219 protein-coding genes, 2 tRNA genes, 3 rRNA genes, 4 pseudogenes and 1 riboswitch (2 of these 229 running past the window's edge) are annotated in these 230686 nt (G+C 66.5%); of the genes and pseudogenes, 153 read left to right on the plus strand and 75 right to left on the minus strand.

Translation table 11 applies throughout. The features are described from left to right. The 3 genes in view from F5544_RS07095 to pdhA are tightly spaced (at most 17 nt apart) and all read right to left on the minus strand, a layout consistent with a single transcriptional unit that may run on beyond the window. Positions 1-560, minus strand: partial view of a dihydrolipoamide acetyltransferase family protein gene (locus F5544_RS07095; protein WP_167472441.1) — the 5' end (the start) only. Its footprint begins 865 nt before the window's first position; 560 of the gene's 1425 nt are visible here — the first part of the coding sequence; the start codon lies at positions 558-560; its stop codon lies beyond the left edge, outside the window. 17 nt (positions 561-577) lie between these two features. Continuing rightward, the gene (locus F5544_RS07100) at positions 578-1561 is read right to left on the minus strand and encodes an alpha-ketoacid dehydrogenase subunit beta (protein WP_167472442.1); all 984 of its coding nucleotides are present in this window, start codon (positions 1559-1561) and stop codon (positions 578-580) included. Continuing rightward, positions 1562-2671 carry a pyruvate dehydrogenase (acetyl-transferring) E1 component subunit alpha gene (pdhA, locus tag F5544_RS07105; protein WP_167479033.1) on the minus strand — a complete coding sequence of 370 codons (1110 nt, stop codon included), beginning with the start codon at positions 2669-2671 and terminating at the stop codon, positions 1562-1564. It abuts the gene before it with no gap. A gap of 147 nt (positions 2672-2818) precedes the next feature. Between pdhA and F5544_RS07110 the strand changes: the two genes are divergently transcribed. The 3 genes from F5544_RS07110 (at position 2819) to F5544_RS07120 (ending at position 5672) form a co-directional block, all read left to right on the plus strand. Further along, positions 2819-3331, plus strand: coding sequence for an Lrp/AsnC family transcriptional regulator (locus tag F5544_RS07110; protein ID WP_428847123.1), 513 nt, complete (start codon positions 2819-2821; stop codon positions 3329-3331). Positions 3332-3414: 83 nt separating this feature from the next. Next, positions 3415-4221: an SDR family oxidoreductase gene (locus F5544_RS07115; RefSeq protein WP_167472443.1), complete on the plus strand. Its 807-nt coding sequence runs from the start codon at positions 3415-3417 to the stop codon at positions 4219-4221. Between the two features lie 92 nt (positions 4222-4313). After that, positions 4314-5672 carry a nucleobase:cation symporter-2 family protein gene (locus F5544_RS07120; protein WP_167472444.1) on the plus strand — a complete coding sequence of 453 codons (1359 nt, stop codon included), beginning with the start codon at positions 4314-4316 and terminating at the stop codon, positions 5670-5672. 114 nt (positions 5673-5786) lie between these two features. Here the strand turns inward: F5544_RS07120 and F5544_RS07125 are convergent, their stop codons facing one another. Further along, positions 5787-6998 carry a benzoate/H(+) symporter BenE family transporter gene (locus F5544_RS07125; RefSeq protein WP_167472445.1) on the minus strand — a complete coding sequence of 404 codons (1212 nt, stop codon included), beginning with the start codon at positions 6996-6998 and terminating at the stop codon, positions 5787-5789. A 192-nt stretch (positions 6999-7190) separates the two neighbouring features. Here F5544_RS07125 and F5544_RS07130 point away from each other — a divergent pair, with 192 nt between their 5' ends. Next, a complete protein-coding gene (locus tag F5544_RS07130; RefSeq protein WP_428847124.1) occupies positions 7191-8015 on the plus strand; it encodes a sulfurtransferase in 825 nt (274 codons plus the stop codon). Positions 8016-8022: 7 nt separating this feature from the next. Here the strand turns inward: F5544_RS07130 and F5544_RS07135 are convergent, their stop codons facing one another. Beyond that, the gene (locus F5544_RS07135; RefSeq protein WP_167472446.1) at positions 8023-8385 is read right to left on the minus strand and encodes a hypothetical protein; all 363 of its coding nucleotides are present in this window, start codon (positions 8383-8385) and stop codon (positions 8023-8025) included. Positions 8386-8737: 352 nt separating this feature from the next. Here F5544_RS07135 and F5544_RS07140 point away from each other — a divergent pair, with 352 nt between their 5' ends. The 9 genes from F5544_RS07140 to F5544_RS07180 all read left to right on the plus strand — a co-directional run bounded on the left by F5544_RS07140 (position 8738) and on the right by F5544_RS07180 (position 19124). Next, positions 8738-11515: a DEAD/DEAH box helicase gene (locus F5544_RS07140; protein WP_167472447.1), complete on the plus strand. Its 2778-nt coding sequence runs from the start codon at positions 8738-8740 to the stop codon at positions 11513-11515. After that, positions 11512-12294 carry an SWIM zinc finger family protein gene (locus F5544_RS07145; RefSeq protein ID WP_238847129.1) on the plus strand — a complete coding sequence of 261 codons (783 nt, stop codon included), beginning with the start codon at positions 11512-11514 and terminating at the stop codon, positions 12292-12294. The genes F5544_RS07140 and F5544_RS07145 overlap by 4 nt, the downstream gene beginning before the upstream one ends. 15 nt (positions 12295-12309) lie before the next feature. Then, on the plus strand, positions 12310-13083 hold the full coding sequence (locus F5544_RS07150) for a helical backbone metal receptor (RefSeq protein WP_167472448.1): 774 nt from the start codon (positions 12310-12312) through the stop codon (positions 13081-13083). A 107-nt stretch (positions 13084-13190) separates the two neighbouring features. Then, entirely contained in the window at positions 13191-14090 is a 900-nt protein-coding gene (locus F5544_RS07155; RefSeq protein WP_275107017.1) for a sigma-70 family RNA polymerase sigma factor, read from the plus strand. Then, positions 14087-14509: a DoxX family protein gene (locus F5544_RS07160; protein ID WP_167472450.1), complete on the plus strand. Its 423-nt coding sequence runs from the start codon at positions 14087-14089 to the stop codon at positions 14507-14509. Before F5544_RS07155 ends, F5544_RS07160 begins: the two co-directional genes overlap by 4 nt. 166 nt (positions 14510-14675) lie before the next feature. After that, positions 14676-15965, plus strand: coding sequence for an aspartate--tRNA(Asn) ligase (aspS, locus tag F5544_RS07165; protein WP_238847130.1), 1290 nt, complete (start codon positions 14676-14678; stop codon positions 15963-15965). Positions 15966-16137: 172 nt separating this feature from the next. Then, positions 16138-17343, plus strand: a complete 1206-nt coding sequence (locus tag F5544_RS07170) for a cytochrome P450 (protein ID WP_238847131.1) — start codon at positions 16138-16140, stop codon at positions 17341-17343. Between the two features lie 51 nt (positions 17344-17394). Beyond that, positions 17395-17676, plus strand: coding sequence for a DUF3311 domain-containing protein (locus F5544_RS07175; RefSeq protein WP_167472451.1), 282 nt, complete (start codon positions 17395-17397; stop codon positions 17674-17676). Beyond that, positions 17673-19124, plus strand: coding sequence for a sodium:solute symporter family protein (locus F5544_RS07180; RefSeq protein ID WP_167472452.1), 1452 nt, complete (start codon positions 17673-17675; stop codon positions 19122-19124). Before F5544_RS07175 ends, F5544_RS07180 begins: the two co-directional genes overlap by 4 nt. Here the strand turns inward: F5544_RS07180 and F5544_RS07185 are convergent. From F5544_RS07185 to icmF, 3 genes are all read right to left on the minus strand, one after another. Beyond that, positions 19097-20590: a flavin-containing monooxygenase gene (locus F5544_RS07185; RefSeq protein WP_167472453.1), complete on the minus strand. Its 1494-nt coding sequence runs from the start codon at positions 20588-20590 to the stop codon at positions 19097-19099. The two genes, F5544_RS07180 and F5544_RS07185, sit on opposite strands and share 28 nt — an antisense overlap. A gap of 82 nt (positions 20591-20672) precedes the next feature. Further along, positions 20673-21752, minus strand: coding sequence for an amidohydrolase family protein (locus tag F5544_RS07190; protein WP_167472454.1), 1080 nt, complete (start codon positions 21750-21752; stop codon positions 20673-20675). A gap of 75 nt (positions 21753-21827) precedes the next feature. Beyond that, a complete protein-coding gene (gene icmF / locus F5544_RS07195) occupies positions 21828-25043 on the minus strand; it encodes a fused isobutyryl-CoA mutase/GTPase IcmF (RefSeq protein WP_167472455.1) in 3216 nt (1071 codons plus the stop codon). A 206-nt stretch (positions 25044-25249) separates the two neighbouring features. On the opposite strand from icmF, the gene F5544_RS07200 reads away from it, so the two are divergent. The 9 genes from F5544_RS07200 to F5544_RS07240 all read left to right on the plus strand — a co-directional run bounded on the left by F5544_RS07200 (position 25250) and on the right by F5544_RS07240 (position 35231). Beyond that, positions 25250-26284 carry a hypothetical protein gene (locus tag F5544_RS07200; RefSeq protein WP_167472456.1) on the plus strand — a complete coding sequence of 345 codons (1035 nt, stop codon included), beginning with the start codon at positions 25250-25252 and terminating at the stop codon, positions 26282-26284. After that, positions 26281-27300 carry a hypothetical protein gene (locus tag F5544_RS07205; RefSeq protein ID WP_167472457.1) on the plus strand — a complete coding sequence of 340 codons (1020 nt, stop codon included), beginning with the start codon at positions 26281-26283 and terminating at the stop codon, positions 27298-27300. The genes F5544_RS07200 and F5544_RS07205 overlap by 4 nt, the downstream gene beginning before the upstream one ends. 212 nt (positions 27301-27512) lie before the next feature. Next, entirely contained in the window at positions 27513-28271 is a 759-nt protein-coding gene (locus F5544_RS07210; RefSeq protein ID WP_428847165.1) for a hypothetical protein, read from the plus strand. A 13-nt stretch (positions 28272-28284) separates the two neighbouring features. Further along, positions 28285-29214, plus strand: coding sequence for a hypothetical protein (locus F5544_RS07215; RefSeq protein WP_167472458.1), 930 nt, complete (start codon positions 28285-28287; stop codon positions 29212-29214). Between the two features lie 626 nt (positions 29215-29840). Next, entirely contained in the window at positions 29841-31340 is a 1500-nt protein-coding gene (locus F5544_RS07220) for a CoA-acylating methylmalonate-semialdehyde dehydrogenase (RefSeq protein WP_167472459.1), read from the plus strand. A 3-nt stretch (positions 31341-31343) separates the two neighbouring features. Continuing rightward, a complete protein-coding gene (locus F5544_RS07225) occupies positions 31344-32483 on the plus strand; it encodes an acyl-CoA dehydrogenase family protein (RefSeq protein ID WP_167472460.1) in 1140 nt (379 codons plus the stop codon). Further along, the gene (locus tag F5544_RS07230; RefSeq protein WP_167472461.1) at positions 32483-33550 is read left to right on the plus strand and encodes an enoyl-CoA hydratase/isomerase family protein; all 1068 of its coding nucleotides are present in this window, start codon (positions 32483-32485) and stop codon (positions 33548-33550) included. Before F5544_RS07225 ends, F5544_RS07230 begins: the two co-directional genes overlap by 1 nt. Further along, entirely contained in the window at positions 33547-34455 is a 909-nt protein-coding gene (mmsB, locus tag F5544_RS07235; RefSeq protein WP_167472462.1) for a 3-hydroxyisobutyrate dehydrogenase, read from the plus strand. The genes F5544_RS07230 and mmsB overlap by 4 nt, the downstream gene beginning before the upstream one ends. Next, positions 34455-35231, plus strand: a complete 777-nt coding sequence (locus F5544_RS07240; RefSeq protein WP_167472463.1) for an enoyl-CoA hydratase — start codon at positions 34455-34457, stop codon at positions 35229-35231. Before mmsB ends, F5544_RS07240 begins: the two co-directional genes overlap by 1 nt. A gap of 27 nt (positions 35232-35258) precedes the next feature. Here the strand turns inward: F5544_RS07240 and F5544_RS07245 are convergent, their stop codons facing one another. Both F5544_RS07245 and F5544_RS07250 read right to left on the minus strand, forming a co-directional pair. Then, positions 35259-36314, minus strand: a complete 1056-nt coding sequence (locus tag F5544_RS07245; RefSeq protein ID WP_167472464.1) for an Hsp70 family protein — start codon at positions 36312-36314, stop codon at positions 35259-35261. Between the two features lie 115 nt (positions 36315-36429). Beyond that, positions 36430-36975, minus strand: a complete 546-nt coding sequence (locus tag F5544_RS07250; protein WP_167472465.1) for a MarR family winged helix-turn-helix transcriptional regulator — start codon at positions 36973-36975, stop codon at positions 36430-36432. A gap of 136 nt (positions 36976-37111) precedes the next feature. Here F5544_RS07250 and F5544_RS07255 point away from each other — a divergent pair. Further along, a tRNA-Cys gene (locus tag F5544_RS07255) sits at positions 37112-37186 on the plus strand. 73 nt (positions 37187-37259) lie between these two features. On the opposite strand, the gene F5544_RS07260 is transcribed toward F5544_RS07255, so the two are convergent. After that, complete coding sequence (locus tag F5544_RS07260) at positions 37260-38654, minus strand: metallophosphoesterase (protein ID WP_167472466.1); 1395 nt, start codon at positions 38652-38654, stop codon at positions 37260-37262. A 10-nt stretch (positions 38655-38664) separates the two neighbouring features. Then, positions 38665-39237, minus strand: coding sequence for a hypothetical protein (locus F5544_RS07265; protein WP_167472467.1), 573 nt, complete (start codon positions 39235-39237; stop codon positions 38665-38667). A 359-nt stretch (positions 39238-39596) separates the two neighbouring features. Between F5544_RS07265 and F5544_RS07270 the strand changes: the two genes are divergently transcribed. Further along, positions 39597-40154 (plus strand): hypothetical protein, encoded by a 558-nt coding sequence (locus tag F5544_RS07270; protein ID WP_167472468.1) that lies wholly within the window; start codon positions 39597-39599, stop codon positions 40152-40154. Here the strand turns inward: F5544_RS07270 and F5544_RS07275 are convergent. The 6 genes from F5544_RS07275 to F5544_RS07300 all read right to left on the minus strand — a co-directional run bounded on the left by F5544_RS07275 (position 40147) and on the right by F5544_RS07300 (position 44930). Then, a complete protein-coding gene (locus tag F5544_RS07275; RefSeq protein ID WP_167472469.1) occupies positions 40147-41613 on the minus strand; it encodes a metallophosphoesterase in 1467 nt (488 codons plus the stop codon). The genes F5544_RS07270 and F5544_RS07275 overlap by 8 nt on opposite strands. A gap of 192 nt (positions 41614-41805) precedes the next feature. Then, positions 41806-42198 (minus strand): nuclear transport factor 2 family protein, encoded by a 393-nt coding sequence (locus F5544_RS07280; RefSeq protein ID WP_167472470.1) that lies wholly within the window; start codon positions 42196-42198, stop codon positions 41806-41808. Positions 42199-42292: 94 nt separating this feature from the next. Continuing rightward, complete coding sequence (locus F5544_RS07285) at positions 42293-43489, minus strand: FAD-dependent monooxygenase (RefSeq protein ID WP_167472471.1); 1197 nt, start codon at positions 43487-43489, stop codon at positions 42293-42295. Positions 43490-43545: 56 nt separating this feature from the next. Further along, on the minus strand, positions 43546-44013 hold the full coding sequence (locus F5544_RS07290; RefSeq protein ID WP_167472472.1) for a GntR family transcriptional regulator: 468 nt from the start codon (positions 44011-44013) through the stop codon (positions 43546-43548). 46 nt (positions 44014-44059) lie between these two features. After that, complete coding sequence (locus F5544_RS07295; RefSeq protein ID WP_167472473.1) at positions 44060-44575, minus strand: YbaK/EbsC family protein; 516 nt, start codon at positions 44573-44575, stop codon at positions 44060-44062. A 181-nt stretch (positions 44576-44756) separates the two neighbouring features. Next, positions 44757-44930: a hypothetical protein gene (locus tag F5544_RS07300; RefSeq protein WP_167472474.1), complete on the minus strand. Its 174-nt coding sequence runs from the start codon at positions 44928-44930 to the stop codon at positions 44757-44759. Positions 44931-45067: 137 nt separating this feature from the next. On the opposite strand from F5544_RS07300, the gene F5544_RS07305 reads away from it, so the two are divergent. Beyond that, positions 45068-45847, plus strand: coding sequence for an alpha/beta fold hydrolase (locus F5544_RS07305; RefSeq protein WP_167472475.1), 780 nt, complete (start codon positions 45068-45070; stop codon positions 45845-45847). Positions 45848-45955: 108 nt separating this feature from the next. On the opposite strand, the gene F5544_RS07310 is transcribed toward F5544_RS07305, so the two are convergent. Next, positions 45956-46435 carry a DUF4189 domain-containing protein gene (locus tag F5544_RS07310; protein WP_167472476.1) on the minus strand — a complete coding sequence of 160 codons (480 nt, stop codon included), beginning with the start codon at positions 46433-46435 and terminating at the stop codon, positions 45956-45958. Between the two features lie 1010 nt (positions 46436-47445). Here F5544_RS07310 and F5544_RS07315 point away from each other — a divergent pair. From F5544_RS07315 to F5544_RS07355, 9 genes are read left to right on the plus strand one after another with little or no spacing between them, the layout of a single operon-like run. Beyond that, complete coding sequence (locus F5544_RS07315; RefSeq protein ID WP_167472477.1) at positions 47446-48768, plus strand: lysine N(6)-hydroxylase/L-ornithine N(5)-oxygenase family protein; 1323 nt, start codon at positions 47446-47448, stop codon at positions 48766-48768. Next, positions 48765-49847 carry an NAD(P)/FAD-dependent oxidoreductase gene (locus tag F5544_RS07320; protein WP_167472478.1) on the plus strand — a complete coding sequence of 361 codons (1083 nt, stop codon included), beginning with the start codon at positions 48765-48767 and terminating at the stop codon, positions 49845-49847. Before F5544_RS07315 ends, F5544_RS07320 begins: the two co-directional genes overlap by 4 nt. After that, entirely contained in the window at positions 49819-51816 is a 1998-nt protein-coding gene (locus F5544_RS07325; RefSeq protein ID WP_167472479.1) for a class I tRNA ligase family protein, read from the plus strand. Before F5544_RS07320 ends, F5544_RS07325 begins: the two co-directional genes overlap by 29 nt. Then, positions 51806-53365 carry an AMP-binding protein gene (locus F5544_RS07330; RefSeq protein WP_167472480.1) on the plus strand — a complete coding sequence of 520 codons (1560 nt, stop codon included), beginning with the start codon at positions 51806-51808 and terminating at the stop codon, positions 53363-53365. Before F5544_RS07325 ends, F5544_RS07330 begins: the two co-directional genes overlap by 11 nt. A 20-nt stretch (positions 53366-53385) precedes the next feature. Next, positions 53386-53979 (plus strand): GNAT family N-acetyltransferase, encoded by a 594-nt coding sequence (locus tag F5544_RS07335; protein ID WP_167472481.1) that lies wholly within the window; start codon positions 53386-53388, stop codon positions 53977-53979. 10 nt (positions 53980-53989) lie between these two features. Next, positions 53990-54703: an alpha/beta hydrolase gene (locus F5544_RS07340; protein WP_167472482.1), complete on the plus strand. Its 714-nt coding sequence runs from the start codon at positions 53990-53992 to the stop codon at positions 54701-54703. Between the two features lie 16 nt (positions 54704-54719). Next, positions 54720-55676, plus strand: coding sequence for a cupin-like domain-containing protein (locus tag F5544_RS07345; RefSeq protein ID WP_167472483.1), 957 nt, complete (start codon positions 54720-54722; stop codon positions 55674-55676). 11 nt (positions 55677-55687) lie between these two features. Further along, positions 55688-57085 (plus strand): MFS transporter, encoded by a 1398-nt coding sequence (locus tag F5544_RS07350; protein ID WP_167472484.1) that lies wholly within the window; start codon positions 55688-55690, stop codon positions 57083-57085. A gap of 27 nt (positions 57086-57112) precedes the next feature. Next, positions 57113-57598 carry a GNAT family N-acetyltransferase gene (locus F5544_RS07355; RefSeq protein ID WP_203217498.1) on the plus strand — a complete coding sequence of 162 codons (486 nt, stop codon included), beginning with the start codon at positions 57113-57115 and terminating at the stop codon, positions 57596-57598. Here F5544_RS07355 and F5544_RS07360 read toward each other — a convergent pair whose 3' ends face one another. After that, on the minus strand, positions 57599-59170 hold the full coding sequence (locus tag F5544_RS07360) for an MFS transporter (RefSeq protein WP_238847133.1): 1572 nt from the start codon (positions 59168-59170) through the stop codon (positions 57599-57601). Between F5544_RS07360 and F5544_RS07365 the strand changes: the two genes are divergently transcribed. The 4 genes from F5544_RS07365 to F5544_RS07380 all read left to right on the plus strand — a co-directional run bounded on the left by F5544_RS07365 (position 59149) and on the right by F5544_RS07380 (position 61025). Next, the gene (locus F5544_RS07365; protein ID WP_275107047.1) at positions 59149-59562 is read left to right on the plus strand and encodes a PadR family transcriptional regulator; all 414 of its coding nucleotides are present in this window, start codon (positions 59149-59151) and stop codon (positions 59560-59562) included. The two genes, F5544_RS07360 and F5544_RS07365, sit on opposite strands and share 22 nt — an antisense overlap. A gap of 69 nt (positions 59563-59631) precedes the next feature. Further along, complete coding sequence (locus tag F5544_RS07370) at positions 59632-59814, plus strand: hypothetical protein (RefSeq protein WP_167472486.1); 183 nt, start codon at positions 59632-59634, stop codon at positions 59812-59814. 93 nt (positions 59815-59907) lie between these two features. Next, positions 59908-60414 (plus strand): ATP-binding cassette domain-containing protein, encoded by a 507-nt coding sequence (locus F5544_RS47435; RefSeq protein ID WP_428847166.1) that lies wholly within the window; start codon positions 59908-59910, stop codon positions 60412-60414. After that, complete coding sequence (locus F5544_RS07380; protein ID WP_275107048.1) at positions 60414-61025, plus strand: ABC transporter permease; 612 nt, start codon at positions 60414-60416, stop codon at positions 61023-61025. Before F5544_RS47435 ends, F5544_RS07380 begins: the two co-directional genes overlap by 1 nt. Before the next feature lie 70 nt (positions 61026-61095). Here the strand turns inward: F5544_RS07380 and F5544_RS07385 are convergent, their stop codons facing one another. Beyond that, a complete protein-coding gene (locus F5544_RS07385; protein WP_167472488.1) occupies positions 61096-61383 on the minus strand; it encodes a DUF4189 domain-containing protein in 288 nt (95 codons plus the stop codon). A 143-nt stretch (positions 61384-61526) separates the two neighbouring features. On the opposite strand from F5544_RS07385, the gene F5544_RS07390 reads away from it, so the two are divergent. Further along, the gene (locus F5544_RS07390) at positions 61527-61970 is read left to right on the plus strand and encodes a hypothetical protein (RefSeq protein ID WP_167472489.1); all 444 of its coding nucleotides are present in this window, start codon (positions 61527-61529) and stop codon (positions 61968-61970) included. Here the strand turns inward: F5544_RS07390 and F5544_RS46220 are convergent. The 3 genes and pseudogenes from F5544_RS46220 to F5544_RS07400 all read right to left on the minus strand — a co-directional run bounded on the left by F5544_RS46220 (position 61967) and on the right by F5544_RS07400 (position 64193). After that, positions 61967-62365, minus strand: coding sequence for a hypothetical protein (locus F5544_RS46220; RefSeq protein ID WP_238847135.1), 399 nt, complete (start codon positions 62363-62365; stop codon positions 61967-61969). The two genes, F5544_RS07390 and F5544_RS46220, sit on opposite strands and share 4 nt — an antisense overlap. A gap of 86 nt (positions 62366-62451) precedes the next feature. Then, positions 62452-62739: pseudogene (locus tag F5544_RS47440) on the minus strand (glycosyltransferase); the annotation flags it as partial. A 1073-nt stretch (positions 62740-63812) separates the two neighbouring features. Further along, the gene (locus F5544_RS07400; protein ID WP_167472490.1) at positions 63813-64193 is read right to left on the minus strand and encodes a hypothetical protein; all 381 of its coding nucleotides are present in this window, start codon (positions 64191-64193) and stop codon (positions 63813-63815) included. A 769-nt stretch (positions 64194-64962) separates the two neighbouring features. Between F5544_RS07400 and F5544_RS07405 the strand changes: the two genes are divergently transcribed. After that, complete coding sequence (locus tag F5544_RS07405) at positions 64963-65772, plus strand: glycosyltransferase family 2 protein (RefSeq protein ID WP_167472491.1); 810 nt, start codon at positions 64963-64965, stop codon at positions 65770-65772. A gap of 118 nt (positions 65773-65890) precedes the next feature. Here F5544_RS07405 and F5544_RS07410 read toward each other — a convergent pair whose 3' ends face one another. Together F5544_RS07410 and F5544_RS07415 are read right to left on the minus strand one after the other, a co-directional pair. Continuing rightward, positions 65891-66634, minus strand: a complete 744-nt coding sequence (locus tag F5544_RS07410; RefSeq protein ID WP_167472492.1) for a glycosyltransferase family 2 protein — start codon at positions 66632-66634, stop codon at positions 65891-65893. Between the two features lie 8 nt (positions 66635-66642). Then, the gene (locus F5544_RS07415; protein ID WP_167472493.1) at positions 66643-67413 is read right to left on the minus strand and encodes a GntR family transcriptional regulator; all 771 of its coding nucleotides are present in this window, start codon (positions 67411-67413) and stop codon (positions 66643-66645) included. 128 nt (positions 67414-67541) lie between these two features. Between F5544_RS07415 and F5544_RS07420 the strand changes: the two genes are divergently transcribed. The 14 genes from F5544_RS07420 to F5544_RS07485 are packed head-to-tail and all read left to right on the plus strand — an operon-like array spanning position 67542 to position 75640. Then, the gene (locus tag F5544_RS07420) at positions 67542-68018 is read left to right on the plus strand and encodes a hypothetical protein (RefSeq protein ID WP_167472494.1); all 477 of its coding nucleotides are present in this window, start codon (positions 67542-67544) and stop codon (positions 68016-68018) included. 5 nt (positions 68019-68023) lie between these two features. Further along, the gene (locus tag F5544_RS07425; RefSeq protein ID WP_167472495.1) at positions 68024-68287 is read left to right on the plus strand and encodes a hypothetical protein; all 264 of its coding nucleotides are present in this window, start codon (positions 68024-68026) and stop codon (positions 68285-68287) included. Then, positions 68287-68919, plus strand: a complete 633-nt coding sequence (locus F5544_RS07430; RefSeq protein WP_238847136.1) for a DUF2637 domain-containing protein — start codon at positions 68287-68289, stop codon at positions 68917-68919. Before F5544_RS07425 ends, F5544_RS07430 begins: the two co-directional genes overlap by 1 nt. Positions 68920-68943: 24 nt before the next feature. Then, positions 68944-69270 (plus strand): hypothetical protein, encoded by a 327-nt coding sequence (locus tag F5544_RS07435; RefSeq protein WP_167472496.1) that lies wholly within the window; start codon positions 68944-68946, stop codon positions 69268-69270. Then, on the plus strand, positions 69267-69614 hold the full coding sequence (locus F5544_RS07440) for a hypothetical protein (protein ID WP_167472497.1): 348 nt from the start codon (positions 69267-69269) through the stop codon (positions 69612-69614). Before F5544_RS07435 ends, F5544_RS07440 begins: the two co-directional genes overlap by 4 nt. A 14-nt stretch (positions 69615-69628) precedes the next feature. Continuing rightward, positions 69629-70921, plus strand: a complete 1293-nt coding sequence (locus tag F5544_RS07445; protein WP_238847137.1) for an FtsK/SpoIIIE domain-containing protein — start codon at positions 69629-69631, stop codon at positions 70919-70921. Further along, a complete protein-coding gene (locus F5544_RS07450; protein WP_167472499.1) occupies positions 70918-71136 on the plus strand; it encodes a hypothetical protein in 219 nt (72 codons plus the stop codon). The genes F5544_RS07445 and F5544_RS07450 overlap by 4 nt, the downstream gene beginning before the upstream one ends. Positions 71137-71147: 11 nt before the next feature. Further along, positions 71148-71462 (plus strand): hypothetical protein, encoded by a 315-nt coding sequence (locus tag F5544_RS07455; RefSeq protein WP_167472500.1) that lies wholly within the window; start codon positions 71148-71150, stop codon positions 71460-71462. Then, positions 71459-71665, plus strand: coding sequence for a hypothetical protein (locus F5544_RS07460; protein ID WP_167472501.1), 207 nt, complete (start codon positions 71459-71461; stop codon positions 71663-71665). The genes F5544_RS07455 and F5544_RS07460 overlap by 4 nt, the downstream gene beginning before the upstream one ends. Next, complete coding sequence (locus F5544_RS07465) at positions 71662-71898, plus strand: hypothetical protein (RefSeq protein ID WP_167472502.1); 237 nt, start codon at positions 71662-71664, stop codon at positions 71896-71898. Before F5544_RS07460 ends, F5544_RS07465 begins: the two co-directional genes overlap by 4 nt. Next, the gene (locus F5544_RS07470) at positions 71895-72527 is read left to right on the plus strand and encodes a hypothetical protein (RefSeq protein WP_167472503.1); all 633 of its coding nucleotides are present in this window, start codon (positions 71895-71897) and stop codon (positions 72525-72527) included. The genes F5544_RS07465 and F5544_RS07470 overlap by 4 nt, the downstream gene beginning before the upstream one ends. Next, entirely contained in the window at positions 72524-74254 is a 1731-nt protein-coding gene (locus F5544_RS07475; protein WP_238847138.1) for a helitron helicase-like domain-containing protein, read from the plus strand. The genes F5544_RS07470 and F5544_RS07475 overlap by 4 nt, the downstream gene beginning before the upstream one ends. Positions 74255-74268: 14 nt before the next feature. Beyond that, a complete protein-coding gene (locus F5544_RS07480) occupies positions 74269-74448 on the plus strand; it encodes a helix-turn-helix domain-containing protein (protein WP_167472504.1) in 180 nt (59 codons plus the stop codon). After that, positions 74441-75640: a tyrosine-type recombinase/integrase gene (locus F5544_RS07485; RefSeq protein ID WP_167472505.1), complete on the plus strand. Its 1200-nt coding sequence runs from the start codon at positions 74441-74443 to the stop codon at positions 75638-75640. The genes F5544_RS07480 and F5544_RS07485 overlap by 8 nt, the downstream gene beginning before the upstream one ends. A gap of 61 nt (positions 75641-75701) precedes the next feature. Here F5544_RS07485 and F5544_RS07490 read toward each other — a convergent pair. From F5544_RS07490 to F5544_RS07500, 3 genes are all read right to left on the minus strand, one after another. Further along, positions 75702-75774: transfer RNA gene (locus tag F5544_RS07490), tRNA-Arg, on the minus strand. Between the two features lie 102 nt (positions 75775-75876). Next, entirely contained in the window at positions 75877-76554 is a 678-nt protein-coding gene (locus tag F5544_RS07495) for a DUF305 domain-containing protein (RefSeq protein WP_167472506.1), read from the minus strand. Position 76555: 1 nt separating this feature from the next. Next, a complete protein-coding gene (locus F5544_RS07500; RefSeq protein ID WP_167472507.1) occupies positions 76556-77404 on the minus strand; it encodes a DUF3105 domain-containing protein in 849 nt (282 codons plus the stop codon). Positions 77405-77507: 103 nt separating this feature from the next. On the opposite strand from F5544_RS07500, the gene argS reads away from it, so the two are divergent. The 6 genes from argS to rho all read left to right on the plus strand — a co-directional run bounded on the left by argS (position 77508) and on the right by rho (position 86617). After that, complete coding sequence (gene argS, locus F5544_RS07505; protein WP_167472508.1) at positions 77508-79166, plus strand: arginine--tRNA ligase; 1659 nt, start codon at positions 77508-77510, stop codon at positions 79164-79166. 88 nt (positions 79167-79254) lie between these two features. Next, the gene (gene lysA, locus F5544_RS07510; protein ID WP_167472509.1) at positions 79255-80673 is read left to right on the plus strand and encodes a diaminopimelate decarboxylase; all 1419 of its coding nucleotides are present in this window, start codon (positions 79255-79257) and stop codon (positions 80671-80673) included. Beyond that, positions 80674-82026 (plus strand): homoserine dehydrogenase, encoded by a 1353-nt coding sequence (locus F5544_RS07515; protein ID WP_167472510.1) that lies wholly within the window; start codon positions 80674-80676, stop codon positions 82024-82026. After that, positions 82023-83117 (plus strand): threonine synthase, encoded by a 1095-nt coding sequence (gene thrC / locus F5544_RS07520; RefSeq protein ID WP_167472511.1) that lies wholly within the window; start codon positions 82023-82025, stop codon positions 83115-83117. Before F5544_RS07515 ends, thrC begins: the two co-directional genes overlap by 4 nt. A 23-nt stretch (positions 83118-83140) precedes the next feature. Next, positions 83141-84130 carry a homoserine kinase gene (gene thrB, locus F5544_RS07525; RefSeq protein WP_167472512.1) on the plus strand — a complete coding sequence of 330 codons (990 nt, stop codon included), beginning with the start codon at positions 83141-83143 and terminating at the stop codon, positions 84128-84130. Positions 84131-84553: 423 nt separating this feature from the next. Continuing rightward, entirely contained in the window at positions 84554-86617 is a 2064-nt protein-coding gene (gene rho / locus F5544_RS07530) for a transcription termination factor Rho (protein ID WP_194252465.1), read from the plus strand. A gap of 101 nt (positions 86618-86718) precedes the next feature. Here the strand turns inward: rho and F5544_RS07535 are convergent, their stop codons facing one another. Continuing rightward, on the minus strand, positions 86719-87141 hold the full coding sequence (locus F5544_RS07535; protein WP_167472514.1) for a hypothetical protein: 423 nt from the start codon (positions 87139-87141) through the stop codon (positions 86719-86721). Positions 87142-87619: 478 nt separating this feature from the next. Here F5544_RS07535 and rpmE point away from each other — a divergent pair, with 478 nt between their 5' ends. From rpmE to F5544_RS07660, 24 genes and pseudogenes are all read left to right on the plus strand, one after another. Continuing rightward, a complete protein-coding gene (gene rpmE / locus F5544_RS07540) occupies positions 87620-87850 on the plus strand; it encodes a 50S ribosomal protein L31 (RefSeq protein ID WP_167472515.1) in 231 nt (76 codons plus the stop codon). 124 nt (positions 87851-87974) lie between these two features. After that, positions 87975-89045 carry a peptide chain release factor 1 gene (prfA, locus tag F5544_RS07545; RefSeq protein ID WP_167472516.1) on the plus strand — a complete coding sequence of 357 codons (1071 nt, stop codon included), beginning with the start codon at positions 87975-87977 and terminating at the stop codon, positions 89043-89045. 10 nt (positions 89046-89055) lie between these two features. Then, positions 89056-89928, plus strand: a complete 873-nt coding sequence (gene prmC / locus F5544_RS07550) for a peptide chain release factor N(5)-glutamine methyltransferase (protein WP_167472517.1) — start codon at positions 89056-89058, stop codon at positions 89926-89928. Positions 89929-90033: 105 nt separating this feature from the next. Then, the gene (locus F5544_RS07555; RefSeq protein WP_167472518.1) at positions 90034-90699 is read left to right on the plus strand and encodes an L-threonylcarbamoyladenylate synthase; all 666 of its coding nucleotides are present in this window, start codon (positions 90034-90036) and stop codon (positions 90697-90699) included. A gap of 4 nt (positions 90700-90703) precedes the next feature. After that, positions 90704-91893: pseudogene (locus tag F5544_RS07560) on the plus strand (glycosyltransferase family 4 protein). Between the two features lie 11 nt (positions 91894-91904). Further along, complete coding sequence (locus tag F5544_RS07565) at positions 91905-92366, plus strand: hypothetical protein (protein WP_167472519.1); 462 nt, start codon at positions 91905-91907, stop codon at positions 92364-92366. 342 nt (positions 92367-92708) lie between these two features. Beyond that, positions 92709-93485 carry a F0F1 ATP synthase subunit A gene (atpB, locus tag F5544_RS07575; RefSeq protein WP_174867293.1) on the plus strand — a complete coding sequence of 259 codons (777 nt, stop codon included), beginning with the start codon at positions 92709-92711 and terminating at the stop codon, positions 93483-93485. Positions 93486-93561: 76 nt separating this feature from the next. After that, on the plus strand, positions 93562-93810 hold the full coding sequence (locus F5544_RS07580; protein WP_167472521.1) for an ATP synthase F0 subunit C: 249 nt from the start codon (positions 93562-93564) through the stop codon (positions 93808-93810). A 5-nt stretch (positions 93811-93815) separates the two neighbouring features. Next, complete coding sequence (locus F5544_RS07585; protein ID WP_167472522.1) at positions 93816-94376, plus strand: F0F1 ATP synthase subunit B; 561 nt, start codon at positions 93816-93818, stop codon at positions 94374-94376. Between the two features lie 19 nt (positions 94377-94395). Continuing rightward, a complete protein-coding gene (locus tag F5544_RS07590) occupies positions 94396-95205 on the plus strand; it encodes a F0F1 ATP synthase subunit delta (RefSeq protein WP_167472523.1) in 810 nt (269 codons plus the stop codon). A 51-nt stretch (positions 95206-95256) separates the two neighbouring features. Then, the gene (gene atpA / locus F5544_RS07595) at positions 95257-96897 is read left to right on the plus strand and encodes a F0F1 ATP synthase subunit alpha (protein ID WP_167472524.1); all 1641 of its coding nucleotides are present in this window, start codon (positions 95257-95259) and stop codon (positions 96895-96897) included. Positions 96898-96946: 49 nt separating this feature from the next. Next, complete coding sequence (locus F5544_RS07600; protein WP_167472525.1) at positions 96947-97918, plus strand: F0F1 ATP synthase subunit gamma; 972 nt, start codon at positions 96947-96949, stop codon at positions 97916-97918. A gap of 20 nt (positions 97919-97938) precedes the next feature. After that, entirely contained in the window at positions 97939-99387 is a 1449-nt protein-coding gene (gene atpD, locus F5544_RS07605) for a F0F1 ATP synthase subunit beta (RefSeq protein WP_167472526.1), read from the plus strand. Between the two features lie 6 nt (positions 99388-99393). Next, a complete protein-coding gene (locus tag F5544_RS07610) occupies positions 99394-99771 on the plus strand; it encodes a F0F1 ATP synthase subunit epsilon (protein WP_167472527.1) in 378 nt (125 codons plus the stop codon). Positions 99772-99987: 216 nt separating this feature from the next. Beyond that, positions 99988-100404 (plus strand): DUF2550 domain-containing protein, encoded by a 417-nt coding sequence (locus F5544_RS07615; protein ID WP_174867572.1) that lies wholly within the window; start codon positions 99988-99990, stop codon positions 100402-100404. 86 nt (positions 100405-100490) lie between these two features. Further along, positions 100491-101084, plus strand: a complete 594-nt coding sequence (locus F5544_RS07620; protein WP_167472528.1) for a cob(I)yrinic acid a,c-diamide adenosyltransferase — start codon at positions 100491-100493, stop codon at positions 101082-101084. Between the two features lie 136 nt (positions 101085-101220). After that, positions 101221-102480, plus strand: a complete 1260-nt coding sequence (gene murA / locus F5544_RS07625; protein ID WP_167472529.1) for a UDP-N-acetylglucosamine 1-carboxyvinyltransferase — start codon at positions 101221-101223, stop codon at positions 102478-102480. Positions 102481-102964: 484 nt separating this feature from the next. Continuing rightward, positions 102965-104483 (plus strand): 16S ribosomal RNA (locus F5544_RS07630). 298 nt (positions 104484-104781) lie between these two features. Further along, a 23S ribosomal RNA gene (locus F5544_RS07635) occupies positions 104782-107891 on the plus strand. Between the two features lie 106 nt (positions 107892-107997). After that, positions 107998-108114, plus strand: a 5S ribosomal RNA gene (gene rrf / locus F5544_RS07640). Together the 16S, 23S and 5S rRNA genes form the textbook arrangement of a ribosomal RNA operon. Positions 108115-108716: 602 nt before the next feature. Beyond that, the gene (locus F5544_RS07645) at positions 108717-109481 is read left to right on the plus strand and encodes a rhomboid-like protein (protein ID WP_238847139.1); all 765 of its coding nucleotides are present in this window, start codon (positions 108717-108719) and stop codon (positions 109479-109481) included. Positions 109482-109549: 68 nt separating this feature from the next. Continuing rightward, positions 109550-110236 carry an endonuclease NucS gene (nucS, locus tag F5544_RS07650; RefSeq protein ID WP_167472530.1) on the plus strand — a complete coding sequence of 229 codons (687 nt, stop codon included), beginning with the start codon at positions 109550-109552 and terminating at the stop codon, positions 110234-110236. Continuing rightward, the gene (locus tag F5544_RS07655) at positions 110236-111945 is read left to right on the plus strand and encodes an endo-1,4-beta-xylanase (protein ID WP_167472531.1); all 1710 of its coding nucleotides are present in this window, start codon (positions 110236-110238) and stop codon (positions 111943-111945) included. Before nucS ends, F5544_RS07655 begins: the two co-directional genes overlap by 1 nt. A 21-nt stretch (positions 111946-111966) precedes the next feature. After that, positions 111967-112266 carry an ATP/GTP-binding protein gene (locus tag F5544_RS07660; RefSeq protein ID WP_167472532.1) on the plus strand — a complete coding sequence of 100 codons (300 nt, stop codon included), beginning with the start codon at positions 111967-111969 and terminating at the stop codon, positions 112264-112266. A 149-nt stretch (positions 112267-112415) separates the two neighbouring features. On the opposite strand, the gene F5544_RS07665 is transcribed toward F5544_RS07660, so the two are convergent. Next, entirely contained in the window at positions 112416-113411 is a 996-nt protein-coding gene (locus F5544_RS07665) for a hypothetical protein (protein ID WP_167472533.1), read from the minus strand. An 87-nt stretch (positions 113412-113498) separates the two neighbouring features. Continuing rightward, the gene (mce, locus tag F5544_RS07670; RefSeq protein ID WP_167479046.1) at positions 113499-113960 is read right to left on the minus strand and encodes a methylmalonyl-CoA epimerase; all 462 of its coding nucleotides are present in this window, start codon (positions 113958-113960) and stop codon (positions 113499-113501) included. Positions 113961-114068: 108 nt separating this feature from the next. Between mce and F5544_RS07675 the strand changes: the two genes are divergently transcribed. From F5544_RS07675 to F5544_RS07685, 3 genes are all read left to right on the plus strand, one after another. Beyond that, positions 114069-115247, plus strand: coding sequence for an acetyl-CoA C-acetyltransferase (locus F5544_RS07675; RefSeq protein WP_167472534.1), 1179 nt, complete (start codon positions 114069-114071; stop codon positions 115245-115247). Positions 115248-115385: 138 nt separating this feature from the next. Continuing rightward, complete coding sequence (locus tag F5544_RS07680) at positions 115386-115754, plus strand: DUF3817 domain-containing protein (protein WP_167472535.1); 369 nt, start codon at positions 115386-115388, stop codon at positions 115752-115754. A gap of 61 nt (positions 115755-115815) precedes the next feature. Further along, a complete protein-coding gene (locus F5544_RS07685) occupies positions 115816-116664 on the plus strand; it encodes a tetratricopeptide repeat protein (protein WP_167479047.1) in 849 nt (282 codons plus the stop codon). Positions 116665-116725: 61 nt separating this feature from the next. On the opposite strand, the gene glgB is transcribed toward F5544_RS07685, so the two are convergent. From glgB to F5544_RS07700, 3 genes are all read right to left on the minus strand, one after another. Then, positions 116726-118882 (minus strand): 1,4-alpha-glucan branching protein GlgB, encoded by a 2157-nt coding sequence (glgB, locus tag F5544_RS07690; protein ID WP_167472536.1) that lies wholly within the window; start codon positions 118880-118882, stop codon positions 116726-116728. Further along, the gene (locus F5544_RS07695; RefSeq protein ID WP_167472537.1) at positions 118879-120885 is read right to left on the minus strand and encodes an alpha-1,4-glucan--maltose-1-phosphate maltosyltransferase; all 2007 of its coding nucleotides are present in this window, start codon (positions 120883-120885) and stop codon (positions 118879-118881) included. The genes glgB and F5544_RS07695 overlap by 4 nt, the downstream gene beginning before the upstream one ends. A 121-nt stretch (positions 120886-121006) precedes the next feature. Continuing rightward, complete coding sequence (locus tag F5544_RS07700) at positions 121007-121648, minus strand: LysE family translocator (protein WP_167472538.1); 642 nt, start codon at positions 121646-121648, stop codon at positions 121007-121009. A 121-nt stretch (positions 121649-121769) separates the two neighbouring features. On the opposite strand from F5544_RS07700, the gene F5544_RS07705 reads away from it, so the two are divergent. Beyond that, positions 121770-122207, plus strand: a complete 438-nt coding sequence (locus tag F5544_RS07705; protein WP_238847140.1) for a GNAT family N-acetyltransferase — start codon at positions 121770-121772, stop codon at positions 122205-122207. Here the strand turns inward: F5544_RS07705 and F5544_RS07710 are convergent. Then, entirely contained in the window at positions 122186-123559 is a 1374-nt protein-coding gene (locus tag F5544_RS07710; RefSeq protein WP_167472539.1) for a purine-cytosine permease family protein, read from the minus strand. The two genes, F5544_RS07705 and F5544_RS07710, sit on opposite strands and share 22 nt — an antisense overlap. Next, positions 123550-123667, minus strand: a riboswitch (TPP riboswitch). It overlaps the preceding gene by 10 nt. A gap of 288 nt (positions 123668-123955) precedes the next feature. Between F5544_RS07710 and glgP the strand changes: the two genes are divergently transcribed. After that, positions 123956-126526 (plus strand): alpha-glucan family phosphorylase, encoded by a 2571-nt coding sequence (gene glgP, locus F5544_RS07715; RefSeq protein ID WP_167472540.1) that lies wholly within the window; start codon positions 123956-123958, stop codon positions 126524-126526. Positions 126527-126583: 57 nt separating this feature from the next. Here glgP and F5544_RS07720 read toward each other — a convergent pair whose 3' ends face one another. Beyond that, positions 126584-127270 carry a hypothetical protein gene (locus F5544_RS07720; RefSeq protein WP_167472541.1) on the minus strand — a complete coding sequence of 229 codons (687 nt, stop codon included), beginning with the start codon at positions 127268-127270 and terminating at the stop codon, positions 126584-126586. A gap of 210 nt (positions 127271-127480) precedes the next feature. Here F5544_RS07720 and F5544_RS07725 point away from each other — a divergent pair, with 210 nt between their 5' ends. The 3 genes from F5544_RS07725 to F5544_RS07735 all read left to right on the plus strand — a co-directional run bounded on the left by F5544_RS07725 (position 127481) and on the right by F5544_RS07735 (position 130063). Then, the gene (locus F5544_RS07725; protein WP_167472542.1) at positions 127481-128842 is read left to right on the plus strand and encodes an NCS2 family permease; all 1362 of its coding nucleotides are present in this window, start codon (positions 127481-127483) and stop codon (positions 128840-128842) included. 183 nt (positions 128843-129025) lie between these two features. Continuing rightward, positions 129026-129559: a DoxX family protein gene (locus F5544_RS07730; RefSeq protein ID WP_167472543.1), complete on the plus strand. Its 534-nt coding sequence runs from the start codon at positions 129026-129028 to the stop codon at positions 129557-129559. Positions 129560-129661: 102 nt separating this feature from the next. Then, positions 129662-130063, plus strand: coding sequence for a RidA family protein (locus F5544_RS07735; RefSeq protein ID WP_167472544.1), 402 nt, complete (start codon positions 129662-129664; stop codon positions 130061-130063). A 16-nt stretch (positions 130064-130079) separates the two neighbouring features. On the opposite strand, the gene F5544_RS07740 is transcribed toward F5544_RS07735, so the two are convergent. The 3 genes from F5544_RS07740 to F5544_RS07750 form a co-directional block, all read right to left on the minus strand. Continuing rightward, a complete protein-coding gene (locus tag F5544_RS07740) occupies positions 130080-130769 on the minus strand; it encodes a methyltransferase domain-containing protein (RefSeq protein ID WP_238847141.1) in 690 nt (229 codons plus the stop codon). A gap of 234 nt (positions 130770-131003) precedes the next feature. Continuing rightward, positions 131004-133049 carry an ATP-dependent DNA helicase gene (locus F5544_RS07745; RefSeq protein WP_174867295.1) on the minus strand — a complete coding sequence of 682 codons (2046 nt, stop codon included), beginning with the start codon at positions 133047-133049 and terminating at the stop codon, positions 131004-131006. A gap of 73 nt (positions 133050-133122) precedes the next feature. Beyond that, positions 133123-133701 (minus strand): nicotinamidase, encoded by a 579-nt coding sequence (locus tag F5544_RS07750; protein WP_167472545.1) that lies wholly within the window; start codon positions 133699-133701, stop codon positions 133123-133125. Positions 133702-133799: 98 nt separating this feature from the next. On the opposite strand from F5544_RS07750, the gene F5544_RS07755 reads away from it, so the two are divergent. Beyond that, a complete protein-coding gene (locus F5544_RS07755; protein WP_167472546.1) occupies positions 133800-133985 on the plus strand; it encodes a hypothetical protein in 186 nt (61 codons plus the stop codon). 4 nt (positions 133986-133989) lie between these two features. On the opposite strand, the gene F5544_RS07760 is transcribed toward F5544_RS07755, so the two are convergent. Beyond that, a complete protein-coding gene (locus F5544_RS07760; RefSeq protein WP_275107018.1) occupies positions 133990-135351 on the minus strand; it encodes a nicotinate phosphoribosyltransferase in 1362 nt (453 codons plus the stop codon). A 144-nt stretch (positions 135352-135495) separates the two neighbouring features. Here F5544_RS07760 and clpS point away from each other — a divergent pair, with 144 nt between their 5' ends. The 10 genes and pseudogenes from clpS to rdgB all read left to right on the plus strand — a co-directional run bounded on the left by clpS (position 135496) and on the right by rdgB (position 142471). Next, complete coding sequence (clpS, locus tag F5544_RS07765) at positions 135496-135816, plus strand: ATP-dependent Clp protease adapter ClpS (protein ID WP_167472547.1); 321 nt, start codon at positions 135496-135498, stop codon at positions 135814-135816. A 22-nt stretch (positions 135817-135838) separates the two neighbouring features. Further along, positions 135839-136407, plus strand: a pseudogene (locus F5544_RS07770) (DUF2017 domain-containing protein). Positions 136408-136470: 63 nt separating this feature from the next. After that, positions 136471-137529, plus strand: coding sequence for a P1 family peptidase (locus F5544_RS07775; protein ID WP_167472548.1), 1059 nt, complete (start codon positions 136471-136473; stop codon positions 137527-137529). A 117-nt stretch (positions 137530-137646) separates the two neighbouring features. Continuing rightward, entirely contained in the window at positions 137647-138069 is a 423-nt protein-coding gene (locus F5544_RS07780; RefSeq protein WP_167472549.1) for a Mov34/MPN/PAD-1 family protein, read from the plus strand. A gap of 35 nt (positions 138070-138104) precedes the next feature. After that, positions 138105-138377, plus strand: a complete 273-nt coding sequence (locus F5544_RS07785; RefSeq protein WP_167472550.1) for a MoaD/ThiS family protein — start codon at positions 138105-138107, stop codon at positions 138375-138377. A 7-nt stretch (positions 138378-138384) separates the two neighbouring features. Beyond that, on the plus strand, positions 138385-139347 hold the full coding sequence (locus F5544_RS07790) for a PLP-dependent cysteine synthase family protein (protein WP_167472551.1): 963 nt from the start codon (positions 138385-138387) through the stop codon (positions 139345-139347). Positions 139348-139573: 226 nt separating this feature from the next. Then, positions 139574-140182: a rhomboid family intramembrane serine protease gene (locus F5544_RS07795; protein WP_238847422.1), complete on the plus strand. Its 609-nt coding sequence runs from the start codon at positions 139574-139576 to the stop codon at positions 140180-140182. Between the two features lie 69 nt (positions 140183-140251). Next, positions 140252-141016: a cyclic nucleotide-degrading phosphodiesterase gene (locus F5544_RS07800; protein ID WP_167472553.1), complete on the plus strand. Its 765-nt coding sequence runs from the start codon at positions 140252-140254 to the stop codon at positions 141014-141016. A 75-nt stretch (positions 141017-141091) separates the two neighbouring features. After that, positions 141092-141865 carry a ribonuclease PH gene (rph, locus tag F5544_RS07805; protein ID WP_167472554.1) on the plus strand — a complete coding sequence of 258 codons (774 nt, stop codon included), beginning with the start codon at positions 141092-141094 and terminating at the stop codon, positions 141863-141865. Beyond that, on the plus strand, positions 141866-142471 hold the full coding sequence (gene rdgB, locus F5544_RS07810; RefSeq protein ID WP_167472555.1) for an RdgB/HAM1 family non-canonical purine NTP pyrophosphatase: 606 nt from the start codon (positions 141866-141868) through the stop codon (positions 142469-142471). A 5-nt stretch (positions 142472-142476) separates the two neighbouring features. Here rdgB and F5544_RS07815 read toward each other — a convergent pair whose 3' ends face one another. The 3 genes from F5544_RS07815 to F5544_RS07825 are packed head-to-tail and all read right to left on the minus strand — an operon-like array spanning position 142477 to position 144222. Continuing rightward, the gene (locus F5544_RS07815) at positions 142477-142848 is read right to left on the minus strand and encodes a DUF3817 domain-containing protein (protein WP_167472556.1); all 372 of its coding nucleotides are present in this window, start codon (positions 142846-142848) and stop codon (positions 142477-142479) included. Then, a complete protein-coding gene (locus F5544_RS07820) occupies positions 142845-143297 on the minus strand; it encodes a transcriptional regulator (protein WP_167472557.1) in 453 nt (150 codons plus the stop codon). The genes F5544_RS07815 and F5544_RS07820 overlap by 4 nt, the downstream gene beginning before the upstream one ends. 49 nt (positions 143298-143346) lie before the next feature. Then, positions 143347-144222 carry an oxidoreductase gene (locus F5544_RS07825; protein ID WP_167472558.1) on the minus strand — a complete coding sequence of 292 codons (876 nt, stop codon included), beginning with the start codon at positions 144220-144222 and terminating at the stop codon, positions 143347-143349. Between the two features lie 148 nt (positions 144223-144370). Between F5544_RS07825 and F5544_RS07830 the strand changes: the two genes are divergently transcribed. The 6 genes from F5544_RS07830 (at position 144371) to F5544_RS07855 (ending at position 151570) form a co-directional block, all read left to right on the plus strand. Then, complete coding sequence (locus F5544_RS07830) at positions 144371-145000, plus strand: TetR/AcrR family transcriptional regulator (protein ID WP_238847142.1); 630 nt, start codon at positions 144371-144373, stop codon at positions 144998-145000. An 88-nt stretch (positions 145001-145088) separates the two neighbouring features. Further along, entirely contained in the window at positions 145089-147122 is a 2034-nt protein-coding gene (locus F5544_RS07835) for an MDR family MFS transporter (protein WP_167472560.1), read from the plus strand. Between the two features lie 58 nt (positions 147123-147180). Continuing rightward, a complete protein-coding gene (locus tag F5544_RS07840) occupies positions 147181-147843 on the plus strand; it encodes a PadR family transcriptional regulator (RefSeq protein ID WP_167472561.1) in 663 nt (220 codons plus the stop codon). Positions 147844-148026: 183 nt separating this feature from the next. After that, the gene (locus F5544_RS07845) at positions 148027-149235 is read left to right on the plus strand and encodes an FAD-dependent oxidoreductase (protein WP_167472562.1); all 1209 of its coding nucleotides are present in this window, start codon (positions 148027-148029) and stop codon (positions 149233-149235) included. A gap of 180 nt (positions 149236-149415) precedes the next feature. Further along, positions 149416-150615 (plus strand): FAD-dependent oxidoreductase, encoded by a 1200-nt coding sequence (locus F5544_RS07850; RefSeq protein ID WP_167472563.1) that lies wholly within the window; start codon positions 149416-149418, stop codon positions 150613-150615. A 34-nt stretch (positions 150616-150649) separates the two neighbouring features. After that, on the plus strand, positions 150650-151570 hold the full coding sequence (locus F5544_RS07855; protein ID WP_167472564.1) for a LysR family transcriptional regulator: 921 nt from the start codon (positions 150650-150652) through the stop codon (positions 151568-151570). Between the two features lie 24 nt (positions 151571-151594). Here the strand turns inward: F5544_RS07855 and F5544_RS07860 are convergent, their stop codons facing one another. Continuing rightward, the gene (locus F5544_RS07860; protein WP_167472565.1) at positions 151595-152407 is read right to left on the minus strand and encodes a helix-turn-helix domain-containing protein; all 813 of its coding nucleotides are present in this window, start codon (positions 152405-152407) and stop codon (positions 151595-151597) included. Positions 152408-152540: 133 nt separating this feature from the next. Between F5544_RS07860 and F5544_RS07865 the strand changes: the two genes are divergently transcribed. Both F5544_RS07865 and F5544_RS07870 read left to right on the plus strand, forming a co-directional pair. Then, the gene (locus tag F5544_RS07865) at positions 152541-152987 is read left to right on the plus strand and encodes a hypothetical protein (RefSeq protein WP_167472566.1); all 447 of its coding nucleotides are present in this window, start codon (positions 152541-152543) and stop codon (positions 152985-152987) included. Further along, on the plus strand, positions 152984-154000 hold the full coding sequence (locus tag F5544_RS07870) for a zinc-dependent alcohol dehydrogenase family protein (protein ID WP_167472567.1): 1017 nt from the start codon (positions 152984-152986) through the stop codon (positions 153998-154000). The genes F5544_RS07865 and F5544_RS07870 overlap by 4 nt, the downstream gene beginning before the upstream one ends. Positions 154001-154006: 6 nt before the next feature. Here the strand turns inward: F5544_RS07870 and F5544_RS07875 are convergent, their stop codons facing one another. Together F5544_RS07875 and F5544_RS07880 are read right to left on the minus strand one after the other, a co-directional pair. Next, a complete protein-coding gene (locus F5544_RS07875) occupies positions 154007-154231 on the minus strand; it encodes a hypothetical protein (RefSeq protein WP_167472568.1) in 225 nt (74 codons plus the stop codon). 35 nt (positions 154232-154266) lie between these two features. Continuing rightward, a complete protein-coding gene (locus F5544_RS07880) occupies positions 154267-154983 on the minus strand; it encodes an HNH endonuclease family protein (protein ID WP_238847143.1) in 717 nt (238 codons plus the stop codon). Positions 154984-155651: 668 nt separating this feature from the next. Between F5544_RS07880 and F5544_RS07885 the strand changes: the two genes are divergently transcribed. Both F5544_RS07885 and F5544_RS07890 read left to right on the plus strand, forming a co-directional pair. Then, the gene (locus F5544_RS07885; RefSeq protein ID WP_167472570.1) at positions 155652-156524 is read left to right on the plus strand and encodes a haloalkane dehalogenase; all 873 of its coding nucleotides are present in this window, start codon (positions 155652-155654) and stop codon (positions 156522-156524) included. 85 nt (positions 156525-156609) lie between these two features. Continuing rightward, positions 156610-157464 (plus strand): RNA polymerase sigma factor, encoded by an 855-nt coding sequence (locus F5544_RS07890; RefSeq protein WP_238847144.1) that lies wholly within the window; start codon positions 156610-156612, stop codon positions 157462-157464. Here the strand turns inward: F5544_RS07890 and F5544_RS07895 are convergent. Continuing rightward, positions 157461-158582 (minus strand): TDT family transporter, encoded by a 1122-nt coding sequence (locus tag F5544_RS07895; RefSeq protein ID WP_167472571.1) that lies wholly within the window; start codon positions 158580-158582, stop codon positions 157461-157463. The genes F5544_RS07890 and F5544_RS07895 overlap by 4 nt on opposite strands. Positions 158583-158652: 70 nt before the next feature. Here F5544_RS07895 and F5544_RS07900 point away from each other — a divergent pair, with 70 nt between their 5' ends. Further along, positions 158653-159573: a LysR family transcriptional regulator gene (locus F5544_RS07900; RefSeq protein WP_167472572.1), complete on the plus strand. Its 921-nt coding sequence runs from the start codon at positions 158653-158655 to the stop codon at positions 159571-159573. Between the two features lie 3 nt (positions 159574-159576). Here F5544_RS07900 and F5544_RS07905 read toward each other — a convergent pair whose 3' ends face one another. The 3 genes from F5544_RS07905 to F5544_RS07915 form a co-directional block, all read right to left on the minus strand. Continuing rightward, entirely contained in the window at positions 159577-160233 is a 657-nt protein-coding gene (locus F5544_RS07905) for a phosphate signaling complex PhoU family protein (RefSeq protein WP_167472573.1), read from the minus strand. Between the two features lie 68 nt (positions 160234-160301). Then, positions 160302-160676, minus strand: a complete 375-nt coding sequence (locus F5544_RS07910) for a DUF4377 domain-containing protein (protein WP_167472574.1) — start codon at positions 160674-160676, stop codon at positions 160302-160304. Between the two features lie 57 nt (positions 160677-160733). Beyond that, positions 160734-161591 (minus strand): glycoside hydrolase family 16 protein, encoded by an 858-nt coding sequence (locus F5544_RS07915; RefSeq protein WP_167472575.1) that lies wholly within the window; start codon positions 161589-161591, stop codon positions 160734-160736. 128 nt (positions 161592-161719) lie between these two features. Here F5544_RS07915 and F5544_RS07920 point away from each other — a divergent pair, with 128 nt between their 5' ends. The 12 genes and pseudogenes from F5544_RS07920 (at position 161720) to F5544_RS07975 (ending at position 174587) form a co-directional block, all read left to right on the plus strand. Next, positions 161720-162808: an ionic transporter y4hA gene (locus F5544_RS07920; RefSeq protein ID WP_167479053.1), complete on the plus strand. Its 1089-nt coding sequence runs from the start codon at positions 161720-161722 to the stop codon at positions 162806-162808. A gap of 367 nt (positions 162809-163175) precedes the next feature. Continuing rightward, positions 163176-164015, plus strand: coding sequence for an MlaE family ABC transporter permease (locus F5544_RS07925; protein WP_167472576.1), 840 nt, complete (start codon positions 163176-163178; stop codon positions 164013-164015). Then, positions 164015-164878 carry an MlaE family ABC transporter permease gene (locus tag F5544_RS07930; RefSeq protein WP_428847125.1) on the plus strand — a complete coding sequence of 288 codons (864 nt, stop codon included), beginning with the start codon at positions 164015-164017 and terminating at the stop codon, positions 164876-164878. Before F5544_RS07925 ends, F5544_RS07930 begins: the two co-directional genes overlap by 1 nt. A gap of 3 nt (positions 164879-164881) precedes the next feature. After that, a complete protein-coding gene (locus tag F5544_RS07935) occupies positions 164882-165931 on the plus strand; it encodes a mammalian cell entry protein (protein ID WP_167472577.1) in 1050 nt (349 codons plus the stop codon). Continuing rightward, positions 165928-166932, plus strand: a complete 1005-nt coding sequence (locus F5544_RS07940) for an MlaD family protein (RefSeq protein ID WP_167472578.1) — start codon at positions 165928-165930, stop codon at positions 166930-166932. The genes F5544_RS07935 and F5544_RS07940 overlap by 4 nt, the downstream gene beginning before the upstream one ends. Continuing rightward, entirely contained in the window at positions 166929-167954 is a 1026-nt protein-coding gene (locus F5544_RS07945) for an MlaD family protein (protein ID WP_167479055.1), read from the plus strand. Before F5544_RS07940 ends, F5544_RS07945 begins: the two co-directional genes overlap by 4 nt. Then, entirely contained in the window at positions 167954-169057 is a 1104-nt protein-coding gene (locus F5544_RS07950) for an MlaD family protein (RefSeq protein ID WP_167472579.1), read from the plus strand. Before F5544_RS07945 ends, F5544_RS07950 begins: the two co-directional genes overlap by 1 nt. Then, positions 169054-170100, plus strand: a complete 1047-nt coding sequence (locus F5544_RS07955; RefSeq protein WP_167472580.1) for an MlaD family protein — start codon at positions 169054-169056, stop codon at positions 170098-170100. Before F5544_RS07950 ends, F5544_RS07955 begins: the two co-directional genes overlap by 4 nt. Further along, positions 170097-171053, plus strand: a complete 957-nt coding sequence (locus F5544_RS07960) for an MlaD family protein (protein WP_167472581.1) — start codon at positions 170097-170099, stop codon at positions 171051-171053. Before F5544_RS07955 ends, F5544_RS07960 begins: the two co-directional genes overlap by 4 nt. A 625-nt stretch (positions 171054-171678) precedes the next feature. Beyond that, the gene (locus F5544_RS07965) at positions 171679-172845 is read left to right on the plus strand and encodes a sensor histidine kinase (protein WP_238847145.1); all 1167 of its coding nucleotides are present in this window, start codon (positions 171679-171681) and stop codon (positions 172843-172845) included. Then, positions 172842-173488: pseudogene (locus tag F5544_RS07970) on the plus strand (response regulator). Before F5544_RS07965 ends, F5544_RS07970 begins: the two are co-directional and overlap by 4 nt. 85 nt (positions 173489-173573) lie before the next feature. Continuing rightward, a complete protein-coding gene (locus F5544_RS07975) occupies positions 173574-174587 on the plus strand; it encodes a DUF418 domain-containing protein (RefSeq protein ID WP_167472582.1) in 1014 nt (337 codons plus the stop codon). A 2-nt stretch (positions 174588-174589) separates the two neighbouring features. On the opposite strand, the gene F5544_RS07980 is transcribed toward F5544_RS07975, so the two are convergent. Both F5544_RS07980 and F5544_RS07985 read right to left on the minus strand, forming a co-directional pair. Next, positions 174590-175753 carry a cytochrome P450 gene (locus F5544_RS07980; RefSeq protein WP_167472583.1) on the minus strand — a complete coding sequence of 388 codons (1164 nt, stop codon included), beginning with the start codon at positions 175751-175753 and terminating at the stop codon, positions 174590-174592. Between the two features lie 33 nt (positions 175754-175786). Continuing rightward, entirely contained in the window at positions 175787-176596 is an 810-nt protein-coding gene (locus F5544_RS07985) for an NAD(P)H-binding protein (protein WP_238847146.1), read from the minus strand. 216 nt (positions 176597-176812) lie between these two features. Here F5544_RS07985 and F5544_RS07990 point away from each other — a divergent pair, with 216 nt between their 5' ends. Together F5544_RS07990 and F5544_RS07995 are read left to right on the plus strand one after the other, a co-directional pair. Continuing rightward, positions 176813-177673 carry an AraC family transcriptional regulator gene (locus tag F5544_RS07990; protein ID WP_167472585.1) on the plus strand — a complete coding sequence of 287 codons (861 nt, stop codon included), beginning with the start codon at positions 176813-176815 and terminating at the stop codon, positions 177671-177673. 69 nt (positions 177674-177742) lie between these two features. Beyond that, positions 177743-178111: an ADP-ribosylation/crystallin J1 gene (locus tag F5544_RS07995; RefSeq protein ID WP_167472586.1), complete on the plus strand. Its 369-nt coding sequence runs from the start codon at positions 177743-177745 to the stop codon at positions 178109-178111. Here the strand turns inward: F5544_RS07995 and F5544_RS08000 are convergent, their stop codons facing one another. Then, entirely contained in the window at positions 178112-178831 is a 720-nt protein-coding gene (locus F5544_RS08000; protein WP_428847126.1) for a VIT1/CCC1 transporter family protein, read from the minus strand. Positions 178832-178893: 62 nt separating this feature from the next. Then, positions 178894-180129 carry an FAD-dependent oxidoreductase gene (locus F5544_RS08005; protein WP_167472587.1) on the minus strand — a complete coding sequence of 412 codons (1236 nt, stop codon included), beginning with the start codon at positions 180127-180129 and terminating at the stop codon, positions 178894-178896. A 96-nt stretch (positions 180130-180225) separates the two neighbouring features. Here F5544_RS08005 and F5544_RS08010 point away from each other — a divergent pair, with 96 nt between their 5' ends. Next, the gene (locus F5544_RS08010) at positions 180226-180681 is read left to right on the plus strand and encodes a MarR family winged helix-turn-helix transcriptional regulator (protein ID WP_238847147.1); all 456 of its coding nucleotides are present in this window, start codon (positions 180226-180228) and stop codon (positions 180679-180681) included. Between the two features lie 44 nt (positions 180682-180725). On the opposite strand, the gene F5544_RS08015 is transcribed toward F5544_RS08010, so the two are convergent. Continuing rightward, positions 180726-181871, minus strand: coding sequence for a cytochrome P450 (locus tag F5544_RS08015; protein WP_167472589.1), 1146 nt, complete (start codon positions 181869-181871; stop codon positions 180726-180728). An 11-nt stretch (positions 181872-181882) separates the two neighbouring features. Beyond that, positions 181883-182695: an AraC family transcriptional regulator gene (locus tag F5544_RS08020; protein WP_238847148.1), complete on the minus strand. Its 813-nt coding sequence runs from the start codon at positions 182693-182695 to the stop codon at positions 181883-181885. Positions 182696-182727: 32 nt separating this feature from the next. Here F5544_RS08020 and F5544_RS08025 point away from each other — a divergent pair, with 32 nt between their 5' ends. Next, positions 182728-183099, plus strand: a complete 372-nt coding sequence (locus F5544_RS08025) for a DUF4345 domain-containing protein (protein WP_174867297.1) — start codon at positions 182728-182730, stop codon at positions 183097-183099. A 67-nt stretch (positions 183100-183166) separates the two neighbouring features. Here the strand turns inward: F5544_RS08025 and F5544_RS08030 are convergent, their stop codons facing one another. From F5544_RS08030 to F5544_RS08060, 7 genes are all read right to left on the minus strand, one after another. After that, a complete protein-coding gene (locus tag F5544_RS08030; RefSeq protein ID WP_167472590.1) occupies positions 183167-183796 on the minus strand; it encodes a hypothetical protein in 630 nt (209 codons plus the stop codon). A gap of 403 nt (positions 183797-184199) precedes the next feature. Next, complete coding sequence (locus tag F5544_RS08035) at positions 184200-187088, minus strand: AfsR/SARP family transcriptional regulator (RefSeq protein WP_167472591.1); 2889 nt, start codon at positions 187086-187088, stop codon at positions 184200-184202. Between the two features lie 185 nt (positions 187089-187273). Further along, complete coding sequence (locus tag F5544_RS08040) at positions 187274-188221, minus strand: metallophosphoesterase family protein (RefSeq protein ID WP_238847149.1); 948 nt, start codon at positions 188219-188221, stop codon at positions 187274-187276. Continuing rightward, on the minus strand, positions 188218-188721 hold the full coding sequence (locus tag F5544_RS08045; protein ID WP_167472592.1) for a cupredoxin domain-containing protein: 504 nt from the start codon (positions 188719-188721) through the stop codon (positions 188218-188220). Before F5544_RS08045 ends, F5544_RS08040 begins: the two co-directional genes overlap by 4 nt. Before the next feature lie 85 nt (positions 188722-188806). After that, entirely contained in the window at positions 188807-189490 is a 684-nt protein-coding gene (locus tag F5544_RS08050; protein WP_167472593.1) for a ubiquinol-cytochrome c reductase iron-sulfur subunit, read from the minus strand. Continuing rightward, a complete protein-coding gene (locus F5544_RS08055; protein ID WP_167472594.1) occupies positions 189491-190045 on the minus strand; it encodes an RNA polymerase sigma factor in 555 nt (184 codons plus the stop codon). A 102-nt stretch (positions 190046-190147) separates the two neighbouring features. Next, positions 190148-191164, minus strand: coding sequence for an AraC family transcriptional regulator (locus tag F5544_RS08060; protein ID WP_167472595.1), 1017 nt, complete (start codon positions 191162-191164; stop codon positions 190148-190150). A gap of 69 nt (positions 191165-191233) precedes the next feature. Here F5544_RS08060 and F5544_RS08065 point away from each other — a divergent pair, with 69 nt between their 5' ends. Together F5544_RS08065 and F5544_RS08070 are read left to right on the plus strand one after the other, a co-directional pair. After that, positions 191234-192727, plus strand: coding sequence for a flavin-containing monooxygenase (locus tag F5544_RS08065; protein WP_167472596.1), 1494 nt, complete (start codon positions 191234-191236; stop codon positions 192725-192727). 83 nt (positions 192728-192810) lie between these two features. Then, positions 192811-193227 (plus strand): nitroreductase family deazaflavin-dependent oxidoreductase, encoded by a 417-nt coding sequence (locus F5544_RS08070; RefSeq protein WP_167472597.1) that lies wholly within the window; start codon positions 192811-192813, stop codon positions 193225-193227. Here F5544_RS08070 and F5544_RS08075 read toward each other — a convergent pair. From F5544_RS08075 to F5544_RS08090, 4 genes are all read right to left on the minus strand, one after another. Continuing rightward, entirely contained in the window at positions 193224-193733 is a 510-nt protein-coding gene (locus F5544_RS08075) for a hypothetical protein (protein WP_167472598.1), read from the minus strand. The two genes, F5544_RS08070 and F5544_RS08075, sit on opposite strands and share 4 nt — an antisense overlap. Beyond that, complete coding sequence (locus tag F5544_RS08080) at positions 193730-194779, minus strand: MerR family transcriptional regulator (RefSeq protein ID WP_167472599.1); 1050 nt, start codon at positions 194777-194779, stop codon at positions 193730-193732. Before F5544_RS08080 ends, F5544_RS08075 begins: the two co-directional genes overlap by 4 nt. Before the next feature lie 297 nt (positions 194780-195076). Further along, positions 195077-196432, minus strand: a complete 1356-nt coding sequence (locus F5544_RS08085; protein WP_167472600.1) for an MFS transporter — start codon at positions 196430-196432, stop codon at positions 195077-195079. 121 nt (positions 196433-196553) lie between these two features. Further along, the gene (locus F5544_RS08090; protein WP_167472601.1) at positions 196554-197435 is read right to left on the minus strand and encodes a LysR family transcriptional regulator; all 882 of its coding nucleotides are present in this window, start codon (positions 197433-197435) and stop codon (positions 196554-196556) included. A 201-nt stretch (positions 197436-197636) separates the two neighbouring features. Between F5544_RS08090 and F5544_RS08095 the strand changes: the two genes are divergently transcribed. The 9 genes from F5544_RS08095 (at position 197637) to F5544_RS08135 (ending at position 207110) form a co-directional block, all read left to right on the plus strand. Further along, positions 197637-198740 carry a hypothetical protein gene (locus F5544_RS08095; RefSeq protein ID WP_167472602.1) on the plus strand — a complete coding sequence of 368 codons (1104 nt, stop codon included), beginning with the start codon at positions 197637-197639 and terminating at the stop codon, positions 198738-198740. 28 nt (positions 198741-198768) lie between these two features. Then, positions 198769-199362, plus strand: a complete 594-nt coding sequence (locus F5544_RS08100) for an NAD(P)H-dependent oxidoreductase (protein WP_167472603.1) — start codon at positions 198769-198771, stop codon at positions 199360-199362. A 244-nt stretch (positions 199363-199606) separates the two neighbouring features. Then, positions 199607-200686 carry a sugar ABC transporter substrate-binding protein gene (locus F5544_RS08105; RefSeq protein WP_167472604.1) on the plus strand — a complete coding sequence of 360 codons (1080 nt, stop codon included), beginning with the start codon at positions 199607-199609 and terminating at the stop codon, positions 200684-200686. Positions 200687-200787: 101 nt separating this feature from the next. Further along, positions 200788-201558 carry an ATP-binding cassette domain-containing protein gene (locus F5544_RS08110; RefSeq protein WP_167472605.1) on the plus strand — a complete coding sequence of 257 codons (771 nt, stop codon included), beginning with the start codon at positions 200788-200790 and terminating at the stop codon, positions 201556-201558. After that, a complete protein-coding gene (locus tag F5544_RS08115; RefSeq protein WP_167472606.1) occupies positions 201558-202790 on the plus strand; it encodes a sugar ABC transporter permease in 1233 nt (410 codons plus the stop codon). Before F5544_RS08110 ends, F5544_RS08115 begins: the two co-directional genes overlap by 1 nt. Before the next feature lie 104 nt (positions 202791-202894). Beyond that, the gene (locus tag F5544_RS08120) at positions 202895-204082 is read left to right on the plus strand and encodes an ROK family transcriptional regulator (RefSeq protein ID WP_167472607.1); all 1188 of its coding nucleotides are present in this window, start codon (positions 202895-202897) and stop codon (positions 204080-204082) included. A gap of 90 nt (positions 204083-204172) precedes the next feature. Continuing rightward, a complete protein-coding gene (locus F5544_RS08125; RefSeq protein ID WP_167472608.1) occupies positions 204173-204982 on the plus strand; it encodes an SAM-dependent methyltransferase in 810 nt (269 codons plus the stop codon). A gap of 59 nt (positions 204983-205041) precedes the next feature. After that, entirely contained in the window at positions 205042-206385 is a 1344-nt protein-coding gene (locus F5544_RS08130) for a sensor domain-containing diguanylate cyclase (protein ID WP_167472609.1), read from the plus strand. Next, positions 206382-207110, plus strand: coding sequence for an NIPSNAP family protein (locus F5544_RS08135; RefSeq protein WP_167472610.1), 729 nt, complete (start codon positions 206382-206384; stop codon positions 207108-207110). Before F5544_RS08130 ends, F5544_RS08135 begins: the two co-directional genes overlap by 4 nt. On the opposite strand, the gene F5544_RS08140 is transcribed toward F5544_RS08135, so the two are convergent. Beyond that, on the minus strand, positions 207096-208349 hold the full coding sequence (locus F5544_RS08140) for a phthiocerol/phthiodiolone dimycocerosyl transferase family protein (protein WP_167472611.1): 1254 nt from the start codon (positions 208347-208349) through the stop codon (positions 207096-207098). The genes F5544_RS08135 and F5544_RS08140 overlap by 15 nt on opposite strands. 289 nt (positions 208350-208638) lie before the next feature. Between F5544_RS08140 and F5544_RS08145 the strand changes: the two genes are divergently transcribed. The 5 genes from F5544_RS08145 (at position 208639) to F5544_RS08165 (ending at position 215987) form a co-directional block, all read left to right on the plus strand. Continuing rightward, positions 208639-209136, plus strand: coding sequence for a CGNR zinc finger domain-containing protein (locus F5544_RS08145; protein ID WP_167472612.1), 498 nt, complete (start codon positions 208639-208641; stop codon positions 209134-209136). Between the two features lie 140 nt (positions 209137-209276). Further along, positions 209277-211226 (plus strand): cellulose biosynthesis cyclic di-GMP-binding regulatory protein BcsB, encoded by a 1950-nt coding sequence (locus tag F5544_RS08150; protein WP_167472613.1) that lies wholly within the window; start codon positions 209277-209279, stop codon positions 211224-211226. A gap of 2 nt (positions 211227-211228) precedes the next feature. Then, positions 211229-212725 carry an exosortase/archaeosortase family protein gene (locus F5544_RS08155; RefSeq protein WP_167472614.1) on the plus strand — a complete coding sequence of 499 codons (1497 nt, stop codon included), beginning with the start codon at positions 211229-211231 and terminating at the stop codon, positions 212723-212725. Beyond that, the gene (locus F5544_RS08160; RefSeq protein ID WP_238847150.1) at positions 212722-214215 is read left to right on the plus strand and encodes a glycosyltransferase; all 1494 of its coding nucleotides are present in this window, start codon (positions 212722-212724) and stop codon (positions 214213-214215) included. Before F5544_RS08155 ends, F5544_RS08160 begins: the two co-directional genes overlap by 4 nt. Positions 214216-214229: 14 nt before the next feature. After that, positions 214230-215987, plus strand: coding sequence for an ArnT family glycosyltransferase (locus F5544_RS08165; protein WP_167472615.1), 1758 nt, complete (start codon positions 214230-214232; stop codon positions 215985-215987). Here F5544_RS08165 and F5544_RS08170 read toward each other — a convergent pair. Then, on the minus strand, positions 215984-217114 hold the full coding sequence (locus F5544_RS08170; RefSeq protein WP_167472616.1) for a beta-mannosidase: 1131 nt from the start codon (positions 217112-217114) through the stop codon (positions 215984-215986). The two genes, F5544_RS08165 and F5544_RS08170, sit on opposite strands and share 4 nt — an antisense overlap. Positions 217115-217314: 200 nt before the next feature. Continuing rightward, positions 217315-218697, minus strand: a complete 1383-nt coding sequence (locus F5544_RS08175) for an MFS transporter (protein ID WP_167472617.1) — start codon at positions 218695-218697, stop codon at positions 217315-217317. A 71-nt stretch (positions 218698-218768) separates the two neighbouring features. On the opposite strand from F5544_RS08175, the gene F5544_RS08180 reads away from it, so the two are divergent. From F5544_RS08180 to fadD32, 3 genes are all read left to right on the plus strand, one after another. Next, positions 218769-219770, plus strand: coding sequence for a GlxA family transcriptional regulator (locus tag F5544_RS08180; RefSeq protein WP_167472618.1), 1002 nt, complete (start codon positions 218769-218771; stop codon positions 219768-219770). 840 nt (positions 219771-220610) lie between these two features. After that, positions 220611-221861: a KasA/KasB family beta-ketoacyl-ACP synthase gene (locus F5544_RS08185; RefSeq protein WP_167472619.1), complete on the plus strand. Its 1251-nt coding sequence runs from the start codon at positions 220611-220613 to the stop codon at positions 221859-221861. Between the two features lie 155 nt (positions 221862-222016). Beyond that, entirely contained in the window at positions 222017-223918 is a 1902-nt protein-coding gene (gene fadD32 / locus F5544_RS08190; protein WP_174867298.1) for a long-chain-fatty-acid--AMP ligase FadD32, read from the plus strand. Positions 223919-223964: 46 nt separating this feature from the next. On the opposite strand, the gene F5544_RS08195 is transcribed toward fadD32, so the two are convergent. Together F5544_RS08195 and F5544_RS08200 are read right to left on the minus strand one after the other, a co-directional pair. After that, positions 223965-225005, minus strand: a complete 1041-nt coding sequence (locus F5544_RS08195) for a cation diffusion facilitator family transporter (RefSeq protein WP_167479063.1) — start codon at positions 225003-225005, stop codon at positions 223965-223967. 117 nt (positions 225006-225122) lie between these two features. Beyond that, complete coding sequence (locus tag F5544_RS08200) at positions 225123-226517, minus strand: pyridoxal phosphate-dependent decarboxylase family protein (RefSeq protein WP_167472620.1); 1395 nt, start codon at positions 226515-226517, stop codon at positions 225123-225125. 160 nt (positions 226518-226677) lie between these two features. Between F5544_RS08200 and F5544_RS08205 the strand changes: the two genes are divergently transcribed. Beyond that, complete coding sequence (locus F5544_RS08205; protein ID WP_167472621.1) at positions 226678-227373, plus strand: haloacid dehalogenase type II; 696 nt, start codon at positions 226678-226680, stop codon at positions 227371-227373. Here F5544_RS08205 and F5544_RS08210 read toward each other — a convergent pair. Then, on the minus strand, positions 227327-227923 hold the full coding sequence (locus F5544_RS08210) for a helix-turn-helix domain-containing protein (RefSeq protein WP_167472622.1): 597 nt from the start codon (positions 227921-227923) through the stop codon (positions 227327-227329). The two genes, F5544_RS08205 and F5544_RS08210, sit on opposite strands and share 47 nt — an antisense overlap. A gap of 62 nt (positions 227924-227985) precedes the next feature. Here F5544_RS08210 and F5544_RS08215 point away from each other — a divergent pair, with 62 nt between their 5' ends. Further along, on the plus strand, positions 227986-229299 hold the full coding sequence (locus F5544_RS08215; RefSeq protein WP_167472623.1) for an erythromycin esterase family protein: 1314 nt from the start codon (positions 227986-227988) through the stop codon (positions 229297-229299). A 77-nt stretch (positions 229300-229376) separates the two neighbouring features. Here F5544_RS08215 and F5544_RS08220 read toward each other — a convergent pair whose 3' ends face one another. After that, entirely contained in the window at positions 229377-230162 is a 786-nt protein-coding gene (locus tag F5544_RS08220) for a VOC family protein (protein WP_167472624.1), read from the minus strand. Between the two features lie 234 nt (positions 230163-230396). Between F5544_RS08220 and F5544_RS08225 the strand changes: the two genes are divergently transcribed. Both F5544_RS08225 and F5544_RS08230 read left to right on the plus strand, forming a co-directional pair. Further along, on the plus strand, positions 230397-230678 hold the full coding sequence (locus tag F5544_RS08225) for a type II toxin-antitoxin system Phd/YefM family antitoxin (protein ID WP_167472625.1): 282 nt from the start codon (positions 230397-230399) through the stop codon (positions 230676-230678). Further along, positions 230675-230686 carry the 5' portion of a type II toxin-antitoxin system RelE family toxin gene (locus F5544_RS08230; RefSeq protein ID WP_167472626.1) on the plus strand. The gene runs 255 nt beyond the window's last position, so the window shows 12 of its 267 coding nt (coding positions 1-12); its start codon is at positions 230675-230677; the stop codon falls past the right edge of the window. The genes F5544_RS08225 and F5544_RS08230 overlap by 4 nt, the downstream gene beginning before the upstream one ends.

Below are 230686 nucleotides of genomic sequence, written 5' to 3' on the forward strand. Positions count from 1 at the left end.
TCGATACCTAGCTCGCGGGCGAGCTTGCGGGCGGCGGGCGTCGCCGCCGCACGATAGGCCTCCGGTGAATGTGTCTGGGCGGCAGTGTTATTCGCCGAATCCTCGGTTGTGGCCCGGTCCTCGACCGGCATTACGGTGCCATTGCTGACCTGCGCGCCGTTCGCGACCGGTCCGTCCTCGGTCGTCCGGCCCGGTCGCCGACGCCGACGAGACGCGGCCTCGGGTTCGGGCCCATAGCCCACCAGTACCGCACTTCGCTGCTGCTCGGAGCCCGAATCGGTGGTAGGTTCCGCATCGCTGGCCACCCGGATCAGCGGCGCGCCCACCAGCACCGTCGCCCCCGGCTCGGCCAGCAATTCGACGACTCGCCCGGCGAACGGCGACGGCAGCGCGACCACCGCCTTGGCCGTCTCCACCTCGGCGATGGTCTGATTCAGTTCGACGGTGTCGCCGACCGCGACCGCCCATGACACCAGCTCGGCATCGGTGAGCCCCTCGCCGAGATCCGGCAGCCGGAATTCCAGGATATTCGAATTCTGTTGCTGCGCAGTGTCTTCCACGTGGCAAACCCTTCGGGTCAGGCGGCGAGCGAGCGATCGAGCGCGGCCAGGATACGGTCGGGATCGGGCAGGTGATGCTTTTCCAGTTTGGACGGCGGGTAGGGGATGGCGAATCCGCCCACCCGCAATACCGGCGCTTCCAGATGGTAGAAGCAGCGTTCGGTGATGCGGGCGGCGATCTCCGCGCCCAGCCCGGCGAATACCGGCGCCTCGTGCGCGACGATCAATCGCCCGGTCTTGCGCACCGACTCCTCGATGGTGTCGAAATCGATCGGGGAAAGGCTGCGCAGATCGATCACCTCGAGCGAATTGCCCTCCTCGGCGGCGATTTTCGCGGCAGTCAGCGCCGACGCGACGGTGCCGCCGTACGCGACGACCGTGGCGTCGGTGCCGGTCGCGCAGACGCGGGCCTGCTCCAGTGTCAGCTCGCCGCCCGCGTCGAGCGCCGCGAAATCGACATCGGCCTTGTCCCGGTAGCGGCGCTTGGGTTCGAAGAAGATCACCGGATCGTCGAGCGAAATCGACTGGCGGATCATCAGATACGCGTCGGCCGGATTGCTCGGGCTGACCACCCGCAGCCCCGCGGTATGCGCGAAGTACGCCTCCGGTGATTCGGAATGGTGCTCCACCGAACCGATTCCGCCGCCGAACGGGATGCGGATCGTCAGCGGCGCGATGACCTTGCCCTGGGTGCGGTAGTGGATCTTGGCCACATGCGAGACGATCTGGTCGAAGGCCGGATACACGAACCCGTCGAACTGGATCTCGCACACCGGCCGGTAGCCGCGCAGCGCCATCCCGAAAGCCGTTCCGACAATGCCGGATTCGGCCAGCGGGGTATCGATCACGCGGTTGTTCCCGAAATCCTTCTGCAGTGTGTCGGTCACGCGGAAGACGCCGCCGAGCTTTCCGATGTCTTCGCCCATCAACAGCACCTTGGGATCGTCCTCCAAGGCCCGGCGCATGCCGGTGTTGAGCGCGCCCGCGAAGGTGGTGATCATTTACGGGACTCCTTCCGTTCGCGCGGTCGACTCGCCGGGATCGCCGGCCAAGTACGCCGCGTAGTCCCGCCGCTCTTCGGTGACAAGCGTGTGCGGGGTGGCATAGACATGTTCGAACAGTTCCATCGGATCCGGATCGAGCGTCTCGATGGTCGTGCGGCGCACCAGCGCGCCGATCTCGTCGGCGTGCGCCCGCACCCGGGCCTCGAACTCCTCGTCCAGATATCCCTCGCGGTCGAGCAGGCGGCGCAGCCGATCGATCGGATCGCGGCGCGCCCATTCCTCCAGCTCGGCGGCGGTGCGGTAGCGGGTCGGGTCGTCGGCGGTGGTGTGCGGGCCCATCCGGTAGGTGATGGCCTCGATGAACGACGGCCCGCCGCCGCTGCGCGCCCGCTCGATCGCCTGCCTGGTGACCGCGAGCACGGCGAGCGCGTCATTGCCGTCGACCTGGACGCCCGGAATCCCGTACCCGTAGGCGCGCCGCACGATCGGGGTCTGGCTCTGCACCCGCACCGGTTCGCTGATCGCCCACTGGTTGTTCTGGCACAGGAATACGACCGGCGCGCTCCACGCGGATGCGAAGCCGAGCGCCTCGGCGATATCGCCCTGGCTGCTGGCGCCGTCACCGAAGTACGTGAGCACGGCGATCTCCGCGCCGTCCAGATGCGCCGCGTAGGCGTAACCCGTCGCGTGCAGGCCCTGCGAGCCGACGATGATGTTCGGGTTGGTCATATTGATCGCATTCGGATCCCAGCACGAGTGCGCGACGCCGCGCCAGAGCCTGGTGATCGATGCGGGATCGGCGCCGCGGCAATAGGCTACGGCCGCCTCGCGATAACTGCAGAACACGTAGTCGTCCGGATGCAGAGCGTGTGCCGAGCCCACCTGGGTGGCCTCCTGTCCTAGGAGCGGCGCCCACAGGCCGAGCTGGCCCTGGCGCTGCAGCGCGGTGCCCTCGGCATCGATGCGCCGCGCGACCACCATGTCCTCATATAGTCGGCGCAGCTGCTCCGGGCCGACGTCGGCTACCAGCGCGGCATTCTCCCGGTCGAGCACGCGGCGGCCGTCCGGCTGTATCAATTGGACCGGGTAGATGGGCTTTTCCGGCATCATCGACCGCCTCCTCGCCACGGGGCCGAACGCACATGTGTCCTATACCACACAGCTTCCACGAGAATGCGCTCTGCGCAAGTGATCGACACACGCATGAGCAGAATGCCCAATTTCGACCGCATCCATGGTGTCATACTGCGTCGTATGAGCAGTCGAGAATCCGTCGACATGACACTGGACGCGACCGACGCACGCCTGTTGCTGGAACTGGTCGCGAACCCCAGGGCCACCGGTGTAGAACTGGCCGCCCGGCTCGGGCTTTCGCGCAATACCGTGCAGGCCAGGCTGGCGCGGTGGGAGGCGGGCGGGGTGCTCGGCAGCTTCGAACGACGGGTGCGGCCGCGGGCGCTCGGCTATCCGCTGTCGGCGTTCGTCGCGGTGGTCGTCGATCAGCATCAGCTGGATTCGGTGGTGGACGAGCTCGCCGAGGTGCCGGAGGTGACCGAGGTCTGCGGCATGACCGGGCTCACCGATCTCACCGTCCGGGTGGTCGCCCAGGACGCCGACGACCTGTATCGGATCGCCGGGCAGATCCTGAAGATCCCTGGCGTCGAACGCACCAATATGGCGCTGGTGATGCGCGAGTTGGTCGGCCCGCGCACCGCACCGCTGCTGCACCGGCTGGCCCGCTCGCATCGCGCTACCGAATCCTCTTGACCGGCAATAAGTTCCGGGACGGTCGCGGTGCCGTTTCGGCAACGGCCCTGGGCCGCGGGTGCGCCGCGCACTAGGGTGCGGGAATGGAGATTTCGGGCAAGGTTGCCATTGTCACGGGTGCCGGGGCGGGGATCGGGGCGGCGCTGGCGCGGCGGCTCGTCGCCGACGGGGCCCGGGTGGTCGTCGCGGATATCGCCGGGGAGGCCGCGGCACAGGTTGCGGCGTCGATCGGGGACGGTGCGATCGCGGCGGCGGGCGATGCCGCAGACGCGGCGGCGATCCACTCGCTGATCGTGCGGGCCGAGGCCGAATTCGGGCCGGTGGACCTGTATTTCGCGAATGCGGGCATCGGCGGTGGCGCCGGGCTGAACAGCACCGACGAGCAGTGGGCCGCCGCGTTCGAGGTCAATGTCATGGCCCATGTGCGGGCCGCGCGGCTGCTGATGCCCGGGTGGCTGCGGCGCGGCAGCGGGTATTTCGTATCGACCGCGTCGGCGGCCGGACTGCTCACCCAGCTCGGGTCCGCGCCGTATTCGGTATCCAAGCACGCGGCTGTCGGATTCGCGGAATGGTTGTCGGTGACATACGGCGACAAGGGAATTCGAGTCAGCTGCGTATGCCCGATGGGTGTCGATACCCAACTGCTGCACGGTGGGCTGGTGCCGGCCGAGGATGCGGCCGAGGCGGAACTGGCGATCAAGGCGGTGACGACGGCGGGCGAGGTGCTCACCCCGGATCAGGTCGCCGAGGTGATCGTCGCGGGGCTCGCGGCCGAACACTTCCTGATCCTGCCGCATCCGGAGGTGCTGAAGATGTACCGCCACAAGGGATCCGACTACGACCGCTGGCTCGGCGGCATGCGGCGGTTCCAGAGCGCGCTCGGCGGCTGAGCCCGGCGCTCGGGCGGGTGATATATCTCCCACGTCACCTGGCCGAAACACGGGACACGCTTCCCGTAAAGAACGGGGGCTAGTTCTTGAGCATGGCAGTAGCGCATCCCGTCGATACCCGGTTGCCGTTCGCGCGGCAGCTGGTGTTCGGCATCCAGCACGTTTTGATCATGTACACCGGCTGTGTCACGGTGCCGCTGGTATTCGGCGCCGCGGCCGGGCTGGACCGGGCCACCGTCGGGTTGCTGGTGAGCGCCGACCTGCTGGTCGCCGGGCTGGTGACGCTGGTACAGAGCGTCGGCATCGGCAAACTGGCCGGGGTGCGGCTGCCGATCGTCTGCGGTGCCACCTTCGTCGGGTTGAACCCGATGATCCTCATCGCCAAGGAGTACGGGCTCGACGCGGTGTACGGATCGATGCTGGCGGGCGGTGTCGTCGGAATCGCGCTGGCCTGGCCGTTCGCCAAGGTGGTTCGCTTCTTTCCGCCGCTGGTCACCGGGACCGTGCTCACCGTTGTCGGGATCTCACTTATCGGCGTCGCGGGCGGTTTGATCGTCGGCTCCGACCCGAAAGCGGAATCCTTTGCCGTGCCTGGGAATATCGGCCTGGCCGCGGTGGTGGTCGCGATCGCCGTCGGATTCATCTGCCTCGGGCGCGGGGTGTGGTCGCAGCTCGGCGTGCTGATCGCGCTGCTGGTCGGCATCCTGATCGCAGTGCCGATGGGTTTGCTGCACGATTCGGGTTCCGATGCGGCGTGGGTCGGGTTGCCACGGCCATTCCATTTCGGCGCACCGCATTTCCCGGTGACCGCGGTCGTCGCGATGAGCATCGTGATGGCGGTGGCGTTCGCGGAGTCGACGGCGAGCATGCTCGCGGTCAGCGAGATCACCGGAAAGCCCTTGCGTGACGCGGATTTGGCGCGCGGCCTGATCGGCGACGGCCTGTCCGGTGTGCTCGGCGGCGTATTCACCGCGTTCATCGACACGATTTTCAACCAGAACGTCGGCTCGGTGGCGGCCACCCGGGTGTTCAGCCGGTATGTCACCGCGACGAGCGGGGTGATCCTGGTAATCCTCGGTGTGCTACCGCGTTTCGGCGCGCTGGTGGCCGCGGTGCCGAGCCCGGTGATCGGCGGCGTCGGGCTGGTGCTGTTCGCGACCGTCACCGTGGTCGGCGTCGACACCCTGCGCCGCGCCGAACTTTCGGACCGGGTCAACGCCACCATCGTCGCGGTCGCCGTCGGCATCGGATTGCTGCCGGTAATGGTGCCCGGCATGTTCGCGAAATTCCCCACCGCCGCCCAGATCCTGTTGACCAGCGGCGTAACACTCGGAGCGGCAACGGCTTTCACGTTGAACCTGCTGCTCAACCACACCCGGTTGGGCGCATTCGCACGCGGCACGAAGCCCTCCGAGCCGAGCGCTGTTCCGCCAGCACGAGTTCACGCATAGCAATCGGCTTCTCGCGCGGGCCATTGCCTGAGATGATCCGACCCGTCACCCCGGCGGAAGCCGGGACCGAGGGCGGGTGATCCCGGCCTCCGCGAGAGTGACGGGCCGCCGGAATCATTCGCGCCGGGCCAACAGCCGGTGCGCGACCAGCCCGACCAACAATGCCCAAAATGCCGCTCCGACACCGAGGAATCCGACGCCGGATGCCGCGATGACGAAGGTGAGCACCCCGGCCTCGCGATGCTCCTCCGCGCGCAGCGCACCGGTCAGCGCGGCCGCGAGCGTGCCCAACAGGGCAAGTCCGGCAACGGTTTCCAGCGTTCCGGCCGGGGCCGCGGCGATCAGCGCGACCAAGGCCGCCGAGCCGAATGCGAGCCCGAGATAGACGCCGCCCGCCGTAAACGCCGCGATCCAGCGGCGTTTCGGATCCGGGTGGGCCGACGGCGCGGCGGACAGGGCGGCGCTGATCGCGGCCAGATTGATCGCATGCCCGCCCGCGGGCGCGCCGACGACGGTGCCGATCCCGGTGACGGTCATCGCCGCCCGCCACGGCACCTGGTAGCCGAACGAGCCCATCACCGCGACGCCGGGAATGTTCTGCGAGGCCATCGTCACGATGTAGAGCGGCACCGCGACGCCGATCAGCGCCTGCCAATTCCATTGCGGTGCGGTCAATTCCACGGTCGGCATCATGGCGGCGAAGTCCAGGCGCCGATGCTGGACCACGATGGCGACACCCGCGCCGACGGCCGCGGTGGCGAACGCCGCGATGATCGCCCACCGCTTGGCGAAGCGCTGCAACACCAGCCACACCGCGATCACCGGAAGTACGACCGCCGGGCTGCTCGGCACCGCCTTCACCGGCGCGAGGCACAGCGGCAGCAGCACCCCGGCGAGCATGGCCTGTGCGATCTCCACCGGAATCGCGGCGACCAGATTGCCGATGCGCTGCCACACCCCGGTGATGACGATCAGAACGCCGGTGATCGCGAACGCGCCGACCGCGGCGGGCCAGCCGCCGGTGACGGCGCCGGTACTCGCCAGCAGTGCGGCGCCCGGTGTCGACCAGGCCAGCGTGATCGGGATCCGGTAGCGGTAGCTCAGCAGCATCATCCCGACGGCCTGGGTGACGCACACCGCGAGCAGTCCCGACGCCGCCTGCGCCGGCGTCGCCCCCGCCGTCGTCAAACCCTTGAGCACCACCGCGAACGCGCTGATGAACCCGACGAGCGCGGTGACGATGCCGGCCGCGATCGGCTGTCCGAGCCCGGTGGGCCGATCGGGCGCCGTGGCTGGGATCCGTGGCCGCGAGAAAACGTTCACCATTGTGCGGATGATTCCTGCCGTGCGATGGGTGCGTCGGTAGCCAGTACTCCGAAACTGGTCTGACTTTCGCGCATCCCGTACACCCGCGCCACCTGGACCATTCCCGATGGTGAACGGGGTAACGCGAGTCGGCGTCGCCTGGGTGCGTAGGGTGGTCCGCATTGACGCGAGCCGGAAATTCGTCGAGTAGGAGTGACGTTGAGCGGGGTGCTGATCTCACCGGAGGAGCTGCGGGAAGCGCTGGCGGACAAGCGAGTTCGCCTACTGGATGTGCGCTGGTTGCTGGGCGACCCGGACGGTCCGCAGCATTATCTGGACGGGCACATCCCCGGCGCGGTCTTCGTCGACATGGAGACCGAACTCGCCGCGCCCGCGTCACCGGCCAGGGGTAGGCATCCGCTGCCGGAGATCGGCCAGCTGGAGAAGTGCGCGCGCAGTTGGGGTATCAAGGCGGGTGATTCCGTCGTCGCCTATGACGCCAACGGCGGTCTGGCCGCCGCGCGCGCCTGGTGGCTGCTGCGCTGGGGCGGGCTCGCCGACGTGCGCATCCTCGACGGCGGGCTGCCCGCCTGGACCGCGGCGGGCGGCGAGCTGGCCAGCGGCGCCGAACCGGATCCCGAGGCGGGCGATGTCGTGCTCACACCCGGTCATCTGCCGGTCATCGATGCCGATACGGCCTCCCGCTGGCCGGGTGTGTTGCTCGACGCGCGGGCCGGTGAGCGCTACCGCGGCGAGACCGAGCCGATCGATCCGCGCGCGGGCCACATCCCCGGCGCGGTGAGCGCGCCGACCGCCGAAAACCTGGATCCGTCCGGCCGGTTCCGCGGCGTGGACGAATTGCGGGACCGTTTCAAGGATTTGGGCGCGGGCCCGGTCGCGGTGTACTGCGGCTCCGGCGTCACCGCCGCGCATCAGATCGCGGCGCTCGCCATGGTCGGGGTCGAGGCCGCGCTGTATCCGGGTTCCTGGTCGCAGTGGTCGAACGATCCGAAGCGGCCGGTGGCCACCGGGGCCTGACCGGCGCTCACAGCCAGGCGCGGGCCAGGAGTTCGTCGTCGGCGAGGTCGTGCACCCTGGGCGGGAAATGGGTCGCCGCGATGGATTCGGTATGGACTCCGTCGTGCCCGATCAGCCATGCGCCGCCGCGTTCCTCGCATTCGGCGATTTTCGCGAAGGTGGTGAGCAGGAAGGTGATCGCCTCGCGCGGGTCTACGGTGCGGGCCAGGCGCTGGGATTCGCCGGGGCGGGACAGGTCGAGCCAGACGCCGCACTGTCCGTCGAGGCGCATTCCGACGATCTTGTCGGCATTGACGAAGGTGAATTTTCGCCGCTCCCACGGTGTGGTCGGCGTTAAGCTCTGCTCGAGTACCTGGAGCAGAATCGTCATGCTGCTGCCCTCCGCTTTTCGGGGTTGCCGGCTAGCTGCGATGAATATGCGATGACCAGCGGATATTCCAGTATGTTCCCAAAACGGTGCAGTTGGGTAGAGGTGCGGCCGTCTCGGCTGCGCCGGAGTGTCCCGGTTGCTGGCCCGTCCTTGCTCGCGCGGTCGGAGCCGCCGGGTCGCGGCGGCGGAATGGATCCGGAAAACCGCCGCTGAGCTGGGATGCAGCCCGGAGACTGTCCGTTGCCCGCGGTCATCTTGTCCGATTTCCGCCGCTTTGGGTGATTCCAGGGCCATTGCGTCGGGCGGCCGGGTGCCGCGGGGCGATGTCGGCGTCGCCTGCTTTGATGGCCTGATGCTGCACGGTCTGTGGTCGCCTGGATCCGGGTTGCTGCTGTGGACCGAGGATCCGGCCGCCGCAGTGCCCGGTCCGTTGGGCGGTGTGCTGGCCAAATCGAAATTCCGGCATCGAGCCCGAGTTCTGCTCGACGGACAGACGCGCGAAGTGCCCGCGCACGCGCTCGCGCCGATGGCGGCCGCCACGGCGCTGCGCCAGCGGCTGCCCGCCGGGTCGATATCCGGTGACCTGCGGTTTCTCGGTCATGTGGCACAGGGTGTCGAGCGGTGGGCCCGCGCGGGCCGGGTGGCGCCGGATCTGCGGCGCGAGGACGGGCAGTGGTGGGCCCGCTGGCGGCTGGTCGGCGGCCGCGCGCAGCGGGCCTGGCTGGCCGAGCTGGTCGCGACCATGCCGCCCGCGCTCCAGGTGGCGGGCAGGCCGGGCGCGCTGCTCGACGATCTGGTGACCGAACTCGCCGATCCGATCGTGCGGGAACTGCTCGACCCCGCGGCGGCGACGCACCCGTTGCTCGCCGGGCTGGTCGGCGACACCCCGATCGATGGCGGCAGCCATCAGGTGGCCGCGGTGCTCGGGCGCTGGCGGGACAGCCTCACCGGCGACGAACCGGATCTGGTGCTGCGCCTGCTCGAACCCGACGGCGATGCCGACGATTCGGTGGCGCTCTGGCGGCTGGAGGTATGCCTGCGCGAGTCCGGTGATGCGCCGACTCCCGTTGCGCTGCAAGGTGATCAGGCGCTGGTCCGGATCGCGGTCGATAAACTGGGCGCGGCGCAGCGGGCATACCCACGGCTGCGCGATCTGCCGAGCGATCCGCAATCGCTCGACCTGCTGCTGCCCACCGAGGTGGTCGCCGATCTGGTCGCGCACGGCGTCCATGCCCTGCAGTCGGCCGGAATTCCGCTGCTGCTGCCGCGCGCATGGAATATCACCGAACCGGCCATGCGGTTGCGGGTGGAAAGTGTGCCCGCGGCGGAGAGCACGGTCGGCATGCGCGAATTGGTTTCGTATCACTGGGAACTCGCGCTCGGCGGCACCGTGCTGACCAGGGCGGAGATGGAACGGCTTGTGCGGGCCAAATCGAATCTGGTGCAGCTGCGCGGCGAATGGGTGCAGGCCGATCACAAGATCCTGGCCGCGGCCGCCCGGTTCGTCGCGGCGCATATCGATCCGACCACCGCCGAATTGGATCAGATGTTCGTCGAGCTGGCGAACAACCGCATCGAACAGGTGCCGATCACCGAGGTGACGGCGACCGGTTGGGTGGCCCAGATACTCGACAGGTCAAGGAATCTCGAGCCGATGACGGCCCCCGCCGGACTACAGGCCGAACTGCGCCCGTATCAGGAACGCGGCCTGGCTTGGCTGGCCACCATGAGCAGGATGGGTCTCGGCGCCATCCTCGCCGACGATATGGGTCTCGGCAAGACGGTGCAGGTGCTGGCCCTGCTGGTGCACGAACGCGAAGCGGCGCAACGACTTTCGCCGGGGCCGACGCTGCTGGTCTGCCCTATGTCGGTGGTCGGCAACTGGCAGCGGGAGACGGCGCGATTCGCACCGGAGCTGCGGGTGCTGGTGCATCACGGCACCGGCAGGCTCAGCGGCGCCGAATTCGATGCCGCGGTGGCCGATTCGGATCTGGTCGTCACCACGTACTCGCTGCTCGCCCGCGACGTCGAGGAACTGAAGCGGCCGGAATGGGCCCGGGTCGTACTGGACGAGGCACAGCACATCAAGAACTCGGCCACCAGGCAGGCCAAGGCGGCGCGCGTGCTGCGGGCGCGACATCGGTTGGCGCTCACCGGAACTCCGGTGGAGAACCGGCTGGAGGAGCTGCGGTCCATCCTGGATTTCGCGATGCCGTCGCTGCTCGGCAGCCCGCAGTCCTTCCGCGCCCGCTTCGCCGTGCCGATCGAACGCGAACGCGATCAGAACGCCATTTCGCGCCTGCGCTACGTCACCCAGCCGTTCGTATTGCGAAGGGTGAAAACCGATCCCGCCGTCATCACCGACCTGCCGGAGAAGCTGGAGATGACGGTGCGCGCCAACCTGACCGTCGAACAGGCGGCGCTGTATCAGGCCGTCGTCGACGACATGATGGCGAAGATCAAGGACGCCAAGGGTATGGCGCGCAAGGGTGCGGTGCTCGGCGCGCTCACCCGGCTGAAGCAGGTGTGCAACCATCCCGCGCATTTCCTCGCCGACGGTTCCGGGGTGCTGCACCGCGGCGCGCACCGCTCGGGCAAGCTCGCCCTGGTCGACGACGTGCTGGAGGCGGTGCTCGCCGATGGCGAGAAGGCCTTGCTGTTCACCCAGTTCCGTGAGTTCGGCGAGTTGATCGCGCCGTATCTGTCCGAGCGTTTCGGTACGGCGCTGCCCTTCCTGCACGGCGGTGTGCCCAAGCAGCGACGGGACCGGATGGTGGCCGGGTTCCAGTCCGCGGACGGGCCGCCGCTGATGTTGTTGTCGCTCAAGGCCGGTGGTACCGGACTGAACCTGACTGCCGCGAACCACGTTGTGCACCTTGACCGCTGGTGGAATCCTGCGGTGGAGAACCAGGCCACCGACCGCGCCTTCCGCATCGGCCAGACGCGCAACGTGCAGGTGCGCAAGCTGGTCTGTGTCGACACCATCGAGGAGCGGATCGATGAAATGATCACCGGTAAACGGCAACTCGCCGATCTGGCCGTCGGGACCGGCGAGAACTGGATCACCGAATTCGACGACGACGAGCTGCTGCGGCTGTTCACCCTCGGCGCGGAGGCGGTGGGCGATTGAGTCCGGCCGATCGCGGTATCTACATCGATTACAGCCAGTTCGGGAAGCGGCGGCCGGTGCGCGGCGGGGTCGAGGCGCGCAGCCGCCGCGGCGGGTTCGGGCGCACCTGGTGGGGTAAGGCGCTGATCGAGGCCGTCGAGGCGATGGCGCAACCGGGCAGGCTGGCGCGCGGGCGCAGCTATGCCAGGTCGGGGCAGGTGATCGACTACCGAATCGAGCCGGGCGCGGTCACCGCGGAGGTTCAGGGCAGCCAACCGCGCCCGTTCACCGCCGTATTCACCGTGCGGCCGCTGCGGGCGGAGGAGGTGGAGCTGATCATCGACACCATTCGTGGCGCGCCGGGCATGCTCGCCGAGATCGCCTCCGGTGCACTGCCGACCGGGCTCGGCCCGCTGCTGCTGCCGACCACCGCCGCCGATCTGGATTTCGGCTGCACCTGTCCGGATCCGGGCTGGCCGTGCAAGCATGTGGCCGCCGTCTGCTACATCCTGGCCGAACGGCTCGACGAGCGGCCGCGGGAGATCCTGACCCTGCGCGGCCTCGACCTCGATGCGCTCATCAGCGGTATCGAACGCGAGCCGACGCCGTTGGACTCGGCCGATCCGTATGGCGACGAGCTGGTGCTTCCCGATCTGCCGAAGCTCGAATTCCGTTCGGCCATAGACGATCTGGATCCCCTGCAGCTGCGCAAGGCGCTGCGGATGACGGCGCCGGACGAGGATACGGTGGCCCGCGGCCTGCGTGAGCTCCGCGCGCTGTACGAGCAACTGGACCGCTGAGGTACGTTCACGGCTATGGACGGCCAATATCGGGCGCCGGACGATCTCGGAGCGCGCGTCGCGCTCGCGCGGCCGGTGCGGCGCGTCGTCTCCCTGGTGCCGTCGCTGACCGAGGCGGTGGCGGTGAGCTGTCCCGGCCTGCTGGTCGCGGCGACCGAATGGTGTACCCACCCCGCAGGCCTCGACGTCGAACGGGTGCGCGGCACCAAGAATCCGAATGTGCGCCGGATCGTCGAACTCGCGCCGGACCTGGTGCTGTGCAACCAGGAGGAGAACCGCCGGATCGATGTCGAACGCCTGCGTGCCGCCGGAATCCCGGTCTGGGTCACCAGGATCGAGACATTGGACGATGCGTTCGCCTCGCTGCGGCGGCTGTTCGCCGTCGCGCTCGGCGCCGCCCTGCCCGATTGGCTGCTGGAATCCGAAAAGTCGTGGGCCGCAGCACCTTTGGAGCCGCCGCGCCATGCGGTGATTCCCATCTGGCGCAATCCCTGGATGGTGGTGGGCCGCAACACATTTACCGGCGATCTGGCCCGTCGACTCGGTCTGCGCCTGGTACACGCCGACCGGCCCGGCCGCTATCCGCGGGTGACCGCCGACGAGCTGGTCGCGGGCGTGGAGCTGGCCGTATTACCCGACGAGCCATATGTATTCACCGAAAGCGACGGGCCGGACGCCTTTCCCGGCATACCCGTCGCGCTGGTCGAGGGCCGCGCGCTGACCTGGTACGGCCCGTCGCTGGCCACCGCCCGCGACACCCTCATCGAACGGATCCACCAGGCGCACTGAGTGGATCCGGCAGGGCGCGCCGGGGTCGCGGGTTCGCCTGTCATATCGACGCCGTTCCATTCGTCATCCATATGGGGGACAAACAAAGGCGAGGGTTGGAGGGCCAGGTGGACGCGTACGAAGACCTGTTCACACAGTTCCGGCCGCGGCTGCGGGCGATGGCCTATCGGATGCTCGGTTCGCCGAGCGAGGCGGATGACGCGGTGCAGGAGGCGTGGCTGCGTTGGCGGCGCGCCGATACCGCGTCGGTCGACAACCTGGGCGGCTGGCTGACCACCGTGGTCGGCCGGGTGTGCCTGGATATGTTGCGGGCGCGGCGGTCGCGGCGCGAGGATCCGGTCGGCATCGCCGTCCCCGAGCCGGTCGGCGAGCATCCGATGACACCGGAAGAGGAAGCGGTGCTTGCCGATTCGGTGGGGTTGGCGCTGCTGGTCGTGCTGGATACGCTCGCGCCCGCCGAGCGGCTCGCCTTCGTACTGCACGACCTGTTCGACCTGCCGTATGCCGAGATCGGCCCGATCGTCGGCCGGTCGCCGAATGCGGCGGCGCAGCTGGCGGCCCGCGCCCGCCGCCGGGTGCGTGGGGGCGATACGGGCGATCTGACCGCGATCGGCGCGCAGCGGCGCGTGGTCGACCGCTTCCTCGACGCGGCCCGCGGCGGCGATCTCGCCGGGCTCATCGAGGTGTTGGACCCGGACGTCGAGGTGCGCGCCGACGCGACGGCCGCGCCCACCGGAACACCCACGGTGCTGCGCGGACGCGATGCGGTCGCACCGGCCGCGCGGGTATTCGGCGGCCGGGTCGCTCGATTCACCCGGCTCGCCCTCGTCGACGGCGCGGTCGGCGCGATCGTCGCGCCCCGGGGGCGGCTCGCGACGGTGCTCGCGTTCCAGCTCGCGGGGGACCGGATCGCCGAAATCGACATCATCGCCGACCCGGATCGACTGCGCGCGATCGACCTCGCCGTCCTCGAATCCGATTGGGACACAATGGAAGAACCGACATGAACATTCGACTTATCGGCTATTGGGCCGCGACTGCGCTCGTCGCGGCCGAACTCGCACTCGGCGGCGAATGGGATATTCAGCGAATCCCGTCCGTGACCGGCATTACCGACCACCTCGGCTATCCGACGTATTTCCTGGTGCTGCTGGGTGTTTGGAAGTTGCTCGGCGCGGCCGCGCTGCTGGCGCCCCGCTTTCCGCTGGTCAAGGAATGGGCCTACGCCGGAACGGTTTTCGTGTACACCGGCGCGATCGTTTCCCATCTGACCAGGGGTTACGCCCTGTCCGAGCTGTGGTTCCTCGTGCCGATGCTCGTGTTGACCGGCATGTCCTGGCTGCTGCGCCCGCCGAACCGCCGCTTGACGTCGGGTCGGCCGAACGCGCCGGAAAAGGTCGCGACAGTGGCGGCGGCGCGGGGTTAGCATCGGGGTCGCGGCGCCGACGAGCGTGACGAACTCCGAGCCGCGGCGGCCGGTCACCGTGCCCAACGACCATTCGAGGCGGCGGATTTCGTCGCGAAGGTGTGGTGGCACCGCGACCTACCCGATCGCCCACACCTCCCGGGGACAGCGAACCAGGAGGTGAAAGATGATGTCGCGCACCCTTTGCGCGGAATTGCCCGCCGCTGCGGGCAGACCGGTGACGTTGGCGGGCTGGATCCATCGGCGCAGACAACTGGCGGCGGTGACGTTCGTCGTCATCCGGGACCGCACCGGGCAGTCGCAGGTCGTGGTGACCGATCCGGCTGTGCGCGAACAGGTTTCGGCTCTGCCGGAGGAGACCGCGGTGCGGGTGACCGGGACGGCGCTCGCGAACCCCAAGGCGCCGGGCGGCGTCGAGGTGGTCGAGCCGTCGATTCACCCGCTGTGTGCGCCCGCCCGGCAACAACCGGTCGATCTGTGGCGGCCGACCCTGCGGGCCACCCTGCCGACGGTGCTCGACCATGCCGGGCTCACCTGGCGGCACCCGGGAAGGCAGGCCGTGTGGCGTATCGCCGCCGCCTCGCTGGCCGGATTCCGGGAGCACCTGGACGGCAACGGCTTCACCGAGGTCGCGACGCCGAAGATCGTCGGGCAATCCACCGAATCCGGTGCGAACGTCTTCCCGCTCGACTATTTCGGCTCCACCGCCTATCTCGCGCAGTCGCCGCAGCTGTACAAGCAGATGCTGGTCGGTGTCTTCGAGCGGGTGTACGAGATCGGTCCGGTATTCCGGGCCGAGCCGCACGACACGGCCCGCCATCTCGCCCAATACACCTCGCTCGACGCCGAATTCGGCTTCGTCACCGACCACCGGGACGTCATCGAGCTGCTGCGCGGCACGCTGGCCGCGATGGTCGAGCGGATCGCGGAACGGGCGGGCGCGTCGGTGGAAATGCTGGGCGCGCGGTTACCCGTTGTGCCGGAACGGATTCCGGTGCTGCACTTCCGTGCGGCACTCGAATTGGTCGGCGCCGCACCGGACGAGCCGGACCTCGCCCCGGAACACGAGCGCTTCCTCGGCGAATGGGCGAAGACCACCCATGATTCGGATTTCCTTGCGGTGGAAGGCTATCCGGCGGTGAAGCGGCCCTTCTACACCCACCCGCAACCGGACGACCCGCGCTGGACCAACTCGTTCGACCTGCTGTTCCGCGGCCTGGAACTGGTGACGGGCGGCCAGCGACTGCACAACCACGCCGACTACCTGGCCGCGCTCACCGCCCGCGGCCAGGACCCGGCGGATTACGGGCCGTACCTGGCGGCGATGGAATACGGGATGCCGCCGCACGGCGGTTTCGCGCTGGGTCTCGAGCGCTGGGTCGCCAGACTGCTGGAAATCGAAAACATCCGCTACACAACTCTTTTCCCGCGCGACCTACACCGCCTCCAGCCGTGAGGCAAGCCATTGCGGACCGCAGCCGGTTCCGGCGCCGGACCGGCCGAGGATCGGGCCAGCCTGGTCCTCGGTGCTGGGCCTTTACAGTGGTGCCTGTGGCTGAGCGGAGCGAGGGAACCATGGACGCAGCACCATCGGTCGCGGCGCGGCCGAGCGCTGGCGAGGACGTGTCGTGACCGGTCCGGAGGAATTGCCATTCGATCCGCAGGACGCCGAGTTCCTGGCCGACCCGTATCCGCGGTTCGCCCGGCTGCGGGAGTGTGGGGCGGTGCATGCTCATCCTGGTTTGGGCATGGCGGTGGCGGTTTCGCATGCGGCGGCCGCGCAGGTGCTGCGGGATAGAGCTCTCGGGCGGATCTGGGCCGATGCCGAACCGGCCGCTGATTTCCCGAATTTCAATCTGCTGCACCGTAATTCGCTGCTGGAGACGGAACCGCCCCGGCATACCAGGCTACGCGGGCTGGTGGCGTCGGCATTCGCCCGCGGGCATGTGGCGCGGCTGCGGCCCGCGGTGTACCGGCTGGCCGAGACGCTGGTGGGGGAGTTGGCCGCGGCGATCCGGGCACACGGCGCGGCCGACCTGCTGGAGACGGTGGCGGGTCCGCTGCCCGTCGCGGTGATCGCGGAATTGCTCGGCGTGCCCGAATCCGATCGCGGGCTGTTGCGGCCGTGGTCGAACACGATCGTGAAGATGTACGAGCCCGACCCGCCCGCCGCGCGCCGCGCCCAAGCGGAAAGCGCCGCAACGGAATTCGTCGACTACCTGCGCGACCTGGTGGCGGCCCGCCGGACGCGGCCCGGCCCGGATCTGCTGAGCGAGCTGGTCGCGGTCACCGATGCGGGCGGCGGGCGGCTCACCGACGACGAACTGGTCGCCACCGCCGTCCTGCTGCTGATGGCCGGGCACGAGGCCACCGTCAACGCGATCGGCAACGGCGTGCGCGCACTGCTGCGCTACCGGGACCAGTGGAACCTGCTGATCGATCGGCCCGATCTGGCCGACACCGCGACCGAGGAGCTCATCCGCTACGACTCGCCGCTGCAGATATTCGTCCGCACCGCGACCGCCGACACCGTCATCGCGGGTCATCGTCTCGCGGCGGGCGACCGGATCGCGGCCCTGCTCGGCGCGGCGGCCCGCGATCCACTCGTCTTCGCCGATCCGGACCGCCTCGACATCACCCGCAATCCCAACCCGCACCTCGGTTTCGGCGCGGGCATCCACTACTGCCTCGGCTCGGCGCTGGCCCGCGTCGAGGTCACCGCCGCGCTCGCCGAGCTCACCCGGCAGCTGCCGGGGCTGCGGCTCGCCGAAGAACCGGTTCGCCGCCCGGAATTCGCGATTCGCGGGTTCCGGACCCTGCTCGTCACGGCGTGAGCAACTCGCCCGGCTAGCCTTCGGATGTCCACCGAAACGAGAGCGAGGGTCATGGCCGAGCAGATACCTACCGGCGGCGCCTTCCCGCTGCGCCGTCGCGGCGCGGCGCTGTGGCTGCTGCTGTTGCCCGGGGTGCTGTACTGTCTGGCGCCGTTGGTGGCCAACCGAATCGAACCGCGGGTGTTCGGAATCCCGTTCCTGATCGCCTATCTCATCGCGGTGACCGCGCTCACCGGGCCGATTGTCGCGGTGGCCGCCCGGTTCGATCCGGCATATCGCAGCGGCGCACCGGAATACGTGCCCGCCGACGCCGAACCGGAGGAGCGCGGATGACCGACCGCGCCGTGGCCGTCACGCTGTTCACCGCCGCCATGATCGCGACCGTCGCGGTAGGCGTGATGTCCGGTCGAGGCCGGGTCAGGTCGATGTCGGAGTGGTCGGTCTCGGGACGCGGGCTCGGCACGATATTCGTGCTGCTGCTGATGGCGGGGGAGACCTACACCAGCTTCTCGTTCCTCGGCGCGGCCGGTTGGTCCTACCGGTACGGGGTGCCGATCTTCTATCTGATCGCCTACCTGAGCACCGGACTCGCGGTCGCCTATTGCGTCGGCCCGCTGATCTGGACCTATTGCGCCAGGCACCAATTGGTGTCGATCGCCGATATCGCCGAGCACCGCTACCGCTCCCGGCCGCTGGGCATCCTCGTGGCGCTGATCAGCACCGTCTTCCTGATTCCCTACGTGCAGTTGCAGATCCAGGGCATGGGTGTCGTCGTGCACGCGATGTCGTACGGCGCGGTGGATCTTCGGGTGGCCGCGATCGTATCCTTCGTGGTCGCAGAGGTTTTCATCCTGTCGTCCGGGCTGCGCGGCTCGGCGTGGGTGAGCGTGCTGAAGGACGGGCTCGCGGTGCTCAGCGTGGTGTTCCTGGCGATCTACCTGCCGCTGCACTACTTCGACGGCGTCGGCGCGCTGCTGGATCGCATGGTCGCCGAAAAGCCGCACTGGCTGACCTTTCCCGGTGCGGGCGGCGGCACCTTCGGCGCCGGCTGGTTCATTTCGACGATCCTGCTGAACGTCGTGACGATCGGCATCTTCCCGACTACGGTCGCCGGATACCTCTCGGCATCCGGTCCCAATGCGCTGCGGCGCAATTCGATCATGCTGCCCTGGTATCAGCTGCTGCTGCTCGTTCCGGTGGTGATCGGGTTCGCGGCGCTGTTCGTGGTGCCGGGGCTGAAGAATCCGGATCTCGCGCTGTTCGAGCTGGTCACCGACTCGCTGCCGCCCGCGGCGGTGGCGGTGATCGGGATCGCGGGCGCGCTGTCGGCCATCGTGCCGATGAGCGTATTCCTGGTCTCGATCGGAACACTGTGGGGCAGAACGGTTCTGGGTGGCGGTCTGCACGGCGGCGGACAGGATCGGCGGCAGCGCGGACTGTCCCAGCTCGTCTGCCTGGTGGTCGGCGCGGTGGCGCTGGGCGGTGCGCTGTTCTCGCCGAGCGTCCTGGTCAATCTGTCGGTGCTGTCGTACGAGGGCATGGCACAACTGGTTCCGGCTCTGCTGCTCGGGTTGTATTGGCGCAGGCTCAACACGCTCGGTGTGACGGCGGGTCTGGTGGCAGGCAGCGCCGTAGTGCTCGGCCTGCACGCGGCGGGGCGTGATCCGCTGTTCGGCGTGAACGGCGGGTTGCTCGCACTCGCATTGAACCTTGTTGTCGCCGCGAGTATTTCGCAGGTTTCCCGGCGTGCCGACTACCTGGTCGCGCTCTCGAAGCGGTAATCGTCCAGATCGAAATGCCCACTGCGCCAAGCCGCTTCGACGGTGGTGGTAGGGCGGAACGGCACATCGCCGTGCTTGTCGAAGTAGTAGCTGTTGGCCATTGCGCAGCTGTCCTGCCAGAACACCTGGCCGCCGCGGCGGGACAGCATCTCCCGGAAGAAGCGGTCGTTGGCCTCCGGCGTCACCTCGACCAGGGTGGCGCCGCTGGTGCGGGCGCGGCGCAGGCAGCGCAGGATATGCCGGGTCTGGTTCTCGATCAGGGTGAAATACGAGGCGCCGTTGTAACCATAGGGCCCGATGATGGAGAAGAAATTCGGGAAGCCGGGCACGCTCACCCCCTCGTAGGCCTGCAATCTGTGCTCGTCCCACCACTTTTCGAGATCGAGGCCGCCGACGCCGCGCAGATCGTAGGTCGGCATATTGCCCGACTCCATCACCTTGAATCCGGTGGCCAGGATGAGCACGTCGGCCACGTGCTCGGTACCCGTCGCGGTCCGCACGCCGCCCGCGGTGATCCGTTCGATCGGATCGGTCTCCAGCACCACATTCGGCCGGTTGAAGGTGGGCAGGTAGTCGTTCGAGAAGCCCGGCCGCTTACAGCCCAAAGCATAACGGGGCGTGAGCTTTTCCCGGATCGCCGGATCATGGACCTGGCGGCGCAGATGTGCGAGCCCGGACCGCTCGCCGAGCGCGGCGGCCGGAACGGTGTCGTGGTAGTGCGCGGAGATCGGGAAGGTCAGCTCGACGTAGGCCTGGCTGAGCAACCGGGTGAGCGTGCGCCCGCCGGGCAGGCGCAGCAGCCGCCGCACCGCGGGCGGCAGCGGGCCGTCCGGGCGCGGCAGGCACCAGATCGGCGTGCGCTGGAAGACGGTGAGCCGCTGTACCTTCGGTGCGATCTCCGGGATGATCTGCACCGCCGAGGCGCCGGTGCCGATGATCGCGACCCGCTTGTCCCGCAGGTCCTCGGCGTGATCCCAGCGCGAGGTGTGCATGGTTGTCCCGCCGAATTCCGAAACACCCGGAATATCGGGCAGTTTGGGCCGGGTGAGCACCCCGGTCGCGCTGATGACGAAGCGGGCCGTCAACTCGCCGCGGTCGGTGCGCAGCCGCCACCGGTGCCGATCCTCGTCGAACTCAGCGCCGAGCACCGTGGTGGACAGTCGGATTCGCGATCGCAGCCGGTACTTGTCGACGCAGGATTCGGCATACGCCTTCAGCTCGTGCCCCCGCGCGTACACCCGCGACCAGTTCGACCGCTGCTCGAACGAGTACTGATAGCTGAACGACGGAATATCCACCGCGATACCGGGATAGGTGTTCCAGTGCCAGGTGCCGCCGACGCCGTCGGCATCGTCGACGACGATGAAATCGTCGAATCCGGCCGCCAGCAGCTTGATCGCGGCGCCGATACCGGAGAATCCGGCCCCGACCACGATGATCTCGTGATCGGTCGTAGATGCGTTCATCGATCCCTCCCGTGCTGGCCGGGTCGGTCGCCGGGGAAGGACGGCCGACCCGTTCCGTATAACTACCCATCGGCGCGGAACACTATGCCGCCGAAACGATCCGGTAAGTCCGCTGCGCGGTCCGCCGGAAGACCTGTTCGAGTTCGGCCGGGCCGCCGCCGTGGCCGGTGATCGCCGCCGCGATGGTCCGCATGCTGTTGCCGATGCTGGTGATCGGCTTGTCCACCGGAAAATTCGAACCCCAGAGCAGCCGCTCGGCGCCGAAGACGTCCAGCGCGTGCTCGACCAGCGGACCGATCCGGTCGAGCAGCGCGCTCACCGGTGTCGGCATGCCCCGTGGCGGCACCGGATGGCCGAGGATCGGCATCATCAGCCCGCTCACCTTCGCCACCACATTGCGCTGCGCGGCCAGCGCCGCCAGATCGTCGCGCCAGCGGACGAACAATTCGCGCCGTAGCCCTGGATTGGTCCCGGTGTGCTTGCCGACCGGACCGAAAATGCCCGCGGGCGTGCCGAGATGGTCGAGCACGATCGACACCTCCGGATAGCGCTGGGCCAGCGCCGTCACCTCCGGCAGCGCGTGCGAGTACACCCAGGCCTCGAAGGACAGCTCATATTCGGCCAATATGCCGAATCCGGACAGGAATTCCCTTGTGGTGAGCGCGCTTTCGCGTTTGGTGAAGGACCGGACCCCGGGATCGGGATGGTGCGCGACCATGGTGCGGATACCGCAGACCAGCGGTGAGGCGGCCCGGTGCGCGTCGAGTAGTTCGGCGAATCGCGGCGCCGCCGGATCCGCGCCCGCGACGATCGCACCCAGCTCCGGCCCGTCCCGATCGAAGGGCAGCCGGGCCACCCAGCCGGTTTCGTCGGCCTTGGCCAGCGGGTCGGAGCCCGACCATTCCACCTCGACATGCGTCACGGTATCCACCGGAACGTCGGCCGCGTCGGCGCGATAGTCCGGCGGCAGATACGGATGCAGAAAAGGCGTTGGATCGCCCGCGAATTCACGGTCCCGCCGCGGCGCCAGCCGGGTCGCGAACTCCACGGGAATCGGCAGCAACCGGAACAATTTGGCCAGCGTACTGAAATCCCGTGGGGTGGTGAACGGATCCCACTGGTGGATATGCGCGTCGATGATTCGGATATCCGGGAAATTCATGCCATGCCATCCCGCTCGCAACACTGCGTCGATGGCCCCGATTGTCACACGTCGTGTCGCGCCGCCGGAAGGCTCTCACACATTTCGGCGGTATTGGCCCCCAACCGTGAAGAAAGTGTCGGTGATCTGTTGCAATGTACAGACCCGCGCCGCGTCCATCAGCGCCTCGAAAATATTTTCGTCGGTGCGCGCGACCGCCTCCAGCCGGGCCAGCGCCGCATGCGCCGCGTCGCGGTGCCGCTGCTGGAATTCGCGAACGCGGCGCAGCTGGGACTGCTTCTCCTGCTCGGTGCCGCGCGCCAGCTCGAGCTCCCGGTGCGGCTCACCGTGCGGGTTGCGGAAGGTGTTGACGCCGATAATCGGCAGCGAGCCGTCGTGTTTGCGCTGTTCGTAGCGCATCGACTCGTCCTGGATGCGGCCGCGCTGATATCCGGTCTCCATCGCGCCGAGCACACCGCCGCGCTCGCTGATCCGCTCGAATTCGGTGAGCACCGCCTCCTCCACCAGATCGGTGAGCTCGTCGACGAGAAAGCTGCCCTGCAGCGGATTTTCATTCATCGCGACGCCCCATTCGCGATTGATGATCAGCTGGATGGCCAGCGCCCGGCGCACCGATTCCTCGGTGGGTGTGGTCACCGCCTCGTCGTATGCGTTGGTGTGCAGGCTGTTGCAGTTGTCGTAGATGGCGATGAGCGCTTGCAGCGTGGTGCGAATATCGTTGAAGCTCATCTCCTGTGCGTGCAGCGACCGGCCGGAGGTCTGGATGTGGTACTTGAGCTTCTGCGAACGGTCGTTGGCGCCGTAGCGATCTCGCATGGTCACCGCCCAGATGCGCCGGGCCACCCGGCCGATCACCGAATACTCCGGATCCATCCCGTTGGAGAAGAAGAACGACAGGTTCGGCGCGAAATCGTCGATGTGCATACCGCGCGCGAGATATGCCTCCACATAGGTGAATCCGTTGGCCAGCGTGAACGCGAGCTGGCTGATCGGATTCGCACCGGCCTCGGCGATGTGGTATCCGGAGATCGATACCGAGTAGAAGTTGCGAACGCTGTTGCGCACGAACCATTCCTGGATATCGGCCATCATGCGCAGGCTGAATTCGGTGGAGAAGATGCAGGTGTTCTGCCCCTGGTCCTCCTTGAGGATGTCGGCCTGCACGGTGCCGCGCACGGTGGCCAGCGTGCGCGCCCGGATCTCGGCGGCCTCCTCCGCATTCGGCTCGCGGCCCTCGCTGGCCGTAAAGCGTTCCAGCGCTTGATCTATCGCGGTGTTGAGGAAGTAGGCGAGGATGGTCGGCGCCGGACCGTTGATGGTCATCGAGACCGAGGTGGTCGGCGCGGTCAGGTCGAAGCCGTCGTAGAGCGCCTTCATATCGTCCAGCGAGGCGATCGAGACGCCCGAGGTGCCCACCTTGCCGTAGATGTCGGGGCGCTCGGCCGGATCGTGGCCGTACAGCGTCACCGAATCGAACGCCGTCGAAAGCCGTTTCGCGTCGGAGTGTTCGCTCAGCACCTTGAAACGGCGATTGGTGCGGAACGGGTCGCCCTCGCCGGCGAACATCCGGGCCGGATCCTCGTTGTCCCGCTTGAACGGGAAGACGCCCGCGGTGAACGGGAACCGGCCGGGCAGGTTCTCCGCGCGCAGGAAGCGCAGCAGCTCACCGTGATCGGTGAACCGGGGGAGCGCGACGCGCGGAATAGTGTTGCCGGACAGGGTTTCCCGGCGCAGCGGTGTGCGAATCTCGCGGTCCCGCACCCGGACCACCTGCTCCTCGCCCCGATACGATTCGGCGAGCGCGGGCCACTCGGCCAGCAGCGCGGCATTGTCCGAGGCGAGCTCGGTGCGGGCCCGCGTCGCGAGCTCGGCGACGGCCGCGTCGTCGGGCAGTTCGGCCGCCACCTGCTCCAACCGCTGAACCCGTTGCGCGACAACGGCTTGCGCGGCCGTCTCGGCGTGGTACGCGCGCACGGTATCGGCGATCTCGGCCAGGTAGCGCACCCGCGCTGGGGGAATGATCTGCGCGAACCTGGTGGACACCTTGGTATTCACCCGGGGCAGCACACCCGGCTGTAGCTGTAGTCCCTTGTCCGCGAGCGCATCCATCAGGTGCTGATACAGGGCGGTGACCCCGTCGTCGTTGAAAGTCGCCGCGCTGGTGCCGAATACCGGCATATCCTCCGGTGCGGCGCCGAACTGCTCGCGATTGCGGATCAGCTGGCGTGCGACATCGCGCAGCGCGTCGGCCGCACCGCGGCGCTCGAACTTGTTGATCGCCACCACATCCGCGTAATCCAGCATGTCGATCTTCTCCAGCTGGGATGCCGCGCCGAACTCCGGCGTCATCACATACATGGCCAGGTCGACATGGTCGGTGACGGCGGCGTCGCCCTGCCCGATACCGGGCGTCTCCAGGATGATCAGGTCGTAACCCGCTGCCTTACAAGCGGTTACGATGCCGTCGATACCGTTCGGCAGCTCGCGGCCGCCGCGGGTGGCCAGGGAGCGGAAGTAGATGTGCTCACCGTCCAGCGCGTTCATCCGGATCCGGTCGCCGAGCAGTGCGCCGCCGCCGCGCCTGCGGGTCGGGTCGACGGCGAGGATGGCGACCCGCAGCTTGTCCTGCTGGTCCGAGCGCAGCCTGCGCACCAATTCGTCGGTGAGCGAGGACTTTCCGGAGCCGCCGGTGCCGGTGAAGCCGAGCACCGGAACGGTGCGGGCCGCGGCGGCCCGCTCGAGCGCCGCGCGGGTCTGCTCGGGTAGCGCGTCCTGCTGCAGGCAGGTGATCGCGCGGGCGAGCGCCGCCCGCTCACCGGACAGAATGGCCTCCGCCGTAGGCGGTTTCGCCGAAAGATCGATATCGCAGGCGCGGATCAGCTGATTGATCATGCCGGGCAGGCCCAGTCGCTGACCATCTTCGGGAGAGAAGACGGTCACCCCGGATTCGGCGAGCCGCGCGATCTCCTCGGCGACGATCACCCCGCCGCCCCCGCCGAAGATCCGGACATGTTCGGCCCCGGCCTTTTTCAGCGCTTCGGCCAGGTATTCGAAGTATTCGACGTGTCCGCCCTGATACGAGCTGATCGCGACGCCCTGCGCATCCTCGGTGAGCACGGCGTCGACCACCTCGCGCACCGAGCGGTTGTGGCCGAGGTGGATCACCTCCGCACCCTGCGCCTGCAGGATGCGGCGCATGATGTTGATGGCCGCGTCGTGACCGTCGAACAGTGCGGCCGAGGTGACGAAGCGGACGGGATTTGCGGGCGTGTGCAGCGCGGTATCGGCCACGGGTTCCTCCGGCGAGTCCTCTTTGGCGCCCGATACTAGGACGTCAAAGTAATTCTACGGTGACTGCTGTCACATCGCCAGGCGACACGGGTTTCACTCAGCCTGACGACAACTCGCGACATTCCGCGGGACTCGAGTTGCGATAAGTGTGCTTTCCCGAAAAACCCCTTATCCGTCCGCTGTCTCGAATCAGAAGGTCGATCACCATGGGGCGACTCTCCTTTCGGCTGGTGGCCGCGTGCGCCGCGCTCGGCATTACCGGTCTGGCCGCACCGCTCGCACATGCCGAACCCACCCCGCTCAACGGCCTGTTCGCGCTCGCGCCAGGAGTTTGCGGAAACGGCGTGGTGACCGGAAGCTTCTTCCGGATGATTCTGCCGACCGGCGACGCGAACGGGCCCTACCTGCAGAACAGCGATTCCCGCTGCGGCGACCAGACGGTGACGCCGCTGGCGGCAGGCACCGACGGCGGCCTGGTCAGCGGCGATTATCAGCCGCAACCCGCGGCCGCGTTCGACGCGGCGGGCAATGCGCAATCCGGGCGGGTGACAACGCCGGTCCGGTTCTACGGCGTCGACTTCGCCACCGCGACCAACCCGACCGACCCGCAGACCGGTGCGGCGACCGGGCTGCCGCAGCTGTTCAGCGACAGCGGGCAGCTGTCCGGCGACCTGAGCAGCCTCGGCGTCACCTGGAATAACCAGGTGTTCAACCAGGGCTCCCCGAAACCCGGCGGCGGACTGCCCGGCAAGACCAGCAGGCTCGGCGGAACCATCGACGGCGCGGGGAATTTCGTCATCGAGTGGACGAGCCAGATCGTCGGCGGTCCGTTCAACAACTTCACCGGGCTGTGGCATCTGGCCGGGCAGTATCGGGGCGCGCAGGCCGCGCCCGCGGCACAGCCCATCGCGAATCCGCCTGCGGCTCCGGCTGGCCCGGCAGCGCCCGGGGCACCTGCTGGTCCGGCGGCTGTTGGCCCGGCCGCGCCCGGAGTGCCTGCTGGTCCGGCCGCGCCCGCGGCCGATGTGCCCGGTCCGGCTCCGGCGCAGGCCGTGCCGCTGCTGGCCCAATCGGTGAACCAGCCCAAACAGGCCGATCCGGTGTTGGCGACCAAGACGGTCTCGGTGCCGCCCGAGGACGGCGCGCCGGTGTGGTTGGTGCCGCTGCTGCTCATCGTCGCGGTGGTGGCGGCGGGCGTCTTCTTCAACGCCGACCGGCTCGTCGGCCGGAATCGCGAATGACGGCCCCGCCGTCGGCATCCGGGCTTCCCGCATACGCCGACTATGTGTCGAGCGTCGAGCGCGCACCCGCGCGGGCAGGTACGCGCTGGCCCTTTCTCGTGCTCATCGTGCTGGGCGCGCTGCTGGTGGTGCCGCCGATCGTGACCGCGATGTTCCCGCGCGCGGTCAGGGGTGAGGCCATGATCGATGCGTTCCGGCCGTATGTGACGCAGCCGAGCATCGATGGTTATCGCGCCGACCTGCGGGTGTTGGCCGACGCGCGCACGAATGTCCTTGCGCTGCAAGCGCGTAATCAGGTGCCGGGGCATTACGAGCGAATCGATACCTTCGTCCGTGAGTATCCGGCGATCGATTCCGATATGTCCGCGATGATCGACACGATCGACGCCAATCGGGGTAATTACGAAAAACTTTCGGCTACAGCACCTTTCGGATCACTGCCCTGGCTGCTCGCGCTGCCGGGTCTGGTCATCGCCGGTGCGGGAATCCTGGGCTTGCGGCGTGCGGGTGCCGGGCGGCGGACCACGGTATGGCGGGCGGTGGCCGTATTCGGTGCGCTCATCCTGATCGCGGTGCCGTTCGCCGGGCGGCTCTTCCCGGCGGCGCCCGCCGCGCAACCGCTGATCGATGGGTTCCGGTCGATCCTCACCCAGTCGGAGGTGCGCAAGGTCCAGGGTTACTTCGTCACCCTGGTCGCGGCCGACGGCGAGCTGAACAGCAGGTTCACCGCCGCCGTCCGCACCGCCCACCCCGATGCCGAGCTGGCGGGCATCACCGCACTCGAATCCGACTGGCAGCCGATGACTTCCCGCTTCGCGGCGCTGATCGGTGCGATGAACGACAACGTCGACAATTTCGATGCCGTCGTCGCGCTGAATGATTCGACAAAGTCGCTGGGGTTCACGGCGTTTCGCGGCATCGGCTGGTTCTACCTGATTCCGGGCGCGCTCGTCCTCGTGCTCGCGACCGCGGGGCTCAGACAGCGCCGGATTGTTAGCGGAGGTGAATCACAGTGAGCGGCAGAGCCAGTCGTCGACGCAGCGCCGTAGTGGGGCCGAATTTCGGTGCGGGTCCTCACGCGGAGGGAAATGGTCGCTCGGAGACCGCGCTACCGAATGGCGGACAGCCTCTTTCGGAAACTGGGCGCTCGGCGAGGCGGCTTCGTTCTCGCCGGTCCGGGCAGGGTGTCCGGCGGGCGATATGCGGCGTTCTTCTCGTGGTGGGATTGTTGGTGACCGGGTGCGCGAAAGACACGCCCGCTCCCTCCGGGCCGGAACAGTTGATCGGGCTGCTGCGGTTCACGCCGGGTGCGGTATCCGGAGATACGGTGAGCGGCACCTGGTTCCGGATGGTGCAGCCGGGTGGCACACCGGAGCACGGCCCGTACATGCCCAACGGTGACTCGCCCGCGCAGGGCGGCGCGACGACGTTGCTCGAACCGGGCACCGCGGGCGGCCTGCGCATCGGCGGATATCAGAGCGAACCCAAACCCGGTTTCGCCGAAGGTAATTCGCTTTCGGCTTCGATAACCAAACCCACCAAGTTCTTCGCCGTCGAGTTCGGGATATCCACCAACCCGACCGATCCGCAGACCCAGCGGCGGGTGCCGCCACCGACCGTGGTGAACGATAACGGCAAGCTCACCGCCGACCTCTCGTCCTGGGCGGCGTCCTGGAACGACCAGGAATTCAACCAGGGCGCGCCCAAACCGCCGGAGAAACAGGCCGCGCAGGTGGCGGGCGCCGAACAGGTGCAGAAGGTCTGGGACTGGGTCGCGCAGCAGTGGTTCGACAAGCCGAAATCCGATGCCGCCCAAGGACCCTCCGCCACCGGCAGCTACGACCCCGGGTCTCGGCGCTTCACGCTGCAGTGGACCAGCCTGATCGTCGGCGGACCGTTCAACGGTTTCACCGGCGTCTGGCATCTGGAGGGCATCTTCGAACCCGCTGCGGCCGCCCCGAAACAGTCTGTGCCACCGACGAATTAAGGAGTACGGTCCGATGACTTCCAGCACCACCCGGCGCCCGGCGCTGGTCGCGGCCATCCGTGCGGTGGCCGCGCTCACCGTCGTCGGCAGCGCCGTCGCGGTCACCGCGCTGACCGTCCGCCACGGCGATCAGGTCGCCACCGTGGTGGTCACGCAGGAGCGGGCGGCCGATGTGCCCGCGAATACCGCTCCGGCCCAACAGGTTCCGGGCACACCGCCCAGTCAACCGAAACCCGTTCCCGCTGCGCCCGCCCCTGCCGCGCCCGCCGCGGCCCCGCACGGCGCACCCGCCGCGGTGGCGATCGCCCCCGGTTCCGGTGTCCCGAGTAGCGCTGTGCCGCTGGGGACCTCGCCCGGTGCGCCGAGCAATGCGGTGCCGCTGGGCACATCGCCGGGAGCGCCGAACAACGCTGTCCCGCTGAATACCTCACCCGGCGCATCCGGACCATTCGCCGCCGCCCCCGCCAACACCCAGCCGCCGTGCCCGCTCGGCTGGCCCGCCCCGAAACAGCAGGGCGGATTGGCCTCGCTCATCGGCCTGGCCCCGCTGGCGGGCCCGTTCTCCTCGGAAGCATTCGCGCTGGGCTCGGTGTACCAACCGATTCTGCAATTGGCGGGCCCGGTGCTCGCGGAGATCGCACCCGTTATCGCGCGGTACCAGCCGGTGCTCGACCCGATCATCGCCAATGTGCAGGGCGTGGAAGCCATTGTCCTGCAAGCCATCCTGCCGTACTACGGCCCGTACCGCGACCAGCTCATCGCCGCCGAGGGCGATCTGGCCAAGGTGCTGGCCCCGGTGCTGAACCGTGCGTACAACAGCGAAATCGCCTCATGCTTCGTCGCCTGGCAGGGTCAGGTCATCGAGCAGGCCAAAGGCGGCCGGATCACCGTCGCATCCCTCGCACACCCGGGAACGGTCGTCGAACTCGGCCCCGAGGAGTAGTCCGGCCTGGACTCTCGGCGCGAATCGGCCGACGCCATCGGCTGCGTGTTTCGAATTAGAGGTGACCTGAGATGTTGGTGTGCGGTGCTTCGACTCGACGGGCCGAGTTCGGAGGTGTCGGCGCGCCGAGCGAGTGGTCGCGTCGCTACGACGACCGAATCGCCAAGGTAGGCGCGTGGTGCGTTGGCATGGGGCGTTCCGGTTCCCACCCCGGATGACGCTGTTCCCGCGCGGGTTTCGGCTTCCCGCGCATGCAATAGCCAGCGCGAAAAGCCAATCGCTGTGCGCGAACGGTTTACCTATGCGTTCAAAGGTGAATGAGGTCGTCGCACCTCGGCTGCGAACCGTGCACACGATGTAGAAGGTGCGGACTATAGGGACGGGGTTCGGCGTGCCTCGTTGGCTGAACGGGTGACGGCCAATCCAGGTCGTCCGGCCTGGGGCAGGAGCGCCGCTTGCTGGCGTAACCAGCCGCCTACCTGGGGCGATCCAGTCGTCGTAGCGGCGCGACCCGCACCGGGACCCGCCGATCACTCGCAACCCACAGACCGTGGGATGGATCACAATCCCCATTTACTAGGACATCCAACTATAGGATCTCCGTAGATACCCAGGAAAGGACTGGCATGGTTCGCGAACTCACCCACTTCATCGGTGGACAGCATGTACCGGGGACCTCCGGCGACTTCGGGGATGTGTTCGACCCCAATATCGGCCAGGTGCAGGCCAGGGTGCCGCTGGCGAGTGCGGACGAGGTGGCGGCGGCGGTCGCGAATGCCGAAGCGGCGCAGCAGGTGTGGGCCGCGTTCAATCCGCAGAAGCGGGCCAGGGTGCTGATGAAGTTCCTGACGCTGGTGCAGGACGAGATGGATTCCCTTGCGGCGCTGCTGTCTTCGGAGCACGGCAAGACCATCGCGGACGCCAAGGGCGATATCCAGCGTGGGCTGGAGGTGGTGGAGTTCGCCGCCGGTATCCCGCATCTGCTCAAGGGTGAGTACACCGAGAGCGCGGGCACCGGCATCGACGTGTACTCGATGCGTCAGCCGCTCGGCGTCGTCGCGGGTATCACCCCGTTCAACTTCCCGGCGATGATCCCGCTGTGGAAGGCGGGTCCGGCGCTGGCCTGCGGAAACGCGTTCGTGCTCAAGCCTTCCGAGCGCGACCCATCGGTGCCGCTGCGGCTGGCCGAGTTGTTTCTCGAGGCGGGGCTGCCCGCGGGCGTCTTCAACGTGGTCAACGGCGACAAGACGGCCGTCGACGCGCTGCTGAACGATCCGCGGGTCAAGGCCGTCGGCTTCGTCGGCTCGACGCCGATCGCCCAGTACATCTACGAGACCGCGACCGCGAACGGCAAGCGCGCCCAGTGTTTCGGCGGCGCGAAGAACCACGCCATCGTCATGCCGGACGCCGACCTCGACGATGTCGCCGACCAATTGATCGGCGCCGGTTACGGTTCCGCCGGCGAGCGGTGCATGGCCATTTCGGTGGCGGTCCCGGTCGGCGCGGAGACCGCGGATCGCCTGGTGGCCAAGCTGACCGAACGCGTGCACAAGCTGAACATCGGCCGCTCCGACGATCCGGGCGCCGATTTCGGCCCGCTGGTGGGTCGGGACGGCGTCGACCGGGTGAACGGCTATGTCCAGCTCGGCATTGACGAGGGCGCCGAACTGGTGGTGGACGGCCGCGGCCTGACCGTCGACGGCGGCGAGAACGGATACTTCGTCGGCGCAACGCTTTTCGACAGGGTCACCCCCGATATGCGGATCTACCGGGACGAGATCTTCGGTCCCGTGCTCAGCGTGGTCCGCGCCGCGACCTACGAGGAGGGGCTGCGCCTGGCCAACGAGCACGAATACGGCAACGGCGTGGCGATTTTCACCCGCGACGGCGATACCGCCCGCGATTTCGCGGCCAGGGTGCAGGTCGGCATGGTCGGCATCAACGTGCCGATCCCGGTGCCGATCGCCTACCACACCTTCGGCGGCTGGAAGCGTTCCGGCTTCGGCGATCTGAACCAGCACGGCCCGGATTCGATCCGCTTCTACACGAAAACCAAGACGGTGACGCAACGTTGGCCCTCCGGTCGCAAGGAGAGCAATGCCTTCGTCATCCCGACGATGGACTGACGAATGTTCGCCCTCGACGACGACGAACGCGCCATCCGCGATACCGCGCGTGGTTTCGCGGACGAGTTCCTCGCCCCGAACGCGCTGGAATGGGATGAGCGCAAACACTTTCCGGTAGACGTGCTACGCAAGGCGGGTCCGCTCGGCCTCGGCGGCATCTATGTGCGCGAAGATGTCGGCGGCTCCGGCCTGCGCAGGCTGGACGCGGTCCGCATCTTCGAGCAGCTGGCCACCGGCTGCCCGGCCATCGCCGCCTACATCTCGATACACAACATGGCGACGTGGATGATCGATCGGTACGGCGACGACGGCCAACGCAACCGCTGGCTGCCTCGGCTCACCGCGATGGACGCGCTCGGCAGCTACGCGCTCACCGAACCAGGTGTCGGTTCCGACGCAGCGGCCCTGAGCACCAGGGCCGTTCGCGACGGTGACGACTACATCTTCAACGGCGCGAAGCAATTCATCTCGGGTGCGGGCAGCACCGATGTCTACGTGGTGATGGCGCGCACCGGCGCGGCCGGTTCGCGCGGCATCTCGGCGTTCATCGTCCCGGCCGATACACCCGGAATCTCATACGGCGCCAACGAGAAGAAGATGGGCTGGAACGCACAGCCGACCCGGCAGGTGATCTTCGAGGACGCGCGCGTGCCCGCCGCCAACCTGCTCGGCAATCCGGGCGACGGCTTCCGCATCGCGATGAACGGCCTCAACGGCGGGCGGCTGAATATCGCCGCCTGCTCGGTCGGCGGCGCGCAGGCGGCGCTCGACCGGACGGTGCCGTATCTGGCCGGGCGCAACGCCTTCGGCAAACCGCTGTTGAAGAATCAGGCGTTGCAATTCGAATTGGCGGATATGCGAACCGAATTGGAGGCGGCCAGGACGCTGCTGTGGCGGGCCGCCGCGGCGCTGGACGCCGACGCGCCCGACAAGGTCGAGCTGTGCGCGATGGCGAAGCGTTTCGCGACCGACGCGGGTTTCGAGGTCGCGAACAAGGCGCTGCAATTGCACGGCGGCTACGGCTATCTGGCCGAATACGGCCTGGAGAAGATCGTCCGGGATCTGCGGGTGCACCAGATTCTCGAGGGCACCAACGAAATCATGCGGGTGGTAGTCGCCCGCTCGGTGGTAGGAGCGGCGTAGTGAGCGAACCGGAAGTCTTGATCGAACGGCGCGATGGGCTCGGGCTCATCACCCTGAATCGCCCGAAGGCCATCAATGCGCTGAATCATCCGATGGCGCTTGCGATCACGCACGCGCTGCGGGAGTGGGCCGACGACGAAGCGATCCGCACGGTCGCGGTCGTCGGCGCGGGGGAGCGTGGCCTGTGCGCTGGCGGCGATATCGTCGCCATCCACACCGACGCGAAATCCGGTGTCGCCGGCCCGGATTCGCCGACCGGCCGCTTCTGGCGCGACGAGTACATCCTCAACGCGCTCATCGGACGCTATCCCAAACCGTATATCGCGGTGATGGACGGCATCGTGATGGGCGGCGGCGTCGGGCTCTCCGGCCACGGCAGCCACCGCATCGTCACCGAGCGATCCAAGGTCGGCATGCCGGAGGTCGGCATCGGTTTCGTCCCGGATGTCGGTGGCACCTATCTGCTTTCGCGCGCGCCGGGCGAGCTCGGCACGCACATCGCGCTCACCACCGCGCGGATGGGCGCGGGCGATGCCATCGCCGCCGGTTTCGCCGACTATTTCGTCGCGTCGGAACATATTCCGGCCCTGCTGGATACGCTGCGCACCGAGACGGCCGAGATCGCCATCGCCAAATTCGCCTCGGCGGCGCCGGAATCCGAGCTGGTCGCGCAGCAGCAGTGGATCGACGCCTGCTACTCGGCCGATTCGGTGGCGGAGATCCTCGCGCGGCTGCGGGCCGACGGCGCGCCGGAGGCGGCGAAGGCCGCATCGGAGATTCTCGGGAAATCGCCGGTGGCGCTGAAGGTTACGCTGCGCTCCCTGCGAGCCGCCCGTGGCCTGACCGACCTGGAGTCGGTGCTGAACGAGGAATACCGGGTATCCATCGCCGCGCTCGCCTCGCACGATCTGGTCGAGGGTATCCGCGCCCAGGTGGTGGACAAGGATCGCAACCCGCGGTGGTCCCCGGCAAGCCTGGCCGAGGTGACCGACGCCGAGGTGGACACGTACTTCGCCGCGTTAGGCGACAAAGAACTGGGTTTGGTTGCTCCGGAAGGTAGAAAATGACGGCATCGCGTGGGCTGAAAATCGGTTTTCTCGGCCTCGGACATATGGGCGCGCCGATGGCGGCGAACCTGATCAAGGCGGGCCACGACGTGCTCGCATTCGACCCGGTGCCCGCCGCGCAGGAGCAGGCGCGCAAAGACGGTGCGACCGTTGTGGATTCGGCCGCCGCGGCGGCGCGCGATCGCGATCTCGTGATCACCATGCTGCCCAACGGAAAACTCGTGCTCGACGTCTATGCCGAACTGCTCCCGGCGGCCGCGCCGGACACCCTTTTCATCGACTGCTCCACCATCGATGTCGCCGACGCCAAGGCCGCCGCGGTGCTGGCCATCGGCGCGGGCCACCGCGCCCTCGACGCACCGGTCTCCGGCGGTGTCGCGGGTGCGGCGGCGGGCACGCTGACCTTCATGGTCGGCGGCGGCGCCGCGGATTTCGCCGCTGCGCTGCCGGTGCTGGAGGTGATGGGCGCCAAGGTGGTGCACTGCGGCGGTTCCGGCGTCGGCCAGGCCGCGAAGATCTGCAACAACATGCTGCTCGGCATCTCCATGATCGGCCTGTCCGAGGCCCTGGTGCTCGGCGAGAAGCTGGGCCTGAGCCATCAGTCCTTCTTCGATGTCGTCTCCACCGCGTCGGGCCAGAGCTGGGCGCTCACCAGCTACTGTCCGGTCCCCGGCCCGGTCCCGGCCAGCCCGGCCAACAACGACTACCGGCCGGGTTTCGCCACCGCGCTGATGAACAAGGATCTCGGCCTGGCGGCAAACGCGTTGCGCGACAACGGTATCGACGGCCAACTCGGCCTGCTCGCGGCGGAGATCTACAACCGGTTCAACCAGACCGATGCTGGCCGGGACTTCTCCGCTATCGTGACGGACATCCGTGACCGCTCCGATCGAGAAGGTGTCTAGTGCCCGAGTTCGAAACGATTCTGCTGGAGCGCAAGGGCCGGGTCGGCTGGATCACGCTGAACCGCCCGAAGGCGCTCAATGCCCTGAACGCCCAGGTCCTCGACGATGTCATCGCCGCGCTGGACGAGCTGGAGCACGACGACGAGATCGGCGCCGTGGTGATCACCGGCTCGGAGCGGGCCTTCGCCGCGGGCGCCGATATCAAGGAGATGCAGCCCAAGTCGTACATGGACATGTTCATGAACGATTTCTTCGCCCGCTGGGACCGGCTGGCCCAGTTCCGCAAGCCGACCATCGCCGCCGTCGCGGGTTACGCGCTCGGCGGCGGCTGTGAGCTGGCCATGATCTGCGACATCCTGATCGCCGCCGATACCGCGAAATTCGGTCAGCCGGAGATCAAGCTCGGCGTGATCCCGGGCATCGGCGGCTCGCAGCGGTTGACCCGCGCCATCGGCAAGGCCAAGGCGATGGACCTGGTGCTGACCGGCCGCAATATGGACGCCGATGAGGCCGAGCGCGCCGGGCTGGTCTCCCGGATCGTGCCCGCCGACAAATTGCTCGACACCGCGCTGGAGGTGGCCGAGACCATCGCGTCGATGTCCTTGCCGGTCACCATGATTGCCAAGGAGTCGGTGAACCGGTCCTTCGAAACCACACTGGCGGAAGGACTTCGGTTCGAGCGGCGGGTGTTCCATTCGCTGTTCGCCATCGAGGACCAGAAGGAAGGCATGTCCGCCTTCGTCGAGAAGCGTCCGGCGAAGTTCACCAACCGCTGAGCGAATCCTGTTCCGGCACAACGGGAACTATTTGGTGACGGTGTCGCTCGGCGTGCCCGCGATCCGGACCGGGGTCGGCGTGCTGCCGGTCTCGGCCGGTTGCGCCGAACTGCGATCCATCGCAAGCAATCCCGCGATGGTCGCGCCGAGCGCCAGCGTCACCGCGACGGCCGCGAGCACCTTGCGCCGGTCCATCGGGCCGGGTGCGCGCAGCGCGGCGCCGACCCTGGCCCGGGCCATCCGCACGTCACCCATCGGGCGCTCGGCCGCCAGCAGCACCGCGCCGCGCGCTGAAACATATTCAGGTTCCGGGTCGTAGATCATCGGCAGATCGACCAGCTCGGCGAGCGCTTCCCGGATGCTCGGGCTGCGGGTGCAGCCACCGAGCAACACCATCGCCTCCGGCTGCACCCCGGACTCCTCGATGATCTGCCGCACGAACGACGCCGAGTGGTGAATACCCGCCGCGCACAGTTCGGCCAGGTCGCTGCGGGTGACCACGGCCCGGCCGCCGGAGACGGTGTCCATCGCGGTGACCACCCTGGCATTGCTGAGCGCCTCACGGTGCCTGCGGCTGGTGATCTTGTCGGTGAGCACGCCGCCGCGGGCCAGCTGCCAGCGCAGCAGCGCGTCATAGCCGTCGCCGCCGAGTACCGTGCTGCGGCGTCCGGCGAGCACGGTGTCGGTGCGGCAGTCGGCGTGCGTCACGGTGAGACCGGAACTGCCCAGGTCGTAGAGGATTACCGAACCGCTGTCCGGCAGTAGGCCGGTGAATCGGAGATAGCGCAGTTGGGCGAGCGGCTCGTCGACGATGGTCAGGCGGGTGCGGCCGGCCGTCGCCCGGATGGCCTCGGCGTGCAGGGTGCAGCGGCAGGTGACGGCGGTGGAGGTGATGAGTTCGTCGCGGCGTTCGGCGGATGCGCTCATTCGGCGGATCGCCTCGAAAACCGGTTCTTCGACGCCGCCGCCGGCCCGGCGCGGCACCTGGCACCGATCGATCGGGGGGAGGTGGGGCTGATCGGAATGCGTGAGCATCGCGCGTGCGCCACCAGCGCCCGCCGACACCCCCAGGACCAGCACCATGGACTCCATGGTGGACCTTTTCCCCTTCGCTGCCAAGGCGACCGCGCGGGGAATTCGCTAGTTGGATGCCGGACCGTTACCGGCTGGTCGTCTCGATAGCGTAGGGGAACCGGCGCTAGCCGTCGGCGGCCCAGCGGACCGTCCGTTCGCCCGCGTCGAAGTCGCCCGCCGCGTGCCGGAACTCCGCGAGCAATTGCAGCAGTGTCCGCAGTCGGTCCGGCGGCAGACCCGGCGTCGAGAACACCTCGGCATTCAGGCGCTCGGTGGCCTGTGCCACCAATTTCCTTCCGGCGTCGGTGATTTCGATAAGTGTAGCGCGGCGGTCGCTGGGGTGCGGCACCCGGCGCACCAGTGCCGCCGCCTCCAATCGGTCGACAGTGTTGGTGACGCTGGTCGGATGGACCTGTAGCCGCGCGCTGGCCTTCGCCATCGGCAGGGCGCCGGTTTTGCTGAAGCTCAGCAGCATGAGCAATTCGTACCGGGAGAAGGTGAGCCCGGTCGGTTTCAAGGCCTCGTCCACCCGAGCCATCACGATTTGCTGGGCACGCACCAGTGAGGTGACGGCGGCCATGCCGTCGGCCACGTCGCCCCAGCCGTGGCCGCTCCACTGACGATGCGCCTCCGCGATGGGATCCAACGGAAGTGGGCGTGGCCGAGACATATTCCGATCATTGCACGCTGCTTCGGATCACGGTGAGCGCAACGATGGGCGCGCCGGGGCGAATTCGGCAAGATCTATCACACGACGCGACGGTGAAATTCCGAAAGTCACCGTCTCCGTCGCGAATTGGATGCAAGCGGGCGTGGCTGAGTGGTTGAGGCAACGGTCTGCAAAGCCGTTTACGCGGGTTCAATTCCCGCCGCTCGCTCCAATTTACGGGTGCGCTGCCGGGCAGGGCCCCGGACCGATGGATGTCCTCCCGTCGGTCCGGGGCCGCTCGCATTTCAGACGAGGCCGGAGAAATCCCGTGATACGGCGTGGTTGCGATCGGCGCAGGTGCCGAGCGTGTAATCCGGGTAGAACCCGTAATATTCGCCGCGGGTGGTCGTGCTCCAGAGCCGGGCGCCCGGGCTGCGGGTCTTGTAGAAGTTGACCATATATCCGCCCTCGTAGACGCGCAGCAGCGAGTAGCCGCCCGGATACTCCTTGACCGCCGCCACTTCCAGGAATTCGACGGCGCAGTTCGCATCCGGCCTGGTGCGCCGATTGCGATGGGTGTGGCCGCTGTGCTGGAGAAATACCCCGGGCGCTCGCTCGTACATGCCCTGTAGTTCGGCGCTGGTCGGCGCGTCGAGTACGAAAGCGGGGCCCGCGATATTGGTGAGACCGGATTCGGCGGTCACCGGGTGATGGCCGAATACCACGGTCGGGCGGTCCGGATCGGCGCGCAGGATTTCGCCGAGCCGATCCAGCTGCGGGCGTTCGATGCTGCCGCCGGAGCCGTCGAGCTGGCTGGTGTCCAAACCGATGATGCGCAGCTCGCCGAGCGTATGTTCGGTGAGTTCCTGCCGCGGCAGGAATTGTTCGCCCCAGCAGTCCCGGTGGTCGCCCGCGTATACGGGGCAGCCCGCGTAGTCGGCGCCGATGTGCGGCCGGTCGTGATTGCCGCGCGCGACCAGATAGTCGCGGCCGAGCACGCCCCAGGAATCGAGCCGGGCGCGCACCGCCCGCGACTGTTCCGGTGTTGCCTCGGCGGTGAGATCGCCTGCGACAAGCAACCTTTCGGCGCCACGGGCGCGCGCGTCGTCGAGCAGCGCGGCCAGCATCACCTCCGGATACGGCGGCACGTCCTGGCTGAAACCCGGCGGTAGGCCGTCCGCGATGATGCCGCTGATGGTCTCGCCGTAGTGCACGTCGTTGCTGAGCGCGATGGTGTGCAGCAGCCGCCCGGGCGGCGGGGTCAAAGTGGTGAATTCCCCAGTGGATTCGGGTGTTCCGGGAGCTCCGGAGACGAGATTGAGCGCGGGCGTCGCGCGGACGCCCCGCGACCTGGCCTCGAATCGGTATGTGCGCCCGGGTTCGAGACCGTAGATTTCGGCGTAGTGGTACGGGGTCGGGGCGGCGTCGTAATAGACCTGTACGAGCGGCCCGAGTCCGTCGGCGGGGCCGAGCAACACCTCGGCGTCGGCGTCGGCGGGCAGGGGGCGGCCCGCGGCGTCGGGGGAGCAGGTCGTCCAGGTGATGATCACCGAGGTATCGGTGATCGTGACCACCTCGAGGTCCGTGGCGAAGAGCGGATTCGCCTGTGCGCCACCCCTTCCCGTATTCAGCATCGGAAGCGTTGCCGCGAGGCCGATGGCGCCGAGAACCGTGCGCCGGGACGGTCCGCAGCAGCTCATAGCTCGCGGATCAGTTCTTGCTCGACTGTCCGGAACAGACCTTCCACGTTCCATCTTCCTTCGTGAGGCGCTCGTTGGTTGCGGTGTCGGTGTCGGGTTCCTGCCCCGGCATGGTCAAGGTCAACCTACCGGTGATGTGCGCGGTCGCCTTGTTGCCGGTGATCACGATGTTGTCGATTCTATCGATGGTCACGTCGACTTTCGTGGCGGCGAACTGGCGACGCTGCTGTTCGGGCAGCGCGGCGAAATCCGCGCGATCGGCCGCGCAGGCCTTTGCCGCGGCGGCCTGGAAACCGTTCGCGCCCAACGTATTGTAGAAATCGTGGATGGCCAGTTCGATGCGCTTGTCGTCGGCGGCGAACGGCCCCTTCCCCTCGGCGGTGAGCAGCGCGGCCGCGGTGATCGCCGCCGCGACCACGATGCCGAGCACCGTGACCAGCGCGATGACCAAACCGGCCTTGGCTTTCCGTGAGCTCAGCGGTCCGGCGGGAGTGGGTAGCAGCTGGAGCCACATCGGGTACTGCGGTTGCGCCGGGTCCTGCGGTGGGTCGTCGGGCGACTGCGCGCCCTGCGGATGGTTCATCTCCTCATCCTTGGTCCGAGTCCGTAATCCGATAGCCCGCTCGTGTGCAGGCTACGTGCCGCCTCCGCGCGCCACGCGGGAAATGCGGCGGTGACAACGGGTTGTCCGCGGGCCCGGCGGTCGGCACGAATTCCGGAGCGATTCATTCCTCGAATTTCCGGCGCGGATCGCGCGGATCGGGTCATCGACCAAGATCATGGTCAACAATTGGCAAATTTTATCGTGAAAGAGTAAATCGCTGATACAGTCCCATAACTGATCCGGAATTAGCGTGCGACGTGGCGTCATGTCGCAAGAACTGCTATCGCGTGGCAACCAGACGTGCTGGCCTCCCAGCATCGACCGAAAGGTGTGACCGCATGAGGATCAGGAAATTCGTCACGACATCTTTGCTCGCCATTGCCGCGACGAGTATTTCGGCAACGGTCGCGCATGCCGACCCGGCGGTGCCCGTGCAGAGCGGGACCGAACACGGTGTCGGCTACACGACCACCATGACCGACGACAACCAGGGCGTGACGACGCACCTGACCAACGGCAGGTTCGATCTGACCCCGGACGGGAACGTCATCAGCATCACCGCCGATGACGGCACGCTGGTCGAGCGCTGGCCGACGGCGTTCCAGGCCCCGGGCTACCTCATCCGGGTATCCGCGGATGTGAGCCCGGACGGCAGCACCATGACCGTGCACCCGACGGAGCGGATCGTGACGCCGACCGATCCGGCGCAGCCGCCGTTGAAGGATGTCGGCCTCATCGGTGGTGTCGCGGGCGTCATCGTCGGAGCGCCGATCGGCGTAGTGCTCGGCTGCGCAGTAGGTTTGGTGTTCCTGATCGTCGGCTGTATTCCCGGCATCTTCATCGGCGGCGTGATCGGCGGCGCCGTCGGTGGTTTGATCGGCGTGGTCCTCATCTGAGTCGATCCGGGGCCGCCGCGGTGCACGCACGCGCCGCTGCGGCCTCCGGTGGTTCCGCGGTGAGCCCCGAAAAATCGCGGAGCACAACGTGATTGCGATCGGCGGTGCTGCCGAGCGCGTATCCGGGCAGCAGCCCGAAATACTGGCAGCGGGTTCGGGTGCTCCAGCGGCGCGCGGCGTCGGTGCGGGTCTTGTAGAAGTTGATCTGGTAGCCGCCCTCGTGGACGCGCAGCAGGCAGTAGCCGCCCGGATATTCCTTCACCGCGGCGACTTCCAGGAATTCGACATCGAGCGGGATATCCGGTGTACTGCGACGCGTCCGGTGGGTGTGGCCGCTGTGCTGCAGGAAAACGCCTGGGGCCGTGCGATATAGCTCCTGCAGCAGGGCCGCCGCGCGCCGATCGAGGACGAAGCCGGGGCCGCCGAGGTTGGTGAAGGCGGAATCCCTCGTGACCGGATGATGGCCGAAAACCAGTGTCGGACGGTCGGGTTCGGCGCGCAGCACGGTGCGCAGGTGATCGAACTGTTGCGGTTCGATGCGGCCGCCGGACGCGTCGAGGTCGGTGGTGTCCAGTCCGAGTAGGCGCAACCCGCCCACCTCGTAGACCTGAAGCTCCTGGTGCGGCAGGAAATCCGCGCCCCAGCAGTCGTGGTGTGCCGAGCCGGGCACCGCCGGTCCGGTGCGGTACTCGGGACCGATGTGCGGACGGTCGTGATTGCCGCGACAGACGAAATAGTCGGTGCCCAGTGTGCCCCAGGTATCCAAATGCGCGCGTACGCCACGGCATTCGGCCGGTAGGGCCTCGTTGGTGAGATCTCCGGCGACTATCAGGTGGTCCGCGCCGTGTGCGCGTGCGTCGGCGAGTGTGGCGTCCAGCATCACCTCGGAGTACGGCGGGTGGCCGGGATCTTGACGCACACCGCGCGGCCGGTTCCGCAGTACCAGCCCGCTCACCGGTTCCCCGTAGTGAATATCGTTGGCCAGCACGAAGGTTCGCAGCAGCCGACCCGGTGGCGGTACCAGAGTCGTGAAAACGCCGCTGGATTCGGGACGGCCCGATCGTTGGGTGGTCACATTCCTGGCGGCCGTCGCGCGGACCCCGCCGGACCAGGCCTCGAATCGGTAGGTACGTCCGGGTTCCAGGCCGTCGACCTCGGCGTAGTGGTAGGCGGTCGGTGCCGGATCGGAATGGGCGAGCACCGGCCGCCTGCCCGAATCCGCCGGGCCGATCCACAATTCGGTATCGGCGGGCAGCGGCATCCCGGTATCCGAGGCGACGGTATTCCAGGTCACTATCACCGACCGATCGGTGATAGTGACCACCTCCAGACCGGTGGCCACGATCGAATCCCGTTGCGCCCGAAACGAACCGGGGCGCGCCGCCAGTAGCCCCGGCACCGCGGCGGTCGCCGCGAGCACCCCGAACACCGTCCTGCGCGACGGCCCGTAGCGGCTCATCGCGAATCCCGACCTTGCATCGCGCCCTCCGATCCCTCGGATATGCCCGACGTTAGCGGTCACAGCGATCACGAAAATGAACGTGACCAGCCGTTTTCACGAACCCTCCGCAACGGTGGGCCGAAGCTCTCGTCGCGATCCGATCGATGGCCGGTACACGGAATCCGAACGCCCGGCAAACACTCCGGTGTTTCAGTCCAGCGCCGCGTTCAGGACGGCGGTGTCGACGTACTGGTGCAGGCGGAAGAGTTTGCCGTCGCGCACCTGCCAGAGATGAGCGAATTCCGCCTCGAATTCGCGTCCCGTTTCGCGCGCGGTGCCGCGATAGTGCCCGGTCACCACCACCGTTCCATCGGTCGTGCGCTGGCAGGTCTCGTCGTACGGGGCCATATCGAAGTTCTGGTGAACGACGCCCCACAGCCGGGTCAGGGCGTCTTGCGGTCCGGAATAGGCGCCGCCGAGGCCGAGCGGGAGTCCCGGCGCCGCTCGTACCTCCAGTTCCGGGTGCAGCAGATCGCTGACGGAGGTTTCGTCGGGTGACTGGATCGTGGTGTAGAAGGCCTTGACGATATCCAGGTCGGACATGGTGTCACTCCATATAGTGTGATTGTTCTAGAACAATCACACTAGTACGGAAGGTTGGTCCTGCGGTTGAGATATGGCGCACAGGATCGGCCGTTCAGTAGTCGGCGAGGTCGATCGCGTTGGCCGCGCGATTGATCGGCTTCATGATGGGGCGCAGCGCCAGCCCCTTCCACGGCATCCGGCGCAGCATGCGGAACATGGCGGTCTGCATGCGAATATCGCGCGGCGTACTCGCCACCATGCGGGTGGCGTTGGTCCAGCCGAGGGTGAGGTTCTGGTCGATATAGGCGCCGACGGTGCGCTGGTAGTTCGGGAACGCGATCCGGTGCTCGCCCGCCGCCGATTTCAGCTCTCCGGCAAGAACATACGCGCCCACCAGCGCCATGCTGGTGCCCTGGCCGGCCAGCGGCGACGGGCAGTAGGCGGCGTCGCCGACGAGTGCGACCCGGCCCCGCCACCATTGCTCCAGCCGCACCTGACTCACCGAATCGAAGTAGAAGTCGGGTGAATCGGCCATGGCGGACAACAGCTTCCGGGTCTCCCAGCCGGCATCGGCGAATGCCGTGCGGACCAGGCGCTGCTGCGCCGCGATATCGCGGCGGTCCGGCAGATCCGGCGGTGCGGGAAAGATGAACTGCACCTTCGCCTCGGACGGATGCGTGCTGTACACCTGTACGACGTGCCCGGGCGTCGGGTAGAGCAGCTCCCAGTGATCGAGGTCGAAGAAATTGGGAATCGTGTAGACGCACGCCATCATTCCGGTGTGCCGGACGAAATCGGTTTCCGGGCCGAAGATCTGCCCGCGCACCCCGGAATGCAGGCCGTCGGCTCCGATCACCAGATCGAAAACCCTTGGGGTGCGGTGCTGGAAGGTCACCTCCACACCGTCGGCCCGCTCGGTCAACCGGGTGATCGAATCGCCGAACAGGTATTCGACGTCGGCTCGCGTCGCGTCGTAGAGGATTCGGGCCAGGTCGCCGCGCAGCATCTCGTCGTCGCCGGGGGCACGCAGGCCGATCAGATCCGGTCCGAGTGTGGCCAGCGGCTCACCGGTGCCCGAAATCCACTGGCCGCCACGGATTCTGGTGCTCGCCGCCGCGACGGCGTCGGCGCAACCCATGCGGCGCAGCACATCCATCGCGACGCCGCGCACATCGACCTTGTATCCACCGTCGCGCGGCGCGGGCGCCTGCTCGACCACCGTCACCGTGAATCCGTACCGGTGCAGCCAATACGCGAGTGCGGGTCCCGCCACGCTCGCACCGGAGATAAGTACCGTCTTCTCGCTCATGCCGGAAAGCTTCGGCGGCACCGCTCACCGAACGCTCACCGTCGGCTCACCGCGAATCACGGGTCCTCGTGCGGAAGTTGGTCGAGGCGGGATCTGCTCAGCCCGAGCTGCCTGCCGATTTCGGTGTAGCTCAGGCCGCGGTCGCGGGCCTCCTCGATCGCCGACTGGCGGATGCCGGACAGTTCGGCGATCCGGATCTGGTAGTAGATGATGAGTTCGGAGGACAGCCGGGCGCGGCGAATGGCGTTGGCAATGGCGCGAATTCGGTCGACATCATTGTCGAAGGACGGCGGCCGCTCCGGCGCGTCCTCGGCGGCCGTGACATATGTCCCGTGCCCGCGCACCGTGCGGACCAGGCCCTCGTCGCGTAGCAGGTCGAGCGCCTTGCGGATGGTGAGTCGCGAGCAGCCGTGCCGCTCGGCGAGCTGTGCGTGGCTGGGTAGCTTCGTGCCCGAGGGAAGCGCTCCGTCGCGAATCTGTCGGGCGTATTCGTCTGCGATGGAGACATACGCCGGATCAGCCATAGCCCGAGGTTACTGGTTACTCGCTGGCGCGGTGCCGAGCTCGCGGCTAGCGCCCCAGGCCCTCGATCACCTCGACGCCGGGCAGCCCGGCAAGCGCGGCACCGGAAATGAACAGTTTGCTTCCGCGAATCCCGCTGCCCACCACCAACTCCGGCGCCGCGGCCACCGCGGCATCGATCAGCACCGGCCACTCCTTCGGCAACCCGACCGGTGTGATTCCCCCGTAGGCCATGCCACTCGACTCCACCGCCTGCTCCATCGGCGCGAACGACACCTTTCGCGCGTCGAGCAGGCGCCGCACCACCCCGTTCACATCCGCCCGCGTCGTCGCCAGCACGACGCAGGCCGCCAACCGTTCCACCCCGCCCCGCTTCGCCGCTACCACAACACAATTCGCCGAAGCCCCCAACGGCACCCCGTACGCCTCGCAAAACGCCGCCGTATCGGCGAGTTCCGCATCGATGGCCGCGACCCCGACGTCCTCGTGCCCAGGAACCTCCCGCAGCGCCTCGGCCACCGGCACCGCCAACAAATCGGGCCGCTCCGCCGCGACCTCAACCATCAAACTCCCGCCAATGGTCCATTGCACATGGCCCAGCGTAGTAGGCCTTGCGATGCGGTTGATCGTCAGCGCCGGTCGGGACGCAGGTTTCGCGATGAGGAAGTGATGCGCTCACCCGGCGGCGATGCGAACGTGCCGATGCCCGTCGTCGGGAAATTCGGGCGGTGCCGGAGGTAGCAGCTCATGCAGGATGAAGCCGCATTTGGGTCGCGTCGGCGAGTGAGGTGGCCAGCCAGCGCCGCAGATCCGGATCCCGATGCGCCGCAACCAAAGACGGCAGATCGTCGAAATCCCACGGGCGAAGCCGTAATCCGGCCGCTCGCTCGGTCGGCGGCACCGACAAGATGATCGTCACGAGCATCCATTATGGATGCGGTTCGGCAGATCGCACGAGATGGTCTGCGGCGGATGGTCTTTCGGCGGATGGTGCGGTCCGATGAAGTGCAAGAGTCGAGCAAGAGCCGTGTAAGCGGGCGCGGACATGATGGTGGCATGTCGATAGTGACCGATAGCGTCGAGTCCGCGGATGGCACCCCCATCGTTTTTCACGTGCAGGGCGACGGGCCGCCGCTGGTAATCCTGCACGGGACCCTGGTCACCACGGAAATGTACCGGGATTTGGCCGACCTGCTCGCCGCGCGGTACCGGGTCGTGACGGTCGAACGCCGTGACTACGGCCCCAGCGGAATCGGACCGCGACCGGCCCGATTCGCCGGGCACGCCGCGGATCTGGCCGCGGTGCTCGCCGCCGTGAAGGAGCCCGCCTTCGTTTTCGGGCACTCCTTCGGCGGCCTCGTCGCACTACACGCGATGAACGACATTTCCTCTGGTGTGCGGCGATTGGCCCTGTACGAGCCCCCGGCCACACTGACCGGTCCGGTGTTGGCACCGGCACTGGCCACGATCCGGGACCTGACGAGCACCCACCGCCCGGTGGACGCGATACTCGAATTCTTCGCCGCGATAAGCGATTCGGCTCCCCGGCCCGACGCCTTCCGGCCGTTTGCCGAGACGCTGGCCGGCCGCGCCACCGGTCTGGTCGCGGATCTCGAATGTATGACGGCGATGCCGCCCGACGTGAGCCGCTGGTCCGGCATCGACACGCCAACCCTGCTGCTCAACGGCGACCTCAGCGACTCATATGGCAGGAACAGCGTCGACCTCCTGCGAGCGACGCTTCCGAACGCCCACACCACGATATTGGCGGGCCTCGGCCACCACCCCGACGACCCGGAACCGGTGGCCGCGGCACTGTGCGAGTTCTTCGGCTGAACTCGCTACCCGCACTGGTCCGAATACTGCTGGTGGCCAACCGATCCCAAAGCCACGAGCGGATACGGCCGGGAATCGTTCAGCTGACGCCGTGAACGAACCGGTGTGCTATCCGACGTTCGAAGTGCAGATGGTGTCCAGTACGAATGGTGGCTTCACGATTCGGGACAGGCTCAGTCCGAGGATCGGGTTACCGTCCACGATGCGATGGGCCTGATCGGTTGCGGCCTGTTCCGCGGCGGCGGGTGTGGCACCCTTCGCGAAGGTGTACGCCGGCCTGACGACGTTCAGCAGATCCGAACGGATGTCGAATTCGGCCACCGCACCGCACTCGTTGTGGATCTCCAAGCCGATGAAGCAGTGCGGATTCCGGCGTTCGCACGTGCTGATGGCGGCTTGGTTCGCGGCGGCCTGGGTGGGATAGTCGACCGCCTCGCCGATGCCGGAGGCTCCGAGCAGGCCGCCGTCGGATTGTTCGGCGATGGCGCCGTACAGATCGCCGGACGCCTGCGCGGTCCCGGCCCCGGTGACGATGAATACCGCGGCAGCCGAAACCACCACCGCCAGCGCGGATCTTCCGAACACCATGCGATCAACCCCCGAATCGAACTGCGATACCCGCAAGATCATGGCCGCGAACGGTCCGCGCTGTCCAGCCCGAGGAATTCCGGAGTCGGATTTCGATGGCCGGTACCGATCTCGAAGGTCCGGCCGGAGTGGGCACGGTCCTAGGGTGCGGCCTGGCCGCGCCGCTCGGCCGCACCCGGGTCCGGCAGTACATCGATATCACCGGTGTGCATCGGCGCACCGCAACCGCACCTGTGAGTCAACGGAATTCGGTGCCGAAATGCCGGATTCACAGCTGTCGCATAGTCGTATCGAGCCGCGTGCCGGAAGGTGAACGGCGCACCGGATGCGAAACCGGTGTATTTCGTTGGCGGGAGCGAGAGTCCGCGTTATCGGGTGGGTCTTCGGTATCGCGGGATGGCTGATATGAGGCCGCGCGCACCGGGCTTGTCATCCGGACGTGTCGACGGCCGACGTGAGCCCGCATCTTCCCAAGATTGGGAACGGTCCACTCGACCGAATCTGGCACACTGAATCGATCGAAGATCACCTTCACGAACTGTCGCAGGGTTTGCGCGCCGGTTGGTTCAGCGGGCTGTTCAACTGGGGAGCGCGGGGTTGACAGCGGGAAGCGCGGATCGGCGGCGCGGACGCCGGTCGGCCGCCAACATGCGGCAACGCCGTCGGCGCGCGGAAGTCGGCATCGGTGCCTGCGACCGAGTTCCCCGCCGGGTCGGCCGTGCCTGCCGGTAGATAATCGATTTCGGGCTCGAGTAGGCCAGGGAAACGACTGTTCTATTTGTTTTTGCGAAGTACGCATACCGAATATCCGCAACATTTCAGATAATTTGTTTGCCAACTATTGGGGAATGCCTGCCCACGGAAGCATGGGCATAGCCAGCCGATCCCTGTCATTGCTGCGGCATGCTTTCGAGTGGTAACGTTTCGCTCATCCGGTCGATGGTGATGCAAATCACCTGACCCTGGTCGGCGAAACATGCCGAAGGTGGTTTGATCGAGGGGAATCCAGCGTGCACGATATCGAACAGCATGCGCATTATAATTGTGTCGGCATCGGGGTTGGGCCAGCGAATCTGAGCCTGGCGTCATTACTGTACGGAAATCCGGATATCTCGAATCTGTTCCTGGACGAGAAGACGGAATTCAGCTGGCACGACGGTCAGCAGGTGCCGAACACCACCCTCCAGGTTTCACTCCTCAAGGATCTGGTGAGTCTCGCCGATCCGACGAATAGATTCTCCATTCTGTCCTATCTGCACTCCCGCGGCCGGATCTACCATTTCCTGAATGCGCAGTTCGACGCCATGCCACGGGCAGAATTCCGCAACTATCTGAAATGGGCCGCCGACCTGAACGAGAACATCGCGTTCGGTGAGCGGGTGCTCGAGGTCGATTTCGACGGTGTGTTCAGTGTGCGGACGAATCGCCGCACGGTGACCGCCGACAATCTCTCGGTAGGCGTCGGCACCAGCCCGTGGGTTCCGAAGATGGTCGAGAACCTGCTGGGTGCGCAGCATTTTCACGTCAGTGAGATCATGTCGCGGGCGCACGACCTCGCGGGTAAGCGGGTCTGCGTCGTCGGCGGCGGACAGTCCGGCGCCGAGGCGTTGCTCGAGCTGATCTCGCGCGGGCAACACGAGCGGCCGCGTCGCGTGTCCTGGGTGAGCAGGCGGCGCAACTTTTTCCCGATCGACGATTCGCCGTTCACCAACGACTTCTATATGCCGAGCTTTTCGGACTACTTCTACCAACTCGACTACGCCAAGCGCGAACAGTTCAACAATGAGCAGGTGCTGACCAGCGACGGCATATCCATGTCGACGCTACGCGCGATTTATCAACGCATCTATACACTGCGCTTCATCGACGGCGAAACCGATCTGGTCGCGCTCTATCCGAATCGCGAGGTGATCGAGGTCCGGCCCGGCAGCCGCGACGATTGGATGCTGCGGGTAGCCAATAGCAATCATCCGGGAGTGCTCGGACAGATCGATGCCGATGTGGTCATCTGGGCGACCGGTTTCCGGTCCGCCGCCACGAGTTTTCTGAACCCCATCGCACATCGTCTCGAACGCGAGGGCGATGAACTGAAAATCGACAGCCAATTCGCGGTGCAATGGGACGGCCCGGCCGACCGGAATATATTCCTGCACAATTCGGCCGTGCGGCAGCGCGGCCTTGCGGACCGCAATTTGAGCCTCATCGCCTGGCGCAGCCGCCGCGTGATGGATCGGCTGTGCGGCGTCCGCAGCGACGAACAGCTCGGATCTTTCATCGAATGGTCGGCGAAACTGTCACCCGGGGACGCCGTCACCGAGGCAATGCCGCGATGACCGATTTCGATGTGATCGTCATCGGCGGTGGCATCATCGGCTGCCTCGTCGCGCGCGAGGTCATCGCCCGTGGAATGGATGTCTCGGTCGCGCTGCTGGACCGGGACCTGGTGGGCTCGGGCGCCAGCAGGCGCTCGGCCGGTCTGCACTTCCCGCGCGGCGCCAGCGCGCGGGTACGCGCGATGACGGCCGTCAGCCAGGACTATTACCAGCGGCTTCGGCGCGATCACCCGGATTTGCCGATTCACCCGCTGGAGATGTCGGTGCTCGCTCGCGAGTCCGAAGGCGTGGATCGGTACTACCTCGATCGCGCCAATGCGACTCGGGTCGCCGGACTGCCGGGCGATTCCGTACCGGTCCCGCCGGGGATGGGTGTGTGGAATGTCGATGGCGGCCATTACGCCGACGTGGCCGCACTGGTGGTGGCATTGACCGCGGAACTGCGCCAACGGGTCCATATCCGGGAGTCGACCGCCGTCACCGCGGTCGAGCCGGGCCGGGACGAGGTCGTCGTTCGGCTGGGTACCGGCGAAACCTTGTGTGCCGCAACAGTTTTCCTGGCACCGGGACCATGGGTGCACGCTCCGGCCTGGCGGGCGGTCACCGCACCGCTCGCGGTGCGGGTGAAGCTGGTGGCCGCCATGCACATCGATCAGGCGCCGACGGCATCCGACCGCGTGATCGTATTCCAGGACCCCGACGCGTTCCTGCTGCCGATGGCGCATCGCGGTCACTGGCTGTTCAGCTTCACCAGTCAGCAGTGGGATGTCGAACCGGATGCGCTCACCGGCGGCGCGAGCGCGGCCTGCCTGGCGGAAGGCCGCGACGTCCTCGCCGCGGTCGCACCGCGACTGGCCGCGCGGGCCACCGCTGGCCGCGTGTTCTGCGACGCGTACAGCCCGAACCGGGAACCGCTGATACGGGCGCTCGACCCGGACCGGCGCGTGATTTTTGCGGGCGCCGCCAACGGCTCCGGTTACCGATTGGCCCCCGCCATCGCGGCGGAGGCCGTCGATCTGCTCTCTATCGGACCTGCGAGGAGACCCCTTCATGTTGATCACCCGATACGATCCCGCTGAGTTGTCCGCCGCGTTCGGCATCGATATGAGTTCGGAGCACGGCTTCGGGCTGGGGGCGGGCTGGGGCCGGGTGCTGCCCGGCGGGGCCAGCCTGCCGCATCAGCACGACGAGACCGAGATGTTCGTAATCGTCAGTGGCAGTGGCGAACTCGTGGTCGACGGCAAGTCGATTCCGGCCGCGCCCGGCACGGTGGCCAGATTCGAGCCGTTCGAGACCCACGTCGTCCGCAACACCGGTGCGGACGACCTCGTCTTCTTCGATATGTACTGGCGCGATCCCGCCGAGGCGGTCGCGGCCAGTTCGGTGCACCGCAGGCGATTCGACGAGCGACCCGTGTTCGTATTCTCCACGCCCGCAACACCGAACGGCGATCTGCACCTCGGGCACCTGTCGGGCCCGTACTTCGGCGCCGACGTATTCGTTCGATTCCAGCGGCTCAACGGCGTCGAAGCCTGGCACCTCACCGGAAGTGACGACTATCAGAGTTACGTCGTCGACCGGGCGGCGGCCGACGGGCGGTCGCCCGCCGAGGTCGCGGCGCACTTCGGCGCCGAGATAGCGGCGACGCTGGAACTGCTCGATATCGTGCCCGACCAGTTCATAAAGACCGATGCGGACGACACCTACCGGGCCGATCTGCAGCGCTTCTTCTCCAGGGTCGTCGCCTCGGGATCGGTCGATGTTGTTGCCGCACCGGCCTTATTCGATCCCGAGACCGGCGAGTACCTGTACGAGGGCCGGGTCGCCGGGCGCTGTCCCGGCTGCGGCGCGGGCACGGCGGGCAATATCTGCGAGCAGTGCGGTGAGCCGAATCTCTGTGTCGACCTTGCCGATCCGCGGCTGAAGCGGACCGACGCCAGCCCCCGGGTCGGTGAGATCGGCCGATTCTCCTTGCCGCTACACGAGTTTCGCAAGGACATCGCCTCGCATCACAGTCTGGGCCGGGTGCCTGCGCGGCTGCGCGAACTCGCGAATCGAGTGTTCGGCCGCGATCGGCTGGATCTGCCGATCACCCATCCGGCCGCCTGGGGCGTCCCGCCCGCCGAAACGGCGGTGGATGGTCAGGTCATCTGGGTCTGGCCCGAGATGGCGTACGGCTTCCTGCACGGCATAGAGGTGCTCGGGCGACGGCTCGGCCGTCCGTGGCGCGCCGCGTCGCCGGAGCAGGACTGGAAGATCGTGCACTTCTTCGGCTACGACAACAGCTTCTACCATTCGCTGCTCTACCCGGTGCTGTACAAGCTGGCCTATCCGGGTTGGGAGCCGGATATCGATTACCACGTCAACGAGTTCTACCTGCTGCACAACGAGAAGTTCTCGACCAGCCGCAAGCATGCGATCTGGGGTAAGCAGGCGGTGCGCCCCGGCAATGTCGACGCGATGCGATTCCACCTCGCCCGCACCCGGCCCGAGGGCAGGCGCACGAATTTTTCTCCGGCGGAATACAATTCGACGCTGCGCGATACGCTCATCGGCTCGTGGCAGCGCTGGCTGCACGATCTCGGCACGCGGGTGCGGGAGGGCTACGGCGGCGCGGCGCCGGATGCCGGAGTGTGGACGCCGGAGCATACGGCCTTCTTGGCCAGGCTGGCGGCCCGCCGCTCAGCTGTCACGACAAGCCTTGGCCAGGACGGCTTTTCGCTGAACCAGGCCGCCGCCGAACTCGACGGGATCGTGGCCGACGCGGTTCGGTTCGGCGAGTTGGAGCGCGCCGTCACCGGAATCGACCTGTGGCGGGACGAGGCGCGTACCGCCATCGCACTGGAACTGGCCGCGGCCCAGCTGCTCGCCCGCTGCGCGCTGCCGGTCATGCCGCGGTTCGCGGCCCGGCTGGCGGCCGCGCTCGGCATCGCGCCGACGAAGAGCTGGCCGCACACGGTCGAATTGGTCGCGCCGGGAACATCGATCGATCTCGCGGTCGATTTCTTCCCCGCCGACGGCGTTTTGGAGGAAAGCAATGTCCGATGAGGTCACCGACGTCATCAATGCGATTTCCCGCAATCAGAGCCGGGATACGAAACATCGCATCCACTATGTCATCGACGGCCAACCGCATTCGCTGACGCTGGCCGAACTCGACGCGAAGGCGATCAAGGTGGCCCATCGGCTGCGCGAGCTCGGGGTCGGACCGCGCGACCGGGTGGGCATCATCTCCCCGAACCGGATCGAATGGGTGCTGCTGGACCTGGCGGTGCTGAAGCTCGGCGCGGTGATCGCCCCCTTCGAATCCGATCGCTTCGATCCCGAAAAGGTCGGCGGCGACTTCGGTCTCGCGGTGGTGTTCGCCGAGCGGGCCGCCGACAGCGGCGACGTGCTGCCGATGACGACGATCGCCGAATGGGCCGATGGGCCGGAAGGTGAACCGCTGCAACCGCATTCGGGCTACGACCCGGCCGATATCTGCGCGATCAAATTCACCTCGGGCAGTACCGGTACGCCGAAGGGGCTGGAAGCGACGGTGGTGAGCATCAACAGCGATATCACCGCCGTACAGGAGATGTTCCACCACACCGACGGGGACAACCTGCTGTCCTTCATGGGCATGTGGTTTCTGCAGCAACGCTATTGGGTCTACTCGGCGCTGATGTACGGACACGACATCACCATCTCGACCTACGAGGCGGCCCTCGAGGTCGCGGCGCTGACCGCGCCGACGGTGGTCATGGGCGTGCCCGGCTTCTACGAGGAACTGCTGGAACGGCTCGAAACCACCGGTCCGACAGCGGATCTCGACAAGCGGCGGGAGCGGATCCAGCAGGAACTCGGCGGGCGCGTCCGCTACCTCTGGACGGGTTCGGCGCCGCCGCGGCGGGCGCTGCTGGATTTCTTCAACGACTGCGGCGTTCCGCTGTACGAGGGTTACGGCCTCACCGAGGTGTGCATCGTCGCGAAGAACCATCCCGGTGCGGTTCGCCTGGGCAGTGTCGGAAAGTTGTTGCCGGGCAAGACCGTTCGCATCGCCGCCGATGGCACGATGATCTTCGGCAGCAGCCATCCGGTGAATATCCGCTACACCTGGGCCGCGCCGCACGTCAACGAGCAGACCTTCCTGCCGACCGGCGAGGTCAAGACCAGCGATATCGGCTACCTGGACGAGGATGGCTTCCTGTTCGTCCGCGGCCGGCTGGACGAGGCGTTCTCGTTGACCACCGGCCGCACGGTGTACGTCCGCACGATCGAGGAGCGGCTGCGCGCCCATCCGGACATTCACGAATGCGTGCTGTACGGCGCGGACCGCAGCTATTTGACCGTCATCATCTCACCCGCCGTGCCGGATCCGGACCATGCGGCGCTGCGGCGGTTCATCGTCGAATGCAACGAGGGGGTGCCACACGAGGAGCGCGTGCATGCCGTCGTGCTGGCACCCGAGCGGTTCTCCATCCAAAATGGGCTGCTGACAATGCAATTGAAGCTGCGGCGGCGGGATATCCACGCGCGCTTCGCAAACGAACTGGCGGCGGTGTACCGGGAACCGGATCCCGGTCCGGCCGACCCGCTGCTGATCGTCGCCGAATGACCGCGAGTAGGGAACGGATTATGAGCTGGGACAAGTTGAAGGATCTCGTACTGGTGAACGACCGGGTCGAGCTGCGCCGGGTGCGGTTCACCGATCGCCCGGGTTTCGAACGCATCGTATTCGACCCCGAGATCTGGAAGTACTTCGTCGCGCGTGTCGGCACGCAGGACGAACTGGACGATTTCCTCGAATCCGCCGTCGTGGACACCCTGCGCGGCACCAGGATCGTCTTCGCCATCATCGACCGCGCCAGCGGCGAAATCGTCGGCAGCTCGGCATACGGCAACCTGGCCGAAGCGGAGCGCCGGGTGGAGATCGGCTGGTCGTGGCTGGGTGCGCAGGCCCGGCGCACGGGTATCAACCGCGCGGCCAAATTCGCCCTGCTGGAGCACGCCTTCGACGAACTCGACTGTGAGCGAGTGGAATTCAAAACCGACGTGCTGAACACCCCGGCGCGGACCGCGCTCAGCAGGCTCGGCGCCACCGAGGAGGGCGTGCTGCGCAGCTTCAACTACATGCCCGGCGGGCGGCGGCGCGACGTCATCTACTACAGCATCCTGCGCCGCGAATGGCCCGATGTGCGCGTCAACCTGCGCGGCGTCGCCGGTGCGTGAAGGGAGCGGCGTGTACAGCGAAGAAGTGGTCTTCGACGCGGGGGACCAGAAGCTGGCGGGGACGATGATCTACGCCGACAACGGGCGCAGGCCGAGCATCGCGCACCTGCACGGCCTCGGGCCAACCGCGAGCAGGCACCAGGTTCGGTACCTGTTGGACCCCTTGGCCGAACACGGCTACGGCTCGTTGACCTTCGAATATTCCGGCAACGGTGACAGCACCGGCGTGATGGAGGAGTCCTGCATCGCCCGGCGAATGGCGGAAACCCTTGCCGCCGTGTCACTTCTGGACCCCGACGAACCGCCGCTGCTGATCGGCGGCAGTATGGGCTGCCACCTCGCGGCCAGCCTCGTCCCGACCATCAAGCCCCGTGGTCTGGTGTTCTTCGTGCCCGCCGCCTATCCGGGTGGCGCCGAACATCTGGTGTTCGACGAAAATCGGGCCAGGGCGGGCAATTACGCCGATTCCGCGGCCTTCGCCGGTATGCGGGAATTCGACGGTGATCTGCTGATCATCGCCGGTAAACACGATCAAATAGTGCCGTCCGATGTGGTCGGCGGATATCTGGACAGCGCGCGCAACGCTCGCTCCACCGAGGTGATCTGGCTGGAGGGCGATCATTTCGTGCATCGCTGGCTGCCAGGACCCGACTGGGCCACCGAGCGCGCCGCCGTACAGGAGGCGCTGCTGCGCTTCGTTTCCACCGACTACGCCCGACGGTGAAAGAGGAGAAAGCATCATGGTTTCCGAGGACAACATTCTCCGGCGACACGACCAGGCGAGCATCGATCTTGTCGAGAACGGCTTCCGCGAAGGCCCATTCGCCGATGCCATCCGAACCGCGCCGACGCTGGCGACCCGCACCGGGCTGACCAAGGCGGAATTCGACCGGGAATATCGTGAGCAGCTGCGGCCGGTGGTATTGAAAGGCTTCGTCTCCCACTGGACTTCGGTGCAGACCTGGTCCTTCGAGCATCTGCTCGCGCTGGCCGGCGACGCCGAGGTGACAATGGACAGCGTGCGCGGAACACCCACGCGCCGAGTCACTTTCGCGGAATTCGTCAACCTGATGAAGGTCAACGAGGTTCCGGACGCCGAGCCGCTGCATCTGCAGGAGTGGTACTACCAGACCAACGCCCCCCAACTGGTGCCCGAACTGCCCGAACTGGAGATCGCGCAATACGACTTCCGGCGAAATCTCTACGGCGACAAGGCATCTGTCAACCATCAGCTGTGGGTCGGCCAGCACGGCGGCATCACCCGGATGCATCAGGACTCGTATTCGGTCGATGTGATGCACGCGCAGATCGTCGGCACGAAGCGCTGGCACGTCATGGGGCCGCACGCCCGGCTGACCCGCGACGCGAACGGCGAGCCGGATTGGGCCGCGCTGGTGGCCGATCCGCATACCGAGCTGCACATCTTCGATCTCGAACCCGGTGACGTGCTGTACCTCCCGGCGAACTGGTACCACCGGATCGAGCTGCTCACCGATTCGATCGGGCTCGGGCGTAAATGCTTGGACGAGAAGAACCTTCAGATGCACGTTCGTCAGCGGATGAACGAACTGCTGGCGCTGCTGTTGAATTACGACGAGGTGGCGCAAACGCATCCGGAGCTCGTGCCGATCCTGATGCTGCGCAGCCGGGCGCTGGCCAAGCAGATGGATCTCGACCTGTCCCGTTTGCGTCCCTAGAAGTACGCCGCATGCGCCCCAACACTTCTCAGGCGCCGTCAACGGCTCTCGTGCTCACCGCGCTGGCGGCCGGCTTCGGCATGGCCTCGCTCGACGTCAGCGTGGTGAACCTGGCGGGCCCGCGCATCGAGGCCGATCTCGGCGCCTCGCTCACCCAGCTCACCTGGATCATCGACGGCTACGTGCTGACCTTCTCCTCGCTGCTGCTGCTCGCGGGCGGGTTGGCGAATCGGTTCGGTATCCGCCGGATCTATCTGATCGGGTTGGTGCTGTTCATCCTCGCCTCGGCCTGGTGTGCCGGGGCGCGGGATCCTGGCATGCTCATCGCCGCCCGGATGACGCAGGGTGTCGCGGCGGCGATGTTCATGCCGAGCTCGATGGCCTTGCTGGTCAACATGTTTCCCGATCCGGTCCGGCGCGCGAAACTGCTCGGGATCTGGTCGGCGATGATCGCAACCACGCTGGCGCTGGGACCGTCCCTCGGCGGATTCCTGGTGAACTGGTTCGGCTGGCCGAGCATCTTCCTGGTGAATCTGCCGATCGGGTTGATGGGGCTGGTGCTCACCGTCCGCCACATTCCGCCGATGCCGCCGAAGGATGTCGTTATCCCGTTCCGCGGCAATGTGCTCAGCATCGTGATCCTGTCGGCGCTGTGCTTCGTGTTGATCGAGGGCGTGCACCTGGGCTGGACCGCACCGCCCATCCTGGCCGGGCTCGCGGTGGCGATCTCGGGTGGTATCGCGTTGGTGATGAACGAACGTCGTTGCGCGACAGGCGTGATGCCGTGGGAGATGTTCCGGATACCGGAGTTCGGCGGCGCCAATACGATCGGCTTCCTGTTCAACTTCGCCCAGTTCGGTTCGTATTTCGTGCTGTCGATCTATTTCCAGCAGGTCTGCGGCATGAGCCCGGTGGCCGCCGGATTGGCGCTGCTGCCGATGACCTTCGCCATCCCGTTCGCGAACATCTTCTACGCGTGGATCTCTCGCCGGGTGCCGGACGGCAAACTGCTGACGATCTGCCTCACCACCGCGACCCTGGGGACAGCCGGGCTCGCGCTGGTCTCGACCCCGGCGGCCGCATATCTGCTGGTGGCCGTCTTCGGCTGCCTGGCGAATCTGGGTTCGGGTGTCGTGTCACCGGCGATGACCGCGACACTGTTCAACGCGGCGGGCGTCGATCGCTCGGCGGCGGCGGGCGCGGCGCTGAACACCAACCGGCAGATCGGCACGCTGGTCGGCATCGCAAGCACCGGAACGCTTTTGGGACTTGGCTTCGGTACGGCCACCGATGTGCGCATCGCGTTCGCCGTAATGACCGTCGTCTACCTGGCCGCCATCGCGGCCGCCTACCTCCGCGTGCTGACCCCCCGCCGCACGCCGGTTCGTCCGGCGGCATTGGCTCGGTGACGGTTCGTGTGGGGCAGACTGAGCGGTGTGGCCACACCGACCATCCGCCCCGCGACACTGTCCGACGAGCCCGCGCTGGCTCGAATCAATTGGCGCACTTGGTCGCCGATCAGCGAGATAACGCCGCGCCCGGTCCCCGAGACCCCGTTCTTCGGTGAATCCACCCGGCCCGAGCAGTGCCTCATCGCCGAATTCGACGGGCAGTCCGTCGGATATGTGCGCCTGGTTCAGCCCATACCGGTCGCCAGCGTCGCGCATGTCCGGCAGATCCAGGGGCTGGCGGTCGAAACGCATGTCCGCGGTCGCGGGATCGGCGGCGCGCTGCTCGAAGCGGCGGTAGCCGAAACTCGACGCCAGGGCGCGAACCGGCTGACCCTGCGCGTACTCGCTACCAACACCAACGCGCGCCGACTGTATGAGCGAATGGGCTTCGTCGTCGAAGGCGTGCTGCGCGGTGAGTTCCACATCGACGGTGCGTATGTCGACGACATCCTGATGGCGCGTGGCGTCTGATCAATCCGAATGCTGTTGCACCAAGCCGTTTTTCGCATGGCGTGCCGTTTCGAGCGCGGTGAACGCCGCCGCGGCGAGGATCAGTATCGCCGAAACCAGCAGGGCCACATCGAGTCCGTGATGGAATGCGGACTTCCCGGTCGCGATTATCTCGGAGACCTTCGAGAGGTATTTCAGATACGGGGCGAGGTCGGCGCCCTTGGGTATGCGGCCGCGTTCGGCGGCATCAATCGCGTTGAGCTGCAAGGTGGGTGGCAGTCCCAACTCGGTCATTCGCGCCTTCAGATCGGAGGTGAGGAACGAGTTCACCAGCGCGCCCAGCACGGCGACACCGACGGCCGATCCGACCTGACGCATCGTATTGGTCACCGCGGCGGCCATACCGGAATGAGCCGCGGGCACTCCGGACAGCACCGCCGAGGTCAACGGCACGACGGCGATGCCGAATCCGAATCCGGCCACGGCCATCGCGGCGGCCAGCGATAGATCGTGCGGTGGTGCGGCCAGGGTGTGGCGCGTAAGCAAGATCCCACCCGCGCCGACCACACATCCGGCGATCATGGGAATCGGTGCGCCGCGCCGGGCCACCCAGACTCCCGCCGCCAGCGATCCCGCGATGATCGCGACGGCCATCGGCGCGAAGACCGTCGCCGTGTGCGCGGCCGAATACGCTTGCATCACTTGCAGATACGCCGTGGTGAAGAAGAAGATCGAGAAGACGCCGAAATAGACGGCGAAGGCGACGACCAACGCACTGCGCACCGTCGGCAGGCGCAGGTACCGGAAGTCCAGCATGGGCGCGGGGGCCCGCGTTTCGACGGCGACGAATCCGGCGCCCGCGACAGCGCCGAGGGCATACAGCGCGATCACCGAAGGCTCGGTGAAGCCGCGATCTCCGCCCTCGGTCGTCGCGTAGATCACCGAACCGAGAAACGTTGCGCCGAGCAGGAATCCGGCCCAGTCGACCGGCCCCGAGCGCGGGTCGGCGCTTTCCGGGATCGACCACAGCGCCGCGGCCAGCGCCACCACCCCGATCACCAGGTTGAACCAGAAGATCGAACGCCATCCGTACGTGTGCACCAGCGCTCCGCCCAACACCGGTCCGGCGGCCAGCGCTAGTCCGGATACCGCCGCCCAGACGCCGAGCGCCCGGGCGCGCGCCCGCTCCTCGGGAAAGATATGCCGCAGCACCGAAAGCGTGCCCGGCTCCGACGCGGCCGCACCGACGCCCATGATCGCGCGCCCGGCGACCAGCACCGGAACACTGGCCGCGAGCGCCGCGACCACCGATCCGGCACAGAAGATCACCAATCCGGCGGCCATCACCCGCTTGCGTCCCCAATGGTCACCGAGCGACCCGCCCGCCAACATGAGACCGGCGAAAACCACGGTGTATGCGTTGACCACCCACTGCAGCAGTGTCACGTTCGTACCCAGGTCATGCCGGATATCACCGAGCGCGACGCTGACGACCGTTGTGTCGAGGAAAGTGACGAACAGTACGGCGGTAACCGCCGCCAGTGCGACGCCCGGCCGTGCCGCCGTGCTCGATGCATTGCCGATCGACCTCACCGGCACAGGCTAATCGCGAGCGCCACGGCCGCCAGCGGTCCATCAACTTCCCGGCGTGGCGGGGGATTCGGCAGCGTGGGAAAGAGACGTCGGTACGGCTGAATTTCGGGGCGCTGTACGCGGTGGTCGAGTCGCTGGAACGGGAAGAGCTCATCAAGGCCACCGGTACCGAGCAGGACGGCAATCGGCCGACCCGGACGGTGTATGACATCACCGAAGCCGGTGTCGACGAGCTGCGGGACTGGTTGCGGGCATGGGTGGGCGACCCGGAGAAAGAGTATCCCCGGTTCCTGGCCGCGCTCTCGTTCCTGCCGGTCCTCCCGCCCGAGGAAGCGGTTGAACTGCTTCGTCGTCGAATCACTCTGCTGGACAAGAGAATCGTGGATGCTTGAGCCGAGATCGACGGCTCTGGATGGCTTCCGGAACTGCTCCTGGTCGAATCACGTTTCGCGCTGGGGCTTTTGGAGTTCGAACGAGACTTCGTCACCGATCTGGCAAAACGCATCGAATCCGGCGATCTCACCGGTCTTCAGGGCTGGCGGCAGATGCACGAGTTGATCGCGCGGTTCCCCGGTGGCCGAGTCCCACCCGACGAGGGTGAGAAGTTCCTGAAGAAATGGGGGATGCCGACACCGCCGAACTGATTACGAGCCGATCCCGGCACGCGCCGCCGCAAACCCGATGTCCATGCGCTCGACGGAATCGGCTTCGGCATCCCCGTCGGCAGCGTCTTCGGTCTGCTCGGGCCGAACGGGGCCGGAAAGTCCACTCTTACGAGAATCTGCACCACGCTTTCGCGGGCGAGTTCCGGCAGCGCCCGGGTGGCCGGGTACGGCGTGAACGATCGGGCTTCGGACGTACGTCGATGCGTGGGATACGTCTCGCAAGGATCCGGCGCCGATCCCCGGCTGACGCCGCGGGAGAATCTCGTCATGGCTGCCCGGCTCCGCGGATTGTCCCGGCAGTCGGCGCACGCGCGTGCCGGAGCACTGCTGAACCAGTTCCAGCTCGACGAAGCGCGAGATCGTAAGGTGGCCAAGCTGTCCGGTGGTATGCGCCGCAAGCTCGACGTCGCCATCGGACTGGTGCACTGCCCTACGGCATGTCGAGGTGAACGGACCGTCCGGGCGGATGGTGGCCCGAGCCGACGACCCCTCGGCAATCGTCGGCCAGGTGATTTCGGCATTCGATTCCGCCGGAATCGCATTCGGCGCGGTATCGGTGGCGCGGCCGTCGCTCGATGATGTGTACCTGCACCTTCCTGGTACCGGGCATCGTCATGATGCTCGTGCTGTACTCCGGGGTGTGGGCGGGAACCGGTTGTATCGAGGACATCGACAACGGAGTGATGAATCAGGTTCTGATCGCACCCATTTCGCGTGGCGCTGTTGTCGCGGGGCAACTGGGCATGCAGTTGGTGATCGGTCTGATCCAGTCGATGATGGTGCTCGGCATCGGATATCTCGGCGGTGCCCGCTATTCGGGCGGTCTCCGTGGCATCGCGTTGGCGCTCACGGCCTCCGCCCTGCTTGCCGCGATATTCTGCGCGGGCTCGATCGCACTCGCGCTCACCACTCGCAGCCAGATCGCCCTGATCGGGTTGTCGCAGACCATCGTGCTACCGGCGACTTTTCTCTCGTCGGCCATGATGGCGCCCGCGCTCGTGCCCGGCTGGGTCCGGAGTATCGCTGCCTACAACCCGGTCTCGTGGGCCGTCGATATCGGTCGCTCCGGTCTCGCTGACAGCACGGACTGGGACTTCGTCGCCTGGCACCTGCTGTTCTTGGCCGGATTCGCCGCCCTCGCGTTCTGGTGGTCGGTCGCGGCCTTCCGCAACTATCAACGAACCCTCTGACACCGCGAGGCCGGTGCCGTCTGCCGGTGGCCGAGATGGCCATCGGCAGTGCGCCATCGGCGTGAATACCTCAAGCCGCGTTGGAGGTGCAGATGGTGTCCAGGATGAACGACGGCTTCACGACTGTGCAGCTGAGGTAGGTCTTGGTCGGGTTCAGAAGTTTGCGGCACGCCTCGAGGGCCGCCTGATCCGCGCCGCCCTGGTCCGGGTAGTCGAATGCTTCCCCCACACTGCCGCCGAGAGGGTCGACGGCGATCGCGCCGTACAGATCGCCGGACGCGCGCGCGGTCCCGGCCCCGAGAAGTGCCGCGACCGCCGCAACCACCACGGTCAGCCCGGACCTTCCCGATATCACCATGTAATCAACCCCCGAGGTCGAACAACAACAACCGGCAGATCATCGCGGTGATCGTGCCCGCTGTCCAGCCCGGACCCTTCCAACCGATTAGTTCGCGGCCCGACGGAAGTCCACCCATGTATCACCACTCAGGAGGAATCTCGATGCGCAGCAAGGCAATGGAGCAGTTGGACGTCCTGATCGGATCGTGGCGGGCGACAATGCGGAACGCATGGTTCCTGGACCCGCCCGACCAAGAAATACCGGGCTCGGCCACGGTCGAATGGCTCGGCGACTCGTTCGTGATCTTTCGCTGGACAATCACTGGTGACGTCGGAAAGGCCACGAACGAAATGGTTCTGGTCCTCGGCCGCAGCGACCCCCGCGACGCCTACACGGCCCTCTACCACGACGAACGAGGCGTCTGCCGCGTCTTCACCATGACATTCGACGCCACGCACTGGACCATGACCCGCGAGGACCCCGACATGTTCCAGCGCTTCATCGCGGACATCGGCCCCGGCCGAATCGAAGGCCGCTGGGAGGCCTCCACCGACGAAGGTTCAACCTGGCGCAAGGATTTCGACCTCATCTTCGACCGGCTCTAGCCGATGGCCGATCCAATGCCCCGAGCTGTTTTGATTTCGAGCAGCGCATTCGCGCGTTCATCGATGAGGCTCATACGAGCGCGCCATTCATCGGCCTGACTGTGTTCGGCTTTGGCGGTTTCTTGTCCGGGCCACTTCCGGTAGAGCAAACCCACTTCACTATCGAAGAATCCGGTTGTCAACAAGCTTGCGGCAATAAGCATTCCGGTATCGTCGGAGCCGGGTACGCCCATCCATCCGCCGAGAGCCACCACCAGGCTGCGCCGAATGCATATCGTCGTCGGATGAACCGGCAGACGATAGTTGTGCGCGCGCCAATGATCGAGTACGACACCGGGAACCAACTTGCCATGCGGCGGATCGTCGTCGAATCCGACAGTTGTCCCGTCTGGCAACAGGTCGAGCAGTCGCGACGTCGTCCACGCGACATCGTCGTGCCGTGTCGTGAGATTCGCAATATCCCGAATGAGAACCCGGGCATCAGAATATCGTCGGCGTCAAGGTTCTTGACAAGCTCGCCACGCGAATTCGCGAGCGCCAGATTTCGCGTAAGCGCAACACCCCCGCGGCGACCGGTATGGAAGAAAATCCGATCATCGATTCCGCACAGAATATCTCTAGCTACTCCGCTGTCACCATCTTCTTGAATTACCCACTCCAACGACCAACCGCGCGGAAGTTCCTGCGACAGAACAGATTCGCATGCCTGCTTCAGGTGGTCCGGATCCGGATTATAGACAGGTGTGATGATCGAAATCAGGCGTTCCACATGAGCTCCGTCAGCCGAGTTTCGTCGTGAATACAAGTCGATTGCGATCGCCTGGCCACGACTCTCCGGACTCGAAGCGTTCGCGAAGCTGTTTGCCGATGTGCTCGTACTCCGCTGGCATCACTCCTCATTCCACCGCCTCGCCGCCATCCTAGGTCCTCCACAGACCCTCTTGATCTTGCACCGTTACGTGCCCGGCACGGTGCTACGGCTGTGCAGAAGCTGACACGAAACCACCTGGACGACTTGGCATCCGCCGAAGCTCAATAGGACATCTCGACTAGGTGCTTGAGCGAAAAAGTTTGTCGCACAATGCTTCTCGACCGGCAAACTCCCGGAAAGCCTCGACACCGACCGCGACAGGCACCCGTGGCTTCTCGTCGTGTGATCTGCGACGCATCAACTCAAGTGGATCACGTTGGAGCGTAATCGATTTCACCCGCAAGCCGACCGCCGTACACATCGGTCGCGCGTCGGCGATCGACAAGGCCATAGAGGACAACCCGAAAACCAAGGCAACAATCCGCACCCAACCGATGGATGCCACGTCAGCCGAGAAGCCGAGCGTCCAGCATGATCCTCATCACACAAACCCCCGAAAGAGCATCACCCGCAACCACTCCGCCAACCCCAACAAACCCACAAAAACGCAACCAACCAACAAAGAGGGGTCCGGGGGCGAAGCCCCGCCGGGCGGGGTGTGGGGGCTCCGCCCCCACAAGATACGAGTGAAACGAGAAAAGCCCATGCTCTCCATGAGCATGGGCCACCTACGAGTGAAACGTGCCCTCGGCAGGATTCGAACCTGCGGCCTTCTGCTCCGGAGGCAGATACGGGCAGTCCGGCGGGGTATTTGTCGTATTGCCCGTGTCCGGTTCATCCAGGCTTTGGTACGCCGAAGTCCGGCCTCGTCCGTGGCACTTGTGACATCGTGGTGACACTCTGCGCGCGCTCAGCTTGGGAATCAGGGATTGATTACCTAACCAGCGCTTACCCAGGTCGGCGAGTGGCGGAGGATGCCGCAATTACCGCTGTTGGCTTGGGTATCTGGCACGTCTGTGGCACGAGGATTGTTAGGTCGGAGACCCTTCGGATGATGGCCTTTGCTTGAGCACCCTGTCCGGTAGATCCGTCAGGTCCTTCGCGTCGACGTGCAGTTCAATGCGGATTTGCTTAGCTAACTTTTGCTCGGCGTCGTCTTTCGCCCGGTTCAACCGCGCGAAATCTGGGTCAGCCTGCATTGTCTCTTCGACTTCCAGCCTTTCGTAGTAGTCGTCGGTCCCCCATTGCGGCCAGCACTCCTCCACGTACTCGCTCAGCCGGAGGGATGCCACAGCTGATTCTTGCCACAGGGTCCGAACGGTCTCCGAGGCGAATGCTGTTGCTCTCGCTGTTAACTCACCGAGCACTTCCCACTCGCTAGCTGTGCGAGCTCCCCGATAGCCTTCGGTCATGCCGCCACTCTGGTATTGCAGAAGATCGACATAGGTCTCCGCTCGACGAGTCCAGAGACGGTCTTCGCGGGCCATAGTCCGTTGATGCCGGGCTTGGAGATAGAACGTCCCGAATGAGCCGCTAAGGGCTGCTCCTGCACTGATCAGTGCGGCAAGCCATGCGGGAGTCATTGTGTGGGCTTCGGAAGCTGGGCGGCTTCTGTCATCGCGATTCTTCCCTCCTGCTGGCGGTCTTCTGAGGATAGGTCGTGTCCCTTCACCTGTGGACTTTTCTTCGTCCTGCTTTCTCATACTGGCCGTCCCCTCAGTCGGGCGGGCCTGTCAACCCCGGAGAGCGAAGCGTGGGTTGACTGGTTCGTCCGACTGCTCGGGATAATCGGCGGATGAGGAAGGAGGGCTACTCGACCGATGCGAAGTTCGTTGCGAGAGTGGAGATCTCACCTGGGGTCAGACGTCGTTGTCGGCCCTTCCGGCGTCGTCGCCGAACTCGGCCTGGCCGGCGGGGGAGTGGCCAGCAGTTGTTGGGAGGCAAGCCAGCGAAGCTGGTGCGGCAGTACTACAAGACTGGGGCACGGGTTGGCGGCGGAATTGCTCTATACCGGATCGGAATCGGCGTGCAGGCGTGGGCCGCAACGCGCCGACGCGCCGCGAACGGGTGCCTTTCCGAGTGAGCGTTGCGCGTCGTGCGCGGGGCGGCGCGCGCCAGCGCGCCGCTCTTGATCCTGTATGGCTGAATTCGGCAGCAACCCTTGTCAGTAGAGTCGATCCGATGCGAGTCACCTACGTCATTCCTGCGCATAACGAGGAGTCGACTGTTGCCACGATCGTCGGCCAGGCCCGCGCTGCCGTGAGGGAGGGTGATCGAATCGTGGTGGTGGACAGCGCCTCGACCGATGCCACCGCTGAACGAGCAGCAGCGGCAGGCGCTGAGGTTATCCGTGGGCCGATTGGTAAGGGCGCAGCGATGGCTGCGGCAGTGTCGACTGTGCAGACCGATTGGGTCTGCTTCCTTGATGCCGACGTGGTCTCGTCGTCCACGAACGTTGCCGCAGAACTTCGCGCTGCTGCGGAAGTAGATGATGCCGACCATGTTCTTGGCGACTACGAATACGACTACCCTGGCACCATTCTCGGTTCGACCTTCACCATTTACGAACCGCTCACCGCGGAGCTGTTTCCCGAGGTTGGCCATCTCGGTGCGAACTCGTTGACCGGTTATCGCGCTATCCGAACTTCTTGTCTACCAACGACTTTGCCGCCTGACTTCGGCGTCGAGACGTTTCTTAACATCGCTATCGCTGTTGCGGGCGGCCGATCGAAAACGTGTCACCTGGGTGTGATCACGAGCCGCTTCCGTCCTACCGGCGGCAACATGGCCCGTGAGATCGGGCGTACGGTCTTGGACTTGGCCATCGAGCACAACAGGATCCCACCGGAATCTCGGTCCGAGTGGGACGCTTGGGTAGAAGGGGGCGCCAAAGCCATTGCGGGCCAACAAGCTGACGGCGGAAGGTCTGCGACTCTGGCGCGCTTGTTCGCTGCGGTGCGTCGGCCGATGCCATCCCGAACGGGTCTGTGAAGTTCAGCGAGGAGGTGGGGACGAAAAGCAACACCCCGGTTAGTCTCGCCCGTAACCGGGTGCTTGCTGAGACTAACCGGGGTGATCTGCGGCGGCGTGGGGAGTGACGTTAGCCGAGTCAGAATCCGCCCGCGAGCAATTGCCGTATGGCTTTGATGCGGTCGGCGATTGTCCGCCAACGCAATTCCTGTAATTCGGGGTCTAGGTGGAGGTCGCTTTTGGTGATCTGGTTGTCATGCTGTCGGTACAGCATGCCCGGTTGATCGATAAACCATCCATCGGAGTATTCGTTCAATGTCGCGAGCAAGCCGGAGTCCTCGCCGGTGGGTAATGCCATCCATCCGCCCGCGGCAACGAGCAACTTCCTACGGACGCAAAGCGTTCCCGGGTGAACCGGCGACTGATTGTTTTGTAACCACATGTCTCCGACGGATTGCCGTTCGAGTCGTCCTCCCGGCGGATCATTGTCGTACGGAGTTGTGCTGCCATCGGCGTGCAGATCGAGTACCTGGCAAGTCGTCCAGCCCACATCGGAGAAGGCTTCGAGGACAGATATCTCGCGGGCGAGAGCGCCAGGTACAAGCACGTCATCGCTGTCCAACACTCGGATAAGTTCACCTGCGGAGCGGCTGAGCGCGATATTTCGTGTGATACCGGGACCGCTGGGTTCGCCCGATTCGTTCGGGTCATTGGATGCCAATTTCACGCGGTCGTCTGTGGTGATCTCGTCGGGCAACGCACTCGGCAGGCCATCCTCTTGGAGGATCCATTCCCATGTCCATTCACCGGGAAGTTCTTGGAGGCAAAGGGATTCGTACGCCTCGTTGATGTAAGGATGCGAATTCGGTAGGGCGGCAGTCAAGATACTGATTACAGGCATGTCTGGTCCATTCGGTCAGGGATGAAGTCGATTGTGTAGCGAACCTGATCGGCTACAACCGTGGTAAGCCAGTACTCGACCGGTGTGGTTTCGGAGTACGTTACCGAGTCACGTTGAATGACCGCGACAGCTGGAGGTACCAACAGAATCTCGCGCTCCTCCTGCGTTGGGGTCCGTACCGAAATCTCTAAATGCTCACGGCTGACCTTGATTCCGGCCGTCCCCAACCATGCGGCGGTATTCCTGCCCGGCACCTCGACGGATTCGTCCGTGAGGCCAATTTCCCGAGCGAGATCGGCCGTCATATGCGCGCGGGCGAGTTGGTGAGGAGTGTTGTTGATCATGTACACGAATGTCCGGATGAGGATCGGCGTTCCAGGGTCGATCTGGAGTTGTTGGGCCACCCGGGTCGACGCATCCTGCCAAGCGTAGGACGTGCGCACGTCCAGTTCTCCTTCGACCTGGAAGGCTTGCTCAAACGTCCGTTCACCGGGAGCGCCGGTAGCTGGTGAGTGGCCGATGAGGTCGTGAACGATGACTTGCTGGGATCGAACCCGAACCCCGCGCCGTGGCGCGTTGGGATCGGTGATCAAAACCCCTTCGCCGATCAGGGCGAGGACAGCTCGATTGACAGGCGCGTGGCTGGCGCTCTTGTAGCGGTCCGCTAGCGCTCGCATTGGTGGCAACTGCTGCCCCGGAGCCCACTCTCGTGCTGCGATGCGCGCTCGCAGGTCGGTAGCAATGTCTTCCCATTGCGCCATGTCAAGCCTGCACCTTCCGATTGTTACGGCCAAACACTTGACCGATCTACTGTTTGGCCGTAACAATACTCCTGAGCGTTTGTTACGGCCAAACGTTGGCCCGCTCAGGCTACCGAAGGAGGCACACAATGGCGATCAAGAGGGGCTACCGATTCCCGATCCCGTTCCGTGAGGCGTTCCCGCAGGGCTTGCTCCTGCTGGGGGAGATCTCGCAAAAGACGGAGTACAACGCGGATCCGCGGGCGACTCCGAAGCCGGTCTTCGACATCGACCGGGATGGGCAGGGGACCGGGTTGCCGATTTGGGTGGCGTCGGTGACCGATCCGCACGAGGGCAACGAGGGCAAGGCCAAGCGGGCCTCGTTCGAGATCGAGTTCGTCGCGCAGGTTCAGCCGGTCCCGGTTACGCCGGAGGTGGTTCCGGGTACCGGGCTGCGGATGATCGAGCTGGAAGGGCTGACCGCGGAGCCTGCGGTGGTGCGGCAGAGCGTTGGCGAGAAGAACTTCTCCTACGTCTCCTACAAGTTCCGTGCGACTGGCATCAAGGGTGACAACTCCGGCGCCAAGCAGCCTCCGGCCGATATTCCGGGTCGTAAGGCTGCGTGATCACCATGGCTTACCTGAGCACGTTCGTTGATTGCGGCGACGCCGGTGTCGGTGTCGACTACGTCCCGGCGTTTCGGACGCCGACCGGTGTTTTCCAGCCTGCCGTCGTCACTATCCAGGTGATCGGTGCGATGGTGCACCTGGGTTTGGATATCACCGAGGCCCGGCAGCTGGCGGTCACGTTGCAGGACATCGTGATGCGGCATGACTGCGCGGTCCGGTTGGCGTCGTCGTCGGCGGCGGCCACCGAGGCGGATCGGGTCGGCTGATGTTCACGGCTGCGAATGCGATGCGGGCGGCGCGGGTGTTCGCGGTGGTCACCATCATCGGTGTCGGAGTGGCGGCGTTCGTGTTGTCGTTCGCCGCCCTCCGAGACCTGGCGAAACTGGCGCAGGTTCCGGCCGAGTGGGCGTGGTGTCTGCCGGTGGTGATCGACGGAACGATCATCCAAGCCACTCTCGGCGTGCTGGTGCTCGCGCACTCGCCGGAACGCCGCTGCTGGTTCGTCCGTGTTCTGGCGGTCGGCGCGGCGGTCTCGATTGCTGGCAACTCCCTGCACGCGGTCGCTGCCGGGCGTGAATTGCCGTGGTGGATATCCGCCATGGTGGCTGCGATCGCCCCGATATCTCTGCTGGTGGACACTCACGGCCTGGCTGTGCTTGTCCGTGCGGCACAACACAATTCGGCCTCGATTCCGACTGGGGTCTCTACTCCTACTGAACTATCCACCGAATCCGCGGCTTCGGTCGTCGAATCAGTTTCGGCTGATCCTGCGGTGGAAGTTCCTGCGCGGCAACCTGTTTCGGTTCCCGCGCCGAAGATCCGCCCGGCGGTCGTGCCGGTGCGTCCGATCCGTCCCATGCGACCGGTGCAGCAAACCTTGCCGATCGCGGGTCCCTGACAGGAAGTGCTTGTCATGTCGTTCATGAGTATCACCACTAGTTCGGTCGTCACGACTGGCGTGGAGGTGACCTACCGCCCGACTCGCCCGACGTTGCGCAGTGAGATTCAGGTTCCGGCTGTGGTGGATCTGGAGTTGACCGGCGCGGTGAACGCGTATGTGTGCCTGTCGATCGAGGATGCTCGGTCGGTGTTGGGCGCGTTGCCACGCGTGCTGGCTGAACATGCTGCGGCGCAGGATGATTCACACCTCGCCGAGCTTCTGACCGCCATTTGCGAACTGCTGGAGGAAGCGACCGGAGTCGCTGATGGCCTTGCCGAGCGATCTGCCGATTCGAAGGCGGTGGCGTGATGAAGCTGCTGCGCAAGCACGACGGCTACTGGATGCCGGATCGGCAACCCGATGCCGACCGGATCCGCGCGTCGTTCCTGTGCGGGCTGGTCACCGAACGCGGTGACGTGCTGGCCAAGTTCCACGCCGATGCCGGGCCGAGCGACGAAATGGAACTCGGGCTGCTCAACGACACAGGCTTGGTCGTCCAGATTTCCATGGACTTCGATGCCGCGGTGACACTGCTCGGTGTCCTCGGTGCTGCGGTTCGCGACGCATCGATCGCGAAGGGTCAGCCGTTGCCGTCCGTCGACGTGGAGCCCCAGCCCTGCGATTGCGCTGACTGCCGGGGTGGTGATCGCTGATGTCGCTGACAGCGTTGCTGGTTTCCGCGGGCGCGATCGGTGCCGTGGGTGTGATGGCGAAATGGCGTCGCCTCGGAGCTGGTCGACGGCCGATCACCGTTGACGACATCGTTGCCGATGCTTCGGACGAATTACGCACGGCGGTAAGGATTTTCGCCGATCCGATGAACACTAACGTCATGCTTTCGGCTCTCGACTTGGGGTCGTGGGACGGCGGGTTCCCCCATATAGGTGGTTACGACTACGACGACCACGGCTTGTATGTCGACATTCTGATGCTTGGCGGTCAGTCGTTGAAGGACTGGACCAGCGAGGAGACCTTGGCGAAATTCGCGACGTATCTCCAGGTGCCTCGGGTGACGGCGTCGTCGCCTGAGCCGAGCTGGGTCCGTCTCCAGGTGCGGGTGTATGACACCCTCGCTGTCCCGACATCGGCGTCGGGCACGGTTCACAACGGGGTGGACCTGGAGGCGGTTCCGGTCGGCCGCACCGAATCCGGCGCCCTGTGGCTGCTGCGTGTCCTGTACGCCCACATCCTTCTTGCCGGTGCTACCGGGTCCGGTAAGGGCGGGGTGTTGTGGTCGCTGATCGCCGGACTCGGCCCCGCGATCAAAGCGGGTCTGGTGGATGTGTGGGTGGCAGATCCCAAGGGTGGCATGGAATTCGGGCTGGGCCGGAAACTGTGGGTGCGGTTTTCCTACGACGCGGACGGCATCCTGGCCATGCTCGCCGAAGCCGTGAAACTCATGCAGGAGCGGGCCGCGAGGTTGCGGGAAGCCGGTGTGCGCAAACACATCCCCACCGCCGAGGAGCCGCTGATCGTGATCATCATCGACGAAGCCGCCGCGCTGTCGGCGTATGCGACCCGCGAACAACGGCTGGAGTTCGACCGGCTGACCGGGCTGCTGCTGTCCCAAGGCCGTGCGGTCGGGGTGAGTGTCATTGCGGCGCTGCAAGATCCGTCGAAGGAGACGATGCCCAACCGGCAGCTGTTCCCGGTAAGGGTCGGGCTGCGCCTGGATGAGAAGACCCAGACAGTCATGGTGCACGGTCAAGGCGCGCCAGATCGCGGCGCCCTGTGCCACGAGATCAGCGAACACACACCCGGTGTCGGCTACGTCGGTGAGGACGGCACCACCGAGTTCGTGCGGGTGCGAGCGTTCCTGGTCTCCGACATCGACATTGACGCCCTGGTCGACATGTATGCCCCCGATCAGGGCGTCGACTACCGCCCGCAGGCCGATTACAGCGATTTCGATCCCGATGACCTCGGCGACAACGACGGAGAGATGGGGATGGCGGCATGAATAGGGTGCGGATCTCGGTGCGGTTGTCCGGTGTCCCGGCCGATGTCGAGTCGATGGTGGACGAGCTGCGAGCGGTGTTGGCCGACAAGTTCGGTGCCGATTGTTTCGGGTCGCATCAGGGCCGCGTCTACCGCAGTCCCGGCGGTGATGCGTGGTTCTTCGCCGACCTCACCCCGCCCGCGGCCGACGACCCGGATATGGGGGTGGCGGCGTGAAACGAGGCTTCGTGACCGAATCGCATGTGGTGATCTACTGCGACTTCTGCGGTGAGCACTACACCGAAAACGGTTCGGAATCTATCTGTTTCGACTCCACCCACCAGGCCGTGACCTACCTCAACGCCCGCTCGGCGGCGGTGGGCTGGCTCTACGACGGCGACAAGGTGTGGTGCGACGGCTGCCGCGCCGCCGACACCTGCGTCCGTAACGGCCACACCTACCCGCAGCACGCCCCGCGCCTGTACGGCTTCGCTGCGTGTCCCCGGTTCTGCACCCGGTGCGGCTTCCCCGAATCCACCTCGGAAATCAAGGAAATCTCATGAGTATCAACGACTTCGACCGCAACGACTTCGACGACTTCGATGAGCTCGACGCGGTCGTGATCGACCTGTTCACCCGCCGCCGCTTCCAGCTCGAACGCGCCGGCGCCGATTCGATGGAGATCGCTGCGTGTCTGTTCGCCGAAACCGGCGAAAACCCTGAATGGGACTGCGGATACGACGACGGAGGGGACTGGGTCGCATGAAAACCCGGCAATACGGCGTCAAGATCGGCCGCAATATTCGTCCGCTTCCCAACGCCCGCAACGCCACCGACGCCGCTATCTGCGCAAGTCGCCACGGCGGTACCGGAGAGGCGAAAGCCATTGTGGTGTACCGGAACTCCGACCGCGACCTGTGGCGCACCTGGCGCGGCGACCAGCAGGTCCCTACTCAACTCGACCTCGATCTATCGCCTCGACGGGAGGACCGACTATGACCACCAAACCCGACCGGAGCCACGGCCACGACGTGACCGACGCTATCGGCATGATCGGCGTTCACCTGATGGTCCTGCTGATCAAACTTGTTGCGGTACTTGTTGTTTGGGTTGTTTTGTTTCCGATGGTCTCGGTGCCGGTCGCTGCGGCCGTGGTCGTTGGGGTGCTGGTTGGTTGGGGTGCTGGTGTCGCGGTCGGCGGGGTGTGGGTCGCGGGGATGGTGCTGTGGCGAGTGCGGAGTCCGCAGACCTTCGAGCGATTCCTCACCGCGCGGGCGCGGTCCCGGTTCCTGCGCTGGTGGCGTTACACACGCCGCTGGGACAAGCTCATGGATGCCTGCGGGCTCGCGATAACTCGCGACGACATCACCCGTACCCCGGTCCTGACCGTGGCCCGGATCGGGGACGTGGTCGACCGGTTGCGGGTGCGGATGCTGGCCGGGCAATGCCCCGATGACTACGACAACCGCACTGATCGGCTCGCGCACGCCTTCGGCGCCCTGGAGTGCCGCGCCAGCATTGTCGGCCCCGGAACCGTGGAACTGGTGATGCGCCACGGTGATTCACTCGCCGAGACCATCGCCCTACCCGAAATCGGTGGTGGGCGTTGGATCAAGGACGCCGCATGAGCGCGCCCAACACCGAGGACGGCCGGACCGAGACCCTGGTGTCCGGTCCGGCCGCCCCGGCCCGCCAGACCGCGGCCGAGCGTCGGGCCCTGCCGAACCTGTACGAGATCGCCCAAGCCGCCGCCGAGAAGTACGAGGTGTGCCAGCGCCCGATCCCGATGCGGGTGGAAGACCCCCGGACCGGGACCGTCACCTACGAAGCCGCTCCCTGCAAATCGACGATCGAATCGGTGTGCCCGGCCTGCGCCAAAGCCAACCGAGCCTTGCGGATCGCACAGTGCCGGGAAGGTTGGCACCTCGAAGCCGAACCCGACAGCGACAAAAACGATCCGACTCCGGCGCAGCTCGAATTGCTCACCGCGAGAGCCGATCTCGCCGACCAATACCGGCAGGCCCTCGCCGACCAGGACAACGATCTCGCCGAGAGCATTCGGCAACGGGTGATGGAGCTGGACCGGGAGCTGCGCGAGACCGGGCTGCGTGGCCGTCTCCCGGCCTTGGACGCCACCGGGAAGGATCGGCGTCGACGCTCGACCCGGCGGCGCCAGGACGTCCCGAACCTGCCGCGCCGCAAGGTCGCCAAAACCACTGTCGGGAAAGTGTTCGCGGGCCGGTTCCAACCCTCGATGTTCGTCACGCTGACCATGCCGTCCTACGGGCGCATCCACCGCGACAACATCGTCGACGCGACCGGTAAGCCGTGTTCGGATGGTTCGCCGGTGAACCCGGACAGCTACGACTACACCACCGCAGCGCGGGACATCGTGTTCTTCTCCAAGCTGGTCGACCGCTGGATTCAGAACCTGCGCCGCGCGGTCGGCTGGGACGTGCAGTACTTCGCCACTGTCGAACCCCAGAAGCGCGGTGCCCCGCACCTGCACATCCTGATCCGTGGCGCGATTTCCCGCGAGATCCTGCGGCAGGTCACCGCGGCGACCTACCACCAGGTGTGGTGGCCCCACTTCAATCCGGACAACCGCGTCTACAGCGGTGCGCACCAGCCGGTGTGGGACCACAAGCGCGCCACCTTCGTCGACCCGGACTCCGGACGGCCGCTGACCTATTGGGATGACGCCCTGGACGTCCTCGACAGCATCGACAACCTGACCCCGGCGCACACGGTGCGGTTCGGCGAGCAGATGGACCGCAAGCACATCACAGGTGTGCTCGCCGGTACGGAAAAGGCCGGCCGCACTATCGGCTACGTCACCAAGTACCTGGTGAAGTCCATCTCCGAAATCGTTGAACCGCAATCGGATCAGGCCGCCGAACACTACGACCGGCTCCACGCCGAACTCCGGCACGTGCCATGCTCGCCCCGCTGCGCGGTGTGGCTCGAATACGGCATCGTCCCCCAGGGCGCCACCGACAAGACCGTCCCCGGCCGCTGCAAGGGCAAAGCCCACCGCCGAGACACCCTCGGCCTGCCCGGCCGCCGCGTCCTCGTCTCCCGCCGCTGGTCGAACAAGACCCTGCCGGACCACAAGGCAGACCGTGCCGAATTTGTTCGGCAACTACTCGCCGCGGTCGGCATCGAAAAGCCGGATACCTCGCACTTGAAGGTGACCCCGGTCGAGCCCGGAGACAAGTCCAGGCCCTTGCGCGAGCACCTGATCATGGGCGCCATCGCCAAACGCACCGTATGGCGCGCGGAATACCTGAGAGCCCGGCTGGCCGCCGACCCACCAGAGCCACCAGAAACTTCGGCAATTCCAACAGCGGCGTAGAAGGGAGATGGGTTATGTCGCAGTTGCTCACCGAAGAGGAAGTTCGCAAGCGGATTCCGATCGGGCACAGCAAGTATTACGAGTTGATCGGTTCGGGGGAGTTGCGGTCGGTGAAGATCGGGCGTCGGCGGTTCGTGACGGAAAGAGCTGTGGCCGAATATATTTCGCGACTCGACGGCGGTGACGGTGAGTAGGCAGCAGCTCCCACCGCAGATCAAGAAGTTGTCGGTCCTGGATCGTGGCACCGGTAAGCAGGTAGTCCGTTATCAGTTGATCGCGGACGCGGGCCGCAATCCGCAAACCGGAAAGCGCCAGCAGGTCCGACGGCGATTCGCGACCGAGCGGGAAGCGCGAAAAGCGTTGGCGGACATTACCGGTGATGTTGAATCCGACAACTTTGTCGCGCGGAACGATGTCACGGTCGAACAGGTCTGCGTGGAATGGATCGAAAGCCTGCACTGGGCGCGAAAGACCACGATCGCGGGCTACGAATACAACCTGGCTCCGTGGCGGGAACAGCACGGTCCTTTGCTGGTGCAGAAGTTCAACCGCAGGCAGCTGGACGAACTCGTCCGGAAGCTGAAGAAGGGCGGCACCACAACGGCGAAAGGAAAGGTGCGCCGACCGTGGGCAAACCGCTCCTTGAAACGGACGGTCGAGACCATCTCGATGGTGCTGGACTACGCGAAGGAACGAAAACTGGTGTCGCACAATGTCGCTAAAGCGGTGAAGCCGAAGAAGGGCAAGACATCGAAGCCCAAACCCTTTACGCCGGAGGAAGTCGTCCGGGTGCTCGGTGGCCTGGACGGTGACCGGGACGAGCACGCCTGGCATCTGGCGTTGAGGGGCTTGCGCCGCAGCGAGGTCGGTGGGTTGCGCTGGCCTGGAGTCGATTTCGAGAACAAGACGCTCGATGTCGAGATCGGCCGGGCCTCCGCGGGTGGTAAGGCGGTGGAGGACGATCCGAAGACCGATGCATCGATCCGGACGTTGCCGCTCGACAACGAGATGGTGGAGGTGCTGCGCCGGGCTCATCGCCGCCAGGCCGCAGACAAGCTGCAACTGGGGGATGCCTACGACGACAAGGGCTACGTCGTGTGCAACGAGGACGGCACCCCCTATCATCCGGATACCCTGACTCACCGCTGGGCGACGATGCTGAAAAGGGTTGGCGTGCGGCACATCCGATTGCATGATGCTCGTCACACCTGCGGCACGATCATGCACCTGCGCAAGGTGCCCCTGGCGGTGATCGCCGCGTGGCTCGGTCACGCCGACGCGAGCGTGACAGCGAGGATCTACACCCACTCCCAGGATGAGGCCATGGCCGACGCCGCGAAGGTTTACGGGGGAGTTGTGACAACCAGTGACACTCAGGCTGGTTGAACCCTTGGTACAGAAGAAGGCTCCGACCAGGAACGTGCTGGTCGGAGCCTTCTCGATGACGTGCCCTCGGCAGGATTCGAACCTGCGGCCTTCTGCTCCGGAGGCAGACGCTCTATCCCCTGAGCTACGAGGGCGGGATAGGTCGATCGGCGGCTGGGGGCTGCCGGTCGGGCGGGGCCAAGCGTATCGCATTGGCGGCTGTGCGCCAAAAATGCGAGGCGGGGGTCGGATTTCGGTTAGTTGGGGAGTGGTTTGGCGTTGCGTGCGGTGAGCATGGTGGTGATGAGTTCGGCCTCGCTTTGCTGGGCTTGTGCCATGGAGTCGGCGAGGGTGCGGATTTCGGTGGTGGCGGCGTATTGGGCGGCGTAGCGCATCATGGGTTGCCCGCCTTGGTGGTGGCGCAGCATCAGTTGCAGGAACATGGTGTCGAGTTGGGCGCCGGTGGCTTTGCGCAGTGCGGCCAGTTCGTTTTCGCCGGCCATGCCGGGCATGGTCGTCACCGGTCCGGTCATGCCGTGGTTGCCGCCGGTGTGGTCGTGGGTGGGTTGTTCGGTCATCCAGCCCATATGTCCGTTGACGCCCTGTTCGGGTTGTCCCCAGGTTTGCAGCCAGCCCTGCATGCGGCCGATCTGGCTTTCCTGGCTGGTCATGATGTCGTAGGCGATGCGGCGCACGTCGTTGTCGGTGGAGCCGATGAGCGCGATCCCGGCCATTTCGACGGCTTGGGCGTGGTGGGCGGCCATATCTTGGGCGAAGCCGATGTCGACGCTGTTCGGTGCGGGTGTCGCGGGGCGGTCGAGCGGTTGCCGGGCGAGGAGGCCGACGGCGAATCCGATCAGCAGCAGTCCGATTGCGCCGAGTACGAACAGTGCGGTGCGCTGTCCACGCACGGCGCCGGTTTCCGGCTCGTCCATGTCAGCGGCCCGGCGGTGGCGGAAGTCCCGGAATCCCCGGCGGCAGGCCGCCCATCGCGGATTCGTCGGTGTCTTTGTTCGCGCCCTTTCCGTCCATCTGCACCGCGTCGGGTCCGGGTGGGGTCGGGTCGAACGGCGGCGGGTTGTCGGTGTCGAAGGCGGGTGTCGAGCAGACCGCGTCGCGTTCGGGATAGGTGTACGGGTTGCGGCGCAGCGCGGTGAGGAATTCATCGATGCGCTTATCGCCGGGATCGTTCAGCTTCAGCTGATGTCCCCACGACTGCAACGAGATCGGGGTGTCCAGGCCGGGATATGGCGACATCAGCGTGTACTGCTGACCGGAGACCTTCTGTTTCAGCGCGTCGACGCCCGCCGCGTCCATCTTGTCGGGGTTGTAGGTGATCCACACCGCACCGTGTTCCAGTGAATGCACCGCATTCTCGGTGCGGATCGCCTTGGGGTAGACGATGCCGGTGCAGGTGGCCCACGCGAAGTCGTGCGGACCGCCGAAGGGCGGCTTCTGGTCGTAGTTGACCCGCTGGGTCGCGCTGACGTGATAGCCCTGCTCGTATTTTTTCTTGACCACGCCCGGTATCTGATCCGACGGATCTTGTTTCTGCGCGCTCGGCGTGAACTTCTCCTCGTCGGCCCGGTGCTGGTACTTCGGGACCAGGCTGTAGGCGAGCGCCCCGACCAATGCGATGATCAATACGGCGGCACCGACGGCCGGCCATGGAATTCGGCGCTTCTCCGGAAGTTGCCCCTTGACCTTGCCCCGTTTGCGGGACGACGACGATTTCGCTGCGGCCCGGACGGCCTTGGCCGATTTGGCACTGGTCCTGCTCGGCATCGCTCGTTGTGCTCTCTTCGACGTGCTTTTCGCTGCGCGGGCGGGTTGCCCCACCGGTGCCCACCCGTGGTGTACACCTGCCCAGACCATAGGATAGAGACTCGTGACTCCAGCTGACCTTGCAGATCTCCTTCGCTCGACCGCTGCGAAGGTGCTTGTTGAACGTGGATTGGACGCTTCGGTCCTCCCCGAGCAGGTCAGCGTGGAGCGTCCCCGTAATCCGGAACATGGCGACTACGCCACGAATTTGGCGCTTCAAGTCGGTAAGAAGGCGGGCGCCAACCCGCGCGAGTTCGCGACCTGGCTGGCGGATGCGCTGTCGGCGGCGGAGTCGATCGATACGGCCGAGGTCGCCGGTCCCGGTTTTCTGAACATTCGCCTGGCCAAGGATGCGCAGGGCGCGATCCTGCGTCAGGTGATCGATGCGGGCGAGCGGTTCGGTTCGACGGATGCGCTGCGGGGGATGAACATCAACCTGGAGTTCGTCTCGGCCAATCCGACGGGCCCGGTGCATCTCGGCGGCACCAGGTGGGCCGCGGTCGGCGATGCGCTCGGCCGGATCCTGGCCACGCAGGGCGCCGATGTGGTGCGCGAGTACTACTTCAACGATCACGGCGCGCAGATCGACCGGTTCGCCCGGTCCCTGGTCGCCGCCGCGACGGGTCAGCCGACCCCGGAGGACGGCTACGCGGGCGCCTATATCGGTGAGATCGCGGGGCAGATCGTCGCGCGGCATCCGCAGGCGCCGTCGCTGCCGGAGGCGGAGCGGGTGGAGCTGTTCCGTGCCGAGGGCGTCGAGCTGATGTTCGCCCAGATCAAGCAGTCGCTGCACGAGTTCGGCACCGATTTCGACGTGTACTTCAACGAGAGTTCGCTGTTCGAATCCGGTGCGGTGGATCGCGCGGTCACCAAGCTCAAGGATTCCGGCAATCTGTACGAGAGCGACGGAGCCTGGTGGATCAAGAGCTCCGACTTCGGCGACGAGAAGGATCGCGTCGTCATCAAGAAGGACGGCAACGCCGCATACGTCGCCGGTGATATCGCCTACTACCAGGACAAGCGGGCGCGGGGCGCCGACCTGTGCATCTACATGCTGGGCGCGGACCATCACGGCTACATCGGCAGGTTGAAGGCGATCGCCGCCACCTCCGGCGATGATCCGGCGACCGTCGAGGTGCTCATCGGCCAGATGGTGAATCTAGTGAAAGACGGTGTGGCCGTTCGTATGTCGAAGCGCGCGGGCACAGTCGTCACGTTGGAGGATCTGGTCGAGGCGATCGGTGTCGACGCGGCGCGCTATGTGCTGGTTCGCTCGTCGGTGAACGCGAGCATCGATATCGATCTCGGCCTGTGGACCAAGCAGAGCAACGAAAACCCGGTCTATTACGTGCAATACGCGCACGCCAGGACCTCGGCGGTCGCCCGCAATGCCGCCGAATTCGAATTCGATGGTGTGGCACCGGATTTCGGTCTGCTCACGGCCGACGAGGAGGGTGCGCTGATTCGCACCCTCGGCGAGTACCCGGCCATCGTCGCAGGCGCCGCGACGCTGCGTGAGCCGCACCGGGTGGCCCGTTACCTGGAGGAGCTGGCCGGCGCCTACCACCGCTTCCAGACCAACAAGAACCTCCGCATCCTGCCGCAGGGCGACGAGCCGGTGGCCCCGGTGAACGCGGCCCGGCTGGTGCTGGTCAACGCGACCCGCCAGGTACTCGCCAACGGCCTCGGGCTGCTCGGCGTGAGCGCACCGGAGCGGATGTGAGACTACGAATTGCCCACGGCGGCAACATCGTCGGCGAACCGGCCAAGAAGGTGAGCGGCGTTGTGTCCGCGGCGGGAAAGGAAATCGAATGAGTGCGCACCCCGCGGGTCCCCGGCATGCGGAGATCCCGCACGCACCGAGTCTGCCGCAGCGCCCGGTGGATCCGAGGCAGATGATCGATCTGCCCGCGAATGTCTGGCCGCGCAACGCATCCCGCGACGCCGACGGTGTCGTCCGGCTGGCCGGTGTTCCGGTGTCCGAGCTGGCGGCCGAATTCGGCACCCCGCTGTTCGTGATGGACGAGGACGACTTCCGTTCCCGCTGTAGGGATATGGTGCGTGCGTTCGGCCCGGAGAACCGAGTGCACTACGCCTCCAAGGCATTCCTGTGCGGCGAGGTGGCACGCTGGATCCGGGACGAGGGGCTCTCGCTCGACGTGTGCTCCGGCGGCGAACTGGCCGTCGCGCTGCACGCCGGTTTCCCGCCCGAGCGAATCGCCATGCACGGCAACAACAAATCGGTCGTCGAGCTGGAAGCGGCGGTGGCGGCCGGTGTCGGGCACGTCGTCGTCGACTCGCTCATCGAGATCGAGCGCCTGGAGGCCGTCGCGGGCCGCGCCGGTGTGGTGCAGGACGTGCTGGTCCGGGTGACCGTCGGCGTGGAAGCCCATACGCACGAATACATTTCGACCGCGCACGAGGATCAGAAGTTCGGATTCTCGATCGCGGGCGGCGACGCCATGGAGGCGCTGGCCCGGGTTTTCGAGGCCGACAACCTGCGCCTGGTGGGTCTGCACAGCCATATCGGTTCGCAGATCTTCGATATCGACGGCTTCGAGATCGCCGCGCGCCGCATCCTGCGGCTGCTGAGCGAGGCCATCGAAAAATTCGGCGCGGACCGCACCGCCCAGATCGCGACGCTGGATCTCGGTGGCGGACTTGGTATTTCGTACCTGCCGAATGACGACCCGCCGCCGTTGGACGAATTCGCGGGCAAGCTGCGCGATCTGGTCGACGCCGAGGCCAATGCGATCGGCCTGCCGCGCCCGACCATCGCGGTGGAGCCGGGCCGGGCCATCGCCGGACCGGGCACGGTGACCCTCTACGAGGTGGGCACCACCAAGGATGTCGCGCTGGACGGCGGCGCGAGCAGGCGCTACGTCAGCGTCGACGGTGGGATGAGCGACAACATCCGGCCCGCGCTGTATCAGGCGGAGTACGACTGCCGCCTGGTCTCGCGCTCGTCGGAGGCGTCGGCAGTCGTCGCGCGGGTTGTCGGAAAGCATTGTGAGAGTGGGGATATCGTCATTCGCGATACCTGGATGCCGTCGGATGTCGGCCCGGGTGATCTGATCGCGGTGGCCGCGACCGGTGCGTATTGCTATTCGATGTCGAGTCGATACAACCTGTTGCCCCGTCCGGCCGTTGTCGCGGTCAAGGACGGTCAGGCGCGACTCATTCTGCGCCGGGAAACGGTGACGGACTTGCTCAGCTTGGAGGTGCGGTAAATGGCCGAAGTGGTTAGAGGCGCTTGGGGTGCGGATCACCCGATCGGTGTCGCGGTCCTGGGTATGGGCACGGTGGGCACCGAGGTGGTGCGGGTGCTGCGCGAGCATGCCGAGGACCTGCGGGCCAGGGTCGGCGCGCCGGTGGTGTTGCGCGGTGTCGCGGTGCGCAACCTGAGCGTCGATCGCGGCATCCCCGCCGAGCTGCTGACCACCGACGCGGTGGCTCTGGTGGCCCGTGACGACGTCGATATCGTCGTCGAGGTGGTCGGCGGTATCGATCCGGCGCGTTCGCTGATCAAATCCGCGCTGAATGCGGGCAAATCGGTGGTAACCGCCAACAAGGCGCTGCTCGCCGACTACACCGGCGAACTCGCCGCGGCCGCCGAACGCAACCGCGCCGACCTCTACTTCGAGGCCGCGGTGGCGGGCGCGATCCCGGTGGTGCGCCCGCTGATCCAGTCGCTGTCCGGCGACCGGGTCAATCGCGTGGTCGGCATCGTGAACGGCACCACCAACTTCATCCTTTCCGCGATGGACGAGACCGGCGCCGACTACGAGATCACCTTGAAGGAGGCCACGCGCCTCGGGTACGCGGAGGCCGATCCGACCGCCGATGTCGAGGGCTACGACGCCGCCGCGAAGGCCGCGATCCTCGCCTCGCTGGCCTTCCACACCCGGGTGACCGCCGCCGACGTCTACCGCGAGGGCATCTCGAAGATCAGCGCGGAGGATCTGGAGACCGCGTCGGCGCTCGACTGCACGGTCAAACTCCTGGCTATCTGCGAGCGCGTCGCCGCGGGCCCGGGCGAGCCCGGTCCGGACGAGGGCGGCAAGGAGCGCATCTCGGTGCGCGTCTACCCGGCGCTCATCCCGCGCAAGCATCCGCTGGCCGCGGTGAACGGCGCGTTCAATGCCGTGGTCGTCGAGGCGGAGAACGCCGGACGGCTGATGTTCTACGGGCAGGGCGCGGGCGGCGCCCCGACCGCGTCGGCGGTGCTCGGCGATCTGGTGATGGCGGCGCGCAACAAGTTCTACGGTGGTCGCGCTCCCGGCGAATCGGTTTATGCTGAGCTACCGATCGCGCCGATCGGCGATACGCCCACCCGCTATCACGTGAACCTGCAGGTCGCCGACCGTCCAGGCGTGCTGGCGGCGGTGGCGGGCGAATTCGCCAAGCACGAGGTGAGCATTTCGACCGTCCGTCAGGAAGGGCACGGTACGGGTGCGCGCTTGGTCGTGGTTACCCACCACGCGGCGGAGTCGGCGCTCGCGGACACCGTTGCCGCGCTTGCGGAAATGGCGTCCGTCACATCCGTGACCAGCGTTCTCAGATTGGAAGGCACCGAAGAATGAACACGACTGGCGTCCAGGCACAGGCTGGGGTGCATTCCCGCTGGCCGGGCCTGATCGCGGCCTATCGCGATCGGCTGGAGGGCGCGGCCGATTGGGAGCCGGTGACCCTGTACGAGGGCGGCACGCCGCTCGTGCCCGCGCCGCATCTGTCCGAGCTGACCGGGTGCGAGGTGTACCTGAAGGTCGAGGGCCTGAACCCGACCGGTTCCTTCAAGGACCGCGGCATGACGATGGCCATCACCGATGCCAAATACCGTGGCCAGCAGGCGGTGCTGTGCGCGTCCACCGGCAACACCTCGGCATCGGCGGCCGCATACGCCACCCGCGCGGGCATGAGCTGTGCGGTGCTGATCCCGCAGGGCAAGATCGCGATGGGCAAGCTCGCGCAGGCGGTCATGCTCGGCGCCAAGATCATCCAGGTGCGGGGCAACTTCGACGACTGCCTGGAGCTGGCCCGCAAGGTCACCTCGGAATTCCCCAGCGTAGGCCTGGTGAACTCGGTGAACCCGGCCCGGATCGAGGGACAGAAGACCGCCGCGTTCGAGATCTGCGATGTGCTCGGCCGGGCGCCGGATGTGCACGCGCTGCCGGTGGGTAATGCGGGCAACATCACCGCGTACTGGAAGGGCTACACCGAATACGCCAAGGACGGCGTCGTCGATTCGCGGCCGCGCATGCTCGGCGTGCAGGCCGCCGGTGCGGCGCCCCTGGTCAACGGCGCGCCGGTGAAGGATCCGGAGACGGTGGCCACCGCCATCCGGATCGGCGCCCCGGCCTCGTGGAACGGTGCGATGAACGCCAAGGACGAGTCGGGCGGTGCGTTCCGCGCCGCGACCGACGAGGCGATCCTGGAGGCATACCGCCTGGTGGCGGCCACCGAGGGCGTATTCGTCGAGCCCGCGTCCGCGGCCAGCGTCGCGGGCCTGCTCGCGGCGCGCAAGGAGGGGTGGCTGTCGGCCGGGCTCACGGTGGTCTGCACCGTCACCGGCAACGGCCTGAAGGATCCGGATAACGCGCTGGCCGGAATGCCGCAGGTACGGCCCATCGAGGTCGACCCGGTCGCCGTCGCACACGCACTAGAGCTGGCCTGACCTTGACGGCGCGCGAATCTCATATGCGCGAGCGGGGAACCGGCGTCACGACGCCGCTGCCCGCCGGAATCGGTGTCATCGCACGAGTTCCCGCGTCCACCGCCAATCTCGGCCCCGGATTCGATTCGCTCGGCATGGCTTTGGGCCTGTACGACGAAATCGAGGTGCGCACCACCGATTCCGGGCTCACCGTCCGGGTCGAGGGTGAGGGCGCCGACGATGTGCCTTGGGGCCCTTCGCATCTCGTGGTTCGCGCGATCGAGCGCGGCCTGGAGGCCGCGGGTGTCTGGGCCGATGGACTCGATGTGGTGTGCCGCAACGCGATTCCGCATTCACGGGGTCTCGGTTCGTCGGCCTCGGCGGTGGTCGGCGGGCTGGCCGCGGGCTGCGCCCTTGCCACCAAAGCGGATTCGACGGCCGACGCCGTCGACGCCGACCGGTTGGTGCAGTTGGCCGCCGAATTCGAGGGTCATCCGGATAATGCCGCGGCCAGCGTGCTCGGCGGAATCGTGGTGTCCTGGACCGAAACCGACCGGGCGGCCGACTTCGGCGGCGCTATCGCGGTACCCGACCACGGCCGGATCTACCGGGCGGTTCGGCTGGAGCCGCATCCGTCGCTGCGTCCAGTGGTGTTGATTCCGGAGGAGCGGTCGGCCACCGCGCACACCCGCGGGCTGCTGCCGGAGGTGGTGCCGCACGGCGATGCCGCGTTCAACGTCAGCCGGGCCGCGCTGGCCGTGGTCGCGCTCACCGAGCGTCCCGATCTGCTGATGCCCGCGACGGCCGACCGGCTGCACCAGGCGCAGCGCGCACCCGCGTTGCCGCTGACCACGGCCTGGATCGAGCGGTTGCGTGCGGCGGGCATTCCGGCCACCGTCTCGGGTGCGGGCCCGACCGTGCTCGCGCTCTGCACCGGCGAATTCCCTACCGAATTGGGCGAACTCGCGGTGGCGGAGGGCATGCGCGTGCTCGAACCGGGGGTCGCCGACGGCGTCCAGGTCGGCAGCGTTTGATCGGCGGTACCCGCCGCGGACCGCGCACACCCATCGTGACCTGCGCGGAGCGGCCTCCACCCGGCTCGTCCGCCGCGCCGCCACCTTCGTGGCACGTCACTCGCACCGCGGCGGCGAGTCTGCCTTGCCGAGTTTCCCTTGTGCCAGCTATCCTGAGCGAGTCCGTACATCGTGCGCATCAGACGCCGGTGCTTCATCAGGGCAATCGCTCCAGCAGGCTCCAGGCTCGAGCCTCCAGGCCATGGGGGTAACTGCGTAGCTGCGCAACTGGAATGATCTCTCCCACCTTTCAGAACCGGTGGCGAAGCCGCCGGTCCGGCGGGGCAGGTGATACGGCGATAAACCGAGTCCGGCACAGTGCCCGGACTGCGGGACTGACCCCTCGAATTAGCACACGGCGGTCGAGGGAAGGAAAGGATTTCCGTGACAGATACGGACCTGCTCGCGACACCCGGGGTGGATTCGAACCCTACGGGCAGCCGCGAAAGTGACTCCGGACAGATTTCTAAGATGAGCGAACGGACCGACGTCGCACGATCGGGGCTGACTGGAATGTTGTTGCCGCAGTTGCGCGCGCTCGCGGGAGAGCTCGGTATTCGAGGCACTTCCGGTATGCGCAAGGGTGATTTGATCGCCGCCATCAAGGAGAACCAGGCCGGAAAGCCCGCCGCCAAGGCGGACGCCAAGCCCGTGAAGGCCGAGCCCGCCGGGAAGTCCGAGGCGAAGGCGTCGACGGAGGCGCCCGCCAAGTCCGAGGCCCGTGGTGAGCAAGCCACCCTCGACGTGACGCCCGTCGCGGACCCCGCGCCGGCGAAAGCGGCTGCGGCACCGGCGAAGACGGCCGAGCCCGCCGCGAAGACCGAAGCCGCGGCGGCGAATTCCGCTCCCGCGAATCCGGGTTCCACCGACACCGCCCCCGCGGCCGAGACCGGCGAGGAGTCCGGTCGTGATGCGGGTCAGCGCGGTCGGGGCCGCCAGCGCCGCGGCCGGGATCAGGCGCAGACGCGTTCCGGTGGGGAGAACACCCCTACCGCGGGTGACGAGCCCAAGCAGGACGAGCAGGGCGAGCGTCGCCGCGATCGCAATCAGCAGGGCGACCGCAATCAGCAGGGCGAGCGCAACGGCGCACGCAACAGCGATGGCGCCCGCACCAGCGAGAGCACGCGCAACGGTGACGGCAGCCGCGGCGGCGACCGCGACCGGGATCGCGACCGCGGCGGTGACGAGGACGAGGGCGGTCGCGGACGGCGGGGTCGCCGGTTCCGGGAACGTCGTCGTGGTCGCGACCGCGATGGCGGCGGTGGCGGCGGCGAGGCCCGCGAGTTGGAGATCCGCGAGGACGATGTGCTGCAGCCGGTGGCGGGCATCCTCGACGTGCTGGACAACTACGCGTTCGTCCGCACCTCGGGCTACCTGGCCGGGCCGAACGACGTCTACGTCTCGATGAACCTGGTCCGCAAGAACGGCCTGCGCCGCGGTGACGCGATCACCGGCGCAGTGCGCGCGCCGCGCGAGGGCGACCAGAGCAATCAGCGGCAGAAGTTCGATCCGCTGGTGCGGTTGGACACGGTCAACGGCGGTGATGCCGAGGCGGCCAAGCGGCGGCCGGACTTCAGCAAGCTCACCCCGCTGTACCCGAACCAGCGCCTGCGGCTGGAGACCCAGCAGAACAAGCTGACCACGCGCGTGATCGATCTGATCATGCCGATCGGTAAGGGGCAGCGTGCGCTGATCGTTTCGCCGCCGAAGGCCGGTAAGACGACGATCATGCAGGACATCGCGAACGCTATCGCGGTGAACAACCCCGAGTGCTACCTGATGGTGGTGCTGGTCGACGAGCGTCCCGAAGAGGTCACCGATATGCAGCGTTCGGTGAAGGGCGAGGTCATCGCCTCGACCTTCGACCGCCCGCCGTCAGATCACACCTCGGTCGCCGAATTGGCCATCGAGCGCGCCAAGCGGCTCGTCGAGATGGGCAAAGACGTTGTGGTGCTGCTGGATTCGATCACTCGACTGGGTCGCGCGTACAACAACTCGTCGCCGGCTTCCGGTCGCATCCTGTCCGGTGGTGTCGACTCGACCGCGCTCTACCCGCCGAAGCGATTCCTCGGCGCGGCGCGCAATATCGAGAACGGTGGTTCGCTGACGATCATCGCCACCGCCATGGTGGAGACCGGTTCGACCGGTGACACGGTGATCTTCGAGGAGTTCAAGGGCACCGGTAACGCCGAACTCAAGCTGGACCGCAAGATCGCGGAGCGGCGAGTGTTCCCGGCGGTGGACGTCAACCCGTCCGGTACTCGTAAGGACGAGTTGCTGCTCAGCCCTGACGAGGCCGCGGTGCTGCACAAGTTGCGGCGCGTACTGTCCGGCCTGGATTCTCACCAGGCGATCGATCTGCTCATCGACCGTTTGAAGAAGTCCAAGAACAACCTCGAATTCCTGATGCAGGTCTCCAAGACCGCGCCGGGAGCGATCGACGAGTGAGTGCCGCTCGCGAGTGGCGGGGTGCCGCCACTCGAGCCACTCGCGAGCGACCAGCCGTCTACGACCGGTTATTCGGCCGAGGAAAGGGCCGGAAGTGACGGTCAAGGGCGGCATGCGAGGCGTATGAAATACTGTCCTGTCGGCATTTCCAGCAGGCGATAAATCTGCTCATGCAGAATTCCGAGAACAATCTCGATTTCCCAATTCAGGTCGGCGAGATCGCGTCGGATGCGTTCGAGCATCTGCCGCGCGGCCGAAGGGATCTCGCGTAGGCCGGGTCCCCTCGGCGTTCTCGGGGCGAAGAAGACGACGCCGATGACCGCCGCCCCGGCGACCATGAAGCCGGCGACGATGCCGAGCGGCGTCCCCTCCGCGCCGCTCGGCATCGAAAAGCCTTGCGCCTGGGCATAGTTCACAACGGCCGGGCCGAGATGCGCCGTAGGGTGCCTCGGTGCGGTCAGCCAGCCGACCGCGACAGTGAGAATCAGGCCGATGAAGATCGCCGCGGCGACTCGGGTGGTCATGATTTCTCCCTTCTGTCTCGGCACGCCGGTGTGCTGCCCGTATTCCTGTCGGATTCGCGCCGGAATCCGTATGTGAAACAAATCTACGAACGTCGCTGTTCGTGTACACGAGTAGCGGACTACCCGACTTCAGGGTTGCTCGAGCACGCCGAAGGCGCGTGCCCGGACTTCTTTGGGGTGTGCCGATTCGCCGTGCCGGTCTCGTTTGCGAGGATTCGGCCGGGGCGGGTGGCGCGCACCGCAGCGCTGATCGCGGACGGCCGCGCCGACCGGCGCGAGTAGTGCGCGGATACCGCGGCGCGCCGGGCGGGAACAAACTACTCACCGGGGGCGTTTTGGGTGCGTAACGGCTGGTCTGGCATACTGAACGGTCGTTGCGTCTGCTCCGCTGAGCAGACCTCCCGCCTAAGTCGGTTCCGGTTCACGTCCTGGCGAAATACGCGAGGGCGACCCGGCGACCAATATCGAGAGGACACCCATGAAGGCAGGAATCCATCCGGCGTATGTCGAGACCACGGTCGTCTGTGGTTGCGGCAACACCTTCCAGACTCGCAGCACCAAGGAGTCGGGACACATCACCGTCGAGGTCTGCTCGCAGTGCCACCCGTTCTACACGGGCAAGCAGAAGATCCTGGACACCGGTGGTCGCGTGGCCCGCTTCGAGGCCCGCTACGGCAAGCGCGCCGCCAAGAAGGCCGACGCCAAGTAGCTTCCGCGCCGACGCCCGGTCCTGCCAAGCAGGCCGGGCGTCGGTGTTTTTCTGTGAATTCCGGTCTGGGCCGGAATGACGGACCTTCCGCACGAATCACGGAAATCAAGAGGGAGCACCACAAGTGACGCAACCGTCCGCCATCGACGATGTGCTGGCCGAATATCAGGGCCTGGAAGCACAGCTGGCCGATCCGTCGCTACACAACGATGCGGGCGCCGCGCGCCGGGCGGGCAAGCGGTTCGCCGAGCTCGCCCCCGTCATGGCGACCTACAACAAACTCGAATCCGCCCGCGGCGACCTGGCCACCGCCCGGGAACTCGCCTCCGAGGACTCCGCCTTCGCCGCCGAGGTGCCCGAATTGCAGCGCCAGGTCGACGAACTCGAACAGGCCCTGGCCGACCTGCTGGCCCCGCGCGATCCACACGACGGCGACGATGTCGTACTCGAGGTGAAATCCGGTGAGGGCGGCGAGGAATCGGCGCTGTTCGCGGCCGATCTGGCCCGCATGTACGTCCGCTATGCCGAGCGGCACGGCTGGAAGGTGGAAATCCTCGATGCCACCGTCTCCGACCTAGGCGGATACAAGGAGGCCACGCTCTCGATCAAGAGTCGCGACGCGGCCCGCGACGGCGTGTGGTCGCGATTCAAATTCGAGGGCGGCGTGCACCGGGTACAGCGCGTCCCGGTGACCGAATCGCAGGGCCGCATCCACACCTCCGCCGCGGGCGTGCTCATCTACCCCGAACCGGATGAGGTGGAAGAGGTGCAGATCGACGAGTCCGATCTGCGCGTCGACGTCTACCGCTCCTCCGGTAAGGGCGGACAGGGCGTCAACACCACCGACTCGGCCGTCCGCATCACCCACCTACCCTCCGGCATCGTGGTGACCTGCCAGAACGAACGTTCCCAGCTACAGAACAAGATGCGCGCAATGCAGGTGCTCGCCGCAAGGCTGCAGGCATTGGCCGAGGAGCAGGCCGAGCAGGAGGCCGCCGCGGGCCGGGCCAGCCAGATCCGCACGGTCGACCGTTCCGAGCGCATCCGCACCTACAACTTCCCGGAGAACCGCATCACCGATCACCGCATCGGTTTCAAGGCGCACAACCTGGACGCGGTGCTCGACGGCGATATGGACGCGCTGCTCGACGCGCTCGGCAAGGCGGACCGCGAGGCCCGCATGGCCGCCGAGTGATACCGACGGCATGACCCGGCAAGCGCTGCGTCCGGCCATCAACGAGGCCGCCGCGAAACTGGCGGCGGCGGGCGTGCCGAGTCCGCGCGCCGACGCCGAACAGCTCGCCGCCCATCTGCTCGGTGTGCAGCGGGGCAGGCTGGCTCTGGTGCCGATGGTCGAGCCGGAGCTGCTCGACCGGTTCCGTGGGTTGATCGACCAACGCGCACAACGGATTCCGTTACAGCACCTGATCGGCGTCGCGGCCATGGGGGATATCGAACTCGCGGTCGGCCCAGGTGTTTTCGTGCCGCGGCCGGAGACCGAACTCCTATTCGCCTGGGCGCTGGCGCAATTGGCGACATTGCCGCACGACCACGCGCCGGTGGTCGTCGATCTGTGCACCGGGTCGGGTGCGCTGGCACTGGCCGTCGCGCATGCCAGGCCGGATGCGGAAGTCCATGCGGTGGAACTGGATCCGGCCGCGCTGCGGTGGGCGCGACGCAATGCCGACGCGCGGATCGCGGCGGGGGATACCGCGATCACACTGCACGCCGACGACGTCACCGCCCCGCATCTGCTGTCCGCACTCGACGGGCGGGTGGACATCGTGCTCTCGAATCCGCCCTATATTCCGGTCGGCGCGGTGCTGGAACCCGAAGTGGCCGAACATGATCCGCATCGAGCCCTATTCGGTGGCCCGGACGGCCTCGACGTGATCCGGCCGATGATCCCGACCATCGCGCGCCTGCTGCGCCCCGGTGGCGCGACAGCCATCGAACACGACGACACCAACGGCTCCGGCGTGGCCGCGCTGCTCGCCGACGGCGGTCGCTTCGTCGACGTCGTCGAGCATCCCGATCTGGCCGGAAAGCCGCGCTTCGTCGCCGCGACCCGGGGATGAGCCGTCCGAATTGTCCGCCGAAGCCCGGAAACCATTGGATTGACGGATGGACAACCACCCTGGGGGATGGTGGGCGGATCGGGAACCCGTGACAGGATGGTGGCCGTGAGTACCGTCTACGACTGCGCGGATCTCGATTCGCGCGCCGCCGGATTGACCGCGGCCACCAGTGCGCTGAAATCCGGGCGGCTGGTCGTGCTGCCCACCGACACGCTGTACGGACTGGCGGCCGACGCCTTCGACTCGTCCGCGGTGAGTTCGTTGCTCGCGGCCAAGCGCCGCGGCCGGGATATGCCGGTGCCGGTGCTGGTCGGTTCCTGGAACACCATCGACGGGCTGGTGTTCTCGGTGCGCCCGCAGGCCCGCGAGCTGATCCGCGCGTTCTGGCCGGGCGGCCTGAGTCTCGTTGTGCAGCAAGCGCCTTCGCTGGCCTGGGATCTCGGCGACACCCGAGGCACGGTGATGCTGCGGATGCCGCTGCACCCGGTAGCACTGGAACTGCTGCGCGAGGTGGGCCCGCTCGCGGTGTCGAGCGCCAACGTCTCCGGACAACCGCCCGCGAAGACCTCGGCCGAGGCCCGCGATCAGCTCGGCGACCTCGTCGACGTCTACCTCGACGGCGGCCCCGCCGCCCACGCCGTAGCCTCCACCATCGTCGACCTGACCTCCGACGAACCGCGCATCCTGCGCGAGGGCGCGGTATCCATCGCGCAGGTCGCCGAGGTACTCGGCATGTCCCCGGAATCACTCGCGCCGACGGCGTCGCGGTGAGGGTATGGCCCATCTGACAATCGGAGGCGAGATCATCGGATCGATCGGCTGGAGCTCGGTAGTTCCACTGCGCGAATTGATGCTCGTGCTGTTGATTTCGGCAACGGTCACCTTCCTGGCGACCGGCGGGATTCGGGTCATCGCAATTGCCTTCGGCGCGGTCGCGATACCGCGTGAGCGCGATGTGCACACCAAACCGATTCCGCGGATGGGCGGCTCGGGCATGTATATCGGCCTGGTGGCCGCGATCCTTTTTGCACACCAGTTGCCTGCGCTGCGAAGGGGATTCGACTATCGTCCCGACATCCGGGCGGTGCTGGTGGCGGCGACGCTCATCGTGCTGGTCGGCATCGTCGACGATCGCTGGGGCCTGGACGCGCTCACCAAGTTCGCCGGGCAGGTCACCGCGGCCGGCGTCATGGCGATGATGGGTCTGAGCTGGTACAACATCTACAACCCCTTCACCAACAGCACGGTCTCGTTGGATGCGTTGCAGGGTGGTCTCGTCACCGTTGCGATCACCGTCACCTTGATCAACGCGATGAATTTCGTGGACGGTCTGGACGGTCTGGCCGCCGGGCTCGGGTTGATTTGTGCCGCCGCGGTTTTCGTATTCGTCGTCGGATTGCTTTATGAACAGGGCGGATCGGTCGATACGTATCCGCCCGCACTGCTGGCCGCCGCGCTGGCTGGCGCCTGTCTCGGGTTTCTGCCGCACAATTTCTCACCGGCTCGAATATTCATGGGCGATTCCGGCTCGATGCTCATCGGCCTGGTGCTCGCCGCGGTGTCGACCGGTTCCTCGGGGCGAATTCCGTTGCAGGGTTACGGCACCCGCGACATTGTCGGTCTGCTCTCGCCGCTGTTGCTGGTCGGTGCGGTGATGTTTATTCCGGTGCTGGATCTGGTGCTGGCGATCATTCGGCGGGTGCGGGCGGGGTCAGCTTCTCCACTCCGGACAAAATGCATCTTCATCACAGACTGCTACAGATCGGACATTCACAGCGGCGCGTGGTGTTGCTCATCTATTTGTGGGTCGGCGTGCTCGCATTCGGTGCGGTGGGCACCTCGCTGATGCACTGGCAGCTGGTGGTGCTGCTGGTTGCGGGTGGATTGGTGTTCGCGCTGGTGGTGACCGCTATACCGGGTCTGCGGCGTGGGGAGGCCGCACGGGAGGAACAGCCGTCCAGGTAAAGTCGGGCATCGTGAATTCACCGATCAAACCCGTTGCCGGTCCCGACGCACCGCTGCGCGCCGCGCTGCGCTATGGGTTGATCGGGTTGGCGGTGCTGGTCGTGCTCGCCACCGTGATCGGTGCCGCTGCAGCCGGTTTGCCCGGTTTGTGGGGTGCGCTGCTCGGTGCGGCGATCGGCGGCGGATTCATTCTGACCACCGTCGCGGTGGTGTTGTTCGGCGCGAAATTGCCGCCGAGCACCGCCGGTTTGGTGATGCTGGTGAGCTGGGTCGGCAAGATCCTGGTGGTGCTGGTGGTCGTCGCGATCCTGAACCACTTCGATTTCTACAACCGGGTCGCGCTGTTCCTCACGGTGATCGGCGCACTGTTGATCGTGCTCGGCGCGGAGACGTTCGGCGTTGTGCGGCAGAAGGTTCCGTACGTGACGGTGCCGGATCCCGCCCCCGAATCGGGCGACCGCGTTGCCGATTGAGGGGTCCTGTGCTGGGATTACCCCACCCACCTACACGTTGTCGTAGATAACTTGGTAAAGTGTTGGTAAGCAAGCGACCAAGTGAGGGGCGATCGCAAAGATCGCGCTGATGGCCGCTATGCTTACTGCCGTGCCGGCCGCCCTGGTTTCGGGGCTCCGGTTCTGCATGTCGACGATGTCGCCGACACACGTACAGACGCCAGCGGCGGGTTCACCGCACAGCGAATGACGAATTTCGAGCCGACCTGAGTCGACCCAAATTGATCGTCAATGTCCGATCGAACCGCGGGAATGACCGTACCCGCGGCCCGAACACGGGAGAGAACGCTGAGCGTCACCACTATGGCGGGCGAGTTCCACGCGCCGTCGCTTACCGACTTCTTCCCTCCAGCTGTGCTGTTCGAGGGAACGCCGTTCGAACTCGATCGATTGATGCTGATCCGGATCGTGATGTCGGCGGTGCTGCTGATCGTGATGGTCTTGGCATTCCGAAATCCCCGCATCGTCCCGCGTGGGCTGCAGAACATCGCCGAATCCGGTTTGGTGTTCGTGAAGGAACAGATCTGCGACGAGGTGCTCGGTAAGGAGGCCGGTCGCAAGTTCTTCCCGTTGATCGCGACGATCTTCTTTACGGTTCTCTTTCTGAACTTCTCCAGCATCATTCCGTTCCTGAACATCTCGTCGAATGCCCGAATCGGCATGCCGCTGGTGCTGGCCGTGATCGCGTACCTGGCGTTCAACTACGTGGGTATCAAGAAGTACGGCTTCGTCAAGTACATGCGTAGCAGCGTCGTTGTTCCCGACGTTCCGCCCGCGTTTCACGTGTTGCTGATTCCGATCGAGTTCCTCTCGACCTTCATCCTGCGCCCCTTCACGCTGACGGTCCGACTCATGGCGAATATGCTGGCCGGACATATCATGCTGGTGCTGTTCTTCAGCGCCACCTGGTTCTTCCTGTTCGACGCGACATCCTGGATGAAGGTCTTCTCGCCGTTCTCGCTGCTGGCGGGATTCGGGTTCACGATGTTCGAGATGCTGGTCATTTTCCTGCAGGCGTACGTGTTCGCCCTGCTGACCGCCGTGTACATCGGACTCGCACAACACGCAGATTCGCACTGACCTGACCGCACAACTACCGGATACCTGCTACACCGCGCCGCCCGGCGGGTGAGCAACAGAAAGGGAAAGAAGACTCATGAGCCTCGCGTACCTGGCCCAGGAAGCCGCCTCCAACAGCGACAAGATCAAGGGCTATGGCGCCATCGGCTACGGTCTGGCCGCCATCGGCCCGGGCATCGGCGTCGGCATCGTCGTCGGTAAGGCCATCGAGGGCTTCGCGCGTCAGCCGGAGCTGCAGGGCACCATCCGCACCAACATGTTCCTCGGTATCGCGTTCACCGAGGCCCTCGCCCTCATCGGTCTCGTCGCCGGCTTCATTTTCTGATTCCGATGTACGAGATCACCATGCTCGCGGCGGATAAGGGTGAGGATGTGAATCCCCTTCTCCCCGAAACGTATGACATCGTCTGGTCGATCGTCTGCGTCGCGATTATCGCGGCTGTTTTCTACAAGTACGTGATTCCGCGTCTGATGAAGACGCTCGACGAACGTGCCGACAAGATCGAGGGCGGTATCCAGCGGGCCGAGGCCGCGCAGGAAGAAGCCCAGCTCACGCTGCAGCAGTACCAGCAGCAGTTGGCCGACGCCCGGCTCGAGGCCGCGAAGATCCGCGAGGACGCGCGACTCCAGGGCCAGCAGATCCTCGCGCAGATGCGCGCGGACGCCCAGGCCGAGAGCGACCGCATCGTCGCCGCCGGTCACGCCCAGCTGGAGGCCCAGCGGCAGCAGATCCTGACCGAACTGCGTTCCGAAGTCGGCCGTACGGCCGTAGATTTGGCGGAAAAGATTATCGGCCAATCGGTTTCGGACGAAGCCAAGCAGGCGGCCTCGATCGAGAAGTTCCTGACGGAGCTCGATCAGACCAATGCCGGCATCGGGGTCGGAAGGTAGCGACGCGAAAGTGAGAAGCATGTACGCAGCGAGCCGTGAGGCACGCTCCCGGTCACGGGAGGCGCTTCGGGCCGCTCTGACCGGAAGCGACAGTGTTGCGGCCACGACAGGGTCGGAACTGTTCGCCGTTGTCTCCGTCCTGGACGACCAACGTTCGCTGCGTGTTGCGCTCGCGGACGTGTCGGTGCCGGGCTCGGCGCGCGCCGAGCTCAGCGAACGGGTCTTCGGCGGCAAGGTCAGCGCTGCCACCCTGGCGGTGCTGACCACCGCGGTGGCCCAGAACTGGTCGCGCACCTCGGATCTGGTCGACACCCTGGTGTTGCTCGGCCAGGAGGCACTGCTGGAGTCGGCCGCCGACAGCGGTCGGCTGGACGCGGTGGAGGACGAGCTGTTCCGGCTCGGCCGGATCCTCGACGACAACCCGCAGCTGGAGCAGGCGCTCTCGGATCGGGGCAAGCCCGCGGCGGCCAAGCGTGACCTGATCGCGCGGCTGCTCGCGGGCAAGACCGAGCCGATCACCCGGACCCTCGCGGAACAGGTGGTCAGCAGGTTGCGCAGCAGCGTCGGCCTGGCCTTCGAGCAACTGTCCGATCTGGCGGCGGCCCGCCGCGATCAGATCGTCGCGCATGTGCGCGCCGCGGTTCCATTGACGCAGCAGCAGCGGGAGCGGCTTGCCACCTCGCTGCAGCGCATCTACGGCAAGCAGATCACGGTCCACGTGCAGACCGACCCCGAGTTGCTGAGCGGGCTGGTCGTGCACATCGGCGACGACGTGATCGACGGCAGCGCCACCGGCCGACTGGAGCGGCTGCGCCGCGAACTGGCGTAACCGAGCGCCACCCCCGACATTCGAGACCCACACAGCGAGAGCAGGAAGAACATGGCGGAGCTGACGATCTCCTCCGACGAGATCCGTAGCGCGATCGAGAGCTACACCCAGAGCTACACCCCCGAGACCTCCATCGAAGAAGTCGGTGTCGTCACCGACACCAGCGACGGCATCGCGCACGTCTCCGGCCTGCCCTCGGCGATGGCCAACGAGCTGCTCGAATTCCCGGGCGGTGTGCTCGGCGTCGCGCTGAACCTCGAGGACCGCGAGATCGGTGCGGTCATCCTCGGCGAGTTCGCCGAGATCGAGGAAGGCCAGGAGGTCCGTCGTACGGGTGACGTGCTCTCGGTCCCGGTCGGCGACAAGTTCCTGGGCCGCGTGGTGAACCCGCTCGGCCAGCCCATCGACGGCCTCGGCGAGATCGAGGCCGAGGAGCAGCGCGTCCTGGAGCTGCAGGCCGCCACCGTGCTGCAGCGTCAGCCGGTCGAGGAGCCGATGGCCACCGGCATCACCGCCATCGACGCGCTCACCGCGATCGGTCGCGGTCAGCGTCAGCTGATCATCGGCGACCGCAAGACCGGTAAGACCGCGGTCTGCATCGACGCCATCCTGAACCAGAAGGCGGCCTGGGAGTCGGGCGACCCCAAGCGTCAGATGCGCTGCATCTACGTCGCCATCGGTCAGAAGGGTTCCACCATCGCGGGCGTCAAGTCCGCGCTGGAGGCGCACGGCGCGATGGAGTACACCACCATCGTCGCGGCCCCCGCCTCGGATTCGGCCGGCTTCAAATGGCTTGCGCCGTACACCGGTTCGGCGATCGGCCAGCACTGGATGTACCAGGGCAAGCACGTGCTGATCGTGTTCGACGATCTGACCAAGCAGGCCGAGGCCTACCGCGCCATCTCGCTGCTGCTGCGCCGCCCGCCGGGCCGCGAGGCGTACCCGGGTGACGTGTTCTACCTGCACTCGCGGCTGCTCGAGCGCTGCGCCAAGCTGTCCGACGAGATGGGCGCGGGCTCGATGACGGGTCTGCCGATCATCGAGACCAAGGCCAACGACATCTCGGCGTTCATCCCGACCAACGTCATCTCGATCACCGACGGTCAGGTCTTCCTCGAGTCCGACCTGTTCAACAAGGGTGTCCGCCCGGCGATCAACGTCGGTACCTCGGTTTCCCGCGTCGGTGGCGCCGCGCAGACCAAGGCCATGAAGAAGGTCGCGGGCACCCTGCGTCTGGAAATGGCGCAGTACCGCGAGCTGGAGGCGTTCTCCGCCTTCGCCTCCGACCTGGACGCCGCCTCGCTGGCCCAGCTGGAGCGCGGTGCGCGCTGGACCGAGCTGCTCAAGCAGGACCAGTACTCGCCGGTCCCGGTCGAGGATCAGGTCGTCTCCATCTACCTGGTCGACGCCGGCTACTACGACTCGGTTCCGGTCGCCGACATCCGTCGCTTCAACTCGGAGCTGCTCGAGGATCTGCACCGCCAGGTGCCGCAGGCCTTCGAGTCGATCGCCGGTGGCGCCAAGCCGCTGGCCGACGAGGCCGCCGACCAGATCAAGGCCGCCACCGACCGGTTCAAGCAGGGCTTCCTGGCTTCCGACGGCAGCCGCGTCGTGAACGAGCCCGCCGCCGGTGAGCTCGCACACGAAGAGGTCGAGTCGCTGTCGGTCACCCGCAAGCACGTCGAGAAGTAAGAGCGGGGTCGACCGATGCGTTATTCGATGCTTGAAGGGAGGGTGAACCGTGCCAAGCTTGCGTGAATTGCGCTCCCGCATCCGTGGTGTGAACTCGATCAAGAAGATCACCAAGGCCCAAGAGCTCATCGCGACCTCGCGAATCTCCAAGGCGCAGGCCAGGGTTGCGGCCGCCAAGCCGTACGCCGTCGAGATCACCAAGGTGCTCGGCGAACTGGCCAGTGCCTCGCAGAGCCTGTCGCATCCGCTGCTCACCGAGCGCCCGAACCCGCGCCGGGCCGCCGTGCTGGTCATCACCAGCGACGGCGGCATGTGCGGTGGTTACAACTCCAACGTGCTCAAGCGGGCCGAGGAGCTGATGACCACGCTGCGGCACGAGGGCAAGGAACCGGTGGTGTACGTGATGGGCAACAAGGGCCTCACGTACTACACCTTCCGCAACCGCCCGCCCGCCTCGGCGTGGACCGGTTTCTCGCAGCAGCCGAAGTACACCGACGCCTCCGCCGCCTGCCACCACCTGGTGGACAGCTTCATGGCGGGTTCCGACGGCGAGGTGCCCGCGCCCAACGGCGCCGGGACCATCGAGGGCGTCGACGAACTGCACATCGTCTACACGCGTTTCGTGTCGATGCTGACGCAGACCCCCGAGGTGCGCCGCCTGGCCCCGATCCAGGTGAGCTTCGTCGACGAGAACTTCGATCTCGGCGAGGACTTCGTGTCCGATTCGCCGACGGCGGAACTGCAGGCGCAGTACGAATTCGAGCCCGACGCCGATGTGCTGCTGGCGGCGCTGCTGCCCAAGTACATCAACACGCGTATCTACGCGTCGTTGCTCGACGCAGCGGCATCCGAGTCCGCGGCTCGGCGCACCGCAATGAAGGCCGCCACCGATAACGCCAACGAATTGGCCAGTGTGCTTACCCGGCAGGCGAATACGGTGCGTCAGGCCCAGATCACGCAGGAAATCAGCGAAATCGTCGGCGGCGTCAACGCGCTGGCTTCGAGCTCGGACCGCGACTAGGCGCAGGAAGAGAACATTCAATGACCGCAGCTGTCACTCAAGACAACACGAGTCGGACCGGCGCATCCGCAGGGCGCGTCGCCCGAGTCATCGGCCCCGTCGTGGACGTCGAATTCCCTCGGGGCTCCATCCCTGAGCTGTTCAACGCTCTGCACGCCGAGATCACCCTGCCCTCGGTGGCCAAGACACTGACCCTCGAGGTCGCCCAGCACCTCGGCGACAACATCGTGCGCACCATCTCGATGCAGCCGACCGACGGCCTGGTGCGTGGCGCCACCGTCACCGACACCGGCAAGCCGATCTCGGTGCCGGTCGGTGACTTGGTCAAGGGCCACGTGTTCAACGCGCTCGGCGAGTGCCTGGACTCTCCGGGTCTGGGTCGCGACGGCGAGCAGTGGGGCATCCACCGCAAGCCGCCGAGCTTCGACCAGCTCGAGGGTAAGACCGAGCTGCTGGAGACCGGCATCAAGGTCATCGACCTGCTGACCCCGTACGTGAAGGGCGGCAAGATCGGCCTGTTCGGTGGCGCCGGTGTCGGCAAGACCGTGCTCATCCAGGAGATGATCACCCGTATCGCGCGTGAGTTCTCCGGCACCTCGGTGTTCGCCGGTGTCGGCGAGCGCACCCGTGAGGGCACCGACCTGCACCTGGAAATGGAAGAGATGGGCGTGCTCCAGGACACCGCCCTCGTCTTCGGCCAGATGGACGAGCCGCCGGGCACCCGTATGCGCGTCGCCCTCTCGGCCCTCACCATGGCCGAGTACTTCCGCGACGTGCAGCACCAGGACGTGCTGCTGTTCATCGACAACATCTTCCGGTTCACCCAGGCCGGTTCCGAGGTGTCGACCCTGCTCGGCCGCATGCCGTCGGCCGTCGGTTACCAGCCGACGCTGGCCGACGAGATGGGTGAGCTGCAGGAGCGCATCACCTCGACCCGTGGTCGGTCCATCACCTCGCTGCAGGCCATCTACGTGCCCGCCGACGACTACACCGACCCGGCCCCGGCGACCACCTTCGCCCACCTCGACGCGACGACCGAGCTTTCCCGCCCGATCTCGCAGAAGGGCATCTACCCCGCCGTCGACCCGCTGACCTCGACCTCCCGCATCCTGGAGGCCTCGATCGTCGGCGACCGGCACTTCGCGGTGGCCAACGAGGTGAAGCGAATCCTGCAGAAGTACAAGGAACTTCAGGACATCATCGCCATCCTCGGCATGGACGAGCTCTCCGAGGAGGACAAGGTCCTCGTCGGCCGCGCCCGTCGCCTGGAGAAGTTCCTCGGCCAGAACTTCATCGTCGCCGAGAAGTTCACCGGCCAGAAGGGTTCGGTGGTTCCGCTGGAGCAGACCATCGACGACTTCGACCGGGTCTGCAAGGGCGAGTTCGACCACCTGCCGGAGCAGGCGTTCAACTCCTGCGGTGGTCTCGACGACGTCGAGGCGGCCGCGAAGAAGATCGCCGGAAAGTAGTCACCGATGGCGGAAATGTCAGTTGATCTGGTCGCGATCGAGCGGTTGCTCTGGTCGGGTCAGGCGACGTTCGTCAGCGCGCAGACCACCGAGGGTCAGATCGGCATCATGCCCGGCCACGAGCCGCTGCTCGGTCAGCTGGTCGAGGGCGGCATCGTGAATATTGTTCCGGCCGAGGGCGATCGGATCGTCGCCGCGGTGCACGGCGGATTCTTCTCGGTGACCGCGACCTCGGTCCGCATTCTGGCCGAGTCGGCGGAATTCGCCGATGAGGTGGATGTCGAGGCGGCCCGCCAGGTGCTGGCCGACGCCAGCGCCTCCGAGGAGGAGCAGCTGGCGGCCCAGGCCAGGGTGCGCGCGGTCGAGCAGACGGCGAACGCCTGAGGGCGTCCCGGGTAACGCCCGGGCATGCCAAGCGGCACAAGCGAATAACGGTTCGGACTGCCGGCGGTGCGCACCGCCGGCAGTCCTGTATCCGCGCCGCGTTAGTTGAAAGACATGGCCGTACCGTTTGTAAACTCGTGACGTGGTTGAATGACTTGAACATGGCGTCGAGTGCACGGCGGCGGAGCGAAGGGACGAACGGCATTGCAAACCGGGATGGTTCTGCTGATCATTCTGGTGTTGCTGCTCGTTTTCCTGGCGCTGGCATCGACCTACCGCCTGATCATGCTGCGCCGCGGCGGGACAGCCGCCATTCTGCGGGTATTACCGGCCAAGGGTGGTCAGGGCTGGCGGCACGGCCTGATTCGTTATGACGAGGACCGTTTGGTCTTCTACAAATTGTCGAGTCTGAAGCTGGGACCGGATTCCTCGATTCGTCGTCAAGGCATCGAGATCGGTGATCGGCGCGGTCCGCGCGGCGACGAGTACGACATCATGACCGATGAGATCGCGGTCATCGCGGTCTCCGACAGCGACGGCAGTTTCGAGCTGGCCCTGGATCGCGGGTCGCTTGCCGCATTTCTTTCCTGGGTGGAGTCCCGTCCGTCCGACCGCACTCGTCGCCTGCGCTGAGTGCTGGTGAAAATCGCCTCCGATTTCGTTCCGGCCATGCGCGGGCTGGGGTCGGCTTCGTCGACCGCGCCCATTAGGGTTGCGGTGTGAGTGTGCATCTGACGCGCATCTATACCCGTACCGGCGACGACGGTACGACCGGTCTCAACGATTTCTCCCGGGTGTCGAAGAACGATCCGCGCCTGGTCGCATACGCCGACTGCGATGAAACCAATGCGGCGATCGGGGTCGCCGTCACGCTCGGGCAGCCGGACGAGCGGATTCTCGCGGTGCTGCGGCAGGTGCAGAACGATCTGTTCGATGTGGGCGCCGACCTGTCGACACCTGTTGTCGCGGAACCGAAGTATCCGCCGCTGCGGATCACCCAGCCGTATATCGATCGGCTGGAGGCGTGGTGCGATGAGTTCAATGCCGAACTGCCCGCGTTGAATTCGTTCATTCTGCCGGGCGGTACCCCGCTTGCCGCGCTGTTGCACACCGCGCGGACGGTGGCGCGACGGGCGGAACGTTCGGCGTGGGCCGCCATCGAGGCGTATCCCGACGACACCGGCGTGCTGCCGGCGAAATATCTGAACCGACTGTCCGACTTGCTTTTCATCCTCGGCCGGGTAGCCAATCCGGACGGCGATGTGCTCTGGAAACCCGGCGGTGATCAGGCAAATCCCGAATCCGGCGACTGACTCGGGCAGGCCTGGGTAGGTCATGGATGCGATGACTGTCACGTGACCTAGGGGCAACTGGCCCGGCACGCGTACTCGCGAGACGCGTCCCAACTATCCTTGCACGCAACGGTGCGCCAATACGCGGAGAGGCGGCATGGAACGGTTTTTGGTTACTGGCGGGAATCGGCTCGTCGGTGAGGTCACGGTCGGGGGAGCTAAGAACAGCGTCCTCAAGCTGATGGCCGCGGCTCTCCTCGCCGAGGGCACAACCACCATCACGAACTGCCCGGACATCCTCGATGTGCCGCTGATGGCCGACGTCCTGCGGGGCCTCGGCTGCGATGTCACGATCGATAGCGGCGTGGTCACCATCACGACTCCCGCGGAACCGAAGTATCACGCCGATTTCCCCGCCGTCACGCAGTTCCGTGCGTCGGTGTGTGTGCTCGGTCCGCTGATGGCGCGGTGTAAGCGCGCCGTTGTCGCGCTGCCCGGCGGTGATGCGATCGGTTCGCGTCCGCTCGATATGCATCAGGCCGGTCTGCGGCTACTCGGCGCGACCAGCGAGATCGAGCACGGCTGCGTGGTCGCCCGCGCCGACGAGCTGCAGGGCGCGCGGATCCGGCTCGACTTTCCTTCGGTCGGCGCGACCGAGAACATCCTGATGGCGGCGGTGCTCGCCGAGGGGGAGACGGTGCTGGACAATGCCGCCCGCGAACCCGACATCGTCGACCTGTGCAACATGCTGGTGAGCATGGGCGCCAAGGTCAGCGGCGCGGGCACCTCGGTGCTGACCATTCAGGGCGTCGAGCGGTTGCATCCGACGACGCATCGGGTGATCGGTGATCGGATCGTTGCGGCGACGTGGGGGATCGCCGCGGCGATGACCCAGGGCGATGTGCGCGTCACCGGGGTCAACCCGAAGCATCTCTCGCTGGTGTTGGACAAGCTGCGGTCCGCCGGTGCGCGAATCTCGTTCGAGCAGGACGGTTTTCGGGTGGTGCAGGCGGATCGGCCGCGTGCGGTGAACTTCTCGACCCTGCCGTTTCCGGGTTTCCCGACGGATCTGCAGCCGATGGCCATCGGCCTGGCGGCGATCTCCGACGGCACGTCGATGATCACCGAGAACATCTTCGAGGCCCGGTTCCGGTTCGTGGAGGAGATGATTCGGCTCGGCGCCGATGCGCGCACCGATGGGCATCACGCGGTGGTGCGCGGTATTCCCCGGCTGTCGAGCGCGCCGGTGTGGTCGTCGGATATTCGGGCGGGCGCCGGTTTGGTACTCGCCGGTCTGGTCGCCGATGGAACAACCGAGGTGCACGACGTGTTCCACATCGATAGGGGTTACCCGAAATTCGTGGAGCAACTACAGGCGTTGGGCGGTCAGGTCGAACGGGTCGGCGCGCCGGATTGATCTTGATATTCGGGCGGTTTGGGCATCGGCTCCTCGACGGTGAGCCGAAAACCGTTCTTGACCAGGCGATTTGACATCGCGTCTGGAGCAACGTAACTTTTATCGAGTCAGAGCGACACGGACACCGACCCGGAGCCGAACGGCCTGGGAAACGAGGTAGGACGAGGAGCGCCTGACGATCACACTGGTTCAGATCGAGACCCCAGTTTGCAACTGGGATTGCGTCTGAGCTAAGCTGGAAAAGTTGCCTCACCGATCAATCGAGTTAAACCTTGAGTGATGGTGTGTGCGTGTGTTCTTTGAGAACTCAATAGTGTGTCGATGAATGTCAGTGCCAAATATTTTTGGTTCTGTTCCTCATACCCCCGTGTGAGGGATGGACATTTTTTGTCAGCTAATTTCCGGCTGGCGTTTAAGTTAGGTTTTCGGACTCTGGTTCGAGATACTTTTGATTGCACTCCTGTGGGGGTGTGATTGTGAGTCTTCAACGGAGAGTTTGATCCTGGCTCAGGACGAACGCTGGCGGCGTGCTTAACACATGCAAGTCGAGCGGTAAGGCCCTTCGGGGTACACGAGCGGCGAACGGGTGAGTAACACGTGGGTGATCTGCCCTGTACTTCGGGATAAGCCTGGGAAACTGGGTCTAATACCGGATATGACCTCGGACTGCATGGTTTGGGGTGGAAAGATTTATCGGTACAGGATGGGCCCGCGGCCTATCAGCTTGTTGGTGGGGTAATGGCCTACCAAGGCGACGACGGGTAGCCGGCCTGAGAGGGCGACCGGCCACACTGGGACTGAGACACGGCCCAGACTCCTACGGGAGGCAGCAGTGGGGAATATTGCACAATGGGCGGAAGCCTGATGCAGCGACGCCGCGTGAGGGATGACGGCCTTCGGGTTGTAAACCTCTTTCGACAGGGACGAAGCGGAAGTGACGGTACCTGTAGAAGAAGCACCGGCCAACTACGTGCCAGCAGCCGCGGTAATACGTAGGGTGCGAGCGTTGTCCGGAATTACTGGGCGTAAAGAGCTTGTAGGCGGCTTGTCGCGTCGATCGTGAAAACTCACAGCTCAACTGTGCGCTTGCGGTCGATACGGGCAGGCTTGAGTACTGCAGGGGAGACTGGAATTCCTGGTGTAGCGGTGAAATGCGCAGATATCAGGAGGAACACCGGTGGCGAAGGCGGGTCTCTGGGCAGTAACTGACGCTGAGAAGCGAAAGCGTGGGTAGCGAACAGGATTAGATACCCTGGTAGTCCACGCCGTAAACGGTGGGCGCTAGGTGTGGGTTTCCTTCCACGGGATCCGTGCCGTAGCTAACGCATTAAGCGCCCCGCCTGGGGAGTACGGCCGCAAGGCTAAAACTCAAAGGAATTGACGGGGGCCCGCACAAGCGGCGGAGCATGTGGATTAATTCGATGCAACGCGAAGAACCTTACCTGGGTTTGACATACACCAGAAAGCGGCAGAGATGTCGCCCCCCTTGTGGTTGGTGTACAGGTGGTGCATGGCTGTCGTCAGCTCGTGTCGTGAGATGTTGGGTTAAGTCCCGCAACGAGCGCAACCCTTGTCCTGTGTTGCCAGCGGATTATGCCGGGGACTCGCAGGAGACTGCCGGGGTCAACTCGGAGGAAGGTGGGGACGACGTCAAGTCATCATGCCCCTTATGTCCAGGGCTTCACACATGCTACAATGGCCGGTACAGAGGGCTGCGATACCGTGAGGTGGAGCGAATCCCTTAAAGCCGGTCTCAGTTCGGATCGGGGTCTGCAACTCGACCCCGTGAAGTTGGAGTCGCTAGTAATCGCAGATCAGCAACGCTGCGGTGAATACGTTCCCGGGCCTTGTACACACCGCCCGTCACGTCATGAAAGTCGGTAACACCCGAAGCCAGTGGCCTAACCCCTTGTGGGAGGGAGCTGTCGAAGGTGGGATCGGCGATTGGGACGAAGTCGTAACAAGGTAGCCGTACCGGAAGGTGCGGCTGGATCACCTCCTTTCTAAGGAGCATTCTCCAATGTTGTTGTCACACAGGTGGCGACGCGTTGGCAGAGCCATTACGAGAACGAGTGTTTCTCGGTGGTGCTCATGGGTGGAACGCTGACATGTGCCAGGCCTGTGGTCTGGAGGTAGTCGACACACTGTTGGGTCCTGAAAGAACAGGCGTTCTTTCCAGGCAAGAGATAACGACGAGGCTGGTTCTTCAGTCATACCGCCGGTTTTCCGGGTCGGGTGCTGAGTTGAGGGTTGGTCTTGTGTGTTGTTTGAGAACTGCACAGTGGACGCGAGCATCTTTGTTTGTAAGTGTTTAAGGGCGTTCGGTGGATGCCTTGGCACCAGGAGCCGATGAAGGACGTAGGAGGCTGCGATAAGCCTCGGGGAGCTGTCAACCGAGCTGAGATCCGAGGATTTCCGAATGGGGAAACCCGGCACGAGTGATGTCGTGTCACCCGCCACTGAATATATAGGTGGTGTGGAGGGAACGTGGGGAAGTGAAACATCTCAGTACCCACAGGAAGAGAAAACAACAGTGATTCCGTGAGTAGTGGCGAGCGAAAGCGGAAGAGGCTAAACCGGTTATGTGTGATAGACGGCAGTCGTTGCATGGCCGGGGTCGTGGGATCATTCTTCCTAACTCTGCCGAGTTGGGCGCAAGTCAGAAACCGTTGTGTTAGTCGAATTGGTCTGGGACGGCCAACCGTAGAGGGTGAGAGTCCTGTAGACGAAAACGCGACGGCTTGTGTGGATGACTCCCGAGTAGCAGCGGGCCCGTGAAATCTGCTGTGAATCTGTCGGGACCACCCGATAAGCCTGAATACTACCTGGTGACCGATAGCGGACTAGTACCGTGAGGGAAAGGTGAAAAGTACCCCGGGAGGGGAGTGAAATAGTACCTGAAACCGTGCGCCTACAATCCGTCAGAGCCCTCCTTTGGTGGGGTGATGGCGTGCCTTTTGAAGAATGAGCCTGCGAGTCATCGGTGTGTGGCGAGGTTAACCCGTGTGGGGGAGCCGTAGCGAAAGCGAGTCCGAATAGGGCGCCGCAGTCGCACACTATGGACCCGAAGCGGAGTGATCTACCCATGGCCAGGGTGAAGCGACGGTAAGACGTCGTGGAGGCCCGAACCCACTTAGGTTGAAAACTGAGGGGATGAGCTGTGGGTAGGGGTGAAAGGCCAATCAAACTCCGTGATAGCTGGTTCTCCCCGAAATGCATTTAGGTGCAGCGTTGCGTGTTTCACACTGGAGGTAGAGCTACTGGATGGCCTAGGGGGCCCACAAGCTTACCGAAGTCAGCCAAACTCCGAATGCCGGTGTGTGAGAGCGTGGCAGTGAGACTGCGGGGGATAAGCTTCGTAGTCGAGAGGGAAACAGCCCAGATCGCCGGCTAAGGCCCCTAAGCGTGTACTAAGTGGAAAAGGATGTGGGGTCGCGAAGACAACCAGGAGGTTGGCTTAGAAGCAGCCACCCTTGAAAGAGTGCGTAATAGCTCACTGGTCAAGTGATCCTGCGCCGACAATGTAGCGGGGCTCAAGTACACCGCCGAAGCCGCGGCACTCAGACATGAACCTGCTTTCGAGCCAGGTGTCTGGGTGGGTAGGGGAGCGTCGTGTAGCCAGGGAAGCGGCGGGGTGACCTAGTCGTGGAGGCTGCGCGAGTGAGAATGCAGGCATGAGTAGCGAAAGACGAGTGAGAAACTCGTCCGCCGAATGACCAAGGGTTCCTGGGCCAGGTTAATCCGCCCAGGGTGAGTCGGGACCTAAGGCGAGGCCGACAGGCGTAGTCGATGGACAACGGGTTGATATTCCCGTACCCGTGTATCCGCGCCAAATATCGAATCATCTGTGCTAACCATCCAAAAGCGGATGGACCTCCTTCGGGAGGCCGGAAGTGGCTGCATGGGATCCTGGGTGTAGTAGGTAAGCGATGGGGTGACGCAGGAAGGTAGCTGGGCCAGGTGATGGAATACCTGGTGTAAGCCTGTAGGGCGTGGCATAGGCAAATCCGTGCCGCACAAGCCTGAGAGGTGATGCGTAGCCGATTGAGGCGAATTCAGTGATCCTATGCTGCCGAGAAAAGCCTCTAGTGAGTTGGTACACGGCCCGTACCCCAAACCGACACAGGTGGTCAGGTAGAGAATACCGAGGCGATCGAGAGAACTGTGGTTAAGGAACTCGGCAAAATGCCCCCGTAACTTCGGGAGAAGGGGGACCAACGCTGGTGACGGAACTTGCTTCCTGAGCTGGTGGTGGTCGCAGAGACCAGAGAGAAGCGACTGTTTACTAAAAACACAGGTCCGTGCGAAGTCGTAAGACGATGTATACGGACTGACGCCTGCCCGGTGCCGGAAGGTTAAGAGGACCGGTTAGCGCCCTTTGGGTGCGAAGCTGAGAATTTAAGCCCCGGTAAACGGCGGTGGTAACTATAACCATCCTAAGGTAGCGAAATTCCTTGTCGGGTAAGTTCCGACCTGCACGAATGGCGTAACGACTTCTCTGCTGTCTCAACCACAGACTCGGCGAAATTGCATTACGAGTAAAGATGCTCGTTACGCGCGGCAGGACGAAAAGACCCCGGGACCTTCACTATAGCTTGGTATTGGTGTTCGGTACGGTTTGTGTAGGATAGGTGGGAGACTGTGAAGCGGGCACGCCAGTGTTCGTGGAGTCGTCGTTGAAATACCACTCTGGTCGTATTGGACTTCTAACCTCGGGCCATGATCTGGTTCAGGGACAGTGCCTGGTGGGTAGTTTAACTGGGGCGGTTGCCTCCTAAAATGTAACGGAGGCGCCCAAAGGTTCCCTCAGCCTGGTTGGCAATCAGGTGTCGAGTGCAAGTGCACAAGGGAGCTTGACTGTGAGACTGACAGGTCGAGCAGGGACGAAAGTCGGGACTAGTGATCCGGCACCGGCATGTGGAAGCGGTGTCGCTCAACGGATAAAAGGTACCCCGGGGATAACAGGCTGATCTTCCCCAAGAGTCCATATCGACGGGATGGTTTGGCACCTCGATGTCGGCTCGTCGCATCCTGGGGCTGGAGTAGGTCCCAAGGGTTGGGCTGTTCGCCCATTAAAGCGGCACGCGAGCTGGGTTTAGAACGTCGTGAGACAGTTCGGTCTCTATCCGCCGCGCGCGTCAGAAACTTGAGGAAGGCTGTCCCTAGTACGAGAGGACCGGGACGGACGAACCTCTGGTGTGCCAGTTGTCCTGCCAAGGGCACCGCTGGTTAGCTACGTTCGGAAGGGATAACCGCTGAAAGCATCTAAGCGGGAAGCCTGTTCCAAGATGAGGTTTCTCTCCCACTTGATGGGTTAAGGCCCCCTACAGACCATGGGGTTGATAGGCCGGAACTGGAAGCCCAGTAATGGGTGGAGGTGACTGGTACTAATAGGCCGAGGACTTACCAACAAAGAAGCTACGCGTCCACTGTGCGGTATCTGAAACAACACACGCACACCCTTCGAGCCCGGGGATCATCCGGTGGTTCGGGTGGGTGTGGATAGTTTCATAGAGTTACGGCGGTCATAGCGGTAGGGAAACGCCCGGTCCCATTCCGAACCCGGAAGCTAAGCCTGCCAGCGCCGATGGTACTGCACTCGACAGGGTGTGGGAGAGTAGGACACCGCCGGAACATACATTCACGAAAGCCCCCCAACACTGTTGGGGGGCTTTCGTCATTTTATAGACCTTTCGCTGCCGTCGAGACCCGCGGTCACCGGCACTGTTGGTTCTCGCACCCGGTGTGTATACCGCGCATTCGATGTACAGGGTGCCCGGTTGGTGGACGGTGTGCGAAGCCAAATACCTACGCGCACAAAGACAATTCCCGATCGGGAACCGACCGCGCCAACCCTCGGGGGTGCGGGAGCCAATCTATGCGCACAAGGATAACTGTGAATGTGCCATCGGCTGGGGGAGTAATAATTGTTGTCTAACTCTGAGCGACAAACGCAGGATGCGAACCCGGATTTCGCTCAGAGTTAGACGCTAACTACCCTGTCCGACTCGAATCGGGGTGGCCAGCGCAAACATTCAGCTTCCTACGCCGACTATCGCATTGCTAGTGAGCGGTTTCGGGCCTGCCGCCGGGCACTCGGGATATACCAGCGCGCCCGCGGCCGGGCCCTAGGAAAGGATGCGCCGCTCCCAGTCTCCCAGCGTATTCACAGGGAACATGCAGCGCGCCCGGAGCGCGGGAAAAGATCATGGGTATCGGGTGGTGGAGAGCCGCCGATGCCGAGCCAGACGGAGGTGGACATGGTCACCGCGACGACATCTGTCGATCGTGTGTCGACGGATCATGTTTCGGTCGAGTCCGATAAACCCTCGCGTCGTTGGCGTCTCCCGTTGCCGGTGACGCTCGGGTATCTGGCGGGGCTCGTTGTGGTCGCGGTGGCGCTGTCCGCGTTGAGCGAATCCGCGCAGACCGGTGTCATCCTGCACACCAGCACGAACCTGCACAATCTGTTGCACGGGCATATCAGCACGCTGTTCGCCAGCGCGTTCGTGATCGGTGACGCGGCCGTCGCGCTGACCATCCTCCCGCTGCTCGCCTGTCTGCTCGCGCTGGCCGAATTGCGGTTCGGTTCAGGGCAATTGGTGCGTATTTTCCTGGCGGGTCATATCGGTGCCACGCTGCTCGTCGCGGTCGGGCTCTGGATCGCGGTGACCGCGGAATGGATGCCGCAGAGCATCGGCTGGGCAGAGGACGTCGGGATCAGTTACGGCGCGATGGCGGTGCTCGGTGCGTTGGTCGCGGTGTTGCCGAGGCCGTGGCGGATCGCCTGGATCGTCGGCTGGTTCGTGGTCGCCGTGGAAGGCGCGGTGGTCGGGCAGACTTTCACGAATGTCGGCCATCTGCTGTCGCTGCTCATCGGTGTCGCGGCCGGCTATACGCTGCTGCGCACCCGTCAGGTCGCCCGCCGCGGGTTCACAAAAGTGGAGTGGCTGCTGCTGCTCGGCGCGACCGTCCTGGCCGCCGGTCTCCTCCTGGGCTGACGCCGCACCGCCGACACGCGTGGCGGGCTGCCGGAAACCGGTGCGGGGCGCTCGCCTAGAGTGCTTGGGTGCGCCTCGTGATTGCTCGTTGCCAGGTTGACTATGTCGGTCGGTTGACCGCTCATCTCCCGATGGCCCGCAGGCTGCTGCTGATGAAGGCGGACGGCTCGGTGCTTGTGCATTCGGACGGCGGCTCGTACAAGCCGCTCAACTGGATGAGCCCGCCCTGCTGGCTGGAGGAGCGCGATGGCGCCGATATTCCCGAAGGGGCACAGGCGCTTTGGGTGGTCACCAATAAGGCGGGGGAGGAACTGCGGATCACCATCGAGGACGTCGAACACGACTCCTCGCATGAGCTCGGTGTCGATCCGGGTCTGGTGAAGGACGGTGTCGAAGCCCATCTGCAGGAGCTGCTCGCCGAACATGTGCAGACGCTCGGCGCCGGCTACACGCTGATCCGCCGCGAATACATGACCGCGATCGGCCCGGTGGATCTGCTGTGCCGCGACGCGGGCGGCTCCACCGTCGCTGTGGAGATCAAACGGCGCGGCGAGATCGACGGTGTCGAACAGCTCACCCGCTACCTCGAACTACTCAACCGTGACCCGCTGCTGGCGCCGGTCGCCGGGGTGTTCGCGGCGCAGCAGATCAAACCGCAGGCCCGCACGCTGGCCGAGGATCGCGGCATCCGCTGTCTCACCCTCGATTACGACGCCCTGCGCGGCACGGAGAGCAACGAGTTCCGTCTGTTCTGATGTCGGGCTCCAGACGCGCCAGAGCGGCGTTGGTTGTCGCAGGCGCGGTGTTGGTGGCCGCGGGCGGAGTCGCCTGTGCGGATCAGCACGCCGATGCTGCCGCCGCGGTGAAAGATCTACTGCACGGCCATGATTGGACACATTTCGCGGGTGCCGAGGTGGGTGCGGACGGTCTGCGCATCACGCCGCTGGACCGAAAGATCGTGCGGCAGGACGGATCCGGTGGTCAACCGAATCCGCCGGTGAACCTGCGCGGGCCGCGGCTGCGGATCGACGGGGACTTCGAGGTGACCGCGACGATGCGCGATATCGGATCCCGCGGCGCGTATCTGCAGCTGTATTCGGGTGTTCCGGTCGTATACGACGAGTGGCGTTACGAGCCGCCGTCGCTGCGTTTCGGTATCGCGGGCGGCAAACTGCAGGTGGCGGTGTGGGATGGGCGCGCGGACCGGCCCGCGCAGACCCGGTCGTTCGGTGCCGATCTTGCGGGCGCCGTGACGGTGACGGTGCGTACCGACGGCAATATCGCCGTGCTGTCCGTCGACGGCAAAGAGGTCGGTAGCGTGCCGGACGGCGATATCTTCGATGGTGCGACGGTCTGGTTCGGTGCGGACGCCGAACTCGGCGGCGGCTGGACCCTGACCTCGCTGACCGCGCGCCCCGAGCCGGGCCGGCACCTTTCGGTGCTGGATTCGCTTGCACCGCAAGAGAGTCCGGGTTCGAAATCGCTGCGTGTGGACGCGGCGAAACTGTCGCGGCCGTTCGAGATGGGTACGGCGCTGGCCAGTGGTCCGCTGGCGAGTGACGCGGCCTATCGCGCCTTCGCGGCGGCCCAGTACGGAATGTTCACGCCGGAAAACGATTTCAAACCCCAATTCTTGCAGCCCCGGCGCGGAGTATTCGCCTTCGCCGAGGCCGACGGGCTCATCGATTTCGCCCGCGCCAACGCTATGAAGGTGCACGGGCACACCCTGGTGTGGCATGAGGCGCTGCCGCAGTGGATGCGCAAGGTGTCGGGCCCGGATGCGGTGCGGCAGACCATGTTCGACCACATCGACGCGGTGGCCGGGCATTTCCGCGGACAGGTCGCCGAATGGGATGTGGTGAACGAGCCGATCTCGGACGATCCGGCCGATTATGCCAACGGCAACAACGGAATTCGGTCCGGGCGCAATATCTGGTTCCAGGCGCTCGGCGAACAGTACATCGACGAGGCGTTCCGCCGGGTGCGCGCGATGGATCCCGATGCGAAGCTCTACATCAACGAATACGGCGTCGAGGCGGACGGGCGGCGCTGGGATGCGTTGCTGGCGTTGGTGACTCGGTTGAAGGAGCGCGGTGTGCCGATCGACGGCGTCGGCTTCCAGGGGCACGAATACACTGAGGACGACCGGATTTCGGGTGAAACCTTCCGAAAACACGTGCGCGCCTTGGCCGCGCTCGGTATGCAGTCGCGGGTTTCGGAAATGGATGTGCTCGTAGAGCCCGATGAGCACGATATCCAGGCAAAGCAGTTCGCCGAACGGTTGGCGGTGTGCAAGGACGAACCATCCTGCACGAGCTTCAGTACATGGGGTTTCACCGACAAATACGGATCGACCGCGACACCGCGAAAGTATCCGGTCGCACCTGCCGATGCACTGCCCATCGACGCCCGAATGCGGCCGAAACCGGCCTATTCGGCCATGCTGGCCGAACTGCCCGGCTGAACCCTGTTTAGTCTGGTTGCTATGCCTCGACGAAAACCGCGCGCAGGCCGTCGGGAACCGTCCGGCGGCGCACCGCTCGGCGACGTTTTCGGCCGGACCGAGCCAGGTCCGGAAGGCGATGAAACCTACGTCGTGCGTACCGTTCCCGGTACCCGCGCCGTGAAAATCTATCGGTGTCCGGGCTGCGACCACGAAATCGCCCCCGGCGTAGCGCATATCGTCGCCTGGCCCGCCTACGGCGGCGAGGACGACCGCCGCCACTGGCACCGCGGCTGCTGGGACGGTCGCCAAACCCGCCGCATCACCCGCCGCTGGTCGTGAAAACCGTTGGGCCGGAGCCGGAAACGCCGGATTGATCCAGACCATCTGGTATGTCTGATTGGCCCGTAAATAGGGAAAGCCGCCCCGGGGGTGGGGCGGCTTTCGGCTGAGTGGTGGTACGTCGTCGCCGTTGTTTCTCGGATCCGACGTCAGGAGATGTCGGCGTTCTCGCGCTCGTCGGCGTCGATCTCCTCGTCGGAGCCGACCTCGGGGATGGCCTTGGTCCGCGAGCCCTGGACCGACTTCTGCGAGCCGCCGATGGACTTGCGCTGATCCGGAACCCCGTCCAGCAGTTCGCTTTCCCGGTTGACGGCCGCCAGCATGGCGGGCACCGAGTCGAGCTGGCCGCGGATACCGAGCAGCTGGGCCAGGACCCGGCCGCGCAGCACGCGCATCTCCTCGGCCAGTTCCTTGGCGTGCGCGATCTTGCGCTCGGAGGTCTGGGTGGCGGAGGTGATGAGGCGGTTCGCCTCGTCGGTGGCGTCCTTGATGCGCTGCGCCGCCTCGGCGCGGCTGGTGGCCTCCAGCTCCTCCATGGCGCGGGTGAGCTTGGTGCGCCGCTCGGCCATGGTGACCTCGAAGTCCTGCTGGGCCGCCTTGCGCTTGGCCTCGGCCTCCTTACCGAGGCGGTCGGCCTCGGCCTGGGCGGCCTCGATGATCTTCGCGGATTCGGTACGCGCGTTGGCAAGGGTCTGCTCGAATTCGATCTCGAGCGCCTCGCGCTTCTCCTTGGTCTCCGCGAGCAGCGACTCGTATTTGCCGCGCATTTCGGTGGCCTGCTGCTCGGCGATCGACACCATCTCGGCGGCCTCGGCCTGCGCCAGCGCGCGGACCTCGGAGGCCTCGTCCGAGGCGAGGCGCAGCATGCGCGAGATGCGGTCGGACATACCTTCCGCGGTGGTCGGCGGAACGGAGAGCCGGTCGACCTCCTTGCGGAGTTCGTCGATCTCGTCCCGCGCGTCCTCGAGCTGCGCGGCGAGGTTACGTGCTTGTGCCGCAGCGGCATCGCGGTCGGTGGCGGTGACCCTTAGCTCCGCATCGAAGCGGTCGAAGTAGTTACGCACCTCGTCTTGCGCATAACCCTTGCGCACAACGGTGAAGGGCAGTGCAACGAAGCGATTGCGATCGGACTCAGGTGACGACATGGCACACAAACTACAGCCTACTGAGACCTCATGGTGACTCGACCGCGAATGTGATTCCAACGAGTTTTTTTGGACCCGATCTTGATACTAGTGCGTAACATTCGCGTTCGGCTCGACCAGCTCGATCAGCACACCGCCAGCATCCTTCGGGTGGATGAAATTGATGCGCGAATCGGCGGTTCCGGACCGCGGTTCGTCGTACAGCAAACGCAGTCCGCGACCGCGCAGATGAGCGGAGACGGCATCGAGATCGGTAACCCGGTAAGCGAGTTGCTGCAGGCCGGGGCCGCTGCGATCGATGAACTTGGCGATGGTCGACTCCGCGTTGAGGGGCGCCAGCAACTGCAGGGCAGTGGCGTCGTCGGCGGCGCCGGGGAGCGAGAGCATCGCCTCGTGCACGCCCTGGCTCTCGTTGACCTCGCGATGGGTCTCGATCATGCCGAGATTCTCGGCGTACCAGGCGATTGCGGCATCCAGGTCGGGCACGGCGATGCCGACGTGGTCGACGGCGATGACGTAGTCGCCCGGGATGAAACCGGATGGATCCATAACGTTGCTCACTACTCGAAAGTAGCGCGTACCTGCGTGTCGGGGTGTTGGCGACACCGGTTACCGTTGAGTACAAAGACCATGCGATAGAAAGTGCGAGGCCTCGTCGTGACTACTTCCGTGATCGTCTCCGGTGCGCGTACCCCCGTCGGACGACTGCTCGGCGGGCTCAAGGACTTCAGCGGTTCGGCCCTCGGCGGGCTGGCGATCAAGGCCGCGCTGGAGAAGGGCGGCGTCCGGCCCGAGCAGGTCGATTATGTCATCATGGGTCAGGTGCTCACCGCCGGTGCGGGCCAGATCCCGGCCAGGCAGGCCGCGGTGGCCGCGGGCATCCCGATGGATGTGCCCGCGTTGACGGTGAACAAGGTGTGCCTTTCGGGCATCAACGCGATCGCGCTCGCGGATCAGCTGATTCGCGCCGGTGAATACGAGATCGTGGTGGCCGGCGGCCAGGAATCGATGAGTCAGGCGCCGCATCTGCTCGAAAAGAGCAGGGAGGGTTACAAATACGGCGATGTGACGCTGCGCGATCACATGGCCTACGACGGTCTGTACGACATCTTCACCGACCAGCCGATGGGCGCGCTCACCGAGCAGCGCAACGATCTCGACCCCGTCAGTCGCGCGGATCAGGACGCGTTCGCGGCGGCCTCGCATCAGCGTGCGGCGGCGGCGTGGAAGAACGGCGTCTTCGACGACGAGGTGGTGCCGGTGTCGGTGCCGCAGCGCAAGGGCGACCCGGTGCTGGTGACCGCCGACGAGGGCATTCGCGCCGACACCACGGTGGAGTCGCTGAGCAAGCTGCGTCCGGCGTTCCGCAAGGACGGCACGGTGACGGCGGGCAGCGCCTCGCAGATCTCCGATGGCGCGGCCGCGGTGGTGGTGATGAGCAAGGCGAAGGCGCAGGAGCTCGGGCTGAGCTGGATCGCCGAGATCGGCGCGGCCGGTGTCGTCGCCGGTCCGGATTCGTCGCTGCAGGAGCAGCCGGCCAACGCGATCCTGAAAGCCTGTGCGAAACAGGGCATTTCGCCCACCGATCTGGATCTGGTGGAGATCAACGAGGCATTCGCCGCGGTCGGCGTCGCCTCGACCCGCAAGCTCGGGATCGACCCGGCGAAGGTGAACGTCAACGGCGGCGCCATCGCGATCGGGCATCCGCTCGGTATGTCGGGTGCGCGGATCCTGCTGCACCTGGCGCTGGAGCTGAAGCGGCGCGGCGGCGGGATCGGTGCGGCCGCGCTGTGCGGCGGCGGTGGTCAGGGTGATGCGCTGATCATCAAGGTGTAGTCGCGGTAGTGAGCGAGCGCAGCGAGTGAACCATCGACGCAGCAGCCAACGGCTTGCATCGAGGCCGAGCGCCAGCGAGGCATCGATGTGAGCCGTTCGACTACGACCGCCTGTAGTGCATCGGGCAGAATGGTGCCCATGGGCAACTTCTTCGACTTGAGCACCGTGGCCAAGCGGTTCCGCTTCATCGCGGTGCTGGAGGCGATCTCCTGGGTCTTCCTGATCGTCGGCATGGTGTTCAAGCGGCTCCCCGAGCCGGTGACCTGGCCGGTCAAGGTATTCGGCATGACGCACGGGATCATCTTCATCCTGTTCGTGCTGACCGCCGTGCTCGCCGCCCGCGAGCTGGCCTGGACCTGGAAGACGACGGTGCTGGCGCTGCTGTCCAGCATTCCGCCGTTCTGCACCGTGCTGTTCGAGGTGTGGGCGGTGCGCAACGGCAAGCTCGGTGAGCTGAGCAACAGCGTCGCGAGCGATACTGCGGCCCCCGCATCCGCGACGTCATGACAAACTGGAAACCGTGACTCGACCTGCTTCCCGTCGTCCCTCGCCCGCCGTTGCCGCCGCCATGTCCGGTGCGGTGGATCTCTCCAGCCTGAAGCAGCCCGCCGCCACCGCCGCCGGGGCGCCCGCCGGCGGTTACGCGGTAGGTGAGGCGGACTTCGAAGCGAAGGTGCTGCGGCGCTCGCTGCAGGTGCCGGTGGTGGTCGTGCTGTATTCACAGCGCAGCCCCGGCAGCGTCGAGCTGGTGCGCACGCTGGAGCGGCTCGTCGAGGCCGACGGCGGCACGTGGGATCTGGCCACCGTCGAGGCCGAGGCCAATATGCGGATCGCGCAGGCGCTGCGGGTGCAGGGCATTCCGACCGTCATCGCCATCGCCGGCGGCCAGCCGCTCGCGGATTTCGAAGGGGCGCAACCGGAACCGCAGGTGCGCCAGTGGCTCAACGCCGTGGTCGACGCGGTGGCGGGCAAGTTGGAGGGTGGCGCGCCCACACCGGAGCCGACGGAGGATCCGCGATTCGTCGCCGCGGAGGAGGCGCTGGAGCGCGGCGATCTGGCCGGCGCCGAGGCCGCCTACGAGGCGGTCATCGCGGCCGAGCCGAATAATGAAGAGGCCAAGAACGCGCTGCGTCAGCTGCGTTTCCTGGCCCGCGCCCAGGAGGTGCCGGAGTCCGCGGTCGCCGCCGCCGACGCCGATCCGGCGAATCTGGATGCCGCATTGGAAGCCGCCGATGTCGAGGTGCTCAATCAGCGGCCCGAGGCCGCCTTCGATCGTCTGATCGCCCTCATCAAGCGCACCAGCGGCGACGACCGCACCCAGGTCCGCACCCGCCTGCTCGAACTCTTCGAATTGTTCGACAAGGCAGAGCCTTTCGTCGTCGCGGCCCGCCGCAAACTGGCCACCGCCCTGTACTGAACCCGGCTGTTACTGAACCCGAAAAGCCCTCCGGCGCGGCGTCTTTCACGCCGCGCCGGAGTCACGGTTCGGGGGTGAGCCAGACGGCGCTGTTGGGGGCCAGGGCTACCACGGCGGAGGCGGGGCGGCCGTGCCATGGTTCGTCGGTGGCTTTCACGCCGCCGAGGTTGCCGATGCCGGAGCCGCCGTATTCGATGGCGTCGGTGTTGAGGATTTCGCGCCAGGTGCCGGTGCTGGGGAGGCCGACGCGGTATTCGCCGTGCACCGAGCCGGAGAAGTTGTATACGCAGGCGACGACCGAACCGTCGGAGCCGTAGCGGAGGAAGGCGAGCACGTTGTTGGCGCGGTCGTCGGCCTCGATCCAGGAGTAGCCGCCGGGGGCGGTGTCCTGGCTCCACAGCGCCGGATGCGCGCGGTAGACGGTGTTGAGATCCCGTACGGTGGTCGAAATGCCTTCGTGCAGAGGGTTTTTCAGCTCGTCCCAGTCCAGGCCTCGGTCGTGCGACCATTCCCGGAACTGGCCGAAGTCCTGGCCCATGAACAGCAGCTGCTTGCCGGGATGGGCCCACATGTACGCCAGCAGCGCGCGCACCCCGCCCGCCTTCGCGAAATCGTCGCCGGGCATGCGGGTCCACAGCGTGCCCTTGCCGTGCACCACCTCGTCATGGCTGATGGGCAGCACATACGTTTCGCTCCACGCGTACACCAGCGAGAAGGTGATCTCGTTGTGGTGCCATGACCGGTGGATCGGGTCGCGGGACAGGAAGCCGAGGGTGTCGTGCATCCAGCCCATATTCCATTTCATGGTGAAGCCGAGACCGCCGACATCGGTGCCGCGGGTGACGCCGGGCCATGCGGTGGATTCCTCGGCGACGGTGACGACGCCGGGATAGCTGCGGTGCACATTGTCGTTGAGGTCCTGGAGGAAGTGCACGGCCTCCAGATTTTCCCGGCCGCCGTACACATTGGGTTCCCAACCGCCCTCGGGCCGTGAGTAATCCAGGTAGAGCATGGAGGCCACGGCGTCCACCCGCAGCCCGTCGACGTGGAATTCCTCGATCCAGTAGCGGGCGTTGGCGACGAGGAAGTTGCGCACCTCGTGCCTGCCGAAGTCGAAAACGTAGGTGCCCCAGTCGAGTTGTTCGCCGCGGCGTGGATCGGCGTGTTCGTAGAGCGCGGTGCCGTCGAACCGAGCCAGCGCCCATTCGTCGCGCGGGAAATGCGCGGGCACCCAGTCGAGGATGACGCCGATGCCCGCCGCGTGCATGGTGTCGACGAAGGCGCGGAAGTCGTCGGGGGAGCCGAAACGCGCTGTGGGAGCGTAATAGGAGGTGACCTGGTAGCCCCACGAGCCGCCGAACGGATGTTCGGCGACGGGCAGCAGCTCGATGTGGGTGAAACCGGCCGCGTGCACGTAATCGGCCAGCTGCCTTGCCAATTCGCGGTAGCCGAGGCCCGGCCGCCAGGAGCCGAGATGCACCTCGTAGATGCTCATCGGCGCCCGGGTCGGGTCGGTGTGCGCGCGGGTTTCCAACCAGCCCTTGTCATTCCAGACGTAGTGGCTCTCGGTGACCACCGACGCGGTGGCCGGCGGCAGTTCGGTGGCGAAGGCCAGCGGGTCGGCGTGGTCGACGGTGCGGCCGTCGGCGCCGTGCACCCGGTACTTGTATTTCGTGCCGACCCCGACGCCGGGGATGAAGACCTCCCACACCCCGGAGCGGCCGAGCGAGCGCATCGGCGCGGTGTTCCCGGCCCAGCCGTCGAAATCGCCGATGACGGTGACGCCCCTGGCATTCGGCGCCCACACCGCGAACGAGGTGCCGTGCACCTCGCCGTCGAGCGTGGTGTAGCTGCGCGGGTGCGCGCCGAGCGCCTCCCACAGCCGTTCGTGCCGTCCCTCGCCGATCAGGTGCAGGTCGAGTTCGCCGACGGTGGGCAGGAAGCGGTATCCGTCGGCGCCGATGACGGTTTGACCGCCGGGGTAGCTGGTGACGATCCGGTAGTCCATGAGGTCCGGATACGGCAGCACACCGGCGAAGATGCCGTGCCCCAGCGATTCCAGCGGATGGTCGACGCCGCCGACGCGGGCCTGCACCGTCTCCGCGTGCGGGCGCAGCACCCGGACCATGGTGCCGTCCGGATGCGGGTGCGCGCCGAGCACGGTGTGCGGATCATGGTGTGTGCCCGCGGCGATGAGCAGCAGATCGCGGCGGTTCATCGGAATGTCCTGCGGTAGGCCAGTTCCGTGCGCTGCTGCTGCGGAACGGGCGGCAGCGCGAGGATGTGCGCGACCGCCTTCGGTGGGTCGAGTCGCACGTAATTCGTTTGGGCCCAGTGGTATTCCTCGCCGGTGACCTCGTCGACGACCACCGGATGGTCGTGCCATTCGCGGCCGATCGCGGGCAGATCCAGCGAAATCATCCCGTGCTCGGTGCCGTACGGGTTGAGGTTGACCACGATGAGCACGGCGTCGCCGCTGATCGGATCGATCTTGGAGTAGGCGAGCAGCGCCTCGTTGTCGACGGGATGGAAGTGGATGCAGCGCAGCTGCTGCAGCGCGGGATGGGCGCGGCGGATCTCGTTGAGCCGAGTGAGCCAGGGCTCCAACGATTCCTCGCGCGCCAGCGCCTCGCCGAACGGGCGCGGGCGCAGCTCGTACTTCTCCGAATCGAGGTATTCCTCGCTGCCGGGACGCACCGCCTGATGTTCGAACAGTTCGAAGCCGGAGTACACGCCCCAGGCGGGTGACAGGGTCGCGGCGAGCACCGCGCGGATGGCGAACATTCCGGGCCCGCCGTGCTGCAGGCTCTCGTGCAGGATGTCGGGCGTGTTCACGAAAAGGTTGGGCCGGGCCTCATCGGCCTTGTCCGCCAACTCTTTCCCGAATTCGGCCAGCTCACCCTTGCCGACCCGCCAGGTGAAATATGTGTAGGACTGGCTGAATCCGCGCCGGGCCAGGCCGTAGAGCCGGGCAGGGCGGGTGAACGCCTCGGACAGGAAGATCACGTCCGGATCGGTGGTGCGCACCTGCGCGATCAGCCATTCCCAGAAGTCGGCGGGTTTGGTGTGCGGGTTGTCGACGCGGAAGATCTTGACGCCCAACGCGATCCAATGCCGCACCAGATGCAGTACGGCCGCGTAGATGCCGTCAGGGTCGTTGTCGAAATTGATCGGGTAGATGTCCTGGTACTTCTTGGGCGGGTTCTCGGCGAAGGCGATGGTGCCGTCGGGCAGCGTGGTGAACCACTCCGGATGCGACCGCACCCACGGATGGTCGGGTGCGCACTGCAGGGCCAGGTCCAGCGCCACTTCGAGGCCGAGTTCGTTTGCGGTGGTGACGAATTCGACGAAATCCGGTTCGGTGCCGAGGGCCGGGTGGATGGCGTCGTGCCCGCCGTCGCGCGATCCGATGGCCCACGGCGAGCCGACATCGTCCGGTTCCGCGGTGAGGGAATTGTTGCGGCCCTTGCGGTTCACCTCGCCGATCGGGTGGATCGGCGGCAGGTAGACGACATCGAAGCCCATGGCGGCGATGCGCGACAGCTCCTTGGTCGCGGTGGCGAATGTGCCGTGGATCGGTTTGCCGTCCGCGTCCCGGCCGCCGGTGGAGCGCGGGAAGAATTCGTACCAGGAGCCGTAGAGCGCGCGATGCCGCTCGACGTACACGGTGTGCTGCGGGCCGCGGGTGATCATGTCGCGCAGCGGGGTCTCCCGCAGGATCTCCGCGACCTCCTCGGCGAAGGCGGGTGCGACCCGGGCGGGCAGCTGCTGCCCCTCGTCGCGCAGGGCGGCGGCGACGGCGCGCAGCCGCAGGAATTTCGTCTTCGGCAGGGCCAGCGCGGCGCGTTCGAAGAGTCGCGCGCCGATTTCGAGGTCGTTGGCCAGGTCGGCCGCGCTCTGGCCGACGGCCAGCTTCGCCTCGACCGCGGCTCGCCAGGTGGTGATCGGATCGCTCCAGCCCTCGACCCGGAAGATCCAGGCACCGGGCAGGTTGGGGATGAAGGTGGCGTTGAAGACGTCGGGTTCGAGATCCGGCATCATCCGGATCCGCGTCACCCTCGACGAACCCGGCGCGCGGACGGCCAGGGTGGCGGCCACCGCATCGTGGCCCTCGCGCCACACCACGGCGCGCACCGGGAAAACCTCGCCCACCACGGCCTTGGCCGGGTAGCCGCCGGGGATGGACGGGGCGGTGTCATCGATGGCGATGCGGCCGGTCACACCCTTCAACCTACCGGGTCATCCGGGAACGGTCCGGATTCGCCCCGCTCGGGGTCGGAGCTGTATCCGGTTTTGTGGGCCGCGGCCAGGTGATTTCCGGCCCGGGTCACCGGGCGTCGGATCAGCGGGCGTCGGCGGCGAGGCCGAGGCCGAGGGCCACCAGGATCGCGCCGAGCGCGCGTTCGACGCGCTGCCGGATGCCGGTGCGGCGCAACCAGGTTCCCGCGCGATCGGCGATCAACACGATGCCGACGCACCACGCGGTATCGATCACGAGCTGGACCACCGTCAGGGCGATGAGCGATTCGAGCATCGGACCGCTGGACGGCAGGAACTGCGGCAGGATCGTCAACCCGAACACCGCCGCCTTCGGGTTGGCCGCGATCGAGATGAGCGAGGCGCGGAAGGCCGCGCCCGGGGTGCGCCCCGCGGGCAGCAGATTCGTCATGCCGCCGCCGAATTCGCCGTCCTTGCGCGCGCCGCGCCAGGCTTGGATGCCGAGCCAGATCAGCACCACCGCACCGATGACGTGGATGGTGGTGTTGAGAAATCTGTTGGCGGTCAACAGGATCGATAGTCCGGCGCCGCCGGCGATGGTCCAGCCGAATACGCCGATCTCATTGCCTGCCACTGCGGCCAGGCCCGCCGTTCGTCCGTCGCGGATCGCCCGCTGTAGGAACAGCGCCGTCGCCGGGCCGGGGATGACGGCGAGTACGAGGCAGGCCAACGAGAATTGCGGGAGTACGTGAATCCAGTGCGGCATTCGCCGATGCTGCCACGTCGATGTGCCGCCGTGCCAGGGGTTTTACCAGGTAAGTGGCCTACCGGAATCGGTGCGAATTGGCCCTGTCCGCATCGCGGACGGCGGCATTACCGTCGCCGGGGTGACCGAAATTCGCGAACTACCCGAGGGGCAGACCAAACTCGCCGCGCAGGCCATGCTGGAGCTGCGGCCGCGCTGGGACACCGTCGACGCGCTGGTGGACCTGATCGATACGCGGCTGCGTCCGGCCGGATATCGGCTGGTGGGCGCGTTCGACGGGGTGGGCGACGCGGCGGTCGCCGCAGTCGGGTTCCGCGAGAACTGGGCAACGGCTTGGGGGCATACCGTGTACGTCGACGATCTGTCCACGCTGCCCGAGGCCCGCGGTCGCGGATACGCGGACATGCTGCTGCGTTGGGTCGAGGACGAGGCGCGGCGTCTCGGATGCGAAGGGCTGCACCTGGATTCGGGCGTCGGTGCCGACCGTGCGGCGGCGCATCGGCTGTATATGCGCCACCACCTGCGGATTTCGGCGCATCACTTCCAGGTTGAGCTGTAGCTGCTCACTCGCCCGATCACCCAGGCGGCCAGCATGGCGGCGAGGAAGGACAGCAGGGATGCGCTCATCCAAGGCTGTTTGGCGAAGTGGAGCAGGTCCTGGACGTGGATCCAGAATCTGGTCCACACACCGGCGTCGCCCGGGTTGATCAACTGGTAGACCGCGAAGCCCACGAGCCAGGCGAGGATCATGCCCCAGCGGGACGGCGCGTCGGCGGCGGTGTTCCAGGCGCCCTTGGCGCGCAGGAAGAAGTCGGCGACCAGTACACCGAGCAGTGGGACGAACACCGAACCGATCAGGCCGAGGAAGCCGAAGTAGTTCTCCATGTTCAGGCGCAGCGCGAGCAGTGTGATCAGCACGCCGAGGCCGATCGAGAGGATGCGCCGGTCGACCCTGGGCAGCAGATTCTGGATGGAGACCGCCGTCGAGTAGACGTTCGCGAACGACTGATCGGCCTCGCGGAATACGAAGACGAAGAAGAACAGCGCGCCGAGGGTGACGTCGAGGAACGGCTGGTATGCGCCGCCGTTGCCGGTCGCCAGCGCGAGCGCGAAGAGTCCGAGGGTGTAGGCGACGATCTGGGTGATCGCGTACGCACCGCTCGCCGCGCCGAACGCGGCCCCGGTGCCGCGTGAGTGCCGGGTGTAGTCGGCGGCCGCGGGCACCCACGAGATCGATACCGCCAGTGCGGCATCGGTCGCGACCCAGAACAGATTCCAGTCCACCCCGAACGGTCCGTTGCCCTTCGGGCCCGGATTGTCGGTCAGATCGGGCAGGCCAGCGCGGATGAACTGGATGTAGAACCAGATCAGCGCCAGCACGACGCCGACGGTCACGAATCGCCGCAGCATCCGGACCGAGCCGAGCGGCCAGATGGTCAGGATCGTGGTGAGCACTCCCGCGGCCACCACGTACAGCCAGTGCGGGCCGCCACCGAACAGTTCCTTCGCGGCATTTCCGATGACGATCAATTCGAATGTGCCCCAGCCGATCAACTGCGCGATATTCAGCAGGGTCGGCACATAGCTGAGCTTCGCGCCGAACAGTCCGCGTAGCAGCACCATCGCGGGCCGTCCGGTTTTCGCGCCGGGCACGGCGGCGAGGCCGAGCATCAGCCCGCCGAGCACCGTTCCCACGATCATCGCGAGAATGCCTGCCGCGATGGAGATTTGGGCCTTGCCGTCCTTATCGGGTGCGAGCACCGTGTACGCGCCGGAGAAGGCGAGCAGGCTGACCCCGAGGTTCGCCCAGAACGCGCTCTGATCCCAGAAGGAGAGCACCTTCGGCGTCGGCTCGTCGAGGGTCAGCGGTGCCTCGCGCCGCTCGTTCGCACGCACACTCGATACGGACATCGCCCATACTCCCTACGCCGGCATTACCCGGTCAGGTTCATGCGGTCGGCGAAGCGGTCGGGTCCGCCCTCTCAGCCCGGCCGTGCCCGAGCTCCCGCGTGGTTTGTTCGATCGAAATCGTAGTCCACCCGCGGTGCCCGCCGCGTCGGCCGCGCGGCGGGCGCGATCGACGCCGCATTGTGAGCGCGCGCCCGGCCTGAACGGACAATATCGGCGTTCGCGGCAGCGAAATGCCGCATTCACTGCGGAAATTGTCCATGCAGGCCGGATTCCGGTTGGCACGTCGGCCGCACCGGATAAGTGTTCAGGGCGAGGAAATGTCTCGTTAGGTCGGGATGTCCGGACCTGTCAAGCTCGATCAGAGGAGCTGACCCCGCCCCGTGTAAGGTTCGCACGGTGAAGGCATTAAGGCGTTTCACCGTCCGTGCCCATCTTCCTGAGCGTCTGGCGGCGTTGGGCGAGTTGTCAACTAATCTGCGGTGGTCGTGGCATTGGCCCACGCAGGATCTGTTCGCCGAGCTCGATCGGGAGCGGTGGGCGGAGTTGGGGCACGATCCGGTGCGGATGCTGGGGGAGGTGCCTGCCGCGCGATTGGATGAGCTGGCGGCGGACCCGGATTACGTCCGGCGGGTCGACGACGCGGCCGATGGACTGCGCGATTATCTGACCCGGCCGCGCTGGTTCCAGCGGCAGTTCGACGGTCAGGTGCGCGGAATCGCCTATTTCTCCATGGAATTCGGTGTCACCGAGGTGCTGCCGAACTACTCCGGCGGCCTCGGGATCCTGGCGGGCGATCATCTGAAATCGGCGTCCGATCTGGGTCTTCCGTTGATCGGTGTCGGATTGCTTTACCGCTCAGGATATTTCCGTCAGTCGCTGTCGGCGGACGGATGGCAGACCGAGCACTACCCGGCGCTCGACCCGCAGGGCCTGCCGCTGCGGCTGCTCACCGGCGAGGGTTCGCCGGTGCTCATCCACGTCGCCATGCCCGACCACCGGGTGCTGCGGGCTCGGGTGTGGATCGCGCAGGTCGGGCGAGTTCCGTTGCTGCTCTTGGATTCCGATATCGCCGAGAACGATCCGGAACTGCGACTGGTGACCGATCGCCTGTACGGCGGCGATCAGGAGCATCGGATCCGCCAGGAGATCCTGGCCGGTATCGGCGGTGTGCGCGCGGTGCGCGCGTACACCCGCGCCGCGGGCCTGCCCGATCCCGATGTATTCCATATGAACGAGGGTCACGCAGGCTTCCTCGGTGTCGAGCGGATCCGCGAATTCGTCGCGGGCGGACTGGATTTCGATACGGCACTGGCGGCGGTGCGGGCCGGAACGGTGTTCACGACGCATACCCCGGTGCCCGCGGGCATCGACCGCTTCCCGATGCCGATGGTGCGGCGCTATTTCGGTGGCGCGCACGGTGAAACCGAATCCGCCTTGCTGCCAGGGCTTTCCGTGGACCGGATCGTCGCGCTGGGGCGCGAGGCCGATCCTTCGGTGTTCAACATGGCGCATATGGGTCTGCGACTTGCCCAGCGCGCCAACGGCGTTTCCGAACTGCACGGCGAGGTGAGCCGCGCCATGTTCAACGGGCTGTGGCCGGGTTTCGACGCCGCCGAGGTGCCGATCGGTTCGGTGACCAACGGTGTGCACGCCCCGACCTGGGCCGCACGCGAATGGATCGACAAGGCGCGTGAACACATCGGTTCGGAGCTGGTCGAGGAGGCGCGCGGCTGGGAGCGGCTGCACGACGTCGACCTCGGCGAACTGTGGTCGACCCGGAATTCGCTGCGCGCCACCCTGGTTGCCGAGGTGCGCCGCCGGCTGCGCCGGTCATGGTTGCAGCGCGGCGCCGCCGAGGCCGAATTGGGTTGGGTGGACAGCGTTTTCGATCCCGAGGTGTTGACGGTCGGCTTCGCGCGCCGGGTGCCGACCTACAAGCGGTTGACGCTGATGCTGCGCGATCCGCAGCGGTTGCGTGCCCTGCTGCTCGATCCGGAGCGCCCTGTGCAGTTGGTGGTGGCGGGTAAGAGCCATCCCGCCGATGACGGCGGAAAGGCGCTGATACAGCAGGTGGTTCGGTTCGCCGACGATCCCGAGGTGCGGCACCGCATCGTCTTCCTGCCCGACTACGACATGTCGATGGCCCGCTTCCTGTACTGGGGTTGCGATGTGTGGCTGAACAATCCGCTGCGCCCGCTCGAGGCGTGTGGTACGTCGGGCATGAAGTCGGCGCTCAACGGCGGCCTCAACCTCTCCATCCGGGATGGTTGGTGGGACGAGATGTACGACGGCGAAAACGGTTGGGCCATACCGACCGCCGACGGCGTCGCCGATGAGCACCGCCGCGACGATCTCGAGGCGGCGGCGCTCTACGACCTGTTCGAACGCACCGTCGCACCGCGTTTCTACGACCGCGACGGGTCGGGGATGCCGGTGCGCTGGGTGGAGATGGTGCGCCACACGTTGGAGACGCTGGGGCCGAAGGTTTTGGCGTCCAGGATGGTTCGCGATTACGCCGTCGAGTACTACGCGCGGGCCGCGGCCGCGTTCCAGCGTGTCACCGCCGACGAGTTCGCCGCGGCGCGGGCCGCGGCCGAGTACCGGCGTCGCGTCGAATCCGCTTGGCCCGCGGTGAAGGTCATTCAGGTCGACAGCTCGGGTCTGCCCGATACGCCGATCATCGGCGCGCCGATGTCGCTGCAGGCCCGCATCGATCTGGGTGGTCTGCGCACCGAGGATGTCGCGGTGCACGCGGTGTTCGGCCGGGTCTCACCGTCCGACGAGCTCTCCGAGGTGACGACCATCCCGATGACGCATACCGGAACCGATTCCGGCACAGAGCTTTTCACGGTGCAGACGCCGGTTCCGCTGTCCGGCGCCGTCGGCTACACGGTCCGGGTGCTCCCGCACAACGAACTGCTCGCCTCCGACGCCGAACTCGGACTGATCGCCGCACCGAGCGCGTAATCCCTACGCACTGAGCTCCGGGAACGGCTGGATCGCAACCGGTTTCGCGTCAGCCGCTCACTTCGCGCTGAGCCGGACCAATCCCTTGGGATCCCATGGGAGCGGCCCGGTCGGAAAGCTGAAGCGCAGCAGGCGATGTGGGCTTGCGGCGTCGAAATGCAGTGTGAAGGCGGGCAGTAGACCGTGCACGACCTTGTCCAGCAGACCGCTGATATGCGCGAAGCTCGGCTTGGCGCGCACCTGCCAGGCGTCGAAGCGGCCCGCGGGCACCTCGACGGTGGTGCGTTTTTCCACCCTGACCTCGACGGGCCAGTGGATGGAGTAGCCGAGCCAGAGGTTGACGGTGGCCTTCGCGCCCTTGCGGAAATCGAGACCGCGGAAGGTGGTCATGCCGCCGAGCAGCGGCGTCAGCGGTGTGGGGAAGGGCTGGACCTTGCCGCCGAACTGGAGGTGCGAGGTGCCGGAGAAGTTGCCCTCCTCGCGGCTGACCACCACGTCGCGATGCCTGCTCTCGGCCCGGTACGTGATCGCGGAGAGGTTGCCGCCGGTGCGGTCGAAGGTCTGGGTGACGGTCATCGTGAACTCGTCGGGCAGGTCGACGGTGAGCACGCTGCGGTAGGTATCGGCGTCGTCGTGCTCGATCAGCGACGAGGCGCGGTACTCGGTCGGGTCGGAGCCGACGGTCGCCACGTACTGGGACAGCTCGCCCGCCTCGATGCCTGGATCGCGAAAAGTATTGGGCACCTTGACTTCCCCTCATCGGATTCGGTTGGTGCGCGGCCGCTGGAGTGCGCAATGCAACGGCGTCGTTTCGAAGCTAGATGAGCCTGTCTGGGATGGCTACCGTGACACTGGTCACGAACTGTCCGGTCGGTGCATGCGCCGGTTCTGGGATTCGGTGAATCGTCGGCTAACGTGCCTGAGCACCCATTTTTCTGATCCCCTGGAGAACCCATGGCCTCCGATGTGCTGACCCGAACCCGGGGTCGCCTGGACGCGTATTTCGGCGTCAGTCAGACCGGCTCGACCGTGCGGCGCGAGCTGATGGCCGGGACGGTGACGTTCCTGGCCATGTCCTATGTGCTCGCCGTGAACCCGGCGATCCTCGGTGACCAAGGCGCGTTGGGCGACAAGGGAATTCCGATGCAGGCGGTATTCACCGCGACCGCCGTCGCCGCGGTGTTCGGCACGCTGGTGATGGGCATCTGGGCCAGGTATCCGATCGCGCTGGCACCGGGTATGGGTCTGAACGCCTTCTTCGCGTTCACGGTGGTTCAGCAGATGGGGATTCCCTGGCAGACCGCGCTATCGGGCACGTTCCTATCCGGGCTCATCTTCCTGGTCCTGGCGGTGACGAAGGTCCGCGAACGCATACTCAACGCCATCCCGATGCAGATGAAGCTGGCGGTCGGCGCCGGCATCGGCATGTTCGTCGCATTTCTCGGCCTCAAGAACGCGGGCATCGTCGTCGCGAGCAAGGCCACCTTCGTCACGCACGGTGATTTCACCAAGGGCACCACGCTGCTCGCGCTGTTCGGCCTGCTCATCACGGTGGTCTTCCTGGTGCTGCGCTGGCACGGCGCGGTGCTGTACGGCATCGTGCTCACCGCGCTGCTCGGCATGATCACCGGGCTGGTCAAGCTGCCGGACGGTGTCGTCGCGATGCCGAAGGGTTTGGATCAGACCTTCGGCCAGGCCATCATCCACCTGCCGGACGCATTCACCGGTCAGATGGTCGTCGTCGTGCTGACCATGCTGTTCGTCGATTTCTTCGATGCGTCGGGCACCCTGATCGGCGTCGCCAATCAGGCCGGGCTGCTGGACAAGAACGGTCAGTTGCCGCGCGCGTCGAGCGCGCTGGCCGCCGATTCGGTCGGCACCATGGCGGGTGCGGTGATCGGAACCTCCACCACCACCGCGTATGTCGAGTCGACGGCGGGTGTCTCGGCGGGCGGGCGCACCGGGCTGACGGCGGTGACCACCGCGGGCTGGTTCCTGATCGCGATGTTCTGTTTCCCGATTTTCTCGGTGATCGCGGGCTCCGGCGAGGTGACCGCGCCCGCGCTGATCGTGGTCGGCGTGCTGATGGCGCGGGCGCTCGGGGAAATCGACTGGAATCGGCTCGAATATTCGGTGCCCGCATTCATCACCGTGGTGGTTACGCCGCTCACCTATTCGATCGCGTACGGCCTCGCCATGGGAATGGTGTTCTATCCGGTGGTGATGGTGGCGCGCGGCCGGATCAAAGAGGTGCATCCCGCGATGTGGGCGCTGATGGTCGTATTTCTCGGTTATTTCTTCTTCCTGGCGGAGTGAACGGGCGTCATTTCGGGCCGATCGGGGCATAATCCCCAGTTGTTGGACAGTTGCCGCGGTCCGTGCAATGATTCGGACCGCGGTCCGCTTCATTGGCGAAGTAGGTTCTCGGCGGAGATACAGAGCGCGCTGCGCCGGGGTATGCGCACGAATACAAATCGCAGGCACGGATGAAGGACGAGCATGTCTACCAACACAATTCAGCGCGCCACCGGCGCGGCAAGCGAGCTGGACAAGGTATCGACCGACATCGGCCTACTGGTGCTTCGAGTCGGCTTCGGCGGTGTGCTCGCGGCTCATGGGGCACAGAAGCTGTTCGGCTGGTTCAACGGCATGGGCTGGCAGACCACGGCCAGCGTCTTCGACGGGATGGGTTACAAGCCCGGCAAATTCTTCGGCACCCTCGCCGGACTGTGTGAGTTCACCGGTGGGTTGTTGCTGCTTCTCGGCCTGGTGACCCCGCTCGCGGCCGCCATCGTGATCGGCACCATGATCAATGCGATCAACGTGACCTGGGGTCCCGGCCTGCTCGGTAAGGGCGGATGGGAAGAGCCGCTGTTGTTCGCCCTCGCCGCACTGGCATTGGCCTTCACCGGCCCGGGCAAGTTCTCGCTCGACCATGGACGCCCTTGGCACCGGCAGGGATTCATCTGGGGAGCCGGGGCCCTCGTGCTCGCGGTGGTCACCGCGGCGCTCACCCTGCTGGTCAAATCCTGAGACCCGCGGCGCGGTGATCCTGGATCACCGCGCCGTGTCACAGTCCGGGACGCCGCGTCGTCTTCCTCGTGTTGTCATGAACAACTACAACCGAGGAGTGATGTGACCATCGAGATCAGCAACCCGGCGGAACTGCACGACCCGACCGGCTTCGGCTACAGCCATGTCGCGCGGGTGCGCGGCGAGTTGGTTTTCATCGCGGGGCAATACGACTCCGACGCCGAGGGGCACACCACCAGTGACGATTTCGCGGTTCAGGTGGATCGCGCCTTCGCGAATCTCGGTGTGGCGCTGCGGTCCGTCGGACTCGACTACCCGGATGTCGCCCAGTTGCGCAGCCATATCGTCGATCACGACCTGGACAAGCTGGCCGTGCTCGGCCGCAAGATCGCCGAACTCTGGGGCGATCGCCCGCCGACGCAGACGCTGAGCGGCGTTGCGGCGCTTGCCCTTCCGGGAATGCTGTTCGAGGTGGACGCGATCGCGGTGCGCGGGGAGGGCTAGGGCACGTCCTAGTCCGTCAGCGCAGCACCAGGATGGTGCTGGCGCCGTGGTGGAATTCGAAATCCACGTCCCGCAGTTCGGTCTGGAGCCCCTTGTCGTGCAGTTCTTTTCGGAGCTTGTCGACCAGGGGATCCAGGTTGGCGCCGGTGTGGTCGACCAGTGGGTAGATCCTGGTCTCGCCGACGGCGACCCTGGCCAGCTCCACCAGCGCGGCGAGATGGAAGTCGGCGTCGAGCCGGTCGGCGTAGCTGAAGAGCAGATGTGAGCTGAGCACGAGATCGAAACTCTTGTCGGGGAAGGGTAGTGACGGTAGTCGGGCGCCGATGTAGCGCTCCGGATGTTCGGTGAGATCGGCGCCGAAACGGCGGGCCGACGCGGTGCGCATGCGCAGATGATCGGCCGGGCTGCCGTACCAGTCCCACCGGCGTCGATGCGAATGCCTTGCCGCCCAACGGGTTGCGCGATCACACTCGCGCAGTGCGGTCGCTCTGAGGTCCTCGACGGACCGGGTGTATATGGGATCGACGGCGATGACCTGCGCGCCGAGATCACTCGCCTCGGCAGTGAAACCTGCTGCGCCACCGGGACAATCGAGGATACGACCACGCAATTCGCTGGCGGTGAGCCCGAAAATCGCTCGATATTCCGCCAATGATCTTGCGCTGATGATGAATTCGCCGAGTGTTTCGGTATCGGGGTGCGTCATCTGGCCACGGTCTCATGGAAAGGCCGGGCATGAGAGGGAATTTGTTGCGGGGCAACGAGATTTGTATGTCCCCGCGCCGCGTGCAGGGCTTGGCGCGGGGACGACCGATACATTCGGCGTGGGAATTGGGGGTTCACCGAAGTACCACAACCCAACTTACTTCTGATCGGAACTAAATCCAGTTCTTGTGAGTGGTATCACAAACTGGTCGTCCTATGTATGGTTTGCTCACGTTTACGGTGCGGTGGCGGTGAGGCGCTGCAGCGCCTTGATCACCACCTCCGGATCCGCTGTCTCCCAATACGGTGGCAGCGAAGCGCGCAGGTAACCGCCGTAACGGGCGGTGGCCAAACGTGAATCGAGTATCGCGACGACACCGCGGTCGTCCACGCTGCGCAGCAGTCGCCCGGTGCCCTGCGCCAGTAGCAACGCCGCATGATTGGCGGCCACCGCCATGAAGCCGTTGCCGCCACGCGATTCCACCGCGCGCTGCCGCGCCGTCAGCAGCGGATCGTCGGGGCGCGGGAACGGAATCCGGTCCAGGATCACCAAACTCAGCGACGGACCCGGCACGTCGACGCCCTGCCACAGCGAGAGGGTGCCGAACAGCGAGGTCGCCGGATCGTCGGCGAACCGGCGGACCAGCTGACCGGTCGCGTCGTCACCCTGGCAGAGCACGGGCGTATCCAGCCGGGAGCGCAGCGCCTCCGTCGCGGACTTGGCCGCCCGCATCGAGGAGAACAGTCCGAGGGTGCGACCACCCGCGGCGCGCATCAACCGCTCGATCTCGTCGAGGTAGGCGGGTGACAGACCGTCCCGGCCGGGTGCGGGCAAATGCTTTGCGACGTAAAGGATTCCGGATTTGGCGTGATCGAACGGGGAGCCGACGTCGAGCGCGCTCCAGCGCACCTTCTCGTCGTCGGCGGGCGCCTGCGCGCCATTGGCGAGCGCCGCGTCGGACTTGTTCGCCGACTGCGCGGGCAGCCCCCAGGTGATCGCGAGTCCGTCGAAGGAACCGCCGATCTGCAGCGTCGCCGAGGTCAGGATGACCGTCGCGGTGCCGAAAAGCCTGCTGCGCAACAGTCCGCCGACCGCGAGCGGCGCCATCCGCAGCGTGCGCCGGGTGACCCCGCGAATCTCCTCGGCGGACAGCCAGATCACGTCGTGGCGCTTGGCCGGATCGGGCTCCTCGAAGGCGGTGAGCGCGCGCACCGCGCCGTCGTGCACCTCGTCGATGGCGGCCAGTGCGAGATTGCGCTGGGCGGCCGCCTCGGGATCGCCCTGCGCGGTGGTGCCGCCGGGCGGCGCGAGCGCGGTGCGCGCATTCCACGCCGCGTCGCGGACCAGCGCGAGTACGGGGGCGATGCCGTCGGGAAGGGTGTCCCAGCGGGCGGCGGGCAGCTCGTCGAGCGCGGCGTGCCAGGCCTCCGCGGCGGCCTCCAACCGGTCCACCTCTTGCTCGTCGACGAGTTTGGCGCAGCGGCGGGCGGCCGCGCTGATCGCCGCGGGCGCGAGCTCGGCGGTGGCCACGCCGGTGACCCGGTCGACGAGTTCGTGCGCCTCATCGATGACGACCACATCGTGTTCCGGCAACACCTGGATACCGCTGATGGCGTCGATGGCGAGCAGGGCGTGGTTGGTCACCACCACATCGGCCTGCGCCGATTCGGCGCGGGCGCGTTCGGCGTAGCAGTCCTGGCCGAACGGGCAGCGGGATTTGCCCAGGCATTCGCGGGACGACACGCTGACCTGTCGCCACGCTCGATCACTCACACCGGGTACCAGGTCGTCGCGGTCGCCGGTTTCGGTATTCGAGGCGAACTCGTTGAGCCGCTGCACCTCGCGGCCGAGCCGGGAGATGGCGAAGGCGTCGAAAAGCTCGGCCTCGGCCGGTTCGTCCGGAATGACGCTGTTGATCTTGTTGAGGCACAGATAGTTGTTGCGGCCCTTGAGGATCGCGAATTTCGCGGTGCGGCCCAGCGGCCCGCGCAATGCCTCCGCCAGGCGCGGCAGATCCCGGTCCACCAGCTGGCGCTGCAGTGCGATCGTCGCGGTGGACACCACCACCGTGCGCCCGGTGCGCACCGCGTACCGCAGGCTCGGCACCAGATAGGCCAGCGACTTACCGGTCCCGGTGCCCGCCTGCACCGCCAGGTGCTCCTTGGTGTCGATGGCGTGATCCACCGCGGCCGCCATCGTCAGCTGACCGGTGCGTTCCTTCCCGCCCAGCGCCTCGACGGCGGCGGCCAAAAGTTCGGGTACTGGCGGGAGTTCGGGCACGCGCAGCAGCCTACTGGCTCGCACCGACACGGAGATCAGCCGCCGCGTTGGCCTGAATGAGACGGCCGGTGTGTCACTGGGCGCGTCGCGTGCCGACCGCGCCTTCCAGTTCGACGCCTGCGGCGCGCAGTTCACCGAGGGCCGATTCGATGGTGGCGGGCGCGACGCCCGCGGTGAGGCCGAGCAATACCCGGGTGCGGAATCCGGCGGTGCGCGCGTCCAGCGCGGTTGCCCGGACACAGTGGTCGGTGGCGATGCCGACCACGTCGACGGTATCGATATCCCTGGCGCGCAACCATTCGGCGAGGTCGGTGCCGTCGGGCGCCGCGCCCTCGAAACCGGAATAGGCGGCGGAGTATTCGCCTTTCGAGAAGATTTCCTCGATGGGCGCGGTATCGAGATTCGGGTGGAAATCGGCGCCCGGCGTGCCGACCCGGCAGTGCGGCGGCCAAGAGTCCACATAGTTCGGGTGGTCGGAGAAATGCGCGCCGGGATCGATGTGATAGTCGCGGGTAGCGACGATCGCGGCATAGTCGCCGCCGGCGAGATGGTCGCTGATCCCGGTGGCGACGGCCGCGCCGCCGGTCACCGCGAGCGATCCGCCCTCGCAGAAATCGTTCTGGACATCGACGATGATCAGTGCTCGGTTCATGAGGCACCTCCTACTGTCCGCAGCGTAGAACGGATTTGAACGAGAAGTCCCCCGCGCCCGTATCCACTGTGTTGTCGAGGATCCGTCGGAGGGCAGGTATGGCGCGGATAATTTGGGCATTTCTCGGTTTGGTCGCGTTCGCCGCGATCGGGATCGGTCTGGCCGAGGCATACGGAAGCGCGGAACTGGCGGGCGCGGTGGTGCGCGGATCCCTTTTCGGGCTGGTGGTTTTCGTGGTCCTCTCGCTGGTGCAGCGGCGAAATACGAAGGGCCGCAACAAATAGCGATTCAATTCACGAACGTCGTCGGAATCGCGGGCTCCCCGTCGGACAGTTTCAGCCCCTCCCATGGCAGGCTGATCAATCCGCGCGCGACCAGTTCTCGGCTGCGCGCCAGCACCGGCTTCTCGACGATCGATCCGGCGCGCACCAGCGGCACCAACAGCTCACGGGATTCGAAACCATTTGTGGCGGGCGGCTTTCCGGCCGCCGGGTAAACGATCTCCTCGACGACGGTTCCGGTGTTCCTGGCCAGCCGGACCGCGCGCTTGGTGCCGCCGCGCGACTCCTTGTGGCTGCTGCGCTTGGCCACCGGCAGCCCGTCGACCTCGACCAGTTTGTAGACCATGCCCGCGGTCGGCGCGCCGGAACCGGTGACCAGCGAGGTGCCCACGCCGTACGCGTCGACCGGTTCGGCGCGCAGCGCGGCGATGGAGTATTCGTCGAGATCGCCGGACACCACTATCTTCGTCTTGGTGGCGCCGAGCCCGTCGAGTTGCTCGCGCACCTGTCGGGCCAGTACCCCGAGATCGCCGGAATCGATTCGCACGCCGCCCAATTCGGGCCCGGCGACCTCGATGGCGGTGGCCACGCCCCTGGTGATGTCGAAGGTGTCCACCAGCAGCGTGGTGCCGATGCCGAGCGCCGCGATCTGGCTGCGGAACGCCGCCGCCTCGTGCGCGCCGTCGGCCGCGCTGTGTAGGAGTGTGAACGCGTGCGCGCTGGTGCCCGCGCTCGGCACGCCGAAGCGGCGCGCGGCCTCCAGATTCGAGGTCGCGTCGAATCCGGCCAGGTACGCGGCGCGGGCGCTGGCCGGGGCGGCCAGTTCGTGGGTGCGCCGGGAGCCCATCTCGATCATCCGCCGCCCGGCCGCCACGCTGACCATCCTGGCCGCGGCCGAGGCGATCGCGCTGTCGTGATTGAGGATCGACAGGATCAGCGTCTCCAGCACGACGCATTCGGCGAAGCTGCCGCGCACCGAAAGTATCGGGGAGCCGGGGAAATACAGCTCACCCTCGGGGTAGCCGTCGATATCGCCGGTGAATCGGTAGTCGCGCAGGAAGTCGAGCGTGCGGTCGTCGAGGAAGTCGGCGGCGGCGAGTTCCGGCGCGCCGAAACGGTAGTGCGCCAACGCGTCCAGCAGCCTGCCGGTGCCCGCGACGACGCCGTAGCGGCGGCCGTGTGGCAACCGCCGCGCGAACACCTCGAAGCTGCAGCGCCGCCATGCCGAACCGTCGGCGATGGCCGCGGCGAGCATGGTCAGCTCGTACTGGTCGGTGAGCAGTGCGGTGCTGAAACCGTCCGCGGCGACGTGGTAGGTGTCGCCGGGGCCTTCGTCGCCGATGCTGGTTTTGCCATCGCGGATGTCCACGCAGTCACTGTATGCGGCCGGTTCACTGGGACCGGCGCTGCCGCCGTTCCGGCGCACGCCGATGGCCGGCATGACGGTCACGATGGCGCGCTGATGTCCGGCCGGGGTGTTGTGTATTCGGAGTCGGCCCGTACCCTGGATGTTATGGGCTTGTGCAACACGAACGCGACGCTGTCCGCGGCACAGGCGACCCCGGAAGCGGTCGAGTACACCGAGATCCTGGAGGCGGAGGACCGTCCCTGGGTGACCGTGGTTTGGGATGATCCCGTCAACCTCATGCACTACGTCACCTACATTTTTCAAAAGCTGTTCGGTTACAGCAAGAGCAAGGCGACGGAGCTGATGCTCAAGGTGCACAACGAGGGCAAGGCGGTGGTCTCGTCTGGCTCGCGGGACAAGATGGAGCACGATGTCCAGCGACTACACGCCGCCGGACTCTGGGCGACCATGCAGCGGGACGACTGACCGGGACGACTACCGTAGCGACGTGCGAAAGTGGAGCCGGAAGAACTCGTTGAGCGGTCTCAAGCTGCGATCCGAGATGGATGCGCGTGAGGCCAGCGTGCTGCGTTCACTGGTCGGCGCCGTCTCCGGGCTGCTGACCGAGCGGGCGAGCTCGGCCCCCGAGGACGATCTGGCCGCGCTCACCGGGCTGCGCACCGGCAACACCATCCCACCCGACGATCCGCGACTGCGCCGCCTGCTGCCCGACTTCCACCGCAGCGAACCCGGTTCCCCCGACGCCGACCGCGCCGATCTGAACAGCGCGCTGCGCGGGCTGCACGAGCCGGACATCATCGACGCCAAGCTGGCCGCCGGTTCGGTGGTCCTGGACACCGTCCCCGCCGACGGCGGGCGCATCATCCTCACCCCGAGCAGGCCGATGCCTGGCTCACCGCGCTCACCGACGTCCGGCTCGCGCTCGGCACCGTACTCGGCATCGATGCCGAGACCCCGGATCAGCTGAATCCGGACGATCCGCGCGCCCCGCACCTGGACGTCTATCACTGGCTCACCTGGATGCAGGACTCACTGCTGCAAGCGCTTTCGCCCTAGGGCACGCCGAAATATCTGTGCGCGAACAGGTCTCGTCTGGAATAACGGCAAGGAGGCCGGATCGTGAATGTGCAAGCGGGAAAACGTAATTCGCTGACCGATGTGGAGGGCATCCTGGTCGGTCACCATCATGTGCTCGATCCGGACGCGACGCTCGGTTCCGGCGCGGCGACCGGATGCACCGTGGTGCGCATCCCCGGCGGCGCGACGGCCGCGGTCGACGTGCGCGGCGGCGGACCGGGCACCAGGGAGACCGATCTGCTCGACCCGGGCAATACCGTGCGCCAGGTACACGCGATCCTGCTCACCGGCGGCAGCGCCTACGGGCTGGCCGCGGCCGACGGGGTGATGCGCTGGCTCGAGGAGCACGGCGAGGGCATTCCGATGGATCCGGCCGATCCGGGCCGGGTGGTGCCGATCGTGCCCGGTGCGGTGATCTTCGATCTTCCGGTGGGGGAGTGGGGGATTCGGCCCACCGCGGAATTCGGGTACCGGGCGGCCGACGCGGCGGCCGCCGAATTCGAACGCGGCTCGGCCGGTGCGGGCGTCGGTGCGCGGGCGGGTTCGATCAAGGGTGGAATCGGTTCCGCCAGTGTGGTTCTCGCCGAGGGTCCGGCGGCGGGTGTCACCGTTTCGGCGCTCGTGGTCGCCAATCCGGTCGGCTCGGTATTCGATCCGCGCACCGGATTGCCTTGGGGCGCGGGCACCGACGGACCGGACTATTTCGGATTGCGTTCGGCCACACCGGAACAGCTCGCGCACGCCAATGCGCTTCCGGTGAAGGGTACGGTCCTCAACACCACCATCGGCGTCGTCGCCACCGATGCCGCCCTCGATCCGGCGGGCTGCCGCCGCATTGCCACCACCGCACACGACGGTCTGGCCAGGGCGACCCGCCCGGCCCATTCGCCGCTGGACGGCGACACCCTGTTCGCGGTGTCCACCGGAACAAAGGAAACGGCCGACCTGCCGCTGCCACCGGCCTTTCCGGGCAATCTGCTGATGCTGGACGCGGTGTGCACCGCCGCCGCGGTGTGTGTGGAACGCGCCATCGTGGATGCCATCCGCACCGCGGCCCCGGTCGCGGGGATCCCGACCTACACCGAGTTGTTCGGCCGGTGAATTCGGGGGCGAATAGATCCGGTCGGCCGGTATCCGGGAATAGCCGAATATCCTGACTCGTTGTCGAGTGCGATGGGTCGGCCGGGTGCTGTGCCGAAGTGTGGAAGGGTTTGACTCGTGCTGGTGATAAGGGCCGACCTGGTCGAGGCGATGGTGGCGCATGCGCGCGCCGACCATCCGGATGAGGCCTGCGGTGTCATCGCCGGTCCGGAGGGTTCGGATCGGCCGGAGCGTTTCATCCCGATGATGAACGCCGAGCGCTCGCCGACGTTCTACCGCTTCGATTCCGGCGAGCAGCTGAAGGTCTGGCGCGGGATGGACGACGCCGACGAGACCCCGGTGGTGATCTATCACTCGCACACCGCGACCGAGGCGTACCCGAGCCGCACCGACGTGTCCTACGCATCCGAACCGTTCGCCCACTACGTGCTGATCTCCACCCGCGATCCCGAGCGCCACGAGCTGCGCAGCTACCGGATCGTCGGCGGCGAGGTCACCGAGGAGCCGGTGCACGTCGTCGATGCCTACGAAACCGCCTGACCGCCAAGAGTTTCCGCTGAATCGGAGGAGTATCCATGCCGGTAACCGTGTCCATCCCGACCATCATGCGCGGCCTCACCGGAGGTGAGAAGCGGGTGCAGGCGCAGGGCGCGACGCTGTCCGCCCTCATCGACGACCTGGAGGCCAACCACCCCGGCCTGTCCGAGCGCCTGCTCAAGGACGGCAAACTGAACCGCTACGTCAATATCTACGTCGACGACGAGGACGTGCGCTTCGCGGGCGGACTGGCGGCCGAGGTGCCCGAGGGCGCCAGCGTCACCATCCTGCCCGCCGTCGCGGGAGGCTAGTGCACCCGTGGCGCGTTACGAATCGCTGATCGCGACCCTCGGCAACACCCCGCTGGTCGGGCTGCGCACCCTGTCCCCGAGCTGGGACGGGGAGAACCACGTGCGGCTGTGGGCCAAGCTGGAAGACCGCAACCCCACCGGATCCGTCAAGGACCGTCCGGCGCTGCGGATGATCGAACAGGCCGAGGCCGATGGCAGGCTGAAACCGGGTTGCACGATTCTGGAACCCACCAGCGGCAATACCGGAATCTCGCTGGCCATGGCCGCCAAGCTCAAGGGTTATCGGCTGGTGTGCGTCATGCCGGAGAACACCTCGGTGGAGCGGCGGCAGCTGCTGACCATGTTCGGCGCGCAGATCATCGATTCGCCGGCGGCGGGCGGCTCGAATCAGGCCGTGGCACTTGCCAAGCAGATCGCCGCCGAGAATCCGGACTGGGTGATGCTCTATCAATACGGCAACCCGGCCAACGCGCTCGCGCACTACGAGACGACCGGCCCGGAGATCCTGGCCGATCTACCGGAGATCACCCACTTCGTCGCGGGCCTCGGCACCACGGGAACCCTGATGGGCACCGGGCGCTTCCTGCGCGAGAAGGTGCCGGGCATCGAAATCGTCGCCGCCGAACCGCGTTACGGCGAACTGGTTTACGGGCTGCGCAATATCGATGAGGGCTTCATCCCCGAGCTGTACGACGAATCGGTGCTCACCACCCGTTTCTCCGTCGGACCGTTCGACGCGGTCAAGCGGACCCGCGAATTGGTGCTGGAGGAGGGCATTTTCGCGGGCATTTCGACCGGTGCGATCCTGCATGCCGCGCTCGGCGTCGCGCGCAAGGCGCAGCGGGCGGGCGCCCGCGCCGATATCGCCTTCGTCGTCGCGGACGGCGGCTGGAAGTATCTGTCCACCGGTGCTTACGACGGCACGCTCGAGGAAGCGGAGGAGCGGCTCGACGGCCAGCTCTGGGCGTGAAGTTCGGCACGGCCCGCGTTCAGTTCCCGGCGCACCCGGGTACGCGGTGCGGGCCGCGTCGGTACCCTCGGAAGGGCGGGGAACATTCCCGCGGTACGAGGAGGTTGCGATGACCGGCGGCGCTGGACTCGGTCCGTCCTTCGATCCGGATCGGCTCGCGGCCGTGCGGGCCCGCCTCGGCGATTCCGGTACGCAAGTGCCGGTTGCGCCCGCCCCGGCGGGGAATATGGCCGCGATCAGGCGGCTCTGGCTGCGCGCAGGCATCCTGATCTGCGCATTCGTCGCCCTGCTCTACGGTGTCGAGGGCGTCGACACCCTCGACAATCACCAGCTCGATCGCAACGGCATCGAGCCGCGTCACCTCGACGGCCTGTGGGGCATCCTGTTCGCCCCGCTGCTGCACGCGAATTGGGCGCATCTGATGGGCAATACGCTGCCGGTGCTCGTCCTCGGCTTCCTCGCCCTGCTCGCGGGCATCGGCCGCGGCATTGCCGCGACGGCCATCATCTGGCTGATCGCCGGGCTCGGCACCTGGCTCACCGGCGGCAGCGGCACCGTGCACCTCGGCGCGTCCTCGCTGGTGTTCGGCTGGTTGACATTCCTGATCATTCGCGGCTGGTTCGCTCGCAGCGTCGGGCAGATTTTGCTGGGTCTGGCCGTACTCGCCGTCTACGGGTCGCTGCTGTGGGGCGTATTGCCCGGTCAACCCGGAATCTCTTGGCAGGGCCACCTTTTCGGCGCGGTGGGTGGAGTGCTCGCCGGCTGGGTACTCTCGGGCAATGAACGTTCGCGCCGCCGCGGCACCGGAGCCGGACTACCCGCGGCTACCCGCTGACCCGATGGGCCGCCGAGAAATGTGGGGGATCGGTTCTTGAACGAGAAAACGTCGTGGCAGCATGGGGGAATGCGCCTTACCGTCCTCGGGTGCTCGGGCAGTGTGTCCGGCCCGGAGTCCCCAGCGTCCGGCTACCTGTTGACCGGGCCGGATATGAGGCCGGTGGTCATCGATTTCGGGCCCGGTGTACTCGGTGCGCTGCAGCGTTACGCCGATCCCGGCGAGGTCGACGTTTTCCTCACCCATTTGCACGCCGATCACTGCCTCGATATGCCCGGTTTGCTGGTGTGGCGGCGCTACCACCCGAACCCGCCGGTCGGCACCGCCATCGTGCGCGGCCCGTCCGATTCGCCGCTGCGCATCGGCAATGCCTCGGCGGAGAACGGCGGCGAAACCGACGACTGGTCCGATGTCATCGATTTCCGGCCGTGGACCGAGCACGAACCGATCGAATTCGGCCCCGGGCATACGGTTGTCGCGCGGCGGATGTACCACCCGCCGGAGGCGTACGGGCTGCGCATCACCTCGGCGTCCGGGCGCACCTTCGTCTACACCGGCGATACCGCGATGTGCGATGCGGTGCACGAGCTCGCCAAGGGCGCCGACGTGCTGATGTCGGAGGCGTCCTGGACGCACGACCCGGCCAATCGTCCGCCGGGCATACATCTTTCGGGTACCGAGGCGGGCCTGATCGCCGCGGAGGCCGGGGCGAAGGAATTGCTGCTCACCCATATTCCGCCGTGGACCTCGCGGGAGGATGTCATCGCCGAGGCCAAGGCGGTATTCGCCGGGCCCGTGCACGCGGTGCTGCCGGGCGAGACGTTCGACCTCTGAATCCGATTGGGCCGTTCACTCATGTCCCGGATGGCCGGTTGCCCGGGTGACCGGCCGGTGCCATAGGCTGAGGCCGTGTCGAGACGAGCCGATGGCAGGGCGGACGATGAACTCCGCGAGGTCAGGATCACCAGGGGTTTCACCACCCATCCCGCCGGATCGGTGCTGGTGGAATTCGGCCAGACGCGGGTGATGTGCACCGCGAGCGTCACCGAGGGTGTGCCCCCGTGGCGGCGCGAATCCGGATTGGGCTGGCTCACCGCCGAATACGCGATGCTGCCCGCCGCGACGCACACCCGCAGCAGCCGCGAATCGGTGAAGGGCAAGGTCGGCGGACGCACCCAGGAGATCAGCAGGTTGGTCGGCCGGTCGCTGCGCGCCTGCATCGACCTGGCCGCGATCGGTGAGAACACCATCGCCATCGACTGCGATGTGCTGCAGGCCGACGGCGGCACCCGCACCGCCGCCATCACCGGCGCGTACGTCGCGCTCGCCGACGCGGTGACCTGGTTGGGCGCCGCGGGCGGATTGGCCGACCCGCAACCGATTTCGTGCGCGATCGCCGCGGTCAGCGTCGGCGTCGTCGACGGCCGGGTCCGCCTCGACCTGCCGTACGAGGAGGATTCGCGCGCCGAGGTCGATATGAACGTCGTCGCCACCGACACCGGAACCCTGGTCGAGATCCAGGGCACCGGTGAGGGCGCGACCTTCCCGCGCTCCACCCTGGACAAGATGCTCGATGCCGCGCTCGCGGGCTGCGAGCAGCTGTTCGCGGTGCAGAAGGAGGCGCTGGCGCTGCCGTATCCGGGTGTGCTGCCGGAACCGGCCGATTCGGCGAGGCGGAAGTAGATGGCGCGGGTGCTCGTCGCCAGCCGCAACGCGAAGAAGCTGAAGGAGTTGCGGCGCATCCTCGATGAGGCGGGTGTCGCGGGCATCGAGATCGTCGGGCTCGACGATGTGCCCGCATACGACGAGGCGCCGGAGACCGGCGCCACCTTCGAGGAGAATGCGCTCGCCAAGGCCCGCGACGGCGCGGCCGCCACCGGATTGCCTTGTGTCGCCGACGATTCCGGTATCGCGGTGGACGCGTTGAACGGTATGCCCGGTGTGCTTTCGGCCCGCTGGTCCGGCGCGCACGGTGACGACGCCGCGAACAACGCGCTGCTGCTGGCCCAGCTCGGCGATGTCCCGGACGAGCGGCGGGGCGCGCGATTCGTCTCCGCCTGCGCACTTGTCGTGCCGGGCGGCGCGGAAACCGTTGTGCGCGGCGAATGGCCGGGTGTCGTCGGACGTAAACCGTTGGGGGAAGGCGGGTTCGGTTATGACCCGCTGTTCTTCCCGGACGGCGGAGAGGTCAGCGCCGCGCAGCTCACCCCGGCCGAGAAGGATGCGGCATCCCACCGAGGGCGGGCGCTGCGTCAGCTGCTGCCCGCGCTCTCGGAACTGGCCGACTAGGGCACTCAGAGGTTGAAGTCGCGCTTGACCTTCGCGGCGTTCCAGTGCTCGACGAAGAACGACAGCAGGGGGATGGTTCCGGCGATCAGGGTGCCGACCGTTCGCATGATCGGCCAGCGCACCTTGACCGAGAGGTCGGCGGCGGTGAGCAGGTAGACGAAGTACACCCAGCCGTGCACGACGGCGATCCAGTTGGGGGTGTGCACGCCGAATCCGTACTTGGCGATCATCTCGCCGGTCAGCAGCAGCAGCCACAGGCCGGTGGTCCAGGCCAGTACCCGGTAGCGCAGCAGCGCACTCGCGATCTTCGCGGTATTCGGTTGGGCCGCGGCGGTTTTCGTCGACGCGGTGGCGGTCTGGTGCTCGCTGGCGGTCAACCGGCGCTCCTCTCGGGACGGTCGGCGTGCAGGCCCGCGTCGCGGACCCGCACGTCCATATCCTTGGCGTGTAGCTCGGCCAGATACCTGTTGTATTCGGCGAGTACGGGATCCTCGTCGCGCGCGGCCTTCGGGCGTTCGGGCAGTAGGCCCGCCGGAATCTCGCGCGGCGCAACGGGTTTCGCGGGTTTTGTCGGCCGCGGTGCGGGCTGCTCGGCGTCCGGCTCGGCCTCGGACTCCAACCGCACGAACCGGAAGTAGGCGAATACCGCGAACCCGGCGAACAGCGGCCACTGCAGGGCGTACCCCAGGTTCTGGCCGGTGCCGCTGGACGATTCGAACCGCTGCCACTGCCACCAACCCAGCCCGAGGCAGGCGAGGGCGGCCACGATCACCAGCGCGATGAGGGCCGGGCGATTGTGTGCCGAGCGGCGGGGTGAAGCGGACACGACTACTACGGTACCCGTCTACTACACGGTACGTAGGGGCAGGTCGAGGTCAGAATTTGTAGGTGACCCCGGTCATGCTCTCGGAGATCTCCCACAGCCGCCGCCACAGCTCCCGGTTCTGCGACAGCTTGCTGGACGGTGACGGTTCGACCGGTCCCTGGCTCTGGAACCAGCGGGTCGGCCCCCAGTAGACGTTCGGGTCCGCGTCGGGCATGGTCGCCGCGAATAGCGTGGAGTGCGCGGCTTTGGCGGGCGCGTGGCCGATCAGCCGGATGAACGGCTTGCTGATGTAGTCGAGCGGCGTCTCGGTCCTGGCGAACAGGTCGGTCGCCGAGACGCCGGGATGGACCGCGTACGAGCGTTTGGTCGATCCGGATTCGGCGAGCCGCCGTTGCAGTTCCCGCGCGAACATCAGATTCGACAGTTTGGCCTGTGCGTAGGCGAGGTTGCGTTGGTAGCGGCGGTGTTCGTAGTTGAGGTCGTCGATCCAGAGCTTCGGGGTCTGCTTGTGCGCGATGCTGGCCAGGGTGACCACCCGGTCGCCGATTTTGTCGAGCAGTAGGCCGGTGAGCACGAAATGGCCGAGATGGTTGACGCCCCACTGGGTTTCGAAGCCGTCCTTGGTGCGGGAGAACGGAACGTTCATCAGCCCGGCGTTATTGATGAGGACATCGAATTCGCCTGTCTGCCCGGCGAATTCGCGTACCGAGGCGAGGTCGGCAAGGTCGAGGGCCGCCACCCGGACGTCGCCTGGGATGGCGTCGGCCACCTCCTGCGCCTTCTTCGTATTGCGGCAGGCCATGATGACGGTCGCGCCCTTGGCGGCGAGTACCTTGGTGGTCTCCGCGCCAAGGCCGCCGTTCGCACCGGTGATGACAAAGCTGCGCCCGGTCTGGTCCGGGATCTCTGCTGGTTTCCACGCCATATGCCAACCTTACTCTGGGGTAAGTTCGGGTGGAAGAGTTATTAGCATATCTAACTATCAATTGTCCCAGACAACAATACTGCGATTGCATGACTCGGATCTCAGTCGCTGCATGGTAACTCGCCAGTACTCCGATACCGTGAATGGCGTGACGATCGTTGGCAGGCAGTACGGCGGGCGGGCCGTGGTGGAACGCAAGGCCGAGCGCCGGGTGCGCTTTCTGGAGGCGGCCACCAGGATCTTCGCCGAACGCGGCTATCCGGCCTGCTCGCTGGCCGATGTGTGCGCGGCCGCCGGACTGTCCAAGCGCCAGTTCTACGAGGAATTCCAGACCCGTGAGGACGTGCTGGTCGCCGCGTACGACCGGATCCAGGACGAGGCCGCCGCCGCGATATACGCCGCGCTCACTGCGCTGCCGCCCGGCGAGGATCTGCACACCAGGCTGACCGCGCTGATCACCGCGTTCCTCGAGTCGATGGGCTCGGATCCCTACCGGGCCAAGGTCGCCTTCGTCGAGGTGGTCGGGGTCAGCGAACGGATGGAGCGACACCGCCGCGAACGTAGGCACGCCTGGAGCGGTCTGCTCGACTCGCTGATCGTGCCCGCCGTCGCGCCCGGCGGCCGGACCCGCGGCGGAGCCGGTTGGGCGGCAAGCGCGCTCATCGGCGCGGTGAACGGGCTCAGTCACGAATGGTTGCTCGCCGATCCGCGCCCGCCGGTGGCGGATCTGGTCGACCTGCTCGTCCCGATTGCGATCGCGCTGATCGATTTTCCCTGAGCCCGATCTGTCGAAGTAGCGGCGGCGCCGCCCCCGCCGCCCGTGTCGCTGGCCGGTGGCTGCGCAGGTCACGGCCCATACTGGGGCGATGACCAGTGCCGTTGCTGTTGCCGACAAGGCTGCCGAGCCACTGAGCCGGGCCCGCATCAACATCGTCTTCGTCACCGTCTCGCTCGGCATGTTGATGGCCGCGCTCGACCAGACCATCGTGTCGACGGCGCTGCCGACCATCGTCGCCGATCTCGGCGAGGCCGGGCATATGGCCTGGGTGGTCACCTCGTATCTGCTCGCCGAGGCCATCGCCACGGCGCTCGCCGGCAAATTCGGCGACCTTTTCGGCCGCAAACTGGTCTTCCAGCTGAGCGGCGTCATCTTCATCGTCGGCTCGATGATCGCCGGCCTGGCACACGGCATGACGCTGCTGGTGATCGCCCGCGCCATCCAGGGTTTCGGCGGCGGCGGGTTGATGGTGACCTCGATGGCGTTGATCGCCGACGTGATCCCGATGCGCGAGCGCGGCAAGTACACCGGCGCGCTCGGCTCGGTCTTCGGCGTCACCACGGTGATCGGGCCGACGCTCGGCGGCCTTTTCACCGACCACGCGAGCTGGCGCTGGTGCTTCTACGTCAACGTGCCGCTCGCGGTGGTCATGATCGCGATCGCGGCACGCGCCATTCCGGCGGTGCGCTCGACGATCCGGCCGATCGTCGACTACGCCGGTATCGCGCTGGTGGCGCTGGCCACCACCTGCCTGATCCTGGCGCTGGAGTGGGGTGGGCAGGAGTATCCGTGGGGTTCCAGGACGATCATCGGGCTGTTCATCGGCGCCGCCGTGCTGTTCGTCGCATTCGTCGTCGCGGAGTTGCGGGCCAAGGAACCGATGCTGCCGATGGGTCTGTTCCGCAGCAATGTGTTCACGGTCTGCTCGATACTGAGCTTCATCGTCGGGTTCGCGATGCTCGGCGCGATGACCTATCTGCCCGCGTATCTGCAGTATGTGGACGGGGTTTCGGCGACGCTGTCGGGATTGCGCACGCTGCCCTTGGTGGTCGGCCTGTTCACCACATCGATCCTGTCCGGGCAGATCGTCGGGACGACGGGGCGCTACAAGTACTTTCCGGTCGCGGGCACCGCGGTGATGTCCGTGGGGCTCTATCTGATGTCGACGATGGGCCGTGACACCGGATTCTGGCGGGAATCGCTCTACATGTTGATCCTCGGGCTCGGCATCGGCCTGACCATGCAGGTGCTGACGATCGTCGTGCAGAACACCGTCCCGTATGCGCAGCTCGGCACCGCGACCTCCGGTGTCACCTTCTTCCGCACGCTCGGAAGTACGTTCGGCACGGCGATTTTCGGCACCCTGTACAGCAACCAGCTGAAGCCGAATCTGACCGAGGCGCTCACCAGCGTTCGGGTGGTGCCCCCGGCCACGGCGGCGAATCCGCAACTGCTGCGGGCGCTTCCGCCGGAGCTGGCGAATCCGATCATCGACGCCTATGCGCTGACCATCGATCATGTCTTCAAATGGGTTGTGCCGGTGGCGCTTCTGGGCTTCCTGGTGTCCTGGCTGCTGAAGCAGGTGCCGCTGCGGGACAGCTCGAAATCGGTGGCGGGCGATCTGGGCGAAGGGTTTTCGGTGCCCGACTCGCCGGACCGGGTGGTGCTACTGGAGCGCGCCGTCGCCGCGACGATGCGAAAGGCGCGGGCGGAGGGCGAATTCGGGCCGGACATCCTGGAGCGCGCGGGTTCGGAACTCACCCGAGGGCAGGTCTGGGCGCTCGGACAGGTGTACCTGCACAACCGGATTCGGGGCGCGGCGACCTTGGATGCGATCGCGCACGCGCACAAACTGCCCGGCGACATCATCGAACCGGTCTACGACCAGGTGACGAGCGCGGGATACGTTGCGCGCGAAGGGGATCGGCTGCTGCTCACCGAATCCGGCAAGGTCGAGGTGGACCGGGTGCACGCGGCGTGGCGGCGCTGGCTGGACGACCGGCTCGACGATTGGGATCTCACCGACCCCGACGACCGTGCCCTGCTCGACCGGGCGTTGGAGAATATCGCGACGAAGCTGCTCGACGAGGAGTCCAGGGACCGGGAATCCGCCCGGATCTGAGCCTTGCACTCCAATGCTCGTCCACGTATATTCGTAGACGAGCAATGAGGAGGTGCATATGGCCAAGAAGCGCAAGGTCAACAATCTGATGGCGCTCGCGGTACTGGGCGTCGTGATCATGCGGCCGATGCACCGATACGAGATCGCGACCATGCTCAAAGCGTTCGGCAAAGACCGCGATATGGGCGTCAAATGGGGTTCGCTCTACACCGTTGTCGACAACCTCCGCAAGGCGGGTTTCCTGGAAATCGTCGGCAGCGAGCGGGCGGGCGCCCGGCCGGAACGGACGATCTACCAGATCACCGAGGCAGGGCGCGCCGAACTCTTCGATTGGACCAGGGAAGTGATCGCCGAGCCCGAACCGGAACAGCTCCGGTTCGTCGCGGGACTGTCGCTGCTCAGCACCATCCCGCCGGACGATGTGATCGACCTGCTCGGCAGCCGGATCGAGGCGCTGCGCCGCGCCATCGAGGCCGAGACCGCGGAGGTCGACCAGCTGCTGCGAGACGATCTGCCGAGGCTGTTCCTCGTCGAAAACCAATACCGGATAGCGATGTTGGAGGCCGAAGCGAACTGGGCCGAGGCACTGCGGAAGGAACTGGTCGACGGCAGCTTCCCCGGTGTCGACCAGTGGCGGCAGTTCCATGTCGACGGCTTACCGCCGCCAGAGGTGATCCAGCAAGCGGAAAGGAGTTTCGCCGCGGAGCGGGATAGCTCCTGAACGACCGAGAAAATCGGGCCCGGCGCAGGTGCGGCAACACCGGCGCCGAGCCCGATCGAACCGTCTCGAACCGCGTCCGCGTGCGCGCACCCGGCTACAAGGCTGGCAACCACAGGATAACTGGGTGGGTGACGCGTGGGTCGGTTCGGGTTTTACCAACACCGAACACGATTGGAAATCACCATGTCCGTTGTAAGAACTGCGCTGGTCATCGGCGGCGGCGTCGCCGGACCGGTCACCGCGACCGCGCTGCACCTGGCCGGTATCGAGGCCCGGGTGTACGAGGCATATCCCGGACCGGCCTTCGGTATCGGCAGCAATCTCGCGCTGGCCCCGAATGGCGTTGCGGCACTTGACGTCATCGACGCGGGGGATGCGTTGCGTGCGGTCGCGACACCGATCTCGCACGGGCTCATGGTCCTCGGCGACCGGCGTATGCCGATGCCGCAGAGCGCCGAATTCGGCTTCGAACCGCTGCGCGCGGTCGATCGCAGCGATCTGCATCAACTGCTGCACGACCGCGCGGTCGCCGAGGGCGTGACCTTCGAGTACAACAAGCGGCTGGTGCGGGTGGACGAGCATCCGGAGGGTGTCACCGCACACTTCGCCGACGGCAGCACCGCCACCGCCGACGTGCTGATCGGCGCCGACGGCATCCGTTCGACGGTGCGCACCCTGATCGATCCGAAGGCGCCCGGCGCCGGATACACCGGCATGGTCGGGTTCGCCGTATACCTCGACAGCAGCGGGATCGAGCTCGAGCCGGAGACCGTGTACTTCACCTACGGCAAGAACGCCTACTACCTGTACTGGTTGCACGGGAACGGCAAGATCTCCTGGGGTATCAACCTGCCGCACGAGTACATGACGCTGACCGAGGCCAGGTCGGTCCCGGCCGAGCACTGGCTGCGCCGGCTCCGCGAGACCTACGGCGAGGACTATCCCGCAGGTGAATTCGTAAGGCGCACAACGGCGGAGAACCTGCAGACGCAGGGCGCGCTGCACATCATGCCGCCGGTGCCGAACTGGTACCGCGGCCGCATGGTGCTGGTGGGCGACGCGGTGCACGCGCCGTCCAACAGTTCCGGTCAGGGTGCGTCGCTGGCGATCGAGAGCTCCATCCAACTGGCCCGCTGCCTGCGCGATTTCGCCGATCCGGAGTCGGCCTTCGCGGCCTATGTCGAGCTGCGGCGAAACAGGGTGGAGGGCATCGCGGCGCGGGCCGCGAAGATCAACCACAGCAAGACGCCGGGGATGGTCGCCAAGAAGATCATGCCGATGTTCATGCCGCTGGCGATGAAGATGATGAACATCGAGAAGACCATGCGGACCGAACAGGGTTACCGCATCGACTGGGACGTCCCAGTACAGCGGGAACTGGCCGCGGCCTGATCACCCTTCAGACTGTCGGTCGTGCGTAAGGCACGACCGGCTACCGAAAACGGCGGTGCCGCAACACCGCCGGAATTCTCCGAATCCAATTCGCGCGTATCCGGCTGAAGTCCGGCCAGCAGCGGAGCGTGGCGTGCTCGGGTTCGGCTCTGGAAATTCGAAAATGATTGGAGCACAACCATGTCCAAAACACGTTCCGCGATCGTCATCGGCGGCGGGATCGCCGGACCCGTCACCGCGACCGCCCTGCACAAGGCGGGCATCGAGGCGCGGATCTACGAGAGTTACCCGCACGAATCGCTCGGCGTCGGCGGCGGGCTCGGGCTTGCCGCCAATGGCATTGCGGCACTTGATGTCATCGGCGCAGGCGAGGCCTTCCGGGCGGTGTCGGAACCGGCGCGGCGGCAATTCATGGTGCTGGGCGGCAAGCAAATCGAATTGCCGCCGGTCGACGGGATCGAACCGCTGCGATCGGTCACCCGCAGCGACCTGTACCGGGTACTGCACGAGCGGGCGGCGGATGCGGGTGTGCCGATCGAATACGGCAAACGCATCGAAGGCGTCGAGGAGCACGACGCGAGGGTCACCGCGCACTTCACCGACGGCAGCACGGCCACCGCCGATGTGCTCATCGGCGCGGACGGCATCCACTCGACCGTGCGGACGCTGATCGATCCGCAGGCGCCGGGGCCGAACTACACCGGCATGCTCGCATTCGGCGCCGCCGTCGATGTCGACGTCGATGTGGAGCCGGAGAGCATGTACTTCGTATTCGGCAAGAAGGCGTACTACCTGTACTGGTCGACGGCCGACGGCAAGATCGTCTGGGCCGTCAACCTGCCGCACCGGGAGTACCTGACCTTGGCCCAGGCCAATGCGAAACCCGCCGAACACTGGCTGCGGTTGATCCGGGAGTTCTACGGCGATGACACGCCCGGTGGTGAATTCGCCCGTGCCACAACGGCGGAGAACCTGATCACCATCGGCGGCCTGCACATCATGCCGTCGGTGCCGCACTGGTACCGGGGCCGGATGGCGCTGGTGGGCGATGCGGTGCACGCGCCGTCCAACAGCACGGGGCAGGGCGCGTCGCTGGCCATCGAGAGCGCCGTCCAGCTGGCTCGGTGCCTGCGCGACCTGCCGGACGCCGCCTCGGCATTCGCCGCCTACGAGCGGCTGCGCCGGGGCCGGGTGGAGAAGATCGCCGCCCGCGGTGCGCAGGTGAATCATCAGAAGACGATGGGACCAATCGCCAGGATGGTGATGCCGAAGGTCATGCCGATCATGATGCGGATGGCCAGCGTGCAGAAGGTGACGCGGGATGAGCAGAACTATCGGATCGACTGGGATGCGCCCGTGCAGCGGGAACTGGCGGCTTGACGCCGCATTATCTGATAACGAATAGACTGCCGCCGTGTCCGATAGGGATTCCGATGGCAGTCCGGATCTGAACCAACTGCGCACCTTCCTCGCCGTCCACCGCGCCGGTTCGATCACCGCGGGCGCGCGGCTGATCGGGCTCTCCCAACCCACGGTGACCGCCCAGCTGCAGGTGCTGGAGAAGCGGCTCGGCTATCGGCTGTTCGAACGGCTGCCGCGCGGGGTCGCGCCGACGGCGGCGGCCGACGAATTGGCCGCGCGGGTGGCCGAACCGCTCGATCTGCTCGAGCTCGCGGTGGGCGGCCGGCGGGCCGCACCGGCCGGGCAACCGCCGGTGCGGCTCGGTGGTCCCGCGGAAATGCTTGCGGTGCAAGCCGTTCCGGCGCTCGCCCCGCTCGTTTCGGACGGCGTTCGGTTGCACGTCACGGCCGGATTGTCGGAGGAACTGCTGATCGAGCTGCGGGCGGGCGAACTCGATCTGGTGGTGTCGACGGTCCGGCCGCGCGGGCGGGCCGTCGTCGCGGAACCGCTCAGCGACGAGGAATTCGTGCTGGTGGCCGCGCCCGAGACGGCGCAGCGGGTCGATCGCGCGCGGCTGAGCCGGGAGGGACCCGCGGTGCTGGCTGATCTTCCGCTGGTGAGCTATGCGCCGGATATGCCGATACTGCGGCGGTATTGGCGGCATGTGTTCGGCGTGCGGCTCACCCGTTCCGCGGCCGTCGTGGTCGCGGATCTGCGGGCGGTGCGGTCGGCGGTTGTCGCGGGCGGCGGGATCAGTGTGCTGCCGCGTTATCTGTGCGCGGACGAATTATCTTGCGGCGCACTGGTTCCGCTGCTGGAGCCGGAGGATCCGCCGATCAATACCGGATTCCTGGTGCGGCGGCCGGGCACCGTTGTGCGCCCGCATGTGGAGCTGGTCGCGCGGCGGCTGCTCGCGGCCGGGCGCACCTGGTGATCCGGGATTGTCTTGGGTGCGTGGTCAATTCAGCAGCGCTGCGTCGGACCTGCGTTCGGCGCGGGCGCGGAGGATGGCGGCGGTCTGCGCGTCGGCGGGCAGGAATGCCTCCAGGAACAGCTCGTTCAGCGTGATGTCGGCCGCGGTGGCGAATGAGGTGAAGGTGGTGATCAGGCGCAGTTCACCGTCGTCGCCGCGCAACCGCAGCGGCACCGCGAAGCCGAGGTGGTCGGGGCCCGGATTCAGTTCCGGCAGATAGCCTTCCAGCTCGGCGATGAGTTCGTCGAGTTCCGGATCCGGGCTGCGCAGCGCGCGGGCGCGCAGGTTCTCGGTGATGTGCCTGCCCCATTCCGGCAGGTTGAGTACCCGCTTGGCCAGTCCGTCGGGGTGCAGCGCGAGCCGCAGAATACTGATCGGCGGTTCCAGCAACTCCGGTGCGGCGCCCTCGCTGAACACATCGAATGCGGCATTGGCGGCGAGCAGAATGCCGTGCGGGCGAACGACGATCGCCGGATAGGGAAGGTGTCCGTCGAGGATCGTCCGCAGCGCGTCGCGCACCGGAGCCAGCTCCGGTTTGTCGAAATCCGATTCCGGGAAGATCGGCGCGTAACCGGCGGCGAGCAGCAGCGCATTGCGTTCGCGTAGCGAGAGATCCAGCGATTCGGCCAGCCGGATGACCATGGTGCGGCCCGGGTGCGACCGGCCCTGTTCCAGGAAGCTCAGGTAGCGCTGGCTGGTGTCGGCGCGAATGGCCAGATCCAGCTGGCTGACCCGGCGCAGGGTGCGCCAGTGTCGCAGCTGTTTCGCGAAGCCGTTGGGGTGCAGCGCTGTCGTCATGATTCCAGTAGAAACCGCGTGCGGGCACAGCGCTATTCCCTGGAGGGAATGATGAACCGCATGCTTGACGGGGTCTCGGCTATTCCCTCGAGGGAATCGCGGACCTCGGCGTCCCGCGGCCAAACTCGTCGGCATGAGCAAGCAATACACCGATGGCGAGCTGGCGGATTTCACGCAGCGCTGGGTCGCGATATGGAATGAGGCGGATCCGGCGTTACGGCACAAGCGGGTTCGCGAGGTCTGGGCGGCAGACGGCGTGCAGGTGCTCGTCGATCCGCCGGTGGAGATGCGGGAACAGGCAGCGAGCCTGGCCATTCCGGCGCCGCCGTTGACGGTGCACGGACAGGAGGCGATGGAGCGCCGGGTGACCCGGGCGTACGAAATGTTCATCGCGCCCGGCGAATACGTCTTCGAGCCCGAGGAACCGGCGACCAATCTGCCAGCCGGGCTGATCGGTCTGCACTGGAAGATGGTGACGCGGGCCGACGGCGCGAAGGCGGGTGGCGGCTACGACGTCTTCGGACTCGACGCGCAGGGCCGCGTGCTCACCTGCCACCAGTTCATCGAGGGTGTGCGATGAAAGGCGTTGCGTATCACCTCGAACCGCTGCGCGACCTCGCGGGACTGAGCATCCGGCCGCAGGCGCGGCCGGAGCCGGGGCCGCACCAGGTGGTGATCGAGGTGCGGGCCGCCAGCCTCAACCGGCGGGATCTGATGTTGCTGGACGGCACCTATCCGCTGCCCGCCGAGCCGGGAATCGTCCCGCTGTCGGATGGTGTCGGGGTGGTTGTCGCGGTGGGCGAGAAGGTGACTCGGGCCGCGCTCGGCGATCGGGTCACTGCGACCTACTACCCGCACTACATCGACGGACCACAGCGGCTGGCACACGTTCGTCAGCAGTACGGCGCCAACTTCAACGGCATGCTCGCCACTTACGCACTGCTGGAAGAGGATTCGGTGGTGCACGTGCCGGAATACCTCACCGATGCGGAGGCGGCGTCGCTGACCTGTGCCGGTGTCGTGTCCTGGGCCGCGCTCACCAAACCGGTTCCGGTGCGGCCCGATGAGTCGGTGCTGACCGTCGGCACCGGAACCGTCGCGATCTTCGCCGCGCAATTCGGCAAACTCCTTGGCGGGCGGGTTATTTCGATAACCTCGACCGAGCGCAAGGCCGAGCGGCTGCGCAAGCTCGGCGTCGACGAGGTGGTGGTGCGGGCCGAGCATCCGGACTGGGAACAGCGGGTGCTGGAGCTCACCGGTGGCGACGGCGTCGATCATGTGGTGGACGCGGTGGGCGGGTCGACGGTGGCGAAATCGGTGCGGTCGGGCGCGTACAACGCGCGGATCACCATGATCGGCGCCATGCCGACCGGCGAAAACGCCACCGGCGGTGACCTGTTCGGCGACAAATACCTCTCGATCAGGAAGATCGCGGTCGGCAGCCGCGCCGATTTCGAGGCCATGAATGTCGCGATGACCGAGCATCGGATGCGTCCGGTCATCGATCGGGAGTTCTCGTTCGACGAGGCGGTCGAGGCCTATCGCTACTTCCGTGACGAGAATCCGTTCGGCAAGGTGATCGTCACGATGTGAGCGTGTTCATGCCTCGAAAGGCACGGTATTGCCCGCGGTGTCGCGCATCCCGGCCGTCGCTTCGACGGCGGCCGCCAATTCCGCGGCGGTGGTCCAGGTGCGGGCCGGTTCGCCCGCGAGATTGCCGATGGTGAGCCAGGTTTCGGTCGCGCGGTAGCGGACCAGGCCGCGGCCCGCCGCGTCGACGGTGACATCGAGGTCACCGGAAACCGTCCCCTCCTCGTCGGTCATGACGGCCGCCGTGGTGGAAAGCTCGATGATGTCGGCTATTTGAACGCTCCTCGCTTGACGCAATCGTCGACCGCGGCACGCAGCGCGGTCTGTTCGGCGGAGTCGATCTTCAGCGCGTATTTTACTTTGACCTGGACATACCGGCCGACATAGGCACACCGGAAGTTGCCCGGCGGCAGGTAGTTCGCCGCGTCCTGGTCACCCTTCGATCTGTTGGCCGACGGATCGGAGGCGACGAGGTTGAGTGCGTCGTTGGCGATCCGGCGGCGGGTGTCGTCGTCGCGGGCGTCGGCGCCGGAACGCCACGCCTCCGCCAGCGGGACAATGTGTTCGGCGTCGACGCCGGACGGGTCGGTGATCCACTTGTACGGCCCCACCTGGCCGGTCTTGCGGTCGATGACGCCGTACTGGTCGCGCCAACCTCCGCCGCGGCCGATCGACAGCTCGCAGGTCTTCGGATCCAGTCGGACCGAGCCGGTGGCATCGCGCAGCAGCATCACGTCGCGGGTGGTGCACTTGGCGTACTGCGCGAATTCGGCGCCGAATCCGTGCTCCGGCTTGTTGAGATCCCAGTGCGGGAACTTCTCCCTGCTGTAGCCGGTCATCGGATTCTCCGGCGCGACAGCGAGTTTGGTCAGCAGGTCGGTGATCTCTCGGCCGGAGATCGCGGTGTCCGGGGTGCGGGGCGCCGGGCCCTCGGTGTCCTTGCGCGCTTCGACGAGGGCGTAGACGACGGTTATGAGGACGGCCAAGAGGATAGGAGTGCACACGGCGATCGCCCGCCGCATCCGTCGCGGCGCAAACCTCATCTGTACTGCCCCAAACCTCATCGCATCCGAAAAGAACCGGGCGTCAAGGTACCTGGTGGCGGCGTGGCCGGAAGTCATTGCCGGATATGACGTTCGGCACAGCTCGTGATCTGTGCCGCTGCCTCGATTCCGGTGGCGGAAATGGACCAACCCCCGAGTCGCCGTGCCGGCGCCGACTCGGGGGTTGGCGAATCACAAACCGAGAGCGGCATCTTGGCGGCGGGCGGGCGGTTGTCCCATCCGTTGTCCCCGCGCTGCCGACCCCACGAGGCTGATGAGGGGGAGCCTCGAAGAGCCGGGCCGCCGGGCCGCTCTCGTTCGTGACGATCTTGGTGCGAGCTCTGCTTCGCTCGCCATCATCTACGTAACAAGACAGTAGATAACTGGTTACCGTTTGGCAAGTCATCGAGCTGGCTTCGGCGAACTTCTAAGCTGTTCCTCAGCTAACCCGCCATTTCTACTGCCCTTCTACGGAAAGCGGTTGAAATCGCAAGGAACTCGAGTGACGGGCATCACATGAAATTCGCCGATTCGGCGGTCACAGCCGAGCCGAACCGCGTGTCCAACCGGGTGTAGGCGACAAAGCCACCACATCCGAAGGGACGGACATCATGCCCACCGTCGACGTTCTCGACTCCTACCTCCACTACCGCGACGCCGGTTCCGGCGCGATCCCGGTCGTCTTCCTGCACGGCAATCCGACCTCGTCGTACCTGTGGCGCAAGGTGATTCCACACGTCACCGGGCAAACCCGGGCGCTGGCACCGGATCTGGTCGGGATGGGCGAATCCGGCAAGCCCGATAGCGCGTACCGGTTCGCCGATCACGCCCGCTACCTGGACGCCTGGTTCGACGCGCTCGGGCTCGACCGGGTGGTGATCGTCGGCCACGACTGGGGCGGTGCGCTCGGAATGGACTGGGCCGCAAGGCATCCCGGCCGCGTCCGGGGCATCGCGGTGGTCGAGACGTTCCTGCGCCCGATGCGCTGGGACGAACTGCCGCCGCTCGGGGCGGAGATCTTCCGCAAGTTCCGTTCACCCGAGGGGGAGCGAATGGTCTTGCAGGAGAACGCCTTCATCGAGGTGAATCTGCGGCTCCAGGCCAAGGTCTCGCCCGAGGACCACGATGTCTACCGCGCGCCGTACCCGACGCCGGAATCGCGCAGGCCGATGCTGGCCTGGTCCCGCGAATTCCCGCTCGACGGCGAACCGGCCGATGTGGTCGCCATCGTCGAGAACTACGACCGGTGGGCCGCCGCTAGCCCGGAGGTGCCGAAGCTGCTGATGGGCTTGGAAGGCGGTGTCGGGCTCGGCTCGCCTGAGGTGATCGAATGGGCCGCGGGCACTTTCGCCGCCGCCGAGGTCGCGGCGATCCCGCCCGCCGGACACCACTGCCCGGAGGACCGGCCCGACGAGATCGGTGCCGCCGTCGCCGCTTGGATCCGTCGGCACAACCTGGTCGACACCGCCGCCGCGGTTTCGTGATGCGCTGTCCGCCTGGTGGGCCGGTCGGCTCACCAGGCTGCGCGCCGCTGTTGCCGGAGGTGGACGGTGACCGAAGAATGGGTGGGTGAGTTCGGAAGATGTGGCCGATCGGGCCGCGCTGGACGGGGAGCGGGCGCTGGTCGGCAGGGCGGTCGCGGGCGATCCGGGCGCGGTCGCGGAAGTTGTTCGGCTGCTGCAGGATCCGCTGTATCGGTTGGCGCTGCGGATGGTGTGGCGGCCGGCCGACGCCGAGGACGCCACCCAGGAGATCATGCTGCGGGTGCTCGGCAAACTCGACACGTGGCGGGCCGAGGCGCGGCTGTTGACCTGGGCGTATCGCGTCGGGGCCAATTATCTGATCAACCTGCGCAGGCAGACGCCGCAGCTCAGCCTCGACACCTACCGGGAGGATTTGGCCGACGGACTGGCGGAGGCGGATTACCGCGGTCCGGAGGCGCGGCTGCTGACCGACGAGGTGCGGCTGAACTGTAGTCAGGCGATGCTGCAATGCCTGGCCCGCGACGAGCGGATCGCCTTCGTCCTCTCCGATGTCTTCGAGCTGAGCTCACACGATGCGGCCTGGGTTCTCGACATCACCCCGGAGGCGTACCGAAAACGCTTGGCGCGCGCCAAGAAACGGCTCGGCAACTTCCTGAACTCGGCTTGCGGCATCGCCGATCCCAAGGCGTTCTGCCGGTGTGCGCGCCGGGTGGACAAGGCGATGGAACTCGGCCGGGTCGATCCCCGGCGGCTCCACTTCGCCACCCATCCGATCGCGCCGGGCGGGCGCGGCGTTCGCGAGGCCGAACAGCAGATGGTCCGGCTGCACGACGCGGCGGCGGTCATCCGAGTCCATCCCGATTACGCTGCGCCCCAAGCGAAAATGGACGCCATCGCCGGTCTGCTGGAGTCCGGTCGCTTCCCGTTGCTCGGTGATTAGCGAGCAGGTGCGAACAGGTTCCCGGTGACCACGCCGCGGACGGTGCGGGTGGCGACAACGGCCCACGCGGCGACAAGCAGCGCGTACAGCACCACCGCGGCGGCTCCGAAAAGGTATGCGCCGGTGTGCGAATAGAGCACGGTGCTGCCGGTGACGCAGGTGCCGAGCGGGAAGGTGAAACCCCACCAGGTCATGGTGAAGGCGAATTCGCCGGTGCGAGCGGTCCGCACGGTGATGGCGATGGCGAGCGCCAGCCACAGCATCGCGAAACCCCAGACCACGACCCCGTATACGACGGAGAAGGCGTTCAGCGCCCCGGCGTATTCGGGAAGTCCGGCGGGCGCCGCGTTGGCGAGCAGCCCTGCGGCCGTGACGGATTGACCGAGCGGGCCGAGCACGATCCACAGCGTCGGCACCAGACCCGTCGCCGGAATGCCGAAGTGGATCAGCCGCGACCAGATCATGCTGATGGTGATCAGCGCCGCGATCAGGCTCACGCCGAACATCGCGAGACAGATCAGCATCAAGGTCAGCCGCGGTTGACCCGCGGGGGTGTAGGGGATGAGCAGCGGACCGAGCGCCGCGGACACCATCGGCGGCACCACCGGCATCAGCCAGCCGCCGAAGGCCGCGTCGGGTTCGCTGCGGCGACCGGTGAACATGCGATACGGCACGGCGAACGCGGTCAGCAGGCCGAGCACGGTGCCCGCCGACCACAGCACCCAGTCCACCGCGACGGCGGCGTCGAGGCCGATCACATCCCGGCCCAGCAGCAGCGCGCCCGCGCCGACGGTGAGCAGCGCCATCGGCGGCGCGCCGAAGAACTGTGACATCACCGGATGGTCGCGATGCTCGCGCGCGGTATCCGGATAACGCAGATGGTGCGCGACCCAGCCCGCGCTCAGCACGACCAGCAGCAGCGCCGCGAGCAGCCACATCGCGGTCGCCGCGCCGCGCAGGCCCGGGAAGGCCAGCGGCAGCGTCGCGGCGGCATTGGCGACGATGCCGGTGCCCATCACCACGGCGAACCAGTTGGGGCCGAGGTTGCGCACCATGGCGGGCCCGGCCGAGCGCTGGCGCACGCCGGTGGTGGGGCGAATGGTGACTGTTGCGGTCATGGATCCAGCATCGCCGCAGGTCGGGCCGTCGGGTAGCTGCCTTGTAACTATGGGTGCATAGACTCGTTCTATGCCCTTATCGCCGCGCGTCCCCGATCTGGCCGCACTGGATCTGCTGCTCTCGGTGATCGAACTCGGCAGCCTCGGCCGGGCCGCGGCGGCGCACGGCATCAGCCAACCGTCGGCGTCATCGCGGATCCGCTACCTGGAGAAGCTGGTCGGCACGCCGGTGCTCCAGCGGACCACCCTCGGCTCCCGCCCGACCAAGGCCGGGGCGCTGATCGCGGAATGGGCCAGAGCCGTCGTCGACGCGGCGGCCCAGTTGGACGCGGGCATCGAAACCCTACGCGCCGAACGCAATTCACAGCTGAGGGTGGCGGCCAGCCAAACCGTCGCGGAATATCTCTTCCCCGGATGGCTGATGGCGCTGCGGAATACCGCGCCCGATACCGCCATCGCCCTCGAATCCGGTAATTCCGTGCACGTCGCGAACGAGGTGCTCGACGGCAGGGCGGCGATCGGATTCGTCGAAAGCCCGCTGGCCTTCCGCGGATTGGCGACGCAACCGGTCGCACACGACCGGCTGATGGTCGTGGTCGCGCCCCGGCACGAATGGGCCCGCCGCGGCCGCGTCACCGTGGACGAGCTGGCGAAAACCGCACTCATCCAACGGGAACCGGGCTCGGGGACCCGAAGCTACTTCGAATACGCCATGGCCGAACGCATTCCGGGCTGGTCGCCGAACGTCGCCCTCGAATTGTCCTCCACCACCGCCATCAAGACCGCGGCGGCCTCGGGTGTCGGGCCCGCCGTGCTCAGTTCACTGGCCGTCGCCGCCGAAATCGGCGCGGGCGTCCTGGCCGCGCCCGAGGTCACCGGGCTCGACCTGAACCGGACGCTGCGGGCCGTCTGGGTGAAGGGGCGGCGGCCGACCGGCCCGGCGCGCGAGCTGTTCGATATCGCGCGGCGGGAGGTCGCGGCTTCGGGGTGAGATCTATTCCGGATCGTCGCTCGACTGGGCGGTGGGCGGAATCCCGGTGTCCAGGAAGCGAATCAACCGATCGATCCGGTCGGTATGGTCTACGCAGCGCTCCAGATTGTGGCCGAGCAGTGCGATATCGATGGCCGTGTCGGTGGGTTCGGTGGAATTGCCGAGCGCGGTGTGCAATTGGTGGTGCAGTTGTTCCATCGGCTGCGTGGCGGTCCCGGCGTCGGCGTCCTGGCGCCCACCCGCGACGGCCTCGCCCGCGCGCTCGGTGCGGCGCGCGGCCAATCCGCACATCGCCGCGAGTATTGCCATGATCTGTTGCGGCGCAACATGTTTCGGATACGAGCGGTAGACCTGCTGCGCCACCCGGCTGATCAGCCAGCCGATCCGGGACAGCTCACCCGCGATCTGGATGGCGGTGACTACATGGCGCAGATCCCTGGCCACCGGCGCCTGTAGCGCGAGTAGCACGACCGTGCGCGCCTCACAGGCGCCGTACATCTTCTGCAGTTGCTCGTCGAATGCGAAAACCTCGTAGGTGGCGGTGAGATCGGCGTCGACCAGGGCGTCGGCGACCCGTTCGGCGGCGTCGTGGGCGAGCCGGCACATTCGCGTCAAATCCTCTGTCAACGCGATGAGCTCATGAGTGAACTGAGTCCGCACTTCGCAAATTCTCGCCTATGCCCGCGGCGCCGGGCGATCGATCCCACGATGTTCACAGTTTGACGTTGCTAAACCTTGTCCTTGCGAACCACATCGACCAGTCGCAGCGTCACCGACGACGCGTCCGCGGGCGGATTCGCCACCGGCGTTTCCTCGACTTTCAACTGGTAGATGTACCCAGGCTCATAGTCGAAACCCGCGATGCGGTCGTAGAACAGCTCCCATTCGCTGTCCGGATTCCGTTTGACCTGTAGACAGGTCATCGGCGCGACGCCTTGACAAGGTTTGGTCTCACCGGCAACCCAGAGATCGATCACCTTCGACCGCACCGCGGAAGTCGTTGGCGCCGCGGGCGGCTCGGCCTTCCGCTCGGATCCGCAGGCGGTGAGCGCCACCGCGAGCGTCAACCCCGCGAGCACCGCCCTGCCTCGGCATAGCTGCATGGCACGAAGCATACGGATCCGGAATGCGAACCGAGCTCAGCGCCGCGGGATGAATCCTCACCCGATGGCCGTGTACACCCGCACATAGTCGACGAGCAGGTTGGCGGGGAATACCGTCGCGGCGTCGGGCGGTCCGGGCCAGGTGCCGCCGACGGCGAGATTCAGCAGCAGATGGAATGGGTGATCGAAGACCCAGGTCTGTCCTTCCCGGAAATCGGCCTTGTCGATGCTGTAGTAGCGAGTGTCGTCGATCAGCCAGTCGATGTGGGTCGGGGTCCACTCGACGGCGTAGGTGTGGAAGTCATCGGACAGCCGCTGTCCGTCGGGGAGCCGATAGCTGTCGGTCAGGCCCGGGTCGACGAAACCTGGTCCGTGCGCGGAGGCATGCACCGTGCCCGGGTCGTCGCCGACGGTTTCCATCACATCGATCTCGCCGTTGTTCGGCCACGGATGGGTGTCGATATCGGTGCCCATCATCCAGAACGCGGGCCACAGTCCCTTGCCGTCCGGAATCCGCATGCGTGCCTCGAAGCGACCATAGGTCTGGTCGAATTTCGTGAGGGTGGTGATGCGTCCGGAGGTGATATCGCAGGGGCCGTACGGGCACGGCGTCATTCCCGGCAATTGCTCGCGGCGGGCCGAGATCACCAGATGGCCCTGCCCATCGGTCGAAACATTCTCCGGGCGGTCGGTGTAGTACTGCCATTCCTGATTGCCCCACCGGGGTTCGCCGCCCCGGTCGTAGACCCAGCTGTTCGAGTCGGGGCGACCGCCCGCCGGACCGTTGAACTCATCGGACCAGACGAGCTGCCAGCCCGCCGCGGTCGGCTTCGGCTCGGCGCTCGCGCAGGCCGAGGTCGATATCGAGATCAGGACCAGCGCCGCGGCGATGGATCTGATTGACAGTAGGGACATTTCGCGTGTGCTCCCGGTGCTGATTCGGTGGTGGGGAGCATCCTGTCAGTGATGTTCTGAAGGAATTATTAATCTCCGGCGCGTTGCGAATGTCTCGTTTGCTCGGACGCTGGAAGTTCGCTGGAATGATGGACGGCATGCTGCGACTGCTGACCCGACACTGGACGACCTTGGTTCCCTTGCTCGCCGCGGTGGTTCTGGCAATCGCATGGTTCACCCATCCCTCGGGTCCGGCCGTGATCGTGGTGGTCTTGGCACTGGTCGGGGCGGTGCTTTCGGCCGTGCAACACGCCGAGGTGGTCGCGCATCGGGTGGGGGAGCCGTTCGGTTCGCTGGTGCTCGCGGTGGCCGTCACCGTGATCGAGGTCGGCCTGATCCTGACCTTGATGGCGTCCGGCGGTGACGATGCCTCGTCACTGGCTCGGGACACGGTCTTCGCGGCGGTGATGATCACCTGCAACGGCATCTTCGGGTTGTCGCTGTTGGTCGGCGCGGTGCGCAGGCGGGTGGCGGAGTTCAATGCCGAGGGCACCGGTGCGGCACTGGCGACGGTGGCGACGCTCGCCACGCTCAGCCTGGTGCTGCCGACGTTCACCACCAGTAAGCCCGGTCCGGAGTTCTCCGGCTCGCAGCTGGCCTTCGCCGCGGTGGCGTCGCTATTGCTCTACGGGTTGTTCGTCATGGTGCAGACGGTTCGGCATCCGGATGACTTCCTACCGGTCGAATCGGCGGGAGCGGATGAACACGGCGAACCCCCTTCTGCCGCAGCGGCATTGGTGAGCCTCGGACTGCTGCTCGTCGCGCTGGTCGGCGTGGTGGGGCTCGCGAAGATGGTGTCGCCGTCGATCGAGAACGGCGTGAATGCCGCGGGGTTGCCGCGGTCGGCGGTCGGCGTGGTGATCGCCATGCTGGTGCTGTTGCCGGAAACGCTGGCCGCCGTGCGCGCCGCCCGCCGCGACCGGGTGCAGACGAGCCTGAATCTCGCGCTCGGTTCGGCGATGGCGAGTATCGGCCTGACCATTCCGGCGATCGCCATGGCCACGATCTGGATTTCGACGCCGTTGACGCTCGGGCTCGGCGCGACACAGATGGTGCTGCTGGCGTTGACGGTGGTGGTGGGTGTGCTAACCGTGGTCCCGGGCCGGGCCACCCTGCTGCAGGGCGGCGTGCATCTGGTGTTGTTCGCGGCGTTCGTCTTTCTCGCGGTAAGTCCGTAAACCTAGCAATCGTTTGGTTAAGAGGGTCGCTGTTGTTCGGGCCGACCCTGACCCGGCCGGTATTTCTCGTGCCGACGGCGGTGGTCGATGGGCTCGCGATGGTTCCCGGGTGGGCCACTTTGCCGCAAGGCGGCGTTCATCTCGGCTTTTGTGTCCCCCGCCGCAAGTCCCCAATGTGCGTGATATCGCTCACGAATAACAAATACACATGATCGATTCCGCGAATAAGTGGTCAGCATCACGCCAAAACGATTTTGTAGTGACCATAGGTAACGATTAGCTTGGCGAAAACGGGCAGTGGTGCCGGAATCGGAGAGTGCGTCATGATTTTGGACACAGCACGCGCTGTGACTCAGGGAACTCGTCCATGACGAGCGGGACGCAAGCTCCGGAAACCGCGGTCGATGTTGTTCGGAAGAATTTCTCGGACACCGTGGTCTCCTCGCTGCGGACGTTCGGCCGCGCGGTCGGGCTCGCGCAGGAGGCGGTGACGGGCGGCATCGGCGATATCGCGCGCGCCCGATTCCAATGGCGCGAAACACTGCTGCAGGCCTGGCGATTGGTGACCGTCACCGCCCTGCCCGCCATCCTGATCGCCATTCCGTTCGGGGTGATCGTCTCGATCCAGGTCGGCAATCTGATCCACACCCTCGGCGCGGATTCACTGCTCGGCGCGACCGGCGGGCTCGGCGTCATCAAACAGGGCGCCCCGCTGGCCACCGGCTTCCTGCTCGGCGGGGCCGGTGCGGCCGCGATCGCCGCCGACCTCGGCGCGCGCACCATCCGCGAGGAGATCGACGCGCTCAATACGATGGGCATCAGCCCGGTGCACCGGCTGGTGGTCCCGCGGATGGCGGCCATGCTCATCGTCGCGCCGCTGCTGAACATCCTGATCATCTTCGTCGGCATCCTGGCCGGCTATGCGGTGGCCATCGGCGGACAGGGCGTGACGCCCGGAAGTTATTGGGCCACTTTCGGATCCTTCACCACCACCGCGGACGTGTGGGTGTCGCTGGTGAAGGCGCTGATCTTCGGCTTCCTCGTGGTGGTGATCGCCTGCCAGCGGGGCCTGGAGGCCAAGGGCGGCCCGCGCGGCGTCGCCGACGCGGTGAACGCGGCCGTCGTGCTCTCGGTGGTATCCATCGTGATCGTCAATCTGGTGGCGGCGCAGATCACCGCCATGTTCCTGCCGACGAGGCTGGCCTGATGGCAACGTCATACGCCCCCAAGGGGTTTCACTGGCTCCGGCGTTACTACCGCCGGGGCAGCCGGGTGCTGCGCGCGGTGGACTCGTTCGGCTTCGTCGCGATCTTCGTCTGGCAGGTGCTCTCGGCGATTCCGTTGACACTCAAGCGGTATCGCGGCGAGACCATGCGCGCCATCACCGATATGACCTGGGGGCGTGGGTCGGTCATCGTCGGCGGCGGCACCGTGCCGATGATGATCGTGCTCGGCCTGGTCATGGGCGCCTCGGTGGCCGTGGAATCCTTTGCGACACTGAGCATGCTGGGGATGGGCCCGGTCACCGGCGTCGTCTCGGCCTACGCGACGACGCGTGAGCTCGCGCCGATCGCGGCCGCCATCGGCTTCGCCGCGCAGGCGGGCTGCCGGATCACCGCGGAGATCGGATCCATGCGCATCTCCGAGGAGATCGACGCGATCGAGGCGCTCGGTCTGCGCTCGGTGCCGTTCGTGGTGACCACCCGGGTGGTCGCGGGCGCGCTGGCCATCGTGCCGACCTTCCTGATCGCGCTGGTCCTCAGCTACGCGGCTTGCCGCGGGCTGATCACCCTGGTGCACAACCAATCCGCCGGCGTGTACGACCACTACTTCTTCCAGTTCGTCTCCGGTTTCGACGTGATCGCCGCGGTGATCAAGGTGGCCGTCTTCGGCACCGTGGTGATCCTGGTGCACAGCTATTACGGGTTCTTCGCCACCGGCGGGCCCGAGGGCGTCGGCATCGCGTCCGGGCGCGCGGTGCGCACCAGCTTCGTCGCCATCATCGCCATCGACATGGTGCTGTCCATCGCCCTGTGGGGCTTCAACGCGGCCATCAGTTTCACGGGGTAGCGGATGCCGAAATACGGATTGCCGGGAGTCGCCGCCGATCGCCGCCGGGCGCGCACGGTAGGCGGGTTGATCGTCGCGCTGGTCGCGGCGGTGGCCGTCGCGACGGTCGTCTACCGCGATATGCGCGGCGCGGATGGATTGCGAATCGCCTTGCACACCGAGCAGATCGGTGACGGCGTCGCCGAGGGCACCCAGGTGCGGCTCGACGGCGTGCTGGTCGGCAAGGTGGCGCGGATCGCGCCGGATGTGCTCGGCACCCAGCGAATCACCTTGCAGCTGGACAGTTCTCGGTTGTTCGGCATAGACGACAGCCTGCGGGTCGATTACGCGCCCGCCAACCTGTTCGGCATCAGCGAACTCGAATTGCGCCGCGGCCCAGGCGGTTCCCCGCTTCGCGCGGATCAGGTGATCGACCTGACCGGCCGCCGCGCCGCCGATGTCTACGACGCGACGATGGGCAGCATCCTGCGCAGCCTGTCCCAGGTCGGCGCGAGCGTGCTGACCCCGCAGATGGTTCAGGTGATCGCCCAGGTCTCCTCGGACGTCCAGGCGTTCACCCCGCTGGTGCAGGCGCTGATCACGGTGGCGCGCACCATCGCCGACAACCAGACCATGAAACCGTCGGAGCTGGCGGGCGAATTGGGGCCGGCATTCGACGGCGGCGGCCGCTTCGCCGGTTCGGTGATCCAGGCCCTGGACGGGATCAACGACATCAACGTGCTGAAAGGCGATCGCGCGCACTACGATTCGGGCGTCGCGGCGATGACCGGACAGATCCTGCCCGGCCTGGCCACCACCGGCAATACTGCGGGCAAGTACTTCGGCGATGGCGCCGACACCCTCGCGCCGGTGCTGCGGGTACTGGCGCAGATGGTGCCCCGCCCGCAGCAGTCGGCCGCCGAACTGCGCGAACTGCTCACCCGGCTGCGCGCGGCCATGCCGGATACACCGGACGGTCCTGTGCTCAACGTCGAGGCGGATCTGCGTGGGGTGCCGGGACTTTCGGTGCCGCTGCTCGGCCTCGGCGCACCGATTCCCGGAGGTGCCCGATGACGGTGCGCGGCGCGGCATGGCGGCTCGGACTCTTCGCGGCGGTGATGATGGTGGTGCTCGCGCTGGTGCTCACCGCGATCAAGCGGCCCGTCGCCGGCGACACCGAGGCGCACGACGCGATCTTCACCGACGCCAACGGGTTGAAGGTCGGCGACGACGTGCGCATGTACGGCGTGCAGGTCGGCAAGGTGGAGGGCATATCGCTGGAGGGCGACAAGGCCAAGGTGCGGCTCACCGTCAAGACCGCGACGCCGATCTACGACAACAGCACCCTGGCCATCCGCTACCAGAACCTCACCGGCCAGCGCTATATCGACCTGCAGCAGCAACCGAATCCGGGCGTCCGGCTCGCCGCGAACGCGCGGATCGACGCCAAGATGACGCTGCCGTCGTTCGATGTGACGAGCCTGTTCAACGGGCTGAAACCGGTGCTGGCCACCATGTCTCCGGAAACGGTCAACCAGTTCACCGAGAGCATGCTCGCGGTGCTGCAGGGCGACGGCAACGGGCTCGGCCCGGCGCTGGACGCCATCGGCAAGCTGAGCAAGTATGCGAGCGACCGGCAGGCGGTGATCGGGACCGTGGTGCGGAATATGTCCGATCTCGCCGACAAGGTCGGCGGTCGGGTGCACTATCTGGTGCCGCTGCTGGCTCGGCTGACCGATATCTTCCAGGCGCTGCAGCAGAACATCGGCGGCCTGGCGGAATTCGCGATGAGCGCGCCGTCGGTGCTCGGACCGGTGGACCGGCTGCTGTCCACCATCGGGCTGACCAAGGACAGTGGACAGGACCTGGATGCCTTGATCCGCAGCCTGTTCCCGGATCCGAAGCAAGCTGTCGAGGTATTCGGCAGGCTGCCCGGCCTGTTGAGCGCGATCGACGCCTCGCTGCCGCGCACCGTCGCGGGCTGGCAGCCGGAATGCAGTAAGGGGACCATGCAGGCGCCCGCGCCGCTGCGGATGCTCATCGCCGGACAGCAGGTGACGCTGTGCAACGGATGACCAAGTGGCGCAACTGGTTCGGTGGTGATCGGCCGGTGACCGACGAGCCGACCCGGCTGCGCAGGGAGGTGCGGCTCGGCGTCGTCGGCGCGGTGCTGGTGGTGATCGCGCTCGCCGCGGCCGCGGTGCTGTACGTGGTGCCGTTCGGCAAGACCACCTATACCGCGGAGCTTTCCGAGGCGCAGTCGGTGCGCGCGGGCGATGACATCCGGCTGGCCGGTATCACGGTGGGTTCGGTGAAATCGCTGGAGCTGAAACCGGATCGGGTGATCATGAAGTTCACCGTCGATTCCGATGTGTTCGTCGGCGACGAATCCTCGCTCGACGTGCGGATGCTCACGGTGGTCGGCGGGCACTACGTCGCGCTGTTCCCGGCGGGCGCGAAACCGCTCGGCGGCAAGGTGATTCCGGCCGACCGGGTGCGGCTGCCCTACAGCCTGGTGCAGACCTTCCAGGACGCGACGACACCGCTGAACCAGATCGATGGCAGCACCCTGCGGAAAAACCTTGCCACGCTGGACAGTTCGCTGGCCAAGGCGCCGGAGAGCCTGCGCACCACGCTGGACACCCTCGGCGGTTACGTCGACGCCATCAACCGGCAGCGCACCCAGGTGTCGAATGCCGTCGCGGTGGCCGACGAGTACATCTCGCTCTACGACGGCGCCAAAACCGATCTCGGCAGGCTGATGGACAACTCCAATCTGCTGGAGACCGTACTGCTCGACAAGCGCGCCGAACTGCGCGAATCCATCGCGCTGCTCACCAGCGTGCTGCAGCGCGTCGCCGCGCTCGCGCCGACCTGGGACGACAAGCTGAAACCGCTGGCACAGCAGCTCGCCGACGCACTGCCCCGGCTGGAACAGCTCGGACAGCAGTTGCAGCCGATGATCGATTCGGTGCACGGCCTGCAGGCGAAGGTGCGCCAGTGGCTGCCGGATGGCGGGGTGGTGGTCGATCAGTCGGGTCAGACCGTGCAGGCCCCCGCGGGCGTCTGCGTCCCGTTGCCCGGAAAGGCGTGCTGATGCTGAAGCGGGTACTCGGTTCGCGGGCGTTCATGTCGATCGCCGGTGCGGTGGTGGTCGCCGCGGTCGCGGTGGCCGGATACTTCATCGTCTTCGATCCGCTGAAGGAAACCCGATCCTATTGCGCCGTAATGTCCGACAGCATCGGTCTCTACCCGGGCAACCAGGTGACCATGCGCGGCATCGTGGTCGGCAGCGTCACTTCGGTGCGGAATGAGGGCAAGCAGGTGCGGGTGGACTTCGACGTCGACGCGAAATATCCGGTGTACGCCGACGCCGCGGCCACCACGGTCTCGGATACCGTTGTCGCCGACCGCAATCTGGCCGTGCTCAACAGCGGTAAGGATCTGCGCCGCTGGGACGGCGCCCAGTGCATCACCAATACTTTGACGCCCAAGAGCCTTACCGAAACGCTCACCGCGCTCGCACAATTGGCCGATCAGCTGAACGGCCCCGGTGCGGCACAGCAGAATTCGCTGTCCAATGGCCTGGCCGCGCTCGACGCCGCGACCTCGGGAACCGGGCCGCAGTTCAACGAGCTGGTGCGCAAGCTCGGTTCGGCACTCCAGTCGCCGGACGCCGATATCGCCCATCTGGCAGGCATTTTCGACACCTTCTCCTCGGTATCGAAGAAGGTCAACGAGCACTGGGGTGATCTGCGGTCGATGCTCACCCGAATGGGTCCGGCGCTGAATCAGGCCAGCACCGAACTGCTCGGGCCCGGCGCGGAACTGTTCGACGCGCTGCGCCAGGTGCTGCCGGTGCTCAACGACATCACCACCATGTTCGGCGACACCATCCTGAAGGGTCTGGACGCCACGGTGCCGCTGATAAAACTGTTGCGCGCCAACGTCGGATCGCTGCGCGACATCGTGTTGATGACGCCGGTGCTGACCAATGCGTTCCAGTCCGTCACCGATACGTCCACCGGCGCGCCCGGCATCACCTACGCCCCGCCGCGGGTGCGGATTCCGGCGCAGAACGCCGAACAGGTTTGCGCGGCGGTGAACGCGGTGACGCCGGGCCGGTGCGCGGGCGCGGGCGACGGCATGGTGGATGTGGAACTGGTCCAGCTGGTGCTGGGATTGGCAGGTGCGCGATGAGGCGTAATCCATTGCGGCGCACCGTGCTCGCGCTGGCGGCCACGGTCGGTCTGGCCGTCGGCGGATGTGCGTTCGATCCGTCGTCGGTGCCGGTGCCCGGCACCGACGTCTCCGGGCCGACGTATCCGATCAAGATCGAGTTCGCGAATGCGCTGAACCTGCCCGCCAAGGCCAAGGTGATCGCGAACGGTGCGCAGGTCGGCACCGTCGAGAAGGTCACGGTGGTGCCGTCGAGCCAGGCGCGCGGCGGCTACGTCGTTGTCGACGCCGACATTTCGTCCTCGGTGCGGTTACCCACCAACACGGTCGCCGAGCTGCGGCAGAACACCGTGCTCGGTGATATCCACATCGCGTTGACCACGCCGTCCGACGGTTTCGGTTCGCTGCTCGCCCCGGGCGGCACCATCGGCATCGATCGCACGAAACCGCCGGTGCAGCTGGAGGATACGATGGCCGCGCTGGCCTTCTTCGTGCAGGGCGGCGCAGTCGGGCAGATCCAGGACATCATGACCCGGTTCAACGCGGTGCTGCCGAAGGATCCGAAGGACACCGCGCGCATCTCCGGCGTGATGGGCGCCGACGCCGCCGATCTGGCCGCCAATCTGGACCAGGTGGACAAGCTGATCGACGGGCTAGCCACGAATGCCGAAGTGCTGCACGACATTCGGCCGGAGCTGGACCGGATCCTGCGCCCCGAGTCGGTGCAGCAGGTGACCGGCGCCGTGCAGTCCATCCAAGGGGTCACCAAGGTATTCGGCGCGCTCGGTCCGGTCGGCGACTCGCTGGCCTGGCTGGCCCCGCTGCTACAGAGCCAGGATGCCGCGCTGCAGGCGCTGGTTCCGCTGCTCACCGGCGGCCAGCTGGATCTGCGGCAGCCGTCGAATCTGGCCATGCTGGTCGCGCTGTTGCGGGACAAGATAATTCCGTTCGCCGAACACGGACCCAAGGTGAATCTCACCGGGGCGACCGTGAATTCGATGCCCGAGCAGGACCAGATCGACCGAATCATCAAGACCCTGCGCATGATCGGAGCCGTGCGATGAAAGTCGGTTCGCTGGCCTCCCTCGGCGGTATCGCGGCCATCACCGTGCTCGGTGCGGGCTACCTCACCTTCGGTGTGGTGCGCGCCGATCCGTTCGCCGAATACACGAATGCCTCGATGGTGCTGCGGGATTCGGGTGGGCTGGGCGCGGGCTCGCCGATTCTGCTCACCGGCATCCCGGTCGGCAAGGTGACCGCCGTCGACAACACCGCATCGGGCGTCGAGGTCCGGTTCCGGGTGAAGCGCGAACAGCGGCTGCCCACCGACAGCACCATCACCATCGAACAGCTGTCCGCGCTCGGCGAGCCGTATGTGCAGTTCGTGCCCAAGGGCGACGGCGGGCCGTATCTGCAGGACGGTCAGCGGCTGGACACCAAGTCGGTCACCGCGCCGCTGTCGATTCCGGAGGTGGCCAGGCTGGTCACCAAGACGATGAACCAGTTGGATCCGAAGGTGGTCGGCTCGCTGGTGGACACCATGGGCCGCGCCATCTCCGGCACCGAGGCGACGATGCCGCAGCTCGCGCGCTCCGGCGACCTGCTCGCCTCCACCATCATGAGCCGCGCGCCCAAGATCGCCGAACTGTTCAACAGTTTCCAGCAGGCCGCGGGCGATATCGATTGGGCCGGGCCCGCGACATCGGATGCCGCGCCGAATCTGGTGCAATTCGAGAAATCGCTCGCGGCGCTGGTCGAGGCGGTCGGCCGGTTGGTGAATACGCCGGGTAATCCGGACGTCTATTTGCAGGGCAATGGGCTGGCGCCGTTCCTGGCGAAGGTGACCGAGTGGCTGAACAAGGTAGGGCCCGATATCAAGGAAATGCTGCCCGGCCTGCGTCCGCTGACCGACGCGATTACCGCGACCGGGCCGCAGCTCGATATCAGCGCATTGATTTCGCAGGCGCTGCAGCAGACCGGTGACGACGCCGTGAAGGTGCGGATAACCGTCAAATAGGCGTACCTCCGCATTCGCTCCGGCCATGCGCGGGCTGAAGACGGCTCCGCCGACAGCGCCCATTAGGCCGCGATAACACCTTCATATCAAATATGAGCAAATGATCGGCAATCTGGGTAGGTTGTGACGGATGAGCTTGTCGTTACGGTAGTTACTACTGCGAAACGAGGGCCAGGCGATGACGCAACCCGGCGGTCCCGATACGGGCAATCCGAATACCACCCGGATACTGGCCATCGCGGCGGTCGTCGTCGCCGTCCTCGCGCTGGTGGTCGCGCTCGCGCTGATGCTGCGCCCCGACAACGAGCCACCCAAAGCCCCGGCCTGGCCGATCCCGACCGGCGTCACCGTCTCCCCGACAGTGCGCCCGACCAGCCCGCCGCCCCGATCCCCCCGTCGATCACCCCGCCGACCCCGGTCGTGCCGCCGCTACCCGCAGGCCGAATCGGCGACGATTGCTCGCACGACGGAATCGTCGCGCAATGGGATCTGCGCAACGGCGAATTGGTCTGCGTGCCACAGGAACAGGGCGAACCGACTCAGTAGGTATTGCCCGTTCGTCCGGCCGGACATCTCCTCCGATGGGAGGAACCGGAGGTGCCGTTGGCCGGGCATTATTGGGCGGGTGTTTGATTCCGGGGTGACGCGTGGCGTCGATTGGCTGCTCGACGCGCGCTCGCTGGCGGTGCGCACGGGGGTGTTGCTGCTGCTCGCGGTGGGGTGTCTCGCGCTGCTCTCGAAGGATGCCGGACCGGTCGATTGGGGGATCGGGCTGGTGGCGGTGCTGGTCACCGCCGGTGGCGTGCGCTGGCCGCTGACCACGGCGCTCGCCGAATCGGGGCTGCTGGTGCTCGGATTCACGGTTGGGCATGCGGGGCCGCTGGTGGTGAAGGTCGGCGCGGGTATCGCGCTGACCGAACTGGCCGCCCGGCGCGGCGGTTGGCCGCCGCTGCTGGCCGCGGCCGCGCTGGCCGGGGCCTACCTGCTGCACGGCGGCGAATTCGCCGCCGACGGATATCGTGCGCTGGTCATGGCCGGTTTCCCGCTGTTGATCGGCGGTCTGCTGCGGACCGCGCGGGAGAGCGCCGACCGGGCGCGGCAGGCGGCCGACGAACTCGCGCAGCGGCGCGAGGCCGATATCGCGGCGGCCAGGGCGGTCGAGCGCACCGCCATCGCCCGCGAACTGCACGATCTGATCGCCCACCATGTTTCGTCCACCGTGCTGCGGGTCGGTGTGGCCCGGCACGCGGTACCGGACACACCGCCCGCGGTGCGCGCGGTGCTGGACGATATCCACGCCAGCGGCACCGAGACCCTCGCCGATCTGCGGCTGCTCGTCTCGGTGCTGCGCGACCCGGCGATGACCGGCGAATCCTTCACCGCCCCAGCCGATCTGCCCGCCGCGCTGAGCGTCATCACCGACCGCGCCCAGCAACTCGGCCACACCGTCGACGCCAGCATCGACGACGCGGTGACCGGCACGGACGCGCTGCGCGCCCTCACCCTGCTGCGGCTCACCCAGGAAGGTATGACGAACCTCGTGAAATATGCGCCGGACGCCGTCGCTCGGCTGTCCATTGCCGTCGCACCCGACGGGTCGATCGATTTCTCGTTGTGCGACAACGGGATCCGGTCTCGGCGGGCGGCATCGGCCGTCGCGGGCGGCGGACTCGGGCTGATCGGCCTGCGCGAACGCGTCGAACTGCTCGGCGGCGAATTCGACGCGGGCCCAACCGATTCCGGATGGCGGCTGGCGGCGCGCCTACCCGCGCCGGTCCGGGGTGCGGCATGACCGTTCGGGTATTGCTCGTCGACGATCAGCAGCTGGTGCGGGCCGGTCTGCGCATGCTGTGCGATACCGACGCCACGCTGGAGGTGGTGGGGAGGCCGGTAACGGAAACGAGGCGGTCCGGCTCGCCGACCGGCTGATTCCGGACGTGGTGCTGATGGATCTGCGGATGCCGGGCATGGACGGAATCCGCGCCACCGAACGAATTCTCGCGGCCAGGCCCGGCATCCGCGTGCTCGCGCTGACCACCTTCGACGATGACGACCACCTGTATCCGGCGTTGAACGCGGGCGTATGCGGATTTCTCGTCAAGGACGCATCGCCCACCGACCTGCTCGACGGCATCCGCCGGGCCGCCGCCGGCGAACGGCCCTTCGCCCCCGCCGTGCTGCACCGGCTGGTCGACGCCGCCGTCGCCGCGCGCGATCTGCCCGCGGAACCCGTTGCGCCGCAGGGACTCACCCCGCGCGAGGCCGATGTGCTCGCCCTGGTGGCCGCCGGTCTGTCGAATGCCGAGATCGCCGCGCGGCTGCACCTCGGCATTACGACGGTGAAAACCCACGTCGCCAACCTGCTGGCGAAAACCGGGACGACCAACCGGGTTCGGCTCGCCGTGCTCGGCATTCGATTGGCCCCACCCGACTGAATGGACGGGTGGGCCCGCGAAACTATGTGCGACACCGCACCGCGGGAACCGTCCGGTCGGGTCACCGGTGGATACCGTGAGAGCTATGAGGTACCGACTCGCCGCCCGCCCGCGCATTCACGAGCTGGACGCGGTTCGTGGGTTCGCGCTGTGCGGCATCCTCGTGGTGAATATCTGGCAGCTCACCGGCATGCGCGAGACCAAGGCGCCCGGCGTGCTCGACCAGCGGCGGCAGGTGCTTTCGCTGCTGTTCGAGGGGCGGTTCTTCCCGATCTTCTCGTTCCTGTTCGGGCTGAGCTTCGCGTTGTTCCTGGAGCGGGCCGCCGACCGCACCGATCGTCCGCGAGTCGTTCTGGCGCGCAGGCTGATAGCGCTTGCCGGATTCGGCCTGATCCACCACATCTTCCAGCCGGGCGAAGCGCTCTTGCCTTACGCCATAGTCGGATTGATGATTCTGCTGCCGGCCACCGCGCTGCCCCGGTGGGTGGTGTTGCTGGCCGGGCTCAGCGGAACCATCGCGGTACCGCTGCTGCTCGGCGGCGGATTCGGTTTGGTGCCCGGGCTTTTCCTACTCGGTCTCGCCGCGGCCCGCTTCGACGTCGTGCCGAACCTGAACCGCCGGAGTTGGCTGGTCCCCCTGATTTTCGTGGTCGCCGCACCCGCCGCCGTCGTGGCGGGCATCTGGCAGTACCGCACGCCGTTACTCGATCTGGGCAGTCCGGCCCCGGCCATCGCCGGACTGATCGGCGCGCTCGCCTACCTGACCGGACTATTGCTGTTGCTGCGCACCGAATTCGGCGAGCTGCTCAGCGACCTGCTCGAACCGCTCGGCAGGATGGCGCTCACCAACTATCTTTCCGCGACCGCGCTGGTGCTGACCGCCGAACGCTATCTGCGACTCCATGATTCGACCCGCTACGGCATGCTGCTCGCATTGGCCGCGGCGATCATCCTGGTACAGACGGTATTCAGCTACTGGTGGCTGCGGTGGTTCCGCTACGGTCCGCTCGAATGGATATGGCGCTGCCTCACCTGGTGGCAGCTGGTGCCGAATCGGCTCACCAGGGACGAACGCCGACGGCTCGCACAGCGGTGGTGAGATCAGGCGAGGCGCACCGGCAGGGTCAGCGGGCCGCGATGCCGGAATCCGGAACGCCAGCCGAGCGTCGATTCCGCGACGGTGAGTGCGATCCCGGGCCAGCGGGTGAAAACCTGGTCGATGGTGGTCGCGGTGACGGTGTGTACCAGCGCGGTGCCCAGGCAGGCGTGGGTGCCGTAGCCGAGGCCGAGGTGGGGGTTCCGGGTTCGGGCTAGATCCAATTCGCTTGGCGCATCGAAGATTTCCGGGTCGTGGTTGGCCGATGCGAGGCAGAGTAGGACGGTCTGGCCTGCTTTGATGGTGTGGGTGCCGATGGTCAGATCGGTTAGGGCGAAGCGCGGACCGGTCAGCACCTGTGGGGACAGGTAGCGCAGCAGCTCGTCTACGGCTCGATGGGAATTCATCGGATCGCCGAGCAATGACCGCTGGTCCGCGCGGTCCAGCAGCGTGAGGATCCCACCCGCGACCAGATCGACGAGCACCTCGTACCAGACGAACAGCAGATAGAACAGCAGACCCGTCAGCTCGTCGTCATCGAGGTGACCGGCACGGTGCGCGGCGACGAGGCGGCCGAGCACGGTGTCGTCGCGTGGCCGCTCTTTCGTCGTCGCGATGACCGACAGCATGACGTCGAGGGTGTCCCGCGCCCGCGGTGGCTCGGCGGACGGCATCAGTGTCGAATTCGCCCATACCGCAAGGGCTTCGCGCGCGGGCTCGGTGAGACCGAGCAGCTCGCCGAGGACCGCGGCGGGCAGCGGCACCGCGAGCCGCTCGACCAGATCCACCTCGTCGTCCGTATTCAGCTCGCGCAGAATCGGTTCCACCAAACGCGGTGCCAGGGTGGTCCATTCGGCGAGCCGGCGCGGTGACAGCTCGCCGGTGACGATCCGGCGGAGCCGGGCGTGATCCGCCGGGGCCGCGTTGGCCAGGCTCGTCTCCAACTGCGGCGGCAGCGCGAACCCGCGATAGTCATCCGAATTCGCATGCCGCACATGGGTGGTCAGCCGCTCATCCAGCAGCCCCGCCCGCACCTGCGAGTACCGCGTGACGAGCCACGCGGGTGGCCCATCCGGTGTCCGCACCCGGTGCACACCCCCATCGGCCCGCAATCGGTCCAGCGTCGCCCACGGATCCGCAGCGAACCCGGTATCGAATACCTCGATCACCCGGCCATCGTCGCATCCCAGAACCACCGGTGCCTACTTCCGGTGCCAGACCCGATCCACGTAGGATTCGAAATCCCTTGCGGGACGGCCTAGTACGCGCTGTACGCCGTCGGTCGGCGGGGTGTTGGTCCCGGTGCGCATCAGTTCGAACATGACGCCGAGTTCGGTCGCGACCGCCGCCGGATAACCCGCGGCGAGCAGTTCGTCCTCGTAGGCCTGCGGTGTCAGCTCGGCGTACTCGATGGTGCGCCCGGATGCGGCGGCGATGGCCGCCACGGCCTCGGCGAAGGTGATGGCGCGTGGGCCGGACAGCTCATAGATCTGTCCGGCGTGCCCATCGCGGGTGAGCAGCGCCGCGGCCACGTCGGCAACATCTTCCGCGTCGATGAATGATTCGCCGACCGCGCCGATCGGGAGGGCCAGTCGCCCCGCCAGCAATGGTGCGTGCCAAAGGTCTTCATCGAAGTTCTGATCGAAGTTGTTGGCGCGGATGATCGTCCAGTCCACGCCCGCGGCGCGGACAGCGTCCTCGGCGGCTGACATCCCATGGCCGAATCGTCCGCCGGTGTGTTCGATGCCACGTCCGGACAGCACGACCAACCGCCGCACACCGCTCGCCACCGCCCGAGCGACGAAGGGGGACACCGGCGCCGGATCATCCGGTGCGATCAGATAGACCGCGTCCGCCTCCGCCAGCGGCGCCGTCCAGGAATCGGGTTCGGACCAGTCGAAGCGCACCTCACCGGATCGCGACGCGGCGAGCACCTTCTCGCCCTCGTCGCGCAGCCGTCCGACCACACGCCGTCCCGTTTTACCCGTCGCGCCGAGTACCAGAATCGTCATGCTTCGAGTCAATCGCGGCGGCCGTCGGCGAACCATCGGCGAACGTCCTCGATCCATGTCCATTCGTCCGCCGAATGGACGCTGCCGGCGAGGCCGTCCTCGGATCAGCGCACGGCCGGAGCGACTGCGGAGATACGCCTGATGCCGCTGTGGGCGAGGACGTCCTCAGTCCGCGCACGGCCGGAGCGAATGCGGAGGTACGCCTAGAGTGGCTGGGTGGACCCGTTCGACGATCTGCTGCGTAGTGTGCGCGCCGAGGGCGCGATATTCGGCAAACCGGTGCTTTCGGCGCCGTTCGCACTGCGCTTCACCGATGGCGCCGCGCTGACGCTGTGTGTTCCGCTGCGTGGCTCGGGCTGGTTGGTCACGGCCGATCAGCGGCAACGCATCGAGGTGGGGGAGGTGGCCATCGTGCGCGGCCCGGATCCGTTCGTCTTCACCGACGATCCGGATCGCGGCGACGAGCCGACCGACATCGCGGGATGGTCGGCCGAGCAACCCACCGGCGACACCGTGCTGTTGGCCGGAACGTATCAGGTGCGCCGCGCGGTGCCCGCCCGACTGCTGCGCGTGCTGCCGCCGCTGCTCACGGTGCCCGACGGCGAGGATTGCGCACCGCTGCGCGAGTATCTGGAAGGGCAACTGGTGGGCGGGCATCCGGGCCGTCAGATCGTGCTGGATCGCCTCCTCGACTGGTTGCTGGTCTGCACCCTGCGCGACTGGTTCGACGCGACCGCGCCGGCCTGGTACCAGGCCTTGAGTGATCCGGTGATCGGGCCGGTGCTGCGGGCGATGCACGAAACACCCGGCGCACCTTGGACATTGGCCACGCTGGCGACCGAGGCGGGCGTCTCCCGGACCACCTTGGCCAAGCGGTTCGCCGAGACCGTCGGCGAACCGCCCCTCGCCTACCTCACCGACTGGCGGATGACGGTGGCCGCCGACCTGCTCGCCGAACCGGGCGCCACCGTGAGTTCGGTCGCCCGCCGGGTCGGCTACGCCGACGCCTTCGGTTTCAGCTCCGCATTCAAGCGGGTCCGCGGCGTCAGCCCGAGCGCCTACCTCCGCTCGGCCTGAGCACGGCCGCAATTCGGATGCGACGCGATGGCTGTATGCGCGACGATGACGGCGGAAGGGGTGGTGATCATGGAGCAAAATGCGGTGACCGTGCTCTGGCGGCCGACGGGTCCGGCGGAGTTGGCGCTGGTCGCGGGCACTGGTTGGCGGGCATGGCCGCCTCGGCTGCCGGATCAGCCGATCTTCTATCCGGTGCTCTCCGAGGATTACGCGGTCATGATCGCGCGGGACTGGAACGTGCCCGCCTCCGGTGCCGGATATGTCACTCGGTTCTCGGTGGAGACGAATTATCTTGCGCGGTACGAGGTTCAGCAGGTCGGTGGCCGGGAGATCCTCGAATACTGGATTCCGGCCGAGGAACTCGACGAATTCAACGCCCATATCATTGGGAAAATCGAAGTGGTGCACTGCTTTCCGGATGATGCGCCGCTGCCGTGATCAGATTCCCGATATCCCGGCGAGCTGGCCGATGCCGTAGGTGACGGCCATGGCCAGCGCGCCGCCGATCACCACTCGCAGTACCGCGCGGCCGCGGGAGCTGCCGCCGAGGCGGGCGCTCAGCGAACCGGTGATGGCGAGTGCGATCAGCACTGCCGCGAAGGTCACCGGGATGCGGGCGGTGACCGGCGGCAGCAGGATGGCGAGCAGCGGGAGCAGCGCGCCGAGGGTGAAGGAGACGGCCGAGGAGAACGCGGCCTGCCATGGGTTGGTCAATTCATTTGGGTTCAAACCCAATTCGGCCTCGGCGTGGGCGGTGAAGGCGTCGTGCGCGGTGAGTTCCTCGGCCACCTTGCGCGCCGTCTCCGCCGACAGTCCCTTGTCCCGGTAGATGCCCGCCAGCTCGGTCAGTTCGTAGCCGGGTTCGTCGCGCAGCTCCCTGCGCTCCTTCGCCAGCAGCGCGCGCTCGGAGTCGCGCTGGGTGCTGACCGAGACGTATTCGCCCACCGCCATGGAGATGGCGCCCGCGCTGAGCCCGGCGATGCCCGCGGTGAAGATGGCGTTGGTGCTGGTCGTCGCCGCGGCGACACCGACGACCAGGCCCGCGGTGGATACGATGCCGTCGTTCGCACCGAGTACGCCCGCGCGCAGCCAGTTCAGCCGCGAGGCCAGACCCTCGCCGTGCGGTTCGTGCGGATGCGCACCGGTTGGCTCGTTCACCTGCCGCAGCCTATGCCAAAGACCGGACGGTTTCGATGAGGGCCGCGCGTTGCCGTGCCGAATTACCGGCTGGCGGGCACGGGGGTCTCGTCCCAGTGGACGCGGTGCTGGTACATCCACTGGATGCTGCCGATGCCCTGCTTCGCGGCCTTCCGGAGAAATATCGGCATCAGTTGACGGAACACCCAGCGGCCGACGGCATTGGTGGACGAGCGGGCGGCGCTGGTCGCCGCCCCGTGCCTGACGATCCGCTCGACGCGTTCCCGGCGACTCGCCTCGAAGGCGGCCAAAGCCTTTGCGGTGTCGGGAATGTCGCGTAGGCACTGGGCCAGGACGACGGCATCCTCGACCGCCAGCGAAACGCCCTGCCCGGACGATGACGCGACGGCGTGCGCGGCGTCGCCGACGATCACCATATTGTCGTTGTGCCACTTCTGCACGGACGGCATGTCGTACTGATTGAAGGCGGGTACGAAGGTCTCGTCGCCGGTGGCCGCGACGATGCGGGCCGCCGGTGTGTCGTCGACGCCGACCAGCTCGACCAGCCGCTCGCGCCAGTCACCGGGCCGGGACGCGGCGAGCTCTTCCCGCGAAAGTTCCTTGGTGGCAGGGATATTCGTGAACCACCAGATCTCACCGTCCGGTGCGACGTGGTAGCCGAAGAACGTTTGTTTGCCGACGACCATGTTGTAGTCGCCGATCCGCAGTCCGAACTTCTTGTACAGCGTGCGGTCGGTGACGAAGCCGCCGAGCCCGTAGATGCCGAGGAAGTGTGCCTTCGGCGCCGTCGGATCGATGATTTCCCTTGTGCGGGAACGAATTCCATCCGCACCGATGAGCAGGTCCGCGGTCGCGCTCGAGCCGTCGGCGAAGGTGACGAGCACGCCGCCGTCCGGGGTCGGCCGCGCGTCGACCATGCGCTTGTCGAATTCGAATCGGATGCCGCGGCGCACGGCCTCGTCGGTCAGCGCCCGGTACAGGTCCCGGCGTTTGACGCTGTGGGTGACGGTGCCGTCGGGCAGGGTGCCGCCGACCGGCACATCGGCGATGTGCTTGTTGGCGCTGGTGAAGAACGACAGCGTGTCGGTCGGGTGGCCGACGCCGGTGACCACCGGATCGACGTCGATCTGCGACAGCGCCTGCAGCCCGTTCACCGCGACCGTCAGGTACGCGCCGAGCTGTTCACCGGCCACCTCGTGGTACGCCTCGTAGATGACCGGCTCCAGTCCGGCCTTCTGCAGTGCCATCGCGGTCACCGGTCCGGCGATGCCGCCGCCGATGATCAGGGCCTTCTTCATGGTGGTTCTCCGCTTCGATCTCTCGATTGTGATGTATCTTGGTAATCAAGGCATATATATCTTGAGCGTCGAGAGGTTTGAATGTCAAGAGAAAATTTGGACGAGCTTCGGGCGCGGGTCGGACTCGAGTCGCAGGCGTTCCAAGCGGCCGTCGACGACTTCGATCAGGCGGTCGCGACCACGCTCGGCGTCAATCGGACCGATCTGCGCTGCCTGGAGGTGCTCATGCGGGGCGGGGCGACGCCCGGTGCCTTGGCCGCCGAATTGAGGCTGACCAGCGGCAGCGTGACGACGATGCTGGACCGCTTGGCCAAGCTGGATTACATTGCGCGCCACCCCGAGCCGGGGGACCGCCGTAAGGTGCTGGTCAAGATCACCCCACATACCCAGAACCGGCTGTGGGAGATGTACGGCCCGATCGTCGAGGAAGGGCAACGCGAATTGGCGAAATACACCGCGGCGGAACTGAAGACGATCATCGCCTTCCTGTCCGGCAGTCGCGAGTTACAGGAACGCCAACGCGGCCGGATCGCGGGGCTGGCCTCGGACTAGGCACGTCCTCGAAGTCCCATCCGGCCGGACTTCGAAGGCGCGTCCTAGATCGGCTGGGCGCTGAGCCGAACGGGTAGTTCCGCGAGGCCGTGCGAGCGCCACGACTCGCGGTACACCAGGTCCGCGGCCGGAATCGCAAGGCGCGCATCGGGATAGCGCGTGCAGAAGGCGGGCACCACCGCATCGACGATCAGATCGGTGACCTGCGCGCCGAGACAGTAGTGCGGGCCGCGGCCGAACATCAAGCTGGGGCGGCCGTTTCGGGCCGGATCGGAATCCGCGCCGAACAGTGAAAGCAGGACGGTGCCGCCCTTCGGGATGGTGTGCTCACCGAAAGTCAGGTCGGTGACGGCGAATCGGCGGATCGCGAAGGGGAGCGGGTTGTGCCGCTCGATCAGTTCGGCGCGGCGGTTCGGCCAGTCGGCGATGATTGTCCGGCGGTCTTCGGTTTCGAGTAGGGCGGCGATCAGTTCGCCGGTCAGCAATGCCGCGTTTTCCAAGCCTGCCAACAGCAGTAGAAAGGCCAGCGAAACCAACTCGTCCTCGGATAGTCGGTCCTCGTCGTCGCGCGCACGAATCCAGGAGCTGAGCAGATCGTCGCCCGACTGCTCCCGCTTGGCGGCCACGAGTTCGGTGATTGTGGTTGTGCACCAGCCGATCGCGGCCATCAAACGCTGGCCCGAAGACTTCGATCGCGCGTCGAAGGTCATCATCGCGTTGGCTACCTCGCGCATACCCGCGTACAGATCGCTCGGTGCGCCGAGCAGTTCCGCGATTACCAGCGCGGGAACCGGCGTGCACAGCTTTTCCATCAAATCGACTGCGTCACTGTCCTTGTCGGGCAGCGCCTCGAAAACACTCGCCGTAATCCGGTTGACGGCGGACCGCAGCGATTCGGCGGACCTACGCGAAAACGCCGGTGCGGCAAGCCGTCTCACCCGACCATGAGTATCGCCGTCCATATTCAGCAGATTGCGATCAAGCGCCGCGGGCAGGCCGAAACCGGTATACCCGCCACCGGAATTCCGCTTGTCCAAACTCAACCGCGAATCGGCCAGCAGCCCGGCAACCTCGTCATAGCCCGAGACAACCCAAACCTCTTGCCCCCCAGGCAGCTCCGCCTTCCGCACACCCCCACGAAACGTCTCATGCTCCGCATGCCGCCCCCGCGCCGCCGTCCCGATCGTCACCGTCTCCACCATCACCGCTCCCACTCGTCCCTGCACAATACTTCGCTCCCCAACGGCCGCAGCGTGACACCCGTGCCGAGCAACTGGGTGGCGGCGAGCCCGAAGGTGGCGCGGAAGCGGTCGGCCAGGTGCGATGGGCTCGCGAACCCAGCCGCCGCGGCCGCCGCGGTCAGCGTCTGTCCATCGGTGAGATAGGTGGCGGCGAACAGGAATCGGTGCCACAACCGATATCGGCGCAGGCTCGTGCCCGTCGCCGCGCGAAACAGGTGGAGGAAGCGGGATTCCGAAAGTGCCACGCCTGCCGCGAGTTCGCGTGCGGAGGCGGTGTCGGCGGGTCGTTCCCGGATACGCCGTATGACCTCGTCGATCCGCGGATCGATATGACGTGCGGTTGTCGGCGCGGCCAGCTCTAGCCACCGCCCCGCCGCCGCGTCGGAGCCGTGCGTGCACAGTGCCCTGGCACCGGCGATCAGCAGGGCCTCGCGACCGTGTTGTGCGCCGATCTTCGCGTGCTGCCGAACCATTTGCCGGATAACGGATTCCGCGTGATCGGAGCTCGGGTCGAGATAGCAGAAGACCATCCTGCCGCCATGGCAGACCAGTTGATGGGTCAACCGAGGCGGGATCAACGCGCTGCGGACGGTCTGCTCCTCGCCCGCGCCGCGTACCGTGATCGGCCCGTCGACGCCGACGGCAAGACACCATACCGATCCCGAATGCGGGGCAAGATCGAGCGCGGGCCCGGCATAAAGGGCATGACCAGGCCATATCCACACCGTCGGGTAGCAGGTTCGCGGAAGCGCGCACCCGTCCGCATCCGTCACGATGACCTCCTCACTATGTATTGGAGGCTATCGTGACCATCGCCGTCATCGCCGTCGTCGGCCTGTCCTTCCTCGCGATGGGTATCCACGCCATCGCCGCACCCGCAATGCTGGTCCGGCCCTTCGGAATTCGCCTGGATCAGGCGGTGTCCCGCGCCGAGGTGCGCGCCGTCTACGGCGGATTCGGCTTCGCGATGGCGGCCGTTCTCGCCCTCGCCGCATTCCACCCCGGTTCGCTGCGCACAGGCATCACGGTCACCGTCGCCGCCGCCCTCGGCGGCATGGCATTCGGCCGCCTCCTGTCCGCGCTGCTCGGCGACCGAACCCCCTTCTACCCCAATTGGTTCTACTGTGCCGTCGAATCCATCGCCGCCGCAGCCCTCCTACTCACCGACTACCGCTAGGTCCACCAACCATCAGACCCTCGTCTCGGCTCAGTAGTCGGCCGACAGCGAGGGGCCAAGGGCGGCGTCAGTTGTCGGCCCATTCTTCGAACTCGACGACTACCAGGCCGTCATGGGTGAATACGCTGGCGCACAGCCTGTTCCGGTCCAGGGCCCAGCCGTTGTCGCGGCATTCGGACCAGGTTTTCCGGCGCGGGTCGAAGGTGAGTGACCAACCGTGGTTGGTGTCGAGGTGGTGGCGGACGGTGTCGACGACCTCGGCGGTCGGCGCGCCGGAGGCGCCTTGGATTTCGAACCTGCGCAGGCAGATCGTCGCCGAACCGCCACCGCAGCCGCCGTTCTCGTCGGTGCGGACCGTCAGCTCGCTCGGCACGGGGAGAAATTCCCGGCTGGACGGTGTCGAGGCGCGTTCGCCCTTCGTCGCCAGCACGATTATCGCGTTCGTGAGCACGATGACGGTGCACAGGCCGAGGGTGAGCGCACAACCGATGAACCGCCGAATCGGTGCCGCCGCTGCCGCATCGAATTCGGCGATCAGCCCCCAGAGGAGTACGACCACGACCGCCGCATTCAACGCGAAGGTGGCGGTCATCAACAGGTCCCGCAGGATCCATCCCTCGAAAACCGCCGCTTCGACGGCGGCGATCACCACCAGAACCGCACCGATCCGAAGACGGGTCCGGGGCGTTCGCGCCACGATCAGCCAGCACGCCAGGGGTAGGATAAGAACCCATCGAATCACGTTGGCCAGCCTAGGGTTTCGCCACCGAGTCGGCCGAAGGACGGGTCGAGCCCGATCCGAAGGGGATGGATCGGGCTCGACGGTTCCGCACGTGGCGGAACATCCAGGGTCGCACGAGGCGACGGGGTGGGCAGGAGATTCGGGCGGCAATGCGGCTGACCACATCGCTCACGCACCCCTCGAACGCAAGACGACGCGGTCCGGCCGTCGCCGGCGGGGCGTGTCCGCGCGCGGCCTATCTCCTGGCCCACCACTGGCGATGCGTGGTGCACATCGACAACGGATGGTGCCGCCCGCGGATCGGTGGGCGATAATTGGCGAATAAACGCTCGCTAATGGGCGATGGCGGACGGAGTCTTTATTCGGGAGTGGATGCGGGCGAACCCGCGCTGAACAGGCTTCCGATGGTAGGCGGGGTGAGCCCGGCCCGCTGGAAAATTTCCGCGGCCTCCCGGAATTCCCGCTCCGCCGGCCCGATCAGACCGCGGCGCGACAGCACGATCGCGCGCAATGCCATGGCCCGCGCCCGGTCGATCGGATCGGCCGCCTTCGCAAGCAGGCGCAGTGCCGCGTCGGCCTGTTCCTCGGCTTTCGTGAGTTCACCCGCCTGCAGATACACCTGAGCCAGGCGGGTACGCGCCCAACCTTCCCAGAGCCGGACGCCGTTGCGCTGGGCCGTCCGCACCGCTTCGTTGCCGAGTTCGACGGCCCTGACGTGTTCGCCGCGCATCGACATGGTCGCCGCGTATTCGTGCAGCGCCCAGCCGAGCGCCACCGGATTGGATGTTTCGCGCGCGAGCGCGATCGCCTGCTCGGCGGTGGCCATCGCGTCATCGTATTGTCCTGCCTCGCAATGGGTTCGGGTGACCAGGGCGAGTAGCAGCGCGGTCATCGACCGGTCGCCGAGAACCCCGGCCAGCCGCAGCGCGTCCGCGAAGTGCGCCCGCGAGGCGTCGATATTGCCGAGCCTGCGTTCGGCGATGGCGAGCAGGATGTCGGTGAGCACCGAGAGCCTGCGATCGGCGTCGTCGCGCACCGGCAGCCGGGCCACCCCGCGCAGATGTCGCAGGCTCGCCGCGACCTCGCCGAGCCCGACCTGCAGAATGGCGCCGAGCGCCACCCGGATCCGCCGCTCGGTCGCCGGATTCCCGGCGCGGACGGCCGCGTCGAGCAGCGATTCCAGCGCGCCGGCCAGTTCGCGCGCCGCGGTTCCGACATCCATCAGCTCGGCCATCACCCAGGCCAGGTCGGCCGCCACCGCCAGCGCCTGCCCGCCGATTCTGGCGGCCTGCTTGTGCAGGGCGATCACCACCGGACGCTCGGTGTCGTTCCACGCCTGCCCGTAGGAGCCGTCGGTGAAGGCGCGTCCCGGCACCGCGGTCGGCACCAGCAGGCGGGTGGTGTTGCTGAAGTCGATGACCCCGAGCAGGTTCTTGACGCTGGCCAGGTAATACCCGAGCAGCCGCACCACCACATCGGATTCGTCCTCGTCGGCCACTTCGCGCGCGAAAAGCCGCAGCAGGTCGTGGAATCGGTACCGCCCCGGCGTCGTCGTCTCCAAAAGGCTGAGATCCACCAGGGATTCGCAGACCTGTTCGGCCTCGTCGACGGCGACGCCGAGCATCGCGGCGACCCCCTCCACCGGCAGGTCGGGCACCTCGGCCAAAGCGAGGGTGCGAAAGGCCTTGGCCTGCTTCGCATTCAGCTGACCGTAGCCGAGCCGGAAGGCCGCCTCCACACCGAGTTCGCCGGTGCGCAGCAGCGCGAGCCTGCCGCGTTCGTCGGCGAGCCGGGTCGCGAACGATTCGATGGTCCACCGCGGCCGCACCGCGAGCCGGGCGCCGACGATGCGCACCGCGAGCGGCAGGTAGCCGCAGTGCGCGACCATCGCGCGCGCCGCATCGGCCTCGGCCGCAACCCTTTGCGCGCCGAGTATCCGGGTGAGCAGGGTGAGCGCCTCGTCGGCGGCGAGGACGTCGAGGCGGGTGCGCCGCACGGCGGGCAGTTCGGTGAGTGCGGAACGGCTGGTGATCAGTACCGCGGTGCCCGGCGTCCCGGCCAGCAGCGGGGCGAGTTGGGCGCTGTCCCTTGCGTTGTCGAGCAGCAGCAGCATTCGCTTGCCGGACAACCGGGTGCGTAGCAGTGCGGCGCGCTCGTCGACGGAGGGTGGAATATCGCCCTCCGGCACGCCGAGTGCGCGCAGGAAGCCGCCGACCGCGTCACCGGGCGGCGTCGGCACCGGATCGACGCCGTGCAGGTTCACATACAGTTGCCCGTCAGGGAAGTGGTCGCGGATATTGTGCGCGACATGCAGTGCGAGCGCGGTCTTCCCGACGCCGCCCATCCCGCCGACCGCCGAAATCGCCACCGCACCACCATCATTGGTCAGCTGCGCGGCCAGGGCTTCGACGATATCCCCGCGCCCGGTGAAATCGGCGATATCGGGCGGTAATTGGGCGGGCGGCGGTTCGGCCTGTCGCGATGGTGTTCCCGGCGCGGGCATTTCGGCGCGCAGGATCTTTTCGTGCACCGCGGTGAGCTCCGGGCCCGGCTCGACGCCGATGCCCTCCACCAGCGCCCGTCGGGCGTGCGCGTACGCGTCGAGCGCCTCGGCCTGGCGGCCACTGTGATACAGCGCGGTCATCAACAGCGCCCGGAACCGTTCCCGCAGCGGATACACCTCGATGAGCGGACCCAGTTCGGTGACGGCCTCCGCATCGCGACCGATCTCGATATCGAGCGCGAGCCGGTCCTCCAGGATCGCCAGCCGCCACTGTTCCAGCCGGGAACGCTGCCGCTCGGCGAACGGGCCGGGCAGCCCGCTCAGCGCCGGCCCGCGCCAGGCGGACAGCGCCGCGACCAGCGCGTCGCGCGCGGCGGCCGGATCGCTGGGGCGCAGCCGCTGCGCGGCCGTGACCAGCCGCTCGACCTCCGCGACATCGATCGACTCCGGCGGGATTCGCAATGCGTAGCCGTCGCCGACCGAAACCAGCAGCGTCGACCGGCCGCGCGCGGCGCGGTCGGGTTCCAGCGCGCGCCGCAACTGCGCGACGTGGGTGCGCAGTGCCGCGATGGCCCGCGGCACCGGCTGGTCACCCCAGATCGCCTCGACCAATTCCGCCGCCGCCACCGCCTTGCCGACGCGCAGCAACAGCACAGCCAATACGGCGCGCCGCTGTGGTGGTCCGAGATCCAGCGGCGCCTCCCCGCGCCAACCCTGAACCTCGCCAAGAACTACGAAACGCAAATAATCGACCTCCCGGACAACGGCAGTTTACGTGCTGCCGGTATATCCGGCTCGTTCATTCACCGACTATTCGTCGTTGATTTCGAGTTCAGAAGTTTAAGGGTTGGCCACCTGTGGTGGCGAGGGGCCGCGCCGACAGAGGGGTTGACATGGATTGTCCACCCCGCTGGCGCCGCCGTCCCGGATCATCGCAGCGGCGCCTCCTTGAGTGCCAGTTGCTTGCTGCCGCGCATGAAGGTGACCTCGCGAATCCCCAATGCGTCGTGCAACTTTCCGGCGGGCAGCGTCACCGGTTTGGGTGCGGGCCCGTCGCCCGGCTTCGGCAGCGGATAGGCGGTGGTGGTGCCGCTGTGGAAGGTGATGTTGCCCTCGGTTTTCGTGAACAGTTGGTGCACATGGCCGTTGAGGCAGGTCACCGACGAGAACCGGCGCAGGTAGCTCAGCGCCTGGGTGGCATCGTCGGTGCCCCAACCCCATTCGGGATACATCGCGAACAGCGGTACATGGCTGAAGACGATGATGGGCGTATCGCTGGACAGCCCGGCCACATCCTTCTGCACGAAATCCAGCTGATCCTGCCCGAGATGGCCGAGCAGCTTCATATTCAACGTGTTCACCAACCCGATGATGTGCACGCCCGCGATATCGAAGCTGTACCAGCCGTCGCCCCGGGTGCCCGCCCCGAACGCCGCGCGGTATTTCTGGCCCGCGTCGTCGATCGAATCATGTTCTCCCGGAACGGTGAACACGTGCGGCGTATTGGTATCCATCAGCATCTGCTTCACCTGATCGAACTGTTCCGGGGTCGCCAGATGGGTGAGATCGCCGGTGTGGATCACGAAATCCGGTGTGTAGCCGAGCGCATTGATCTGTCCGATGGCCTCGCTGAATGTCGCGGTGACATCGGTGTTCGCCGGGCCGTCGAAGCCGAGGTGGCTGTCGCTGATCTGCGCGAAACGCAGATCCGGCCGGGCGGCGACGGCGGGCGGTGCGCCGGCGATCTGTGAGATCACCTCGCCGCCGATCACCGAAAGTCCCACTGCCGCACCGAACCACGCGGAATGGCGCAGCAGCTGGCGCCGGGTCATCGCATGCGGGTCGCGCGGGTCGTAATCGTTGTCGTCGGCGATCATTTGGTCACCACCACGGTGCCGTGCATGAACGGATGAATGGTGCAGATGTATTCGTAGGTACCGGGTTTGGTGAACGTGAAGGTGTATGTGGCGTTGGTGCCCATGCCGGGGGAGTGGAAGCTGGCATCGTTGGCGGCGACGGTGTGTGGCTCCTCATCCTTATTGGTCCAGGTCACCGTGGTGCCGGCGGGCACGGTGAGCTTCGCGGGCGCGAATGCGAAGTTCTGGATGTTCACCGCGTTGGCCGCGGTAGGCGCAGCGCTGGGGCTTGCCGCGCCGCTAGGCGCCTGCGCGGCGGCGGTCGCCGCGGGCGGGGCCATGCCGGTCATCCCATGGCCCGGGAATCCCGGTGTCGGACCGGCAGTTTGGTGAAAATCGATGGTGGGCGCCGCATCTTTGTCCGGCGTCGATCCGCCGCCGCACGCGGCGATGAGCAGCATGCTCGATGCGCCGAGGAATGCGGCGGCGGCGATCCGTGATCGGGTGCGAACGGGTGTCATGTCACCTGGTCTCCAGCTCTGTGCTAGGGGCTCGGTCCGCGCACGGACCTCTTGGTGACAGATATGAGCGGGTGTTACACGGCGGTCATGCGGGTTTGGCCGGTGCGAAAACCTCGATCACGCCGGCGTTCTCGCGGACCTGCAGCTGCGGCAGCGGCGCCGGGGAGACGGGCAGCTGGTGGGTGAGCACCTGGCCGGTCACCGTGAAGGAGGTGGAATGGCACGGGCAGCGCAGCCTGTCGTCGACGCTGTCGAACCACAGGCGGCAGCCCTGATGGGTGCACACACCGGAGACCCCGACGATCGCGCCGCGCACCCTGCGCACGAATCCGGTCACGGTGCCGACGTCGAACGGGCGCGTCATCCCTTCCGTCACATCGGAACTCGCCGCGATCGCCAGCCAGGTGCCGTTGGTCGGCACCAGCGTTGCGGCGACCTCCCGCGACGGTCCCGGTGTCGCGGTGACGACCCGATCGGTCACGACCCCTGCGGCCGCGGCCGCCGCCGCGATCGATGTGCCGGCGATGAACTGCCTGCGCCTTCCGCTGAACCGCTTGTCCGGCAATGTATCCGGCGGATCGAGCGACTCGGCCAGTCGGTCGCCGAGCCGGTCGACGAAGTCCGGGTCCGGTGTGTCGTCACCGCGTGCGGCCCGTAATTCGATTGCGGCCCTGAGCTCCTCGGCCTCGGCCGGGTCGGGCCGGAAGTCGTGCGGCCTGCGCCCGCGCAGCAGTGCGCCGACGTATCGGCGCATATCCCGCTCGCTCATCTAACCCATCTCCTCGACCTTTGCCGCCATCCGCAGCGCCCGATGCTGCAGTACCCGTGCGTTGACCATGGTGACGCCGAGCTCGGCCGCCGCCTCCTTGATCGAATACGCCTGTAGGAAGCGCAATTCCAGGATTCGACGGTAGCGGTCGGGCAGCCGTTCCAGTACCTTCCGCGCGCGCTCCGGGGCGTCGCTCACCACCGGATCCGGCTCGTCGGTCATCGGCAGATCCGTCTCGATCGCGGTGAGTTCGACGCCGAGGCGCTGGCGCCAATGTTCGGCCAGCACCGTTTTCGCGGTGGCGCGCAGGTAGGTCCGCACCTCGGGAATGCTCGCCGAAACCCGCAGAGGGCGCAATGCCGCGAGGAAAACCTCGGCGGTCAGGTCCTCGGCATCGGGCCGGTTGCCGACCTTGGCGAACATCAGCCGGTACACCCAGCCGACATTATCCTGGTAGACCGCGTTCCAGTCGGCGTACGCATCCGCCGCCACCACCCGCAGCTCTCGCCCGGGTCTCGGGTCCGGCGTGCTCCCGGACCGCGCGTGTCCCTGCATGAACAGTGCCCTCCGAAGGTACGTCTGGACCAGCTGACCGGTCCTTGGGTTGGTACCCATGGGAGTTACACGGTGTCCCCGGCTCGGCCGTTCAGCGGAGATTCAGCTGGCTGCGGGGATCCCGGTGCGGCGGATGGCGGAAGGCGTTGTGCCCCACCAGCGTCGGCAGCAGCGGGTGAAGGTCGCCTGTTCGGCGAGGCCGATCAGGGATGCGACCTGGCTCATCGGCATATCGGTTGTGGTCAGGTAGCGGCGGGCGGCGTCGCGCCGGGTGTCGTCGAGGATCACCGCGAAGGAGGCGCCCTCGGCGGCGAGGCGGCGCTGTAGCGTACGCGGATGAATCATCAAAAGACCTGCCACACTGCCTATTTCGGGCGGCGAGGTGCCGAGTAGCTGCTGCACGGCGGCGCGCACCTGCGGCACGATGGAGGCGTCCCGGCCGCCGGATTGCTGGGCCAGAAACGCCATCGCCAGCCGGTGCAGCTTCTCGTCGCCGCCCGAAAGCTGCTGAGTAGCCAGGCGTTTCGGAACTCTGAGGGCGGTCGCCGGACGCTCGATACGCACCGGCGCACCGTAGAAATCCTCATATCTGGCGAGCGCGGTGAGCGGGCGATACGACAGTTCCACTGAGCGCAGTCCGTAATTCTCGGTGACCAGGCGCTGAATCATGTGGTGTACGAACGCGAGCCCCAGATCCATGCCCTGCACTTCGGGCGGCAATCCTGGCGTCAGGCCGTACTGGATCGCGATCACGCCGCGATCGCCGTACGGGTCCGGTTCGACGGAGACCTTGATGGATCGCGCGTGCAGGTACAGGTACCGTGCGGAGCATTCCAGCACGTCGGCCAGCGTCGGCGAATTCCGGATCGCCAGGGCGAGCGGCCCGAGCATATCGAGATCCTGCCGCTCGGCAATGCGCAGGCCGAGGTCGGGGCAGCGCAGCCGGCGGGCGGCCAGCTCCAGCACCGCGCCCACCGCGCGATCGGGGACCAGCAGGTCGTCGGTGTCGAGTGCGGCGATCGGCAGCCCGCACGCCGCGGCCAGCTCCTCGGCGTTGCCGCCCAGCTCCGCGACGGTGGCCCGGAAGCCGCGCAGGCCCGCCGATCGAATCACCGTCATGTCGTCCAGAATCAAATAGTTGTCGCGCAAAGTCAAGAATGGTGCTTGACATGCTCGCACACTTGAACCATGACCGAACATCTCGACGTCGTGATCGTCGGCGCAGGCCTGTCCGGAATCGGCGCCGCCTACCGGCTGCAAACCGAATGCTCCGGCAAGTCGTATGCCATTCTCGAAGCTCGCGATTCGATGGGCGGCACCTGGGATCTGTTCCGCTATCCCGGCGTTCGGTCCGACTCGGATATGTTCACCCTCGGCTACCCGTTCAAACCGTGGCGCGACGCCAAATCCATCGCCGACGGTCCGTCGATTCTGCGGTATATCAAGGAAACCGCCGCGGAGAACGATATCGACCGGCACATCCGGTACGGCACGAAGGTGGAGGCGGCCGACTGGTCCTCCGAAAATGCCCGCTGGACACTGACATTGGCGCGCCGCGACGATTCCGGCGCGGTGGTACGGAGCGAACTGACCTGCAACTTCATCTACGCGTGTGCGGGCTACTACAACTACGAACACGGATACTCACCCGAATTCCCGGGTACGGAAACGTTTTCCGGTCGTATAGTGCACCCGCAGTTCTGGCCGGAGGATCTGGACTACGCGGGCAAGCGGGTGGTGGTGATCGGCAGCGGCGCCACCGCGGTGACCCTGGTCCCCGCCATGGCGGAGCAGGCCGAGCTGGTGACCATGCTGCAGCGCACACCCACCTGGATCAGCGCCGTACCCGGCCGCGACAAGCAGGCCGACCGGATTCGGGAACTGCTGCCGCCCAAGCTGGCTCACCGCGTGATCCGGACCAAGAACATCCTGTTCGGCATCGGCTTCTACCAGTACTGCCGTCGCCGTCCAGAAGCGGCGCGAAAGCTGCTGACCGGCTTGACGACTCGAATTCTCGGTGATGAAAAGCTGGTCGCGGAACATTTCACGCCGACATACAACCCATGGGATCAGCGCCTGTGCGCCGTCCCGAACGCCGACTTCTTCAAGGCCATGAAGAAGGATAAGGCGGAGGTTGTCACCGACCGAATCGAAACCTTTGTGCCAGAAGGGATCCGGCTCGAATCCGGGCGCACGCTCGCGGCGGATGTCATCATCACCGCGACCGGGCTGGACCTGCTCGCCTTCGGCGGTATCGGACTCCGGGTGGACGGTAAGCCGGTGACCCTGTCCGAGCGATTTGTCTGGCAGGGCACGATGCTGTCCGGCCTGCCCAACTTCGCCATCTGCGTCGGCTACACCAACGCCTCATGGACGCTGCGCGGCGACCTGACCTCGCGGCTGGTGTGCAAGGTGCTGAACTATATGGACCGCAAGGGTTTCGCCGCCGTCGTGCCCGAGCCCAAGGGCAAACTCACCGAACATCCGCTGCTGGATCTGACCTCCGGCTATATCCAGCGCTCGATCGGCGATTTCCCGCGCCAGGGCAGCAGGCATCCGTGGAAGGTGCGGCAGAACTATCTGCTCGATTCGGCCACGACCATGCGCACCGACCTGAGCAAGACCCTTATGCCCGTGCCGCGTTCAGGTGTCCGGGAACCGGTGCTGTCCGCGGCGCGGTGATCAATTACCCGGTCGGGGCGCCGCTGTGAACTAGTGTCGACGAACAGGGTTGCGCGGCGACCCCCGACCGGAGGAGCAGGTGCGTGGCGGACAACTGGAACGACAAGATCATCGCGGAATTCCACGCGAACGCGGGTAAGGTCGGCGGCCCCTTCGCCGGAAAGGATCTGCTGCTGCTCACCAGCACCGGCGCGAAATCCGGTCTCCCGCGAACCAATCCGCTGGCGTTCATCCGCGACGGTGATCGCGTCGTGATCATCGCCTCCAAGGCGGGCGCGCCCACCAACCCGGACTGGTACTACAACCTGCTGGCCAACCCCGAGGCCACCGTGGAGATCGGCACCGAGCGGTTCCGGGCCACCGCGACGCCGATCACCAGCGGGCCGGAACGCGACCGGCTCTATGCCGCAATGGTTTCCGTCATGCCCGGATTCGCGGACTACGAGAAGAACACGACCAGGGTGATTCCGGTCGTGGTGCTCGAACTCGAGAAGGTCTAGCTCGGGCGTCCGGTTGGCGCCGATGCGCGGGGCTCGGTGTTGCGCTCCAGGATCGCCTGTTCGATCTCGGTCACGGCGGTGCGGATGCCGTTGGCGTACTCGTCATCGGAGAGTTCGTGGAGGCAGCCGCGTGCGGCGGCGAGTTGTTCGGCCGCCGCGTCGAACGAGCCGAGACGGCGGTAGTTGTCGGCCAGATTCAGGTGCAGCGAGGGATAGAACCCGCGCACGCTGAGTGATTCGTGATATCGCTTGGCGCGCTCGTCGGTCAGGCTGTCTGCCGCGTCGAGGGCGCGGATATCCCAGGTGAGTGCCTGCGCCGCATCGTCGTACAGGTCGGCGAGGTAGTGTGCGAGCGCGCAGCGATGCAGCGGATCGCCCTGTGGCCCAAGGGTTTGCCAGATCTCATTGAGCTCGCGTCGCGCGGTGCCGGGGTCGCCCTCGCGGCCTCGGGCGACAGCGTTGGTGATCGCGGCCATCGTGGCGTCGGATTCGGTTGTGGCAGTCATGATTCTCCTTCGTTGTCGCGAATCGGCATGGCGAGCGTGGTGAGCTCGCCGTCGGTCGCGGAGCGGACGACGACCGGTTGATCGGCGGCCGAAATCTCAAGCATCACTTCGGGTCCCAGTGCGGTGGAGACGGCTGAACGCAGCAGTGCCGAATCGAAGGTGATGTCGATGCTCGGGCCGGTGACGGTGGCGGGCAGCCGCGCGGCCTTACCCGCGGTGAGCGACTGCGTCGCCGCGTCGATGGAAAGAGGTACGGGCCCAAGGGTTTCGGTGGTCTCCATGAGTAGCTCGCGCGCCAGCACGACGCGGGTCCGCACCGGAGCCAATGCCGTGAGCATCGATCGGTAATCGGGGAAGGTTTCGTCGATCACCGTGCACCCGCGGGTGGCCGAACCGTCGGTCACCAGCAGTTCGGTCTCGCGCCGGTCCAGTTCGACCTCGGGGGCGGAGCGCAGCCAGGCGGTGATCGCCGCGAGCTCGCCCGCCGCTACCACCAGCGTCCAGGCGTCGAGAGTGGACGGCCGCGGTGCGATGCCGCGGGTGGACAGCCGGTAACGATCGGTCGCCGTCAGCGTCAGCGAATCGGCGGTCGCTTCGACGAGAATTCCGGTCAGCACCGGTATTTCGGGATCGCGCGCGGCCGCGGGCCACACCTGTTCGATCGCGCGGGCAAGGGCGGGTCCCGGTACCGCGATGCGGTGTCGTGCCGCCGAGCCGATCAGCCGCTTGAGTGTGGGCGCGAGCTCCGCCGCAGTGCGTGCCTTATGGTCCAACTCCGCGACATGGTCATCCAGCAACTTCTCGGCATCCGATGTGCTTCCCGTCAGAATTCGCGCGACCTGCTCGAGCGGCAGTCCGATCTCGCGGAGCTGCCGAATAAGTACGGCCCGTTCGCGCTGCGATTCGGCGTAATACCGGTAGCCGGTCGCCGCGTCGACCCGCGCGGGCGCCAACAGTCCGCAATCGTCGTAGAACCGCAGTGCGCTCGGTGTGAGCCCGCACGAGCGGGCCAGCGCACCGATGGTTATCAGCTCGTCAGTTGCCACATCGACATTCTGGAGCTTCAAGTAACTCGAAGGTCAAACCGAATGCCGGGGCCGGATTTCGACACACCCTTCGAAACCCGGCCCCGGACTTACTCGATCGGGCGGCGGGACGGCCGACTGGGCGCCGTCCCGGTCCCGCACCGTCGAGGTGAACGGGCGCGCCTCGGATTGCCCGTCACTTCCCGGACGATGACGCGGCGTCATCGGCACGTCATCGTCCACTCAATCCGCTGCCGCGCGGTTTTCGAATAGGCAACCGTCACAGTGGTTTTCGCGATGGTCTGGGCTGAGGCACAATCAGGCCGCGCGCCGGGTGTTGGTCAGGACTACCAGAACGACGACCACCGCCGCCGCGATGACCACACCGGTGGTGGGCAGCCCCGACAGGGTGCCGAAGATCGCGACGCCGAGCGCGGTGCCGGTTTGCCGCGCGGAATTCAGCGCGCCCTGACCGGTGGCCGCGAATTCGAGCGGCACCGCGGCCGACATATCGGCGATGTACGCGGGTGTCGCGAGCGGACCGCCGACCCCGATCAGCACCTCGACCAGGAACAACACCCACAGGGAGGTGCCGCCGACACTCAGCACGACACCGCCCGCGAGGGTTACCGTCATACCCGCGATCATCAGCGGCCGCGCGCCGTACCTGGCGACCAGGCGACCGGTGAGCGTCGGCACCAGGATGATCGGCACGGTCATCGGCAGGAAGGCCAGTCCGGCGGTGAGTGCCGTCATGCCCCTGGCCTCGACCATCCACTGCGACATGCTGAAAAGCAGCCCGTAGTAAACCAATTGGGCGACGATAGCGACCAGTAGATCCACCCGCACCCTGGTGAGCCGCAGCAGCGCGGGCGGCAGCACCGGAGCCGCCGCGCGGCGCTGTGCCGCGGGTAGGGCCGAAAAGGCAAGGGCGGCAACGACGCACGCCGCGATAGGGGAGAATCGGGCCCAGCCGCCGGTCCCGCCGTCGACCAGCCCGAAGGTGAGTGCGGTCAGCGCCAGCACGGTGAGTGAAATACCGTATTTGTCAAAGGGTTTCGCGATATCGGTGGGATGCTCACGGAGTCCGCCCGCGGCCAGGAAGGCCAGCAGCGCGATCGGCGGGTTCACCAGGAACACCAGCCGCCAGCCGTCGAGCGCCACCAGCGCGCCGCCGAAAACCGGCCCGGCCGCGATCGCGACACCGGTGATCGCGATCAGCGCGCCGATCCGCCGCGACCGCGCCGCCGTATCCGGGTACAGCACCGCGAGCAGCGCCATCGACGCGGGCACCAGGCCGGCCGCCGGGATGCCGAGCAGCGCCCGGCCCGCGATGAGCACACCGACATTCGGCGCCGCCGCGCACAGCACGGATACCGCGGCGAAGGCGGCCAGCGCCGCCCGGTACACCCGGCGCGGCCCCCACCGATCCGCGAGTGCGCCGGAGGCGAGCAGCATGCCCGCCAGCACAACGGTGTACGCGTCGACCGCCCACGGCAGTGCCGCCGCGGGCGCGTGCAGTTCGCGCCGCATATCCGGCAGCGCGACATTGAGCACCGTGGCATCCATCGTGATCATGAAGTTGCCCGCCGCGATACCGGTGAACCGAACCGCTGCGCGCCAACGCCTTTCGGGTGCCGCAAGTGGTGCGTCGCGCACCTCGACCAGAGTCATCCCGCTCCTCGTGAGACCGAATCTCCGGCGCGGATTCGCCGGGTCTTCAGTCAATCCGGAGGGCTATCCGCGAACCAGCGGCAAACCGCGCAGGTAGCGATCACGAATCGAGATCGCTACGTCACGAATCGGTGCGGGCGGCCCGCGCGCACGCCTCGATCAGCGGACGCAGCCGAGTGCTGTTGCGCTCCAGCAGGATCAGCGCGGTCGGCAGTGCGAGATCGGTCGGCAGGAAGGCGACCTTGCCGCCCCGCAGCTGTTTCGCGTGCTCCGCGTACACCACCGTCCAACCGGCGACACCGGCGGCGAGCGTGGCCAGCGTATCCTGCAGTGAGCTCGCGGGAGTTCGCTTCGGCTCGAAACCTGCTTCCGCACAAGCCTTTTCGACAATGGACACCAGTGACGGATTGTCCTGTCTCGGCACCAGGTACAGCGGTAGTCGGGCGAGCTGCGCGAAATCCGCGCGTGCGGCCCCGGCCATCGGATGATTCGCGGGCAGCGCCACCACGAGCTCGTCCTGCCACACCGGCACCTGCCTGAGTTCGGCCGGGATATCCAGCTCGCCGCGCGCGAACGCCGCATCCCACTCCTCGTCGGCCACCCGCCGCACCCGCTCGGTGATCGGCGCCGACCCGAGCGCCAGCTCCAACCCGGATTCCCGCGCCCGGAGCAGCTCCAACACCAGCTCCAGCCGCTGCCCCATCCCCCTGCTCGTCCCGATTCGCAGCACCGTCCCCTGCCGCGTCCGAAATTCCGTGATCCCGGCCTTGGCCCGCTGCTCCGCCGCCAGCACCTCCCGCGCCAACGGCAGAAACTCCGCCCCCGCCTCGGTCAACCGCACCCGCCGCGGCGACCGATCGACCAATTCCACCCCCAACTCCCGCTCCAACCGCGCCACCTGCTGACTCACCGCCGACTGCACGATATGCAACCGCTCCGCGGCCCGCCCGAAATGCAGCTCCTCGGCCACGGTCACGAAATACCTCAACTGCCGCAGTTCCACCCCACCACCCTGCCGGATGCGTCAACCTGGCTCGGGCCGGGGTAGCACGCCGATCGCGCCACAAACGGAGGTGGCCCAGGGGCGGGGCGAATATTGGTGAGATGCAAGTGGATTCGGGGGTGGGGAAGCCGACCGGATCGTATTCTTGGCCGGGGTTCGGGTTGTTCGGACCGGGCCAGGAATCGATGGAGGTGGCCGCCCATGGGGGTGCACATCGGGTTGTGGCGGGTGGATGGCGCGGCGCCGCGGCGGGTGGAGCCGGTGCGGATGGCGATGACGGAGCGGTTGGCGCGAATCATCGAGACCGATCCGGGGATGCTCGGGGTGGATTTGATGATCATCGGGCGGCAGGTGCGGACCGCGTACGACGGGCGGATCGACCTGTTGGCCGTCGACGTGGAGGGCGGAGTGCACGTCCTCGAGCTGAAGGGGGACCGGACGCCGCGGGAAGTGGTCGCGCAGGCACTGGACTACGGCGCCTGGGTGCAGGGGCTGACGAACGACGAACTGCGCGAGATCTATCGGGCGCACCGGGACGAGTCGGAGACGCGCGAATTCGACGAGGCGTTCGCGACACATTTCGGCACCGAGAGCGCGCCGGAGACGCTGAACACCTCGCACACGCTGACCATCGTCGCCGCCGAAATGGACGATGCCACAGAGCGAATGGTGACCTACCTGGCCACCGGATTCGACGTGCCGATCAACGTGATGTTCTTCGACTACTACGAGGACGAGGGCCGTAGCTATCTCGCGCGGACCTGGATGATCGATCGGAATACCGCTGTGGCGGCGTCGAGTACGGCTAGTTCGGCGCGAAAACAGCCGCCGTGGAACGGCATCGACTGGTACGTGAGCTTCGGTGACGACGCGGTGACCCGGGCGTGGGATGACGCACGCAAGTACGGGTTCGTTTCCGCGGGCGGCGGCAAGTGGTATTCGCGAAGCCTGCAACAGGTTCCGGTCGGCGGGCGGGTGCTGGTGCACATTCCGAAGGTGGGGTACGTCGGGCTCGGTGAGGTCGTCGGCGCGGCGCAACCCGCTGACGACGCGATGCTCAATGGTGACGGCAACCCGTTCCGGAAGCTGCGCCTGAAGGGCGAATACAATCACACCGCCGCGAATCCCGTTGCGGGCGAGGATTATCGGGAGTGGGTATTGCCGATCCGCTGGGTCAAGACGGTCGGTCGCGACCAAGCCCTGTGGAAGCCGGGACTTTTCGCGAATCAGAACTCGGCGTGCAAGCTGCGCAGCCAGTTCACCATCGACGAGGTGACCAGGTTCTTCGAGGCCAACGGCCAGTAGTTCGCCGGTATCCGGCACAGTTGGGTGCATGCGTATCGCGGTATACCTGGCCCATCCGCGGCCGGACAGCTTCAACCGGGCACTGTTCGACGCCGTAGTCGAGGAATTGGCGCGACACGGCGCGGATGTCCGCCCGCACGATCTCTACTCCGAGGGGTTCGACCCCGTACTGTCCGCCGCCGAAACCGACACCGTCGCCGGCGCGACCGTCGCCGACGACCTCGTGCACCGGCACCAGCGAGAACTCGCCGACCTCGACGCCATCGTCTTCATCCACCCCAACTGGTGGGGCATGCCACCCGCGATCATGACCGGCTGGGTGCAGCGCGTCCTGGCGCCGACCGTCGCCTACAAACTGGAAACCCCTGAAGCCGAACCACATCCGCTACTGAATATCAAACGGGCCCTGGTCCTGAACACCTCCGACACCTCACTCGCGCGCGAACAGACCACCTTCGGCGACCCCCTCGAACAAATCTGGACCGCCTGCGTCCTCCCCTACGTAGGCGTCGAAAAACTACAGCGAGTCGTCTTCCGCACAGTCAAGGATTCGACCGACGACTCCAGAACCACCTGGCTCCAGGAGGCCCGAAAGTTGGCCGCGGCCTTGCTGGCCGACTGATCGGGGGCGTGGCAAGCGGGGCTGACAGCGCGGCGGGCGTAGGGGGTCGCGCAAAAGCCTTGTTTACCAGCACGTTTCGTGGGCGCGCCGAGTGGTGGGTGGGCGGGTGTGGCTCGATTGTTACGGCGGACAACAAATAAATGCGAAAACGCAGTGCGACACGATGGGGTGTCGTATGTTGTGCCGAACAACATTCGCTCGACCCCCGGTGCGCCGGGGCGGTAGTTCCACGAAAGGCCCACTCATGCGTAAGGGCGTACTCGGCGTCGCGGCCGTCTCTGTCGCGGTACTCGCTTCGTTGACCGCGTGCGGTAACGACAACAAGGATTCCGGTAGCAAGGCCCAGGTCGGGGTGATCCTGCCGGACAGCAAGACCTCGGCGCGATGGGAGACGGCGGACCGGAAATACCTGCAGCAGGCGTTCGATGCCGCGGGCATCAAGGCCGATATCCAGAACGCGCAGGGCGATAAGCAGGCGTTCCAGACGATCGCGGACCAGATGATCACCAGCGGGGTGAAGGTGCTGATGATCACCAACCTGGACAGCGGCACCGGTAAGGCGGTGATCCAGAAGGCGAAATCGCAGGGCGTCACCGTAATCGATTACGACAGGCTCACTTTGGGCGGCGGCGCGCAGTACTACGTGTCCTTCGACAATGTGAAGGTCGGCAAGCTGCAGGGCGAGGGCATCGCGAAATGCCTCACCGACAAGAAGATCGTCAAACCCGTTGTGGCATACCTGAACGGCGCCCCGACCGACAACAACGCGACGCTGTTCAAGAGCGGCTACGACGGCGTGCTGAAGCCGAAATTCGATTCCGGCGAGTTCGTGAAGGGTCCGGACCAGGCGGTGCCGGAATGGGATAACGCCCAGGCGGGCACCATCTTCGAGCAGATGCTGACCGGCACCCCGAATATCAACGGTGTCGTCGCGGCCAACGACGGACTCGGCAACGCGGCCATCGCGGTGCTGAAGAAGCAGAAGCTCAACGGCCAGGTCCCGGTCACCGGGCAGGACGCGACAGTGCAGGGCCTGCAGAACGTGCTGGCGGGCGATCAGTGCCTCACCGTCTACAAGGCGATCAAGCAGGAGGCCGACGCCGCGACGAAATTGGCCATCGGTTTGGTGAAGGGCGAAAAGGGGCAGACCAACGGAGCGGTGACCGATCCGGAGTCCAAATCCGATGTTCCGTCGGTGTTGTTGGAGCCCAAGCCGATCTACAAGGAAAACGTCAAGGACGTGGTGGCCGACGGCTACGTCACCAAGAGTGAACTGTGCACGGGTGATTACGCCAAGCTGTGCGCGGACAACGGTGTGAGCTGAGCTCCGCCATCCCTTCCGCGGTTTCGAATGAGGGGGCCGCGGAAGGGATTTCGCACACGCAGTGCCCGCTCTGACCCCTCGAATTCCCAGGAGCTCCACCCATGACAGAGACGCCCGTTATCGAATTACGCGGCATAGAGAAGAGTTTCGGCCCGGTCCATGTCCTGCACGATGTCGGTTTCGCGGCGTACGCGGGCGAGGTGACCGCGCTGGTCGGCGACAACGGCGCGGGCAAGTCGACGCTGGTGAAATGCATCGGCGGCATCTACCCGATCGACGCGGGCGAAATCTTGTTCGACGGCAAGCCCGTTCATATCCACAACCCGCGCGACGCGGCCGCGCTCGGCATCGAGATCGTCTACCAGGATCTCGCGCTCTGCGACAACCTCGACGTCGTACAGAACATGTTCCTCGGCCGAGAGAAGAAGCGCGGCATTGTGCTCGACGAGTACGCGATGGAGGAGCTGGCCGGAAAAACGTTGGCGGGCTTGTCCGTTCGCACGGTGAAGTCGGTGCGTCAGCAGGTGTCGAGCCTGTCCGGCGGTCAGCGGCAGACGGTCGCGATCGCGAAGGCCGTGCTGTGGAACAACAAGGTGGTGATCCTGGACGAGCCGACGGCCGCGCTCGGGGTCGCGCAGACCCAGCAGGTGCTGGAATTGGTGCGCACGCTGGCCGACAGAGGCCTTGCGGTGGTGCTGATTTCGCACAATATGAACGACGTGTTCGCGGTGTCCGACCGGATCGCCGCGCTATACCTGGGCCGGATGGCGGCGCAGGTGCGGACCTCCGACGTGACGCACGCGCAGGTCGTCGAATTGATCACAGCCGGGCGCAGCGGGAACCTCGGCCTGGACGCAAACGGAGTTAAGTGATGGCTGCCGTGTTGACCGAAAAACCCACGGCCGCACCGGTTTCGGAGATGATGAACAACTACGTCGGCCGGGTGCGCAGCGGCGATATGGGCGCGTTGCCCTCGGTGCTCGCGCTGATTGTGCTCTCGGTGGTGTTCTGGATCGCACGGCCGGTGTTCATGTCCCAGGCCAATTTCGCGAATCTGTTCACCCAGGGCGCGGCCATCGCGGTGATCGCGATGGGCCTGATCTTCGTGCTGCTGCTCGGTGAGATCGACCTGTCCGCCGGATTCGCCAGCGGTGTATGCGCGGCCGTGCTCGCAGTGTTGCTCACCGACAAAGGCTGGCCCTGGTATGCGGCGCTGCTGGTTTCGCTGCTCACCGGGGTGGTGATCGGACTGACCATCGGCACCATCGTGGTGCGGATCGGGATACCGTCGTTCGTGGTGACCCTCGCGGCTTTCCTTGCGCTGCAAGGGGTTGCGCTGAAGATCATGGACAACGGGCGCAATATCTCGATCCACGACGACACGGTGCTCGCCATCGCGAACAAGAATGTGCCGCCGATGCTCGGCTGGATCATGTGGGCGCTGCTGGTCGCGGGTTTCGCGGCCGTGCAATACCGGAAGTACACGGCGCGAACGAAACTCGGGCTCACGGGGGAGACCGGCTCGGTGATCGCGGTGCGCATCGCGGTGGTCGCCGTGGTGACGGGTATCGCGGTGCTGGTGCTCAACGGCGAACGCAGCCGCAATCCGGAGCTGCATTCGCTCAAGGGTATGCCGATCGTGGTGCCGCTCATCGCGATACTGCTGCTGGTATGGACCTTCGTCTTGAACCGCACCGAATTCGGCAGGCATATCTACGCGGTCGGCGGTAATACCGAGGCGGCGCGCCGGGCCGGTATCGCGGTGAACCGCATCAAGATAACCGCGTTCGTGCTGTGCTCGACCATGGCCGCGGTCGGCGGGCTCATCGCGGCGTCGCGGGCCAATTCCGTCGACCCGAATACCGGCGGCAGTGATGTACTGCTCACCGCGGTCGGCGCCGCGGTGATCGGCGGGACCAGCCTGTTCGGCGGGCGCGGGCGGATGCGCGACGCGGTGCTGGGCGCCGCGGTGGTCGCGGTGATCAACAACGGAATGGGCCTGATGGGCTACAGCGCGGGCACGAAATTCGTTGTGACAGGATTCGTCCTGCTGCTCGCCGCCGGTGTCGACGCGCTGTCGCGCCGCCGCGCCATGCAGCGCTAGCGGCGGCCGAGGAGCCGGGCAAACCGCCAGGAAGGTGATCCGAATGCCGTCCGGTGCCGAAGACCGGTGCGGCTGAACAATATTCGCGGAGAGGGGATGACACGATGCGCGCGGCGCCATCACCCGAAGAGATCCGCAGGCAGAATCTGGCGGTGCTGCTCAGGCATGTGCACAGCGGCGGACCGGTCTCCCGCACCACCCTCGCCGAACGCATGGGGGTGAACCGCAGCACGATTCTCGCGCTCACCGCCGATCTGGTCGCGGCCGGACTGGTCAGGGAGGAACTGCCGGGCCAGACCGGCCGGGCGGGGCGGCCATCGCTGGTGGTCCGGCCGGAATCCGAGCGGGTGTACGTGCTCGCGCTCGACGTCGGCGCCGACCGGCTGGCGGCGGCCCGGGTGGGGCTGGGCGGAATTGTCCTCGACCGCACCGAAACCGCAAGGCCCAGTGGCACTTTCGATCCGGAGGACGTTATCGAGACGCTGGCCGGGATGGCGCGGGCGATGCTCGACGGGAATGCCCGCTGCGTCGGCGCGGGCGTCGCCTTCTGCGGCATGGTGCGCCAGGAGGACGGTGTCGTCCGCTACGGCCCGAATATCGGCTGGGTCGATGTGCCGTTCGGCGCGGCCCTGTCCGAACGGCTCGGCGTCGGCGTCTCGGTCGGCAACAACGCCAACCTCGGCGCGCTGGCAGAGCGGGAGCGCGGCGTCGGGCTCGGCCTGCAGAACCTGATCTATCTGCACGGCGATGTCGGCATCGGCGGCGGCATCATCGTCGGCGGGCAGCTGCTCGGCGGCGAGGGCGGATACGGCGGCGAGGTCGGGCACATGATCGTGAATCCCGATGGCAGGCCGTGCGCCTGCGGTTCGCGCGGCTGCCTGGAGGCCGAGGCGGGTGAGCTCGCGTTGATCGCGGCGGCCGGTCGCGACGATCTCGCCGGACGCGCGGCGGTCGAGGCGATCGTGCAGGCGGCCGCGTACGGCGATGTCACCGCGCGGGATGCGCTGCATCAGGTCGGCGATTGGCTCGGCCGGGGCGTCGCGAACCTGGTCAATATCTTCAATCCGTCGATGGTGGTGTTCGGCGGTGTGCTGCGCCAGATCTATCTGGCCTCGGCGGCGCAGGTGCGCAGCCGGGTGGCGCTGGACGGGTTGCAGGCGGTGCGTGAGCGGGTCCGATTGCGGACATCGGCGCTGGTCGGCGACGCGACGCTGATCGGTGCCGCGGAACTGGCCTTCGCCGAGGTGCTTTCGGATCCGCTGCAGACGCTGGCCAGGATGACGGGTTCGTGATCGGCGGAAGATCAACTGTCCGATTAGTATTCGACTGCGCCGTTCAGGGGGCCGTCGGAACGGGCGAATAGCTAGCTGAAGGGGTTACCGATGGACAGGCCGGCCTGGGCGCCCGATGGCGTCGACATGCGGCAGGCGAGCCCGGCGCGCATGTATGACGCGCTGCTCGGCGGCTCGCACAATTTCGAGGTCGACCGCAAGGCGGCGGAGATGGGCAAGCAGTTGGTACCGGACCTGCCGCGGCTCGCGCTGAGCAATCGCGCGTTCCTGCGCCGGGCGGTGCGGTATTTGGCGGAGGCCGGAGTGCGGCAGTTCGTCGATATCGGTTCGGGCATCCCGACCGCGGGCAATGTGCACGAGGTGGTGCAGGCCATCGATCCGGATATCCGGGTGTTGTATCTGGATATCGATCCGGTCGCGGTGGCGCACGCCAAGGCGATTCTGCGCGGTAACGAGCGGGCGGCCGCGGTGGAGGCCGACCTGCGCGACCCAGCGGGCCTGCTGGCGAAGGTGCGGGAGTCCGGGCTGATCGATTTCGGCCAGCCGGTCGGATTATTGCTGGTCGCGGTGCTGCACCTGCTCGCCGACGACGACCTCCCGGCGCGGAAGGTCGCGGAACTACGCGACGCGCTGCCCGTGGGCAGCTATGTGGCGATCTCGCATCTGAGCTCGGCATCGCGGCCGGAGGACGCCGCGAAACTGGGCGCCAACGCCGCGAACGTGGATCGAATCGGCATCCACTTCCGGGATCGGGACGGCATCGCGGCTATGTTCGATGGATGGGACTTGGTCGATCCCGGCGTCGTGGAATTGCCGGCATGGCGGCCCGAGTCCGAACGCGATCAGCACGAGGCGCCGGGCCGTTCGCTCGGGCTGGCCGGGGTCGGCCGCAAGAACTGAAGCCGATGTCCACCCGCTCGGTCATCGCCAGGTATCCCCGAGCAGGGGGTGCCTGACCGGTGGGCGCGCACGAGGTCGCGATGCGCTGGGCCGATGCGCTCGACGGTGTCGTCGCGCCGACGTTGACGCGGACCCAGATCGAGGCGCTGCTCGGCGGGCTCGCCGACGAGCTGATCGCGGCCGTGCGCGGAACGGGTCCGCTCACCGCCGCGCATACCGCAGCGGTGGCGCTGGTCGCGGCCAATTACCGGGATCCGGTCGCGGTGGGCCGGTCGATCCGGATCATCAGCGACGACATGGTCGAATACGTGTGCCGGGATCGAGCCGATTGCGACGCGGTGCGCGATCGGGCGCTGACGGTGGCCTCGGAGTTCGCCGCCGGATTCACCGGCGCGCTGCGCGCGGTGGCCCTTGCCGAACAGGAGACCACCCTGGTGGCGACGTTGGCGGCGGCGCGGGAGGCGGAGGCGCGACGGCAGCTGTCGGAGGCCAGGTTCGCGGCGATATTCGCGGGCGCCTCGGTGGGCATCGGTACCGTCGACACCGCGGGGCAGGTGTTGGAGGTGAATGCCGCGTTCGCCGAAATGCTTGGTCTCCCAGCCGAATCGATGCCGGGTCGCGCGGTGGCCGAGCTGATCGGCCAGGAGAATATCGGCCACGCCTACGACCAACTGGAGCTCCTGCTCGCCGGGCAGGTGGACCAATTCCGTTTGGAGACAGACCATTTGCGCCCGGACGGGAGTACCACCTGCATCGACCTGTCGATGTCGGCGGTGCGTGACGCCGAGGGGCAGGTGCGCTTTCTGATCGGCGTGGCCGTCGATGTGACCGAGCGCAAGCAGCTCGCCGACCGGCTCTGGCACGACGCCAACCACGATATGCTCACCGGCCTGCCCAACCGCGGCCAATTCTTCGACCGTCTCGCCGCGGCCGAACCCCCGGTCGGCGTGTGCTATCTGGATCTGGACGGCTTCAAGGAGATCAACGATGTCTGGGGTCACGCCGTCGGCGATCAGGTGCTGCGGCTGGTGGCCGACCGGCTGCGCGCCGCGGTGCGTCCGCTCGACGGGCTTGTCGCCCGCATCGGCGGCGACGAATTCATCGTGCTGATCGAAAAATGCTCCGGCCCAGGTCAATTGGACGGGGTGACGGCCGAGCTGGCGGCCGCGCTCGCGCCGCGGATGACGATCGGCGACACGCTCGTCACGGTGGGCGCCAGCATCGGCGCCGCCTTCGTCGCGGACCGTCCTACGGAGGTCGACGAACTTCTGCACGCTGTCGATACGGCCATGTACCGCAACAAATCCCGGCAGCGCGGGCCCGGTCCGTGGCCAGATCTGTCCGAAAAACGGCTGACAGACGACTCGTCGGCGCGGGGCCCGGCTGGCACGGTTGGGTCATGACCCTGAACCAGTGGCCGCTACTCGAACTCAGGCGCTACACCCTGCGGCCCGGCCTGCGCGATGAATTGATCGGCCTCTTCGAGCGCGAATTCATCGAATCCCAGGAGGAATTGGGTATTCGGCTGTTCGGCCAGTTCCGTGACGAACTCGACCCGGACCTGTTCGTCTGGCTGCGCGCCTATCCGGATCTGGCGACCAGGGATACCGCGCTGCCCGCCTTCTACGTGGACGGTGCCGCCTGGCGCGCCAATCGGGCGGCGGCCAACGCGACCATGCTTGATTCCACGAACGCATTGCTTTTACGGCCCGCGACAACGCATTCCGCACTGACGGTCCCGGATACCCGCCCGGAGCGCGGCTCGACCGAAGTCCCCGACACCCGGATCCTGGTGACCGTGCACTACCTCGCCGGATCGCCCGAGGTGTTCACCGACTTCTTCGACGGTTGGGTGCGGCCGATATTCGATCCCGTCGATTCGCCGCCTTCGGCCGCCTACGTGACCGATCCGTCCCCGAACAGCTTCCCGCAGTTGCCGAATCGCCCGGAATCGGTATTCGTCACCTTCACCAGGTTCGCCGACCGGACCGCGCTCGACGCGCACCTGAATTCCCTTGCCGAATCGGCACTTTGGACCGAGAAGGTGGTTCCGGAACTGACCTCGTGGTTGGCCGCGCCCGTCGAACGGCACCTGCTCGCCCCTACGGAACGCTCACTGCTGCGCTGAGTCGAGGACGGACAGCAGATGTGCGGTGAGCAGTTTCACCCGCCGGACATGCTGCGGTGTAGTGGATTCCGGATGATGGATCTCGATGCTCAGCCTGCCGCGGAAGGAGGTGATGATGCAGGTGCCCTCGTCCGGCTTTTCCGGGCGGCGGCCGGTGCGATCAGGTTTACCGATCATGGTAGAGCGGAAATCGGTAATTCGGAGGGATGGGGGCATCGGCGGCTCCTGAATGCGACCCCAGTTGGTGGCCAATACGATTCCGGGTATGCGTGGCGGGCCCGCGGCCGAGATGTCCGGAATGTGTAGCGGAGTCTGTTGCACCACACCGGATGCCAGCTCGGTGCATAGGTTTCCGTATATATCGCGGGCGAGTCCGAGCACGGTGGCCGGAGTATTCGGCCCCGGCGCGTAGTTGGCGAAGCCGAGGATATTGGTGCCGTCCGTATAGCCGACCTGCGGGGTGATCCTGGTGCGTAGGTCGACCGAGTAGGTGTATATCAGCTCGGGCAGCGGGAGGTTGCGAATCTCGGCCTCGGTCAACAGGATTGCCGCCGATACCAGTGCGTTGATGGTGACCTTCTCCCGATGGCCGACGGCGACCAGCTCGGCCGTTTCGGCCGTGCTGAGGTGGCAGCGGGTCGCGCGCGGCAGCACGTACCCGATGCTATCCCAATCACGCTGTGCGCCAACACTTTCGGAGACCATGGCGCGCGGCACCGTGATCGGGTTCGAGACCTTCTCGATACCGCGGGCGGCGAGCAGTTCCTCGACCGGGCGCGGATAACCGTGCACCTCGATCGGTATCGGACGGTCCAGCACGATATCGCGGTAATACCCCCACAGCTCGCGCAGCAGAGCCAGCGAATGGTAGGCATCCGCCACGCAGTGGTGCGTCACCAGGGTGACGCTGGCCGAATCGCCGTCGCGCACCACGCACACCGTGCTGAGCGCCATCCGCTGGTCGATCACCGCGCCGGTGAGCAGCAGTTCCGGATCGCCCTCGGTCACCGAGATCTCCGGAGCCGGGCCGCACGGCTCGAGCAGCACATATCGGTCGTCAGCCGCCTCCAGATGGGCACCGAGGATCGGATGGGCGCGCAAGAGGAGTTCGTACGCGCGCGCCAGCGCGGACAACTCCAGTCGCCCCGAAACCCGGACGCAGTAGCCCACGTACACCTCACCGGGAGCGAAAATCTCCTCGCTGGGGGCGAGCGGGCGAATGACGGTCGCCGTCGTCATATCTGTCCTCCACCGATGAGATCGTCCCGGCCGGACTGTTCGTTAAACACGAATCCATCTCGAATTTAGCTCGAATCCGATGCGCTCCTGGGATTTTCGAAAAGGCGTGTTGTTCCGAAAACACTGTCACCTACGGACGCTGTTACACGGTTGTATTCCTCGATCAGCCAAAGCCCGCAGACGCAGCGCAGATAGCGAACTCCGCCGTGGGAGGACAGGGTTGCCGGTTTCGGCCAGGAACATGCGGGGCAGATGGGGGACATGCTCCCCAGACTGATGTAATGGTCTAGTGCATTTCAACCCTTACGGCGGCGCGGCGGCCGAACTCGCCGTCCGGTTGGTCAACGCGAATCCGAAAGATCCCATCTGGCAGGTACTTTCGGACGCCAACTACAAACCGCTCGGCCCACTAGACGCGCGCCAGGTGGACCGGCTGCGCCGCTGGATCCTGGAATTGGCGGAGGTATTCCGCGAGCCGACGGTGGACCGGATCAACGCACTGCTGCGGAAAACGACCAGCCGGCCGTACATTTCGACGCATGACGGCCGGGCGCCGCATCTGCATTTCGCGCCGGCCGATGCGCCGGTCGACGAGCGGGTGCGGGCGTATACGGCGGTCGGTCTCGCAACGGTCTTCTGTGAGGATCCTGGGCGGATCGGCACCTGTGCGCGGGAGGGATGCACACAGGTGTTCGTCGATGTTTCGCGGAACGGCAGGCGGCGTTTCTGTTCGACGCGCTGCTCGACCCGGGTGCACGTCGCCGAATACCGGCGGCGGGCCGGATGATTCGCTCCAAGCGTGTCGCAATAAATAGACATTCGTGTCCGCTATAAGATCGGCGCTCGTACGTCGGGAAATTCACATGCGCGGTGCTGGACGGACCCGTGCTCGGGCCATCTGCCGCGGGACGAACCAGGAGACCGCCGATGGCCTTGCGTGCGCGACTACAGAAGATGGGCTTGCTCGGTGCGGCATGCCTCATCGCCGTCCTGCCCGGGACGGTCGCGCCCGGTTCGGCGACCGCGGTATCCGGTGACGTCCCGCTCGCGCTACCCGCGCTCGGCATGGGCAAATCGCTGACCTTTCCGGGCGGTCAGCACCAGGTGTCGCTGGTGTTGCCGGTACTGCCTGGGCTGTCGCCGACCGCGCTCATCGGCACCATCCAGCTACCGCCGCACGTCGCGCGCGGCACCATCGAGGTCGCCTCGGGCGACCGGCTGGTGGACCGGATCGAGCTGCCGATCGGCCCGCCGTCCCCGATCCGGCTGTCGCTGGCCGGGGCCGAGGTGAAGAACAACGCGGTCGCGCTGACCCTCACCTCGTCGCTGCTGCCGGATCCCGGCTGGTGCGTCACCGACTGGTGGGGGCGCCCGTTGACGCTGGCCGACGCGAACGTCGTCTACAGCGGCGAGGAGATCCAGCCGACCACGATCGCCGACTTCCTGCCGCCGATACTGCACAAGCTGACCATGTACCTGCCCGCGAAACCGACCGAGATGGAAAGCAATACGGCGATGTCGCTGAGCACCGCGATCATCGCCCGCTACAGCGGCCAGCCGGTCGTCGTCGAGGTCAGGCGGGTCGTCCCCGACACCCAGATACCCGACCACAACCCGGGCTTCCTGGAACGGCAGGTGGTGATCGGTGAATCCGCGGACGCGGGCCTGCGGTTGACCAATATCGGCCCGGCCCCGGTCCTGCGACTCACCGGCGACCGGAAAACCCTGCCCGATCAGACCCGGCTACTGACCAGCGACCTGACCAAGGTGGCCATTTCCTCGGGCGCGACGGCCGTTTCGCTGCCGAGCGCGCCGAGGATGGCGCCGGACAGCGTGACGCTCTCGGAGCTTGGACAGACCCAGCTGAGCTCCACCTCGATCGGGCAGGTGCGGGTGGATTTCGGCGCGGACCAGTCCCGGATCGGCAGGCCGGCCCGCGATCTGCGGGTGCGCCTGCTCGGCACCTACACCCCGCTGCCGGAGACCATGAGCGGCTCGATCATGGTGGAGGCCAACGGAAAATACGTGGACGGCTGGCCGGTCGACAGCGGTGGGCGCATCGATCGGTGGATCGATATCCCGAACGCCGATCTCACCCGGTTCACCACGATCTCGGTGACCATGCACCAGACCGGGCTCACCCAGGGCTGCGGTCTGGAGCGGCCGGTCACGCTGACCATCGACCCCGATACCGAAATCACCAGTAAGGCCGCGCTGCCGCCGATTCCGGGCGGCTTCGACGCACTGCCGCAGGGGTTGCAGCCGCGGGTGCAGGTCGGCATGAAGGATCCGGGTTTCGGTGACACCGTGCGCGCCGTGACGATTCTTACCGGCCTGCAACGACTTTCGGTGGTTCCGATGCGTCCGGAGGTGGTGCCGTTCGACCGGGCCGCGAGCGGCGGCGGGCCCGCCCTGCTGATCGCGGCCAGTGGCGGGGTGCCGAGTTCGATCAAGCTGCCGCTGGATCCGGAGAACGACGAGCTGACCGTCACCGAGACCGGGACCGGCGGCGAAAAGGCCGTTGTCAGAATAGATCCCACCGTCGCATTCGGCTCACTGCAAACCACCTGGTCCGGCGGGCGCACCGTGGTCGTCGCCAGTTCGACCAATGCGGCGGGGCATCTGGATCGCGCGCTCGACTGGCTCAACGCCGACCTGGATCGCTGGCAGCAACTGCACGGCGCGGCCCTCTTCCAGGCGGGCGATCGGGATCCGGAATTCTTCGACCCCAACGCCGCACTCGGACTGAATACGAATACGAAAGCCCCGCAGGAGATTTCGGTGGCCCGCAAACTCGTCATCGCGGGCTCCGCGGTGGCCGCGGTCGCGGTGCTCGTCGGGGTCGTGCTGCTGCTGCGCCGACGCGGTACCCGGTAACGATGTCCGCGCCGACCGCGACACGCGGCCACGTCCGCGGGACCCTTGTCCGGATCTCGTTGCGGCTGTTGCTGATCGCCGTCGCCACCGGTGTCGCGTTCCGGGAGACCTGGGTGCGGTTGGTGCACGACGCGGCGCACGGCTCCAGCATCGGCCACGCGTACGTGCTGCTGGCGCTCGCGATGCTGGCCGCGATCGGCACCATGCTGCGGCCGAGGCGGGAACTGCCGATCCACGACCGGCAGACCGATGTGATCGTCGGGCTGATGGCGCTGGGCGCGGCGATTTCGGTGCAGGGACTGCTGCTGCCGCGTTACCGCTACCTCTACGAGATGCTGCACCTGGATCTGCTCGCGGCCTGGCTGTTCCTGTTCGGCGCGTGCGTGCTGCTGTTCGGACTGCGGCCGACGACGCGGTTCTGGCCGACCTGGCTGCTGCTGCTCGCGGTCTTCCCGGTGCCGTACCGGATGGTGCGGACCGCGATCGGCGGCAGCGGCTTCGACTCCGGCGTCGCGATGCTGCCGTTCGCGGCCTTCGCCGCGGCGATCGCCATGGGGCGCACCAGGATTCGAGCGTTGATCGGCGCCGTCGGCACCCTCCTCGTCGGTGCGGTGGTATTGGCGGCGCTGCGCTTTTTCTGGCCGGACGCTCCGATCTTCGCCTATCAGGCCATCCCGTCGCTGCTCGCGGTGTTCGTGATGGGCCTGGTGATGTACTTCGACGTGCGGCGGCGCGGTCCCTCGTACAAGCCGGTGGACCGGCCCATCGAGCCGCTGAAGGCGCAGCAGGTGCTCAGCGCGGTCGCGGCGGTGGTCGTCGCCGCGTGCGCGCTGACGGTGCTGCCCATCCCGCCCGGTTACGACCGGCAGTTCCCGCTCGTCGCCGGACTGGATCTGAACCGGCCGCACGTGCCGCCCAACGGTTGGACGCTGCTCGCCGAACGCGAATACTCCTGGTCGCACCGGTTTTTCGGTGACAGGTCGGTGCTCACCCGCTATCTGATCCGGGCCGAGCGACCGAATCCGCAGTGGGACAAGGAATCCCGGCGTCGTCGAGTGGTCGTCGACACGGTCGACGCGCCGGACGGCTACGCGATCGACCGGCTCCCGGAGTTCGTGCTCTACAACCTCAGTCAACCCCGCGTCGGCCCGGCCACCTGGCTCGACCTCGGCAACGGCATCACCGCGCGGCTCAATGTCGTACTGGACGACCGCAAACTGCTCAGCTGGACCTGGTTGAGCTGGAACTGGCGCGACGGCGACCGGGCCGAGCGGGTGAGCCTGATCGCGGCCGACAATCACCTGCCCGATGCCGAATTCCCGCAGCCACAGCCGTCGGTGTTCGGGATCTTCGACAACGTGATCAATATCTTCTTCCGCGGCAATGCGGTGGTGCTCGATTCCGACGCGCATGTGGTCGACGCCGACACCCAGCCCAAGGACCAGGATCTGGTGACCGACCTGGCAAAGCAGATCATCCAGGCTGGGCTGCGCTCGTGAACGGCGAAAGTGATTCGGGCACTGTCGAGCTGGAGTCCGCCTCGGCGCGGGCGCTGCACTACGCCGTGCACGGGCTGCGCGAGAACGATCCGATGATGTCGGCCTCGGTGGCTTTCCTGCCGTGGCAACGCAATACGGCGATCGGCTGCGTACTGCTCGTCGCGGCGTGCGCGGCAGTGCGGCCGATGGGGACGTTCACCGTGCTCGTCGGCCTGTGCACGCTGATCTACCTGGCGGGCATGCTGGATCGGGTTCTGATCTTCAAGCGAGGCATGCCGCGCGACGCCATCATGTCCGTCACCGACGAGCGCGCGCTCGCGCTCACCGACGACGAATTGCCGCCGTACACCATCCTGGTCCCGGCGTACGGCGAGCCCGAGGTGGTCGGCGATCTTATCGGCGCGTTGAGCGGGCTGGACTATCCCCGGGACAGGATGCAGGTGCTGTTGCTGCTGGAGGAGGACGACGCCCCGACCATCGATGCGGCCCGCAAGGCCGGGATCGGCGGTGAAATCGACTACGTGACAATGGTTCTGGTGCCCGAGGCGCAGCCGCGCACCAAACCCAAGGCGTGCAACTACGGTATGCACCTCGCCACCGGCGACATCGTCACCATCTACGACGCGGAGGACATCCCGGATCCGCTCCAATTGCGCAGGGTGGTAGCGGCTTTCCGGGAATTGCCGGACACCGTCGCATGCATCCAGGCCAAGCTCTCCTTCCACAACGCCCGCCAGAACCTGCTCACCGCCTGGTTCACCATGGACTACGGGTTGTGGTTCGGCTATCTGCTGCCGGGCCTGATGCGCAGCGCGGCGCCGATTCCATTGGGCGGCACCTCGAATCACTTCCAGCGCCGCATCCTGGAGGACATCGGCGCATGGGATCCGTACAACGTCACCGAGGACGCCGACCTCGGCGTGCGGCTGGCCGCGGTGGGTTATTCGACGGCCGTACTCGATTCGACCACGCTGGAGGAGGCCAACCCGGACCCGATCAACTGGGTCCGGCAGCGATCCCGTTGGTACAAGGGCTATTTGCAGTCGTGGCTGGTGCACACCCGCAGGCCGGTGCGGCTGTGGCGGCAGATCGGGCCGGTGAGCTTCATCCGCTTCACCCTCTTCCTCGCGGGTACGCCGGTGATCGCCTGCCTGAACCTGGTGTTCTGGTTCATCTCGCTGTCCTGGTTCCTCGGACAGCCGAGCCTGATCGGGCACCTGTTCCCGTCGGCGGTCTACTTTCCCGCGCTCGTCGCGCTGATCATCGGAAACTCGGCGACCGTCTATATGAATCTGCTTGCCTGCCGGGAGAACAACCGTCCCGATCTGATCTGGGCCTGCCTGACGGTGCCGCTCTACTGGATCATGATGAGCGTCGCGTCGACCAAGGGTTGCTACCAGCTCATCCGGCAACCGTCGTACTGGGAGAAGACCTTTCACGGACTCGGCACCACGGCGGAACCGGAAACCACTGCGGAGGCGGCGAATTGACCCAGGTGGACGCCATGGCACCGGTGGAACGCGACGATCGGGGCAATACCCATCCGGATCCCGGCAACGGGGGCGCGGTGCCGGTGCCGCGCCGGGTGAGCTGGTGCGTATTCGGCGCGGCGACACTGCTTTACCTCGTCTTCGGCGTGCTGCTCAGTGTGGGGCACGGCTTCCTGATGGGCGACGCGCTGAGCCGGGTGCAGGCCACCGAGGCCGCGCTGTTCAGCCGTGATCCGCACCTTTCGGCCATCGGCTTCGTCTTCACCCCGCTCACCTCGCTGGCACAGCTGCCGTTCGTCGCGTTCGCGCCGCTGCTGCCGTGGCTGACGCACTGGGGTATCTCGGGCGCGCTGATGTCGGCGCTGTTCATGGGCGGCGCGGTACTGATGATCTACGGCATCGGCACCGATCGCGGGCTGCCGTGGTGGATGGTCGCCGGGATCACGGCGGCGTTCGCGCTGAATCCGATGGTGGTGTTCTACGGCGCGAACGGGATGAGCGAGGCGCCCTTCCTGTTCTGCCTGTGCTGGGCGATGCGGCGGCTCATCCGATGGGTCCGCACCGATGACGCGCACGATCTCACCGCATGCGGAATCGCCTTCGGCCTCGCCTATTTGACCCGCTACGACGCGGTCGCGCCCGCGGTCGTCGCGGGCGGGATCGTCTTCGCGCTGACCTACCTGCGCGGCAAAGGCGAACGGAATCGGTGGTATTCGGCGTTCATGGATCTGGTGCTCGTCGGTGCGCCGGGTGCGCTCGCCTTCCTCGTCTGGGCGCTGACCAGCTGGCTGATCACCGGGCAGGCCTTCCAGCAGTTCACCTCGCAGTACGGCAACTCATCGATCCTCGCGCAGTCCGGCGCGCAGGGGGAGGCGGAACTCGCCGCGGCACTGGAGTATTCGATCGGATCGATCCTCATCCTCGGTCCGGCGCTGCCGATCCTGATCCCGATCGTCGCCGCGCTGGCCTGGCGCAGGCGCGATCCGGAGGTGCTTGTTCCGCTGCTGCTGTGCGGCGCGGTGCTCGGGTTCCAGGCGCTGAGCTACGCGAGCGGTTCGACCTTCGCATTCCTGCGCTTCTACGTCGCCGCGATTCCGCTGGCCGCCGTGCTCGCACTGCAGATCACCGCGGCGCGCGGCTTCCCGCCCAGCAGGCGGCCCGGCCGCCATGCCGTAATGTCCGCGCCCACAAGGGCTTTCCCGGCCGGTAAACATGCGGCCCGCCCCGCCGTCGGACTGCCCGAACTGGCGATGGCGCTGGCCATGTGCCTGATCGCGGTATCGGTGCCGCTCACCGGATGGGGGATGACCAGTCAGAAAATGGCGGTGCAGGAGTACGCGCTGAAGGAGGTGCTCTTTCCGGAGCCGGACAATGCCACGCCGTACAACGCCGATCAGCGCCGGATCGCGGCCACCTTCTCCACCGAGCGCAAGATCGCGAATTACCTTGACGCACAGCACTTGCCGCGCGGCACGGTGTTGATGGACACCGTGTACGGGTTCGCGGTGTCGGCGGCGTCGCGGCACCCGGATCAATTCGTCATCCCATCGGACCGAGATTTCGTTCGGGTGCTCAACCGCCCCGCCGAACGCGGCGTGAAATACATTCTGGCGGTGCCGAACGAGGGCCGAGGCACCTCCGACGCGGTGAACCGCCGCTATCCCACCATCTACGAAAACGGCGCGGGCGTAGCGACACTGGCCATGGAGATACCCAATGACGGTGCCGGGCAACCGAACTGGCGGCTCTACCAGGTGCTCGGCGCCAATTAGCGGATTGTGCGCACGGTGATCAGCTGGTCGACAAGTGACCACAGCGGGTCGTCGGGCCCGACGTCGAGGCTGCACTCGTCCAGGCGCGGGTCGGGGACATAGGCCCAGATGAGTGCGCCGTCGACGCCCGCGTCGCGGTCGGTGACGAGTTTGGTTTCCAGGGCGCGGCGGCGGTCGAGCAGGCTGCGACAGGATCCGGCGCGCATGCCGACCTCGGCGAGCAGCAGCGGTTTGCCGAGTTCGCGGGCCTGCCGCAGGCGTACCGCGAGCCCGTCGTGCGCATCGCCGGGCAGCGTCTCCAGATTCGGCGAATAGTCGTGGTAATCAAGGACATCCAGGTGCGGTGAGGCGCCGACGAACCGGTAGTCGTCGCCCGCGGTGCCGCACTGGCCGCCGCCGGTGAACCCGGCGAAGATGAGTCGGCCGGGATCCTTCGCCCGGATGATCGCGCCCGCGTCATCGATGAACCGCCGCAGCACCCCGGCCGCGTCCGGGGGACAGGTGCGGTGCACGAGATCGCATGCGCCGTTGGTGCAGACGCTGGTCTCGGGTTCGCCGACCAGCTCCCAGCCCGCGAGCACCGGAACGTCGTGCCAGCGCGCGACGGCCGTGCCGACCCAGTCGCGGAAGCTCATCACCGCGCGGCCCGGCTGCGGGTCGGCTCGGGTCCACCCGTCCGCATACCACTGCCGCTGTTTGAACTGTTGATCGTCGCAGCCGCCGTCCTGTGGCGCGAGTACCGCGACAACCAGTTGCCGATGTCGTTCCGCGGCACGGAAAACGGCGTCGAGTGCGCGGAAATCCAGTGCGTTCGTTGTCTTGTCGACCGCGAGCGCCTGAAAGACGTTGAAACGGGTGAGCGCGTCCGGCGGCAGCCTGCCGAAGTACGCGTCGAGATCGACCTGTGCGCCGCAGCCGTAATTGAGCGACCAGTTGGTGCCGAGCTGCGGTGCGTCGAATCCCGACGGCCACCACAGCTTGTCGCGCAGCCGGAAACCGTCCGCGGTGGCGCGGACGGTGACCGAGTGATCCGTGCCGGAATCGGGTCGCCGATCGCCGCACGCCGGAACCGCCAGCGCGATCAGTGCCAGGGTGGCAACTATCGAGCGAACAGCGAACCGAGTCAAAACTCTCCCGTCTGTGCCGGCGAAACTTGCGACTCCAATTCCCCTAACAGTAGTTTGCGTCTAACTATGAGCGACAAATCTGCGGCGAAGCAGAAATTGTCGCTCATAGTTAGACGAAGGGATATCCGGTCCGCAGCCCGCCAACCCGTCCGCCGCGGTCGAAATTTAGGTGTCTGAATGATTGCTAGCGTGTCGCCCGGTCAGTACGCGTGCGGGCGATACCGCAGCCCGGCGAGCATCGCCAGCAGGCCGACGACCACCATGAACAGCCAACCGGCCCGGTAGTCGGACAGTCCGGGGTGCGCGGTGCGGGCCAGGATGGCGGTGAGGATGGCGACGCCGAGCGCCGAACTGGTCTGCCTGGCCATCATCGTCGCGCCCGAGCCGAGCGAGAGCTGGTCGGCGGGCAGCAACGCCGACGCGCCGAACAGCGGCGGCTGCAGTAGGGCGGTGCTCGCGCCCGCGAGGATCGCGCCGGGCAGGAACATCAGCGGGTAGGACTGGACGCCGGCGAACACGATCCACCAGGCGCAGCCGACGGCCATGGCGGCGCCGCCGAGCGCGGCCGACGCCGTCGCGCCGAATCTGGCGACGAACCGGCCGGACAGCGGCGAGAGCACGAGGCAGCTGAGCGGAATCGGCGCGATGGCCAGGCTCGCCCGCAGCATCGAGTAGTGCCACACCCCGTTGAGGAACAGGGTCGCGGCCAGGATCATCGCCGCGAAGGCCAGGTAGTAGGCGAAGATGCCGCCGAGCGCGATGCGAAAGAGCCGGTGCCGCAACACAACCGGGCTCACCACCGGATCCGGGTGCCGCCGCGCGTGCACCGCGAACAGTCCGGCCAGCGCGATCGCGGCGACGAGGCAGCCGAGGGTGCCCGCCGAGGCGTAACCCCAGTCCTCGGCCTGCACGAAGGCGGTGGTCAGCGCGGCGGTCGCACCGAGAATCATTGCGGCGCCGAGCAAATCGAGTTTCCGATCGGCCTGCTGGCGGATATCCGGCAGTATCCGCAGCCCGATGACGAACGCGACCACCGTGAACGGGATGTTGAGGAAGAAGATCCAGCGCCAGCCCGCCTGCAGCAGCAGGCCGCCGATCACCGGGCCGCTCGCCGCGCCCGCGGCCGCGATCGCCGTCCAAATGCCCATAACCGTTGCGTGCTCCCGCTTTTCGAAGCTGGGCAGCACCAGCCCGAGTCCGGTCGGGATGAGCAGCGCGGCCGCGATGGCCTGGATCACCCGCGCGACGATGAGCGTCGCCAGTGTCGGCGCGGCGCCGCAGGCGATCGAGGCCAGGCCGAAAAGCGCTATGCCGGTGAGGAATCCGCGTTTGCGTCCGGTGTCGTCGGCGAATCGTCCCGCGGGCACCAGCAGCGCCGCCATCACGATGGTGTACGCATTGAGGGTCCAGGAGACCGAGCTCACCGACGCGTTGCCGAAGTACTGCTGCAGCGTCGGGAACGCGACGGTGACCGCGAAGAGGTCGAGGATGGCCAGGTATTGCGCGACGCCGGCCACCGCAAGCACCCGCCAGCGGCGCGGGTTCGCGGTCTCGGTGCGCGGCTCGGCGATGATCGTTTGCATGCGTTCGACTATGCGAGCTGGGGATTCGCCGGACGAGTGGCAGGATTGCCAATATGCGCTAGATTTCTGACATGGAGTTGTCCACGTCACCCCGCCGCCCCGGCACCATCGCGGTCGCCGTGGTGCCGGGGCTGCCGCTCTTCGAGGTCGCCATCCCATACCAGGTGTTCTTCGAACCGCCACCCGGCATCGACGGGTCGCGGTGGTACGAGTTCAAGCTGTGCGGCCCCCGCACCGGCGGGCACGCGACGCTGCGCGATCCGTTCATCGCGATGACCGACCACGACTACGACGACCTGATCGCCGCCGACACCGTCATCGTCCCGGCCACCCCGAACGTGCGCGAGGATCCGCCCGCCGACCTGATCGATGCGGTGCGCGCCGCGTACGAGCGGGGTGCGCGCATCGCCTCGCTGTGCTCGGGCGCGTTCGTGCTCGCCGCGGCCGGACTGCTGGACGGCAGGCGGATGACGACGCACTGGAAACACCTGCCCGCCTTGGTCGAACGCTATCCGGGGCTCGATGTCGATCCGTCGGTGCTCTACATCGATGACGGCCGCATCCTCACCAGCGCGGGCACCATGGCGGGAGTCGACCTGTGCATCCATCTGATCCGGAAGGATCTCGGCGCACAGGTCGCCAATGCCGCCGCGCGCAATATGGTTGTGCCGCCGCATCGTTCGGGCGGACAGGCGCAGTACCTGGACTCGCCGGTGCCGTCGGTCACCGATCCCGGTCTGTCCGCGACGCTGCAATGGGCGCTCACCCAACTCGAAAAACCGCTGACCGTAGCCGATTTGGCAAAGCACGCGCGGCTCAGTGAACGCACCCTCGCCCGCCGCTTCCATGCCGAACTCGGTGGAACACCGTTGCAGTGGCTGCTCGGCCAGCGGATCAACCGGGCACGAGAACTGTTGGAGGGCACCGATTTACCGGTCGATGCGGTCGCCGAGCGGTGCGGCCTCGGCAGTCCGGCGAATCTGCGGGCGCATTTCGGGCGCGAGGTCGGCATCTCGCCGAGCGAGTACCGCCGCTCGCACCGCGCGGGCCGGCATGAGGTGGTGCTGGGCTGACCGGGGCTCCGCCGCCCGCCGCCCGGTGGGGATACCGGGTCGGCGGGTGCGGTCCCGGTGGTTCGCGGGGTGCGCGCACACCGGCTCGGACGCGCCCCTTAATGGGCCAACAGGTGCGCCCGGACAGGGGCCGGCGGGCACTCCCGCGACCACCGGGGGTCGCGGTCGAAAACCGTATGACCGGAAAGGTAATCCGGCTCCGCACCCGGTGCCAGACGCCGGAATTGGGGCTAGCCACCGGGTGTGATCGCCCATGCCACGATTTGTGTCGGCTTGCGGCGCAGCGCATCCCATGTTTGGATCATCAGTTCGGCTCACAGCCGTTTCGCAGGTGTCACACACCTCGTCGGCCGTCGTTCCACCGGGTCGGACGCGTTCGATGACCGTCGTGCGGACTGTGGAGGGGGCCGCACGACGGTCGTTCGGATATCCAGCATCCCGCTGGACAACCGGCCTGCACCGTCGTCCGGATTGCGTTCGGCGATATCCGAAGTGCGGCATCCTGTTTCGGTCCTTCTATGCGTCTACGGGAGAACGCTCGTCGTCCGGGAAATTCACGACGCCGGATCGGTGGACACATCGGCCGATACCGAAATTGTCGGATATTTCGGTTCGGAAATTCCGTTGGCCGCCAAAGAGTCTGAAGATCGCCACGGCCCGGATGCGCCGATCGGGCGGAGTCGAGTCGGCGGACGCGCCGTTCGCTCGGTATTCTCACTGGGAACCGTCCGATAATGTAGCTTTGCCGATCACGCCGGGTCCCGGCTCCACCGCCCGACCTCCTGCGCGATCTCGATCAGTGTTTCCGGATGTACACACATAACGGAAAGTGAGCGAAGAATGGCGAGTTCTGGCCAGCGGAAGAGCGGCTTTCCCGATGTCGTCGTCACCAGCGTCGCGGCGACGACCTCGATCGCGGGGGACGTCGATTCGACGTGGAAGGGCCTGCTGAACGGGGAAAGCGGTATCGACGTGATCGATGACGGGTTCATCGATCAATACGAATTGCCGGTTCGCATCGGCGGACATTTGAAGGTGAGCCCGCGCGACAGCTTCTCCGTCGAAGAGAAGCGCCGTCTGGCATATGTGCAGCAAATGGCGCTGCTGCTCGCCCGCGAGGTATGGCGCAACGCGGGCAATCCGGAAGTGGACCGGGAGCGGCTCGGCGTCTCCATCGGTACCGGGCTCGGCGGCGGTGAATACATCGTCGACTCCCGGTTCAAGATGGAGAACGGCGGCTACCGCAAGATCTCGCCGTTCGTGGTGCAGGCGATCATGCCCAACGGCGCCGCGGCCATCGTCGGCACCGAATTCGGCGCGAAGGCCGGTGTGTGCACGCCGGTTTCGGCATGTTCGTCCGGATCCGAGGCGATCTTCAACGCCTGGCGGATGGTCGCGATGGGCGATGCCGATGTGGTTGTCACCGGCGGTGTCGAGGGCACCATCCAGGCGCTGCCGATCGCCGCGTTCACCATGATGCGCGCCATGAGCACCCGCAACGACGATCCGAAAGCCGCGTCGCGCCCGTTCGACCGGGACCGCGACGGGTTCGTCTTCGGCGAGGCGGGCGCGATGATGCTCATCGAGACCGAGGAGCATGCCAAGGCCCGCGGCGCGACGATCCACGCGCGGCTGATGGGCGCCGGCCTCACCTCCGACGGGTTCCACCTGGTCGCCCCCGATCCGGAAGGAAAGGGCGCGGCGCGTGCGATGACGCGGGCCATGGAACGGGCCGGCTTGTCGAAAAAGGATGTCTCGCATATCAATGCGCACGCCACCTCCACATCGATCGGCGATACCGCCGAGGCGCTGGCCATCAAATCGGCCGTCGGCACCCACGCCTCGGTGTACGCGCCCAAATCCGCGCTCGGCCATTCGATCGGCGCGGTGGGGGCGCTGGAATCGGTGCTCACCGTGCTCAGCATCCGCGACGGCGTCGTCCCGCCGACGTTGAACCTGGACAACCAGGATCCGGAGATCGACCTCGACATCGTCCACGGTCAGGCGCGCATCGGCCGGATCGATTACGCCATCAACAATTCGTTCGGCTTCGGCGGGCATAATGTAGCGCTCGCATTCGGCCGATATTGATCCGCGGGTGCCGGGACAGCTGTTACTCTTCCCGGCGCTCCGCATATGCCCACCCCGCCGGCTTCCGCCGGCTGCCGTCCCCGGGGTCGAGCTGAAGTTCTGTGTTCAGTTGTCATTGCGCGGCCGCGCGGCCGCGCCTTGAAAAGGGATAAGGAATGATCGGCAGCACCTTTGACGAGTATCTCGACGAGACGGGCAACATCAGGATCCCTGGTGACAAGACCCTGATCGACTTCCTGGAGAAGCACACGGCGGAGAACGGCGACGAGCTGGCGTACCGCTACATCGACTACTCCCGCGAGCGCGACGGTGAGTACATCGATCTCACCTGGAACCAGTTCAACGTCCGGGTCCGTGCGGTGGCCGCCCGGCTGCAGCAGGTGGCCGAACCCGGCGATCGAGTCGCGATCCTGGCCCCGCAGGGTCTCGACTATGTCGTATCCATGGGCGCGGCCGTCGCCGCGGGCAATATCGCGGTCCCGCTGTTCGACCCGGACGAGGCCGGGCACACCGATCGCCTGCATGCGGTGCTCGGCGACTGCGCGCCCTCGGCGATCCTCACCGTCGGCTCCGCCGCGGGCGGAGTCCGCAGCCTGTTCCGGGACCTGCCCGCCGCCGAGCGGCCCCGCATCATCGCAGTCGAGGCGCTGCCGGACAGCTTGAGCGCCAGCTGGGTTCATCCGGACATCGATATGGACGACGTCGCCTACCTGCAGTACACATCAGGGTCCACGCGGGTACCCGCCGGTGTCGAAATTACCCACCGGGCGGTCGGTACAAACCTGCTGCAGATGATCGACGCCATCGGGATCACCGAGAAGGCGCGCGGTGTCACCTGGCTGCCGATGTTCCACGATATGGGTCTGCTGTGCGTGATCCTGCCGATGATGGGCGGCAAATTCATCACGGTCATGTCGCCGAGCGCCTTCGTGCGGCGGCCATCGCGCTGGATCAAGGAATTGGCGGCGCAGGCCGACGGCGCCGAGATCTATTCGGCCGCACCGAATTTCGCCTACGAGCACGCCGCTGCCCGTGGCTTGCCGAAACCCGGTGAGACGCTGGACCTTTCGAATGTGATCGGGTTGATCAACGGCAGCGAGCCGGTTTCGGTGTCGTCGATGAAGAAGTTCAACGATGCGTTCGCGCCGTACGGTCTGCCCAAGACCGCCATCAAACCCTGTTACGGCATGGCCGAAGCGACGCTGTTCGTCTCGGCGACCAAGCGCGAGGACGAGGCGAAATCGGTTTATGTGGACCGCGACGCGCTCAACTCCGGGCGCATGGTCGAGGTGGACCAGCACGGGGACAACGCGGTGGCACAGGTTTCCTGCGGCTATGTGTCGCTGTCGCAGTGGGCGGTCATCGTCGATCCGGAGACCGGAACAGAGCGGCTCGACGGCCAGATCGGCGAGATCTGGTTGCACGGCAACAACATCGGCCGCGGGTACTGGGGTAGGCCCGCGGAATCGGAGGCCACCTTCCGGGCGAAACTGCTTGTGCGGCAACCGGAGGGCAGTCACGCCGAGGGCGCCGACCCGGATGCGAACTGGATGCGCACCGGCGACTACGGGGCATATCTGGACGGTGAGCTGTACATCACCGGCCGGGTCAAGGATCTGGTGATCGTGGACGGGCGCAACCACTATCCGCAGGATCTGGAAATGTCGGCGCAGGAGGCGAGTACCGCGCTGCGGCCGGGTTTCGTCGCGGCGTTCTCGGTGCCCGCGAACCAACTGCCGCCGCTGGTTTTCGAGCAGGGCGGCCGATCCGGACTCCGGTTCGATCCGGACGACACCTCGGAGCAACTGGTGGTGGTCGCCGAACGCGGCACCGGCGCGGGCAAATTGGATCCCGGCCCGATCGTCGATACGGTGCGCGCGGCCATCGCCCAGCGGCACGGCGTGACGGTGCGCGATCTGCTGCTGGTGCCGGCCGGCTCCATTCCGCGCACCTCCAGCGGCAAGATAGCCCGACGCGCCTGCCGCGCCGCCTATCTGGAGGGCACGCTGCGCGGCGGTTACCAGCAGACGGCCTTCCCGGACACGGTCGACGCGTGAAAAGGGGCGGGACGCCGTCCCGCCCCTTTTGTTTTTCCGGCGCGGATCAGTTGCCTCGGCCGACGCGGTGGACCGGGCCGTGCGCGTCGTCGCAGTGGTCCTCGAGCATCGGCAGCAGGCGTTCCGCATCGGCGGTCGAACCCGGGGTGAGCGTCGTCGAATGATCGACCTGCAGTGTGGTGTGCGTGATGCCGTAATCGTGGTGGAGCACGTCCTCGATGCGCTGGCGCAGGCCGTGGCAGTCGGCCCCTGGACGGACCAGCACATGCGCCGAGAGGGCGATGCTGCCCGAGGTGATCTGCCAGATGTGCAGGTCGTGTACCTCGTCAACGCCGTCGACGGCGACCAGCCTGCGGCCGACGGCATCCGGGTCGACGCCGGTGGGCGCGGCCTCCAGGAAGATGCGGCTCGACTCGCGGACCAGGCCGAGCCCGGCCTTCACCATCAGCGCGACCACGATCAGCGTCGCGATCGCGTCGGCCCTGGCGAAGCCGGTGACCAGCACGATGACACCCGCGACGGCGGTGGCGATGAAGCCGTAGAGATCGTTGAGCACGTGCTGGAACGCGCCCTCGATATTCAGGCTGGACCGGTTGGCCTTGCTGATCGCCCAGCTGGCCAGCACGTTCACCGCGATACCGATGAGCGCGGTGATCACCACCAGCCCACCGGTGACCTGCGGCGGCTCGATCAGGCGGCGGACCGCCTCGTAGGCCAGCCAGCCCGCGAGCACCAGCAGGGTGATGCCGTTGGCCTGTGCGGACAGGATTTCCGCCCGTTTGAAGCCGTAGGTGTATTTGCCCTGGGCGGGGCGCGCGGCAATGCGAATCGCGGTGAGCGCGAGCACGATCGACGCGGCGTCGGTGAGCATGTGCGCGGCATCGGAGAGCAGGGCCAGCGAGTTGGCCAGCACGCCGATGACCACCTCGATCAGCATGAATCCGACGATGAGCGCGAGGCCGACGCTCAGCCAGCGCTTGTCCGCATCGCCAGAGACGCCGTGGCTGTGGCCCGCACCGTGCTCATGCCCGTGGCCGTGGCCGTGGTCGTGGTCGTGGTCGTGGTCGTGCCCGTGGTCATGTCCCATGGTTCGCCCAATCTTCCCGTCCGTCATACAGCCTGAACATATGCGCATAATCGCATCTATTGCGACAGCTTAGCCGACACCCGTCGACCGGGGGTCAGCCAGCTGTGGTGACGTAGATCACGCAGTGGCGAGGTTTTCGGCGGCCGCGACGATCGCGTCGCAGGCGCGGTCGGCATCGGCCTCGGTGGTGCGCCAATTGCTGAAGGCGGCGCGAACGGCCGGTTTACCCCGGTAAACCGTTGGGGTGACGAAGGTTTCGCCGGATTTCGCGATCGCATAGATCAGCGCGTGCACGCGCTCGGTGGTCGGGTGCTGCGCCAGGGTGAAGCAGGCAACGTTGAGGCGAACGGGCGCAAGCATTTCCAGCATTCCGGTGGCGGCCAGCCGTTCACCGAGCCGCTGCGCGCAGGATACGTTGCGGCGCACGATTTCTCGATAACCGTCGCGGCCGTACGCGCGCAGCGTGAACCAGGCGGCCAGCGCGCGCAGACGACGGGAGTTCTCCGGAACGAGATGCCCGAAGTCCGGGGTGGCGGACGGCGCGGTGAGGTAGGCCGCCGAGTTCTGGAATACGCGCAGTTGCAGATCCTGCCGCCTGCTGAACTGCACCGCGGCGTCGTAGGGGACGTTGAGCCACTTGTGCAGGTCGACGCAGACCGAATCGGCGGCCGCCAGACCGTCGACCAGTTCGGGCCGGTCCGACAGCGCCGCGAACGCGCCGAACGCGGCGTCCACGTGCAGCCAGAACGGATACCGCCGCCGCAGCTCCGCGATGGCGCGTAGGTCGTCGAAGTCGACGGTGTTCACGGTGCCCGCGTTGGCGACCACGATGGCGGGCCGACCGTCGAGTCCAGCCAGTGCCGCGGCCAGCTTGTCGACATCGATGGCCTCGCGGTCGGGCCGGGTGCGCACCAGCGTCAACCGGTCGCGGCCGATGCCCAGCATCGACAGCGTCTTCGGGATGCTGGAATGCGGTGTGCCGGAGAGCACGTGCACCGGCCCGAGCGCGCCGACCCCGGACTGCGCCACCGAGACCCCGAGCTGTTCGCCGAGCCATTCGCGCGCGATGGCCAGCCCGACGAAGTTGGACATGGTCGCGCCCGTGACGAACGCGCCGCGGAATTCGGTGAGCCCGAACAGTTCTCCGATCCAGCCGAGGGTTTCCCGCTCCAGCATGTCGGCAACGGAATCCTCACCGCTCATGGCGTTCTGGTCGAATGTGCTTGTCAGCCAGTCGCCCGCGATCGCGGCGGGTGTCGCGCCGCCGGTGACGAAGCCGAGGTAGCGCGGGCCCGCGCTACCGGAGAAGCCGGGCTCCCAGCGCCGCCGGAATTCCGAAAGCGCTTGGCGCAGGCCGATTCCCGATTCGGGTATGGCCGAGGGCGGCACCTCGCCGGGCGGGACCGCCACCGTGCGCCCGGCCAATCCGGCCAGCAGCTCGCCCGCCGCGCCGCTCACCGCGTTCAGCAGGCCGGGTAGTTCGGTGAGATCCTCGGCGAGTCTGCGGTCCATGGCATCTCCTGACTGTCGGTCGATGGCGGATAACCCCCAGTCGGACAGTACGAGCGGTGACGGGCGCCTGTCGGCGTCCACTCCGGAGAAACTGGACCGGCGCCGCAGTGTGACGGATTCGGTGTAGCCGGGCGCGGATCGGCGTGGTGATAATTCGACCATGCGGCCTACGGCATTGCTCTTCGACGTACAGGGCACGGCGACGGATTTCTTCGGCACGGTACGGCGCGCGGTGGTGCGCGTCATCGGCGACCGGCCCGAGCTGGATCCGAGCGATTTCGTAAACCGTTGGCGCGCCGCGTATCGCGCCGCGCTGGAGCAGGCGCCGCAGCAGGATGGTTGGCGCACAGTGCATTCGGTGTATCGCACCGCACTCGACGAGATGCTGGCCGCGGACGGCATCGGCCTCGGTGACACCGAGCGCGAGGAGCTGGCCTTCGCCTGGCAGCAGCTCGACCCGTGGCCGGATGTGGTGCCCGGATTGCACCGTCTGCGAAAGCATTTCGTGCTGGCCACGCTGTCGAACGCCGATGTGCGGGCCGTCGTAAACATCACCGCGCACGGGGATCTGCCGTGGCACGCGGTGTTCACCGCCGAGATGGCGGGCGCGTTCAAACCGGATCCGGCCACCTATCTGATGGCCGCCCGCTATCTCGGGCTGGATCCGGACCGGATCATGATGGTGGCCAGCCACAAATACGATATCCGCGCCGCGGCCGAGCTCGGCCTGCGCACCGCATTCGTCGCCAGGCCAATGGAATTCGGTGATCCGGCGCTGGCCGATACGGCCTACTCGGACGAATTCGACGTCAACGCGGCGGATTTCCTCGATCTGGCCGATCAGCTCGGGGCTTGATCCGCGCACCGTCGGCCGCGTGGACGTTCGGGAACATGATCGAGCTCATCGTGTACGGCGTGCGGCCTGGTTCGGGTCGGTTCCCCATCAGGCGCCCGACGGCCGCGCCGACTTCGCGGAGTAATCCGGCGAGTTCGTCCTGGTTCAGCCAGACCACGCCCTGCCGATAGGTGACGGAATCTGCGTACGGGTTGACGCCCGGCCGGTCCAGGTACGCATTGAATTCGGCGAGTAACACCGCCATCGACGCGGCGAACGCGTTGCGGTGTTCCTCGGCCGACATCGTCGCGCCCGCCTCCGGCTCGATCCGGGTTCGGTCGGGGCGCAGCCGGTAGTAGCGCTCGACGGTGCCGCGGACCCGCTGTTCGTCGGCCACCTCCAGGATGCCGCCGTCCGCCAGCAGCCCGACGTGCCGGTACAGCGTGGTTTTCGGGATATCGGGCAGGGTTTCGCACAGCTCGGCGGTGCTGCGGATATGTCCGCCGGACATGGCGTGCAGGATGCGCAGCCGGACCGGATGCAGCAGCAGATCGAGCATGTCCTTCTCCATTCCCAAATGATCCCATAGTTGGTATTGTTTCCAAAGTTGGAATCAATGAACGGGAGTGGGACGTGTCCGCTGATACCTCGACGACGATCCGGCTGAGCGATGCCGCGGTGCGGCCGCTGCGCACGCTCGATCCGGCCGCGCCGCTGGACGACCTGCAATGGCTGGACGAAGTGGTGGGCAGCGCGCGTGTGGTCGCCATCGGCGAGAGCGCGCACTTCAACCGCGAGTCCTATCTGGTGCGGCACCGGGTGCTGCGGTACCTGGTCGAACGGCACGGCTTCGGCGCGCTCGGCTGGGAGAGCGGCTTCGTGGAAGGGTGGCGGGTCGACGATTGGCTGCACGGCGCGTCCGCGAACCTCGACGACCTGCTGGCCAACGCCATCAGCTCGATGATGGGCCTGTGGACCGAGATGCGTGATCTGCTGACGTGGCTGCACGAATACAACCGCGCCGCGGACCGGCGGGTCGGGTTCTACGGCATCGATCTGTCGGGATCGAACGTATCGCTGCTGCCCGGATTGGACGATGTCATCGGCTATTTCGCGGCGGCGGACCCGGAGTTCGAGATCGATCCGGGGCTGCGCGAGACGGCCGCGATCTTCGCGGCGGATTCGGCGCTCTCGGTGGTTCCCGCCATCACCGCATACCTCGAACTCGGCCAGGACCGCCGCGACGCGCTGAGCGCCGGACTCGCCGAATTGGTCGCGCGATTGCACGGCCGCAGGCTCGAATACCTGGCCCGCACGACGGTGGACGAGTACGGCCGGGCGGTGCGGGCGCTGGCCTGCACGATGGCCATCGACATGATCGGCAGGGTGACCGCGCAGGGGCGGCGCGGCGATGCGCTGTATTTCCGCGATCCCGCCATCGCCGACAATGTCGAATGGCTGCTGAACCGCACCGATCGGATCGTGCTCGCCGCGCACAACGGACATGTGATGCGCTGGCCGCTGTCGGCGTTTCCCGGTATGCCGCCATCGGATCCGATGGGTTTGCACCTCGCCGACCGGCTCGGCGACGACTATCGGGTGATCGGCATGACCGCGAGGGCCGGGCAGACGCTCAACGCGGGCGCCGAATTCTACGAGGGCAAGATCTTCACCGAGCTGCTACCGCCGGAGCCCGGTTGCCTGGACGCGCTGATGGCGGCCAGCCACGACGGCCCGTTCGCGGTCGATCTGCGCCGGTTGTCGGAGGCCGATACCGCGACCGTCCGGGCGGTGACCACGCAGCGTTTCGGGAACATCTCCGGTGCGGTGAATCCGCTGGACGCCTACGACGCCGTCATCCACCTGCCGGAGGTCACGCCCGCGACGCCGGATCTCGCCGCGGCCGCCGCCGGGCCCGAGGAAATACGGAAGATGTTCGGGCAGTAGGGGAATACCGTGGCGGCGCGAGCGGATCTCGCCGCTCGCGCCGCTGAACATGTTGTGCCGGAGACTATTTCGGCTCGCTAGCCGACCCTCTTGTTCGTGTCGATGATGCCGAAGATCTCACCCTGCGGTGCCCGCAGCACGGCCATGCGGCCGAAGGGGCTGTCGTCCGGGCCCATCAGCGTGGTCGCACCGAGATCGGCGGCGCGGGCGAGACCGGCGTCGACGTCGTCGAACTGGAACCAGGTGAGCCAGTAGGTCATATCCTCACCGGGCACCTTGGTGGAATCCATCATTCCACCGACGCCTTCGCCGCCACCCGGGGCGAAGGTCGAGTACACGAAGCGCTCGCCATCGCCGATTTCGGTGTAGCCCCAACCGAATACCTTGTTGTAGAACTCCTGCGCCGATTGGTAACCGACGGTGTGCAGTTCGTTCCAGCAGTAGGCGCCGTGCTCGTTGTAGACGCCTGCGCCCTTGTGCGCCTTGGCTTCCCAGACGCCGAAGATGCCGCCGGTCGGATCCGCCGCGACGAACATCCGGCCGACATCCATGACATCGAATGGCGGCTCGAATACCTGGCCGCCCGCCGCCGTCACCTTGCCCGCGATATCGTCGGCGCTGTCGGCGGCGAAGTAGGTGGTCCAGACCGACGGCATGGGCATGTCATCGGGCTTCGGGCCGATGCCCGCGGCGGGCTTGCCGTTGATCATGGCCATCAGATAGCCGCCGGCTTCCGGCGGGTTGTCCATGACCTCCCAATCGAAGAAGTTGGCGTAGAACTCGCGGGCCTTGCTCGTGTCGTCGACCTGACAGTCGACCCAACACGGTGTGCCCTCGGGCCAAGCGGAGTCGCGAGTGGGCATGGTCTGTCCTCCTGAGCGCGGTCTGGCCGCACACCAGCGCATTTCCAGGCAGCCTGCCGGTGGGGCGGCCGTAATACGGGTTTGAGTTAGGGATCGGGCCGTTAACAGTCTGCCCCGCTCATGGTCGCCGTGCGTGCGGTCTGCGCGAATGCGAACGGGCAGTGGCGAAATGCGGATCTTGACCATGGCTGCGTCTTACCGAGTGTGTACACCCACCGGTGTACACTTGCCGGTATGGAGGATCAGCTCAGTGTTCGCGAAGCCCGCGCCCAGCTTCCGGCGATTATCAATGCCGCGGTTCAGGACGGGCATGTCACCGTGATAACTCGTGCGGGTGCGCCTGTAGGGGCATTCATTCCCATGTACATGCTGGCAAAGCTCGAAGAGTGGGAAGATGAGCAACTGGCGAGTATGGCCGATGAGGCGCTCGCTGAGGGGGGCGAGCCGGAGCGAATCACCCTGGGTCAGATGATGGATGAGATACTCGAAGCCGGCGGGCATCAAGGTGCCGCGTGAAATACGAA

The organism is Nocardia arthritidis, assembly GCF_011801145.1.
GTDB lineage: Bacteria > Actinomycetota > Actinomycetes > Mycobacteriales > Mycobacteriaceae > Nocardia > Nocardia arthritidis_A.

Excerpts from the sequence above, each read along its gene's own strand:
- F5544_RS07100 (WP_167472442.1), bottom strand. The coding sequence starts at position 1,561 with ATGATCACCACCTTCGCGGGCGCGCTCAACACCGGCATGCGCCGGGCC.
- pdhA (WP_167479033.1), bottom strand. The coding sequence starts at position 2,671 with ATGCCGGAAAAGCCCATCTACCCGGTCCAATTGATACAGCCGGACGGC.
- F5544_RS07110 (WP_428847123.1), top strand. The coding sequence starts at position 2,819 with ATGAGCAGTCGAGAATCCGTCGACATGACACTGGACGCGACCGACGCA.
- F5544_RS07115 (WP_167472443.1), top strand. The coding sequence starts at position 3,415 with ATGGAGATTTCGGGCAAGGTTGCCATTGTCACGGGTGCCGGGGCGGGG.
- F5544_RS07120 (WP_167472444.1), top strand. The coding sequence starts at position 4,314 with ATGGCAGTAGCGCATCCCGTCGATACCCGGTTGCCGTTCGCGCGGCAG.
- F5544_RS07125 (WP_167472445.1), bottom strand. The coding sequence starts at position 6,998 with ATGGTGAACGTTTTCTCGCGGCCACGGATCCCAGCCACGGCGCCCGAT.
- F5544_RS07135 (WP_167472446.1), bottom strand. The coding sequence starts at position 8,385 with ATGACGATTCTGCTCCAGGTACTCGAGCAGAGCTTAACGCCGACCACA.
- F5544_RS07140 (WP_167472447.1), top strand. The coding sequence starts at position 8,738 with ATGCTGCACGGTCTGTGGTCGCCTGGATCCGGGTTGCTGCTGTGGACC.
- F5544_RS07150 (WP_167472448.1), top strand. The coding sequence starts at position 12,310 with ATGGACGGCCAATATCGGGCGCCGGACGATCTCGGAGCGCGCGTCGCG.
- F5544_RS07160 (WP_167472450.1), top strand. The coding sequence starts at position 14,087 with ATGAACATTCGACTTATCGGCTATTGGGCCGCGACTGCGCTCGTCGCG.
- aspS (WP_238847130.1), top strand. The coding sequence starts at position 14,676 with ATGATGTCGCGCACCCTTTGCGCGGAATTGCCCGCCGCTGCGGGCAGA.
- F5544_RS07175 (WP_167472451.1), top strand. The coding sequence starts at position 17,395 with ATGGCCGAGCAGATACCTACCGGCGGCGCCTTCCCGCTGCGCCGTCGC.
- F5544_RS07180 (WP_167472452.1), top strand. The coding sequence starts at position 17,673 with ATGACCGACCGCGCCGTGGCCGTCACGCTGTTCACCGCCGCCATGATC.
- F5544_RS07185 (WP_167472453.1), bottom strand. The coding sequence starts at position 20,590 with ATGAACGCATCTACGACCGATCACGAGATCATCGTGGTCGGGGCCGGA.
- F5544_RS07190 (WP_167472454.1), bottom strand. The coding sequence starts at position 21,752 with ATGAATTTCCCGGATATCCGAATCATCGACGCGCATATCCACCAGTGG.
- F5544_RS07200 (WP_167472456.1), top strand. The coding sequence starts at position 25,250 with ATGGGGCGACTCTCCTTTCGGCTGGTGGCCGCGTGCGCCGCGCTCGGC.
- F5544_RS07205 (WP_167472457.1), top strand. The coding sequence starts at position 26,281 with ATGACGGCCCCGCCGTCGGCATCCGGGCTTCCCGCATACGCCGACTAT.
- F5544_RS07215 (WP_167472458.1), top strand. The coding sequence starts at position 28,285 with ATGACTTCCAGCACCACCCGGCGCCCGGCGCTGGTCGCGGCCATCCGT.
- F5544_RS07220 (WP_167472459.1), top strand. The coding sequence starts at position 29,841 with ATGGTTCGCGAACTCACCCACTTCATCGGTGGACAGCATGTACCGGGG.
- F5544_RS07225 (WP_167472460.1), top strand. The coding sequence starts at position 31,344 with ATGTTCGCCCTCGACGACGACGAACGCGCCATCCGCGATACCGCGCGT.
- mmsB (WP_167472462.1), top strand. The coding sequence starts at position 33,547 with ATGACGGCATCGCGTGGGCTGAAAATCGGTTTTCTCGGCCTCGGACAT.
- F5544_RS07245 (WP_167472464.1), bottom strand. The coding sequence starts at position 36,314 with ATGGTGCTGGTCCTGGGGGTGTCGGCGGGCGCTGGTGGCGCACGCGCG.
- F5544_RS07250 (WP_167472465.1), bottom strand. The coding sequence starts at position 36,975 with ATGTCTCGGCCACGCCCACTTCCGTTGGATCCCATCGCGGAGGCGCAT.
- F5544_RS07260 (WP_167472466.1), bottom strand. The coding sequence starts at position 38,654 with ATGAGCTGCTGCGGACCGTCCCGGCGCACGGTTCTCGGCGCCATCGGC.
- F5544_RS07265 (WP_167472467.1), bottom strand. The coding sequence starts at position 39,237 with ATGAACCATCCGCAGGGCGCGCAGTCGCCCGACGACCCACCGCAGGAC.
- F5544_RS07270 (WP_167472468.1), top strand. The coding sequence starts at position 39,597 with ATGAGGATCAGGAAATTCGTCACGACATCTTTGCTCGCCATTGCCGCG.
- F5544_RS07275 (WP_167472469.1), bottom strand. The coding sequence starts at position 41,613 with ATGAGCCGCTACGGGCCGTCGCGCAGGACGGTGTTCGGGGTGCTCGCG.
- F5544_RS07280 (WP_167472470.1), bottom strand. The coding sequence starts at position 42,198 with ATGTCCGACCTGGATATCGTCAAGGCCTTCTACACCACGATCCAGTCA.
- F5544_RS07285 (WP_167472471.1), bottom strand. The coding sequence starts at position 43,489 with ATGAGCGAGAAGACGGTACTTATCTCCGGTGCGAGCGTGGCGGGACCC.
- F5544_RS07290 (WP_167472472.1), bottom strand. The coding sequence starts at position 44,013 with ATGGCTGATCCGGCGTATGTCTCCATCGCAGACGAATACGCCCGACAG.
- F5544_RS07295 (WP_167472473.1), bottom strand. The coding sequence starts at position 44,575 with ATGGTTGAGGTCGCGGCGGAGCGGCCCGATTTGTTGGCGGTGCCGGTG.
- F5544_RS07305 (WP_167472475.1), top strand. The coding sequence starts at position 45,068 with ATGTCGATAGTGACCGATAGCGTCGAGTCCGCGGATGGCACCCCCATC.
- F5544_RS07310 (WP_167472476.1), bottom strand. The coding sequence starts at position 46,435 with ATGGTGTTCGGAAGATCCGCGCTGGCGGTGGTGGTTTCGGCTGCCGCG.
- F5544_RS07320 (WP_167472478.1), top strand. The coding sequence starts at position 48,765 with ATGACCGATTTCGATGTGATCGTCATCGGCGGTGGCATCATCGGCTGC.
- F5544_RS07325 (WP_167472479.1), top strand. The coding sequence starts at position 49,819 with ATGTTGATCACCCGATACGATCCCGCTGAGTTGTCCGCCGCGTTCGGC.
- F5544_RS07330 (WP_167472480.1), top strand. The coding sequence starts at position 51,806 with ATGTCCGATGAGGTCACCGACGTCATCAATGCGATTTCCCGCAATCAG.
- F5544_RS07335 (WP_167472481.1), top strand. The coding sequence starts at position 53,386 with ATGAGCTGGGACAAGTTGAAGGATCTCGTACTGGTGAACGACCGGGTC.
- F5544_RS07345 (WP_167472483.1), top strand. The coding sequence starts at position 54,720 with ATGGTTTCCGAGGACAACATTCTCCGGCGACACGACCAGGCGAGCATC.
- F5544_RS07350 (WP_167472484.1), top strand. The coding sequence starts at position 55,688 with ATGCGCCCCAACACTTCTCAGGCGCCGTCAACGGCTCTCGTGCTCACC.
- F5544_RS07365 (WP_275107047.1), top strand. The coding sequence starts at position 59,149 with ATGCATTGCCGATCGACCTCACCGGCACAGGCTAATCGCGAGCGCCAC.
- F5544_RS07380 (WP_275107048.1), top strand. The coding sequence starts at position 60,414 with ATGTGTACCTGCACCTTCCTGGTACCGGGCATCGTCATGATGCTCGTG.
- F5544_RS07385 (WP_167472488.1), bottom strand. The coding sequence starts at position 61,383 with ATGGTGATATCGGGAAGGTCCGGGCTGACCGTGGTGGTTGCGGCGGTC.
- F5544_RS07390 (WP_167472489.1), top strand. The coding sequence starts at position 61,527 with ATGCGCAGCAAGGCAATGGAGCAGTTGGACGTCCTGATCGGATCGTGG.
- F5544_RS07400 (WP_167472490.1), bottom strand. The coding sequence starts at position 64,193 with ATGACCGAAGGCTATCGGGGAGCTCGCACAGCTAGCGAGTGGGAAGTG.
- F5544_RS07405 (WP_167472491.1), top strand. The coding sequence starts at position 64,963 with ATGCGAGTCACCTACGTCATTCCTGCGCATAACGAGGAGTCGACTGTT.
- F5544_RS07415 (WP_167472493.1), bottom strand. The coding sequence starts at position 67,413 with ATGGCGCAATGGGAAGACATTGCTACCGACCTGCGAGCGCGCATCGCA.
- F5544_RS07420 (WP_167472494.1), top strand. The coding sequence starts at position 67,542 with ATGGCGATCAAGAGGGGCTACCGATTCCCGATCCCGTTCCGTGAGGCG.
- F5544_RS07425 (WP_167472495.1), top strand. The coding sequence starts at position 68,024 with ATGGCTTACCTGAGCACGTTCGTTGATTGCGGCGACGCCGGTGTCGGT.
- F5544_RS07430 (WP_238847136.1), top strand. The coding sequence starts at position 68,287 with ATGTTCACGGCTGCGAATGCGATGCGGGCGGCGCGGGTGTTCGCGGTG.
- F5544_RS07435 (WP_167472496.1), top strand. The coding sequence starts at position 68,944 with ATGAGTATCACCACTAGTTCGGTCGTCACGACTGGCGTGGAGGTGACC.
- F5544_RS07450 (WP_167472499.1), top strand. The coding sequence starts at position 70,918 with ATGAATAGGGTGCGGATCTCGGTGCGGTTGTCCGGTGTCCCGGCCGAT.
- F5544_RS07460 (WP_167472501.1), top strand. The coding sequence starts at position 71,459 with ATGAGTATCAACGACTTCGACCGCAACGACTTCGACGACTTCGATGAG.
- F5544_RS07465 (WP_167472502.1), top strand. The coding sequence starts at position 71,662 with ATGAAAACCCGGCAATACGGCGTCAAGATCGGCCGCAATATTCGTCCG.
- F5544_RS07470 (WP_167472503.1), top strand. The coding sequence starts at position 71,895 with ATGACCACCAAACCCGACCGGAGCCACGGCCACGACGTGACCGACGCT.
- F5544_RS07475 (WP_238847138.1), top strand. The coding sequence starts at position 72,524 with ATGAGCGCGCCCAACACCGAGGACGGCCGGACCGAGACCCTGGTGTCC.
- F5544_RS07480 (WP_167472504.1), top strand. The coding sequence starts at position 74,269 with ATGTCGCAGTTGCTCACCGAAGAGGAAGTTCGCAAGCGGATTCCGATC.
- F5544_RS07495 (WP_167472506.1), bottom strand. The coding sequence starts at position 76,554 with ATGGACGAGCCGGAAACCGGCGCCGTGCGTGGACAGCGCACCGCACTG.
- F5544_RS07500 (WP_167472507.1), bottom strand. The coding sequence starts at position 77,404 with ATGCCGAGCAGGACCAGTGCCAAATCGGCCAAGGCCGTCCGGGCCGCA.
- lysA (WP_167472509.1), top strand. The coding sequence starts at position 79,255 with ATGAGTGCGCACCCCGCGGGTCCCCGGCATGCGGAGATCCCGCACGCA.
- F5544_RS07515 (WP_167472510.1), top strand. The coding sequence starts at position 80,674 with ATGGCCGAAGTGGTTAGAGGCGCTTGGGGTGCGGATCACCCGATCGGT.
- thrC (WP_167472511.1), top strand. The coding sequence starts at position 82,023 with ATGAACACGACTGGCGTCCAGGCACAGGCTGGGGTGCATTCCCGCTGG.
- thrB (WP_167472512.1), top strand. The coding sequence starts at position 83,141 with ATGCGCGAGCGGGGAACCGGCGTCACGACGCCGCTGCCCGCCGGAATC.
- F5544_RS07535 (WP_167472514.1), bottom strand. The coding sequence starts at position 87,141 with ATGACCACCCGAGTCGCCGCGGCGATCTTCATCGGCCTGATTCTCACT.
- rpmE (WP_167472515.1), top strand. The coding sequence starts at position 87,620 with ATGAAGGCAGGAATCCATCCGGCGTATGTCGAGACCACGGTCGTCTGT.
- prmC (WP_167472517.1), top strand. The coding sequence starts at position 89,056 with ATGACCCGGCAAGCGCTGCGTCCGGCCATCAACGAGGCCGCCGCGAAA.
- atpB (WP_174867293.1), top strand. The coding sequence starts at position 92,709 with ATGGCGGGCGAGTTCCACGCGCCGTCGCTTACCGACTTCTTCCCTCCA.
- F5544_RS07580 (WP_167472521.1), top strand. The coding sequence starts at position 93,562 with ATGAGCCTCGCGTACCTGGCCCAGGAAGCCGCCTCCAACAGCGACAAG.
- F5544_RS07585 (WP_167472522.1), top strand. The coding sequence starts at position 93,816 with ATGTACGAGATCACCATGCTCGCGGCGGATAAGGGTGAGGATGTGAAT.
- F5544_RS07590 (WP_167472523.1), top strand. The coding sequence starts at position 94,396 with ATGTACGCAGCGAGCCGTGAGGCACGCTCCCGGTCACGGGAGGCGCTT.
- atpA (WP_167472524.1), top strand. The coding sequence starts at position 95,257 with ATGGCGGAGCTGACGATCTCCTCCGACGAGATCCGTAGCGCGATCGAG.
- atpD (WP_167472526.1), top strand. The coding sequence starts at position 97,939 with ATGACCGCAGCTGTCACTCAAGACAACACGAGTCGGACCGGCGCATCC.
- F5544_RS07610 (WP_167472527.1), top strand. The coding sequence starts at position 99,394 with ATGGCGGAAATGTCAGTTGATCTGGTCGCGATCGAGCGGTTGCTCTGG.
- F5544_RS07615 (WP_174867572.1), top strand. The coding sequence starts at position 99,988 with ATGGTTCTGCTGATCATTCTGGTGTTGCTGCTCGTTTTCCTGGCGCTG.
- murA (WP_167472529.1), top strand. The coding sequence starts at position 101,221 with ATGGAACGGTTTTTGGTTACTGGCGGGAATCGGCTCGTCGGTGAGGTC.
- F5544_RS07645 (WP_238847139.1), top strand. The coding sequence starts at position 108,717 with ATGCCGAGCCAGACGGAGGTGGACATGGTCACCGCGACGACATCTGTC.
- F5544_RS07655 (WP_167472531.1), top strand. The coding sequence starts at position 110,236 with ATGTCGGGCTCCAGACGCGCCAGAGCGGCGTTGGTTGTCGCAGGCGCG.
- F5544_RS07660 (WP_167472532.1), top strand. The coding sequence starts at position 111,967 with ATGCCTCGACGAAAACCGCGCGCAGGCCGTCGGGAACCGTCCGGCGGC.
- F5544_RS07665 (WP_167472533.1), bottom strand. The coding sequence starts at position 113,411 with ATGTCGTCACCTGAGTCCGATCGCAATCGCTTCGTTGCACTGCCCTTC.
- mce (WP_167479046.1), bottom strand. The coding sequence starts at position 113,960 with ATGGATCCATCCGGTTTCATCCCGGGCGACTACGTCATCGCCGTCGAC.
- F5544_RS07680 (WP_167472535.1), top strand. The coding sequence starts at position 115,386 with ATGGGCAACTTCTTCGACTTGAGCACCGTGGCCAAGCGGTTCCGCTTC.
- F5544_RS07685 (WP_167479047.1), top strand. The coding sequence starts at position 115,816 with ATGTCCGGTGCGGTGGATCTCTCCAGCCTGAAGCAGCCCGCCGCCACC.
- glgB (WP_167472536.1), bottom strand. The coding sequence starts at position 118,882 with ATGAACCGCCGCGATCTGCTGCTCATCGCCGCGGGCACACACCATGAT.
- F5544_RS07700 (WP_167472538.1), bottom strand. The coding sequence starts at position 121,648 with ATGCCGCACTGGATTCACGTACTCCCGCAATTCTCGTTGGCCTGCCTC.
- F5544_RS07710 (WP_167472539.1), bottom strand. The coding sequence starts at position 123,559 with ATGTCCGTATCGAGTGTGCGTGCGAACGAGCGGCGCGAGGCACCGCTG.
- F5544_RS07725 (WP_167472542.1), top strand. The coding sequence starts at position 127,481 with ATGGCCTCCGATGTGCTGACCCGAACCCGGGGTCGCCTGGACGCGTAT.
- F5544_RS07730 (WP_167472543.1), top strand. The coding sequence starts at position 129,026 with ATGTCTACCAACACAATTCAGCGCGCCACCGGCGCGGCAAGCGAGCTG.
- F5544_RS07740 (WP_238847141.1), bottom strand. The coding sequence starts at position 130,769 with ATGACGCACCCCGATACCGAAACACTCGGCGAATTCATCATCAGCGCA.
- F5544_RS07750 (WP_167472545.1), bottom strand. The coding sequence starts at position 133,701 with ATGAACCGAGCACTGATCATCGTCGATGTCCAGAACGATTTCTGCGAG.
- F5544_RS07755 (WP_167472546.1), top strand. The coding sequence starts at position 133,800 with ATGGCGCGGATAATTTGGGCATTTCTCGGTTTGGTCGCGTTCGCCGCG.
- clpS (WP_167472547.1), top strand. The coding sequence starts at position 135,496 with ATGGGCTTGTGCAACACGAACGCGACGCTGTCCGCGGCACAGGCGACC.
- F5544_RS07785 (WP_167472550.1), top strand. The coding sequence starts at position 138,105 with ATGCCGGTAACCGTGTCCATCCCGACCATCATGCGCGGCCTCACCGGA.
- F5544_RS07795 (WP_238847422.1), top strand. The coding sequence starts at position 139,574 with ATGGCCGCGATCAGGCGGCTCTGGCTGCGCGCAGGCATCCTGATCTGC.
- F5544_RS07800 (WP_167472553.1), top strand. The coding sequence starts at position 140,252 with ATGCGCCTTACCGTCCTCGGGTGCTCGGGCAGTGTGTCCGGCCCGGAG.
- rdgB (WP_167472555.1), top strand. The coding sequence starts at position 141,866 with ATGGCGCGGGTGCTCGTCGCCAGCCGCAACGCGAAGAAGCTGAAGGAG.
- F5544_RS07825 (WP_167472558.1), bottom strand. The coding sequence starts at position 144,222 with ATGGCGTGGAAACCAGCAGAGATCCCGGACCAGACCGGGCGCAGCTTT.
- F5544_RS07835 (WP_167472560.1), top strand. The coding sequence starts at position 145,089 with ATGACCAGTGCCGTTGCTGTTGCCGACAAGGCTGCCGAGCCACTGAGC.
- F5544_RS07840 (WP_167472561.1), top strand. The coding sequence starts at position 147,181 with ATGGCCAAGAAGCGCAAGGTCAACAATCTGATGGCGCTCGCGGTACTG.
- F5544_RS07845 (WP_167472562.1), top strand. The coding sequence starts at position 148,027 with ATGTCCGTTGTAAGAACTGCGCTGGTCATCGGCGGCGGCGTCGCCGGA.
- F5544_RS07850 (WP_167472563.1), top strand. The coding sequence starts at position 149,416 with ATGTCCAAAACACGTTCCGCGATCGTCATCGGCGGCGGGATCGCCGGA.
- F5544_RS07860 (WP_167472565.1), bottom strand. The coding sequence starts at position 152,407 with ATGACGACAGCGCTGCACCCCAACGGCTTCGCGAAACAGCTGCGACAC.
- F5544_RS07865 (WP_167472566.1), top strand. The coding sequence starts at position 152,541 with ATGAGCAAGCAATACACCGATGGCGAGCTGGCGGATTTCACGCAGCGC.
- F5544_RS07870 (WP_167472567.1), top strand. The coding sequence starts at position 152,984 with ATGAAAGGCGTTGCGTATCACCTCGAACCGCTGCGCGACCTCGCGGGA.
- F5544_RS07875 (WP_167472568.1), bottom strand. The coding sequence starts at position 154,231 with ATGACCGACGAGGAGGGGACGGTTTCCGGTGACCTCGATGTCACCGTC.
- F5544_RS07885 (WP_167472570.1), top strand. The coding sequence starts at position 155,652 with ATGCCCACCGTCGACGTTCTCGACTCCTACCTCCACTACCGCGACGCC.
- F5544_RS07895 (WP_167472571.1), bottom strand. The coding sequence starts at position 158,582 with ATGACCGCAACAGTCACCATTCGCCCCACCACCGGCGTGCGCCAGCGC.
- F5544_RS07900 (WP_167472572.1), top strand. The coding sequence starts at position 158,653 with ATGCCCTTATCGCCGCGCGTCCCCGATCTGGCCGCACTGGATCTGCTG.
- F5544_RS07910 (WP_167472574.1), bottom strand. The coding sequence starts at position 160,676 with ATGCAGCTATGCCGAGGCAGGGCGGTGCTCGCGGGGTTGACGCTCGCG.
- F5544_RS07915 (WP_167472575.1), bottom strand. The coding sequence starts at position 161,591 with ATGTCCCTACTGTCAATCAGATCCATCGCCGCGGCGCTGGTCCTGATC.
- F5544_RS07920 (WP_167479053.1), top strand. The coding sequence starts at position 161,720 with ATGGACGGCATGCTGCGACTGCTGACCCGACACTGGACGACCTTGGTT.
- F5544_RS07925 (WP_167472576.1), top strand. The coding sequence starts at position 163,176 with ATGACGAGCGGGACGCAAGCTCCGGAAACCGCGGTCGATGTTGTTCGG.
- F5544_RS07930 (WP_428847125.1), top strand. The coding sequence starts at position 164,015 with ATGGCAACGTCATACGCCCCCAAGGGGTTTCACTGGCTCCGGCGTTAC.
- F5544_RS07935 (WP_167472577.1), top strand. The coding sequence starts at position 164,882 with ATGCCGAAATACGGATTGCCGGGAGTCGCCGCCGATCGCCGCCGGGCG.
- F5544_RS07940 (WP_167472578.1), top strand. The coding sequence starts at position 165,928 with ATGACGGTGCGCGGCGCGGCATGGCGGCTCGGACTCTTCGCGGCGGTG.
- F5544_RS07945 (WP_167479055.1), top strand. The coding sequence starts at position 166,929 with ATGACCAAGTGGCGCAACTGGTTCGGTGGTGATCGGCCGGTGACCGAC.
- F5544_RS07950 (WP_167472579.1), top strand. The coding sequence starts at position 167,954 with ATGCTGAAGCGGGTACTCGGTTCGCGGGCGTTCATGTCGATCGCCGGT.
- F5544_RS07955 (WP_167472580.1), top strand. The coding sequence starts at position 169,054 with ATGAGGCGTAATCCATTGCGGCGCACCGTGCTCGCGCTGGCGGCCACG.
- F5544_RS07960 (WP_167472581.1), top strand. The coding sequence starts at position 170,097 with ATGAAAGTCGGTTCGCTGGCCTCCCTCGGCGGTATCGCGGCCATCACC.
- F5544_RS07975 (WP_167472582.1), top strand. The coding sequence starts at position 173,574 with ATGAGGTACCGACTCGCCGCCCGCCCGCGCATTCACGAGCTGGACGCG.
- F5544_RS07985 (WP_238847146.1), bottom strand. The coding sequence starts at position 176,596 with ATGACGATTCTGGTACTCGGCGCGACGGGTAAAACGGGACGGCGTGTG.
- F5544_RS07995 (WP_167472586.1), top strand. The coding sequence starts at position 177,743 with ATGGAGCAAAATGCGGTGACCGTGCTCTGGCGGCCGACGGGTCCGGCG.
- F5544_RS08005 (WP_167472587.1), bottom strand. The coding sequence starts at position 180,129 with ATGAAGAAGGCCCTGATCATCGGCGGCGGCATCGCCGGACCGGTGACC.
- F5544_RS08040 (WP_238847149.1), bottom strand. The coding sequence starts at position 188,221 with ATGATCGCCGACGACAACGATTACGACCCGCGCGACCCGCATGCGATG.
- F5544_RS08045 (WP_167472592.1), bottom strand. The coding sequence starts at position 188,721 with ATGACACCCGTTCGCACCCGATCACGGATCGCCGCCGCCGCATTCCTC.
- F5544_RS08050 (WP_167472593.1), bottom strand. The coding sequence starts at position 189,490 with ATGAGCGAGCGGGATATGCGCCGATACGTCGGCGCACTGCTGCGCGGG.
- F5544_RS08055 (WP_167472594.1), bottom strand. The coding sequence starts at position 190,045 with ATGCAGGGACACGCGCGGTCCGGGAGCACGCCGGACCCGAGACCCGGG.
- F5544_RS08060 (WP_167472595.1), bottom strand. The coding sequence starts at position 191,164 with ATGACGGTGATTCGATCGGCGGGCCTGCGCGGCTTCCGGGCCACCGTC.
- F5544_RS08065 (WP_167472596.1), top strand. The coding sequence starts at position 191,234 with ATGACCGAACATCTCGACGTCGTGATCGTCGGCGCAGGCCTGTCCGGA.
- F5544_RS08075 (WP_167472598.1), bottom strand. The coding sequence starts at position 193,733 with ATGACTGCCACAACCGAATCCGACGCCACGATGGCCGCGATCACCAAC.
- F5544_RS08085 (WP_167472600.1), bottom strand. The coding sequence starts at position 196,432 with ATGACTCTGGTCGAGGTGCGCGACGCACCACTTGCGGCACCCGAAAGG.
- F5544_RS08095 (WP_167472602.1), top strand. The coding sequence starts at position 197,637 with ATGGGGGTGCACATCGGGTTGTGGCGGGTGGATGGCGCGGCGCCGCGG.
- F5544_RS08100 (WP_167472603.1), top strand. The coding sequence starts at position 198,769 with ATGCGTATCGCGGTATACCTGGCCCATCCGCGGCCGGACAGCTTCAAC.
- F5544_RS08105 (WP_167472604.1), top strand. The coding sequence starts at position 199,607 with ATGCGTAAGGGCGTACTCGGCGTCGCGGCCGTCTCTGTCGCGGTACTC.
- F5544_RS08110 (WP_167472605.1), top strand. The coding sequence starts at position 200,788 with ATGACAGAGACGCCCGTTATCGAATTACGCGGCATAGAGAAGAGTTTC.
- F5544_RS08115 (WP_167472606.1), top strand. The coding sequence starts at position 201,558 with ATGGCTGCCGTGTTGACCGAAAAACCCACGGCCGCACCGGTTTCGGAG.
- F5544_RS08120 (WP_167472607.1), top strand. The coding sequence starts at position 202,895 with ATGCGCGCGGCGCCATCACCCGAAGAGATCCGCAGGCAGAATCTGGCG.
- F5544_RS08125 (WP_167472608.1), top strand. The coding sequence starts at position 204,173 with ATGGACAGGCCGGCCTGGGCGCCCGATGGCGTCGACATGCGGCAGGCG.
- F5544_RS08135 (WP_167472610.1), top strand. The coding sequence starts at position 206,382 with ATGACCCTGAACCAGTGGCCGCTACTCGAACTCAGGCGCTACACCCTG.
- F5544_RS08140 (WP_167472611.1), bottom strand. The coding sequence starts at position 208,349 with ATGACGACGGCGACCGTCATTCGCCCGCTCGCCCCCAGCGAGGAGATT.
- F5544_RS08150 (WP_167472613.1), top strand. The coding sequence starts at position 209,277 with ATGGCCTTGCGTGCGCGACTACAGAAGATGGGCTTGCTCGGTGCGGCA.
- F5544_RS08155 (WP_167472614.1), top strand. The coding sequence starts at position 211,229 with ATGTCCGCGCCGACCGCGACACGCGGCCACGTCCGCGGGACCCTTGTC.
- F5544_RS08165 (WP_167472615.1), top strand. The coding sequence starts at position 214,230 with ATGGCACCGGTGGAACGCGACGATCGGGGCAATACCCATCCGGATCCC.
- F5544_RS08175 (WP_167472617.1), bottom strand. The coding sequence starts at position 218,697 with ATGCAAACGATCATCGCCGAGCCGCGCACCGAGACCGCGAACCCGCGC.
- F5544_RS08180 (WP_167472618.1), top strand. The coding sequence starts at position 218,769 with ATGGAGTTGTCCACGTCACCCCGCCGCCCCGGCACCATCGCGGTCGCC.
- F5544_RS08185 (WP_167472619.1), top strand. The coding sequence starts at position 220,611 with ATGGCGAGTTCTGGCCAGCGGAAGAGCGGCTTTCCCGATGTCGTCGTC.
- fadD32 (WP_174867298.1), top strand. The coding sequence starts at position 222,017 with ATGATCGGCAGCACCTTTGACGAGTATCTCGACGAGACGGGCAACATC.
- F5544_RS08195 (WP_167479063.1), bottom strand. The coding sequence starts at position 225,005 with ATGGGACATGACCACGGGCACGACCACGACCACGACCACGACCACGGC.
- F5544_RS08200 (WP_167472620.1), bottom strand. The coding sequence starts at position 226,517 with ATGGACCGCAGACTCGCCGAGGATCTCACCGAACTACCCGGCCTGCTG.
- F5544_RS08205 (WP_167472621.1), top strand. The coding sequence starts at position 226,678 with ATGCGGCCTACGGCATTGCTCTTCGACGTACAGGGCACGGCGACGGAT.
- F5544_RS08210 (WP_167472622.1), bottom strand. The coding sequence starts at position 227,923 with ATGGAGAAGGACATGCTCGATCTGCTGCTGCATCCGGTCCGGCTGCGC.
- F5544_RS08220 (WP_167472624.1), bottom strand. The coding sequence starts at position 230,162 with ATGCCCACTCGCGACTCCGCTTGGCCCGAGGGCACACCGTGTTGGGTC.
- F5544_RS08225 (WP_167472625.1), top strand. The coding sequence starts at position 230,397 with ATGGAGGATCAGCTCAGTGTTCGCGAAGCCCGCGCCCAGCTTCCGGCG.